At 36.3% G+C, this 230,686-nt stretch carries 235 protein-coding genes, 1 other RNA gene, 1 riboswitch and 3 other annotated features (1 of these 240 cut by a window edge); of the genes, 39 read left to right on the forward strand and 197 right to left on the reverse strand.

The genetic code is table 11. From position 1 onward, the window contains the following. Positions 1-137: 137 nt before the first annotated feature. The 4 genes from ACIQX2_RS09465 to ACIQX2_RS09480 all read right to left on the reverse strand — a co-directional run bounded on the left by ACIQX2_RS09465 (position 138) and on the right by ACIQX2_RS09480 (position 1,682). Complete coding sequence (locus ACIQX2_RS09465; protein ID WP_402849214.1) at positions 138-335, reverse strand: hypothetical protein; 198 nt, start codon at positions 333-335, stop codon at positions 138-140. A gap of 185 nt (positions 336-520) precedes the next feature. Further along, positions 521-652 (reverse strand): hypothetical protein, encoded by a 132-nt coding sequence (locus ACIQX2_RS09470; protein ID WP_402849217.1) that lies wholly within the window; start codon positions 650-652, stop codon positions 521-523. Positions 653-723: 71 nt separating this feature from the next. After that, a complete protein-coding gene (locus tag ACIQX2_RS09475) occupies positions 724-957 on the reverse strand; it encodes a DUF3953 domain-containing protein (RefSeq protein ID WP_402849220.1) in 234 nt (77 codons plus the stop codon). 215 nt (positions 958-1,172) lie between these two features. Next, entirely contained in the window at positions 1,173-1,682 is a 510-nt protein-coding gene (locus ACIQX2_RS09480) for an RrF2 family transcriptional regulator (protein ID WP_402849223.1), read from the reverse strand. A 198-nt stretch (positions 1,683-1,880) separates the two neighbouring features. On the opposite strand from ACIQX2_RS09480, the gene ACIQX2_RS09485 reads away from it, so the two are divergent. Then, positions 1,881-2,528, forward strand: a complete 648-nt coding sequence (locus ACIQX2_RS09485) for an FMN-dependent NADH-azoreductase (RefSeq protein ID WP_402849226.1) — start codon at positions 1,881-1,883, stop codon at positions 2,526-2,528. A gap of 213 nt (positions 2,529-2,741) precedes the next feature. Here the strand turns inward: ACIQX2_RS09485 and ACIQX2_RS09490 are convergent, their stop codons facing one another. The 8 genes from ACIQX2_RS09490 to mce form a co-directional block, all read right to left on the reverse strand. Further along, complete coding sequence (locus tag ACIQX2_RS09490) at positions 2,742-3,239, reverse strand: VOC family protein (RefSeq protein WP_402849228.1); 498 nt, start codon at positions 3,237-3,239, stop codon at positions 2,742-2,744. A gap of 324 nt (positions 3,240-3,563) precedes the next feature. Then, positions 3,564-3,725 carry a hypothetical protein gene (locus tag ACIQX2_RS09495; RefSeq protein WP_402849230.1) on the reverse strand — a complete coding sequence of 54 codons (162 nt, stop codon included), beginning with the start codon at positions 3,723-3,725 and terminating at the stop codon, positions 3,564-3,566. A 9-nt stretch (positions 3,726-3,734) separates the two neighbouring features. Next, positions 3,735-4,934 carry a Y-family DNA polymerase gene (locus ACIQX2_RS09500; protein ID WP_402849233.1) on the reverse strand — a complete coding sequence of 400 codons (1,200 nt, stop codon included), beginning with the start codon at positions 4,932-4,934 and terminating at the stop codon, positions 3,735-3,737. Between the two features lie 46 nt (positions 4,935-4,980). Next, positions 4,981-5,202, reverse strand: coding sequence for a transcriptional regulator (locus tag ACIQX2_RS09505; protein ID WP_402849236.1), 222 nt, complete (start codon positions 5,200-5,202; stop codon positions 4,981-4,983). A gap of 765 nt (positions 5,203-5,967) precedes the next feature. Continuing rightward, positions 5,968-6,453: a chemotaxis protein CheW gene (locus tag ACIQX2_RS09510; RefSeq protein WP_402849239.1), complete on the reverse strand. Its 486-nt coding sequence runs from the start codon at positions 6,451-6,453 to the stop codon at positions 5,968-5,970. Positions 6,454-6,470: 17 nt separating this feature from the next. Further along, positions 6,471-7,583, reverse strand: a complete 1,113-nt coding sequence (locus tag ACIQX2_RS09515; protein WP_402849242.1) for a M20/M25/M40 family metallo-hydrolase — start codon at positions 7,581-7,583, stop codon at positions 6,471-6,473. Positions 7,584-7,597: 14 nt separating this feature from the next. Continuing rightward, positions 7,598-9,145, reverse strand: a complete 1,548-nt coding sequence (locus ACIQX2_RS09520; RefSeq protein WP_402849245.1) for an acyl-CoA carboxylase subunit beta — start codon at positions 9,143-9,145, stop codon at positions 7,598-7,600. A 3-nt stretch (positions 9,146-9,148) separates the two neighbouring features. Beyond that, on the reverse strand, positions 9,149-9,559 hold the full coding sequence (mce, locus tag ACIQX2_RS09525) for a methylmalonyl-CoA epimerase (RefSeq protein WP_402849248.1): 411 nt from the start codon (positions 9,557-9,559) through the stop codon (positions 9,149-9,151). Between the two features lie 123 nt (positions 9,560-9,682). On the opposite strand from mce, the gene prli42 reads away from it, so the two are divergent. Beyond that, complete coding sequence (gene prli42 / locus ACIQX2_RS09530; protein WP_175453977.1) at positions 9,683-9,778, forward strand: stressosome-associated protein Prli42; 96 nt, start codon at positions 9,683-9,685, stop codon at positions 9,776-9,778. A gap of 226 nt (positions 9,779-10,004) precedes the next feature. Here prli42 and ACIQX2_RS09535 read toward each other — a convergent pair whose 3' ends face one another. The 15 genes from ACIQX2_RS09535 to ACIQX2_RS09605 form a co-directional block, all read right to left on the reverse strand. Then, positions 10,005-10,445, reverse strand: coding sequence for a BrxA/BrxB family bacilliredoxin (locus ACIQX2_RS09535; protein WP_402849251.1), 441 nt, complete (start codon positions 10,443-10,445; stop codon positions 10,005-10,007). Between the two features lie 41 nt (positions 10,446-10,486). Next, entirely contained in the window at positions 10,487-11,581 is a 1,095-nt protein-coding gene (gene meaB, locus ACIQX2_RS09540; protein ID WP_402849254.1) for a methylmalonyl Co-A mutase-associated GTPase MeaB, read from the reverse strand. Next, positions 11,581-13,740 (reverse strand): methylmalonyl-CoA mutase, encoded by a 2,160-nt coding sequence (scpA, locus tag ACIQX2_RS09545; protein WP_402849256.1) that lies wholly within the window; start codon positions 13,738-13,740, stop codon positions 11,581-11,583. Before scpA ends, meaB begins: the two co-directional genes overlap by 1 nt. Next, entirely contained in the window at positions 13,727-15,376 is a 1,650-nt protein-coding gene (locus ACIQX2_RS09550; RefSeq protein ID WP_402849259.1) for a methylmalonyl-CoA mutase family protein, read from the reverse strand. The genes scpA and ACIQX2_RS09550 overlap by 14 nt, the downstream gene beginning before the upstream one ends. A gap of 263 nt (positions 15,377-15,639) precedes the next feature. Next, positions 15,640-16,071 carry a cytidine deaminase gene (locus ACIQX2_RS09555; protein ID WP_402849261.1) on the reverse strand — a complete coding sequence of 144 codons (432 nt, stop codon included), beginning with the start codon at positions 16,069-16,071 and terminating at the stop codon, positions 15,640-15,642. A 117-nt stretch (positions 16,072-16,188) separates the two neighbouring features. After that, the gene (locus ACIQX2_RS09560) at positions 16,189-16,629 is read right to left on the reverse strand and encodes a YybH family protein (protein WP_402849264.1); all 441 of its coding nucleotides are present in this window, start codon (positions 16,627-16,629) and stop codon (positions 16,189-16,191) included. Between the two features lie 174 nt (positions 16,630-16,803). After that, a complete protein-coding gene (locus tag ACIQX2_RS09565; RefSeq protein WP_402849267.1) occupies positions 16,804-17,250 on the reverse strand; it encodes a GyrI-like domain-containing protein in 447 nt (148 codons plus the stop codon). 143 nt (positions 17,251-17,393) lie between these two features. After that, entirely contained in the window at positions 17,394-17,969 is a 576-nt protein-coding gene (locus ACIQX2_RS09570; protein ID WP_402849269.1) for a hypothetical protein, read from the reverse strand. A 143-nt stretch (positions 17,970-18,112) separates the two neighbouring features. Next, positions 18,113-18,532, reverse strand: coding sequence for a VOC family protein (locus tag ACIQX2_RS09575; protein ID WP_402849272.1), 420 nt, complete (start codon positions 18,530-18,532; stop codon positions 18,113-18,115). A 571-nt stretch (positions 18,533-19,103) separates the two neighbouring features. Beyond that, positions 19,104-19,625 carry an NUDIX hydrolase gene (locus ACIQX2_RS09580; protein WP_402850478.1) on the reverse strand — a complete coding sequence of 174 codons (522 nt, stop codon included), beginning with the start codon at positions 19,623-19,625 and terminating at the stop codon, positions 19,104-19,106. A 255-nt stretch (positions 19,626-19,880) separates the two neighbouring features. Continuing rightward, on the reverse strand, positions 19,881-20,729 hold the full coding sequence (locus tag ACIQX2_RS09585) for an energy-coupling factor ABC transporter ATP-binding protein (RefSeq protein WP_402849275.1): 849 nt from the start codon (positions 20,727-20,729) through the stop codon (positions 19,881-19,883). Further along, the gene (cbiQ, locus tag ACIQX2_RS09590; RefSeq protein WP_402849277.1) at positions 20,730-21,539 is read right to left on the reverse strand and encodes a cobalt ECF transporter T component CbiQ; all 810 of its coding nucleotides are present in this window, start codon (positions 21,537-21,539) and stop codon (positions 20,730-20,732) included. A 104-nt stretch (positions 21,540-21,643) separates the two neighbouring features. Continuing rightward, positions 21,644-22,699 (reverse strand): energy-coupling factor ABC transporter permease, encoded by a 1,056-nt coding sequence (locus tag ACIQX2_RS09595; RefSeq protein WP_402849279.1) that lies wholly within the window; start codon positions 22,697-22,699, stop codon positions 21,644-21,646. A 616-nt stretch (positions 22,700-23,315) separates the two neighbouring features. Beyond that, on the reverse strand, positions 23,316-24,038 hold the full coding sequence (locus ACIQX2_RS09600) for a metallophosphoesterase family protein (RefSeq protein ID WP_402849282.1): 723 nt from the start codon (positions 24,036-24,038) through the stop codon (positions 23,316-23,318). A 399-nt stretch (positions 24,039-24,437) separates the two neighbouring features. Further along, a complete protein-coding gene (locus ACIQX2_RS09605) occupies positions 24,438-25,007 on the reverse strand; it encodes a hypothetical protein (RefSeq protein WP_402849285.1) in 570 nt (189 codons plus the stop codon). Positions 25,008-25,415: 408 nt separating this feature from the next. Here ACIQX2_RS09605 and ACIQX2_RS09610 point away from each other — a divergent pair, with 408 nt between their 5' ends. Beyond that, positions 25,416-27,203, forward strand: coding sequence for a S9 family peptidase (locus tag ACIQX2_RS09610; RefSeq protein WP_402849288.1), 1,788 nt, complete (start codon positions 25,416-25,418; stop codon positions 27,201-27,203). A 54-nt stretch (positions 27,204-27,257) separates the two neighbouring features. Here ACIQX2_RS09610 and ACIQX2_RS09615 read toward each other — a convergent pair whose 3' ends face one another. Then, complete coding sequence (locus ACIQX2_RS09615) at positions 27,258-27,737, reverse strand: DinB family protein (protein ID WP_402849290.1); 480 nt, start codon at positions 27,735-27,737, stop codon at positions 27,258-27,260. Positions 27,738-27,892: 155 nt separating this feature from the next. Here ACIQX2_RS09615 and ACIQX2_RS09620 point away from each other — a divergent pair, with 155 nt between their 5' ends. Then, a complete protein-coding gene (locus ACIQX2_RS09620) occupies positions 27,893-28,495 on the forward strand; it encodes a hypothetical protein (RefSeq protein ID WP_402849293.1) in 603 nt (200 codons plus the stop codon). 58 nt (positions 28,496-28,553) lie between these two features. On the opposite strand, the gene ACIQX2_RS09625 is transcribed toward ACIQX2_RS09620, so the two are convergent. From ACIQX2_RS09625 to ACIQX2_RS09665, 9 genes are all read right to left on the reverse strand, one after another. Then, complete coding sequence (locus ACIQX2_RS09625) at positions 28,554-29,675, reverse strand: Ger(x)C family spore germination protein (RefSeq protein WP_402849296.1); 1,122 nt, start codon at positions 29,673-29,675, stop codon at positions 28,554-28,556. Beyond that, positions 29,675-30,769, reverse strand: a complete 1,095-nt coding sequence (locus ACIQX2_RS09630; RefSeq protein WP_402849299.1) for a GerAB/ArcD/ProY family transporter — start codon at positions 30,767-30,769, stop codon at positions 29,675-29,677. Before ACIQX2_RS09630 ends, ACIQX2_RS09625 begins: the two co-directional genes overlap by 1 nt. A gap of 7 nt (positions 30,770-30,776) precedes the next feature. Continuing rightward, positions 30,777-32,129 carry a spore germination protein gene (locus ACIQX2_RS09635; protein WP_402849302.1) on the reverse strand — a complete coding sequence of 451 codons (1,353 nt, stop codon included), beginning with the start codon at positions 32,127-32,129 and terminating at the stop codon, positions 30,777-30,779. Between the two features lie 109 nt (positions 32,130-32,238). Beyond that, a complete protein-coding gene (locus ACIQX2_RS09640) occupies positions 32,239-34,248 on the reverse strand; it encodes an ABC1 kinase family protein (RefSeq protein ID WP_402849304.1) in 2,010 nt (669 codons plus the stop codon). 102 nt (positions 34,249-34,350) lie between these two features. Then, positions 34,351-34,596, reverse strand: a complete 246-nt coding sequence (locus tag ACIQX2_RS09645) for a hypothetical protein (RefSeq protein WP_402849307.1) — start codon at positions 34,594-34,596, stop codon at positions 34,351-34,353. A 308-nt stretch (positions 34,597-34,904) separates the two neighbouring features. Next, entirely contained in the window at positions 34,905-35,327 is a 423-nt protein-coding gene (gene mntR / locus ACIQX2_RS09650) for a transcriptional regulator MntR (protein ID WP_402849309.1), read from the reverse strand. A gap of 58 nt (positions 35,328-35,385) precedes the next feature. Then, entirely contained in the window at positions 35,386-36,330 is a 945-nt protein-coding gene (locus ACIQX2_RS09655; protein ID WP_402849312.1) for a metal ABC transporter substrate-binding protein, read from the reverse strand. Positions 36,331-36,353: 23 nt separating this feature from the next. Then, entirely contained in the window at positions 36,354-37,214 is an 861-nt protein-coding gene (locus ACIQX2_RS09660; protein ID WP_402850481.1) for a metal ABC transporter permease, read from the reverse strand. Further along, positions 37,214-37,957, reverse strand: a complete 744-nt coding sequence (locus tag ACIQX2_RS09665; RefSeq protein ID WP_402849315.1) for a metal ABC transporter ATP-binding protein — start codon at positions 37,955-37,957, stop codon at positions 37,214-37,216. Before ACIQX2_RS09665 ends, ACIQX2_RS09660 begins: the two co-directional genes overlap by 1 nt. 522 nt (positions 37,958-38,479) lie before the next feature. Between ACIQX2_RS09665 and ACIQX2_RS09670 the strand changes: the two genes are divergently transcribed. The 5 genes from ACIQX2_RS09670 to ACIQX2_RS09690 all read left to right on the forward strand — a co-directional run bounded on the left by ACIQX2_RS09670 (position 38,480) and on the right by ACIQX2_RS09690 (position 43,077). Further along, positions 38,480-38,743 (forward strand): hypothetical protein, encoded by a 264-nt coding sequence (locus ACIQX2_RS09670; RefSeq protein WP_402849317.1) that lies wholly within the window; start codon positions 38,480-38,482, stop codon positions 38,741-38,743. Positions 38,744-38,875: 132 nt separating this feature from the next. Next, positions 38,876-39,778: a DoxX-like family protein gene (locus ACIQX2_RS09675; RefSeq protein ID WP_402849320.1), complete on the forward strand. Its 903-nt coding sequence runs from the start codon at positions 38,876-38,878 to the stop codon at positions 39,776-39,778. An 11-nt stretch (positions 39,779-39,789) separates the two neighbouring features. Then, the gene (locus ACIQX2_RS09680) at positions 39,790-40,401 is read left to right on the forward strand and encodes a DUF4166 domain-containing protein (protein WP_402849323.1); all 612 of its coding nucleotides are present in this window, start codon (positions 39,790-39,792) and stop codon (positions 40,399-40,401) included. Then, complete coding sequence (locus ACIQX2_RS09685) at positions 40,391-41,953, forward strand: YndJ family protein (protein WP_402849326.1); 1,563 nt, start codon at positions 40,391-40,393, stop codon at positions 41,951-41,953. The genes ACIQX2_RS09680 and ACIQX2_RS09685 overlap by 11 nt, the downstream gene beginning before the upstream one ends. Positions 41,954-42,132: 179 nt before the next feature. After that, positions 42,133-43,077: a bile acid:sodium symporter family protein gene (locus tag ACIQX2_RS09690; RefSeq protein ID WP_402849328.1), complete on the forward strand. Its 945-nt coding sequence runs from the start codon at positions 42,133-42,135 to the stop codon at positions 43,075-43,077. Between the two features lie 335 nt (positions 43,078-43,412). Here the strand turns inward: ACIQX2_RS09690 and metG are convergent, their stop codons facing one another. Next, positions 43,413-45,074 carry a methionine--tRNA ligase gene (gene metG, locus ACIQX2_RS09695; RefSeq protein ID WP_402850484.1) on the reverse strand — a complete coding sequence of 554 codons (1,662 nt, stop codon included), beginning with the start codon at positions 45,072-45,074 and terminating at the stop codon, positions 43,413-43,415. A 31-nt stretch (positions 45,075-45,105) separates the two neighbouring features. Continuing rightward, positions 45,106-45,365 (reverse strand) — a binding site (T-box leader). A 101-nt stretch (positions 45,366-45,466) separates the two neighbouring features. Here metG and ACIQX2_RS09700 point away from each other — a divergent pair. Continuing rightward, complete coding sequence (locus tag ACIQX2_RS09700) at positions 45,467-45,607, forward strand: hypothetical protein (RefSeq protein ID WP_402849330.1); 141 nt, start codon at positions 45,467-45,469, stop codon at positions 45,605-45,607. A gap of 79 nt (positions 45,608-45,686) precedes the next feature. On the opposite strand, the gene ACIQX2_RS09705 is transcribed toward ACIQX2_RS09700, so the two are convergent. The 4 genes from ACIQX2_RS09705 to ACIQX2_RS09720 form a co-directional block, all read right to left on the reverse strand. Further along, positions 45,687-46,448 (reverse strand): class I SAM-dependent methyltransferase, encoded by a 762-nt coding sequence (locus ACIQX2_RS09705; protein ID WP_402849332.1) that lies wholly within the window; start codon positions 46,446-46,448, stop codon positions 45,687-45,689. Further along, positions 46,441-47,301, reverse strand: coding sequence for a M48 family metallopeptidase (locus tag ACIQX2_RS09710; RefSeq protein ID WP_402849335.1), 861 nt, complete (start codon positions 47,299-47,301; stop codon positions 46,441-46,443). Before ACIQX2_RS09710 ends, ACIQX2_RS09705 begins: the two co-directional genes overlap by 8 nt. An 18-nt stretch (positions 47,302-47,319) precedes the next feature. Beyond that, a complete protein-coding gene (locus tag ACIQX2_RS09715) occupies positions 47,320-48,666 on the reverse strand; it encodes an amidohydrolase family protein (protein WP_402849338.1) in 1,347 nt (448 codons plus the stop codon). A 460-nt stretch (positions 48,667-49,126) separates the two neighbouring features. Continuing rightward, entirely contained in the window at positions 49,127-50,194 is a 1,068-nt protein-coding gene (locus tag ACIQX2_RS09720; RefSeq protein ID WP_402849341.1) for a citrate/2-methylcitrate synthase, read from the reverse strand. Positions 50,195-50,297: 103 nt separating this feature from the next. Between ACIQX2_RS09720 and ACIQX2_RS09725 the strand changes: the two genes are divergently transcribed. Beyond that, entirely contained in the window at positions 50,298-51,179 is an 882-nt protein-coding gene (locus ACIQX2_RS09725; RefSeq protein WP_402849344.1) for a LysR family transcriptional regulator, read from the forward strand. Between the two features lie 47 nt (positions 51,180-51,226). Here ACIQX2_RS09725 and ACIQX2_RS09730 read toward each other — a convergent pair whose 3' ends face one another. The 10 genes from ACIQX2_RS09730 to ACIQX2_RS09775 form a co-directional block, all read right to left on the reverse strand. Next, positions 51,227-51,724, reverse strand: a complete 498-nt coding sequence (locus tag ACIQX2_RS09730; protein WP_402849347.1) for an SRPBCC family protein — start codon at positions 51,722-51,724, stop codon at positions 51,227-51,229. A gap of 41 nt (positions 51,725-51,765) precedes the next feature. Beyond that, on the reverse strand, positions 51,766-52,326 hold the full coding sequence (locus ACIQX2_RS09735; RefSeq protein WP_402849350.1) for a GNAT family N-acetyltransferase: 561 nt from the start codon (positions 52,324-52,326) through the stop codon (positions 51,766-51,768). Positions 52,327-52,375: 49 nt separating this feature from the next. Then, complete coding sequence (locus ACIQX2_RS09740) at positions 52,376-53,452, reverse strand: hypothetical protein (protein ID WP_402849352.1); 1,077 nt, start codon at positions 53,450-53,452, stop codon at positions 52,376-52,378. Next, positions 53,449-54,003, reverse strand: coding sequence for an AAA family ATPase (locus tag ACIQX2_RS09745; RefSeq protein ID WP_402849355.1), 555 nt, complete (start codon positions 54,001-54,003; stop codon positions 53,449-53,451). Before ACIQX2_RS09745 ends, ACIQX2_RS09740 begins: the two co-directional genes overlap by 4 nt. Before the next feature lie 214 nt (positions 54,004-54,217). After that, positions 54,218-54,778 carry a histidine phosphatase family protein gene (locus ACIQX2_RS09750; protein ID WP_402849357.1) on the reverse strand — a complete coding sequence of 187 codons (561 nt, stop codon included), beginning with the start codon at positions 54,776-54,778 and terminating at the stop codon, positions 54,218-54,220. A gap of 94 nt (positions 54,779-54,872) precedes the next feature. Further along, complete coding sequence (locus ACIQX2_RS09755) at positions 54,873-55,325, reverse strand: GNAT family N-acetyltransferase (protein WP_402850486.1); 453 nt, start codon at positions 55,323-55,325, stop codon at positions 54,873-54,875. Between the two features lie 499 nt (positions 55,326-55,824). Then, positions 55,825-56,463, reverse strand: a complete 639-nt coding sequence (locus tag ACIQX2_RS09760; RefSeq protein WP_402849360.1) for an HAD family hydrolase — start codon at positions 56,461-56,463, stop codon at positions 55,825-55,827. Between the two features lie 780 nt (positions 56,464-57,243). Then, complete coding sequence (locus ACIQX2_RS09765; RefSeq protein ID WP_402849363.1) at positions 57,244-57,903, reverse strand: HAD family hydrolase; 660 nt, start codon at positions 57,901-57,903, stop codon at positions 57,244-57,246. A gap of 149 nt (positions 57,904-58,052) precedes the next feature. Beyond that, positions 58,053-58,424: a YolD-like family protein gene (locus ACIQX2_RS09770; RefSeq protein ID WP_402849366.1), complete on the reverse strand. Its 372-nt coding sequence runs from the start codon at positions 58,422-58,424 to the stop codon at positions 58,053-58,055. A gap of 297 nt (positions 58,425-58,721) precedes the next feature. Continuing rightward, a complete protein-coding gene (locus ACIQX2_RS09775) occupies positions 58,722-59,714 on the reverse strand; it encodes an LLM class flavin-dependent oxidoreductase (RefSeq protein ID WP_402849367.1) in 993 nt (330 codons plus the stop codon). Between the two features lie 399 nt (positions 59,715-60,113). Between ACIQX2_RS09775 and ACIQX2_RS09780 the strand changes: the two genes are divergently transcribed. Further along, positions 60,114-61,040: an alpha/beta hydrolase family protein gene (locus tag ACIQX2_RS09780; RefSeq protein WP_402849370.1), complete on the forward strand. Its 927-nt coding sequence runs from the start codon at positions 60,114-60,116 to the stop codon at positions 61,038-61,040. Between the two features lie 244 nt (positions 61,041-61,284). Next, entirely contained in the window at positions 61,285-61,710 is a 426-nt protein-coding gene (locus tag ACIQX2_RS09785; protein ID WP_402849373.1) for a GNAT family N-acetyltransferase, read from the forward strand. A 709-nt stretch (positions 61,711-62,419) separates the two neighbouring features. On the opposite strand, the gene ACIQX2_RS09790 is transcribed toward ACIQX2_RS09785, so the two are convergent. The 6 genes from ACIQX2_RS09790 to ACIQX2_RS09815 form a co-directional block, all read right to left on the reverse strand. Next, a complete protein-coding gene (locus tag ACIQX2_RS09790; protein WP_402849376.1) occupies positions 62,420-63,724 on the reverse strand; it encodes a dihydrolipoamide acetyltransferase family protein in 1,305 nt (434 codons plus the stop codon). Between the two features lie 18 nt (positions 63,725-63,742). Further along, positions 63,743-64,726, reverse strand: coding sequence for an alpha-ketoacid dehydrogenase subunit beta (locus ACIQX2_RS09795; RefSeq protein ID WP_402849379.1), 984 nt, complete (start codon positions 64,724-64,726; stop codon positions 63,743-63,745). After that, positions 64,726-65,736, reverse strand: a complete 1,011-nt coding sequence (locus ACIQX2_RS09800) for a thiamine pyrophosphate-dependent dehydrogenase E1 component subunit alpha (RefSeq protein WP_402849382.1) — start codon at positions 65,734-65,736, stop codon at positions 64,726-64,728. Before ACIQX2_RS09800 ends, ACIQX2_RS09795 begins: the two co-directional genes overlap by 1 nt. 72 nt (positions 65,737-65,808) lie before the next feature. Next, a complete protein-coding gene (gene lpdA / locus ACIQX2_RS09805; RefSeq protein WP_402849385.1) occupies positions 65,809-67,239 on the reverse strand; it encodes a dihydrolipoyl dehydrogenase in 1,431 nt (476 codons plus the stop codon). Between the two features lie 94 nt (positions 67,240-67,333). Continuing rightward, entirely contained in the window at positions 67,334-68,428 is a 1,095-nt protein-coding gene (gene bcd, locus ACIQX2_RS09810) for a branched-chain amino acid dehydrogenase (RefSeq protein WP_402849388.1), read from the reverse strand. Positions 68,429-68,501: 73 nt separating this feature from the next. Further along, positions 68,502-70,523 (reverse strand): sigma 54-interacting transcriptional regulator, encoded by a 2,022-nt coding sequence (locus tag ACIQX2_RS09815; RefSeq protein WP_402849390.1) that lies wholly within the window; start codon positions 70,521-70,523, stop codon positions 68,502-68,504. 128 nt (positions 70,524-70,651) lie between these two features. On the opposite strand from ACIQX2_RS09815, the gene ACIQX2_RS09820 reads away from it, so the two are divergent. Then, positions 70,652-70,903 carry a DUF2627 domain-containing protein gene (locus ACIQX2_RS09820; protein ID WP_211894577.1) on the forward strand — a complete coding sequence of 84 codons (252 nt, stop codon included), beginning with the start codon at positions 70,652-70,654 and terminating at the stop codon, positions 70,901-70,903. A 154-nt stretch (positions 70,904-71,057) separates the two neighbouring features. On the opposite strand, the gene ACIQX2_RS09825 is transcribed toward ACIQX2_RS09820, so the two are convergent. The 25 genes from ACIQX2_RS09825 to ACIQX2_RS09945 form a co-directional block, all read right to left on the reverse strand. Further along, positions 71,058-71,783: a glycerophosphodiester phosphodiesterase gene (locus ACIQX2_RS09825; protein WP_402849394.1), complete on the reverse strand. Its 726-nt coding sequence runs from the start codon at positions 71,781-71,783 to the stop codon at positions 71,058-71,060. Beyond that, the gene (locus ACIQX2_RS09830; RefSeq protein ID WP_402849397.1) at positions 71,776-73,350 is read right to left on the reverse strand and encodes a flagellar assembly protein A; all 1,575 of its coding nucleotides are present in this window, start codon (positions 73,348-73,350) and stop codon (positions 71,776-71,778) included. The genes ACIQX2_RS09825 and ACIQX2_RS09830 overlap by 8 nt, the downstream gene beginning before the upstream one ends. A gap of 428 nt (positions 73,351-73,778) precedes the next feature. Then, on the reverse strand, positions 73,779-74,570 hold the full coding sequence (gene spo0A / locus ACIQX2_RS09835; protein WP_402849400.1) for a sporulation transcription factor Spo0A: 792 nt from the start codon (positions 74,568-74,570) through the stop codon (positions 73,779-73,781). A gap of 221 nt (positions 74,571-74,791) precedes the next feature. Next, positions 74,792-75,748 carry a SpoIVB peptidase S55 domain-containing protein gene (locus ACIQX2_RS09840; protein WP_402849403.1) on the reverse strand — a complete coding sequence of 319 codons (957 nt, stop codon included), beginning with the start codon at positions 75,746-75,748 and terminating at the stop codon, positions 74,792-74,794. A 93-nt stretch (positions 75,749-75,841) separates the two neighbouring features. Next, entirely contained in the window at positions 75,842-77,545 is a 1,704-nt protein-coding gene (gene recN, locus ACIQX2_RS09845) for a DNA repair protein RecN (RefSeq protein WP_402849405.1), read from the reverse strand. 16 nt (positions 77,546-77,561) lie between these two features. Continuing rightward, complete coding sequence (gene ahrC, locus ACIQX2_RS09850) at positions 77,562-78,011, reverse strand: transcriptional regulator AhrC/ArgR (RefSeq protein WP_093060697.1); 450 nt, start codon at positions 78,009-78,011, stop codon at positions 77,562-77,564. A gap of 101 nt (positions 78,012-78,112) precedes the next feature. Beyond that, a complete protein-coding gene (locus tag ACIQX2_RS09855; protein WP_402849408.1) occupies positions 78,113-78,931 on the reverse strand; it encodes a TlyA family RNA methyltransferase in 819 nt (272 codons plus the stop codon). Continuing rightward, the gene (dxs, locus tag ACIQX2_RS09860; RefSeq protein ID WP_402850489.1) at positions 78,928-80,823 is read right to left on the reverse strand and encodes a 1-deoxy-D-xylulose-5-phosphate synthase; all 1,896 of its coding nucleotides are present in this window, start codon (positions 80,821-80,823) and stop codon (positions 78,928-78,930) included. The genes ACIQX2_RS09855 and dxs overlap by 4 nt, the downstream gene beginning before the upstream one ends. An 87-nt stretch (positions 80,824-80,910) precedes the next feature. After that, positions 80,911-81,795, reverse strand: a complete 885-nt coding sequence (locus tag ACIQX2_RS09865; RefSeq protein WP_402850492.1) for a polyprenyl synthetase family protein — start codon at positions 81,793-81,795, stop codon at positions 80,911-80,913. Continuing rightward, positions 81,788-82,009: an exodeoxyribonuclease VII small subunit gene (gene xseB, locus ACIQX2_RS09870; RefSeq protein WP_402849411.1), complete on the reverse strand. Its 222-nt coding sequence runs from the start codon at positions 82,007-82,009 to the stop codon at positions 81,788-81,790. Before xseB ends, ACIQX2_RS09865 begins: the two co-directional genes overlap by 8 nt. A gap of 5 nt (positions 82,010-82,014) precedes the next feature. Next, a complete protein-coding gene (xseA, locus tag ACIQX2_RS09875; protein WP_402849413.1) occupies positions 82,015-83,373 on the reverse strand; it encodes an exodeoxyribonuclease VII large subunit in 1,359 nt (452 codons plus the stop codon). A gap of 100 nt (positions 83,374-83,473) precedes the next feature. Next, positions 83,474-84,328, reverse strand: a complete 855-nt coding sequence (gene folD / locus ACIQX2_RS09880; protein WP_402849415.1) for a bifunctional methylenetetrahydrofolate dehydrogenase/methenyltetrahydrofolate cyclohydrolase FolD — start codon at positions 84,326-84,328, stop codon at positions 83,474-83,476. A 27-nt stretch (positions 84,329-84,355) separates the two neighbouring features. Then, positions 84,356-84,733 (reverse strand): transcription antitermination factor NusB, encoded by a 378-nt coding sequence (gene nusB, locus ACIQX2_RS09885; protein WP_402849418.1) that lies wholly within the window; start codon positions 84,731-84,733, stop codon positions 84,356-84,358. A 113-nt stretch (positions 84,734-84,846) separates the two neighbouring features. After that, a complete protein-coding gene (locus ACIQX2_RS09890) occupies positions 84,847-85,239 on the reverse strand; it encodes an Asp23/Gls24 family envelope stress response protein (protein WP_402849421.1) in 393 nt (130 codons plus the stop codon). A 16-nt stretch (positions 85,240-85,255) separates the two neighbouring features. Continuing rightward, on the reverse strand, positions 85,256-86,608 hold the full coding sequence (gene accC, locus ACIQX2_RS09895) for an acetyl-CoA carboxylase biotin carboxylase subunit (protein ID WP_402849424.1): 1,353 nt from the start codon (positions 86,606-86,608) through the stop codon (positions 85,256-85,258). Positions 86,609-86,621: 13 nt separating this feature from the next. After that, entirely contained in the window at positions 86,622-87,119 is a 498-nt protein-coding gene (gene accB, locus ACIQX2_RS09900; RefSeq protein WP_402849427.1) for an acetyl-CoA carboxylase biotin carboxyl carrier protein, read from the reverse strand. An 885-nt stretch (positions 87,120-88,004) separates the two neighbouring features. Further along, positions 88,005-88,535, reverse strand: a complete 531-nt coding sequence (locus ACIQX2_RS09905) for a SpoIIIAH-like family protein (protein WP_402849430.1) — start codon at positions 88,533-88,535, stop codon at positions 88,005-88,007. A 1-nt stretch (position 88,536) separates the two neighbouring features. Then, positions 88,537-88,674 carry a hypothetical protein gene (locus ACIQX2_RS09910; RefSeq protein WP_241600037.1) on the reverse strand — a complete coding sequence of 46 codons (138 nt, stop codon included), beginning with the start codon at positions 88,672-88,674 and terminating at the stop codon, positions 88,537-88,539. 498 nt (positions 88,675-89,172) lie between these two features. Further along, positions 89,173-90,084 (reverse strand): stage III sporulation protein AE, encoded by a 912-nt coding sequence (locus ACIQX2_RS09915; RefSeq protein WP_402849435.1) that lies wholly within the window; start codon positions 90,082-90,084, stop codon positions 89,173-89,175. Positions 90,085-90,485: 401 nt separating this feature from the next. Further along, the gene (locus ACIQX2_RS09920) at positions 90,486-90,695 is read right to left on the reverse strand and encodes a SpoIIIAC/SpoIIIAD family protein (RefSeq protein WP_093060685.1); all 210 of its coding nucleotides are present in this window, start codon (positions 90,693-90,695) and stop codon (positions 90,486-90,488) included. A gap of 696 nt (positions 90,696-91,391) precedes the next feature. After that, positions 91,392-91,952, reverse strand: a complete 561-nt coding sequence (efp, locus tag ACIQX2_RS09925; protein WP_402849439.1) for an elongation factor P — start codon at positions 91,950-91,952, stop codon at positions 91,392-91,394. A 15-nt stretch (positions 91,953-91,967) separates the two neighbouring features. Further along, positions 91,968-93,032 carry a M24 family metallopeptidase gene (locus tag ACIQX2_RS09930; protein ID WP_402850495.1) on the reverse strand — a complete coding sequence of 355 codons (1,065 nt, stop codon included), beginning with the start codon at positions 93,030-93,032 and terminating at the stop codon, positions 91,968-91,970. Positions 93,033-93,102: 70 nt separating this feature from the next. Then, positions 93,103-93,525, reverse strand: a complete 423-nt coding sequence (locus ACIQX2_RS09935) for a hypothetical protein (RefSeq protein WP_402849442.1) — start codon at positions 93,523-93,525, stop codon at positions 93,103-93,105. A gap of 120 nt (positions 93,526-93,645) precedes the next feature. Continuing rightward, complete coding sequence (locus ACIQX2_RS09940; RefSeq protein WP_402849445.1) at positions 93,646-96,207, reverse strand: vitamin B12-dependent ribonucleotide reductase; 2,562 nt, start codon at positions 96,205-96,207, stop codon at positions 93,646-93,648. A gap of 159 nt (positions 96,208-96,366) precedes the next feature. Further along, positions 96,367-97,203, reverse strand: a complete 837-nt coding sequence (locus tag ACIQX2_RS09945; RefSeq protein WP_402849448.1) for a lipoate--protein ligase family protein — start codon at positions 97,201-97,203, stop codon at positions 96,367-96,369. A gap of 114 nt (positions 97,204-97,317) precedes the next feature. Here ACIQX2_RS09945 and ACIQX2_RS09950 point away from each other — a divergent pair, with 114 nt between their 5' ends. The 3 genes from ACIQX2_RS09950 (at position 97,318) to ACIQX2_RS09960 (ending at position 99,416) form a co-directional block, all read left to right on the forward strand. After that, positions 97,318-97,689, forward strand: a complete 372-nt coding sequence (locus ACIQX2_RS09950) for a rhodanese-like domain-containing protein (protein WP_402850497.1) — start codon at positions 97,318-97,320, stop codon at positions 97,687-97,689. A gap of 64 nt (positions 97,690-97,753) precedes the next feature. After that, entirely contained in the window at positions 97,754-99,028 is a 1,275-nt protein-coding gene (locus ACIQX2_RS09955; RefSeq protein ID WP_402849451.1) for an ATP-binding protein, read from the forward strand. Next, positions 99,000-99,416, forward strand: a complete 417-nt coding sequence (locus tag ACIQX2_RS09960; RefSeq protein WP_402849454.1) for a ribosomal maturation YjgA family protein — start codon at positions 99,000-99,002, stop codon at positions 99,414-99,416. The genes ACIQX2_RS09955 and ACIQX2_RS09960 overlap by 29 nt, the downstream gene beginning before the upstream one ends. A gap of 93 nt (positions 99,417-99,509) precedes the next feature. Here the strand turns inward: ACIQX2_RS09960 and gcvPB are convergent, their stop codons facing one another. The 11 genes from gcvPB to comGA all read right to left on the reverse strand — a co-directional run bounded on the left by gcvPB (position 99,510) and on the right by comGA (position 108,171). Continuing rightward, complete coding sequence (gcvPB, locus tag ACIQX2_RS09965) at positions 99,510-100,970, reverse strand: aminomethyl-transferring glycine dehydrogenase subunit GcvPB (RefSeq protein WP_402849457.1); 1,461 nt, start codon at positions 100,968-100,970, stop codon at positions 99,510-99,512. Next, positions 100,963-102,309: an aminomethyl-transferring glycine dehydrogenase subunit GcvPA gene (gcvPA, locus tag ACIQX2_RS09970; RefSeq protein ID WP_402850500.1), complete on the reverse strand. Its 1,347-nt coding sequence runs from the start codon at positions 102,307-102,309 to the stop codon at positions 100,963-100,965. Before gcvPA ends, gcvPB begins: the two co-directional genes overlap by 8 nt. A 24-nt stretch (positions 102,310-102,333) precedes the next feature. Beyond that, positions 102,334-103,437 carry a glycine cleavage system aminomethyltransferase GcvT gene (gcvT, locus tag ACIQX2_RS09975; RefSeq protein WP_483880197.1) on the reverse strand — a complete coding sequence of 368 codons (1,104 nt, stop codon included), beginning with the start codon at positions 103,435-103,437 and terminating at the stop codon, positions 102,334-102,336. 155 nt (positions 103,438-103,592) lie between these two features. Next, a riboswitch (glycine riboswitch) is annotated at positions 103,593-103,687 on the reverse strand. A 115-nt stretch (positions 103,688-103,802) separates the two neighbouring features. Beyond that, positions 103,803-104,315 (reverse strand): shikimate kinase, encoded by a 513-nt coding sequence (locus ACIQX2_RS09980; protein WP_402849460.1) that lies wholly within the window; start codon positions 104,313-104,315, stop codon positions 103,803-103,805. Between the two features lie 114 nt (positions 104,316-104,429). Then, positions 104,430-104,591 (reverse strand): hypothetical protein, encoded by a 162-nt coding sequence (locus ACIQX2_RS09985; RefSeq protein ID WP_402849463.1) that lies wholly within the window; start codon positions 104,589-104,591, stop codon positions 104,430-104,432. A gap of 13 nt (positions 104,592-104,604) precedes the next feature. Further along, complete coding sequence (gene comGF, locus ACIQX2_RS09990) at positions 104,605-105,060, reverse strand: competence type IV pilus minor pilin ComGF (RefSeq protein ID WP_402849466.1); 456 nt, start codon at positions 105,058-105,060, stop codon at positions 104,605-104,607. Next, on the reverse strand, positions 105,039-105,347 hold the full coding sequence (locus tag ACIQX2_RS09995; protein ID WP_402849469.1) for a hypothetical protein: 309 nt from the start codon (positions 105,345-105,347) through the stop codon (positions 105,039-105,041). The genes comGF and ACIQX2_RS09995 overlap by 22 nt, the downstream gene beginning before the upstream one ends. Continuing rightward, positions 105,337-105,792, reverse strand: coding sequence for a competence type IV pilus minor pilin ComGD (gene comGD, locus ACIQX2_RS10000; RefSeq protein ID WP_402849471.1), 456 nt, complete (start codon positions 105,790-105,792; stop codon positions 105,337-105,339). Before comGD ends, ACIQX2_RS09995 begins: the two co-directional genes overlap by 11 nt. Continuing rightward, a complete protein-coding gene (gene comGC / locus ACIQX2_RS10005; RefSeq protein WP_402849474.1) occupies positions 105,785-106,099 on the reverse strand; it encodes a competence type IV pilus major pilin ComGC in 315 nt (104 codons plus the stop codon). The genes comGD and comGC overlap by 8 nt, the downstream gene beginning before the upstream one ends. A gap of 10 nt (positions 106,100-106,109) precedes the next feature. Continuing rightward, positions 106,110-107,114, reverse strand: a complete 1,005-nt coding sequence (gene comGB, locus ACIQX2_RS10010; RefSeq protein WP_402850506.1) for a competence type IV pilus assembly protein ComGB — start codon at positions 107,112-107,114, stop codon at positions 106,110-106,112. Positions 107,115-107,154: 40 nt separating this feature from the next. Further along, positions 107,155-108,171 (reverse strand): competence type IV pilus ATPase ComGA, encoded by a 1,017-nt coding sequence (gene comGA / locus ACIQX2_RS10015; RefSeq protein ID WP_402849477.1) that lies wholly within the window; start codon positions 108,169-108,171, stop codon positions 107,155-107,157. A 394-nt stretch (positions 108,172-108,565) separates the two neighbouring features. Here comGA and ACIQX2_RS10020 point away from each other — a divergent pair, with 394 nt between their 5' ends. After that, positions 108,566-109,246 (forward strand): helix-turn-helix transcriptional regulator, encoded by a 681-nt coding sequence (locus tag ACIQX2_RS10020; RefSeq protein ID WP_402849480.1) that lies wholly within the window; start codon positions 108,566-108,568, stop codon positions 109,244-109,246. Between the two features lie 143 nt (positions 109,247-109,389). Then, positions 109,390-109,632, forward strand: a complete 243-nt coding sequence (locus tag ACIQX2_RS10025; protein ID WP_402849483.1) for a DUF2626 family protein — start codon at positions 109,390-109,392, stop codon at positions 109,630-109,632. A gap of 118 nt (positions 109,633-109,750) precedes the next feature. Here ACIQX2_RS10025 and ACIQX2_RS10030 read toward each other — a convergent pair whose 3' ends face one another. Further along, on the reverse strand, positions 109,751-110,389 hold the full coding sequence (locus ACIQX2_RS10030; protein ID WP_402849485.1) for an MBL fold metallo-hydrolase: 639 nt from the start codon (positions 110,387-110,389) through the stop codon (positions 109,751-109,753). Positions 110,390-110,543: 154 nt separating this feature from the next. Here ACIQX2_RS10030 and ACIQX2_RS10035 point away from each other — a divergent pair, with 154 nt between their 5' ends. Next, a complete protein-coding gene (locus tag ACIQX2_RS10035) occupies positions 110,544-110,723 on the forward strand; it encodes a DUF2759 domain-containing protein (protein ID WP_093060664.1) in 180 nt (59 codons plus the stop codon). Positions 110,724-110,772: 49 nt separating this feature from the next. Here ACIQX2_RS10035 and ACIQX2_RS10040 read toward each other — a convergent pair whose 3' ends face one another. The 5 genes from ACIQX2_RS10040 to rpmG form a co-directional block, all read right to left on the reverse strand. After that, complete coding sequence (locus tag ACIQX2_RS10040) at positions 110,773-111,879, reverse strand: YqgU-like beta propeller domain-containing protein (protein WP_402849488.1); 1,107 nt, start codon at positions 111,877-111,879, stop codon at positions 110,773-110,775. Positions 111,880-111,975: 96 nt separating this feature from the next. Continuing rightward, positions 111,976-113,880 (reverse strand): LTA synthase family protein, encoded by a 1,905-nt coding sequence (locus tag ACIQX2_RS10045; protein ID WP_402849491.1) that lies wholly within the window; start codon positions 113,878-113,880, stop codon positions 111,976-111,978. A gap of 219 nt (positions 113,881-114,099) precedes the next feature. Next, positions 114,100-114,294: a YqgQ family protein gene (locus ACIQX2_RS10050; protein ID WP_402849494.1), complete on the reverse strand. Its 195-nt coding sequence runs from the start codon at positions 114,292-114,294 to the stop codon at positions 114,100-114,102. 1 nt (position 114,295) lies between these two features. Beyond that, a complete protein-coding gene (locus ACIQX2_RS10055) occupies positions 114,296-114,880 on the reverse strand; it encodes a 5-formyltetrahydrofolate cyclo-ligase (protein ID WP_402849497.1) in 585 nt (194 codons plus the stop codon). A 59-nt stretch (positions 114,881-114,939) separates the two neighbouring features. Further along, the gene (gene rpmG, locus ACIQX2_RS10060; protein WP_090563747.1) at positions 114,940-115,089 is read right to left on the reverse strand and encodes a 50S ribosomal protein L33; all 150 of its coding nucleotides are present in this window, start codon (positions 115,087-115,089) and stop codon (positions 114,940-114,942) included. A 174-nt stretch (positions 115,090-115,263) separates the two neighbouring features. Here rpmG and ACIQX2_RS10065 point away from each other — a divergent pair, with 174 nt between their 5' ends. Both ACIQX2_RS10065 and ACIQX2_RS10070 read left to right on the forward strand, forming a co-directional pair. Beyond that, the gene (locus ACIQX2_RS10065) at positions 115,264-115,614 is read left to right on the forward strand and encodes a hypothetical protein (RefSeq protein WP_402849501.1); all 351 of its coding nucleotides are present in this window, start codon (positions 115,264-115,266) and stop codon (positions 115,612-115,614) included. After that, a complete protein-coding gene (locus tag ACIQX2_RS10070; RefSeq protein WP_402849504.1) occupies positions 115,614-116,084 on the forward strand; it encodes a hypothetical protein in 471 nt (156 codons plus the stop codon). Before ACIQX2_RS10065 ends, ACIQX2_RS10070 begins: the two co-directional genes overlap by 1 nt. Positions 116,085-116,640: 556 nt before the next feature. Here ACIQX2_RS10070 and phoU read toward each other — a convergent pair. The 9 genes from phoU to ACIQX2_RS10115 all read right to left on the reverse strand — a co-directional run bounded on the left by phoU (position 116,641) and on the right by ACIQX2_RS10115 (position 126,544). Then, entirely contained in the window at positions 116,641-117,300 is a 660-nt protein-coding gene (phoU, locus tag ACIQX2_RS10075) for a phosphate signaling complex protein PhoU (RefSeq protein ID WP_402849507.1), read from the reverse strand. An 18-nt stretch (positions 117,301-117,318) separates the two neighbouring features. Beyond that, positions 117,319-118,119 carry a phosphate ABC transporter ATP-binding protein PstB gene (gene pstB, locus ACIQX2_RS10080; protein ID WP_402849510.1) on the reverse strand — a complete coding sequence of 267 codons (801 nt, stop codon included), beginning with the start codon at positions 118,117-118,119 and terminating at the stop codon, positions 117,319-117,321. 26 nt (positions 118,120-118,145) lie between these two features. Then, positions 118,146-119,024, reverse strand: coding sequence for a phosphate ABC transporter permease PstA (gene pstA, locus ACIQX2_RS10085; RefSeq protein ID WP_402849513.1), 879 nt, complete (start codon positions 119,022-119,024; stop codon positions 118,146-118,148). Between the two features lies 1 nt (position 119,025). Further along, positions 119,026-119,883, reverse strand: a complete 858-nt coding sequence (pstC, locus tag ACIQX2_RS10090) for a phosphate ABC transporter permease subunit PstC (protein ID WP_402850508.1) — start codon at positions 119,881-119,883, stop codon at positions 119,026-119,028. Positions 119,884-120,059: 176 nt separating this feature from the next. Further along, positions 120,060-121,037, reverse strand: a complete 978-nt coding sequence (locus ACIQX2_RS10095) for a PstS family phosphate ABC transporter substrate-binding protein (RefSeq protein ID WP_402849516.1) — start codon at positions 121,035-121,037, stop codon at positions 120,060-120,062. Between the two features lie 340 nt (positions 121,038-121,377). Beyond that, positions 121,378-123,579: a peptidoglycan D,D-transpeptidase FtsI family protein gene (locus ACIQX2_RS10100; RefSeq protein ID WP_402849519.1), complete on the reverse strand. Its 2,202-nt coding sequence runs from the start codon at positions 123,577-123,579 to the stop codon at positions 121,378-121,380. Between the two features lie 125 nt (positions 123,580-123,704). Further along, positions 123,705-124,313 (reverse strand): superoxide dismutase, encoded by a 609-nt coding sequence (locus tag ACIQX2_RS10105; RefSeq protein ID WP_402849521.1) that lies wholly within the window; start codon positions 124,311-124,313, stop codon positions 123,705-123,707. Between the two features lie 120 nt (positions 124,314-124,433). Further along, positions 124,434-124,913 (reverse strand): DUF456 domain-containing protein, encoded by a 480-nt coding sequence (locus ACIQX2_RS10110; protein WP_402850511.1) that lies wholly within the window; start codon positions 124,911-124,913, stop codon positions 124,434-124,436. Continuing rightward, the gene (locus tag ACIQX2_RS10115; protein WP_402849524.1) at positions 124,913-126,544 is read right to left on the reverse strand and encodes a Na/Pi cotransporter family protein; all 1,632 of its coding nucleotides are present in this window, start codon (positions 126,542-126,544) and stop codon (positions 124,913-124,915) included. The genes ACIQX2_RS10110 and ACIQX2_RS10115 overlap by 1 nt, the downstream gene beginning before the upstream one ends. A 174-nt stretch (positions 126,545-126,718) precedes the next feature. Between ACIQX2_RS10115 and ACIQX2_RS10120 the strand changes: the two genes are divergently transcribed. The 4 genes from ACIQX2_RS10120 (at position 126,719) to ACIQX2_RS10135 (ending at position 129,399) form a co-directional block, all read left to right on the forward strand. Further along, on the forward strand, positions 126,719-127,219 hold the full coding sequence (locus tag ACIQX2_RS10120) for a DUF1189 family protein (RefSeq protein ID WP_402849526.1): 501 nt from the start codon (positions 126,719-126,721) through the stop codon (positions 127,217-127,219). 49 nt (positions 127,220-127,268) lie between these two features. Continuing rightward, positions 127,269-127,589 (forward strand): hypothetical protein, encoded by a 321-nt coding sequence (locus ACIQX2_RS10125; RefSeq protein ID WP_402849529.1) that lies wholly within the window; start codon positions 127,269-127,271, stop codon positions 127,587-127,589. A gap of 94 nt (positions 127,590-127,683) precedes the next feature. After that, a complete protein-coding gene (ispG, locus tag ACIQX2_RS10130) occupies positions 127,684-128,808 on the forward strand; it encodes a flavodoxin-dependent (E)-4-hydroxy-3-methylbut-2-enyl-diphosphate synthase (RefSeq protein WP_402849532.1) in 1,125 nt (374 codons plus the stop codon). Between the two features lie 12 nt (positions 128,809-128,820). After that, positions 128,821-129,399 carry a hypothetical protein gene (locus ACIQX2_RS10135; protein WP_402849535.1) on the forward strand — a complete coding sequence of 193 codons (579 nt, stop codon included), beginning with the start codon at positions 128,821-128,823 and terminating at the stop codon, positions 129,397-129,399. Between the two features lie 171 nt (positions 129,400-129,570). Here ACIQX2_RS10135 and ACIQX2_RS10140 read toward each other — a convergent pair whose 3' ends face one another. The 3 genes from ACIQX2_RS10140 to ACIQX2_RS10150 are packed head-to-tail and all read right to left on the reverse strand — an operon-like array spanning position 129,571 to position 131,590. After that, on the reverse strand, positions 129,571-129,981 hold the full coding sequence (locus ACIQX2_RS10140; protein WP_402849538.1) for a Fur family transcriptional regulator: 411 nt from the start codon (positions 129,979-129,981) through the stop codon (positions 129,571-129,573). Next, complete coding sequence (locus ACIQX2_RS10145) at positions 129,978-130,826, reverse strand: metal ABC transporter permease (RefSeq protein ID WP_402849541.1); 849 nt, start codon at positions 130,824-130,826, stop codon at positions 129,978-129,980. The genes ACIQX2_RS10140 and ACIQX2_RS10145 overlap by 4 nt, the downstream gene beginning before the upstream one ends. Next, entirely contained in the window at positions 130,823-131,590 is a 768-nt protein-coding gene (locus ACIQX2_RS10150) for a metal ABC transporter ATP-binding protein (protein ID WP_402849544.1), read from the reverse strand. The genes ACIQX2_RS10145 and ACIQX2_RS10150 overlap by 4 nt, the downstream gene beginning before the upstream one ends. Positions 131,591-131,777: 187 nt before the next feature. On the opposite strand from ACIQX2_RS10150, the gene ACIQX2_RS10155 reads away from it, so the two are divergent. Beyond that, on the forward strand, positions 131,778-131,954 hold the full coding sequence (locus ACIQX2_RS10155; RefSeq protein ID WP_402849547.1) for a hypothetical protein: 177 nt from the start codon (positions 131,778-131,780) through the stop codon (positions 131,952-131,954). A gap of 283 nt (positions 131,955-132,237) precedes the next feature. Here the strand turns inward: ACIQX2_RS10155 and ACIQX2_RS10160 are convergent, their stop codons facing one another. After that, the gene (locus tag ACIQX2_RS10160) at positions 132,238-133,122 is read right to left on the reverse strand and encodes a deoxyribonuclease IV (RefSeq protein ID WP_402849550.1); all 885 of its coding nucleotides are present in this window, start codon (positions 133,120-133,122) and stop codon (positions 132,238-132,240) included. Positions 133,123-133,134: 12 nt separating this feature from the next. Next, the gene (locus tag ACIQX2_RS10165; protein WP_402849553.1) at positions 133,135-134,433 is read right to left on the reverse strand and encodes a DEAD/DEAH box helicase; all 1,299 of its coding nucleotides are present in this window, start codon (positions 134,431-134,433) and stop codon (positions 133,135-133,137) included. 104 nt (positions 134,434-134,537) lie between these two features. On the opposite strand from ACIQX2_RS10165, the gene vrrA reads away from it, so the two are divergent. Beyond that, on the forward strand, positions 134,538-135,020 hold the full coding sequence (gene vrrA, locus ACIQX2_RS10170; RefSeq protein ID WP_402849556.1) for a VrrA/YqfQ family protein: 483 nt from the start codon (positions 134,538-134,540) through the stop codon (positions 135,018-135,020). A gap of 67 nt (positions 135,021-135,087) precedes the next feature. Then, the gene (locus tag ACIQX2_RS10175) at positions 135,088-136,065 is read left to right on the forward strand and encodes a 4-hydroxy-3-methylbut-2-enyl diphosphate reductase (protein ID WP_402849559.1); all 978 of its coding nucleotides are present in this window, start codon (positions 135,088-135,090) and stop codon (positions 136,063-136,065) included. Positions 136,066-136,491: 426 nt separating this feature from the next. Here the strand turns inward: ACIQX2_RS10175 and ACIQX2_RS10180 are convergent, their stop codons facing one another. From ACIQX2_RS10180 to ccpN, 9 genes are all read right to left on the reverse strand, one after another. Then, complete coding sequence (locus tag ACIQX2_RS10180) at positions 136,492-137,610, reverse strand: Nif3-like dinuclear metal center hexameric protein (RefSeq protein WP_402849562.1); 1,119 nt, start codon at positions 137,608-137,610, stop codon at positions 136,492-136,494. Positions 137,611-137,613: 3 nt separating this feature from the next. Next, the gene (locus ACIQX2_RS10185; protein ID WP_402849565.1) at positions 137,614-138,303 is read right to left on the reverse strand and encodes a tRNA (adenine(22)-N(1))-methyltransferase; all 690 of its coding nucleotides are present in this window, start codon (positions 138,301-138,303) and stop codon (positions 137,614-137,616) included. Between the two features lie 88 nt (positions 138,304-138,391). Then, positions 138,392-138,760 carry a cytochrome c550 gene (gene cccA / locus ACIQX2_RS10190; RefSeq protein WP_402849568.1) on the reverse strand — a complete coding sequence of 123 codons (369 nt, stop codon included), beginning with the start codon at positions 138,758-138,760 and terminating at the stop codon, positions 138,392-138,394. Positions 138,761-138,912: 152 nt separating this feature from the next. Next, complete coding sequence (locus ACIQX2_RS10195; protein ID WP_402849571.1) at positions 138,913-140,052, reverse strand: acyl-CoA dehydrogenase family protein; 1,140 nt, start codon at positions 140,050-140,052, stop codon at positions 138,913-138,915. 183 nt (positions 140,053-140,235) lie between these two features. Beyond that, positions 140,236-140,793: a hypothetical protein gene (locus tag ACIQX2_RS10200; protein ID WP_402849574.1), complete on the reverse strand. Its 558-nt coding sequence runs from the start codon at positions 140,791-140,793 to the stop codon at positions 140,236-140,238. A gap of 87 nt (positions 140,794-140,880) precedes the next feature. After that, positions 140,881-142,005, reverse strand: a complete 1,125-nt coding sequence (gene rpoD, locus ACIQX2_RS10205; RefSeq protein ID WP_093060623.1) for an RNA polymerase sigma factor RpoD — start codon at positions 142,003-142,005, stop codon at positions 140,881-140,883. A 28-nt stretch (positions 142,006-142,033) separates the two neighbouring features. Next, positions 142,034-143,863 (reverse strand): DNA primase, encoded by a 1,830-nt coding sequence (dnaG, locus tag ACIQX2_RS10210; protein WP_402849578.1) that lies wholly within the window; start codon positions 143,861-143,863, stop codon positions 142,034-142,036. A 220-nt stretch (positions 143,864-144,083) separates the two neighbouring features. Continuing rightward, positions 144,084-144,893: a pyruvate, water dikinase regulatory protein gene (locus ACIQX2_RS10215; RefSeq protein ID WP_402849581.1), complete on the reverse strand. Its 810-nt coding sequence runs from the start codon at positions 144,891-144,893 to the stop codon at positions 144,084-144,086. An 11-nt stretch (positions 144,894-144,904) separates the two neighbouring features. Continuing rightward, positions 144,905-145,543, reverse strand: a complete 639-nt coding sequence (ccpN, locus tag ACIQX2_RS10220) for a transcriptional regulator CcpN (protein WP_175453968.1) — start codon at positions 145,541-145,543, stop codon at positions 144,905-144,907. A gap of 321 nt (positions 145,544-145,864) precedes the next feature. Between ccpN and ACIQX2_RS10225 the strand changes: the two genes are divergently transcribed. Continuing rightward, positions 145,865-147,247 carry a glycine--tRNA ligase gene (locus ACIQX2_RS10225; RefSeq protein WP_402849585.1) on the forward strand — a complete coding sequence of 461 codons (1,383 nt, stop codon included), beginning with the start codon at positions 145,865-145,867 and terminating at the stop codon, positions 147,245-147,247. A 741-nt stretch (positions 147,248-147,988) separates the two neighbouring features. On the opposite strand, the gene recO is transcribed toward ACIQX2_RS10225, so the two are convergent. From recO to gpr, 26 genes are all read right to left on the reverse strand, one after another. Continuing rightward, a complete protein-coding gene (recO, locus tag ACIQX2_RS10230; protein ID WP_402849588.1) occupies positions 147,989-148,777 on the reverse strand; it encodes a DNA repair protein RecO in 789 nt (262 codons plus the stop codon). 17 nt (positions 148,778-148,794) lie between these two features. Further along, complete coding sequence (gene era / locus ACIQX2_RS10235) at positions 148,795-149,715, reverse strand: GTPase Era (RefSeq protein WP_402849591.1); 921 nt, start codon at positions 149,713-149,715, stop codon at positions 148,795-148,797. Next, positions 149,699-150,109: a cytidine deaminase gene (locus ACIQX2_RS10240; protein ID WP_402849594.1), complete on the reverse strand. Its 411-nt coding sequence runs from the start codon at positions 150,107-150,109 to the stop codon at positions 149,699-149,701. The genes era and ACIQX2_RS10240 overlap by 17 nt, the downstream gene beginning before the upstream one ends. An 11-nt stretch (positions 150,110-150,120) precedes the next feature. After that, on the reverse strand, positions 150,121-150,486 hold the full coding sequence (locus ACIQX2_RS10245; RefSeq protein ID WP_402849596.1) for a diacylglycerol kinase family protein: 366 nt from the start codon (positions 150,484-150,486) through the stop codon (positions 150,121-150,123). Then, on the reverse strand, positions 150,473-150,958 hold the full coding sequence (gene ybeY, locus ACIQX2_RS10250; RefSeq protein WP_402849599.1) for an rRNA maturation RNase YbeY: 486 nt from the start codon (positions 150,956-150,958) through the stop codon (positions 150,473-150,475). The genes ACIQX2_RS10245 and ybeY overlap by 14 nt, the downstream gene beginning before the upstream one ends. 20 nt (positions 150,959-150,978) lie before the next feature. Further along, positions 150,979-153,084 (reverse strand): HD family phosphohydrolase, encoded by a 2,106-nt coding sequence (locus tag ACIQX2_RS10255; protein WP_402849602.1) that lies wholly within the window; start codon positions 153,082-153,084, stop codon positions 150,979-150,981. Positions 153,085-153,213: 129 nt separating this feature from the next. Further along, positions 153,214-154,167, reverse strand: coding sequence for a PhoH family protein (locus ACIQX2_RS10260; RefSeq protein WP_402849605.1), 954 nt, complete (start codon positions 154,165-154,167; stop codon positions 153,214-153,216). Next, positions 154,164-155,270: a sporulation protein YqfD gene (locus tag ACIQX2_RS10265; RefSeq protein ID WP_402849608.1), complete on the reverse strand. Its 1,107-nt coding sequence runs from the start codon at positions 155,268-155,270 to the stop codon at positions 154,164-154,166. Before ACIQX2_RS10265 ends, ACIQX2_RS10260 begins: the two co-directional genes overlap by 4 nt. Beyond that, a complete protein-coding gene (locus tag ACIQX2_RS10270; protein ID WP_402849611.1) occupies positions 155,267-155,509 on the reverse strand; it encodes a hypothetical protein in 243 nt (80 codons plus the stop codon). Before ACIQX2_RS10270 ends, ACIQX2_RS10265 begins: the two co-directional genes overlap by 4 nt. Before the next feature lie 50 nt (positions 155,510-155,559). After that, positions 155,560-155,997 carry a hypothetical protein gene (locus tag ACIQX2_RS10275; protein WP_402849614.1) on the reverse strand — a complete coding sequence of 146 codons (438 nt, stop codon included), beginning with the start codon at positions 155,995-155,997 and terminating at the stop codon, positions 155,560-155,562. 22 nt (positions 155,998-156,019) lie between these two features. After that, positions 156,020-157,018: a flotillin-like protein FloA gene (gene floA, locus ACIQX2_RS10280; protein ID WP_093060609.1), complete on the reverse strand. Its 999-nt coding sequence runs from the start codon at positions 157,016-157,018 to the stop codon at positions 156,020-156,022. Next, positions 157,015-158,343 carry an NfeD family protein gene (locus ACIQX2_RS10285; protein ID WP_483880198.1) on the reverse strand — a complete coding sequence of 443 codons (1,329 nt, stop codon included), beginning with the start codon at positions 158,341-158,343 and terminating at the stop codon, positions 157,015-157,017. Before ACIQX2_RS10285 ends, floA begins: the two co-directional genes overlap by 4 nt. Positions 158,344-158,604: 261 nt before the next feature. Then, positions 158,605-158,778, reverse strand: coding sequence for a 30S ribosomal protein S21 (gene rpsU / locus ACIQX2_RS10290; protein ID WP_016426884.1), 174 nt, complete (start codon positions 158,776-158,778; stop codon positions 158,605-158,607). Positions 158,779-158,893: 115 nt separating this feature from the next. Then, positions 158,894-159,565, reverse strand: coding sequence for a deoxyribose-phosphate aldolase (gene deoC, locus ACIQX2_RS10295; protein WP_402849618.1), 672 nt, complete (start codon positions 159,563-159,565; stop codon positions 158,894-158,896). A gap of 124 nt (positions 159,566-159,689) precedes the next feature. Next, the gene (locus ACIQX2_RS10300) at positions 159,690-159,848 is read right to left on the reverse strand and encodes a hypothetical protein (RefSeq protein WP_402849620.1); all 159 of its coding nucleotides are present in this window, start codon (positions 159,846-159,848) and stop codon (positions 159,690-159,692) included. 82 nt (positions 159,849-159,930) lie between these two features. Further along, positions 159,931-161,271: a tRNA (N(6)-L-threonylcarbamoyladenosine(37)-C(2))-methylthiotransferase MtaB gene (gene mtaB, locus ACIQX2_RS10305; RefSeq protein WP_402849622.1), complete on the reverse strand. Its 1,341-nt coding sequence runs from the start codon at positions 161,269-161,271 to the stop codon at positions 159,931-159,933. 15 nt (positions 161,272-161,286) lie between these two features. Continuing rightward, positions 161,287-162,027, reverse strand: coding sequence for a 16S rRNA (uracil(1498)-N(3))-methyltransferase (locus ACIQX2_RS10310; RefSeq protein WP_402849625.1), 741 nt, complete (start codon positions 162,025-162,027; stop codon positions 161,287-161,289). 11 nt (positions 162,028-162,038) lie between these two features. Beyond that, positions 162,039-162,983 (reverse strand): 50S ribosomal protein L11 methyltransferase, encoded by a 945-nt coding sequence (gene prmA, locus ACIQX2_RS10315; protein ID WP_402849628.1) that lies wholly within the window; start codon positions 162,981-162,983, stop codon positions 162,039-162,041. 13 nt (positions 162,984-162,996) lie between these two features. Further along, entirely contained in the window at positions 162,997-164,118 is a 1,122-nt protein-coding gene (gene dnaJ / locus ACIQX2_RS10320) for a molecular chaperone DnaJ (RefSeq protein WP_402849630.1), read from the reverse strand. Positions 164,119-164,276: 158 nt separating this feature from the next. Further along, positions 164,277-166,103: a molecular chaperone DnaK gene (dnaK, locus tag ACIQX2_RS10325; protein ID WP_402849633.1), complete on the reverse strand. Its 1,827-nt coding sequence runs from the start codon at positions 166,101-166,103 to the stop codon at positions 164,277-164,279. A 39-nt stretch (positions 166,104-166,142) separates the two neighbouring features. Further along, on the reverse strand, positions 166,143-166,685 hold the full coding sequence (grpE, locus tag ACIQX2_RS10330; RefSeq protein ID WP_402849636.1) for a nucleotide exchange factor GrpE: 543 nt from the start codon (positions 166,683-166,685) through the stop codon (positions 166,143-166,145). 15 nt (positions 166,686-166,700) lie between these two features. Beyond that, entirely contained in the window at positions 166,701-167,738 is a 1,038-nt protein-coding gene (gene hrcA / locus ACIQX2_RS10335; RefSeq protein WP_402849639.1) for a heat-inducible transcriptional repressor HrcA, read from the reverse strand. Positions 167,739-167,833: 95 nt separating this feature from the next. Continuing rightward, the gene (gene hemW, locus ACIQX2_RS10340; RefSeq protein WP_402849642.1) at positions 167,834-168,967 is read right to left on the reverse strand and encodes a radical SAM family heme chaperone HemW; all 1,134 of its coding nucleotides are present in this window, start codon (positions 168,965-168,967) and stop codon (positions 167,834-167,836) included. A gap of 63 nt (positions 168,968-169,030) precedes the next feature. After that, complete coding sequence (gene lepA / locus ACIQX2_RS10345; protein ID WP_402849645.1) at positions 169,031-170,860, reverse strand: translation elongation factor 4; 1,830 nt, start codon at positions 170,858-170,860, stop codon at positions 169,031-169,033. A gap of 237 nt (positions 170,861-171,097) precedes the next feature. After that, entirely contained in the window at positions 171,098-171,916 is an 819-nt protein-coding gene (gene spoIIP / locus ACIQX2_RS10350; RefSeq protein WP_402849648.1) for a stage II sporulation protein P, read from the reverse strand. Positions 171,917-171,970: 54 nt separating this feature from the next. After that, positions 171,971-172,987, reverse strand: coding sequence for a GPR endopeptidase (gene gpr / locus ACIQX2_RS10355; RefSeq protein WP_402849651.1), 1,017 nt, complete (start codon positions 172,985-172,987; stop codon positions 171,971-171,973). Between the two features lie 148 nt (positions 172,988-173,135). On the opposite strand from gpr, the gene rpsT reads away from it, so the two are divergent. After that, entirely contained in the window at positions 173,136-173,384 is a 249-nt protein-coding gene (gene rpsT / locus ACIQX2_RS10360; RefSeq protein ID WP_093060596.1) for a 30S ribosomal protein S20, read from the forward strand. Positions 173,385-173,477: 93 nt separating this feature from the next. Here the strand turns inward: rpsT and holA are convergent, their stop codons facing one another. After that, positions 173,478-174,482, reverse strand: a complete 1,005-nt coding sequence (gene holA, locus ACIQX2_RS10365; protein ID WP_402849656.1) for a DNA polymerase III subunit delta — start codon at positions 174,480-174,482, stop codon at positions 173,478-173,480. A 283-nt stretch (positions 174,483-174,765) separates the two neighbouring features. On the opposite strand from holA, the gene ACIQX2_RS10370 reads away from it, so the two are divergent. Further along, complete coding sequence (locus ACIQX2_RS10370; protein ID WP_093060594.1) at positions 174,766-174,900, forward strand: YqzM family protein; 135 nt, start codon at positions 174,766-174,768, stop codon at positions 174,898-174,900. Positions 174,901-174,958: 58 nt separating this feature from the next. Here the strand turns inward: ACIQX2_RS10370 and ACIQX2_RS10375 are convergent, their stop codons facing one another. From ACIQX2_RS10375 to ACIQX2_RS10430, 12 genes are all read right to left on the reverse strand, one after another. After that, positions 174,959-176,863: a DNA internalization-related competence protein ComEC/Rec2 gene (locus ACIQX2_RS10375; RefSeq protein WP_402849661.1), complete on the reverse strand. Its 1,905-nt coding sequence runs from the start codon at positions 176,861-176,863 to the stop codon at positions 174,959-174,961. Positions 176,864-177,222: 359 nt separating this feature from the next. Continuing rightward, a complete protein-coding gene (locus ACIQX2_RS10380) occupies positions 177,223-177,804 on the reverse strand; it encodes a ComE operon protein 2 (protein WP_402849663.1) in 582 nt (193 codons plus the stop codon). Between the two features lie 70 nt (positions 177,805-177,874). After that, positions 177,875-178,492, reverse strand: a complete 618-nt coding sequence (locus ACIQX2_RS10385) for a helix-hairpin-helix domain-containing protein (RefSeq protein WP_402849666.1) — start codon at positions 178,490-178,492, stop codon at positions 177,875-177,877. 865 nt (positions 178,493-179,357) lie between these two features. Continuing rightward, complete coding sequence (locus ACIQX2_RS10390) at positions 179,358-180,092, reverse strand: class I SAM-dependent DNA methyltransferase (protein ID WP_402849669.1); 735 nt, start codon at positions 180,090-180,092, stop codon at positions 179,358-179,360. Continuing rightward, positions 180,092-180,439, reverse strand: a complete 348-nt coding sequence (gene rsfS / locus ACIQX2_RS10395; RefSeq protein WP_402849672.1) for a ribosome silencing factor — start codon at positions 180,437-180,439, stop codon at positions 180,092-180,094. Before rsfS ends, ACIQX2_RS10390 begins: the two co-directional genes overlap by 1 nt. Then, complete coding sequence (yqeK, locus tag ACIQX2_RS10400) at positions 180,436-181,011, reverse strand: bis(5'-nucleosyl)-tetraphosphatase (symmetrical) YqeK (RefSeq protein ID WP_402849675.1); 576 nt, start codon at positions 181,009-181,011, stop codon at positions 180,436-180,438. Before yqeK ends, rsfS begins: the two co-directional genes overlap by 4 nt. After that, complete coding sequence (locus ACIQX2_RS10405) at positions 181,001-181,573, reverse strand: nicotinate-nucleotide adenylyltransferase (protein WP_402849677.1); 573 nt, start codon at positions 181,571-181,573, stop codon at positions 181,001-181,003. Before ACIQX2_RS10405 ends, yqeK begins: the two co-directional genes overlap by 11 nt. Then, on the reverse strand, positions 181,570-181,875 hold the full coding sequence (yhbY, locus tag ACIQX2_RS10410; RefSeq protein WP_093060587.1) for a ribosome assembly RNA-binding protein YhbY: 306 nt from the start codon (positions 181,873-181,875) through the stop codon (positions 181,570-181,572). The genes ACIQX2_RS10405 and yhbY overlap by 4 nt, the downstream gene beginning before the upstream one ends. Next, positions 181,862-182,692 (reverse strand): shikimate dehydrogenase, encoded by an 831-nt coding sequence (aroE, locus tag ACIQX2_RS10415; protein WP_402849681.1) that lies wholly within the window; start codon positions 182,690-182,692, stop codon positions 181,862-181,864. Before aroE ends, yhbY begins: the two co-directional genes overlap by 14 nt. Positions 182,693-182,703: 11 nt before the next feature. Further along, positions 182,704-183,807 carry a ribosome biogenesis GTPase YqeH gene (gene yqeH / locus ACIQX2_RS10420; RefSeq protein WP_402849684.1) on the reverse strand — a complete coding sequence of 368 codons (1,104 nt, stop codon included), beginning with the start codon at positions 183,805-183,807 and terminating at the stop codon, positions 182,704-182,706. Beyond that, on the reverse strand, positions 183,804-184,325 hold the full coding sequence (locus tag ACIQX2_RS10425) for a YqeG family HAD IIIA-type phosphatase (RefSeq protein WP_093060584.1): 522 nt from the start codon (positions 184,323-184,325) through the stop codon (positions 183,804-183,806). The genes yqeH and ACIQX2_RS10425 overlap by 4 nt, the downstream gene beginning before the upstream one ends. Positions 184,326-184,363: 38 nt before the next feature. After that, positions 184,364-185,146 carry a phosphatidylserine decarboxylase gene (locus ACIQX2_RS10430; protein ID WP_402849688.1) on the reverse strand — a complete coding sequence of 261 codons (783 nt, stop codon included), beginning with the start codon at positions 185,144-185,146 and terminating at the stop codon, positions 184,364-184,366. Positions 185,147-185,237: 91 nt separating this feature from the next. Between ACIQX2_RS10430 and pssA the strand changes: the two genes are divergently transcribed. Both pssA and sigK read left to right on the forward strand, forming a co-directional pair. Continuing rightward, entirely contained in the window at positions 185,238-185,777 is a 540-nt protein-coding gene (gene pssA, locus ACIQX2_RS10435) for a CDP-diacylglycerol--serine O-phosphatidyltransferase (protein WP_402849691.1), read from the forward strand. A 92-nt stretch (positions 185,778-185,869) separates the two neighbouring features. After that, positions 185,870-186,598 carry an RNA polymerase sporulation sigma factor SigK gene (gene sigK, locus ACIQX2_RS10440; protein WP_402850516.1) on the forward strand — a complete coding sequence of 243 codons (729 nt, stop codon included), beginning with the start codon at positions 185,870-185,872 and terminating at the stop codon, positions 186,596-186,598. Positions 186,599-186,793: 195 nt separating this feature from the next. Here the strand turns inward: sigK and mtnN are convergent, their stop codons facing one another. The 17 genes from mtnN to cymR form a co-directional block, all read right to left on the reverse strand. Next, positions 186,794-187,486 carry a 5'-methylthioadenosine/S-adenosylhomocysteine nucleosidase gene (mtnN, locus tag ACIQX2_RS10445; RefSeq protein WP_402849693.1) on the reverse strand — a complete coding sequence of 231 codons (693 nt, stop codon included), beginning with the start codon at positions 187,484-187,486 and terminating at the stop codon, positions 186,794-186,796. 104 nt (positions 187,487-187,590) lie between these two features. Further along, positions 187,591-188,286, reverse strand: a complete 696-nt coding sequence (locus ACIQX2_RS10450) for a YrrS family protein (RefSeq protein ID WP_402849696.1) — start codon at positions 188,284-188,286, stop codon at positions 187,591-187,593. 386 nt (positions 188,287-188,672) lie between these two features. Then, the gene (greA, locus tag ACIQX2_RS10455; protein WP_093060579.1) at positions 188,673-189,146 is read right to left on the reverse strand and encodes a transcription elongation factor GreA; all 474 of its coding nucleotides are present in this window, start codon (positions 189,144-189,146) and stop codon (positions 188,673-188,675) included. 111 nt (positions 189,147-189,257) lie between these two features. Then, positions 189,258-189,896 (reverse strand): uridine kinase, encoded by a 639-nt coding sequence (gene udk, locus ACIQX2_RS10460; RefSeq protein WP_093060578.1) that lies wholly within the window; start codon positions 189,894-189,896, stop codon positions 189,258-189,260. Further along, positions 189,896-191,170: a peptidase U32 family protein gene (locus ACIQX2_RS10465; protein WP_402849701.1), complete on the reverse strand. Its 1,275-nt coding sequence runs from the start codon at positions 191,168-191,170 to the stop codon at positions 189,896-189,898. Before ACIQX2_RS10465 ends, udk begins: the two co-directional genes overlap by 1 nt. A 31-nt stretch (positions 191,171-191,201) precedes the next feature. Further along, entirely contained in the window at positions 191,202-192,131 is a 930-nt protein-coding gene (locus tag ACIQX2_RS10470; protein WP_402849704.1) for a peptidase U32 family protein, read from the reverse strand. Positions 192,132-192,136: 5 nt separating this feature from the next. Further along, entirely contained in the window at positions 192,137-192,772 is a 636-nt protein-coding gene (locus ACIQX2_RS10475; RefSeq protein WP_402849707.1) for an O-methyltransferase, read from the reverse strand. 116 nt (positions 192,773-192,888) lie between these two features. Then, positions 192,889-194,007, reverse strand: a complete 1,119-nt coding sequence (gene mltG / locus ACIQX2_RS10480; RefSeq protein ID WP_402849709.1) for an endolytic transglycosylase MltG — start codon at positions 194,005-194,007, stop codon at positions 192,889-192,891. A gap of 248 nt (positions 194,008-194,255) precedes the next feature. Next, on the reverse strand, positions 194,256-194,552 hold the full coding sequence (locus ACIQX2_RS10485) for a DUF1292 domain-containing protein (protein WP_093060573.1): 297 nt from the start codon (positions 194,550-194,552) through the stop codon (positions 194,256-194,258). Between the two features lie 11 nt (positions 194,553-194,563). Next, positions 194,564-194,983: a Holliday junction resolvase RuvX gene (ruvX, locus tag ACIQX2_RS10490; RefSeq protein ID WP_402849713.1), complete on the reverse strand. Its 420-nt coding sequence runs from the start codon at positions 194,981-194,983 to the stop codon at positions 194,564-194,566. Positions 194,984-194,985: 2 nt separating this feature from the next. Beyond that, complete coding sequence (locus tag ACIQX2_RS10495; RefSeq protein ID WP_093060571.1) at positions 194,986-195,252, reverse strand: IreB family regulatory phosphoprotein; 267 nt, start codon at positions 195,250-195,252, stop codon at positions 194,986-194,988. 78 nt (positions 195,253-195,330) lie between these two features. After that, positions 195,331-197,964 carry an alanine--tRNA ligase gene (gene alaS / locus ACIQX2_RS10500; protein ID WP_402849717.1) on the reverse strand — a complete coding sequence of 878 codons (2,634 nt, stop codon included), beginning with the start codon at positions 197,962-197,964 and terminating at the stop codon, positions 195,331-195,333. 268 nt (positions 197,965-198,232) lie between these two features. Further along, positions 198,233-198,443, reverse strand: a binding site (T-box leader). A 36-nt stretch (positions 198,444-198,479) separates the two neighbouring features. Continuing rightward, complete coding sequence (recD2, locus tag ACIQX2_RS10505; RefSeq protein WP_402849720.1) at positions 198,480-200,897, reverse strand: SF1B family DNA helicase RecD2; 2,418 nt, start codon at positions 200,895-200,897, stop codon at positions 198,480-198,482. Positions 200,898-200,918: 21 nt separating this feature from the next. Then, the gene (locus ACIQX2_RS10510; RefSeq protein ID WP_402849723.1) at positions 200,919-201,575 is read right to left on the reverse strand and encodes a tetratricopeptide repeat protein; all 657 of its coding nucleotides are present in this window, start codon (positions 201,573-201,575) and stop codon (positions 200,919-200,921) included. 15 nt (positions 201,576-201,590) lie between these two features. After that, a complete protein-coding gene (mnmA, locus tag ACIQX2_RS10515; RefSeq protein WP_402849725.1) occupies positions 201,591-202,703 on the reverse strand; it encodes a tRNA 2-thiouridine(34) synthase MnmA in 1,113 nt (370 codons plus the stop codon). An 89-nt stretch (positions 202,704-202,792) separates the two neighbouring features. Beyond that, a complete protein-coding gene (locus ACIQX2_RS10520) occupies positions 202,793-203,923 on the reverse strand; it encodes a cysteine desulfurase family protein (protein ID WP_402849728.1) in 1,131 nt (376 codons plus the stop codon). Positions 203,924-203,933: 10 nt separating this feature from the next. Further along, a complete protein-coding gene (gene cymR / locus ACIQX2_RS10525; protein ID WP_402849730.1) occupies positions 203,934-204,356 on the reverse strand; it encodes a cysteine metabolism transcriptional regulator CymR in 423 nt (140 codons plus the stop codon). Between the two features lie 137 nt (positions 204,357-204,493). On the opposite strand from cymR, the gene ACIQX2_RS10530 reads away from it, so the two are divergent. Then, complete coding sequence (locus ACIQX2_RS10530; RefSeq protein ID WP_402849733.1) at positions 204,494-205,780, forward strand: replication-associated recombination protein A; 1,287 nt, start codon at positions 204,494-204,496, stop codon at positions 205,778-205,780. 384 nt (positions 205,781-206,164) lie between these two features. Here the strand turns inward: ACIQX2_RS10530 and ACIQX2_RS10535 are convergent, their stop codons facing one another. The 3 genes from ACIQX2_RS10535 to ssrS all read right to left on the reverse strand — a co-directional run bounded on the left by ACIQX2_RS10535 (position 206,165) and on the right by ssrS (position 207,461). Further along, on the reverse strand, positions 206,165-206,359 hold the full coding sequence (locus ACIQX2_RS10535; RefSeq protein WP_402849736.1) for a hypothetical protein: 195 nt from the start codon (positions 206,357-206,359) through the stop codon (positions 206,165-206,167). 62 nt (positions 206,360-206,421) lie between these two features. After that, the gene (locus ACIQX2_RS10540) at positions 206,422-207,183 is read right to left on the reverse strand and encodes a tRNA threonylcarbamoyladenosine dehydratase (RefSeq protein WP_402849738.1); all 762 of its coding nucleotides are present in this window, start codon (positions 207,181-207,183) and stop codon (positions 206,422-206,424) included. A gap of 93 nt (positions 207,184-207,276) precedes the next feature. After that, a non-coding RNA gene (gene ssrS, locus ACIQX2_RS10545) (6S RNA) lies at positions 207,277-207,461 on the reverse strand. 191 nt (positions 207,462-207,652) lie between these two features. Between ssrS and ACIQX2_RS10550 the strand changes: the two genes are divergently transcribed. Both ACIQX2_RS10550 and ACIQX2_RS10555 read left to right on the forward strand, forming a co-directional pair. Further along, entirely contained in the window at positions 207,653-208,279 is a 627-nt protein-coding gene (locus ACIQX2_RS10550) for a LysE family transporter (protein WP_402849741.1), read from the forward strand. A 71-nt stretch (positions 208,280-208,350) separates the two neighbouring features. Then, positions 208,351-209,592 carry an MFS transporter gene (locus tag ACIQX2_RS10555; RefSeq protein ID WP_402849744.1) on the forward strand — a complete coding sequence of 414 codons (1,242 nt, stop codon included), beginning with the start codon at positions 208,351-208,353 and terminating at the stop codon, positions 209,590-209,592. Positions 209,593-209,638: 46 nt separating this feature from the next. Here ACIQX2_RS10555 and ACIQX2_RS10560 read toward each other — a convergent pair whose 3' ends face one another. The 3 genes from ACIQX2_RS10560 to hisS all read right to left on the reverse strand — a co-directional run bounded on the left by ACIQX2_RS10560 (position 209,639) and on the right by hisS (position 213,606). After that, positions 209,639-209,905, reverse strand: coding sequence for a YqhV family protein (locus tag ACIQX2_RS10560; protein ID WP_402850518.1), 267 nt, complete (start codon positions 209,903-209,905; stop codon positions 209,639-209,641). Between the two features lie 639 nt (positions 209,906-210,544). Next, positions 210,545-212,317, reverse strand: a complete 1,773-nt coding sequence (gene aspS, locus ACIQX2_RS10565) for an aspartate--tRNA ligase (RefSeq protein ID WP_402849747.1) — start codon at positions 212,315-212,317, stop codon at positions 210,545-210,547. Next, a complete protein-coding gene (gene hisS / locus ACIQX2_RS10570; RefSeq protein WP_402849750.1) occupies positions 212,314-213,606 on the reverse strand; it encodes a histidine--tRNA ligase in 1,293 nt (430 codons plus the stop codon). The genes aspS and hisS overlap by 4 nt, the downstream gene beginning before the upstream one ends. A gap of 185 nt (positions 213,607-213,791) precedes the next feature. Continuing rightward, positions 213,792-214,029: a binding site (T-box leader), on the reverse strand. A 113-nt stretch (positions 214,030-214,142) separates the two neighbouring features. On the opposite strand from hisS, the gene ACIQX2_RS10575 reads away from it, so the two are divergent. Further along, on the forward strand, positions 214,143-215,693 hold the full coding sequence (locus tag ACIQX2_RS10575; protein ID WP_402849753.1) for an N-acetylmuramoyl-L-alanine amidase family protein: 1,551 nt from the start codon (positions 214,143-214,145) through the stop codon (positions 215,691-215,693). Between the two features lie 68 nt (positions 215,694-215,761). Here the strand turns inward: ACIQX2_RS10575 and dtd are convergent, their stop codons facing one another. The 7 genes from dtd to ACIQX2_RS10610 all read right to left on the reverse strand — a co-directional run bounded on the left by dtd (position 215,762) and on the right by ACIQX2_RS10610 (position 224,910). Beyond that, the gene (gene dtd, locus ACIQX2_RS10580; RefSeq protein ID WP_402849755.1) at positions 215,762-216,199 is read right to left on the reverse strand and encodes a D-aminoacyl-tRNA deacylase; all 438 of its coding nucleotides are present in this window, start codon (positions 216,197-216,199) and stop codon (positions 215,762-215,764) included. Between the two features lie 26 nt (positions 216,200-216,225). Continuing rightward, a complete protein-coding gene (locus tag ACIQX2_RS10585; RefSeq protein ID WP_402849758.1) occupies positions 216,226-218,418 on the reverse strand; it encodes a RelA/SpoT family protein in 2,193 nt (730 codons plus the stop codon). Between the two features lie 129 nt (positions 218,419-218,547). Then, positions 218,548-219,060 carry an adenine phosphoribosyltransferase gene (locus ACIQX2_RS10590; protein WP_402849761.1) on the reverse strand — a complete coding sequence of 171 codons (513 nt, stop codon included), beginning with the start codon at positions 219,058-219,060 and terminating at the stop codon, positions 218,548-218,550. After that, on the reverse strand, positions 219,051-221,405 hold the full coding sequence (recJ, locus tag ACIQX2_RS10595) for a single-stranded-DNA-specific exonuclease RecJ (protein WP_402849764.1): 2,355 nt from the start codon (positions 221,403-221,405) through the stop codon (positions 219,051-219,053). Before recJ ends, ACIQX2_RS10590 begins: the two co-directional genes overlap by 10 nt. Before the next feature lie 399 nt (positions 221,406-221,804). Next, positions 221,805-222,155: a LapA family protein gene (locus tag ACIQX2_RS10600; protein ID WP_402849767.1), complete on the reverse strand. Its 351-nt coding sequence runs from the start codon at positions 222,153-222,155 to the stop codon at positions 221,805-221,807. Positions 222,156-222,240: 85 nt separating this feature from the next. After that, positions 222,241-224,517, reverse strand: a complete 2,277-nt coding sequence (gene secDF / locus ACIQX2_RS10605) for a protein translocase subunit SecDF (protein ID WP_402849770.1) — start codon at positions 224,515-224,517, stop codon at positions 222,241-222,243. A 78-nt stretch (positions 224,518-224,595) separates the two neighbouring features. Continuing rightward, complete coding sequence (locus ACIQX2_RS10610; RefSeq protein ID WP_402849773.1) at positions 224,596-224,910, reverse strand: post-transcriptional regulator; 315 nt, start codon at positions 224,908-224,910, stop codon at positions 224,596-224,598. A 92-nt stretch (positions 224,911-225,002) separates the two neighbouring features. Between ACIQX2_RS10610 and ACIQX2_RS10615 the strand changes: the two genes are divergently transcribed. Beyond that, the gene (locus ACIQX2_RS10615; protein ID WP_402849775.1) at positions 225,003-226,529 is read left to right on the forward strand and encodes a putative polysaccharide biosynthesis protein; all 1,527 of its coding nucleotides are present in this window, start codon (positions 225,003-225,005) and stop codon (positions 226,527-226,529) included. 7 nt (positions 226,530-226,536) lie between these two features. On the opposite strand, the gene ACIQX2_RS10620 is transcribed toward ACIQX2_RS10615, so the two are convergent. The 5 genes from ACIQX2_RS10620 to ruvB form a co-directional block, all read right to left on the reverse strand. Next, entirely contained in the window at positions 226,537-227,178 is a 642-nt protein-coding gene (locus tag ACIQX2_RS10620) for a DUF421 domain-containing protein (RefSeq protein WP_402849778.1), read from the reverse strand. Between the two features lie 239 nt (positions 227,179-227,417). Further along, complete coding sequence (gene yajC, locus ACIQX2_RS10625; RefSeq protein ID WP_402849780.1) at positions 227,418-227,684, reverse strand: preprotein translocase subunit YajC; 267 nt, start codon at positions 227,682-227,684, stop codon at positions 227,418-227,420. Positions 227,685-227,728: 44 nt separating this feature from the next. After that, entirely contained in the window at positions 227,729-228,868 is a 1,140-nt protein-coding gene (tgt, locus tag ACIQX2_RS10630; protein WP_402849783.1) for a tRNA guanosine(34) transglycosylase Tgt, read from the reverse strand. After that, entirely contained in the window at positions 228,869-229,909 is a 1,041-nt protein-coding gene (queA, locus tag ACIQX2_RS10635; RefSeq protein ID WP_402849786.1) for a tRNA preQ1(34) S-adenosylmethionine ribosyltransferase-isomerase QueA, read from the reverse strand. Between the two features lie 18 nt (positions 229,910-229,927). Then, positions 229,928-230,686, reverse strand: partial view of a Holliday junction branch migration DNA helicase RuvB gene (gene ruvB, locus ACIQX2_RS10640; protein ID WP_402849789.1) — the 3' portion only. The gene runs 252 nt beyond the window's last position; only the last 759 of its 1,011 coding nucleotides appear in the window; its start codon lies off the right edge, out of view — the gene reads right to left on this strand; it ends in the stop codon at positions 229,928-229,930.

A 230,686-nucleotide genomic window follows, 5' to 3' on the forward strand; every position in this document is an offset into this window, starting at 1 on the left:
TTCATTTCCTCACCCCAATACCAATATCCAATTCTATAATTCTATACCTATCCTCAACAAACCTGCCGCGTTAGTTTAATAAGAAAAAAGGCTTTTCTCCTTCTTGAAGTAAAGCACTCGTTAGTTGAAGAGCGAATTTAATCCCTGTTATCTATATCATTATCTAGAAATTTTTTTTTGTCTTCTTCAGTTCCATTCTTTTTTTCAAGAAATTGCCCAATTATTGAACTATTAATACCATTTCTGACTGCTGCTTCTATAATTCCATAAAGAGCTAATAATCCACCAATAGATACTACGACAAATATTACAATAAGCATATTAAGATTATCCATAAAATCACCCCTATAATTCTAATGTTTAATTGAACTAAATTGCTGCGTTAGTATAGGTAAAAACCTTCATTCTTTTTTATATCCTAACGTAAATATCCAATTCTAGATGTAGGACAATTGGCATAATAGCGCGTTTTGTGAAAAATAATCTTTACCTTTAATCCAATAGGTGAAAAACTAGTATTTTATTTTTCGTTAAGTTGTTTTAACAATTCAATTATTTCTTTATTTTGTTCATTTACTTTTCTTAACTTCACTTCAATAGTCAAGCAACTTATTGCTATCACAATAACACCAACGGTTATAATAAAACCCATCTTTAATTCCCCCTCACTACATCTATATTGCTTCATAAAAACCCAGACTCTTCTTCAACTAAACTGCCGCGTTAGTTTAATAAGAAACCCTGTATGGAAACAACGAATATAAATAAAGAAATTGTAATGAACATATACCCTTCAAATCTTTTTCTGTCTCTTTGAAGTTCGATTAATCCCGTTACCAACATAAATGCCCCTAAGAAGAATATCATAAACGGCATTAACTCAAATTTCCTACTTATTAAACCATAACTAGCGAATGCAATAACAATTACTCCTAATAAAATTCTAATTATTTTCACCAATGCACCCCCAAAAAAATTTTGCTCTTATATTAAAGCCTGTTCATCTTGGTAGAAACCCTTATTCAACTAAACTGCCGCGTTAGTTTAAGTGTAACATTTCACAATGGTTAGCTGAAATCTACCTAATTATTTGAACGTAAAAAAAGACCATCGAAATGATGGTCTTGTAGTTGAAGATGCTATTAATCCTAAATGAGCTTAAAGTAAAGGATCTAATTAGTGTCATTTCTTCTAAAGTATTCTCGTGAACCTACTCTTATTTCTTTTGGAAGAACTTGTTCAAGTTCCTCATTTAACCATGAAATAGTCTTACTATTTAGGAACTCATACATTTGCTGTTCTGCTTCTAGCATTACTAAATTTATTGTGCAAGCGGAATTACCTGACGTACATGATGAGCAATTTTCTTTATCTAAATACATAAGATTATTCTTTAAAATATTCTGGCACTGAAAAATAGGCTTAACTCCTTCTACTGCTTTTATTACATCCCAAAAAGATATCTCTTCAGGGGCTTTAGCCAGTTTATATCCTCCATTTACCCCAGATACAGAAATTACGATACCGGCCTTAGATAATTTACCGAAAACTTTAGATAAGTATGTCTCTGATAGTCCTTGAAATTCTGAAAGATCTTTTATTCCTATGCTTTCGTTTGAAGGAACATCAATTAAATAAACAAGGCTATGCAAAGCATATTCAACCATAACACTATACTTCATTTAGTTCACCTGCTTTTATTATTCAAGATAGTAAGTGTAATTGTATATTAACACAAACTTGGAGATGCATATATTTTTTAATTTGACACAAATTATCATTCGATGTATTATAAAAAGCGTCTTAATCATAGATAACTTCTATCGACGATTAATGCAATCTGTAATTATACTAAACATTCTTTTAGGAGGAATACATCTATGAATAAACTTCTTGTAATAAACGCACATCCAATAGTTGATTCAACTTCTTCAGTAAGTCTAAATGTTCTTGATTATTTTATGAGAGCTTACAAAGAGCTACATTCTAATGACGAAATCGTTGAACAGATTAATTTGTATAGTGAAGTAGTGCCTATGATAGATGAAACTGTGCTAACTGCATGGGGAAAATTAAGAAATGGACACGAACTTACTAACCAAGAACAAGAACTAACAGAGCGTATGAATGAGATATTAAAACAATTCAAAAGTGCAAATAAGTATGTTATTGCATACCCATTGCATAACTTTAATGTTTCATCAAAGTTAAAAGCCTATATGGACAATATTTTGATTGCAAGGGAAACTTTTAAATATACTGACACAGGATCAGTTGGGTTACTTAAAGACGGAAGAAGTATTGTTGTGATACAAGGAAGTGGAGCCATCTATACCAATAATGACTGGTATACCGAAGTTGAATACTCTCATAAATACTTAAAGTCAATGTTCAACTTTATGGGAATTGAAGATTACGAAATTATTCGGGTACAAGGAACTGATTTACTGGGTGCTGATAGAGATAATATTTTACAAAAGGGATATGAAGAAGCTGAAAAAGTTGCTTCTGAATTAGCAAAGAAATAAAAAACTGCAAATTACTGCAATATTTAAAACATCCTACAAAACAGGATGTTTTTTTATCACTTATTTTATTATTCCTTGTTCAGCTAAACTGCCCCTTTAGTTCAATAAGAAAAGCCACCTCTAAGGCAGCCTCTTGTTTGCTAAAGCACCCGTTAGTTGAAGTAGAAGACTCACAAACACTGAACTATGGCATACGAAACTTTCAACTTACTATCAAAATGAAATCATAGCCCCTCGCTCATCGAATACTGAGTCTGGGTTCCAAGCAACCTCCCAAAGGTTGTTTTCGGGATCCGAAAAATAAGCTGTTCTTCCTCCCCAAAAGGCATCACTTGGTTCTCTTAAAATATTCCCACCTACTTTTCTAATAGCATCAATTGTTGTATCCACTTCTTCAGTCTTATCTACGTTGATGGCAAAAGTCACGCCACGAAAGGTATCTACGCTTTCAGTAATTTCAACTCCTGTATCCTTAGCCAATTCCTCAATAGGAAATATTGAAAGAATTACACCCGCCGTTTTAAAGGCAGCGTAATTATCAGAACTTATCTCTGTTTCTTCCCATCCTAAACTTTTATAAAACGAACGTAAAATTGGCAAATTAAATGCACCAATAGTAATCAAGCTAATTCTTTGCAATACCATTAATATTACCTCCATATTATTATTAAGTAATAATTTCAACAAAATGTTTAATAATCCTTCTTTCACTATCCTGCCCCTTTAGTTTAAAAAGAAAAAAGGCTTTACCCCTTCTAGAAGTAAAGCACTCAATTAGTTGATTATGTGGTTTTTGTGTTTATTGCTAGGTTATAAAAAAAGATGAATATTTCGGAAAGCGAATCTTCAACTAAACTGCCCCGTTAGTTTAAGTGAACACTTTATCAATCTTATATTAATTTTAACATAAATATCCAATTAAGGTAAAAGTAATTTTTAAACAGATGTGGAGTGGATATTACCATAACATTAATACTACACACAGAAACCCCTAATCCAATATGAACTAGGGGTTTCTGTGTTTATTCAATTTGTTTAATCCTCATTACTCTTAGATGCCTTTATCAGCTCACCAATTTTTTGAGGAGACATACTTAACACCTTATGAATGGATTCGATCACATTTTTGCGCGGTCTATTTACTGATAACTCATCTACTAACTGATTAAACTTATCACTCATTATTTGCTTTTCCATGAATGCCCCCTACTTTTTATGTCCACCAAGTAATTTAGACCTTTTTACTGCAGTTCCAGCATCCGTATAAGAAACAGCTCGAAGTAGTGCAGCCGATCCATATCGATTACGTATACTATCCACTGCACTTGCAAGCTTACGATTCTTCCACTTTTCTTGTTCGAATAGACTTAGCTGCATAGAGTGTTCATCTTCTAATTTAGTAATGGACACGGATAGTTGCCTAACTGGTTTTTGCGCGTAGTTTTCGTTGAATAACTGCTTACATACTTCATAAATTTTTATCGTGTCATTCGTTGCTTCGTGTATCGTACGAGATCGACTGAATCCCCCACCGAAAGCGTTTTTACTATAACCTAACCCAAGAGAAAGAATGACAGCTAAAACTTCTTCTTTTTTGTTATAATCTCGCATAAGTATTTGACTTTTACCGTAGCTTATTTGTTTCTCTATTATGGGTGCACCAAGATCGGATAAATCAATTCCATTAGCATGAAAAACAAGTTGATTCCCCATCACGCCGAAAACCGATTCCATCGTCTTTAAATCATAGTTAGCTAAATCTCCCACTTTAAAGATACCCATATTGTTCAGGTTTCGCTCCATATTGCGACCGATACCCCACATCTCCGATAAAGGAGAAACTGGCCATAATTTCGTTTGAACATCGTCAAATGTCCATTTAGCAAAACCTGTTTTCTTTGCTTCCAAATCGAGAGCCAGTTTAGCCATCAACATATTCGGTCCCATACCAGCAGTGCTGTGTAATTGCAAAGTATCTAGTATTTCTTGTTGAATTTTGAGAATCGTTTCTTCAGGAGGTCCCCACAATTTCTCGGTACCGGTAAGATCAATAAAACTTTCATCAACCGAATAGACGTGTACCGCCTCTGCAGGCACATATTTATGAAGGATTTCCGTTACAGCCATTGACATATTTAAAAAGTAGCCCATCTTGGGTTCAAATAATTTAACCTCCGGGCTGTTTGGTATTTCAAATAAACGAGTTCCAGTTTTTACTCCAAATTGTTTCTTGATAGCAGAACTTGCAGCTAATACAACACTTCCTTTTTGATCTAAGTTTCCAACAACTGCAATAGGAACCGTTTTAACATCTAAATCGTACAGAACGGCCATACAGCTAGCATAAAAGCTCATCATATCAATACAGGCGATGGAGCGATTCGGAACTTTGCTATAGTCAATCATCAAAAAAATACCAGACTATCTTGTTCGTCAATTAACTGTTCCATCATTAAACGGCGCCTCTTTCTTTAGGAAATACGGGAGAAACTGCGAGCACATTATCGATTAGAAACGTTCTTCTAGCATGTTGCTTAAAACAATAAGCCTGGAATAGATCCCCTTGAAACTTAAGGACTTTTACTTTTCGCTTACTAATTTCACCGGTTTTGGAAACATACATTAACTCAACCATCCACCCATGCTTAAAATACTTTACTAATTCACTACGCACATTTGTTCCCTCCTTTTTATTCATTATATGCGAACGTACGTTTTATATCCATAGTAATTATTGTTAATTCTTGAGATAAATTCTCTCTAAATAAGTAAATCATAGATTAAAACAAGTCCTAAAAATGCAAAAGAAGTGGTCAATATGATTACTAGACAGTAAGTATCCAAAAAAGAACACAAAATTCAGCGTTCTAATTATTAGTACATTTTTTCGATTTCTCTCGCCATACGGAAACGCCAAGTGCGTGCGGTTCCTTCCACATTGTGCGTTCAACTTAAGCAATCAGTGCGGCAGATTCTACCTCCCACACCGCTATCTATGTTTCACCTAAAAACGCAAAGACCATTAAATTTTTTTGCTTATGTGTTACTCCTACAAAAAAATTTAAGCTATTGCTACAGAAAACACCGGTAACTTTCTTAAACGAAAAATATATGGGCCATACATTTTTTAATAGTCTACTTTGTTTACTAATTTGCCTTATGAGTTGAAATCTATATGATTTAGGTTTGATACCTATTTTGATTGAAGTGTCGGGTGGGGATCCAGGGGGAAAGCGAACGGCGAAGACCCCACAGTGAAGCGAGGAGGCTAAGGCAACGCCCGCGGAAAGCGTCCTCCTGCAACGATAATCAGCAGGAACAATGAAAAAGATTTACTTTTTAAGTTTGCAGGCGTATTGGGTCTATAGTACAAATATAATATAGTTTCCACTTAAAAAAAGGTAGCTATATAAGCTACCTTTGCTGACTAATCATGAAACTAATTATTAATGGTCTCTTCTTTCTTTACTTCCTCTACATACGATTGAATATCATTAAAGCCTTCTAAAGAACTAACCAATATAGAAGCATCGACGATTGTAATCATACGATTTTCTAAGTTTGCAACTGCTGTGAAATAACGTGTTTTCGTATAATTCACTAGACCAATTTGCTTTAGATTATTCTGATCTATATCTAAAATCTCTTTCGCTTCCTTCACTAGAAGACCAACAGTCATATCTTTCGTATGCATTGTAACTACTTTAGCAGACTCCTCATTTACACCACTACGATTATACAAAATTTGTTCAAAATCGATAATTGGTACAAGTTCCCCACGAATTTTCATCAAACCTATCAAATAATCCGGTAAGTGCGGGATTGGATTGACATGTTCTAATTTCTCTATAGACACTACATGTTCAATGGATACTGCGTATTCTTCATTTCCACATTGAAATACGACAACTTTTTCATTGCCCAATGAAGTCACCTCCTATTTTATTCTGCCGCCACTAAAACGATCTCTACTATTAAATCGGCTAGTTTTTCTAACTCTTCAATAGGCATTCGTTCATTTGTTGTATGAATTTCTTCATAACCGACAGATAAGATAACTGTAGGAATCCCAAAACCAGCAATTACATTGGCATCACTACCACCGCCACTAGTCTTAATCTCCGCAGTTCTTCCAATACGTTCCACTGCACGTTTGGCAACCTGTACGACAGAGTGGTCTTCTTCAAAATGGAAGCCTGGATACATTAATTGTGTTTCTGTCACTGCTTTACCGCCAAATTTTTCAGCCGTTTCTGCAAATGTTGCCACCATATGTGCAACCTGAGCATCTAGTTTTTCTTTGTTGATAGAGCGTGCTTCTGATAAAATATGCACTTCATCACATACGATGTTTGTAGCTTGTCCACCTTCAAAGCGACCGATATTTGCGGTAGTTTCAGCATCAAGTCTTCCTAACTTCATAGCAGAAATCGCTTTTGCAGCTAAAGTTATGGCAGAAATACCTTTTTCAGGAGCCACTCCAGCATGCGCAGTTTTCCCTGTAATTGTCGTCCATAGCTTAGATTGGAAAGGAGCAGCTGTTACAATACCGCCAACAGCCCCATCACTATCGATTGCATAGCCATATTTTGCAGTAAGTAAGGAAGCATCCAATTCTTTTGCTCCTACTAAACCACTTTCTTCTCCAGCAGTAATGACAACCTGGATGTCACCATGCTCGATGGATTGCTCTTTCAAACGACGAATAGCTTCAAACAAAGCGGCGATTCCGGCTTTATCGTCAGCTCCTAAAATTGTTGTCCCATCTGAATAAATATAACCATCCTCTTTAATAACAGGTTTAATCCCCTTACCAGGTACAACCGTATCCATATGGACAGTAAAGTAAATTGTATCTATGTTTGCATTTGATCCCTTTAATGTTGCGATTAAGTTGCCAGCTCCATGACCAGTTTTAGAAGCAGAATTGTCTTCAATAACTGAGAAACCTAGTTGTTCTAATTTACCTTTTAATATAGGGGCAATTACTTCCTCGTACTTTGTTTCAGAATCAATTTGAACTAGCTCTAAAAATTCATCTACTAATCGACTCATTTAAAAGTCTCCTTTTATAATGGAATATTACCATGTTTTTTGTTTGGTCTAGTTTCTTTCTTATTCCGCATCATTTCTAATGATTGAATTAGCTTAATACGAGTTTCCCTCGGGTCAATTACATCATCGACCATGCCCATTGAAGCTGCTACATAAGGATTTGCAAATTTTTCACGATACTCCTCAATCTTTTCAGCACGTACAGCTTCAGGATCATCACTTTGGGCTATTTCACGAGCAAAAATTATATTTGCAGCTCCGTTTGGTCCCATAACTGCTATTTCCGCATTCGGCCATGCAAAAACAACATCTGCTCCAATTGACTTGGAATTTAAAGCAACATAAGCTCCGCCATATGCTTTACGTAAAATAACTGTTATTTTAGGAACAGTTGCTTCTGAATAAGCAAATAATATTTTAGCACCATGGCGAATAATTCCACCGTGTTCCTGTTTAATGCCTGGGAAGAACCCTGTTACATCTTCAAACGTAATGATAGGAATATTGAAGGAATCACAGAAACGAATAAAACGCGCTGCTTTGTCTGAAGAGTCTATATCTAAACCTCCAGCCATTACTTTTGGTTGGTTACAAACTAAACCTACTACCTCGCCCTTAATACGAGCTAGACCAATAACAATGTTCTTAGCAAATTCTTTTTGGACTTCTAAGAAAGAATTTGTATCAACGACTTGTTCAATAACCTTTCGAACATCATAAGGTCGAATTGCTTCATAAGGAACGATATCAGCTAGGTCAGGACGATAATTATCTTCTTCCTTTACTTCAGCTATCGAAGGCTTTTCTTCAAAGCTTTGCGGTAAATAACTTAGCAGTAAACGAACGCTTTCTAAAACTTCTTCTTCTGTTTTTCCACGAAAATGTGCATTTCCACTTATTGTATTATGTACTTTCGATCCACCTAGATCTTCGGCAGAAATTTTTTCACCCGTAACGGTTTCAATCACTTTTGGACCTGTGATAAACATTTGGCTTGTTTCATCAGTCATAAACACAAAATCAGTTATAGCAGGCGAATACACTGCGCCACCAGCACATGGACCTAAAATGACGGAGATCTGCGGAATAACTCCCGAATAAATAGCGTTACGATAAAAAATTTGTCCATATCCATCGAGTGAAACGACACCTTCTTGAATACGCGCACCACCAGAATCATTTAACCCAATAAACGGCGCTCCATTTTTAGCAGCCAAATCCATAACATTCGCAATTTTAAGGGCATGCATTTCGCCTAGAGCTCCACCAAAAACAGTGAAATCTTGGGAAAATAAATAAATAGGACGACCATTTACTTTTCCGTAACCAGTAACTACTCCATCTCCAGGACCTTCTTGCTTGTCCATTCCGAAGTCAACTGTGCGATGCTTGATAAAGGGGTTTAACTCGACGAATGAATCTTTATCTACGAGCAATTCAATACGTTCGCGTGCAGTCAGCTTGCCTTTTTCATGCTGCTTTTCAATACGTTCATCTCCGCCTCCAAGCTCTATCTTGCGTTTACGATCATATAAGTCATTGATTTTTTCATATATATCCATAAATTACTTCACTCCCCCAGTTTTATCGACTAATTCATAGAGTACACCACGAGATGCCTTCGGATGTATAAATGCTACTTGAGCTCCGTGTGCACCTGCTTTTGCTTTTTCATGTATTAGCTGAACGCCTTTTGCCTTTAGCTCGTCCAATCGCTCTTGTATACTAGATACGCCAAAAGCGATATGATGAATGCCTTCACCCTTCTTTTCTATAAATGAATGAATCGTACTTGTTTCATCGGACGGTTGAAGTAATTCTAGAGTAACATTCCCACTATCGATAAAAGCTACACGAACTTTTTCAGATGGAACATCTTCTATATGTAATAGTTTTAAACCTAATGATTCTGTGTAATATGGAAGCGCTTCTTCTATACTTTTCACAGCAATCCCAATATGATCAACTTTCTCCATTTTTACACCCCTTTTAAAAACAACAATCTTCTTCTATTGTACCTATTTCAAAAAAAATTCGCTACCTCTTGTGCATTTTTATGTTTTTGATAAAATAAAGGTACAAGCTAAAGGAGAGAAATTATGCAAAACCAAAAATTTCGTAAAATTATTGTTTATTTAATGATTTTTGTAATGGTAATGTCTACATTACTATTCGGTCTAAGCTTCGTCCTTTAAGAAATAATAAAAACCAGCGAATGCATATGTATGCTTCCGCTGGTTTTTATTTTCTATATAAAGAATGGTGTCTATCCAATAATATTGCTGATTTCCGTTTCAAGCGGAAGTTTCCGCGGGCGAGGTCGAGTCTCCTCGATCGGCTCTACGCTTCATCCCTGTCAGTAATCATATAACTTCAAGACTGTCCTTAGCCTACAAAAACATATAGAAACAGGTTTTGCTTTTAAACTTCTTCGCAATATTCTTCAAATAATCCTTGTAAATGCGTGATTACGGAAGTTGGTGCGTGTCCTTCTATTTCATGACGACCGATTTCTGCTACCGGCTGTCCATCTTTTAACAATACAAATGATGGAGAGGAAGGTAAGTGATCTTCTCCGAAAAGATTACGTGCTTGCTGAGTTGCTAATTTGTCTTGACCAGCAAAAACAGTTACTAAATGATCTGGACGTTTGTCGTAATGTACGGAGTTTGCAGCCGCTGGGCGAGCAATTCCTCCTGCACATCCACATACAGAGTTTACCATTACTAACGTAGTTCCTTTACGAGCAAATGCAGCATCTACTGCTTCAGGTGTTTCAAGTTGTTCAAATCCTGCTGCTTCTATTTCTCCACGAGCTTGTACTAGTATATCATTCATATATAAATTAAAATCCATATTCATTCTGACACTCTCCTTTTTTTAACTAGTTTTATCTTATCAGATTATTTGTTTGAATTCGAGGAAAACAATTCGTCAACTGCTTGGGAAACTGTTATTTTTTCTTCCCGTACTAATTGCTCTAAAGTTGCCATAGATTTTTTCTTAACATTGGATGAAAAAAACTCATCATATAATCGATCTACAATCATTGCTTTAAACCATTCTAACGATTGTTCTTTTCGTCTTTGCTGCCATACAGATTTTTCCTTCATCTGTTGCTGGAACTGCAGTATATTTTCCCAAACAGCATCTAAGCCTATTTTAAATAGCGAAGATACTGCTAGGGCAGGAATCTTCCAGTATGGAGAGGCTGGTGCTAAAAAATGGAGTATTTGCTTATACTCTGCGACGGTTTTTTTCGCTAGCTTTTCATTGGATCCATCAGCCTTATGGACAATAATTGCATCCGTAAGCTCCATTATTCCTTTTTTCATTCCCTGTAGTTCATCACCAGCACCAGTCAGCGCTAGTAATAAAAAGAAATCGACCATTCCTCGAACAATCGTTTCACTTTGACCTACTCCAACCGTTTCAACTAAAATGACATCGTATCCAGCAGCCTCACATAGAAGCATCGTCTCACGAGACTTTTTGTGTACGCCTCCAAGGGTACCAGCAGTTGGTGAAGGTCTAATAAATGCGTTTGGGTGTTTCGCTAGCTCTTCCATTCTCGTTTTATCTCCAAGAATACTTCCGCCTGTTAAAGAGGAACTAGGATCTATAGCTAGAACCGCAACTCTATATCCCTGATCACATAGCATTTTCCCAAATGCTTCTATAAAGGTACTCTTCCCAACTCCGGGAACTCCAGTTATACCGATACGAATGCTGTTACCAGTGTAGGGAAGCAAGTTTTTCAATAATTGCTGACCAATTTGTTGTTGATCATTTACAGTACTTTCAATAAACGTAATAGCTTTTGCTAAATGCAGCCTGGATCCATTTTGAATTTGCTGGAAATATTCCTCTTCATCGATTTGAAGAGGCTTTCTTTTGGAGAACTTTTTAATAGAGGCCTTCCCCACACCATCATGTTGCGATTTAATACCACTCATCACACGCATTGAAGATTCGTTATTATTATCCGTGTTTGACATTAGCCTTCCACTTCCTCATAACCAAGACGCTTGTAAATCTCTTCTATAACTTTTTGTGCAGCAACAGGAATAACTGTTCCTGGTCCGAAAATTGCAGAAGCACCATTTTCTCGTAAGAAAGCATAATCTTGCGCAGGGATAACACCACCAACAACTATCAATATATCTTCTCTACCAAGCTTAGCTAATTCCTCTCTCAATGAAGGAACTAATGTCATATGTCCAGCAGCTAATGAACTCACTCCGACAACATGAACATCATTTTCTACTGCCTGAAGTGCTGTTTCTGCAGGTGTTTGGAAAAGCGGACTAATATCTACGTCAAATCCTAGATCGGCAAATGCAGTTGCAATAACCTTAGCCCCGCGATCATGCCCGTCTTGACCCATCTTAGCGATTAAAATACGTGGTCGGCGGCCTTCGTTTTCACGGAAGTCCTCTGCCATTTGTTTCACTGCATCAATCTCTTCTGCATCATTAAAGTTAGCACTATATACACCACTCACAGAACGGATCACCGCCTTATGTCTTCCAGCTACCACTTCTATAGCATCTGATATTTCACCAATAGTTGCTCGTTCTCGAGCAGCTTTAACAGCAGCTTCTAACAGATTGGTTCCACCATTTCTTGCCGCATCCGTTAAATCATTTAACGCTTCTTGTACAGCTTTCTCATCACGGTTAGCTTTGACTTTTTCTAAACGTTCCATCTGTTTTTGACGAACGACTGAATTATCAATATTTAAAATATCAATAGCATCTTCTTGCTCTAAACGATATTTGTTCACCCCGATGATTACTTCTTTAGAGGAATCAATTTGTGCTTGTTTTTTAGCAGCAGCTTCTTCAATCTTCATTTTAGGTAATCCTGTTTCAATCGCTTTCGCCATACCACCAAGTGCTTCAATTTCTTCTATCAAGGTCCACGCTTTTTCCATTAATTCATGTGTTAGTGTTTCGACATAGTATGACCCACCCCAAGGATCGATTACTTTCGTCATATTCGTTTCTTCTTGCAGGAATAGTTGAGTATTTCTAGCAATTCTAGCAGAGAAATCTGTCGGCAAGGCAATTGCTTCATCTAATGCATTCGTGTGAAGGGATTGTGTATGACCCATTGCTGCAGCATTTGCCTCTACTAACGTTCTCGTAACATTATTAAATGGATCCTGCTCCGTTAAACTCCACCCAGAAGTTTGTGAATGTGTGCGGAGAGCGAGAGATTTAGGATTTTTCGGATCAAAGCTTTGCATCATTTGAGCCCATATTCTCCGAGCAGCACGCATTTTTGCTATTTCCATAAAATAATTCATTCCGATTGCCCAGAAAAATGAAAGTCTTGGCGCAAAAGCATCAATATCTATCCCTGCTGCTAACCCTGTTCGAACATATTCTAGTCCATCAGCTAACGTATAGGCTAACTCTATATCAGCAGTTGCTCCTGCTTCTTGCATATGATAACCAGAAATCGAGATGGAGTTAAATTTCGGCATTTTTTGAGCTGTATAAGCAAATATATCTGCAATAATTTTCATGGACATTTCTGGCGTATAAATATACGTATTACGAACCATATATTCCTTTAAAATATCATTTTGTATCGTTCCAGCTAACTGCTCTGGTGCTACTCCTTGCTCTTCAGCTGTCACAATATAAAACGCCAATATCGGAAGTACTGCACCGTTCATCGTCATCGAAACAGACATTTGATCTAACGGAATCCCGTCAAATAAAATCTTCATATCCTCCACCGAGTCTATAGCTACTCCTGCTTTTCCTACATCACCTGTAACACGCTCGTGATCTGAGTCATAGCCACGATGTGTAGCAAGATCAAATGCAACGGATAATCCTTTTTGTCCCATCGCTAAATTTCTTCTATAAAAAGCATTACTTTCTTCTGCAGTTGAAAATCCTGCATACTGACGTACCGTCCAAGGCTTCGCAACATACATTGTTGGATATGGGCCCCTTGTGTTCGGTGCAATACCTGGTAGATCGTTTAAATGAGAAAATTCCGTCGTGTCTTCTTCGTTATATACAGGTTTTAATGCAATTCCTTCATTCGTTAGGAAAGAATCTCCTGCTGGTATTTTTGTATGTTCCTCTTTTAATATAACTTCTTTAATGGATACTTTTTCGTAATTAGGCGTTGTCATTTAAATCCTCCTTTTTAGCAAGGGATAGTAGTTGCTGCCCTTTTTCAAGAAGCGATTGTCCAGCATAGATACATCCAGATAATCCTGAATCTAACCAGTCTTCATACTCCTCAAATTTCCCTGCAACATCCATTGGTACCGACAGTTTTTCATTTAATAACGCTGGAACTAAACCAGCCGTTTGTTCATCGTTACCAACGAATACTATATAATCGATATTCTGTTCATTTATCCATTTTTGTAAATCGAATGGTTTTAAGTTTTCCGGTGCTACAATTGGTGAAATCCCTAATGCGATTAAATAGCCTTTAACAAAATCCATTCGAGCTTTATATTCCTTTAAAATCCCGTATGGAATAATAGCAGTATTTAATGGACTATCCTCGAATGATTTTCTTAGTTGTTCAAAAGGTTCCGCTAGTCGCTTATATTCAGTTTGTTTAATAGAGACCCCATTCACGTCATCTGGATTTGCATAATTGTTTGTTCCGATTAAAGATTTTTTACGAATAGAAAATGCATTGATCTGTTCGTTCCATTTTGCTGCTGCTCGTTCTAAAAGTAATGCTTGTCTATCCTCTAGAGTTTCTTCTTTCATTAGTGTTAAAAAGTATTTCCACGTTTTTTCGACTAGCTGATTCGTCAAGGTTTCTATATAGTATGAACCACCTGCTGCATCGACAACACGCTGAGTATGTGTTTCTTCTTTTAGTACGAGTTGCATATTTCGAGCAATTCTTTTGGATGTTGGTGTAGCCCCAGTTAAATAATCATGTGGGTACGTCGTCAAACTATCCGCTCCACCAAGAACGGCTGCTAATGCACTATTACCCGCACGCAAAATGTTAACATTTGCATCTAATACGGAGTATGATCGCAACGAAATTTCTGTATGTATAGGGATTACAGGTATATCAGAATTCCCATATGCTTGTCCGAAAGCTTGCCATAGAATACGAAAGGCACGAATTTTCGCTATTTCCATAAAGAAATTGCTTTCAATCGAAAATTGTACAAATCCTTTTTTAACAAGATTCTCTACGCTAGTTTTTTGTGCAAGCGCATCTGCTTGTACCAATACACTTGCCAACTCACTAATAGCATCCCCTCCAGCCTGATGGATGCAAGAACCATTCAAGAAATACGTTCTAGCATTAGACAGCTCTAAATCCTCTGCCCCTTTTATTAAGCCTTGAAGGTCTGTGAAGTGAGTTAAAAAAGTCGGATCATTCGTAACATCTAATATAGCAGTGTGATCCTTTAATAGCGTAGCTAACTCTTCTATTTGATCAGCACTCCAAGTATGTTCTTTTTCTACCTTATAATGAACAACATCATTGCCTTTTGAAAGTGAATCTTTTATTTCTTTAAGTATTGCTCCACTAGTGGATCCTTCTGCCATTTGAGCGATTAACCATTCAGATGACTTTTTCGACTTCCGAATAATCGTGGTTTGCGATGCAGGAATATTTGCCATATCTTCTATTGAATAAAGCGGTTTCAAAATAATCTCTTCTAAGGTTTTCGTTTTTAGTGACTCCAAAGTTTTCCCTTTTAAGGATTTGAGGGCTACTTGCTCCCATTGATCCAATGTTGCTTTGTTAAAAGTCGTTTGTCTCATTTTATCTAATGTCATATGAACGCGCTTTCGCTTCCCCCTAGTTATAAAATTATTCTAATTATATATTAACTGACTCCTATAGCATTAGAAAGGGAAAATTCCTTTTTACTCGGCATCTCCCATTAATCCCACAGTACATAAATTACAGTACCCGTTAATTTAATAAGAACATAGAAACTAATTAAACAAGCATACAACAACCCCTTATTTAAGTAATCTCCCGCGTTACCTCAATCTTTACGCCTTCTTGAAGTAATTCACCCATTAGCTTACGAAGGTCATTCAGTATCACTTGTATATTTTTCTGGTAGTAATTGCATTACATTACACTTTACTAGCTTACCTTTATAAGAAATGATTACATCAGTATCCTTCCCATAATCACTTATTAACTCTCGACACATACCACATGGTGCAACTACCCAACATTTATCTATATCCTCGTGTGGATGAGGGTGAGCTACTGCGACAATCGTTTCAAATTCATGGTCTCCCTCAGATATAGACTTACCAATAGCCATTGCTTCGCCACATACTGTAATTCTTCCTACATTCGCTTCAACGTGTACTGCTGAGTATATCTTTCCCGTTTTCGTCCTTACCGCTGAACCAATGTGATGTCGTTCGTATCTATAATTATTTTCAATAACTTTTTCTGCTTCCTTAATCAATTCATAATCTATATTTTCTAATGGTCTTACTACTAACATAAGAATCTCCCCTCACTACTTTTCGTCTCTTTTTCTTAAACTAAACTACTGCTTAAGTTCAATAAGAAAAAAGGAATTGCAGTAGCAACCCCTTTATCTCCAATCAAAATAGTTTTTTTACCTCAAGTTAAAAATTCCCTTTCCAGTTTCCATATTTATAGGCAATGATGAATGTTCATGAGCTATGACCCAAGATTCATTCACTTTTTTTAAACCATATGTGAACCGATTTGTCATTTCACGAAGTTTCTCACGAGAATCTTCCTGGTAGGCAACAAATGTTACAGCACAATGAACAAATGCGAGATATGAATTTTCTTCAACTACCAGGTCATTAAAATCAACATTGAGTAAAAGACCATCCTTACTCAATCCATTAAACCACTCTTCCACATTTTCCTTCCATGAAGATATACCCTTGCACTCCCAGTTACCCCAGCAATCATAAATATGCATATCGGGAGCATACATGGATAAGAATTTTTCAACATCTTTTTCGTAAACTGCTGTTTTGTAATTTTCAAGTATATTTTGAACTTTTAAAAAAACCTCCGTCATTATGTGCATCCCCTTTACTAATTTCAGAAAGGCTACCAGGGAGCTCTCTGAAACAATCTGTTCTTAACTACTCTTCTCTTCAACACACAATATTTAATTTAACTGATTTTAACAATTTCTACTCTTTTGTATACGTGTTTTTTATCATCCTTATTAAAACTTTCAAGTGGAATTTTAATGATGGATTGGTAAATAAATCTCTACTTCTTCTTCACCATCTTCCACTGGATGATAGGTCTCAACAATATAAGAATCTAAATCCCTTTTATAACCCTGATCATCTGCCCATTTTAATAATTGGTTATGTAGATGATCGATATTAAGTATATTACCCCTAGTCGTGACATAGGATTGATCAGTTTCGATATAGTCCATCCCATCTGGAACTTGTTTTAGAGTCTCATTTACAATAAATCCAACGTAATAGTGACCTTCCAGATGGTTACCATCCTTTTTAGGTTCGAAAAGGGCTATTTCAGTACCCGAATGATTTTTAACTTCATCTACACGAGTGATAAAATGTCGGGCAAGTGTTGGAACTTCAGCACCAAAATTAGCAAAAGCTCCACCACCTTTTATGCCTACAACTCTAAAGACTTTTTTAACCTTTTTGCAATCCACCAATATCCCCCCAAAGACTTTGATAACCCCTCGTATTACAATTCTCATTTAACAAATGGAATTCCTTCCGATGGCATCTTTTTTTATTGAACCAACCTGCGGCGCTAGTTCAATAAAAAAAGACTTAGCCCCCTTCAAAAAGCTCACTTTTTGAAGAAGTTTGGTAAAACAATTTTCCATATATAATTTTCTTTTTTTAATTCCATTAAGGTTGAAGCTGTAAACTTTCCGTAGCTAACCATTAATTCGACTAATAAGCCATTACTATCTTCTTGTTTTACTCTGATTGAATCATAATATCTGAAATCTAAGGCTATTTCCGAGTTGGATATGCTAAGATTTTCGTAATATTTTTCTTTAAAAGTATCGAAATCAGGTGAGGCACCATCAATATAAGCCAAGGAATAGATTGCTTCTATATTATCGATAACTGCTGAATGAATATAGATAAGTGTAATCTTTTCTGGTGAAAAACCTTTTAAGTAATTTGTATCATATTCCTCAGTAAATTGTTCATATGACATCAATTCTTCTTCCGACAAGTCGCTTAAATAGGAAAACTCTACTTCTGAGTCAGCAATTTTAGGCACTTTCTCATCTACTATACTCATAATATTTTCCTTTTTTGTTTCATCTATTTCTACGGAATTACTAGGCGTACAACCCGTTGTTAATATTAATGAAGTTAAAAATACAAAAAGAGGAAAATTAGATTTCAATCGAACTACCCCTTTCATGCCTACCATCAATGTTAAGGAATGATAGTCCTTAAACTATATATTCTGCATTTCGCTAATTATTCCTTCTGCAACTAAAAAGCCACTTTAGTTCGAAAAAAACAATGAATTACAATAATTCTTGGTTATTTCGACATCAAATATTTTTCTTTGAAAATTGGACTAAGTTCACTCCATACATCGAATTTGTTACCATCTATATCATAAAATACGAAGTTTCTTCCAGTATGTCTTCTGTTTTCAATATCTCCAACTCTTATCTCATTTTCTACAAAATCTTTATGAAGTCTTTCCAAAGCATCTAAACCATTTACTTCAAAAGTTAAAGAAAAACGTTCTACACCATAAATATCAATAAAATTTGACGATTGTCTTTCAATTGACTTCACAAGAAAAATACTTTGGTTTGCAAGGTTCAAAATCGCTTTGTCTTCATCTTTATAAGATAAATCTGCACCTAATTTTTTTACATACCAATCAGATGAGAGTTCTACATTTGTTACTGGAATATAAGTAGTTCCCACCCTCAATAATTTTTCACTCATTTTAAAAACTCCTTCCAAATTCTCATATTATAAACAATTCTCTTTTTACATACCTTTCTCCTTCTAATTAAATGAAACTAATTTGTTAGTAAAAATACATCCTATCTCGTCTATTATTCTAAGAAGTAATATGACTATTTTAGGAGTAATGGAACTGTTACTGTTAATAGCATGAGCTTTAGCCAGACTTTCTAACGTATTTCCAACCGCTCAGAAATTAATAACGAGATTCATCTACACCAACTTAGATAGAGCTATGCAACTTACTCAAATAAATAAAAAAAAGAAAAGACCTAAGTCCAGTATAAATACCGGAATTAGGCATTGAGGGCTCCTTTAAATTTTTTGTTTGACTGTATTTGTTCAGATTATTTATCAGAGGTTCTTAATTAAATGATTTCTTTGAAATTATGAGCTCGTTCATCCAGTGCTTCAGCTGACGAAGAAATTTCCCCGAAATCTTGTATGGCTACAAGAGTTTATTGATGTGTTTCTTCTACGTTTTGAGATACACGTGTAAAATTCTCGGTCACTTGCTCAATTTCTCGTACAATGCCTTCAATACTGAAACCTATAACTTCAATCTATTTTTGAGTTCCTTTAAAACAAAGATTTCACGTTTTATCCAACTGTTCTTTTCACTATCTAAACTATTCATAATTTTTTCATTTTGAGCAATTGCATCATTAAGGGAAACCCATTCTGGTCTAAATTCCTGAGCGGACTCATAATCATCCAATTGTTGTGCGATTCTTTTATCGTTCATTAATTCACAAAGATAGTAGTGTGAAGTCATTTGGAATAGAGCGTTATTGTCAAATTCGTCTAATTTCTTTTCAATAACTGACCCTAGCTTATCTTTAATTATACAGTTAATATACCCAGTTTCTTCTGCCACTTCACGAATTAGACACTCCGAATGGCTTTCGTTGCATTCACCCCCTCCTCCAGGAAATTTATAATCCCCCTTATTCGAACGAACTAAAAGGATATTATTTTTTTGAAATATAATAGCTCTTATTGCCTCTCTGTAATTTACCCTAATATCTACTTGAACTTGCTGTGCTTCTATTACCCTATTAAAAATTGTTATCCCTCCTAGGTGTTTCTATTCTTTCTACTTGTACTTCCATAAAGCAATAACTGAATCCTCTATTTCATAGAGCATTTAGTTAAATTCAATATTCCTGTTAGTTGAATAAGATAATATCACATCAAGTAGTATATAGAAAAAATGAAATTGGAATAAATTAATATATTAAATAAGGATACTATAAGCAGCATATGCTAGCCAACAGTATCCTTAATGATATTTTTAAAACTAAACATGCAGTCAATAATATATCACTCAATTTTCTACAAGTGATACCCTACAATCTTGCTCTATTGTTTGAATACCAAAGGAGTTTGCTGTTGCATACTGGGACTTTTCTGTAAAAAATTTCTTCTCAGAACCACATATAGAGCAATTTTGCAGTGAAAGTGGCATTTCAAGACCGCAGTGATCAAGTAATTCCACATTGGTTAAAATTTTCACCGTCTTGCCATCTGCCACTATTTCTCCTGCTTTGATAACGATGGTCCTACTGCAGGTCTCAACAATCGTGTCCAAATCATGGCTTGTAATAATTTTCGTATGTTCAAAGCTGTTTAGTAAAGAGATTAATCTTCGGCGTGATTTAGGATCCAAAGCAGATGTCGGTTCATCCATAATAAGTATATCCGGTTCCATTGATAATACAGATGCAATAGCTGCTGCTCGTTTTTCTCCCCCTGATAATCTAAATGGTGCTCGGTCTTTCAGATGCGGAATTCCAACCAACTCCAAAGCCTCTGTCACTCGATGGTTCACTTCCTGTTCACTAAGAAGATAGTTTCGTGGCCCAAATGCTACGTCATCATAGACTGTCGTCATAAACAACTGATCATCCGGGTCTTGAAAAACCATACCCATCTGTTGACGAATCATCGGCAATGTCTTTTTGATCACTTCCACTTCATCGACTAAAACTTTCCCTTTCTTAGGAAAAAGAACCCCCATCAATAGCATAAGTAGAGTAGATTTTCCAGCACCATTCGCGCCAATAATTCCAACTGATTCCCCACGACGGATAGTAAATGATATGTTTTTTATGGCCTCATATCCGTCTGGATAATCAAAATTCAAATCCTTTACCTCCAACATATGATGACTCAATTAGTTCACCACCTTTGTAATAAATGAACCTATTAACATTGGCAAATTGTTTTTTCTCGCGATGATAAAAAACAAACCCCACCCCAACAAATACACTATATCTTTCCAGCAAATCTTATCTATTTTTCCTGTATGATACTCTCCGTTAAAGTTTCGCAATGCCATTGATTCATATATCCGTTGCGCTCTATCAAAGGTCCTTAAGATGAGTTGTCCTACGAAAGAACCCCAAACACTACGATGGATTCCCTTCTGTCTCGGCGCACGTAGAGAATATGCCAGCATCATACGAGAGATTTCTTCTATTAATACATAAATATATCGGTACGTTAATAATAGCTGTAAAACAAAAATCTTTGGAACCTTAAGCATTCTTAATGCTGCAGCAAGACTGTCCATCCCTGTGGTGGAAATGAGTAAAAGGCTGGCCCCAACGCATACACAACTTTTAATCAATATTGATAGAAACGTCACCCAGCCCTTCGAAAATATCAATCCAAAGGCTGACACTGTTTGCTGATCAAATACTGGATTAAAGATTCCGATTCCGATGATAAACGGCATCGCAAGTAAGATTCTTTTTAAAATGGGTCCTATGGGTATTTCTGCAACAGCAATTATGACTATCGGATAAAAAAAGAATGGGAGCAGACCAACTATTTCGTATCTTCCAAAAGATAGAACCATAGTCAAAAACACAACTGTTGTTAATAGCTTAGTCAGTGGGTGAACCAGATGAATAGAGGTTTCCTTCCGAGCCAAGTCTTCTAGAACCCTCAGATTATACAACGAATTTTTTATGTTTGACATGTAAAATCAATTCCTATCGAAAGTTTAACAGCTGAATGGGCTGCTTCACTTAATTACATCCCATATTATCAAGAATTCAGATCATTTTTGATGAAAGTTTACTATTATAAGGTTGCTTTTTCTTTTTTCTTTTTAGAGAGACTGATAATGATACCTGTCAATCCAGCTAAAACTAGAGTCAGCGCCCCTCCAACTATTCCTGAAACACTTGTACCAGTATTGACTGCTGGCCATACTTGTTCTATTTTTGCTGTTACTTTTACCTTGTCATCACTTTCACTAGTTTTAAATCCATAATCAGGTAAAAAAGTGATTTTTCTTTGAATATCTGCTAAAACTTTATGAATACTACTAGAAGCTTCTAGCTCAGTTGTACCACCTGTTTTTTCCACCGACCACTCCAAACCATCAGGATCAGCAGAAGCAAACCATGATAGACCTCCTCCTATTACAACAACTGCAATAGAAAGGCCCGTTAAAACCTTTTTCATTGATACCTTTCCTAATGGTAGTCCAGCACTTGTTTTTTCCAAGATTTCTGGTCTTTCTCTCCATACGAAGGCTACTACACCAGCTGTTATCAATCCTTCAACAATCCCTATGACAAGATGAATGGGCTGCATCAAGAGGACAAACGTTACAAAAGGCAACTCCGTCTTACCTGATAAAAAAGTCTCAAGTACAAGACTAAATGCCCCTAACTGAAGACCAATGACAGCTGAAATCAATGTACCCCATAAGATTCTTTTTGGTGAAATACCTTTTCGGGTAAACCATTTATAAATCAACGGATAGGCTATGAAACATGTAAAAAAACCTAAATTAAATACATTACTGCCGTATGCAAGCAATCCGCCATCACCAAAAAATAATGCTTGAATCATAAGAATGGATGCCATCGTCAAGAAACCTGCATATGGACCTAGTAATATGGCTAAGAGCATTCCTCCACCAATATGACCACTAGAACCTGTACCAGGAATAGCAAAATTAATCATCTGTGCAGCAAAAACAAACGCACCGATTACCCCCATAAGAGGAATTTTCTTCTCATCCAAATCATTTTGAGTCTTTTTAATAGAATAAGCGGCAACTACTACTGAGGCTGCCAGCATTGAACCACCTACTACTGGTGAAAGCAAAGCATCAGCCATGTGCATATTGTTCGACCCCTCTCCCCAAATTAAAAAAACCCATAAAAAAGGAAGCATAATACTCATTCTCTTCATGGGTTAATTCAATAGTTATGGTAATTAAAATAAAATACAGAAATTACTGCGAATCTCACCTTCCACTTGTAATACAATTAAGAATACCCTGTATTGTCTTGAATATTTAATATAGTATTAAGACTTTAAAATTTGTAGTACGATTATGCATGCTTAATATATGCTTCTTTAAATACTTCCATGACCTCTATTTTTTAAAAAAATCATTAAATACCTTTTTTAATAATTTTATATTAATAGATTAACTCTGTGTTTTAAGTTAAGTTTTGCTTTAAACAAAAAGACTGTTGAAAAAGTTTTCTCAACAGTCTTTTTGAATTTAAGTTAGTTCTTGCTTGTCCAAACTGCTAAAAGGAAAAAAGAAGGAGAAAAGTAGTATGATGGGAGCCTTACACAATCGGACGAAGTAAGAAGGAACGAATATTTGAATTGAATTCAATCTTAATCTCAAATACGTTATGAATGGCCATCTTAACTAAGCTGCTGGATTAGTTCCAGTAAAACAGTGCCAACACTAGACTTGAAGTAAAGCAACCGCTCCCCTTCCTTACTTTTTCATTTCCATAAATTGATCGTACATAATCTCTTTATAATATTGCTCATAACCTACCATTCCAAGTTCCCTTGCTGCCTTCAGCTCTACTTCTCTATCATAAGGAACACGTACAAAGTTAATCGAATTAGTTCCATACGAACCATCAACAATAACATAAGTAGCATCAATTAAATCTAAACCCACACTCCCTACATTGCAAAGGGTACCGATTTCATAACTTCTTAATAGAGTTATATGAATATCTCCATAAAACACAATATCTGGAGTACGTTTCGAGTGATGAGATTTGGTTTCTTCACTATTCTGAAAAAGAGACAAACACTTTTCTAAGGGATGATACTCAGGTGCAATTCGCTCAAAAACACTCCTCGGTGATGCGTGAAAACAACGAATCAGTTTCCCATTTAACTCAAATTCAATGTGAAAAGGTAGGGAGGCCAAGTAGTTAAAATCCTCATTTGTTAGCTGGCTTTGGGACCACTTAATAATTTCATTATCTGTCTCATCCCGGATAAACACATCCCAATTCCCATGAATGACTTTATCACAATGCTTTCTAACAAGTTCGATACATTCCGAACCACGTGGACCCTTCCCAACCAAATCTCCCAAACAATATATCTGATCTACACCACGTTTTTCAATATCTTTTAGGACCGATACTAATGCAGTCAAATTACCATGAATATCTGAAATAATTGCTATTCTTGTCAAACTAATTTCCCCCTTTAGTAATACTGTCCGTACATATTAAATTTTACATTAATTTTATAAAATGATAATACCTGTCTCATCAAATAATACAATTAGGACCACTTTGTCCATTTGCAATCACCCTCTATATGCAACCGAATTATATCAAGCTACATGATTAGTGACGCTATTAGTCTTCCTCAGAAACATGGTTTACATAGCCTTTACCTCGACGCTCCCTACCAATCTGGAATTTACCAATTCAGTAGTAACCGAGTCTTATTAACTTCTGCTTGAATATAATTAGTTGCAGCTGACATCTTGCAATGATCCTTCCAGATTATTGAACACTAGTTAAACAACACTATTCAACTAACCAATACTTAAGATCAATAAGGATATTCCATTAACTTGTATCCATCATTTTTGAACAAATATTTTATTTAATTGTACTTCTTCTTTTTCCTTATCGAGAAAATAGAGTTCATTCACAGAGCTTCCTGGGGCAAAATCAGAATATACATACCACAACTTTATATCTTTGAGCTCTGGATCATCTATATACTCATACAAATGGAAAACTATAGTTGCGTTTTCGTTTAACAATTTCATTTCTCGGATCGAATATTCAATATCCCTATTTTTAACCAGTCCAAAGGATAAACCAGCTTCTTTCGGTGAGTTTGTGTAGGGAATATCATTTTCTTGCCTTATATCATATACGTTTAATAGACTTTGATAAATGTCGAAATCTTTATACAGACCAGCCGTGTAAAGTGCTTCGGAATAGGCTATTGAAATATTCCCGTCTTCATGAATAACTAAAGCTAACGTATCATCAGATAGTGAGAGTACTTCCCCACCTGTCTTTTTTTTCAGCTCATTTAAAGCACCTAAAGTAGAAGAATGATAATTTTGGATTATATAAACAACTACTCCTAAAACTAAAATAACCAATACTGCCATAATCCCTAAAAATAGTTTCTTCACTAAAACACCCCTAATTAATGAATTATTTATATAACTCCTACTTCGACCTCCTCCCATATATGCCCTCTTATTTCAGTAATCAGCTGTTTTAGTTCAATAAAAAAAGCTTTACTCCTTCTTGAAGTAAATCAGCCGTTTGTAAATAACTATTGGTACCCACCATTGGATACGGGGAGTGATTTATATTCTTCCTTGCTTTTAATGATATTAAAAACATAGTTTCTCAACTCTACCCGTTGTTTTGCCTCGTTCGTTGGTTCGCAGTACTTCCCTGAAATTACATGTGTTAACGATTCACCATTACCTATTGAAATATTTAGATTATAATTAATATTTCGTTAAAATACTCATAACTGACTGATTACTATGATAAAATAAATCATATCTTAATAGAATTGAGGAATGAGAATGGTTAAATTTGATAAGCCTGATGTAGAACAATTTTTTCAAACATTAACAGTGGAAAATTTCACGGTTAGTCCTGATGAAAAACAGCTTGTAATTAGTACAAACCTGAATGGTCACTTTAATCTTTGGGGAATGGATTTGCCTAATCAATTCCCATACCCACTGACGTTTAATAATCAGAGTGTGGACTTTTTAACGTACGCAGAAACTGGTGAACTTATCGTTGCTGGTTTTGATAAAGACGGAGATGAAAACACACAAATTTATGCTCTTTCTCCTCAAGGTGGCAAACTGGTCCCGCTCCGTAGTAATGAAGGCGAACGGCATTTCTTAAGCTATTTGACGAAAGATGGAAAACGTCTTTACTATTCAACAACAGCAGGAAATGCAAGCTTCCTAAATAGCTATCTCTATGATATTGAAACTGCTGAGGAGAAGCTTTTACTCGAAGGCAGTAATGCTCCTACCACAATAGGTGCTGTCTCTCCAGATGAAAAGTCTTTTGTTTCGAGTAAACAGTTTGGAAATACTTACTCATTAGCCTATGTCCATGTTGGGGAGGAGACTATATTATTAACCCCTGAAACGGAGGAACAACACACCGTTACAGATATGCTGTACACTTCCGAATCCGAGATTTATTTCTTAACAAACTATAATTCAGATTTAACCTATTTAGCTAAGTTCGATATAGAAGCAAAGGAATTTAAAAAGGTTGTAGATATAGATAGAGAGGATTTCTCAGGGATAAAATTCTCTAAAGAAAAACAAAGTATCTATTTGTTGGGTTCATATGGAGTAGAAGATCGCCTGTATGAATACCAATTAAAAAATGAAGAACTAAAAAAAGTCAAAGCACCAACTAGTGTCATAGAAAAATTAATCGTAATGCCTACCGGAAATCTTTATATCAAAGGACGGACTTCTACTAGACCAAATAATGTCTTTGTTTCAAGAAACAATGGTGAATCATGGGAAGAGTTAACTCAATTCCGCATTCCAGGAGTTTCAGATGAAATGCTGGTAGAACCAACAATCATCACTTACCCTTCTTTTGATGGTCTAGAAATTGAAGCCCTGCTTTTCAAAGCAAAAGAAGAATATTCCAACGGTCATGTCATTTTATGGCCGCATGGTGGTCCTCAGTCCTTAGAAAGAAAATGGTTTCGCTCGATGTTCCAATTCCTACTCAACAGAGGGTATTCCATTTTCGCTCCAAACTTCCGTGGTTCCTCTAACTATGGTCTAAAATTTATGAAATTAGTAGAAGGTGACTGGGGACATGGACCACGTCTAGATAATTTAGAAGGCTTGGAATGGTTGATTAAAGAAGGATATGTCGACAGAGATAAAATTCTACTCTTGGGTGGCAGTTATGGAGGCTATATGTCCCTTTTACTACACGGACGCCATGCCGAATACTTCAAGGCAGTTGTAGATATATTTGGTCCGAGTAATCTATTCTCCTTTGTAGATTCCGTTCCCGAGTTTTGGAAATCGTACATGATTCAGTGGGTAGGAGATCCAGTAAAAGATAAAGAAAAATTTATAGAAGATTCGCCAATCACTTATTTAGATGGGATGACAAAACCTATGCTTGTCATTCAAGGGGCTAATGATCCACGGGTCGTACAAAAAGAATCCGACCAAATTGTCGCAGCTTTAAAGGAAAAAGGTAGAGATGTGGAATATATGGTATTACCAGATGAAGGACATGGTTTTTCGAAAAAGCAAAATGAAATACTTGTTTATGGGAAAATGTTGGAGTTCTTAGATCGGTATATCTAAAAAAAGTGTCGATAAAGGGAACTTCCCTTTATCGGCACTTTAAATTTTACTCGATTAACCTTGTTGTTCTTCTTTTGTTGGTCCCATTACACCAGGAACAGGAAGTCCTGCCTGGCGTAGTAGAACGGTCATTTGACCACGGTGGTGCGTTTGGTGGTCTAGAAGTCCACGAAGTAATGACCCTCTAGTCGTTTCTCCAGCAAAGCTTTCGATTTTCTCCACTAATTTTTCGTCCGTTAAATTAGCTTCTGCCTCGTGCTTTACTTTCTCCACTACTCTTTTATACGTCTCCACAATATCCGTAGCATTAGCCTGTTCTTTTTTGTCTCCGATTGCAGAATTTACATCCAACCCTACTAATCCTGCAAAAAATGCTGGGCTCGTAGCAAGATGCCATCCTAGCCATCCTAGAGTACTATGCCCTTCCACGATTGCTTGATCTAATTTTTCATCAGATAGTGACTGGAGGACTCGAAGTGTGCCTTCCGCTGCAACAGACCAATCTGTTATAAAATCATTTACCGTTCTATACATTTATACCGACTCCATTCATAAGTAACATCAAATTCATTGTAATTATAGTTCGTGAAATATTCAACTTAAGTTCCCTTAGGCATTTTTTAGACATAATTTACTTTCAAGTATGCATAAAATAATAGATACGTTCCAATTAAGAAAGGAGATTCACATTGGCAGATAATACGCAGCAACCTTTTTATCAACGATGGGGCTTTATTTTGTTCGTTCTATTTTTAGGAATAGTAGTTATTGCAAATGTAGTCAATAAAACAGAAAAAGAGGAAACAGTTAAAGTAGATGTAACCGACTCACCTTTTTATAAAAAAATGGAAAAACAAGAGTTAACAGAAAAGATGGCACAAAGTGATAAGTCTCCGGAAGTAATTGCAGCGGAAATAATTATGAAGAATTTCGGAACAACAAATATAGAAAAGGTAAATGCTGTTCTATCGTCTAGATTTGAAAGTGGTGTAGTCGAAACTATTGCACTGAAAGTAAACTTTGAGTCTCCAGAATCCTTAAAACGTTCTATATTGTTTAGTACAGTTGATTTTATGAAGGCGATGAAATCACTAGACGAAGTTACTCAGGCTACCTTAATCGTACAAGCCCCACTTACAGATCGGTACGGAAATGTAAAGAACGATGATGTTATGGTAGTTCTAATGAGTAGAGAGACATTAAATAAAATAAATTTTAATAACTTTAATGCAAAAAATCTCCTAGCTGTTGCAGATAGCTACTGGGAGCATCCTGCCTTATCAGCTGAATAAATAAAATAGTTTCTTTTAATCAAAATCTACCTCTTCCATTTATAAAAGAGGTAGATTTTCATTCTATTGTTCCAGTACTCTTAAGATCAACAACCACTTTTAGATCAAATGGCAACTCTGGGTATGCTTCATTCCACTTTGACATAGTACCCTTGTCATTCAAATGCATAGTTCTATATCTTAAGCCAAAACCAAGTGGATCAAGATTCTCTTTTTGAATAGTTGTTAAAAACTCAAACACATGTTTCCTTACTTCCTCTTCAGCTAATTTATTATATTTTGTTAAATTATTTAGTGATAAATCTTTATCAGACTCAATAATTTCACCCGTCATTTGGATTTTCATGTTAATAGAAATTGGCTTTTTATTGTTCGTAATTATTTTGTATTTCACCTTAGTCTTAACTATATTTATTACAATATTGTTTCCTTCATACTCAACTTTATAACTATATCCTCCAAGGTTATTCATTAAGGTGTTGTATTCTCTAGTCAACCTGGGGGTCAATTCATAGGGAGCCCTGCCCTCTTGAATGATTATTGATTTATTGACTATTAACTGAGAATTATCTTCAGAAGTACCTATAATAGGCAAAACAGGATCTATACCAAAACTATTAGAGTTTCGCCTAAATTCAAACAAAAAAGTGGAAACGATATAAGGACTTTCCGTACCAGTATTATCGAAAAACCTTGTTAAGGAAGTAGACACAGCTTCTTCTTCTTTTGGTTCAGCTCTTAGAACTGCTTCGGCGGACGTTTTAGCTGCCCCTACCCAGGCAATTAACTGCATATCTCCTCTTCTAACGAAATAATCCATCAGGTCTTTGATATTATTTTCCAGTAATGCTTCGTTCACTACAATGATTTTAGTATGGCCGAATTCTAACACTTTGTCTGTATGAGATTCTAGTAAGCGTATAGTTTCTTCTATATTTTCCCCCTCATGTATTAAATACTGATAGCTCGGTTTTTTTTCCTGCTTAATCGAAGCTAAAGGAATGGCTAATTTAAGCGTAACTTTATAGTGACCCTCCTCTTTTTCTGAGGGATCGATGCCAATACCAATTACAAATAATCTATTATCAATATCTTTAAACCCACAACCTGTTAATAAAAAAATACATTGAATTAAAATAATGCTTAGAACAAACCCTCTTTTTCTACAAAAAATGAACACTATCCTTTTGCCCTCCTTTTTGCTACAAACAAAGAAAGGAATAAAATAAAATAAAATATTGGTAAAGTGTTATAGAAATTACTTGTAAATTTGAACAGTTCGTATTCGTTTATTTTTAAAACCAAATAAATAGAAATTACACCAAATAGTAAGACAAAAAAATAGGAAGTCAAGTTTTTATCTTTCCATTTCATTTTATTAAAATAAAAAACACTTTCTAGTAACTTTAACGATACATGCCAATGAATTAGCAAACTTAAAAATGAAATCCCTAAAAAGATAATGATAAATATGAAAACTACACGCTCAATTACCCCAAATTTCATCCTTACGGAGTCACTGGTAGATACCCACGGAAAATTCATATGATCAATTTGTTCAAAACCATTAAATCCAATAGGTATGAAGTATGTAATAAATATTACAATTGCACCGACAATACTAATAATAGATATCTGCTTGAATCCAATTTTGAGTTTTTCTTTAAAGAAACTATTAAAGATAACAATATTTACAACACCGATAAATTGATAGGAAGCCGCGGTAAAAGCGCTATAGCTAGGAGTAGTATTAATATTCATCATAGCTACCTTAACAAAATCCCATTCCAGATTTTCATCTGTAATTATCTTTATGAATAGAAATAGTAAGATCGGCAATAGTAAAATAAATACAACTTCCAACGTATATAAAACACTTTCTGACTTCATCAACAACCCAAAAGAAACTACTATTACAAAAGCGAGAGCAGTTATTAATAATGAAGTTTCAAGTGAAACAAATGTTGTAAATAAAAACACATAGGTAATTAACGTTATAGTCCCTGCTAAAAACCATGTAACTGCAAAGTATACTATTACGGGAATATAAAACCATTTTGGGCTATACTTTTTTAAAAAATCAGGTAAACTTTGACCGCTAAATTTATTAAAAAATAGAACAACAAAATAGGTTAATATTACACCTACAAAAAGTGCAGCAATCATCGAAAAAATTACCCCTTTTTTACTTTCAAAAACTAAAATTCTCGGGACTGTTGCGATTATATTTGCAATCATTGTTACAAAAATTAAATAATACATATAGCGACTCACTGTTAACCTACACCTCTTTTTTCTTCCTCGTAGAATTCCAATCTAACTTTAGAAACGGTTCACCAAAACTTTCTTTATTTGCTAAAAACATGATGATTCCTAAAAATCCAATCATTAATCCTGCAGTGCCAAAAAGTGTGGTGAATGCTAATAATAAGTATCTGCATATTCTTATAGCGAAACTCATTTCACTTATTGGAATTACAAAACTGGTAATTGCAACAGCTGATACAACGATGATCATTATATTGGAAGTTAAGGCAGCCTCTGTAGCTGCTGTACCTAATATTAACCCTCCCACTGTTGTAGCTGTAGCACTTATTGCTTTCGGTAAACGTATACTCGACTCAATTAAAAACTCCATAAAAAGTAGCATGAAAAGTACTTCTATAAATGATGGATATGGAACTCCAAGCCTACTTCCAGCTACAGAAAGTGCAAGTTCCAAACGAAAGATATCTGGTGTATAGGAAATGACCGCTACATACATTGCGGGTAAAAGAATACAAGTTAATAATCCAAAATAGCGGAGGATTAATGTAAAAATAGAAATCCAATATGAATGATACCTATCCTCCATAGACACCATAAAATCAAAGAAAACAACTGGGGCCACTATTGCTTGTGGACTACCATCCATCAATATAATTACTTTTCCATTTGCCAAATTATAAGTAATACGATCGGGACGTTCAGTTAAAATTAATGTTGGAAATAAAGATAATTTCGTATTATTCAAATGAAGTTGTAATTCTCCTGAAGATTTAATAAGTAAACTATCCAGTTCCTTAATTTTTTTATGTATTGCATCTAACACAGATTGCTTAACAAATTGTTTGTCATATATAACAGATATAGATTGATGCGTTATATCCTTTAATTGAACGGTTTCAATTGTAAGTGAAGGTTCAAGATACCGCTGCCTAATCATATTTAAATTGGTTTCTATGGCTTCACTTAGTGCTAACTGTGGTCCATATATAGTGGGCTCCATCACAGCTGGTTGAGGTGAACTGGCACTAATCATTTTTATATCTAAGAGAAAAAATTGGTCATGGATGGCTATTAATACATGCCCTTTCGTCAACTGTATTAATAGTTCTTCCCCAGATTTCATCTTTACATTGTCCGGAAGCGACTGAATATAAGAAGTAAAATGCTCTGTAGACTTAAGTTCAAAAAACGGTTTAATAATTGTTTCTTGTAATTTAAAACCATCAACTACTGTTTTAAAGTAAAGTACAAAGGCATAATTTTTATCAAGCTGCAAAGGTACTAGCAATATATCCTCAGATTGATTCATTTTTTCAACTATATCTTGCATTAGTTCAGGAGTATTCGGCTTTTCATTAGCACACAATATAGTCACCCCTTTTCCTAAAATTTGAATATACATAGGGTAACCGAATTTACTAGTTTATATCCTTCAGATCAAAAAAACCATTTCAAAATGAAATGGTTTTGCTTTTCTAATTTAGTTTTCTATCACTTTTCATCAATCGTATAGCCTGTATAGATAGTCGTACTAATAAAACTGCACATAAAAATAATCCTACATATGCAGCCGTATTCATATAGACTGCATACTCTGCTTCTATAAATTGTCCAATTGCTAATAATGCAACCGAGATAATACCAAATGTAATGCCGACCATAAGTAAGATGAAACGAGAAAATAATTGTGTGACAAACACTGAATTACTTTTATCCGAAAAGATATCATGGTGTAATGTTATTTTACCACTTTCCACTCGCTGAATGAGATGATCCACCCGTCTTGGTATTTTACGAATAGTCGGTAGCAGTAATGCAAATTCTTCCTCCAAACGTTCAAAGGTCTGTTTTGGTTCCTTAAACGGTTTTTTCCATAATGCTGACATATAATCTGTAGAATAATCTTTTGCTTCATTAAAAATATCAAAGTCACTCTTTATCAGGTGTAATGTGCCGTCGAGCGTGACTATAGCTCTAAGAGCGATTCCTACAGATGGATAGAAGGATAAACCGAATTTATTGACCACTTCAAAAAATGCAGAAATCAGTTCTTCCGTTGGAATATGAGAAATATAGGAGATTCTTAATAATAATTGCGCCATTGCATGTTCTAATTTCTCTCGTTCAATATGATCTACATCCTCTACTAATAGAGAAAGTGCATCATATAGAATATCCGCGTCATTATGTTGAATACCCAATAAGAATAACTTCATACCCTCTTGCTGAGATTGTGCTAAACGACCAACAGCTCCAAAGTCTAAGAAAATAGGAGTTCCGTCGACATCATCTATAAAGATATTGCCCGGATGTGGATCTGCATGGAATATTCCAGAATAAAGTAATTGATCAAAAAACGAATATAAGACAGTCCTTGCAAATTGTTCTCTATCCACTCCAAGTGATCGAAATAATGTATCCCCGTTTGCTACACTCTGTCCATGAACATATTCAAAAACGATTAAATGGTTATTGCTAATTTCCGTATATACGTGAGGTATTTTCACTTTATATGAACTATCTTTCAAGGCAGTAGTTACTTGAATAGCATTTCGCTTTTCAATTTCAAAATCAACTTCTTCTCTTAGATTTTCTGCAAAGCCAAGTGCAAGTTCGCGAAACCCAAGTTTTTCAGCCCATGTAGATTTTTCAGAGAACCATGACGCAAAGTCTACTAATATATTCAAATCGTCACGCATCATATCTTTTATATCAGGTCGTAAAATTTTCACTACTACCTCTTTATTATTTTGTTTAAGAATTGCTTTATGTACTTGACCTATAGATGCCGAGGCAATAGGAGTTAAATCAAATTCAACGAACATATCCTCCATTTTATAGGGCAGGTAGGATTCTAAAATAGAATTTACTTGTTCATTCGTTAACGGCTTTACATGTTGCTGCAGTGATTCTAATTCCTTAATAAAAGCAGGAGGTAATATATCTCCTCTTGTAGAAAGAACTTGACCAAACTTCACAAAAATACCACCGGATTGCTCCAACGTATCTTTTAATGCTTTAGCTAATTCACGTTCACTTTCCTTGAATTTTGAATATTTAATTGTCCGAGAAATACCATTTTTCATGGCAATTTGGACAACCTGTCGCATTCTTCTCTGACCACGCCATTGATTTCGTAAGCGAATCCACAATGATTTATTTCCTGAAACTCTTTGTCCTTTCTCACCAATTGCCATCGGATCAAATAGTTCAAAGAAAAGGTAAAGCAACATGGATATTAATAACATACTCCCGATCCATATAATAGTACTGACATCCATATACGTATAAACAAAACTTTCCGATAAGAAATCTGTTCCACGTAAATAGGCATACCAATATACAAAGGATGTAAAAAATACACTAATCGCGACTGCCATTATACGTTTAACAAAGTTAATCTGTGATCCCATTAAACGACCACTTACAAAAAAGATGAATCCTGAGATAATTAAAATTTGGACTAATATTTTCACATAAATCACATATAACACGCTCCTTTCATCCACCTTATGTCTATTCCCCTTCTTTCATTTTATTAATCTTCTGTTTCTTTCACAATAGATAACTAAAAAATCCAAATACAGTTACTCTTCTTTGATAAACTTCACTACATCATATCGACAGTTATTACAAACCATTAAATGTGGACATATCTGATCTATGGCTGTGTTTGGATAGCCATCCCCCATTTTTACAGTTTCTTCATCATTATAATGACCATACGGATCTAAAAAATCAGATACTTTTCCAGAATCTTCTAATAGATTATTACAGTTGGGGCAATTTAAATTTAATACTTTTAACGAATTACATAAAGGACATACGGCCATTAATATCTCTCCTTTTTACTTTCCTAAATAGTATCCTTTTTTATTTAGATATTATGCAAGAAGGTTTAATGACCATAGTTAAATTGCGTAACCAATTATTCCTTTTCAACTCTATACCAAGTGAACTATTTTAGTGGAATAATTATAAGCTGAAATAATTTATTTATATTAGTTCAGCTTTTATATATGATTAAAGATAGATTTGGGATTATTTTCGATATATATAATATAGGTGAATGAACTTATCTAATAGTTATTCAAGTAAGATGGCAGTTTAATCTCTACAAATATTAAAGCTACAAATTTTATTAAGGAAAATCCGATTTCTTGCGAATTTCATTCAACTCTTCAAGTCGAGCGGAATCTTCTTCGAAATATTTAACAAGATTCTCAATTTTTATAATAGAACTCATACTCATATGATGCTCGATTCCTTCTACATCCTTATAAATATTTTCTTCATTAACCCCAATAGTTCTTAAAAAACTTTCTAACAATTCATGTAGGTCTACTAGTCTCTTTCCCATATTGCTCCCTTTTACAGTCAATATTAAGGGTTTATACTTTTCGTATACTAAATATCCCTCTTTATCAAATCTTCGAACCATTTTTGTTACTGATGAAGGATTAACCGACATAGCTTCGGCAATATCTGACACTCGTGCGTAGCCTTTACTTTCGTTGAGTAAATAAATTTCCTCCAGATAGTCCTCCATGCTCGGTGTAGGCATTTCAAGCCCTCCTTTACAATAATCCCTACAGAATTTCACACAATATATTTTCATAGGCTTATTTTTCTGTTAATCCACTTAAAATAATATTAATATTCCATTCCATCATTTTGATATAGGTATCGCCGTCCTCCCCTGGTTTACCAATGGAGTCAGTGAAAATTTTCCCGAAAATTGGAACACCGGTTTCATTAGAAACCATTTCCATGCTACGTGGGTCTAAACTTGTTTCAACAAATAAGACAGGGCTTGTTTTCGAACGAATAAAATCAACAACGGCTTTTACTTGATCAGGCGACCCTTGGTTTTCTGCGTTAATTTCCCAGATGTATGCCGCTTCAAAACCATATGCTTCAGAGAAATATTTAAATGCCCCTTCGCTTGTAATCAACAGTCGTTTCTCTTGTGGAATATCGCTAAAACGATTAACAGCCTCCTGATGTAGCTTCTCCAGTTTCAAGATATATTCCTTCGCATTTTTTTCATAAACCTCGGCATGTTCTGGGTCAACTTTTATCAACCCTTTTTTCACATTCTCCGCATATTTAATTCCATTACGAACGTCTAACCATGCATGTGGATCTTCTTCTGATTCTTTTCCCTTGGTTGTTAAATATTTCGGCTTTACGCCTTCACTTAAACGGTATACTGGTGCATCTATTCCCGCTTTACCTGCAGTAAGCAACAACTTTTCAAACCAGGAGTTCCCTCCTTCTAAATTCAACCCATTGTAAAAGACGACATCTGCATCCGTTGTCAATTGTACATCTTTTGGAAGTGGATCATATTCGTGTGGATTCGAACCAACTGGTGCCAAGGTATGAACTTCTACACGATCACCACCAACATTCTTGACGATATCGTAAATAATGGAGTAAGTGGCAATAGCTTGAATTTTATCATTATTATCGTTCGCTGCGTTCACGTCTTCTTTTCCACAAGCTGCAATAACAAGAACCAAAGAAAGACTCATAATAACTAGTAAAAATTTATAAATTTTCATCTAAATCCTCCGTTTTTATATTACTAACGAGATAGTAGTTCTCTGTTTCGAACGTTCTTTATAGCACGAAACACCAAGCCTTGTTTGGGTGAAAATACAAATGCAAGAATAAATAGTACCGTAGCAGCAAGTACTATTGCGGCACCCGAAGCTAAATTGTAGGTATAACTAAAATACAAGCCAAATATGGAAGATAACACGCCGATTCCTGCCGAAAGGAAGATCATGACCCAAAGACGATTTGTCAACAAGTATGCTGACGCAGCTGGAGTAATGAGCATCGCTACAACAAGTACTATCCCAACTGTTTGAAGGGATGCAACTGTCACCAACGTTAAAAGTGTCATTAAGAAGTAATGGATAACTCTTGTTGGTAGCCCGTATGCCGCAGCCATAGTTGAATCGAACGAACTGACGAGAAGTTCTTTATAAAAGACATAAACGCATACTAGAACAAAAACACCTATAAGCAAAGTGGACCACATCTCTGATGGTCGAACTGCAAGCACGTTTCCGAATAAAATATGATACAAATCAGTACTACTTTTCAGAAGTGTGATCATTATAATCCCAGTGGCAAATGCAGCAGTGAACATAATTCCAATCGAAACATCGTTTTTAATACGGCTGTTCTGACTTATAAATCCAATACCAAGTGAGGTCAAAACACCGAAAAATACTGCTCCAAAAAAGAAGTTAATACCGAGCATATAGGACAAAGCAACACCTGGTAGCACGGCATGTGAAATAGCATCTCCCATCAAAGCCATTCCTCTCAAAATAATAAAACAACCGATCACCCCGCAAATAATTCCAACCATAATGGAGGTAATCAGTGCTTTTTGTAAAAATCCATAAAACATAAGGGCATCAATGAAATTTATCATGCTTTCACCTCCAGATTTGTCAAAGAGGAAAATTGATTGTTATAAGCCTTATCTAATACTTCAGGTCGAATCACTTTCTCCACCACTCCAAAGTCAATGAGTTCTTTGTTCAAAAGGATTAATTCATTGAAATATGCAGTAGCTTTACTTAAATCATGATGAACGACAACTACGGTTTTTCCAATGTCACGAAGTTGCTTCAAGATAGATATAATCGTTTCTTCACTCGTAACATCGACACCTACAAATGGTTCATCAAGTAAATAGATTTCTGGCTTTTGCGCCAACGCTCTTGCGAGAAATACTCTTTGTTGCTGCCCGCCTGAAAGTTCTCCAATTTGCCGATTACGAAATTCTGTCAGCCCTACCTTTTCCAAACATTCATGTGCAAATGCTTTGTCTATTTTCTTCGGGCGTTTAAATATACCTAAGTTTGGATATGTGCCGAGTAGCACGGTATCAATAACAGTAATGGGAAAATCCCAATCAATGCTGCTTCGTTGTGGAACATAAGCAACTTTTGTCCTCATCTCCTTAATCGTCTTTCCTAGAATCGTAATGTCCCCTTTTTCTTTTTGAATAAGGTTCAATAATGCTTTTAATAATGTCGACTTCCCTGCACCATTTGGCCCAATAATACCAACTAAATTTCCTTCTCCAACTGTGAAACTGACATTTTTCAAAGCCTCACTACCGTAGTAAGACACATATAATTCTTTTACTGCAATGGCTGTCTTCACCAATAATCCCTCCTATGTTAATATTTAAATGCCCAAAATTTGCACAAGGGCAATTTTCTTTCGAGATTTACACCATTAGGCAAAATAATAAACGTACAAACAATTTCTCACGCAATATTCTTTCCCTAGGGAAACTTTTAGATTAAAAAAAAGCTAATTATGTTGGGAAAGTAGATTTTGTCTTTAAAGTATATGAAGCTCACTTCATATTAGTTCCCCCAAAACTTATAATAAAAAAATAAAAACACTTTCTTAAAAAAATCATGATTTCAATTAATACACCTATGAATTATCAGGAAGCCTCTAAACAAGCGCAGATGAACATAAAGCTGGGGAAGATGGTGGTACTATTACTAATTTGAATCGGATGCAAGGGTTAAAAAGTAATAAGTAATTAGATCTAGAAGAATATTCTCCATTTGCTTTCTAAGTCGATAAAATAACTCTTACAGTTTAAGTCTTTAAAATTGAGGTACATATATATTAAGACCAATAAAATACTATTTATAGGAGGAAATTATTTTGAAAAGAAAAATGATTGCATTACCTTTAGCATTATCTACTTTACTTATACTAGGAGCATGTGGAGATGACGAAACAGATGTGGAAGATATCGAAGTAAACGATCCAATGATAGAAGATGATGGAGAAAATGATACGGGTGTAGAAAACGAAGCAAATAATGAAGAAGAGAAAATAGAGGAAGATGATGTACAGGAAGAAGAGGATCCAGAAACGCAGGATGAAGGTTCAATTAACGATTCAACCGATGATGCAAACGACTAAACGAAAGCACTTTTCACTTTTAATAGTGAAGAGTGTTTTTTTTTGCTAAGAATTCTATATTAATTTGGAGATTAACAGATTTATAAGTAAAATCTCTATTCTATTATGGTATTCTCAAAAGAGGGGTGCATAATGAAAAACAAACCAATATATGTAGAAATTAGCATCAAAGAAAATATAGAACGTGTATGGGAGGCTACCCAGAATCCCACCTTGCACGAGCAGTGGGATTTACGTTTTTCTTCTATTACCTATTTACCGAAAAAAGAAAATGAAACTCAACTTTTTGAATATAAAACAAATATAGGATTTGGTTTAGCTATTGCTGGTTGGGGAAAAAGCGTCGGTACTTTTCAAGCAAAGGATGATTCAAGGACATCTTCCCTACATTTCGGTACGGATCATCTTCTTTCTCCTATTAAAGAAGGAAAAGGTTATTGGAAGTATGTGCCCGAACATAATACCACTAAGTTTTTCACTCAATACGACTACGATGTGCCATGTGGTGCTTTTGGTAAACTACTGGATAGAATTACTTTCAGACCAATAATAGGCTGGGCAACGGCACTAAGCTTTGATGTATTAAAAAGATGGCTTGAAAAAGGAGATACTCCATCAGCGCAATTTACTCGATTTTTTACACATTGGATTATTACCTTTCTATTCTTTTTCGTTTGGATTTATCAAGGATTAGTACCCAAATTAATCATGATGCATCCGGAAGAAGTCGCTTTGACTAGCGCGTTACTTCCTCTCAAGCTAAGCGATGCCCATATGATGGTCGCAACTATTGGTGCCATAGAGATTATTTTTGGTCTCATTTGGATTCTTTATCAAAATAAAAGAAGATTACTAAGATTGCAGTTAATCATACTGCCTCTGCTAACCATATCTGCAATAATTGCCGACTCTTCGGTACTTTCAAATCCATTTAACCCGATAACATTTAACTTATCTTTAATCGTATTAACGATTATTGGCTTGTTACCGAGTAAGGATATCCCAACAGCGAGAAGCTGTAAACGCGTAAGGTAAGGAGCTAATACATGTCCATTTATAAAGAAATTCTTGGAGAACAATTTTATAAAATGCACCCAATGCTTCAAAAAAGATATGGAATTGAAGATGATAAAACCTTTAAAGGAACTGGAGTGATGCATAAAATAACTAGTGGGCCCAAACGGTTATATCCTTTTCAAATGTTTGCTGCACGCAGAAAGTTTTTGTTTCCTGAACATGGCAATAATATACCCTTTCATATTATCAATGAACAACAAATTGGTCTAAATGGAGAGAAACAGGTTCATTGGGAAAGAAGGTTTTATTTCCAAAATTGTTACCGAGATTTCAATGCTCTAATGACCTTAGATAAAAATAAGCAGTTAGTGAAGGACTACCTAGGCGAGCCTAGTCTCTTTTACTCTGAGTTGACTTTTGAAGTTACAGATCAAAGTCATCTAAGTATCGAATCTCAAAAACAACGAATTGTGTTAGGAAGATGGGAATTTCCCATTCCAAGATTGTTCCAAGGGAATGTTTTAGTCAACGAATGCTATATGGAAGAACATGAAGCTTTTTTTATTCATGTATTGATAACGAATCCGTTGATCGGTACTTTATTTGAATACAAGGGGGAATTCCAATCTGATGACCTTTAAGTTGCTTGCTGGGATACATATAATTTTATTTGCTATAGTTGCATTTTTTACTGTAAACCCTTGGTACTTCTTAATGCTGTCCGTAGCACAGATTTTGTTTGTACCCCTAACATTACAACTCCTTTTAAAAGTAAAGCTTCAGATGTATTATTTTGTCCTTCCTGCTATTATTTCTGTAATTGTATTGCAAATAACAAATGAAACTAGTTTTGATATTGCACTTGCGTTCATTTACTTACTATTTACACTTGCTGTGGCGTTATATGGATTTGGTCGCTTTGTTCACAGGAGATTTACTCATTTAGAGGAATTCTCAATAGATGCTGGCCTCATGTATTTATTCATGGGAGGGATATGGTTTTTTGCTTTCGAAGTAGGTTTTGATACTGGCTTCTCCCCTATGCTGACTTGGCTTACAGCAATACATTTCCATTACTCTTCTTTTTTATTGCCTATTTTTATAGGTTTTACCGGAAGACTTTATAAACCTAAAAGCTACTCATTTTTTACTATAATCATATTGGTATCACCATTAGTAGTTGCTGCGGGTATCACATTCTCACCTTGGCTTGAATTAATGTCTGTCCTTTTATATATCATTGGTATTTATGGTTTTGTCGTTATTGCATTTAAAATTCCATTTAAAGGACTGCTACAAAAAAGTCTAGTTTTAATTTCGTTTAGTGCATTATGTATTACAATTATTTTCTCTCTACTCTATGCGGTTGGAAATGCTTTTGGTGTATTTCAAGTAAGCATTGAGTTTATGTTGAAGTTTCACGGTTTTTTTAATTGTTTGTTATTCGGATTATGTGGTGTAATTGGTTGGTCAATTTTGACACCTGCCACTTCTTTTAGGAAGTGGAATTTTCCGATTAGCCAGGTTAGAGGGAAATTTGTTATTGGCGAACAAATACTAGAACGTAACAAAGGGACTGAGACCTACAATGGACTTGTAGACGATATGCAGATATATGTTAATAAGAAAAATGTGAAGTCTGCAATTATCGACTTCTATGAAAATACTAGACAATACCAGCTATTCTCTGAAGTACATTGGCATACATGGTTTAAGCCATTTGCCGCTGTCTATGGAGTTATTAGTCAAAAGATCCAACAGTTGAATCTACCCTATTCTTCTAGAAAAATGGAGATGATTGGCGATATTATCACTGTTGAAGATAACCGTTTTAAGACTAGGGCTTGGCTTCGTAAAATAGAATCTAAAGTTATTTTTGTCGCCTTATATTCCTTACATGAAAAAGGCGAGAAAACATATATGAATATTGCATTGCCGCTCCCTTTCTCATCAATGATCGGCATACTTGAACTGCAAGAGCTAAACAATAGAAACCTGTTATTAACAAGTCACAGCAGTTATACTTCGGATACAGGAATTTACTTAACGTTTCGTAAGTTTGTGTTTAAACTGCCACTTCAGGAGCAGTTTTTAATTGAAGAATTACCTAATGGACAGCTTTTTGCTAAACATCGGATGAAAATATTCTCAATTCCTTTTTTAAGTATTGACTATACAATTGTTAAAAAATAAGCTCATTGTATTTTAATCATTAGCGATTCATGTAACGCAAAACAAGTGCTATACCACACTCTGTAATATACAGGGAATTCTCAACTTTAAGAAAAATTTTCTATCATTTGTTCTATATTTTTTCTTGGTTGATAAAATTCTTCACTAGATTTTTAAATAATTTAAAAGAAGGTCTTTTTGTGTTAGAAAAACTAAACGTATTTCTCCAAAAATACATTGCTATCTTGACCCCACTTAGTTTGGTTTTAGGTGTATTGTTAGAGAACATTGGGCAAAATCTATTATTCCTCGTATCATGGCTTTTTGCTTTCATGACATTTGTAGGAAGCTTAAGTATGAAATTTAAAGATGTAAAAATTTTTGTGAAGCATCCAGTACTCATTTTATTCACCATTGTTTTCTTACACCTACTGATGCCTTTATGGGTTTATTTCTTATCCACTATCATTTTCGATGACCATTTATTGACAGTCGGCTTTGTATTATCTGTTGCCGTCCCGACCGGCGTAACAAGTATTATTTGGATAAATATTTGCAAAGGAAATTTGCCGTTAGGTTTATCTATTATATTAATAGACACGCTACTCTCTCCGTTTGTCATGCCTTTAATGCTCCATATAGTTTCAGGAGAAAAAATTCAATTAGATGTTGCATCACTAATCCTTAATTTAATATTAATGATTGTGTTGCCTACTATTTTAGGAATAATTGTGAATGAACTTTCAAAAGGTGAAATACCAAAGAAATTCGGAAAGAAACTTGCTCCTTTTTCAAAGCTGTGTTTATTTGCAGTCATTATGATTAATAGTAGTGTGATATCTCCATACTTAAAGGATTTCAACACACATCTAATTTCTGTCTTACTTTTAGTCCTTTTAATTGCTGTGTCAGGCTATGCTTTTGCTTTAATCATTGGTCGCTATATTTTAAAGGACTATCCGCAAATGATTACTTTTGTATTTACAGGAGGAATGCGAAACATTGCAATAGGTGTAATTGTTGCAACGACCTATTTTCCAAGCAAAGTAGCAATGCCTGTTGTATTCGGAATGTTATTTCAACAGGTTTTAGCTTCCATATTTAGCAAGGTGATTACAAAAAGATCAGTTCCCCAAAATATCTAGCTTAGCTAGTAAATATGAGAAGCTAAAAAGCCGAAGTTCCACTAACAATTAACTAGTATAAAATAAAATTTCAAATGAACATATCGAGCTTTCCCCTGTACAGAAAACTAAAATAATTTACTCAACCATCTGGAAATCGAATTCTAATGGTCTCCAGGTGGTTGAGTTATTTTAGAGTGATTACAATAACTGGGAATTTTTTCTTTATCACCTGTTTATTTCAATATTATATAAACTCAAAAGAACAAGATACTTATATAGCACCAATTTTCTCCACCCTTTGAGAACCATTCTATACATGTTGTAGACATTAAATTACACTTACGTTTTTTTATTTAAGCTTCAGCAATTTCTCTAAGATAATCTAGCTCCTTTTGTATTACACTAGTATCAATTTTTTCAAACAAAGGTCTAATTGTTTGTAACTGAATTGGTACAGGATGAATAGGCTGCCAAGAAAATTCATCTATATTGAGATAGGTTTTTACTTCCTCGCTTGAATAGGGCAGAAATGGTGATAATATTTGTGCTGCATTTCCAATAATGTACACACAAGTAGCAATAGTTTCTTTACACTCTAGTTCCTGTTCTTTTATTTGAATCCACGGTTTTTGAGCATCAAAATATTTATTTCCCTTTCGGATATAGAGAAATATTGTTTCTAATGCTAACTTGAGATGGCCTTCTTCTATTAGCTTTCCTATTTCTTCATATAATTTTTCTGTTTGCCGTATTATTTCTTTAGATAAATTACTTTCTGGTAAATTTCCTCCATAAAATTTCTCGATGAATTTAAATGTGCGATTCACAAGATTTCCGTATGCACCAAGCAACTCTGAGTTGTGACTATATATGAATTCTCGCCAAGAGAAATCAGTATCACGATTTTCTGGAGCATTTATCGTTAAAAAGTAGCGAATGGAATCAGGATGATACCTTTCTAAAATATCTGGTATCCAAACTGCCCAATTTTGACTGGTAGAAAGTTTTCTTTTTTCAAGTGTTAAGTATTCATTGGATATAATATGTGTTGGTAAGGCAGGATTGTTAATCCCTAATAATATTGCTGGCCAAATAAGTGAATGGAAAGGGATATTATCTTTTCCATGGATATAGTATGAGATTGTTTCTTCTGCCCAGTACTGCTGAACTTCTGTCCTATTCTTCTTTGCCCATTCTTTACTTGCCGAATAATATCCTGCGACTGCTTCAATCCATACATAAACTTTCTTTTCCTCATATCCCTTAACTGGAATACTTACTCCATTCGGAAGATCTCTAGAGGCTGCTCGATCTAACAGCCCTTCCTTTAAGTAACGCTCAGATAATTGAATTGCATTGTCTCGCCATAATTCACTGACTTTCGCTTTTTGCACAAAATTCTCTAAATTTTCTTGAAAATTACTCAAAGCAAAATAGAAATGCTCTGTTGTTCGGATTGAAGGTTCATTTCCACAAAGCTTACACGTTCGGTCGATTAAATCTAAGGGATCTAAAATCTTGGAACAATTATCACATTGATCTCCACGAGCCCTACTCCCACAATTCGGACATTTTCCTTCTACATATCTATCTGGTAAAAATTGCTTTTCTACCTCGCAATAGGTCTGTTCTATTTCTTTTTTATAAATAAATCCATTATCTAATAGCCTTAAAAATAGTTCCTTTACAACTTGGTGATGATTCTCACTGTCTGTTCGCGTATAGAGATCATAAGAAAACCCCAAACGCCGAAAAGAATCCTCGAATTCAGAGTGGTATCTATCGGCTACCTCCTTTACTGAAACCCCTTCCTTATTCGCTCGTATAGAAATAGGTGTACCATTACAGTCACTACCCGAAACATATAGTACATCCTCCCCCTTCAATCTAAAATACCTCGCCAGTATATCCCCTGGTAATAATGCAGCTATATGCCCTAAGTGCAACGAGCCGTTTGCGTAAGGCCATGCCCCTCCAATAAAAATACTCATCTGCTTTTCCTCCTTTTTATAAATAAAAAAACCTCGCCCTTACCGGAAATATCCCGATAAGGACGAGGTTAATAATCTCGTGGTACCACCTTAATACTCAAACGACTCACATCGTCTGACTCTAAAAGTACATGGCAAAAAGCCTTTATACTTTGACATGGATAACAAGTGCCAAATCTTGTCGTATCCTACTAGTTACAAACGTTCAGTACGAAGCTCAGAGATCATGTTCAGATGACTAGTTTGCTTCATTTCCACCAGCAGAAGCTCTCTTTATAACATCATCAACTTACTTTTCCTCTTCATCGCTATCAATATATATTAGATAATATGATTATACATAAAATTCTGAACTACACAAGAATTTTTGTGAATTCCATGATAAAATGGTAAAAAGTGAAGGGGGTGCATCTTTTTTGAAAAGCTTCATTGATGATTTTGCTGGTGCTATACATGATATTTTATATTATGTCTCTTATTTTATTGCCGGTCTGCTTATAGTGGGTGTACCACTTTATTTGATAGTGATTTTATTTGGTTGGATTTCTCAATTGTAAACAAGTCTTTTGTAGTACTTAATAAGAACCCAGTTCCAAGGTATAATTTTTGGATCTTCAAGTACTCGTTTGTCCAATCTTATTTTTTTCTACATACATAGATCATTTCATAACCATCCTTACTTAGAGGTGATTTTTTCCAATCCTCATAGGCATGCAAAATGTCTAGTCCGTTTTCGGACAGTAATCGTTCCATTTCCTTAGGATATGTATATCTTAAGCTAATGTTCGTTTTTCTTTCATCTACTACATTACCTTTGTCCAAGTATTTTCTGATTGTTGTATAATGCTGTATCTGTTCTAAAGGGTCATAATTACTAATTGTATACACATCTACTTTTTTACTTTCCACCGTATCCGTATATGTTTTCCAATATTCTTCTGTACTTGGTTGCAGTAACTCATCAGCATTTGGAAATCTCGTCCCAAATATAAAAATTCCATCTTTCTCTAAATGATTATTTATCGACCTTAAAACAAGATTTTGTTGTTCATTTGAATGAAAATGTTGAAAGGAGTTTCCAACCATAAAAATAAATGGGCTTTTTTGGTCTAATTGAAGCACTGTACAATCTTGCTGTAACCACTCAATTTGTTCATTTAGATCATTTACTTTTTTCTTCGCTCGTTCAAGCATACCTGCATGTAAATCTACACCAATCAATTCGAATCCTTTTTGCGCTAAAGGAATTGTCATTCTTCCAGTTCCACATGCCAAGTCTATGATTGGTCCTCCTTGTTGGATAGCCCATTCTGTAAGTAAATTGAGTTCTCCAGTATAGTCATCATTTTCTATATCATAGGAAACTGGATCACTATATTCTTCTAGATTATTATTCATTAATTTCTGCTCCTTCTTGAGCTAACCACTGAGCTATTTTCTCTTCGAATCCAAGTTCCTTCCACGCAATAATAGTGGCTTTTTCTCCATGCATTTCCTTATATTCTTGTACAAAAAGGTCCCCTAAAAAGTAAGCTAATCTACTATAACCAAATCTATTTCCACCATTAATAGAAAACCATTCATGAAATAATTCACCGGAAGTTAAAGTTTCATAGTCCTCCTTAAATACCTGCTTAATCTTTGTAGTATTTGCTAGTGCAAAAGCAAGCCATTCGACACCTTCATCATTATAGGAAAAATAGACAGAGGGATGAATATTATCAGCTATTTGACGGGATAAATGTGTTGCAATTCCTTCTCTATATAGCCATATGAGCGGATGTGTCCATAGAGCCTTGGACCAATCCATTCCTGCATTATCCGATAGAATATTTTGAGCTAGATGTCCAAATTCATGAGCAACTATTACGCGTAGATGATCAGAATTTGGTGATAGCTTTTCTAACGCAAAAGTAATATTTGGAATGATTTGACGATAAGTATATGCATTGGATCCAAACCCGCCGACAATCAAATTTATTTCGACTGGAAATGATATATCATATTTGTTCTTATATGCCTCTGCTATTTCAAGAATAATAGATTGAATATTTTCGTGTACTTCTTTGATTACGCCGAAATAATGAGGATACTTTTCGATTGATTGTAAATGTCTTTCTTCTGTGTTCTTACAATGTCCATTGAAATACTCCTTGAAAATAACAGGAAATTCCGCATAATATTTACGTAAAGATTGTGTTGTTGGCTCAAAGTTAGTAAAGAAATATGGAACAGTATCTATTATTTGCACCCTAGTTTCTCTCCTTTTTTATTTGCTCACCGTTAGTTCGTATTCATCCATAAACGCTTGAATGTTTTTCATTACTGTTTCTGTATCTGGAACTTTCTCTAAAATTTCCTTTTGTGAATAAACAGTTCCTCCTTTGATTACTAAATTAATCTCTTTCGTATGTTGAATATTTTCTAATGGATTTTCATTTAATATGACGATATCTGCTATTGTACCCTCTTTAATTATTCCTAGATCTAGACGTTTTAAAGCTTTAGCTGCATTTATCGTTGCTGCACGAAGGGCATCTATTTCGGTTATTCCTGCTAGTACAAACAATTCTAATTCACGGTGTAGCGCCATTCCAGGTATGGTAAATATCCCCGCGGGTGTATCGGTTCCTGCAACAACCTGCCCACCTAAGTCGTAGTAGGCTTTTGCTATTTCCTTATTCATCGTAGCTTGTTTGCCAAGTTTTTCTAAAGAAGCTGGTTGACTTAAAAAGTATTTCCATTGGTTAACCAATCCTTCGTTTTCTTCAAGTTTTTTTGTTACATCATTTACTGTGTACCAATAGTTATTTAGTAGCTTTGCTTGATCCAATAACACCATTGTTGGACAAACAATCACCTTGTTTTCAATAAGCACTTTACAAACTGCTTCTATTTTTTTCCGATCAGGTTGTTCCCAATCGATAGAGTCCCACACCGTTTCCTCAGCTTGCATCGTCCACTCTGGATACATATCCTGGACAATTCCTGATGCATGTTCATTCCATTTAATACCCATTTTTGCTGCATCTATTGCTGTGACATCCTTTGAATAGACTAAGTCACAGCTCACTTCTTTATTTTGTAAATTGGCTTCCTCAACAACTGCCCTCATGGTTTCTTTTGGCAACCAACCGTATACTTTTATTAAATCTGCACCTGCTTCTACTTGTCTACGGACTTCCTCTTTTGCGGCTTCCGAGCTCTTCGCATTCATACTCCAAGGACTTGTCTCTCCCCACAATCCCGGAGGTCCGTCAATAATACGATCAGCTGAAATAACTCGAGGCGTAGGTGCTTCTATTGAGGCATGGATTAAGTCCTTTAATTCATTGACATTGCCTCCTGTATTTCGAACAGTCGTCACACCAGAAGCAGTGAATAGCGGAGCAAAGCCTTCTTTTATATGTACATGCATGTCAATAAGTCCCGGAATTACCCATTTCCCTTGAAGGTCCAACACTGTTACATTGGAGCTTAACTTATTTTCATTTTCTCGTATATTTTCTACCCTGGTTATAATGCCATTTTCTATCGTAATATTATTCATCGTTATATGACCACTTTCAACATCAATCACATTCGCATTTTTTAATAATAAAATATTGTTTCCCACTCTTTAATTTCTCCCCTTTTTTACCTTTATTATTATACTTATAAAACTAGAAAAAGGTTTCACAATTCAGATAATTTAGTTGATGCTTTTCACCGATGTTGAGTAATTCACCACAACTTACTCGTCTTCTAAATGTTTATTAAAGGCTGTTACAAAAAAACATATACCGCTTACAATTAATACAATACATATGAATAAAGGGAAATATCCTATCGCAGATAAAGCATCTGCAAATCTCCCATATCCCCCTCCTCTAGTTGTATATATAGCTGCTGCAATCTAGGTCATCCCAAATAACATAATTCCTGAAAGTGTTGCGGTTGCTCCCATTAATATATATTTCAATATTTATACCCCTTTCATATACAACTCTTATATGTATATTCGCCTTGATGAAGAGATTTCCTTTTCCACAAAAGAAGATGCCGTTTTTCTGTTAGTAAAACGGCATCTTTAAAAATTATTTAATTTCTCCAACGTATATAGATTGTGGACGGAAAATTGTATTGTCTTCAAGCTGTTCAATCGCGTGAGCTGTCCAACCAACCATTCTTGCAATACTGAATGTCGGTGTGAATAATTCTGGAGGCATATTAATCGAGCGCATAATGGCAGCCGCATAATATTCTACATTCGTATATAACTTCCTACCCGGTTTATACTCCTCCAATAACTGAGTAATTTCTTTTTCTGCGATTGTTGCAATATCTAGCCATGTATCTTTACCTTGAAGCTCCAAACACTTCTCTCGCAATATAATCGAACGGGGATCTTCCGTTTTATAAATTCGATGTCCGAAGCCCATGATCTTTTCGCCTTTTTCTATTTTATTTTTTACAATGGTACGAATCAGTGTAGGATTTTCGAATTCATTCAACATAGAAATTACTCCAGATGGAGCTCCTCCATGTAGGGGTCCTTTCATTGTCCCAATAGCTGAAGTAATGGCTGCTGTCAAATCTGACTCTGTTGAGATCGTTACTCGTGCTGCGAAGGTCGATGCATTCAACCCATGCTCCATCGTAAGTTTCAAGTATGTTTCCAGTGCTTCCACTTGGACATCACTTGGCAATTCTCCAGTTAGCATCCATAAATAATTTGCTGTGTGGGAAAGATCCTTATTCGCATCAATAATAGGAAGTCCTGATTGGTTCCGATAATGTCTAGCTACTATTATTGGAAGTGCTGCTGTTAATAGAACTGCTTGCTCCTTTATAGACTTTGCTTTAAATGACGGATGAGCAAATGCAGAAATAGCCGTTCTCATCGCATCCATTAAGGAAATTTCTGTAGGAAGCGCATCAATAATAGCTATTACGTGTGGAGGTAATTCTCTACGATCATTCAACCCAAAGTCATTTGAGCCTCTTTGCCCAGGCCATATAAAGGCCGCCAATTGTTCAAATGTATTTGTAGCAACTAGCTCATCCACTAGTACCCCTCTGTATCTTAGTTCCCCAATGTCACCCTCGACTGATGCAATTTTGGTATGAACTGCTACAATATCTTTTAACCCCTTTTGAAACATATATAACTCCTCCTTTTCTTTAGTATATGAGGAAAACTTGATAATAAAAATTAAATATATATAATCATATTAATTACTATTATTAATCAAAGAAGGTGTATATATGGAATATCAATGGCTAAAAACATTCTGTACTGCTGCAGAAACACTTAACTTTCGAAAGGCTTCTGAAAAATTATTAATGTCTCAGCCAAGTGTGACCGTTCATATCAGATTATTGGAGGAACATTTGGGATCACCTCTTTTTGACAGACAAAATAATCGAGTAACCCTCTCAGAAGCAGGAAAATATTTTCTACCTGATGCACAAAAACTAGTGAACAATACTGAAAGCACGATTCACAAAATGAATGCATTTAAACAAGGGTATCGTCGAACTTGGACAATTGCTATTTCACCTCTCATGGCCGAAACGATTCTTCCCTATTTTTTACGTTCATTTATGAAACTACAACCCGACTTAGAAATACAAATCCGTGTAGAGGAATCCTACCTTATAGAAGATCTTGTAGATTCAGGAGAAGTACACATTGGCATTTCTGCACTAGATGCACAAAGAAAAGGAGTAGAATCCATTTCCTTTTATGAGGATCCGATTTTATTCGTCATGCCTGTAGATACTTTTGATGAGGAAAGTGGTCCTCCGATTGATGTTAAGGATGTTTTACAGAAAAACTATTTATTTACCCATCATCACCCCATTTTCTGGGATGATCTTCTAGTAAAATTGCATAAGCATATAAACGGAGTCAGAACGATGAAAGTGACACAGGCACATATTGCAAAACGCTTTGTACAGGATGATTTAGGCGTATCCTTTTTACCTCACTCAATAGTTCGGCGTGAGCTATTAGAAGGCAAAGTGATGCAGCCTCATTTTGATTTATTTGAGTTACCTACTGTTTCTACTTTCATTCTCGTAAAAAAGAAAGGAGATTTGGAAAAGTTATTCATTGACCAAATATCGAAGTATTATTTTGGTTGAATTTCAATATTAAAAACACGAGCGAAATAATCGCTCGTGTTTTTATATCAGAATGGGTAATTGATCTTTCCAGTTTCAACTAATTGTTTTAACCCCTCAAACATATAGCCCCATCCTTGTTCCGTTTGAGTTTTATATTCATCCTGCGCTTTTTCGATATCTTTTTCCGTCCATCCTTCTTCATGAGGAACAACTATTAATTGTGTGAAAGTCATGACGCATCCATTCTCAGTAGATTCAAATTCAACAGTAATTTCATCCACTGTATCACTGAATTGTGGCATTTTGAATGTCAAAACCAACTTATTTGGCGAATTAATCTCCAAGTACTCCCCGATAGCTCTGTAATCTTTTCCTTCTCGATGATCGACAATTTCCCACGCGCCACCGACATGAGGTTCGTTCATTGATACCTTATTAGTATGTTCCATCGTGAAGAGCCATTTTCTCATCATCTCTGAATTCAGCCAAGCGTCAAATACTTTATCAGCAGTTACATCAAAACTCTTTGTCATCGTCAGTGCTATAGTTGAAGTATTAGCCATTTTAGTCATCCCTCTCAACAAAATATTCTAATTAAAGTATACTACATATAATTATTTTTATAATAGATCAAGAAATCAGTCCACTGGTCATTTTCTAAGGAAAACTCTTTTCTTTCGCATTCAAATTTAAATCTAGCTTTTTCAGCGAGTCGGATCGAGGGATAATTATCCATATTAATATGTAATTCAATACGATGGAAATTTAAATAGGAAAAGAAAGCTTCAGTAGCTGCTATTACACTTTCTAAACCATAACCCTGTTTCCAATATTGATTGTGAATGGAGTAGCCCATCATTGCCCACTGATAATCCATCCGCAAGATTGTTATTAGTTCTACTTTCCCCACATTTACTCCGTCTTCTTTTCGAAATATTCCAAGGATGTACATTTCATCTTTTTTAGCTGCTTCATTAAAACCTTCAACCCAATCAACAAACCATTCTTCTGTAGAAGCAGACATATCTTCAGGTCGACCGTCATCATAATTATATTGTGAGGGCATTCTATGATCAAACTGATCGTACCAGTTATTATAATCCGTTTTTTTAAAGGGACGTATGATGAATCTTTCGGTTTCTATTGTTAACTTTGAAAATTCCATGGTTCACCTACTCTCGATACATACTGTTCAAATCTTATAATTTATATAATCAGTCATCACTATTCTTCTCCTGCTCTGCACTTTTACTAAATGCTCTACTCCACATCCAGCCTAATGTTAACAAGCACAGTACATAGAGGACATACTGAACCATCGTTACCGGATATCCCAATATTTTATGGCTGATGATATCGAGACCTGCCAAGGCGAATAGACCTAAAATAATTAGTGATATACTCTTTTTATGTTTTATCGAAGTTCGCTTCAATAATCTTATAATTATATAATAAATTGGTAGCATGAGAACAAGCGCAAGTAGGGCTATGCCTCGCGAATTAAATAGGTTAATCAGTATACCAGAACTCGGCGAAATGAATAATATGAGATTTTCCTCAGGAAGTGTATCAAATGTTCCGCTATACGTATTACCATCCTTTTGGAGTGGTAAGTTCACATAGACACTTGCCCTCTTTGGCACTTTTACTTCTATATTTAAGTCTTTGAAATCGCTCCAGTAAGATGCTGGATGGAGTAAATAATCTAACCGATAAATAGGATGGAGGCTGGCTCTCTCATCTATTCCTAAAGTTGCCTTGTATTCAATAGTCAGCGTTTGTGTGCTCTTTGCATTTAATGTTACTTCAAAAGTTTTTGCTCCTAATTTATTCGAGTTGCCTATAACATCGTACCCTCCAAAAGAATATTTTTTTCCTGTTCTTGGATTAATCCATTCAATATGAGGATCGTCGCCTATTAATTCTTCTGGATCAAAAGGAACATTACCAGTTAAAGGTATTTCAGTTCCATCTAAGTCTATACTCCATTCACTTGACTCTCCTGGTTGAGGAAATGCTATAGGTACTAGAAGATCCTCTGCTGTTTTGTTTTCCATCTCATATATAACTCGAACATTCGCAAGCATTATTGGAAACGATATATCCCTTTGCTGTTCGATATCAATATATAGTTTCTCACTCTCAATGCTGATGACGCTTTCTTCCATCGGTAGGACATGTCCTATTGGGCTAACTGGTTCTTCAAAGTAACTCGTACCATTTGCAAAGATGGAGGTGGGATTGATATAAATACTAGCTACTATGAGTAGAAATATTACAAGCTTTCTCATGCTCCACCCTCTCTTTTCTCTTGTAACGCTCCTCTTATTGCTAAATAAAGTTCATCCACAGGTTGAGAGCTATCAAGTTTTAATATAGGACTTTTTGATAATTCCATTTCATAACATTGCGCAGCATATGTTCCTATCATTGCTTTATCTTGTTCCTTTAAATACGTTTTACACCATTCTAAGAATTCATTCGTTTTGTTTCCATCTTCATCAAGCCATGATTCTTTCGGATTATTTCGCTTAATCTCTCTCTTTCTTAAACGTTCCATTCTAATCTCTTCATCAAGAAAGAGGAAAACAAACAAATCACGATTAGTAAATCCATTTGGATACCATGAAAAGATTGAGCCTGATACTACATAATCGGGATTGAATTCCATATCTATTTCATACATTTCTTTTCGCTTTTCAATCGGATAGTTTTCAGTAAATGATTCATCTTTCCATAGATAATTATCTGTATCAATCCACTTAATATTTTCTTTTTCACTTATAAATTTTGCTAAGGTACTCTTGCCCGTTCCAGACCCACCAATAATTTGAACTTTCATTGATTTTACCGCCTTTCTCGCTGAAAAATCGACGTTCCCCTTGCTTCTTAATGAGAGGATTAAATTCTCTTCCTCTTATTTTCAGGCTGTTACAACAAAGACGTAGCCCTTTACTAGCCAATGGTTTATCAGTATATCTTGGAATTATATGTAGGTGACAATTTGGCACATAAACTTGATTATCAGGTAAGCAGGTTCTAAGAATGGCCATCCTTTACAACCTCTCCCATATTCTATTAACTTCTATCAGCTTCTTTTGATCAAAAGTCAATTTATAAATATCGGGCATATCAAGTTCCTTCCAAAAAGTAAAATCATAATTTTTATCAAAGTAATTCATTATTAATACCAATAGGTTACCATGTGTTCCTACTGCAATATTTTTTCCTATGTACTGTTCCAATACATTCAAAGTTGCTTCAACTCCACGTTTTCGGGCGATAATATTAGATTCTCCACCTTCCCACGAAAAGGTCTGGTCCTCCCATACTTTTGTGATAGCAGAATTAAAATCCTCAATAGGCTCTTGAGACAATTTACGTTCCTTAAAATCATCTTCTATAATAATTTCTCTTCCTATAAATTTTGCTATTCCTTCGACTGTCTCTATGGCTCTTTTATATGAGCTCGAAATTACCACATCTATATTTTCTTGTTCAAGCATTTGAGTAATTCTTTCTGCGTCGACAAGGCCCCGTTCTGATAAAGGTCTTCCTAATTCATCTGGTGTATATGTAGAATGAGCATGTCGCACGAAGTATAAATTTGTTTGCATGTTTGTTTACTCCCCAAGGTCATTTTTTTATATTAACTAAAAAAACAAACTTTTTTTATTAATTTGATTTTATCCAGTGAATTCCTCAATTAATTTATACATTCTGAGATAGTCGAATCATATCCCTACAATGTATTCCGTTTTCAAAAATTTCTTCTAAATAATGCTTTGTAAAAAAGTCTATATCCACCCCTATAATTCTAAAACCACACTTTTGATAAAGCGCAAGCTGTCCTATACTTGAATTTCCAGTTCCAATTTCAATTGTTTGGAAGCCTTTTAACCTTGCTTTTTGTATAGCATCTTCCACTAACTGCTTTCCAATCCCTTTACCCTGTTGATTAGCCACTACTGCAATATTAACCAATTCCACCGTTTCCGGTCTTGTTGGACGCAACACATAAACCCCAATAATTTTCCGTTCATTTTCAGCTACAAAACAGTCACCCCGATTAACGTATTCCTCTACAATTAATTTTGAAGGGTCAGCCGTTAAAAGCAACTCTATTGGGGGTTTTTCCCCTTTTACAAGTTTCCTAATATTTATGTTCATCATAATCTCCTATTTATAACTACTTCTTCTTTTATACCTTTCATGGCTATATATCCAGCAATTCCTTCTGGTACGCTCAAATACTCCATCTCCATTTAAGATGAAGTATTCTGTCGTTTATTTTGATATATATTTATAAAAAGATACTGCTAAACGAATGAATAAAACATAAATAAAGGACTGACAAAAACTTAGACATATCACAAATACATATCGTCCAAAATCTTCGGTTTCCGTAACACTATAGAACTGCAGCTGCCAATCCAAGAAAATATTATAGTAACTTACACCTAAAAAAATAGGAATTAATAATACCCAATAAAACTTAGGCATACTACCAATCATATTACCTTTTACGAGCATTAACTCACATCCATTTCCAAGTTTAAGTTACTGCTGCAATAACTTTTTAAGATTGTCGTCTATGTCTCGAAGATCGCGATTGTCACTTCGCCCTCTTATCCCTTAGTATAGAGTTCGCAACCTTGTAAATTTATAAGTTTGTAAGTGATTGTATGAATTCATTTACACTACCAAACATTTGATCTGGTTGTACACTAAATTCCAGAGTCTGATAATTTGGCAACCAATGTACTCCGATTGTATGTACGTTCGCTTGTTTACCAGCAAGAATGTCCGCGTCACTGTCTCCTAGAAAAACAGCCTCGGTATTTTTTACGTTAAGCAGTTCCAATGCCTTATTTACTCCCTCTGGGTGAGGTTTTGGTATATAAACGTCATCACCAGTAATGATTACATCAAATAACTCATTCATATTAAGGCATTCTAAAGAAATAACCAGACTTCTTTCTGCTTTTCCTGTTACAATCCCTAACTTGTAGCCTTCTCTTTTTAAGCGATAGAGTAAATGATTAATCTCTTCATTATCTATAACAAGTTCACGGTGCTTTTCTATATATTTTTCATAATATAATTCAATTGCTTTATCGTGATTTTTATCCACAAGATTTTCTCTGATAATTCCAGTCTCAGATGGACCGAACATAGCCTTAATTTCATCAGAATTTACTTCCATGTTGTCAAATTCCTTAAATACTGCTTGAAAGGCATAAAAGCAAACTGGCAAAGTATCAGCAATGGTTCCATCAAAATCAAAAATGATCGCTTTCATAATTTCACATCCTTTAATATTCTTGTGTTTTCTTACTTCTGTCAGTTCAAAAAATTACTAGCGAAAAGTACTTCTATATATTAATAATCCACTATTAACAGTTCTAAGCCCAACAACTGCAAGAGCATTCAAATAGTATTCATTTTATTTAAACTACGTGTAATTTCAATTGGTGAGAAATATAGTAATCCCCCTATGATTCCAAACAAGAAGCTATATGGTACAAGGTGGTAGAAAATATCTTTATTTTCTAACTCACCGATATTTATATAAAATAATATAAAGAAAATTATTCCTATTAATGTGGCAATTAAATATCGAATACATCTTGATTTAATCGTAGATTTGTTGGATACGATTAGTAATGTAGGATACCCTATCAAAAAATATAAAACTATAATACTTAATGTGCCAATAGTATAGAGCATTTCACTATTTACATTTACAAAATAAAAATAAGTTTGGAATAATATAATTGAGATTACTGAAATTACGAGAGTATATCCAATTTTTTTCAATACTTTACACCATCTCTTTTTCCTTATTAGCTTAACTTCTTTTAGTTTTGTAATAATTAATGTTTTAACTCTTTACTTGATCTATTTTTCCTTGTGGCTTATAAAAGACTAAAGAAGCGCCAATTATTATACAGATTAAACCACCGAAACCAGTAGTAATGATGGCAAATTGTTCCGAAAAGTAAAATTTGCTTATTGTTAGAAAAATAACCAAAATCCATCCTATAAGATTTCAATATACTGGCGTTTCATTTTTCTCATCCTACCACTCATCCATCAAAGCTGGTATTTCCATTAAGTCATCTATTTCATACTCTGCATGAACATCCGTCCATTGTATATCTCTTTTCCTAATACCCATCATCCCAGCATTATTGGCACCTTGCACGTCATTTTCTGGATGATCGCCGATAAAAACGCATTCGCTTGGTAGCACACCAAGTTTGTCTGCAGCTCGTAAAAATATTTGGGAATCAGGCTTTTTCATACCTTCCCATTCAGAAATTAAAATGACCTGAAAATAGCTTTCTATACCTAAAGCTTTTATATTATCCATTTGAAATTGGCCATATCCATTTGTAATCATACCGATTAGTACTTTTCTTTTCTTTAATTCCTCTAGCATGAGCAAGAGATGATCGAAGGCGACACAACTATACCTAAATTCCTTCAAATAGTCCTCGAGCAGTTCTTCCCAAGAAATTTTGGTAATTGCAAATTCCTCCACGAGTTGTCGATAAACTTTATCCTTCCAAACGTATCCTCGGCTATCCAATTGTATAAACCTTGTTTTATACACATCTTTTGTAATAGGACCGATAAGATGACTCAGTCTATCATATTGCTTATCTGCAAATATGCTTAACGACTCGTCTCTGTTGAGCAGTGTTCCATCAAGATCAAACAAAATTGCTTTAATCATTTTATTCTCCCTTTACTTTTTATCTATGTACTCCCATGTTTTATTTCTTCTAGTATATTCTTCCACATCTTCCTATTAAAATCCTTCTTTTCTGCATCCATACAACAACGGCATCATCCCTGTCGAAGGGATGATGCCGTTGGTAGTTGTTATTCTAATAGGGTGACGTCTACGATTTCATCAATCGCTACTTCAAATGAGCGGAAGGGATCCTCCAGTTCGATTGTTCGCTTTCTCAAATCAATCCATTGTATTGTGCCGCGGTTATAGATAAACTCTCCCTCTTTCCACCGTTTTATTTTAATCTCGACATTTCGTTTCATCGCGAGTGCGATTTGATCCTGAATCGCTTCATAGTCAAACTCATTTAAGTCTGGGCGAGGTTCTTTTTTAATTTCTTCGCCATACTCTCGCAGCATTTTCACATGTTCTGGTAACATCATCGCTACCCATTTTTTCGACCCACGATCACGTATATGGGATAAATCAAATTGGTTCCAATCCTCTTCAAATTTAGCCATGCTATCACATTCTTTCTTTTTCATTTATCATATCGAACATCTGTTCTTTTTTCAAGTAGAAATAAATGGCTAATAAAACAATGACCTTCAAAAGCCACCGATTTTTGTTTTATTGATCGATTGTGAAGAGCTATTGAGCGATTATTAGGCTTTAATGATCGATTAATAGGCAGCATCGAGCGATTATTTGATGTCATTGATCGATTATTAAACATCATCGATCGATTCTCATATAGGAGACCATTCTCTCCGAAATAAAAGACACGCCATAATGAGCGTGTCCAATCCAATTTCTATTTACATCAATTCTTTTGCGAGTAAACGATAGACGTTTAATCGTTTTTCTTGCGAATGTGGAATACTACAAATCATTACTTCATCGAAACCATAATTATCTTGCTCTTCCTGTAAAGTCTCCGCCACTTCTTTAGCGGAACCAACTAAATGAATTTTACGATTTTCTTGAATCATCATTCGGTCCATTTCCGTCAGTGAATATTCCTGCGCTGCCTCTGGTGTCATTAATGGGCGAATCTGCCCTTTCATAAGAGATAAACGCGAGATGTCCTGTGGTAATGCTTCAAACTCAGCTTCTTCCTTTGTTTCAGCAACAGTTACTAAGTAAGTAACATTAATCTCCGGCTTCTCCATTAAAGGGGAAGGTGTGAAATTTTTGCGATACGTCTCTAAAATTGCAGGAGTCATACCGCCTTGGAAAAATTGGGCGAAGGAATATCCAAGCCCCATTCTTCCAGCTTGTACAGCACTGTTCCCAGTAGAACCAAGTAACCAAGCTTCTGGCAAGACAATTTTTGAAGGTGTCGCAATCGTTCTGTTATATAGACTATCTTCTGGAACTTCATCATTGATTAGTTGCAGAGCAATGGCTAACTTTTCATACATATTATTGACCAATGGAGGACGACCTTCCGAAAGAGCATACATCGCGTAATTATCTCCACCTGGGGCACGTCCAACACCAAAATCGATACGACCTGGAGAAAGCGCACTTAGTGTTTTAAATACTTCGGCAAGCTTTAGTGGTGAGTAGTGCATCATCATTACTCCACCTGTACCGATACGTAAATTTTTCGTTTTTGCCGCTAAGTGAGCTGCAATTACTTCGGGTGCCGAGCTTGCGAACGCATCTGTTCCATGATGCTCGGCCATCCACATACGGTGATATCCTAGTTCATCTGTTAAAATAGCCAATTCTTCTGCTTTTTTTAATGCTCCTGCAGCAGTATTGCCAGTTGTGATTGGCGCTTGGTCGAGTACACTTAATTTCATCTATTTATCTTCCCTTCTGCAAATCCACCTTAAATACTTCTCTTTACAAATGCTAACGAATAAAAAATAAAAAGTAAACGAAAGGGACTTGGTGATAGAAATAATCCAAGCGACATCTTTTAATGGAGTGAATCAAGAAGTAGCAGACGGAGAAACAATTAATCGTCGTTACAGAAGCAGGAGAGTTTGCTTATAACAAGATAAAAATAAAATAAAAGGGATTTAATGGGTTCTCTTTCGGGGGGCAAAACAGTAAAATAATATATAAATTCGCAGACTTATTCGCAAGAGTGAGTAGGTCATTTTGATTACTTAACCGGATATACAAAATAATAGTATACAATCTTTATAAAGTAATATGTGTAACAGAAATAATTATTATTCAGTGGAGGTAACCTCATGACAGATGAAAAAATTGTATTAGGTGCTGGAACAAAGTACCCACTTAACGGAATGTTGACCATTCCTGATAAAGTTAAAGGCTTGCATCCAGCGATTATTTTAGTTCACGGTTCTGGTCCAAGTAACATGGATGCAAAAATCGGAAATAATCATCCCTTTAAAGACCTGGCTAAAGGTTTGGCGAAAAAAGGAATTGCAGTGCTTCGTTATGACAAGAGAACATTCGTATACGGTAAAGAACTGAAAAAAGAAACTGGGTTATCAGTTAAAGAAGAAACAATTGAAGATGCTATACTAGCAGCTAACTTTTTACGAACGGATCCGCGTATAGATGGAAACAAAATATATATTATAGGTCATAGCATGGGAGGTATGTTGGCTCCAAGAATCGATGCTGAAGGTGGAAACTTCAATGGAATCATCATTATGGCTGGTTCCCCACGCAAATTAGAAGAAATTATGATAGACCAAAATAATGATGTTTTAAATTCATTGAATAAGGTTTTAAAAATGATTGCTCGAAAACAAATAGCATCATTAACAACTAAATTCAACAACATCTATAATCTAAGTGACGAAGAAGCAAAGTCAACCAAAGTTTTGGGGAAATATGTTAGGACTTACTACTTCAAAGAAATGGGTGAACATCCATCCACAAGTTATCTCAAAGCTTTGGATATACCAGTTTTCATTTTGCAAGGCGAGAAGGATTTCCAAGTATCAATAGAAAAAGATTTTAATGGTTATAAAAAATTATTGGAGAACAATCCAAATGCAACATTTAAACTTTATCCGAACTTAAATCATTTGTTTATGCCTTCCGTTTATGGCAAGATACTAAAAGCGAGAAAAGAGTATAAGGTTGAACAACAAATAGATAAACAAGTTATTAAAGATATTTCTGAATGGATTTTTTCTATTTAGGTAATAACACGTGAAATTCTAAGTTACCGACTTTACTACTTTTTGGTTTTGGCAACATCGATTATTCCGTAAAATAAAGTTATGGTAGCTACCCTAAATCAAAATGGGTATCTTTGTTAAAATACCGGAGACTTTGTGAAAGAAGGTACTTAGATTAACGGTACAGCTTAGTTGAAAAAGAGGAGTTACTAAAGCGATGTCGAATATATTTATTGGTGAAGTTTGAGGCATTGGAGGTAACATTTTGAAAAACTATAAGATTGAAAATAATATTCCCACATTGGAAGAATTCAAATATTTGTGTGCGTCTGTGGGATGGAGTAATTATATGAATTTTGAAGTGGCAGAAACATCACTAAAGAAATCTATTCACTGCATTACAGTCAAAGATAATGAACAAATTGTTGGTATGGGTAGAATTGTGGGCGATGGGGCGATTTATTTCTATATCCAAGATATAGTGGTTCATCCAGATTATCAGAAACATGGTATAGGAAATGAAATAATGAATTTATTGGTTAAATACTTAAATATAAATGCACCCGACAAAGCATTTGTTGGTTTGTTTGCCTCACAAGGTAAAGAAACGTTCTATGAAAAATATAATTTTAAAGACTTCTCCCCAAATATGACTGGTATGTTTACTGTGATTTCAAAAAAAGAGATATAATTAATTTAAATTTTGAGAGAATCAATTAATCGATTTTAAAACAATCGTTCTCCAATTAACTTTTTTAAAAAGACATCAAAATAAAGTGAGCTTGGAGATATATTTCCAAGGTCATTTTTTGTGTGTATTTTTAAATCAACTTTTACCTGTGACATAGCCTAAAATTTCTGCTTCTTTTTATTTTTGTGGAGACATAAAATTTTACAGCTTAATCCTAAGGAAATGAGATGATTGGTTGGTTAGTTTGTTGGAAAATATATTTCAAGTATCGGCCATAATACTGCTGCTATGTTCCATCTATTATTATAGACACTTCAAAAAGACAAAGAGAGAAAGAAAACTAACTACACTTGAATTTGTAATGTTTTTGTTAACGGAAGTGGCAATATTTCTTTGTGCTAGTAGTTACTTTCTCCTTCTTTTGGATAGAGGTTAGATTTAACTTTTGCGATCGCTATTTCGCATCATCAACCTTTCTTGCAGTGCAAGGTGGTAACTCCAGCGAGAGGAGACAAATGAGATATCAAAGCAAAGGGTTAGTGACGGTATATCGATCATCGCTTCCCCGCGGTGGCAAACAGGATGTGGTTACAAAGGCGTGGCGATAGCATGGTGGCATTCTTAGCCTTTGTACCCCACCTGATTTTATAGTCCCTATCTTTTAAAATAAAAAAGGTAGAGCAAAATGCCCTACCTTTTTCACGTTTTATTAATAAACGGATGTATTTTCTTTTGTAATGTTCTCCAGTATTTCTTTCACACGTGCCAAGAAACGACCGGCAACTAAGCCATCTAGTACGCGGTGATCTAATGAAAGACATAAGTTTACCATATCACGTGCAGCGATCATTCCACCATCCATAATAACTGGACGTTTTACGATGGATTCTACTTGTAAAATAGCTGCTTGTGGATAGTTGATAATTCCCATAGACTGAACAGAACCAAAGGATCCTGTATTGTTTACAGTGAATGTACCACCTTGCATTTCGTCTGACTTTAATTTACCAGAACGAACTTTTGCAGCAAGCTCGTTTACTTCACGACCGATACCTTTAATCGTCTTTTCGTCCGCATTTTTAATAACTGGAACGTAAAGTGCATCTTCTGTCGCTACTGCGATGGAAATATTAATGTCTTTTTTCTGAACGATTTTGTCTCCAGCCCACATAGAATTCATCATCGGGAATTCTTTTAATGCTTGCGATACGGCTTTCACGAAGAAAGCAAAGTAAGTAACATTAAAGCCTTCTTTTTGTTTGAATTCGTTTTTAATCGAGTCACGGTATTGAACCATATTCGTTACATCTACTTCAATCATTGTCCATGCGTGAGGGGCTTCGTGTTTACTACGTAGCATATTTGCTGCAATTGCTTTACGAACACCGGTCACTGGAATTTCGATATCTCCAACTGCTACTGAAACATTCGTAGCTGCTGGTTTTGGAGCAGATGGTGCACTAGCAGCAGGTGTAGATAGTGCTGAAACAGCTTCCTGTTCCACTTTTGCTACCGGGATTTCTCCACTCTCAATAATCTTCAGTAAATCCTTACGAGTGATTCGTCCTTCGTTACCTGTACCGTCAACTAAAGAAAGATCGATTCCATGTTCTTGAGAGAGCTTTAACACGGCTGGTGAATAGCGAGCTTTGGCTCCTTTTTCACGTTCGACAGGTGCAGCGTGCTTTTGTACTTCCGTAGGTTTAACCGTTTCAGCAGTTGGCTCTTCAGGTGCAGCCTCTTTTACTTGAGCTACTTCCTCCGAAGCTCCACCTTCTGTTTCAATCGTACAAACGATTTCTCCAACAGCAAGTGTGTCTCCTTCGTTTGCTATTAATTCCTTGATAATACCTGTAAAAGAAGAAGGAACTTCAGCAGTAACTTTGTCTGTGTTTACTTCAGCTAAAGCATCGTACTTATTTACATGATCGCCTGGTTTTACTAACCATTTTTCTATTGTACCCTCAGTTACACTTTCCCCTAACTGAGGCATTTTAATTTGTTCGATTGCCATTCGTTTTCCTCCTTCCTATTAGTATTCTGCTAGCTCACGCATCGCTTTTTCGACTTTATCTGGATTGATCATGAAGAATTTTTCCATTGTTGGTGCATATGGCATAGCAGGAACATCAGGTCCAGCAAGACGTTTAATCGGTGCATCTAGGTCAAATAAGCAGTTTTCTGCAATGATTGCAGCAACCTCTCCGATAATACTACCTTCTTTGTTGTCCTCAGTAACTAAAAGAACTTTACCTGTTTTAGATGCAGCTTCTATAATACCTTCTTTATCTAAAGGATAAATAGTGCGTAAATCTAGAATATGTGCAGAAATACCGTCTTTTTCTAGACGTTCTGCAGCTTGTAGCGCAAAATGGACAGCAAGACCGTACGTAATAACCGTAATGTCTTCCCCTTCACGTTTCACATCTGCTTTGCCGATTTCAATTGTGTAGTCTTCATCAGGAACTTCACCTTTAATAAGACGATAAGCACGCTTATGCTCAAAGAACATAACAGGATCTTCATCGCGAATCGCTGCTTTTAGCAGTCCTTTAGCATCATACGGTGTAGAAGGAATAACAATTTTCAAACCTGGTTGGTTAGCAAAAATTGCTTCTACAGATTGCGAGTGATAAAGTGCTCCGTGAATTCCTCCTCCAAATGGTGCGCGGAAAACAATTGGACAACTCCAATCATTGTTCGAACGGTAACGAATACGGGATGCTTCGGAAATAATTTGGTTTACCGCAGGCATGATAAAATCCGCAAACTGCATTTCTGCAATTGGGCGTAGTCCGTACATAGCAGCTCCTATTCCAACTCCAGCTATAGCAGATTCTGCAAGTGGTGTATCTAGCACGCGATACTCACCAAATTCATCATAGAGACCGTTTGTTGCTTTGAATACTCCACCTTTACGACCTACATCCTCCCCAAGGACGAAAACGCGTTCATCACGTGTCATCTCTTCTTTCATTGCAAGTGTGATTGCATCAATATAAGACATGATTGCCATTATGCGTTCCCCCCGTCTTTTTCAGCATACACATGCAGCAATGCATCTTCTGGAGCCGCATAAGGAGCAGTTTCTGCATAGTCAGTAGCTTCGTTTACTTCTTTCATAATTCGATCATTTATCTCTTTTTCTAAACCTATTGGTAATATATCTAAGTCACGCAAATATTTTGCGAATGTAATAAGCGGATCTAATGCTTTTCCTTCCGCAATATCCTCTGCCGTACGGTATTGTCTGTCATCGTCATCAGAGGAATGGGCAGTCAAACGATATGTCACAGCTTCTATTAAGCTTGGGCCTTCACCATTACGCGCACGATCGGCAGCTTCTTTTACTACACGGTAAACCTCGATTGGGTCTTTCCCGTCTACCGTCACTCCAGGCATACCATAACTGGAAGCACGATCGGCAACCGTTTTACTTGCAACCTGACGCTCAAAAGGTACAGAAATAGCATAGTTATTGTTTTCCACCATTGTAATACATGGTAATTGGTGAACACCTGCAAAGTTTAGACCTTCATGGAAATCCCCTTGGTTAGAGGACCCTTCTCCAAGCGTTACAAATGTAATAAAATCTTTCTTCTCAATTTTTGCAGCTAAAGCTACTCCCACAGCATGTGGTAACTGAGTTGTAACAGGCGAAGAGCCAGTTAGAATTCTATTTTTCTTTTGACCAAAATGTCCTGGCATTTGACGACCACCCGAGTTTGGATCTTCTGCTTTTGCAAAAGCAGATAGCATTAAATCTCTAGCAGTCATTCCGAAATGTAAAACAACGCCCATATCACGATAATAAGGAGCAATATAATCTTTTTTGTTATCAAGTGCAAAAGCTGCTCCTACTTGCGCGGCTTCTTGACCTTGACAAGAAATAACGAAAGGAATTTTCCCTGCGCGGTTTAGTAACCACATACGTTCATCGATACGGCGTGCCATTAGCATCGTTTCAAACATTGTTAACACATCTTCATTTGTTAAACCTAATTCAGCATGACGATTTGTTGTCATTAAGATCTCCCCTTCTATTAATAGGCAATCAAATTGCTTCCTACTCGACATTTTTCTAGCTCCTGCGCATTTCTACATGTGTATAGCCTTACCATCTACAGCGAGTGCTGCTTCTCCCATCACTTCACTAAGTGTTGGGTGTGGGTGGATCGTATGTGCAATTTCCCAAGGTGTTGCGTCTAGAACCATTGCTAACCCAGCTTCTGAAATCATATCAGTTACATGTGGTCCAATCATATGAACCCCTAAAATATCGTTTGTCTTTTTGTCTGCAACAATTTTCACAAAACCATCTGTTTCGCCGTAAACTAGTGCTTTACCAATCGCTTTAAATGAGAATTTACCAACCTTCACATCATAATCTTGATCTTTTGCTTGCTGTTCCGTTATCCCAACGCTTGAGGCTTCAGGATTCGAATAGATACAACGGGAAACTAATGTGTAGTCAATTGGGGAAATATCATTACCCGCAATATGTTCGATTGCGGTAATTCCTTCATGACTTGCCACATGAGCTAGCTGAAGTCCGCCAATGACATCTCCAATTGCATATATATGAGATTCTTTCGTTTGGAATGTTTCGGAGACTTGGATAAATCCTTTTTCTACAACGATATCAGTATTTTCAATGCCAATGCCTTCAACATTTGCTTGTCTGCCGACTGATACTAACATTTTTTCGGCTGCAAAGATTTTCGTTTCACCATTTATTTCAGCAGAAATTTTCACTTCATTTTCTTTTGTTTCGAGAGTTTCTGGCAATACTTTTGCACTTGTGACAAATGTTATTCCTTTTTTGGTTAACAGTTTTTGCATTTCTTTCGAGATATCCTGATCTTCTGTCGGTATAATACGATCTGCATACTCGACCACTGTTACCTCTACTCCAAAATCGTTTAGCATCGATGCCCATTCAATGCCAATAACTCCGCCACCTACGATTAAAATAGATTTTGGTAGTTCGGTCATTGCTAGAGCTTCATCTGAACTCATAACAAACTGTCCGTCAAACGTTAATCCAGGTAATGTGCGTGGTCTGGAGCCAGTAGCGATTACTACATTTTTAGGTATAAGCATTTCATTTTCTTCACCATTATTCATCTCTACAGATATAGTTCCTCCTGGAGACGGTGAAAAGATAGAAGGCCCTAACATTCTTCCAGTACCTTCATATACATCAATTTTCCCTTTTTTCATCAAGCCTTGCACACCTTGATGTAATTGGTTAACGATCGATTCTTTGCGTGCCTGTACACGACTAAAATCTAGTGTTACCTCTCCTGTTTCTACACCGAAGTCTGCCGCATGATTTTTAGTCGTGGCATATACTTCTGCACTGCGTAGTAAAGCTTTGCTCGGAATACATCCTTTATGTAAGCAAGTCCCACCTAAATCTCCTTTTTCAATGATTGCTGTTTTTAATCCAAGTTGAGCGGAACGTATAGCAGCCACATATCCACCGGTACCGCCACCTATAATTACTACATCATAATTTTTTGACAACTTACCCATCTCCTTCAATTTTCATCTAAGAAGGCCGCTTTACTATAAAAGAAAGACGGCCACTTTAGTTTAATAGATGAAATTAGTTGTACTCTTAACGTCCGTTTAAGATATGCTTGCCATTTTGTAGGAATTGACTACGAGATTTACTTACTCGTGCAATACGTTCCTCTGCCAAACGGTCAGCAGCAACATATGATGGAATGCCATCTCGTTTCGAAATTTCAAAAATACGTTCAATTTTATCGTAAATAGTCGCAACGCGTTTCATCGCGCGTTCTGCATTGTATCCATATAATTCGTCGGCTACATTAATAACTCCACCTGAGTTAATAACATAATCTGGTGCATAGACAAGACCCATTTCATGGATTAAGTCTCCGTGTGCTGTATCACGTAATTGGTTATTTGCTGAACCAGCAATTACTTTTGCTTTTAGTTGTGGAATTGTGTTGTCATTGATAATTGCACCTAAAGCACATGGAGCAAAAATATCAGCTTCTACCGAGTAAATATCGTTTACATCTACTTGAACTGCTCCAAAAGCATTTATTGCACGGTCAACCGAAGCTTGGTTAATATCTGCGACGATTAGTTTTGCGCCTTCTTTGTGTAAATATTCGCAAAGTGTGTATGCAACATTACCTACACCTTGTACTGCTACTGTTTTACCTTCTAAAGAATCAGATCCAAATGCTTCTTTAGCAGCTGCTTTCATCCCTACGTAAACTCCGTAAGCTGTAACCGGTGATGGATTACCTGAAGAACCAAACGCTTCTGAAATACCAGTTACATAATTCGTTTCTTCATGGATTAAATCCATGTCTGCAACGGTTGTTCCAACATCCTCTGCAGTAATATAACGACCATTTAACCCTTGGATGAAACGACCAAAAGCACGGAACATTTCTTCATTTTTATCCTTTAATGGATCTCCAATTATTACGGTTTTACCACCACCAAGGTTTAGACCAGCTGCGGCATTTTTATAAGTCATACCTTTTGCAAGACGCAATGCATCCTCAATTGCTTCTTCTTCAGTTGCGTAGTTCCACATACGAGTCCCCCCAAGTGCTGGACCTAAAGTTGTATCGTGAATTGCTATTATTGCTTTTAATCCTGAAGTTTTGTCTTGGCAAAAAACTAATTGCTCGTAATCGTAAGTTTCCATATATTTAAAGATTTCCATGTGTAGTTCCTCCTAGTAGTTAAATGGGCCAGACTTATCTATTCAATACCCCTATTGTTTGAAGTGCTCCCATTTATGCTAAATGATATTTTTCTAATTTGTAATATAATGTGCGAAGCGAAATGTTAAGCTGTTTGGCAGTTCGTGATTTGTTTCCCCCAGAAACCTTTAAAGCCTGTGCCAGCACTTTCTTTTCCATTTCATCCATTTGTTCTGCTAGCGTGCCAAGTGAAATTTCTCCGGTGTCTTCACTTGGCAATACGAGCATTGACTTCGGTAGATGATGCTCTTCTACTATTCGATCATTTGGCTGTAAAAAAATCATGGAACGACTGATGACATTCTCCAGTTCTCTCACATTCCCTGGCCAATCATATAGTAGTAAGCTGTTCATCGCTTCTTCTGAAAAGCCTTCAATATTTCGACCAAATTCTTGGTTCAATCGCACAAGTAAATGCTCAGCAATTGCCGGAATATCCTGCTTACGATTGCGTAAGGAAGGTATATGTATCGGCATTCGATTCAATTGATAATAAAAATCTTCTCGAAACGTACCTTCTCGCATTGCTTTTTCCAGGTTCAAGCTACTGGACGCGATAATACGAACATCTACAGGGATAGCTGTCGACCCGTCAACACGAATAATCGAGTTTTCTCTCAGAACACGTAATAGCTTTGCCTGTGTTTTTTTCGAAAGCTCCCCAACTTCGTCCAAGAAAATAGTTCCATGTGTTGCCTGCTCGAAAATCCCAGACTGGATAAATCCGTCCTTTTCCGATCCAAACAGTTCTGCTTCTAACAATTGCTCTTCCATTGAGCTGCAGTTTACACGAAGAAACGGATGACGCGATCGATTACTTTCACAGTGTATAGCAAGGGCAAATAAGTCTTTCCCAGCACCGACCTCTCCCCTTAAGAGAACTGTTACTGGAACGCTTGCTGCTAGCCTCGCTTGCTCAATGGTGAAATTTATTTCGTTTGATGTGCCAACAATATCTTCGAAGCTGTAAGTTGCGCCTAATGTTCTGATAAGCGTGCGTGCATGATCTAATTCTCGCATCAATCCTCGCATCTCGGTCATATCGTGAATCACACCCACACTACCTTTTAGTTGTTGATTTACGATGATAGGCGCGACATTAACGATCACATCTTTTTTTTGTTTTCCTACTCGCAGATTAACACCACGGATCGGTTTACGTGTTTGCAACACTTTTAAGTGGATACTTTCCCCTTCCGAAATATCCGCTGTTGCTGGTTGCCCTATTACTTCTTCTTCACTAAATCCAGTTATTCTCGTGTAGGCTGGGTTTATAAGAATACCCTTCCCTTCTTCATCAACAACGGAAATAGCATCATCGCTTGAATGGATAATAGCCTCTAACATTTTTTGAATTTCTGTTAAATTTGTAATTTCTTCAGCTAGTCGAACTACTTCGGAAATATCCATGAAAACTGCAAATGCACCAACGGATTTTCCTTCTTCATTAATCATCGGATAGCGCGAGGTGACAATTTTGGTACCGCTTTCAAGAATAAGTTCTTTGTTTAGTTCGACACGTCCGGTATCGAACACTCTTGTTAATTCACTTGTAGCGATTACTTCATGCACATGTTTTCCAATGGCATCTTGCCTAGCTATTTGAGTCATTTTTTCTGCACTATTATTGAAAAGATTAACGATACCTTGATCATCAATTCCAATCATACCTTCTTCAATCGAATCAAAGATTAACTCCTGCATCATCGTTTTGTGATCAATAATGTGTATATACTTATTTTTCTCTTCTAAAAGTGAAACAATTAAGTTAGCAATCTCGCCCGGTATTAATACCACAGTGGCAGGTCTATTTGCAAGAAGCTCATGAAATACCTCTTTGTCTCCTGTAACATCAATGATGATCTGAATATCATCATGTAGGAGAGGTTTCCACTCTTTATACGTAGGAATATTTAACTCTTTTGCAAGTTTTAACCCGGGGGCTTTTTCATCAATGTCACAAATAGCTTTTACCTGCAGGTAATCAGCCTGTTGTATCAATTTCAAAAGTGCATATCCTCCATTACCAGCGCCTACTATAATTATATTTTGCAAGAATATGCACACCCCCATTAATCATCTGCAACTTATTGCACTTCTCATTTATCATAACGCAAGTTTCATTCGTTGACAATCATCTTGTTGATAGTAAAATTAAATTAGTCAGAACAGGAGTGAAAAAAATGGCTCGTTTAGCGGCTTTAATCGTGTTATTAATTCCTGGAATTTTAGCAGCATTTGGAATTAAATTAATGAGAGATACGTTTTTCGGATTGCAAATCCTCCCAATTGGTGGTTTGGCCATCCAATTTATAAGCGGTTTAATATTTACGGTTTTAGGCTTAGGCTTCTTTGCAGGATTCTTATTGAATCGCGATCGTAAAAATGGAAAAGTAGCTCCACGATTTCAAAAGAAAAAAGACGTAGACTTATAACAGTCAGCGTCTTTTTTGTTTCCGTCCAGACTCCAGCGCCTAGCCCTTCGAGTCGCTTCAGACTTGCGAATAAAGGTAAAGAGCACCTTTATTGCAATTCTTCCAGCGCTTGCTCCTGCGCAAAGCTCGTCGCAGAAGAACGTTGTCAGGGCTATCATAGGCGCTTGCGCATTTGTTGTTGTAAAACTTTTTCCGGATAATCCGTGATCCATCCAATCACCGATTCATGTGGATTTTGAATATATTTTTCATTGCCCTTTATGTTATAAAAGCGCATTGGAAAACCTGCGTCCCATACTCTTTTCATCAAATCGGTATCGTAAAATTTTTTATTGAAGTGAATAGCATCAATTTCTTTAATGGACAATACATAATCCCAATCGGAATTTTTTTTGCCGATAAAAGCAGTTTGGGCTCCTATTTTCATAGTATGAATTGTTTGCAGCACACTAAACTCAAAGGAGGAAAAGTGAACATCAGAAATAATAGAAGCTTTTTCGACCACTTCTTGAATTTTTTCATTTTTACCAAGAAAAGATTCCTTCAGTTCGACATTAAGCTTAATCCCTAATGGCGCAACAAATTGGATGAATTCATCAAAAGTGACCACTCTTGAATAGAAAAATTTGCGGTAGAACACTCGCCCCAGCTTTAACTGCAAAACTTCCTCCGCAAGCATATCTGTAATTCTTCGTTTATTTCCCGCCAATCGGAAAAAGTCAATGTCATGTGTAACAAATGGTACGCCATCAGCGGAAAGCTGTAGGTCTAGTTCGATCCCGTCTACACCAAGCTTCACTGCCCTTTTAAACGCCTTCATAGAATTTTCCACAGTTTTGAGTGCAGCCCCTCGATGAGCGTACACAGGTAGATTAGACATTTAACTCCCCATTTTCCAATTTAAATTTCCCTTTGGTCGGTTTCGTAAGGTAGGAAGACTTGTTACCAATTTGGATAACCGTTCCTGGGTTTGCTTCTCTCGTAATATTGATAAAATAATCTGTTGTTTGCCTAAGCATTTTCAATATACGCTGAATCTCCTGATCTAGCTCTTTAGCATCACGTTGAATGGCATTATACTTTTGTTTCGTTTGCTCATAAACAGCTACTTGTTGAACATTCATGGAACCTTTGAATTGATTTAACTGGCTTAAGGTAAAATTGAGCTTCGTCGATTCTTCCTGTAATTCCATCATTTCTTGAGCTTTAGTTTTTGCGTTTTCCGTTAAAATTTTACGGTCAATTCCTTGCACGATCAATTCTGTTTTGCGCTCTGAATTATTCCCCGAATAAGCAGATGTAATGGAATTGATAGCTATTGCTTTTCCTCCAATTATTTTGCCTTTGCGTTCATCTATAATCAATTGATCACAGAAAATTGTCGCCCCTAGCGAATAGAATCCAATATGAATATTATCTTTTGCCTCTAGTGTACATTCGTTTGCATGTTTTACATATATATTATGATGTGCCTCAACGTTTGTAATGCCTTTGCCAAAAATTCCACCCTTGATGAACACATCACCCTCGGTTGATTTAATAAGCTCTGCTGCATGCACTCCTTCTTTGGATTCGATCGATATATCACCAGAAGCTACTATCGAGTAACCAGCCATGACAGTACCTCTTACTTGGATAGAACCGTCGAATTTCAAATTACCAGTCTCTAGCCCAACATCCCCTTCGATGATAAGATGCTTTTGCACGGTAAGTATTCCATTTACTTCTCCGATTACCCCTTTGGTTTTTGAGCGAAGGACAATTTTCCCTTCCTCTTCCACTTCATAGGCTGATTTAGTGTCATATTTTAACGAGAAGTCATCGCCTATAGGTGCAGGTACCAATTCACCTAAAACATTCTTTCCTGGTGTCCCTTGCTGAGGAGGAATTTTTTCGCCTAACCAAGAGCCTTCATTAATCTCTACAAGGAAGTTCATGTCGAAATAATCTGCTTTACCATCTTCATTGATCACTGGTGTCTTTTCCGCTTGTTGTAAGTATGTAATTTTAGCATCAGGACCTTTTTCTGGTTGTAATCCTTTTGCAATTATGTATGATTTTCCTGTCTTAATGGAGGATAAATCTAATGGTTGCTGACCAAATATAATTCGATTATCTGAAAGTAGTTTTTGTATATTTTGTTGAAGACTTTCTAAATTTTCTTTAACAAAGTTTTGTGATTCATAAATAGTAAGTAATGCCTGCATTTTATCATTGGTAATTTCTAATTCCATACTATCTAGCCAAGTGCCCAGCTCAATCGGTTCCTTCGAACCACTTTCCACCGCTTTTTTCAAAGTCATAAAATTAGAAATTTTAAGTCTTGGATGATTGCTAGTCAGTATATCCACTTTCTTTAGATTATAACGATCGCTTTTTATAGTCAGAAATACTCGTCCATTTTCTTCAGAAAGTATTATTTCATCATTCTCAATGATTGTCATCATTTTAAACACTTCCTCTCATCACTCATTATACTCACTATTAAAAATAGTGTGAAACAAATTTAAATTTCGAGGAAATTTTCGATATTAATACCTAATCTCTACTATTAATAAATTGGGTTGCATAATCCAAAATAGATATATAGGCTTGTATAGCCGATACTTCAAAGGGTATAAAGTAACTTCAAATAAATAAAATAGACCTACTCTTTTGTAGAATAGGTCTAAACTTTTTTGCACTTTAAGGAACTATAAAATCTTTGGCATGTGGATTACTTTCTACAAGTGAATCTTTGTCCAGTCTCCAGCGCCTAGCCCATCGAGTTGCTTCAGACTAGCGAATAAAGGAAAAGAGCGCCTTTATTGCTATTCTTCTAGCGCTTTTCGAGGCTGACATAGGGGCTTGTGCTTTTTTACCTAGCAACAATTTACTAGCTAGCCATATTCTCCATACGAATCTTGTCTGCAATCATCGCTATAAATTCACTATTCGTAGGTTTTGATTTTAAGTGGTGCACAGTGTATCCGAATAATTTAGAAATAGTTTCGTAGTTTCCACGGTTCCAGGCTACTTCGATTGCATGACGTATTGCTCGTTCTACACGAGATGGTGTCGTTTGAAACTTTTTAGCTATTTCTGGATATAAAACTTTCGTAATGGATCCAAGCAATTCAATATCGCTATAAACCATTTGGATAGCCTCACGTAGGTAGGAGTACCCTTTAATATGCGCAGGTACACCAATTTCTTTAATAACATTCGTAATAGTATTGTCAATGAAGCGCTTAGTTTGCAATGCTTCTTTTTCTGGGTTCGCTTTAACAGGTTCTTCTTGAACAAAGCCTTTTTTGCCAGCAACTTGTTTAATCTGAGTTACTAGGCGTTCAAACTCAAAAGGTTTTAGCATAAAGTAGGATGCTCCTAAGTCTACTGCTTGTTTCATAACATCTTCTTGTCCAAAAGCTGTGAGCATAATTACTTGAATATCCTTTAATTTATTGTCTTTTTGTAGATTATCTAAAACCGCAATTCCGTCTAAATGCGGCATTATAATGTCGAGCAGTAATACATCCGGTTGAATATTCTCCAGAAGTTCTAAGCAAAGCTTACCGTTTGCTGCTGTACCAATTATTTCAATTTCGGGATGCTGATCGAAATATGACCCCATCGTACGAATCAAGTCTTTGTTATCATCCACAATTGCAATTTTTATCTTTTCCATTTTATCATCCACCTTTTGTAATTTTTCACTTAGATACTATTCTCTTTAATCTTCCTATTTCCTTCATTCTTTTTAAAAATAAGGCTTTTAGAATACAGTTTCGTTAGGTTGCGACAAATTTTCGAAAATTACAACATCTTTGTCGAATAATCTTTATACCATATTATACCTAATAAGCAAAAAAAGATAGACCCAAAATCGGTCTATCTCCTATTTATTATTTATGGACTCTTTTTCATCATTTCCGTTATTGCTAATGCTGCACCGTTTTCTGGTTTGTCTACATACATATGAGTTACAACACCGACAAGTTTATTTTTTTGAATAATCGGACTGCCACTCATACCTTGTAAAATACCGCCCGTCTTCTCGATGAGCTTTTTGTCAGTTACGGTAAATTGAAATATATGATCTTCAACTGAAGAAATTTCTATTGTGAAATCCTGTACTTTTTCACCATCGATGGAGGTCCGCATAATTGCTTTACCTGTCATTATTTCTTCTTGATCTACAATTTCTAGCTGCTGCTTCGATATATTTTCTAATGCACTATTGTCTAATTTTCCAAAAACACCGTATACATTATTTTCGTTTACTCCTCCAATTGGTAACGTGTTCGATTTATGGGAGGTTATTTTGTAGCCTGGTTTTCCTGGCATACTTTTCTTTATTTGCTCAATGGAGGACAAATAAATGGAGCCCTCCGAGAATTTTGGCGTAATACCTGATTGCTGGTCTACAATTTGATGTCCTAAGGCACCAAATTCCTTCGTAATCGGATCAAAATAAGTCAACGTGCCAATACCTTCTGTAGCATCTCTCAAAAAAGGAAGTAATTTTATCATCTGATTGGGACTAATATTTTTCGTATACATTTCTTTTTTATGCTCATACTGGATAGTAATTTGTGTACTGTCTTTCATATGACTTTTTACGTCATTTAAATTTGTCACTGGTCGTTTATTAATCAAGTGAATCGAATCACCTGTTCGCAACCATTCATCATTTGAGAGTAAAACATCACTGCTTACAAAAACGGAACCGTATTGTAAATCAATTTGAATGGACTGCCCAAGTGGAACGACTGAAGTCTGCTCTGCCAAAACTGAATTGCTCGCGAAGAATAAGGTAAAGAAGAGTAGTGGCATTAGCGACCATTTACGATAGTTTTTCTTCATATTTCACCTCCCTATATTGATACTATGTCCTACAAAATGTCGGCTATGAGAGGTAAATAATTGATAATAAAAAAGACCTTAAAAATAAGGTCTTCACAAATTTCTTATAATTTTTTTTCGATTTTTCGCTATTTTCAAAAGCTCTTTCGAATGCTGTAATGTCGTGCTTGTAATTTCTTCACCAGACATCATCCGACTAAGTTCTTCTGCTCGTTTATCATTTTGTACCTCTTCTAAAACGGTAAATGTTCGATTTCCACTGACCTCTTTTTTAATCATTAAGTGCTGATCGGCCATTGCGGCAACCTGAGGTAAATGCGATATACAAAGTACTTGTGAATTAGAAGCAATGCCAGCAATTTTTTCTGCTATGGATTGGGCAACTCGTCCACTTACTCCAGTATCAACCTCATCAAATATAATAGATGTTATGCCTTGATGCTTGGAGAAAATACTTTTAAGTGCAAGCATCATACGGGAGAGCTCTCCACCGGAAGCAATTTTCGTTAATGGCTTCATCGGTTCCCCAACATTCGTTGAAATATAAAAAGATAAATCATCTAATCCATTTTCATTGTAAACCGGGGTAACTGCATCATGAAACATAACCGAAAAAGTTGCCTTTTCCATATATAATTCCTGTAGTTGCTCCATGATTGCAACACTTAAAAATTTAGCGGCTTTTTTACGCTTATCGGTCAAATCCGTAGCCTCTAGTTCTAAATCAATCTCAATTTGACGGATTTTTTCTGACATTTTTTGAATTTGTTCATCTCGGTTTACTAGTTGGTCTAAGCTGTATTGAATCTCATCCTTGTAGTTTAAAATTTCCTCAATGGATGAACCATATTTTCGTTTTAACGTCTGAATAGTAGCTAAACGATCTTCGACTATTTGTAGCTGGTTATTATCGAATTCCATCTCATCTAAATCATTTTTGAGCTGATAAGCAGCATCTTGTAATATGTAAAATGCGGATGATACATTTTCACTAAGTTCTTTCATATCCTTATCCACTTCAGCTATATCTTGAAGATCGGCCATTGCAGCACCTATATAATCTAAACCTTTGGATTCAGATAATATCGCATCATAAGCCGTACTCATTTTATCGAAAACCTTATGGAAATTTTGTAATTTCTTTTTCTGTTCCTGTAGTTGCTCCTCTTCCCCAATAACTAAGTTGGATTCCGCAATTTCATCTACTTGAAACGTGTAAAGATCAATCTTATGGGCAATCTGCTGTTCGTTCTCCGATAATTTATCCAATTCTCTTTTCCACTTTTTATACTGCTTATAAAGATCTTGATAAGAATCTTTCACTTCTTTTAAATTATTTCCTGCGAATTGATCCAACAAATGGATATGTGCTTTGTCATCCATCAGTTCTTGGCTTTCATGCTGCCCATGAATATCTATTAAAGAAGCACCAATTTCTCTTAAAATACCAATAGTAACAAGCTTCCCATTTACTCTACAAACACTTTTACCAGACTGGTTAATATCTCTTCTTAAAATAACAGATTCGTCTTCCATATCGATACCGACGTCTTCTAGCTTTTTTACAACGCCGTGTTGTGGACTCGGAATATTGAACAGACCCTCTAACTCAGCCTTTTTTGCTCCATGTCGAATGAATTCATGTGACCCTCTACCACCACATAACAAATGCACAGCATCAATAATAATAGACTTCCCTGCTCCCGTTTCTCCTGTTAGGACAGTTAGTCCTTCTTCAAAGCTTACGGTCAATTCATCAATAATGGCAAAGTTTTTTATCGTTAGTTCCTTTAACAATCGGTTTCACCTCACTTTAAAGCATTTCAAGTAAACGATTTTTAATAACTAGACTATCTTTTTCCTCTCTGCAAAGGATTAAACAAGTGTCGTCTCCACAAATAGTACCTAATATTTCCGTCCAATCTAAATAATCGATTAATGAACCGATTGCATGGGCATTACCTGGTAACGTTTTCATGACTAAGAAATGGCTGGCACCATCAATACTAACGAATGCGTCGGATAGTGCTCTTCGTAATTTTTGAATCGGATTAAAGCGTTGATCAGCAGGTAAACTATATTTATAATTACCGTTTGGCAACGGTACTTTCACTAGATGTAGTTCCTTAATATCTCTCGAAACCGTAGCTTGTGTGACATTATATCCTGCATTTTTTAGAAAATCGACTAAATCGTCTTGTGTTTCAATTTCATGCTTAGCAATAATATCTCTTATGCGAATATGTCTCTGTCCCTTATTCATCTCGGGTCCACCTCTTTGTATATTTATACTGTTTACTTTATACAATAGCATTGGATTGGAAAAGTAACAAGAAAAAAGCGACTCTTAAGAAGAGCCGCAAGTTATTTTAGTAATTCATGTGCTTCGTTCACTAGTTTTGTAAAATCGATCTGATGCGGTGGAAACTCTTCCCCCACAATATTCGTAAGATGAAATAAAAACTCGATATTTCCCTCTCCTCCTGTTATAGGAGAGAAAGAAGCATTTTTTAACTGAAAATGCTGATTTTCTGCAAATTGAGCAATTTCCTTCAGCACATCTACATGTACTGCTTTATCCCTTACAACGCCTTTTTTCCCTACGCGATCTTTGCCTGCCTCAAACTGAGGTTTCACAAGTGCAATGACATCACCATTTGGCACTAAAATTGTTTTTAAAGTCGGAAAAATTAGCTTTAACGAAATAAAAGATACGTCAATCGATACAAAAGAAGGTAAGCCCTCTAAAAAGTCTGCAGGGGTTGAATATCTAAAATTCGTTTTTTCCATAACAGTTACACGAGCATCCTGCCTAATTTTCCAAGCCAACTGATTGCTTCCTACATCTAAAGCATAGGCATGCTTGACCCCATTTTGTAAACCACAGTCCGTAAACCCGCCTGTAGAAGAACCTATATCAAGCATAATTCTGTCTTCAATCTGCAGGTCGAATTGTTCTAATGCTTTTTCTAGCTTTAGTCCGCCTCGGCTAACATACTTTAAAACCTGACCTTTTACCGTTAAAACAGAGGTAACTTCCACCTTTTCTCCAGGTTTATCTATACGCTCTTCGTTTTTGTAAATAAGCCCTGCCATAATAGCACGCTTAGCCTTTTCTCTCGTGTCGAATAATCCTTGTTCGACTAATAATACGTCAACACGTTCTTTCGGTATTTTTGTCATGATGGAATATACCTGGATGATTCTTTTATTTTTCTATTTACTACTTCAACAATTTCATCTGAAGTAATATGAATTTCTTCTAGTAATTGATTTACCTCGCCATGTTCAATAAAGACATCTGGAATACCTATACGATGAACATTTACTGATAGGTTATTCTCATTGTAGAACTCTATTACCGCACTACCGAAACCACCTTGAAGTGCACTTTCTTCGACAGTAATGATTGGAATATTACGTGCCTGTAAATCTTTAAGCATTTCTGCATCCAATGGTTTGATAAAACGTGCATTGATCACTTCAGCGGAAATATTCTGTTGCGTAAGCATTTCTGCAGCTTGCATAGCCATTGGAATTGTGGTTCCAAATGTCAAAATGGCTGCCTGTGTGCCTTCTTTTAATACTTCCCACGAACCGATTGGAATAGTTTTCAATTCCTCATCCATTGGTACGCCTAGACCATTTCCTCTTGGATAACGAAGTGCTATTGGACCATCCGAATATTCGAATGCTGTGTTTACCATATGCTGTCCTTCATTTTCATCTTTTGGCATCATAATAACCATATTCGGCATATGACGTAAGAAAGAAATATCAAATACTCCTTGATGCGTTTCGCCATCTGCTCCAACTAAACCAGCTCGATCAATTGCAATAACAACATTTAAGTTTTGCCGACAAATATCATGAAGCACTTGATCATAAGCACGCTGAAGAAATGTTGAATAAATAACTAGCATTGGTTTCATACCATCTGCAGCCATACCAGCAGCCATTGTCGTTGCGTGCTGTTCTGCTATACCAACATCGAACATACGATTCGGAAATTCTGAAGCAAATCCTTCTAATTTTGAGCCAACCGGCATTGCAGGAGTAATTGCAACAATGCGTTTGTCTGTTCTAGCTAACTTTCTAGCAGTCTCTGCAACAAGTGCACTCCATGAAGGTCCTTTGGATGCTGACTTGACAAAATCACCTGTTTCCGTTTTATACGGACCTGTTCCATGCCATGTGCCAATTTTGTCTAGCTCCGCAGGTTTGTAGCCTTTTCCTTTTTTCGTAATAACGTGTAATAATACTGGTCCCTTCATCTTCTTCGCATATTGAAGGTTTTCCTCTAATGCTTCAAAATCATGACCATCAATTGGACCGAGATAAGTAAAGCCTAGTTCTTCAAAAAACGCACCTGAAACGAGTAAATACTTTAGACTATCTTTTACTCGCTCGGCTGTTCCTGCTAGCTTTCCGCCCACTGCTGGAATTTTTTTCAGCAAAGATTCTAGTTCATCTTTTGCCTTATTATAAGTTCCATGCGTACGCAATCTGCCAAGTACATTGTGGAGTGCTCCAACATTCGGAGCGATAGACATTTCGTTGTCATTTAAAATAACGGTCATATCCGTTTTTTCATGCCCAATATGATTTAAAGCCTCTAATGCCATACCACCTGTAAGCGCACCGTCTCCAATTATTGGCACCACATAGTTTTTCTTGTTTTGCAGATCACGAGCCTTTGCCATACCCATTGCAGCTGACAGTGAGGTAGAGCTATGGCCAGCTTCCCATACATCATGTTCACTCTCAATACGCTTTGGAAATCCACATAATCCTTTAAATTGACGAAGCGTATTAAATTGACTCGCACGTCCCGTTAAAATTTTATGAACATATGCTTGATGCCCAACGTCCCATAGAAACTTGTCGTCTGGGCTATTGAATGATTTATGCAAAGCAATTGTAAGTTCCACTACACCTAAGTTAGGTCCAATATGCCCACCTGTTACAGCTAAATTTTCTATTAAAAACGATCGAATATCTTCACTAAGTTCCTTTAATTGTTCATTATCTAAACTTTTTAAAAAGGATGGGCTAGAAATTGAAGTTAAATCCATTGCCATCACACACCTTCTATTAGATTTCCTTCTTTACAACTAGTTAATATCATAGCAATAATAGTATAAAAAACAAATAATTCGGTCCTATTTTGACCTTTTTGTAATATAATCGGCGAACTCTACGAGTAAGCCTTTATGCATCTGAACAGTTTCTAATGCTTGAAACGCTTGGTTGTATTGGTTTTGAAGTTCAGTTTTTGCACCTTCCATCGTTAAAATGGATGGATATGTATTTTTTTCACTTATTAAGTCTTTACCAGCTGTTTTCCCCAATTGCTCCGATGTGCCTTCTACGTCTAGAATGTCATCTTGAATTTGGAAAGCAAGACCAATATGAAAAGCATATTTTTCTAATGCAGTCTTTTTTTCTTCCGAGGCATTTGCAATAATTGCTCCAGCTAAAATACTGTATGACAAAAGTGCACCTGTTTTGTTTACATGGACCTGTTCTAGTTTCGCAAGGGTTAATGATTGACCTTCTCCGAGCATATCTAAAACTTGACCGCCAACCATTCCTTCTGCACCAGCAGAAAAACTCAACTGATCGATCAATGCTATTTTTAGTTCTGGGGAAATATTCGAAAGTCTAGCAATTATACCAAAAGCAAGCGTAATGAGCGCATCTCCTGCCAATATCGCAAGGGCTTCGCCAAATACTTTATGATTAGTCGGCTTTCCACGTCGTAAATCATCGTTATCCATTGCAGGTAAATCATCATGGATAAGCGAATAAGTGTGAATCATTTCAATTGTACTTGCAACAATAATTGCATCCTCATTTTTTACATTTAGCTCCTCTAAAACTGCAAGCGTATAAAGCGGTCTAATTCTTTTTCCACCAGCTTGAAGTGAATACAGCATTGCTTCTTTTAATTGCTGAGGTGCGATTATATCTTTTATAAGATCATGTAATGTTTTTTCAATACGTGGCTGATTGGTTTGTATAAATGAATTCAATAGATTAGTCATTAAGCTCACCAGCATCCTCTTTGTTTTCATCCATAAAAGTCACTAATTGTTTTTCAGCACTTTGAAGCTTGTCACTGCAAACTTTGGAAAGCTCCATACCTTTTTGATAGAGCTCGATAGCACTTTCTAAAGGTACATCCCCTTGTTCCAGCTGACGAACAATATTTTCTAATTGCAGCATTGCTTCATCGAATAGAATTTCCTTCTTAGTCATTAATATTAGTCCCCACTTTCTTTCACATCAACTCGCCTTACGATAGCTTCTAATTGACCATCTTGTAATGTAACAAATATCGAATCATCTTTTTTTACATTTTCAACAGATTTAACTAGTTTACCCTCTTTGTATACAATACTGTACCCTCGATCCATTATCTTTAATGGATTCAAAGCTTCTAATGTCCGTATAGAACTAACAAATTGCTGACGATGTTTTTCAAATGTCGCTAGTGACGCTTGGTTCAATTGATTAGTTACTAACTGAACAGTTTTATGATGCTGATCAATTACTCTTTGTGGAGATAATTGTATAAATCTATTTTGAACCTGTGAAAAATCACGTTGCTTATTCTTAAAAAGAAGGTTGGTTTCTCTTTGTAGCTGCTGCTCTGTACGAACAAACCTTTCAATAAAAGGACGGTATAATTTCTCAGGGGTTGCCATTACAGGCGATTCCATTGCTCGCTTAAATCTGTTTTTTTCATCTGTTAGCCGTTTCGTTATAAAATGAAAGCTTGCTGATTGGAACGATAAGATATTTTTCATCAGATTTTCTTTGCTAGGTACTGCCATTTCCGCAGCAGCAGTTGGAGTTGGCGCTCTTAAATCCGAAACAAAGTCAGCAATTGTTGTATCTGTTTCATGACCAACTGCACTGATGATCGGAACGCGACTGTTTGCAATAGCTCTTGCTACCACTTCCTCGTTGAAAGCCCATAAATCCTCGATGGACCCACCACCTCTTCCAACGATTAAGACGTCCATATTAACTACCTGGTTGGCTTTTTCAATGGATTTCACTATAGAAGGTGCAGCTTGAGGTCCTTGAACAATGCTAGGAAAAACGACTACTTCGGAAATAGGATAGCGACGTTCGAGTGTTGTCAATATATCTCGTATTGCAGCTCCGGTTTTAGAGGTAACAACACCAATCTTTTTAGGGAAAGTTGGTATTGGTTTTTTACGACTTGGATGAAAGAGTCCTTCTTGTTGTAATTTCTTTTTTAATTGTTCAAATGCTAGAAAAAGCTCCCCAATACCATCTGGCTGTATAGTGGCCGCGTATAACTGATATTGTCCAGCTACTTCAAAGACGTTTATATCACCTCGTACGAGTACATTCATGCCACTTTCCGGAACAAATTTTAAAGATTTGGCATTCATCGAAAACATTACAGAAGTGATCCGCGCAGCATCATCTTTCAGCGTAAAATAAATATGTCCGCTAGAATGAACCTTCACATTGGAGAGCTCTCCTTTAACGTACACATCTCGCAAATGCGTGTCCGCATCGAATTTTCGCTTTATGTATTTGGTTAAGGCCTTAACAGTTAAGTACTTTTTCGGTTCAGTAGTCAAAAAAACAACCCCATAAATTTAATAAGAAATGATGCAGGTGCCTATGTTAGCCCCGAAAACGTGCTCCTGCAAAGAGCTTTTCGCAGGAGCTGGACAATTATTAGTTCGTTAATGTATTTTCAGCAGCTAAACAAGTATTTTCCATAAGCATGGCAATTGTCATTGGACCTACCCCGCCAGGAACAGGAGTAATTTTAGAAGCAACTTCCTGTGCCGATTCAAAATCCACATCACCGCAAAGCTTGTTATTCTCATCGCGGTTGATACCCACATCAATAACAACTGCCCCTTCTTTTATATAACTAGCATCAATCATTTTAGCTCGTCCAGTTGCTACTACTAAAATATCTGCTTGCTTAGTAAAAGAACGTATATCCTTTGTTTTAGAATGACAGTAAGTTACAGTCGCATCCTTTTGCAACAATAGTTGACCCATTGGTTTACCTACAATATTGCTACGACCAATAATAACCGCATGTTTTCCTGCAATTTCTACATCGCTATATTCGAGCATTTTCATCACGCCAAAAGGTGTACAAGGTAGGAAAGATTGTTGACCAATCATCATTTTTCCAACACTTTCTGGATGGAAACCATCTACATCCTTCTGTGGTGAAATTGCCGAAATTACTCTGTCTTCATCAATTTGAGAAGGCAATGGCAGTTGAACTAAAATGCCATGAATTTTAGCATCTTCGTTAAGTGCCTCTATATTTTTAAGAAGCTCGTCCTCCGAAATAGTTTCGTCTAACTCGATTAACACAGAATACATTCCTAAACGCTCACACGTTTTTGCTTTGTTGTTTACATAAGTTTGGGAAGCAGGATTGTTCCCTACCAAAACAACCGCTAATCCTGGAACGACACCTTTAGATTTTAGGTTTTCAACTCGTTCTTTTACTTTTTCTGTAACTAATCCCGCAATTTGTTTTCCATCAATTTTATTATTAGACACTATAAACGCTCCTTAAGTCATTGTAGATTATTGCTCTGTATATTTTGATAAAACGCCATTTACGAATCGGCTTGACTTTTCGTCACCAAATACTTTGCAAATCTCTAGTGCTTCATTAATTACAACTTTTGCTGGTGTTTCTTCTGTGAAAAGTAATTCAAATACAGCTATTCTCAACACTGTACGTTCAATTTTCGGAAGTCTGGACAGCGACCAATTTTCTAATTTATCTGTTAAAGAAGCATCTATTTCGTCCTTGTGACTCACGACCCCACTCACTACTTGGGTTAAAAAAGAATCTTGTTCTTCCGTAACATGTCCAATAGCTTCTTCTATGGAAATTTCATGATTATCTAATTGAAATAATGCCTGTAATGCTAATTCTCTCGCTTGTCTTCGTTTCATTATTTAGTTCTCCTTTAAATGTAACTATCTAGACAATCATAGCATATTTTGTTGTTGTATGTGTATTAGAAAGAGAAAAAAGAGAAAGAGCTACCTAGATAGCTCTTTCTCTTTTATTCTGCTGTATCGAATTGTACACCTGTAATATGTACATTAACTTCTTTAGGCGTTAAACTCGTCATATTTTCAATTGCTTGACGAATTTGAGACTGTACTTCTCTAGCAACTATAGGGACGGAGGATCCGTATTTCACTAGGCAATAGACGTCGATAAACAATCCTTCATTATTAATCTCTGTTTTAATACCCTTGCCGTGAACTTTTTTCCCTAAGCGTTCTACCACTCCAGCTGCAAAGTTTCCTCTAGTACCAGCAATACCCTCTACTTCGTTTGTGGCAATACCAGCAATTACGGTAATAACTTCAGGAGCAATTTCTATTGTTCCTAAATATTCTTTTCCTTCAGGAGTCATTTGAACAAACTTCTGTTCAGTAGTTTCTGTCATAATCCTTCACTCCTTGTTATGAATTCATTACATCATATTTCTCTAAGAATTTCGTATCAAAATCACCAGATACAAAAACTTCATGATTCATGAGCTTCGAGTGGAATCCAATCGTTGTTTCGACTCCTTCGATAGCAAATTCACTTAGTGCACGTTTCATCTTAGCGATTGCTTCTTCACGCGTTTCAGCATGGACGATAAGTTTCGCAACCATTGAATCATAGAATGGCGGAATCGTGTAACCTGGGTATACAGCTGAATCTACGCGAACGCCTAACCCACCTGGTGGTAAATAAAACTCAACTAGGCCAGGAGAAGGCATAAAGTTTTTCGTAGGGTTCTCCGCATTGATACGACACTCAATTGCCCATCCATTAAGTTTAATATCTTTTTGTTCGAATGGCAATTTTTCACCAGTAGCTACTAGTAGCATTTGTTTGATCAAATCTACACCTGTAATCATTTCTGTGACAGGATGCTCCACTTGAATACGTGTATTCATCTCCATAAAGTAGAATTTTTGTTCTATATGATCAAAGATAAATTCTACTGTACCTGCACTTTCATAACCAACAGCAAGCGCTGCTTTCACAGCGGCTGCTCCCATTTCAGCGCGGAGCTCTTCAGACAATGCAGGTGAAGGTGCCTCTTCCACTAGTTTTTGCATACGACGTTGAACAGTACAATCGCGTTCCCCAAAGTGAACCGCATTTCCGTGACCATCAGCTAAGACTTGAATTTCCACATGACGGAACACTTCAATATATTTCTCTAAGTAAACGCCAGGGTTGCCAAATGCTGCTGCCGCTTCTTTTTGCGTTATTTTAATCCCTTTTAGAAGATCTTCCTCATCTTTAGCAACACGGATTCCTTTACCACCGCCACCAGCAGTAGCTTTGATAATAACTGGAAAACCTATTTCTTTAGCAACTTTCAAAGCAGCTTCATCGGTTTCAACAATCCCTTTAGAGCCCGGAACGATTGGAACTCCTGCTTTTTCCATTGTTTCTTTTGCTACATCCTTAATCCCCATACTTTTGATAGCAGAGGAAGATGGTCCGATAAATTTAATATCGCATTCTTCACATAGCTCGGCAAACTCAGCATTTTCTGCAAGGAATCCATAACCAGGATGAATTCCTTCACAACCTGTTAGTTTAGCTACAGTTATGATATTGGAGAAATTCAAATAGGAATCCTTTGAAAGCCTTGGACCTATACAGTATGCTTCATCAGCAATTTGCACATGAAGTGCTTCTCGGTCTGCTTCAGAATATACAGCAACAGTTTCGATATCTAATTCTTTACAAGCACGTATTATGCGGACTGCTATTTCCCCGCGATTTGCAATCAATACTTTTTTCATCATCCTTGCTCCTTTCTTAGTTTCCTTTAACGAGGAACAGAGGTTGACCATACTCAACTAGTTGTCCATCTTTCACAAGTATTTCTACGATTTCTCCATCCACTTCTGATTCAATCTCATTGAACAACTTCATCGCTTCTACGATACAAACGATTGAATCTGCCGACACTTTTGAACCAACTTCAACGTATGCAGCTGCTTCAGGAGACGAGGATTGATAGAATGTACCAACCATTGGAGAAACAATTTTGTGTAATGAGCTATCTACAGAAGTAGGAGCAGCTTTTTCTACAACAGGTTCTTTTGGTGTCTCTTGAACGATAGGCGCCTGCACTTCGGCTGGTTTTGGTTGCTCTGCAACAGATGAACTTTCAAACGTTTCACTTGATGAATTGAAAGAACCTTTTTCATTTTTTTTCAATTTAATCTTTGTGCCTTCTGATTCGTATAAAAATTCATCTAAAGACGACTGGTCGACTAGTTTAATAATTTCTCTTATTTCTTGAATCTTCATGTAGTTTAATCCCCTTTTATTTACAAAATTTATTACTCCATCTTCTATTTTAGACGTTTTCACGCTAATTTGAAATAGTTAGCCTTAATTATTCTGAAATAATAAAAAAATGGCCGACCAAAAACGTCTGATTATATTGGTTGAAAACCTATACTTCAAAAATAATAATCCCTGAAAATTTAAGGAACCATAAAGTTTTCAAGGCTTTCTAACAGGTTTTCTCTACAGGTGTTTTCCGTTACGGCGGATGCTTTCCAGGGGCATGGCTCAAGCCAGTAGTCTCACGCTCGAGTTGTGCCTTCAAGAGTCGCCGACTTCACTTCAAACAACCAGAATATAAAGGTTCCAAAGAAAAAAACCTAGCGCTAAGAAAAATTTTTGTAAGCACGGAAGAACCATTTATTTCTTAAAATGAGAAATTTTAATGCATAAAATGATATAGTTTTTCAAGAAAATTGAGGAGGTATTTTAAAATGGAATTCGCAAATTTTACTTTAAATTCTTTAAAAAAGCTCGCCGGTTTTTTAATATTTTCGCTAATATCTTCATTTTTATTTAAAAAGAAAAAAGCATTAATTTCTGTTATTCAATTTTTTCGTAATTTCTCAGACAGAATTTATATTCGAGAATTTTCCTAATTATGCTTATGGGGTGTTGGTATTGCTATTACTTATATATTTTGTCTTTTTTAGAGATTTATATACATATATAAGATCCATGAAATCTGAATGAGATGCATTAAATAGAATTGTAGTATTTTTCATCTTTAAAAGTATTTTGGACTTACTGTTCTCTGGACATTATTAATTACTTTATAAAAAAAAGCGCCTCTTCAGGCACTTTTTTTACCGCTATATATTAAGTATTTTGGAATTTTCCTATAGATTACTGACCACTAAAATTTACTTCTACATTAAAAGCTTGTGGCCACTCCCGCTTAACCGCATATATAATTTCAGATGCTTTTTTAGATGATTGTTCGTTGGAAACAACATCTATCAAAACATCACTTTCTTCGATGCGCACTAATGCATCATCATAACCAAGAGACTTAATAATCAGCTCCAACATCGCTTCTGTGGAATCAATTTTAACTAATTGTTCAATTTGGTTATAAGCTTTGTCTTTTTCTTCTGCAGTAAATTCATTGGAACCTACTTTTTGCGTTAATTGTGCACGAAGTTGACTACGTTTGTCTGTTACTTCCATTCTCATTTCTTCAAATGCGTTACTTTTAGAAGCAAATGATTCTTCATTTGTTGAGGACGTTTCTACTAATCCTACATCATCAATTGTGTCATCGGAAAATAGAGCAATACCATCGAATGGCGATGGTCGATCCGATACATAAAAAACAGTCACTACTGCTACTAAACTAAATAATGTTAAAAACCATACAGATCTCTTTTTGTTCATATTATTTATCCTCCAATTCCATTTCTTCTATCACAATTCGATGTGGCGATATTTGCAATACAGATGACAATGTCTTGATTAAACTATTTTGTATTCTTTTATCGTTCGCCCCTTCCGCAACTACTAGAATTCCAATCAATTCCTTCTTGTCCTTTTTACTGTCACTTGTCCACTGGAAAAATGAAACATCACTCTCAGCAGCCTGTTCGGAACTATCCTCGTAGTGGAAGTATACTGCTACTTTCCCAACCCCATTGATCTTCTGTAGTATCGAAGTTAGGTTCTCTGTAGTTTCGTTGACTGGAACATCGGTTTCAACAACGCTTCCTTCATCACGAACGAGTAATCCTGAAAAAAGGAGACTAATGAAAAGAACAGCTATACAAATGACAACAAAACGAAAAGTGGGTTTTTGTTTAGATGAGATGGAGAATCACCCTTCTTTTCATGATGGATACAATACTTTATGCAAGACAACCTGTTTATATGAAGAGAAAGGACATAATCCAGAAGATAATCGCTATTTTCACAAGAAATCCCGTTGTTTCCTTATCGGTATGCTCCAGTAAAATAGACAATAACTCGCCCGCTAGAACGATTAAAAATATACCAAAGAGAAGATTCGTAACGATGGTTACTATCCTTTCCCACTTATTAATAGTTTTGCAAACAGCATCGTTAAAATAATCGTAAAGAAAAAAGTAAACGCGATTAAAACAGAAATGATAGAAAGAACAAACAATGTTTTTCCGATATCGTCTATTAATCCACTAATATTGCCATCTACAAAAGGCTCTAAAATAGCGCCAAGCAATCGGTATAAGAAAGCAATGAGAATTGTTTGGATTGTTGGAATAGCTACCAACATAACCACCGTTAGAATTACTGCATTTCCTGTAATTACAGATGCAGAGGAAGAAAAGTTTTTCATCGTGCTAATGCTTTCCGTCAGCAAAGATCCGACAAACGGGATATTATTTTGTATTAGCCGTTTTACTGTTTCATTGACAGTCCCGCTTACGGACCATGTGATCATTCCGTTTACTGACATGAAAATACTATATAACAGTAGAATAATAGAAGTAGAGCCTATTAAAGTTAACCGGATGAGATCAGACATTTTTGAAAATGATGTTGGTGGGTGTATTCTGCTGATTAAGTCAAATAGGAATGCAGCCATAATAGCCGGTATTAAAATTTTCCCTGCTAATATTGTAGTGAAGGATGCAAAAAGCATGACAGCTGGATTCCATGCGGTTATCAGAAATGCCCCTCCTGAAGCAGCAATACCTAAAGTAAGAATTGGATATATACCTAAGAAGAGATTGACTAGTTCACTCGTCATCGCCTGGATCATCTCTAATGCTCGAATTGCTGGTTCTAAGCAATAAATACAGATGATTAACATAAACAATAATTTAAAGAGTCTTTTACTCGAAGGTATAAACCACTCAAGGCAAATAAAAGCAAATCCAAATAAAAGCATGTACGAAAAAGTTTGTGCTACCTCTTTGAGGGGCTGCACTAAAGATTGTAATATTTCTTCCATTGCAGTTCATTCCTTCAAGAGAGTAGTCCCATAAGTGATAAAAACTTTTCATAGAATTGCTTCAAATGATTCAGCCAGACAAGCAACAAAATGGCTTTAGTCGTAAAGGTGAATAACGATGCTAGGCTTGTATATTCATAGTCCAAAAGAAGTTCTTCTATTATTTGTGAAAGAAATAATAGTAAGACAGAAAATATGAGTAGTTTAAAGACCGGTAGTAGATTCGTTGGTATGTATGAGGTGTACTGGGAGACCGTAGGAATGATAAATACGGTGAATATATAAGTTAAAAAGAGAAAGATATAAATTGTATAGACAATTGAATGGATGCGAGGATAAGTTTCTTTTATTAATTGCAGCAAACAAAACGCTAAAATGATAGTCAGGTAAATGATCATTTGCTAACTCGTCATCATAAGCCATTCTAAGAATGTAGATATTTCATAAAAAAAGAGCTTCAACAGTCGCAATAATTCAATTGTCATATATATATAACCTACAAAAAACAAAAAAAATGCGTATTCCTTTTTACCAGTGGATTCAAAAAACAAGTGAAGAATAGCTATTAATATACCTATACCCGCAACTCGAAGTACATCGTGAAGTTCCACAATGCCTCCCCCTTCCATACAAACAACATATGATGGCGTGAGGAATAATATGAAAAAACTAAGCAAGCTTTAAATAAGAAAAACCGATCAAAAAACTGAACAGCTGGTCTTTTAAGTATAAAAACCTAGATATGCCGTTTATTTTTCATTTCGGTCAGGCGCTTTCCGTGGGCACGGTTGGAGACTGTAGTGTCTCCCTCGTGCTGTCTTCTGGAGTCGCCGACCTGCGCTACAATCAACAATAACGCATATATAAGCAGTCTTTCTCTAACCTAATAGGATAAATTAAATTCTGCTTTTTTCATCTTTCGATGGACAGCATTTATCAAAAAAGATGGTAAGTAATTTGTGAATAACACTAACATTAGTCCTATCTTTTTATCTTAGCGACAAGCTATGTCAAATCTTTTCGTGTAGTATTACACATTAATTGATCTTCGTTACAGATGGTGACTCCGTCGGAAGCCATCAGGATGTTGGTTATGCAATCGTTGCCCTAGGACGCAACGCACATAGATTGACTTCACTTTGAGTGGTGGCGTTCTTAGCTTTGTTCTCCACCTGTTTCTGCATCGCTGCGCTTCTGTAACGGAAATAATAGGATATTCGTTCTAACAAGTCCCTTAAATCCGGTAATCACAGAACATTTTTATATAGAAAAAAGAGGCTCACAAATGTGAGCCTCTTTTACTAATATTATTGAGCTCTTGATACGTATGAACCTTCATCTGTATTGATGATTAGTTTATCGCCAACATTGATGAACAAAGGAACTGTTACTATTAAACCAGTTTCAAGACTAGCAGTTTTTGAACCTCCGCCCGAAGTATCCCCTTTAATACCTGGTTCTGTTTCAGTAACTTCTAGAACAACTGACTTTGGTAACTCTACACCTAAAGTCTCTCCTTGGAATTGAATTACATGTACTTCCATATTTTCGCGTAAAAACTTTAGTTCATACTCGATTTGGTTATCATTTAGTTCAATTTGTTCGTAAGAATCTGTATCCATGAACACATGCTGATCTCCACTAGCGTATAAATATTGCATTTTACGGTTGTCAATCTGTGCTTTTTCTACTTTTTCTCCCGCACGGAAAGTTTTTTCGTTCACTGAACCGTTACGTAAATTTCTCAATTTAGAGCGTACGAATGCTGCGCCTTTACCAGGTTTAACATGTTGAAAATCTAATACTCGGTACAATACACCATCCACTAAAATCGTTAAGCCAGTTTTAAAATCATTTACTGAAATCATTATTTTCCCTCCAAATTAAGATAAAATTAGTAATTCTTTTGTCGAATGTGTTAACTTTTCTAAACCATTCTCTGTAACTAGTGCATCATCTTCGATCCGTACTCCACCAATATTCGGCAAGTATATTCCAGGCTCTATCGTAATAACCATACCAGGCTCTAAAACGATATCTGAACGGAAAGATAGTCCAGGACCTTCATGTACTTCTAAACCAATTCCATGACCCAATGAATGACCAAATGCTTCTCCGTAACCTTTTGAAGCGATATAGTCCCTTGCAATAGCGTCTGCTTCTTTCCCGGTCATGCCAGGCTTAACTTTTTCTAAAGCTAATAGTTGTGAGTCGAGAACTACTTGATAAATTTCCTTTAGTTGATCACTTGGTTCTCCAACTGCCAATGTACGAGTAGTATCAGAAATATATCCGTTATATAATGCACCGAAATCTAATGTAACAAAATCTCCCTCTTCAATTACTTTGTTTGTAGCAACACCATGTGGAAGTGCTGAACGAGTTCCTGAAGCTACAATTGTATCAAACGACGAGGAAGTCGCTCCTTTTTTGCGCATAAAAAATTCAAGTTCATTGGATACTTCAAGCTCGGTCATACCTGGTTTTATGTAATTAACGATATGCTCAAATGCTTCATCCGCAATACGACAAGCTGCCTTTATTATACTAATCTCTTCGTCGGTCTTAATCAAGCGTATTTTTTCAACAAGACCTGAAAGTGGCACTAAATCTGCTTGTATAGCTTGTTTGTATAGTTCAAAATCGCTGTAAGTCACATCGCTTTTTTCAAATCCTAATGTGTTAATTCCCATATCTGTAATTTGAGTAGCTATTTCTTCCATCATTGTTTTCGTATGCTGAACAATACGGAAGTCTTTAATCTCACTTGCTGCTTGCTCTGTATAACGGAAATCCGTGATAAATACAGCATCCGTTTTAGAAATAATTGCTACACCAGCTGTTCCAGTAAATCCCGTCATGTATCGACGGTTATGACCATTCGTTATTAACAGAGCATCTACCCCGTTTTCTTCAAGTGCTGCACGTAATTTACTTAGTTTCAATATTAACCCTCATCTCATTTTCAAAATAACATCTTTGACTATTTTATCATAGTAAACGAGGTCGGTAAATTTTTCATTTTCCTAAAGGGTTCTCTTTTGAGTGAAAAATAGCTGATTCCATGACAAAACGAACGGCGATAATGACAATACAAATAAAAGGTATAGATAATTTCTTGATCGTTTTCTCAAATGAATTTGCATCTAAAATAACCCATTCAAGTGTGAAGGCGATTAAGAGCCCTAAAGCAATACTCGTGATGGATACTGGAATTTTCGCGAACAAAAGACATACATAATAAAGGAGAAAGCAAATCCCCCAAATGATTAAAAACAAAATAATCCATTTAACATAGACGTTGCTCCCTTTTAATACCGCAAAGTTTTTCGTATATCCTATAGGATTCCATTTAATGAAATGGAAAAAATCTAGAAATTTAAATAGAATGGTCGTTCCTAGTGCTGCAACGAGACTCGTACTAATCGATAATCCTTTCATGTTAATCTCCTTTTGTTTTCCCATAGTTTAAGCGAAAGCACGGGTTATTAAACCTGGAAGAACAAAATTAAAGCACAAGTGATAAAGACTTATCAGCTTGTGCTTTGAGAATTTATGAGATTATAGCCCACATTTTAGTTGGGCATTACAGTTGGTACATGTGTTACATCCACCCATTTCTTCTACAGTACCTTTACGACAAACCGGACATGTATTTCCAACCTCTGAACCAATTGTTACATTAGTTGAACGTAAATCTTGAATAGTATCTATCAATACGACATGTCTTTTTTCTATTTTTTCTTCTTTTGGATGATCTTCTAATGTATTTTCCTCAGCTTTTAACGTTAATACTTGTGAGTCACGACTTCCATCGACATACACAGTACCACCCTTAGCTCCACCACGATATAAACGCTCGTATACACCTTCTACTTGTTCTACCGTATATCCACGCGGTGCGTTGACCGTTTTGGAAATAGAACTATCAATCCAACGTTGAATGATACATTGCACATCCGCATGAGCTTCTGGAGCAAGTTCCATAGCAGTAACAAACCAGTTTGGAAGATTTTCTTCTTCAGCCGTTTCATTGCGTTCCAAATATTCTTGTACAATATCTGCTTTTACCTCGATGAATTTACCTAAACGCCCACTTCTATAATAAGTGAATGAATAATACGGTTCAAGTCCAGTAGAAACGCCAACCATTGTTCCAGTAGATCCTGTAGGTGCAACAGTTAACAAATGAGAATTTCGAATACCATTTTCTAAAATGGATTGCCGAATTTCTTCCGGCATTGATTCCATAAATCCAGTTTCCGTAAATGCTTTTCGTAAGCGGTTTGTTTCCTCTTCTGTTTCACCAGACAAGAATGGGAAGCTTCCACGCTCTACAGCAAGCTCTGCAGAGGTTTCATATGCAGCGATAGCAATTGTTTTAAAGATTTCATCTACTAGAACATTGCCTTCATCCGATCCATACTCTTTTTCACAATAGATGAGCAAATCAGCAAGACCCATAACGCCTAACCCTACACGTCTTTCCCCAAGTGCTTGTACTTTATTTTCTTCTAAGAAATATGGAGTCGCATCGATGACGTTATCTTGCATGCGTACACCAACACGAACCGTTTCTTTTAACGCTTCAAAATTAACTGTTTTTGATTCTTTGTTTGCAAATTGCGCTAAATTCACAGCAGCCAAGTTACATACTGAATAAGGTGCAAGTGGTTGTTCGCCACAAGGATTAGTTGCGACAACTTTTTGTCCGTATGCTGTAGCATTCGTTTTTTCATTTGCATTATCGATGAAGAAAACACCTGGTTCTGCTGAATAAGTAGCACAAATATTAATTAAATTCCAAAGCTCTTTCGCTTTTACAGTGCGGTAAGTACGAACTTCGTAGCCCATTCTTTCCCACTCACGTACATCGCCAATTTTATGCCAATTTTCATTGTAGAAATCCATCTCTTCTGGTGAATAAGCTTCCGTTGCAGGGAAACGCAATTCAAAGTCGCCGTCTTCCTCTACCGCCTTCATAAAATCATCTGTAAGCGTAACGGAGATGTTCGCACCAGTCAAAAACTCTGAATTATGAACTGAATAAGTTCCACCGTCACGTAATTTTGTTTCTGCATCACGAATTATTTCATTGCTAAATCCACCTAGACCAGGAATCGTTTTATAATTAATAATACCTTGATACATGGCTTCTTCTTGGATTGTAAGTGGTTTAAATTTAAGCTTGTCCTTCGCAAGTTGTTTAATTGTTTCATCATTTGTATTTTCAATTAAGAAACGCAAAATACGTGGGTTTTGCATTTTCGAAATAATAAATTCCGCAATATCAGGATGCCAGTCGGCCAGCATAATCATTTGTGCTCCACGTCTTGATCCACCTTGTTCGACAAGATGAGTCAGTTTTGCAATGTCATCTAGCCAGGAAACTGAACCAGATGATTTTCCGTTCACTCCACGAGCCAGCGTATTTCTTGGTCTAAGAGTCGAACCGTTTGTCCCAACTCCACCACCACGGCTCATGATTTCCATTACTTGCTTACGGTGGTCACTGATCCCTTCACGAGAATCTGCAACAAATGGCATTACGTAACAGTTGAAATATGTTACATCCGTGCCAGTTCCAGCACCGTATAATACTCGTCCTGCTGGGATGAATTTCAAAGAAACTAATTGTTGATAGAATTTCTCGAACCATTCTTCACGCTTTTCTTCTGTTTGTTCAACAGATGCAAGCCCAGTTGCATTTCTTTTGGCAATCTGCTCATAAAAAACTTCCAATGGTTTTTCGATAACGTTCAATGGTCGAGTGATAATGCCAGTCTCAATTTTTGCAGCGTCGTCAATCGCACTTCGATAATCTTCCTCGATTTGCACCTCGGCCGTTTTCGCATGTTCGTTGATTGAAACGATATAGCCTAAACCTCGTGCTGGGAATTTAGGATCTTCTTTCACCGTTAAAACGACAAAGTCTCCTGCTTTTAACGTTTTCTTTTCTGTATCTTTAAAGGAATAGCGATCAATCATCACAAGTCTCGACACACCTTTATGCGTAAGTGTCATATCTTGTGTGATCGGGTGAACTTGTGGGAATAATTGGATATCCCTATTTAGTGCTTCAACATTTAAAGTAAGTTTGGTTTCATTTTTAGTAGTTACCATTTACTCTTCCTCCTTTCTACAAATTGTGATTGACACAATATGTAGTGGTTTTATTAATAATACGACACAACATCTTGAAGGTAAAGCAAATAGATGAGGATTTTATAATTTAAGAACTAATGTCCTATTTTTCATTTTTACTATAAGACCTAATAACTTTTATTTTTTAAAATTCCATTCATCATTGGCATATCGTGTCGATTCTAGTTCTTTAATGTAATCTAGTTGTTGTTTCGTGAGTTTATATTCTACTAATTCAATCTCCAATGCATCTTCAAAACCTTTTTTAAACGCAGTTTTACATTCTTCTATCGAAATTGGTTTTGATATTATTTTGTTAATCGCAACAGCTTTTTGAGATAGGCTTCTTTTCACTCTTTTTCTTACCTCTTCAGAAGAAAATTTAAAAGTCTGGATTAATTTATCTTCGTCTAAGTCGAGTAAAATTGCACCATGTTGGAGAATAACGCCTTTTTGTCTTGTTTGAGCACTACCGGCAACTTTTTTTCCTTCTACTACTAGCTCATACCAGCTCGGTGTATCGAAACAAACTGCTGATTTCGGTTTTTTTAAATTTTCTTTTTGTTCGTCCGAATTCGGCACAGAAAAATAAGCATCTAAACCAAGGTTTTGAAAACCTAACAGTAATCCCTCACTAATCACTCGGTAAGCTTCTGTTACTGTAGCTGGCATGCTCGGATAGCTTTCTGTAACGATCACACTGTATGTAAGTTCATGTTCGTGAAGTACCCCTCTTCCTCCTGTAGGACGTCGAACAAAGCCAAGACCTAAACTTTTCACAGCTTCCATATCAATCTCTTTTTCCACGGATTGAAAATAACCAATAGATAATGTAGCTGGATTCCATTCGTAAAATCTAATCACAGGTGGAATAAGACCTTCACTATGCCAGTCTAGCAGTGCCTCATCCATCGCCATATTAAAGGATGGGGTACAGGGTCCAGAATTTATGAAGTACCATTTTGCTTTTTCCATCGAATCTCTCCCTTCACAACGAGTTTCATTTTATCAAATAGATTGAATTGTATCTAGCAATTCTTTTATAATGAATATGGAAACATAGAAAGGGGAAAGACCGTGTTAGAATTATTGTATTTTGTTATCGCTCTACTCGTTGTACTTTTAGTCTATGCTGGAATATCGGCATACCGTTTAAAGAAAACCGTTACTAATCTCACACAAGAACAATTTATCGAAGGCTATCGTAAAGCACAGCTGATCGATGTTCGTGAACCGAAAGAATTTGAAGGCGGACATATTTTGGGAGCAAGAAATATCCCTTCTTCTCAACTGCGCCAACGCTTCAAAGAAATTCGTCCAGACAAACCTGTCTATTTGTATTGCCAAAGTGGCGCAAGAAGTTCCCGTGCTGCGATGTTTTTAAAGAAAAAAGGATATACACAACTGCATCAGCTTAAAGGTGGCTTCAAAACTTGGACTGGTAAAGTTAAATCTAAGTAATACATAAGGTTCTTCTAATTAGAGGAACCTTTTTTCTTTCAGTCATACATTTTGGAGGGTTAAGATGCAAAAACAAATATTATTTTCCCATCAAGAAGATTTTAGAAAGTCTCACCCGCATTATGAAGATTTCGCTATTCTTTCTAGGCGAATCATTTCTTTATTGAACGATCATACAAACCAGAGTTGGCAATCGATCGATATTGGTGAGTCCACACTTCAACTTGACGCCAATCTGTTGGAAATGATGGAAAAGGACTTACTTGATTATGAAGTATTATGTTCCATTTTCGAAACGAAGTCTCAGGGCAAGGTTGCTAGCAAGTCTCAATTGTCATTCGAAAACAAATTAGAGGTTGTGGAAACCTTTGAAAATAACCTTATTTTTTTCCCACAATATAATGTCGCGTTAACACTAGCATTCAACTATTCGGCTGGTAATACGTGGCCTGAATATCATTTCTTTTCAACTTCTGTAGAAAACGCATTAAATTTCTTGCAAGAAATTAACGAAAAGCTTCGCCAACTGTTAATGCAGTCAGTTACTTATCTTGTAGATACAGAAAGTGGCGTCCAGCGTCGAAATTACGGAGAGCAAGCAGTTGTTAGCAGAGAGGATGTCCTATTAGCAGAAAGTATTAAACAGGATATATTCCGCTCCATTGATGAGTTTTTTAAAAAGGATGGACATTTTTTCAGAGATTATGGACTTCCGTATAAGCGTGGAATCCTGCTATATGGCGCTCCAGGCAACGGGAAGACTACATTAGTAAAATCCATAACGGGCTCTACTAAAGCACCGGTTGTCTATTGGCAGATTACAGAGTTTACTGGTAGTCATTCCATTCAAGAGGTTTTTGGTATAGTTACGAGGCTAGCACCTGCTATATTAGTTATTGAAGATATAGACTCTATGCCAGAATATACTCGCTCGGTGTTTTTAAACACCCTGGATGGTGCTCAATCGAGAGAGGGACTATTTATTATTGGAACTACAAACTACCCTCAAAAAATCGATCCTGCGCTCATAAATCGAGCTGGTCGATTTGATCGCGCTTATGAAATTCCTTCTCCAACCGTAACTGTACGACAGGACTATTTACTTAAACTAGATATCAAAGGAATTTTCTCCGATGATCAAGTAAAAGAAATGGCCAAGCTTTCTAAAGGACTTTCCATGTCTCAATTAAATGAATTATATATGTCCGTTGCACTAAACTGGCACTATGATGGGAAGTTAGATTATGAGAAACGAATCGAGGAATTAACGAAGCAAAATAACCGAACAAACAAAAACAAGTGGGAAGATGATGAAAATTCAATCGGATTTAATTATTAAACGTAAAAGAATCAACTATTTTATGGCAGTTTTCATTTCTATAGCACTTGGTTTAGCTAGTAGATATTATGGTGGACTGCCTGATATTATAGTGATTCATGCAGGTGATACGCTTTGGGCTATTATGGGGTATTTTCTATTTCGATTACTGTTTGTTCATAAAGGTCTGCATAAGGCGTTTTTTCTAAGTCTAGTTTTTTGCTTTTTCATCGAATTTAGTCAATTCTATCAAGCCGACTGGATAAATAGTATTCGCAGTACATTACTTGGTGCTCTAATACTCGGTAAAGGCTTTCTTATCGTAGACTTATTCCGATATTCAATAGGTATTGTTCTAGCTTATTTGACCGACAGACTAACGATTAACGGCTTGTCAATGGATCATTGACAAGCCGTTTTAATTACTCGTTAGATAAATACCGTTCAACTAATATGAAGCAACTACAAAAAGTGCGATCCTTAAGAGAATCGCACTTTCATTTTATGCTTTTGTATATCTCAATACCGGCTTACGCGCAGCTTTTGTTTCATCTAAACGATTAATAACTGTTGTATGTGGAGCATTTTGAACAATTTCTGGGTTTTCTTGTACTTCTTTCGCAATTTGAATCATTGCATCGCAGAAAGCATCCAAAGTTTCTTTTGACTCAGTTTCTGTTGGTTCGATCATCATTCCCTCTTCCACATTCAATGGGAAGTATATCGTAGGTGGATGATAACCGAAGTCAAGCAGACGTTTAGCCATATCTAGCGTACGAACTCCAAGTTTCTTTTGTCGACGACCACTTAATACAAATTCATGCTTACAATGACGATTATACGGAAGATCGAAATGCTCCTCTAAACGTCTCATCATATAGTTTGCATTTAACACTGCGTACTCCGTTACTGCTTTAAGTCCGTCTGGTCCCATTGAACGGATATAAGTGTAAGCACGAACATTAATACCAAAGTTTCCGTAGAAAGGTTTTACGCGACCGATTGTTTGCGGACGATTGTAATCAAATGTATATTTGTCATCTTCTTTTACAAGAACTGGACTTGGTAGGAATGGAATGAGGTCCGCTTTTACCCCTACTGGACCTGATCCTGGACCACCACCACCATGAGGACCCGTGAAAGTTTTATGCAAGTTCAAGTGAACACAGTCAAAGCCCATATCGCCAGGACGTGCTTTAGACATAACAGCATTTAAATTCGCGCCATCATAATACAATTTACCACCCACACCGTGGATAATTTCAGCTAATTCTATAATTGATTCCTCGAACAAACCGAGTGTATTTGGATTTGTTAGCATCAATGCAGCAGTATCTGGACCAACAACTCTACGTAAATCTTCTAGGTCAACTAGGCCGTCCTCATTAGATTTGACTGTAATCGTTTCAAAGCCTGCAACCGTAGCGGATGCTGGATTTGTTCCATGAGCAGAGTCAGGAACGATTACTTTTGTACGTTGTGTATCGCCATTTGCTTCATGGAATGCACGAATCATCATTAGAGCAGTCCATTCACCATGTGCACCTGCTGCCGGTTGGAGAGTTACTTCATCCATTCCTGTGATTTCGATCAAATGCTCTTGAAGATCGTACATTAACTCCATTGCACCTTGAACAGAAGCTTCTTCCTGTAAAGGATGAATATTCGCAAAACCTGGGAAACGCGCAACTGATTCATTAATTTTGGGATTATACTTCATTGTACAAGATCCAAGTGGATAGAATCCTGTATCTACCCCATGATTACGGTTAGATAAAGCGGTATAATGACGCATAATATCTAGTTCAGATACTTCTGGTAGTTCAGCTTCTTCAGCTCTTAGAATAGCTTGAGGTAATAGAGTTGATAAATCTACTTCTGGCACATCTAATTCAGGTAGATTATATCCTACGCGACCTTCTTTTGTTATTTCAAAAATAAGTGGTTGATTATCTTTATGCATGAAGAGCCCCCATTTCTTGCACGAGTGCATCTATTTCTTCTTTTGTACGCTGTTCTGTTACAGCGATTAAAACATGATTTTGTAGATCAGCGTTAACGCGACCTAGATCAAAACCACCGATAATTCCTTTTTCAAGAAGTCCTTTATTTCCTTTTGCAACTGAACCATTTACTTTTACAACGATCTCATTAAAATGAGCTCCTTGATACACTACTTCAAAGCCTGCTTTTTCAAAAGCTTGTTTTGCATAATGTGTTTTCATGATATTTTGAGTTGCTATTTCTTTCACACCTTTTTTACCAAGTGCAGTCATTGCAACAGAAGCTGCAAGTGCGTTCAATGCCTGATTTGAACAAATGTTAGAAGTGGCTTTATCACGGCGAATGTGCTGTTCACGAGCCTGTAAGGTTAATACATAGCCACGACGCCCCTCTTCATCCGTAGTTTCACCAACTAAACGACCTGGAACTTTACGCATAAGCTTAGAATTTACCGCAAAGTATCCACAGTGAGGACCACCGAACGCTTCGGAAATTCCGAATACTTGTGCATCCCCTACTGTAATATCTGCTCCAAATTTACCTGGAGGTGTTAAAACACCAAGAGCAAGTGGATTTGCAGAAACGATGAATAATGCATTTTGTGCATGTGTCAATTGCTCCACTTTAGCTAAATCCTCTATTTGTCCAAAGAAATTAGGATATTGAACCATAACCGCCGCAGTATCTTCGTCAACAGATTCTTCTAATTTCGCTAAATCTGTAACTCCGTCCTTCGTTGGTACAGTAACTACCTCGATATTTTGGCCTTTTGCATATACCTTCACAACATCAATGTATTCTGGATGAATAGCTTCCGAAACGAGTAGCTTTTTACGACGCGTATGTCCAGCGGCTAGATTTCCTGCTTCTGCTAATGATGTACCACCGTCATACATAGACGAGTTTGCTAGGTCCATTCCTGTAAGTTCGCAAATCATTGTTTGGAATTCAAAAATAGCTTGAAGTTCTCCTTGGGAAATTTCCGGTTGATACGGAGTATAAGCAGTATAGAACTCAGATCTCGAAATAACATGATCAACAATAATAGGTTTGAAATGATCATATACACCAGCACCTAAAAATGATGCAAATTGTTTACTATCTGCATTTTTTGCGGCAAGCTGACTTAGCTCTTTTAATAAAGCCGATTCCGCTTTCGCAGGTTTAATATTGTACTCACCTTTAAAACGAACTTTCTCGGGAATATCTGCAAACAACTCATCAATAGAAGAAATACCAACCACATCTAGCATTTCTTTCTGATCCTGCTCAGTCATTGGTAAATAACGATGCTTCATCAAAGGACAACCTCTTTCTTTGTCTTATTTTTCTCTTTTATAAAACGGAGTTGCTACTGTAATTGCTTTTAATCGTTTATTTCTTATTTCAATTTCAACCTCTTGACCAAGTTCTGCAAATGTTGCGTCAATTAAAGCTAGACCAATATTTTTCTTAAGTGTAGGAGATTGCGTTCCGGATGTAATATGCCCAATTTGCTTATCTTCTACAAATACCGGGTAACCCGTACGAGGAATTCCTTTATCAATCATTTCAATCCCAATACTTTTTCTTGGTACACCATTTTCTTTTTGTTCTATTAAAACAGATTTACCATTAAAATCTTGTTCTTTCTTTAGTTTTACGACAAAGCCAATATTAGCTTCTAGTGGTGAGATATCTTTTGTAAGTTCTTGCCCATAAAGTGGTAGACAAGCTTCAAAACGTAAAGTATCACGAGCACCTAGACCACATGGTAAAAGACCTTCCTCTTCACCTGCTTCTAAAATGCTGCTCCATAATGCTGTTACATCATTTGCAGATGCGTATACCTCAAACCCATCTTCTCCCGTATAACCAGTACGAGAAACAATTACATTTTTACCCGCAACTTCGACATTATTTGCGAAACGGAAGAATCCTATTTCATCTAAATTTTTGGAAGTCAGCTTTTGTAAAATAGATTGTGCTAATGGTCCTTGTAATGCAAGTAAGCCATAATCTTCTGATTTATTTACTAGTGTTACATCTCCATATACTTGTTCCTGCATCCAGTTAAAATCTTTTTCGATATTCCCGGCGTTTACAACAAGAAGATAATGATTGTCTTCTATTTTGTAGATCAATAAATCATCGACAATTCCGCCATCCTTGTAACACATAGCAGTATATTGCGCTTGACCACTAACTAATTTCGAAACATCATTCGTCATAAGCTTTTGAAGATATTCCTCACTATCTGTACCAGCAAGAATTATTTCTCCCATATGAGAAACATCAAATAATCCTGCTTTCGTTCTAACCGCTTCATGTTCGGCTTTGATACTTGAAAATTGGACGGGAAGCTCCCAACCACCAAAATCAATGGTTTTTCCTCCGTAATTTGCATATACATCAAATAAAGGTGTTCGTTTCAACTGATCTGCCAAAATACTCTCCTCCTTCACTATTTCCATACAAAAAGGACAGAATAACCCCTTTGATAAAATAGGGGTACTCTGTCCTGGGACCTGAAAGTTTACCAAAAATGGCTTTCCTCTTTGGTGGCTCTACGTAGTATAAACGAAAGCGCTCTCCAGAGTTGCGTCCTATACGAGTTCTTTTGCCTGAGAGATTCATAATTTTCATTACTTGCTCCTTCGGCGACGCAACTAGTGCGTTCTCTCCCCGTATATTCATCCGCGATATCTCTATAACTCACTCTTTGTCTATATCCTAACATTCAAGTAATTTATAAGCAATACTTTTTAATAAAATTAGTTAAATGCGAACAATCCTACGTAAAAAGTTTTTATCATTCGCCTTTTAGGCGGTTTACTTGAAATCCAGCATACTCAGTAATTTGTCTAAGCGGTCTACGTTCTGTCCGAACCGTAATATGCGCAGCTTTTTTATAGAACCTTTTTCTTGTTCTATATAATTGTTCTAATTCTTCCTTTGAGCTGTTCTGTACAATAGGTCTATTTTTGTCGTTTTTGATCCTCATCCATATATCTTCAAAAGTTGCATCCAAATAAAGCACAAGTCCCGTTCTGCGCATTATTTCAATATTTTTTTCGTTCACAGCAACTCCACCACCAGTGGAAATGATGCATGATTCGTTTCGAAAATTTTCTAGAAAATCGGTCTCCACTTGCCGAAAGTAAGCTTCTCCTTCTTGCTCGAAAATCTCAGGAATCGTTCTTTTTTGCAATCTGACAATTTCTTTGTCCATATCATAGTAGGGCATTTTCAAATAAAAGCTCAGTCTTCGTCCAATTGCACTTTTACCACTGCCCATAAACCCAACTAAATATACTTTATACATGATTCACCAACTCACTAAATTCCAATTTTCTCGGCGCCAAAATTCCATCAAGTTATTCTTTATTATAGTGAGTGGCTCTTTTTATTACAACTTTAAAAAAAACTTACGTGCAAACTATCGCGTATTTTGACGATTAAATAACTCTATTTTTTCGATTGCTGCGCCGCTATAGAAAATCTCTAACGAATCGTACGTTTGGTATTTGGATTCATACGCAGCAGTAATAGATAGTAGGAAGACAGTAACAACGAGCAATAGGATCACTGCAGCCGGCAAGAACACCCCTCTTTCATTCTGTATGGTAGGTGACATAAAAAACATGTTCTTTCTCTATATCATTTACAAAATTCACTTTCAGACGCAGTGCGTTTCCTTCCAGTTCAACAAATAGTGAGTTAACATTTAATAACATCTGCTCGTGACCCTCCCAATTCTTTTGTTTACGTATTAAGTCTTTATAAAGCTCCACTTTATAATTTATGTGATTTTTCTTAATCATAATTCCTGAATTAGTATCATTAACTCTGATAGAATCTAAATCGGTTATATATGAGTCTACATACTGAATGAACAATGCCCACTCTATTTCGGTAGTATCTGTAACTGCTGACTCGGTCTTCGTCAACCACCACATAATACCTGCCAACACTTGTGCAAAAAGCATAAATACGGCTAAATGAAGAATACCCTCTAGTAATGTGTAACCTGATTGATCACTGATTTTCATTTTATGATTGGCACACATTTACGCTGCTCCTCCCGCATCCCTTCATAGTCTATGCAAACTTTTTCACTACTAATCTCGTAGACATAGTTAACTTTTTCAACTTGCATAACCCCAGTCGCATTATTTTCTACGATATACATCTTAGCAATTTCATACATAACTAGGGATGAATGATAATCTCTTTTTTTATCCTCTAGTTGTACAGTCATATTATTTAAAAACGGGAGGAAAGTCGTAGCAATGATAAATGTGATACTCAGTGATAAAATGGTTTCTGGCCAAGAAAAGCCATGACTATTTCTCATAATTTATAACACCTCTGCCTATATAAAGAGTTATAAGCTTTTCTCCTCTCTCTGTTATAAATAATAAGTTTCCAAAGTTTTCAACAGTGCCTTTTGGATGGAATTTCAATTGCTTTAGCCTACTTTCATCTGATAAATACATATTATTTGGCATATCCTTTTCGAACAAAATAACATCTCCTACTTTTCCTTTATAGCTTCTACGCCTGTTCGTAAATTCTAAATAAGTAGATTTATATTCTCCAATAGAGACTGCCTGAAGTCTTTGAATGTCCAACTGCAATTGCTGAAAGAATCTTTCTTCCTCTAAATCCTTCATTCTTTTAGAGGTAATAAATAGAACTGAAGAGGATACTACCAATACAATCGACAAAACTAGCAGCATCTCAATCATCGTAAATCCTTTCTCATTCCAATTAAATTTATTCATCGTTTGCTTATCCACTAGTCACTTTTCCTGTAACAGAATCAATAGTTAGAGTTGCTCCATTAGGACACGATGTGTCGTTATCAGGCAAATAGCCATCTTTTTCAAGTTCTTCTAACGTAGGTATTGTTTTATGCTCAATTTTATATGCCGCAACCTGTCCCTCTACCATTTTCACAAATGCCTTACAGCTTTTATCATCAATATTGGCAGAATGCTTTGTCACGTTTGGAATAGATATAAGAATCAGCACAGATATGATCAGTAGCACAATCATCATTTCAATTAATGTAAAACCTCGGTTATTGTTCAGTATTTTTTTCATAATATCTCCTTTACACAATATTAATCATGTTATAAATAGGCAATAATATTGCCAAGTAAGCACCAATGATAAAAACAGCTAAAATCAAAAATAAGGCTGGTTGAACTATACTTATATAAAGAGATAGCTTCTTTTCAATTTCTTGACTGAGAAACTCACTATAAAGAGAAAGCTCTCTTCCTAAATAACCACTATTTTCTCCATGCAAAACAAAATGAAATAGTTCCGTCGTAAAAGTGTTTAACAGGAACACTGCCTGAGAAAATGATTCACCATGTACAACCTTTTCTGTCATCTGTTCGCCGACAAATTGGAGCACCTCATGTTCCTCTTGAGATATTAGCGCCTTCAATGATTGCTGAAATGACATCCCACTTTCCAGGAGTCCACCCATCTCTCTTGCAAAAACTCTTGTTAATAGTAGCCGATACCAGCCTCTTACTATAGGCAAACTCAAATAAATAGCTAGTTGCCTATCTATCGGAAGTCTTTTCAGCAATATATACGACAACATAAATAGGCATCCAAAAATAATCGTAGTCAAGAAAAATAGATTGGGCATTTGCAAGAGGAAGCTTGTCCATATTAAAGATTGCTCGGACACCTCATTTCCTCTAGAACCAATTAAAGCCTCCATATTTGGTAGAAAATACGTTCTAAACATCGTAAACAGCAAGAATAAAATCATAAACAAAAATATCGGATACATTAATAGGTTATTCAACCGTTTTTTCGCACGTTCAAAAAATGCAGTATTCACACTTAATACAGCGATTGTTTGTTGTAACTGACCATGAACAGAAGCGAGGTTCAACGGCAGCAGTAATCTACTCGGAAAACCTAATAACTTGAATACATCCACTACGTTTAAGCCATTACGTTGTATGTCAATTATTCTTTTACTCACAGTTTCTGAGTCCTTTACATGAAAGGGTAATAACATAGTGACAGACTCGTGAAATGTATAGCCTTCCTTTAAAAGATCGCTTAGTCTATTCAAAAAAGATGCATGCATATTTGGTGGAATAGTTTGATGCCTCCTTTCCAAATAGATCTTAGCCTTTTTCAATAACACCTTCTCTTACCCCTCTCTCAATTTGATAGGATAAAGAAAAGGGATACGGAATTAGAAAAGTTTTGCCAGACAGCATCGAGTGAAATGCTTCTTCTAACAATTCATCTGAAAGAATTTCAAATACAGCAGATAATTCAGGTTCCATCCCTTCACATGCAACTACTAGCCTTTGCGTAACTATGCCAGTGATCGTTTGCTTTAACTCTTCTGCTGTCACACCTAGATCTAATAGTCGATAAAGCGACCCTACCCCGTCTTTTGCATGAATCGTGGATACAACTAAATGTCCAGTGAGTGCGGCTTGGATAGCTGCTTTAGCTGTAGCCTCGTCTCTAATTTCCCCTATCATGATTACATCTGGCGAATGACGCAATATAGCCTTTAAACCAGTAGAATAGGTAACGCCTGAACGCTCATTTACTTGTATTTGAAGTAAGTGAGATTGACTATTCTCGACTGGATCCTCTAACGAAATGACATGTCGATTTAAATTTTCTGCACAATATTTGGTAAGTGAATACATAGTGGTGGATTTTCCAGAGCCAGTAGGACCAACAAATAAAATCAAGCCTTGTCGATTTTGCGCTAGTTCTACTATTTTTTCTGTAGCATCTCTAAAAAGTGAAAGGGAATGAATAATTTTAGCGTTGTCATGCTGTTGGAGGCGAATAACCAAACTTTCCTTACCGAAAATCGAAGGAAGAGTAGAAACGCGAAATGAGAACTTATGAGAGTTGAAAATTTGTTGAAAGGAACCGCTTTGTGGCTTTCTTTTTTCGCTGATATCAAGAGAGGATAAAAACTTGAAGAATGAAATGATACGCTCACCTATATTCAAGGGGAGCTTGCCTGCTTCAAACATCTGAGAATTCTTTTTAAAGAAATAAATATACTCTTCTTCATTTGGAATCATGTGTAAATCAGATGCACCAAATTTATGGGCTTTTTTAAGTATGCGTAAACATTTTTGTTCGATGATATTTTCTACTTGTTGCATAAGTTTCCTTTCCCCAGATACAGGTTGCGACCGCATACAACTTGTACATTCTATTATACTTGCTTGTTCTTTAAAAAGAAAGAAGTTATTTAAATTTTCTGTCATATCAATAAAAATTATAACATCGTAAATGGTTTCCGCGCCGGCCAAGCACTTACCGTCCGCTTGACTTCAGCCGCTTTCCGTTCTCCTGAGCAAGCTCGTCGTAAAAATAAATTTGCTACGCTCATTTCAGGGCCTTCAGCTCTGTAACTTTTAATAAAATACGAAATAAAATATAAATTCATGTTTTAAAAGTACTAAGTATTTATGAAAGTGACTCATCTATAAATTGTTTTATTATTCTCTCGTTCTTGATTATAATTGGAACTAATAGAAGAAAGAAGGTAATTGCATGCCAAACACTTTAAAGCTTACCAATGCTTTAGCTGATGAAACTCGGTATTCTATTTATCTATATATCGTTGAACAAATTCAACCCGTAAATGTGCAACAAATTGCGGAACAATTCAGCATCCATCCTAATGTTGCAAGACTACATCTTACAAAATTAGATGAATCAAAGCTGATCACCTCCGAATTGCTTAATAACAAAAAAGGTGGTCGCCCAGCTCGTATATATAAACTTCCAGATAAACCAATTTACTTAAGTTTTCCTAAACAAGAAAATCATTTATTACTAGAGTGGTTATTGGAATTAGTTGAAACGATGGGTACAGAGGCGCTTGATAAAGCCAAAAACATCTGCTACGCTTCCGGTCGCAATTCTATACAAAATTCATCAATAGCGTCTCAAAGCTTTGATCAAAAAATAGAGTTACTAGCTGCTGCTGCCCTTTCGATAGGTTATATACCTAAAATCGAAACTATAGAAGATAAACAAATTATTACATTCTCTATTTTTAACTGCCCATTTAAAGGTCAACTTTCCACCCATCCACATATTGTTTGTATTATTCATGAAGCATATTTAACTGGTCAGTTTGATGCATTGTTCCCAAATAGTGAAATTGTTCAACTCGAAAGCAAACTAAATCACTGTAGCAATTGCGTATATCATGTAGAAGTTCTATAATGAATGCATAGATAATACATATTTGTGACAATGCAGTGTATAATGAGTAAAGAAAACTAATAATCAGTTTACATCTAAGAACACTTTCATTTATAATAAATATGAGAATTATTTGTATATAGTTGTAAAAGGAGGGACTACAAATGGGCAATATGTATAAAGTAATGGCTTTCTGGACAGGGATTTTTGCAGTTATGTTTTATTTAGGTGATATGACAGAAGCTTCTTTACTATTTTTAGCAAATACGGGGTTATTCCTTCTTCTAGGGTTCTTAAACCTATCAGAACGTATGTATATGTACATCTTCGGAGCTTACTTAATGTTCTTCTTCGCAGGTTTTACATATTATACAACTTTCATGCACATACCAGGTGCAGGACATTAATAATCTATACTAAAAAAGCAGCTCCTTTACGGGCTGCTTTTTTGTATTGTTATTATTTCGAGCACATCCATATCGCATATTATCAACCAAAAAGCTAAAGCTATACTTAGTAAATTTTCTAAAATCCATTCAAGAACGGATTGGTCTCCATTTCTTCTTCTATCGTTGTGGAAGCACCATGGCCTGGATAGATTAGGGTTGTTTCAGGCAACGTTAAAAGTTTCGAATGAATGGCCTTCATAAGCTCAGCCTGGTTCCCGCCAGGAAGATCTGTTCGTCCGATACTATTTTGAAATAGTGTGTCTCCAACAATCGCAAAGTCTTCCTGTTTAAAATAATACGTTATACTACCAGGCGAATGACCTGGTGTATGTAATAGTTCCATTTGAAATTCCCCAATTTTTAATTCTGGCTCACTATTTAATAAGAAATCTGCTTCGCTGCAAATAATGGATGGGATTTCCGCATACTTGGCAGAACCATTTTTAGCTGGATCCACCAACCACTTTTTCTCTGCGGTATGGATATAGACCGGAATATTAAAGCTCTCTCTCACCTGTTCAACTGCTCCGATATGGTCAAAATGAGCATGGGTCAATAGTATTGCTAGCGGATTTAGCTTTAACCGATGAAGCTCGCTTATTATTTTGTCAGCTTCTCCTCCTGGATCAAAAATTAAGCATTGCTTCTCCGAATTAGAAACAACATAACAATTAGTTTGGATATAGCCTAATGGATAAGTCCGAATGTTTAACATGATAATCACCTCTTTCTTATCTTAAACGATATATCCTCATTTGTTCAATATTTCACCACTTTTTTACTCGACAAAACGTATTATTAGAATTACAATAGAAGAGGAATATGCAAATGCGACATTCATTTTCTGGTGTCGAAAGGAGTGTCTATTCATGAACTTATTAATCGTAATCTTTGCCCTAGTTACACTTTTAGCTGTAGTTGGCACATATCAAGCTTTTAAAGAAAAGAATGTATTGGGAGTATTGTTTAACTTTGGTACGTTCGCTGTTTTTGGTTTCTTTACTGTCATGACAGTCGTGAACCAAGGCTTCCCACCAAGTTTACACTAAAATGTAACAAAAAAGCTGTTATACATTTAATATGTATAGCAGCTTTTTTCTATTTATTAAAATATATCCATTTCTCTACTTTCAAAGGATTAGTGTTAATCCAATTTTCTTTTCCGTATCCTCCTAAACAAATTTCTCCATTCGGCGAACAAGAAATAGGCTGTTCTTGAACTTCTCCCAAAATTAGCTGACCTTCTAAAGAAATTTTTGACAGAATGCTCTCTTGACTAGTATCATCCTGATTTCTCGACTCTGTAGCATTCAGTAACATAAATTCATTCGTCGAAACAATCGACATGGTTGGAACAACCCATTCGGAGTAATTGGAAACGGCAGGTGCTGTCCACTCCAATTTTTTAGATCCACTCAGCGTCTCCAAACGGTACTCAAATTGTTTTTTCTCTTCGTTAATTTGAACGTATACAATCGCTTCTCCGATATTTGACACGTCTAATACTTTGTCTTCTCCTGTAGCCGTTAATGTCTCATCTGAGATAGAGTATAACAACAGTTCACTCCCATCTAAACCAGAGTCAGACCATCTAAAAACCATTAAATTTTCTTCGTCATACCACTTCACAAATGGATTTTCTATATCAATAGATACTAACGATTGTGTAGCACCATCATATACAAATGTACTATAAGTCCAATCTTCGTAAAAGGTAGAGAAAACAACTAAGTTTGGGTTTGTTGGATGCCAATCCATATATATTTCTGCGGATTCAAAAGATAGGCTTTGTGTAACAAAACCATTTTTATGTAGAAATTGAATTTCTGCGGATGAAGAGTCCTTAGAAGTATGTAATAAAATCATTTCTTTCAAAGGATGAATAGTCCCTTGAATAATAGGAGTAGTCGTAGTATAAATCGTTTTCCAGGTGTTTGTTGGAACAGTATAGGTTTTAACCAACCACTGCCCTTTTTCCACAAATATAAAAGCTATTTCTTCGTTTGACATCCACCCAATCACACTATGAAAAGCATTGTTATCTAACAGCATTGAAGGTACATCTTGGTTAGTTTTTTCAACTACTTCGTTTTCGAAAGTTATTTTGTCTTCGGCTTCCTGTTCTTTTTCAGGAATACTTGCTTCCATTTCCGAACATGCATGAAGGAAAATGGTACAAAATAATAAAAGAACAATTTTTTTCAACATACTCCCCCCCTCTTCCTTCTTACTTAGTTAGACGAATGAAAATTCATTTTGTTTCATAAAAAAGCACAGACAATAAAAATGTCTGTGCCTTTGTTAATTATCCTCTTTTAAAGCCTCATCTATTTTCAAGTTACCAGTCTTCAAATCATAAAAACGCAATAAATCACCGCTAATAATTTGATCTGAATATCCTAGTTCCTGAGTGGCTCTTTCTATATAGGGCTGACAGCTTTCCATCTCAATCTGTACACCTGTTGCATTATCATAACAAGCATTATTTGCAAAAACAACTTTGTCCGTTACAAATCCACCGTCACGGAAGACAACAAATTCTTCATGCTCTTCTGAGAACAAATCTGCTCCAAGCTGCATATCTTTCGATGTATCAATACCTAAAGCATGTAAAATAGTTGGTCGTAAATCTATTTGACCAGAAGTTTCTGTCACTTCTTTCCCTTTGCCACTATTTGGAATATGGACGAATAGGGGAACACGTTGAAGCTTTGTAGATTCATATGGAGTGATTTCTTTTTCTAAATATTGCTCCATCGCTTTGTTATGATTTTCAGAGATACCATAGTGATCTCCGTACATAACGATAATCGAATTATCATACAAACCTTTTTCCTTTAAATCCTCAAAAAATAGTTTCAATGCTTCGTCCATATATCGAACAGATTGGAAGTATCTATTGAGTGTATTAGAATTGGAATTATACTCAGGAATCAACTTGTCTTCTTCATCCAAAGTAAAAGGATGATGATTTGTTAACGTGATCAAACGTGAATAAAATGGCTGAGGCATATCTGCCATCAAATCAACTGATTGCTCTAGGAAAGGTATATCCTTCATCCCCCAGTTAACTGCATCCTCTTCATTCACTACAAAACTTTGTTCATCATAATACTTTTGTATATCTAAAGCTCTATACATAATGTCTCGATTCCAGAAACTTTTGTTATTAGGATGCAATACGTTTGTAAAATATCCTTCTGCACCTAAGCTTTCTGCCATCGAATGGAATGTGTTACCACTATGTGTAAAGAATACTGCACCTCCACCCAATGGATGTAGAGAATTTTCTAAAATAAACTCAGAGTCAGACGTTTTCCCTAACCCTGTTTGATGATAAAAATTAGAGAAATAATAAGTATCTTTATCTTGTGTTAATGAATTTAAAAATGGCGTAACTTCATGACCATTCATATCATTATTAATAACGAAAGACTGTAACGATTCCATTGAAACAACGATTAAATTTCGATCTTTGGCAACTCCAAACATATCTTCGTTTGCATCTACTTGGTTTGATCTTACATAGTTATTTACTTCTACTAGCTCACTTCCATCAGCAAGTGCTCTTTGGGCATGTGATTTAGATTGGATATATATATCATATAAATGATAGTTGTATGGTCCGATATTTTTTACAAGCATTTCACGATCAAAGCTTCGAGTTAATAATTGAGGTCGCTCTATTTCAGATAACCCTAAGTTTAAAAATAGAATCGCAGCAGCCATTACAAAATAAGCTTTTTTTACTGCTGGCTTAATAGCTGTAACTTTGTCTCCAATTTTCAACCACTTTAATGCAATTATGATAATAGCAACATCTGTGAAAAAGAAAATATCTGTTAAAAAGATGCTTTCTGCCGCAGATGAACCTAAATCACCAAAATTACTCGTTTGGAATAACACCGGAATAGTGATGAAATCAGTGAAGAAACGATAAAATACTGCGTTCGCATAGATAATAGCTGAAAGTACTATACTAGCGATTACAATATATCTATTTCTGCCTTTAGGACTCTTAAAGAATAAAGAAAGCCCATATATAAACAATAAAAAACTCAGCGGATTTATAAAAAGTATCAGTTGTTGCATCATATTTTCAATATCCATGTCAAAGCTGGTGTGGTAAACAATATATGTTTTTATCCATGTAGCCACAATAGCAAGAATTAGAATAGAATGTGTTGGCCAATTTTTCTTCCTCATGCCTACATCCTCCCTTTTTTACTTCGTTAAAATAGTTAAAACAACAGAATTTATCTTAATCCTTTCTTTACAATAAATCAATAAAAAAGAAGTAGGATTATGATATAATTGTACAAGTCTTTTATACCATACCCTATATAAGACGGATTCAATCAGTAAAAAGTTTCACTTTTTTTATAATAACATAAAACGTCAGAGCAAAATCAACTCTGACGTGACTTACATCTTACTATTATTTAGGTCTTTTCTCAACAACAACATGGCGACCTGAAAGTCTTTTGCCTCAATCATTTGCATTTTATACAGCTCTCTAATTTCATCTTCCATCATTTCTAAATCGGCTATTCGATCCTTCGTATATACATATATTCCAAATCGTTTTAAAAGTTGCATTACATCGTATACTGAATTCATACTACTCATCCTTCTCACGAATCTGTTTACAGAAGAAAATTTCGTTCTGTGTAATTATTTTATCGACAGGTAAATCAAATACATCTGTTTCGACATCTTCCACCACCTGAATTTTAAAAGCCAATGACACTGTATCTCCATTATAGTTCGCAAGGAAACGGTCATAATAGCCTCCTCCATATCCTATACGATATCCTTTTTCGCTATAAACAATTCCTGGAACTACTATTAGATCAATCTCCTGAGGGGTGAATGCTTTTGTAAGTTGAGGATTCGGCTCGAGTAAGTGCATATAAACCCGCTCTAACTGGTCGAAATTTAGTATTTGATAAAAAGTCATTGATTTATCTGACGGTTTGCATTTAGGTACTACAACATTTTTCCCTATATTCCATAACTGTTTTATAATACCCCATGTATTGACTTCTGGGAAGCTTGAAATGGTCAGTGCGATCGTAGAAGCATCAGAAGCTGCAACATATCTCAAAAACTGCTCTTCAATTTGTTTGGAATAATTAGTATATGTTATTTCATCTATAGCTGTTAACTTCTCTCTCATCGCGTTCCTTGTGAGTATCTTTGGCATTGTCTTCCCTCCATACAATAGAAAAAAACCAAAACCATGCAAGGTTTTGGTTTAAGTTATTATTTAGTTTCTCTATGAAGAGTCATTTTCTTATCACGTGAGCAATATTTTTTAAGTTCAAGACGTTCTGGATTGTTACGCTTGTTTTTCTTAGAAATATAGTTGCGCTCTCCGCAATCTGTACAAGCTAATGTAATATTAACGCGCATGGTTGTCCCTCCCACTCTTTGTCAGGATTAAATATAAAACTTGAGCATGATTTATACGACTAACCAATTATAGCATATATCCAAATAAAATCTACTATTAATACAGGAAATTATTCAAAGTTTTTTTGGATATGGTAGTATGAGAATAGAAATATAACAATAGAGGTGAATATTATGGACTTTACCATCATCGTAATGATTATCGGCATTTTATTAATAGCAATTTCTTTTTTCTTCAAGGATTCCTCCAAAAAAGTCGAAGCGGAACTAGAAGATCTTTCATTAACCGTTTATCAAGAAATGAGCGCACTCAAGCGTAGACTTAAAGTAGTGGAGGAAGAATTACTCATCGAACCTTCCAAAGTCACTTTACCAGTAAAAAAACAAGCAAAACCCATCATTCATGATATTATAAAGAACCAAGTGTTGGAGCTTCATAAGCAAGGTTATTCGTTAAACGAAATCAGTGCCCGTTCCTCTTTAAACATTGATGACATTAAATATGTAATTGGTGGTGGAAAGTGATGAACAAAACCCTTCGAAATATAGGCATTGGATTATTTCTCGCTGGTGCTGCCTTTCAAATAGAAGAAATCCTTACCGATGTGGATATTACTTCTACAAATGCAATTTCACAGGAATCCTATGATCAGGCACAGCAAGAACTTACAGATGTTAAAAAACAACTGGCACAGCTGCAGCTCGATTTAAATTCGGCACAGCAAGCCCAAACAAATGAACCTAAAGAAACCGCTAAAACGGAAACGTCTGCCGAGCCAACAACATCAGAAACGGCGATGACTTTATCTATTCAAGTAGGAATGACATCTTCAGAGATCAGTGCAAAATTACAGGATAAAGGTATTATTCAAAATAGTGTCGATTTGGATAATTATTTGTCCGACCAAGGTTTAGCAGGGCGCATTCAGGTAGGAAACTACGAGCTTAATTCATCCATGACTTTGAAACAAATCGCCGAAACAATCACCCGCTAAAAATGGGTAGTATTTCTCGGTAATATCATTCTAATAAAAGTATCTTTTTCGAAGGCTTTGGATAGGCGTTTTACATTTTTCTAAGGCTAGTCGAGACTAGCCTCATCTCCCGACATCTTAATATGCCTGCCTGTTCTTCACCCTCCTACAACGCTTAGAAACAGGTTAGTACGTTTTGGGATACTTAGAGAAAGAAACATCCTACTTATAAAAGAAGCTCACGAAGATGCAATTTCGTTCGCTATTTTACTTCTTTACATAGAGAACACCTACTATTTTTCTATATTCCACTTAAGAAAAGCTACTCCTTTCATCATTAATTAAGCACTCAATCTCTTGTTCAGAAGACACTTTAATTATTATGTATACACTATTATCATTTAAGCGATCTGCCGTGCCCGCGGGAAGCGTCCACCTGAAACGAAAATCAGTAATATATTATTTATTAAAAAAATATATTACTCCCATTGTTGTAAGGCTATTTTATATACTTTCAATTACTAAAAAAAACGGTAGATACCTAAGTTAGGTACCTACCGTTTTTATACAATCACATTTAGTTATTTAATTCGTAGTGCTTTCCTTTTAATAAATATAAAAGTCGTTCTGCAATATTAGTTGCGTGGTCTGCTGATCGCTCCAAATAACGACTCACAAACGATAATTGAGTAACTTGACTTAGCTGGGCAGGATTATTTATACCAGCAGTCAGAAGTGTACGAATAATATGCCCATACATTTCATCTACTTCATCATCTAATTTTGCAATACTTTTAGCTTCTTCCATATTCTCGTTCGTAAACGCATCTAGAACCTGTTTAAGCATTTTAATTGTCTTAACACGCATTTCTTCAAGCATAACTATCGGCTCAATATGCTCATCTTTTCCGATACGAATAGTTTCCTTGGCGATATTACATGCATAATCACCAATACGTTCCATATCTGCAGCAATTTTAACGAGAACCATTAATCTTCTTAAATCAGTTGCGACTGGTTGTTGCTTTGCTATTAGCAAAATGACACGGTCATTTATTTCTTCTTCCATATGGTTAATATGTTCATCATTTTCAAGCACGGAAAGTGCACCTTCAATGTCTTTCTCAAAAAGGAAACTCATTGAATTGTCTAAAGTGTCAATAGCTGTATTACTTAAATCTAGTAACAAAGACTGTACTTGGTTTAAATCTGCATCGAACTTCTCTCTGCCTACCATATCAAATAACCCCTTTCATCATCCGAAACGACCTGATATATAATCCTCTGTACGCTTATCTTCAGGTGTTGAAAAAATAACATCTGTCGAATCAAACTCCACTACTTCACCGTTTAAGAAAAATGCCGTCTTATCCGATATACGTGCTGCTTGTTGCATATTATGTGTAACGATAATGATTGAATAGTCTTCCTTCAGCTCTTGTATTAATTCTTCTACTTTTAGTGTAGAGATAGGATCTAGTGCTGAGGTCGGTTCATCCATTAATATAACATCTGGTTCGATAGCAAGACATCTAGCTATACAAATACGTTGCTGTTGTCCACCAGACAAACTATACGCATTCGTATTTAGTCGATCCTTTACTTCATCCCAAATAGCAGCGCCACGTAAACTTTTCTCCACGATCTGGTCTAAAATCTTTTTGCTTTTTATCCCATGGATTCTCGGACCATATGCAATATTATCATAAATAGACTTGGGAAATGGATTCGGCTTTTGGAAAACCATTCCTACTTTCGTACGAAGTTCTTCTACGCCGTAATTCGCATCAAAGATGTTACGTTCACGATAGAGGATTTCTCCAGACGTTTTAACAGTTGGTACTAATTCTACCATACGATTTAAGGTTTTGATATATGTGGATTTCCCACAACCAGATGGTCCTATTATTGCAGTAACTTCATTTTCTTTAATTTGTAAATCGATATTTTTTAGTGCATGATGATTTCCATACCATAAGTTTAACTTTTGTGTATCGTATACAATGCTAGATGCTTCTAGTTGACCTGCTGCCCCTTTTTCAAACGTTTGTACCATGTTAGTTCCTCCTAATGTGAATTAGTTTAATAGCGTTTTGAGAATTTATTTCGGATAAATATAGCGATTGAGTTCATAATGAGCAAGAAAATCATAAGCACAAGAATCCCTGCAGATGCAACGTATTGGAAAGCCTCTTGCGGTCTTTTCGCCCAATCATAAATTTGCATCGGGAGTGCTGTGAATTGGCTAAGTAAATTATCTGGCAGAAAATGAACAATTACTGGAATACCAATTACCACTAAAGGAGCCGTCTCTCCTACTGCACGAGAAAGTGCTAAAATTGCACCGGTTAATATACCTGGAATAGCAGAGGGCAATACAATATTAATAATGGTTTGCCATTTTGTCGCACCCATACCATATGAAGCTTCACGCACATCTTGTGGAACAGCTCTTATAGCTTCTTGAGCCCCAACAATAATAACTGGTAGTATTAGTAAGCTCATTGTAAAACCTGCAGCTAAAACACTATTTCCTAGCGCCAAAGCTCGAACAAAAATCGTTAAACCCAATAAACCAAACACTACAGATGGAACACCAGCTAGGTTAGAAATATTCATTCTAATAAAATCATTTAATTTATTTTTTGTAGCATATTCTTCAAGATAAATAGCTGTCCCAACACCAAGAATAATAGATACTGGTGCAACTACACACATCAACCAAATAGAACCGATCAATGCTGCTTTGATACCTGCTTTTTCAGGCACACGTGAACCGAAGTTTTGGAAGAATTCAGGTGTTATATAACCTACTCCCTGAGTGATGATACGGTAGAAAAGCACTGCTAAAACTAATAAAGCAAATAAAGTTGCAGCAAAAAATAAAGTTTTGAAAATACCGTTCACAATTAATCGTTTGTTCATTTTCTTTACAACTGCTTCATGATTTACATATCTCATATTAATACTCCTCCCGATACTTTTTGGAAATAACGTGAGCAAGATAGTTCATTAACAGTGTAAAGAGGAATAGAGTAAATCCAACTGAATAAATGGAGTAATAAATTGTTGTTCCATAACCTGCATCACCTGAAGATACTTGAACAATATACGCAGTCATTGTTTGAATGGACTCTGTAACATTCCAGTCGAATTTAGGCGTAGATCCACCTGCAAGTGAAACAATCATTGTTTCACCAATTGCGCGTGATACTGCTAGCACAACGGAAGCAGTGATTCCTGAAAGTGCTGCTGGTAATACAACCTTCAATGCTACTTCTAATTTCGTTGAGCCCATAGCTAAAGCACCCTCACGTATCGAATTAGGTACGGAGGACATTGCATCTTCTGATAACGATGCAATCATTGGTAAAATCATTACGCCGACAACAATACCTGGACTTAGGGCATTAAAGATTTTTAAATCCGGTATAAACTGTTGAAGTAAAGGTGTAACAAAAGTTAATGCAAAGAAACCATATACAATGGTAGGTACCCCTGCTAACACTTCTAAAATAGGTTTGATAATTCTTCTTGTTTTATCTGTAGCATATTCACTTAAGAATATAGCTGAAGCAATACCAAATGGTACTGCTACAATAACAGCTATACCAGTTACCTTTAATGTACCAGCTATTAATGGTAGAATACCAAATACTTGTTCTGTGTTTGCAAAAGGAAACCATTCTGTCCCAAACAAAAAGTCTGTAACTTTTACTTCTTTAAAGAATATAACTGTTTCAACAATCAATGTTCCAACAATTCCAAATGTCGTTAGCACAGAAACAGAAGCGATTAATAAAAGGATAATCGGAATCATCTTTTCTACTAATTTCTTTTGCTTTTTACCACTCGATTTTTGGATAAGCTCTTGTACCGAAAACTTTTCAGCACTCTGCTTTTGACCCACGGTGAATCCCCCTTTTACCAAAACGCAAGAAATGAGTAGCAGGAGCTACCCATTCCTTACCTTTTAACGTTTACCTATTTTGCAGCTTATTTTAAACCTTCTAGAGTAGATAGACCCTTATCATACTCTGCATCCGGAAGTCGTACATATCCAACTGCTTCCGCCATATCTCCAGCATTTTCAAGAGAATATTGAATGAAATCATATAATGCAGCATTTTCTGCAAGAGCCTTGTTGCTCACGTATGTGAATAGTGGGCGTGAAAGTGGAGAATATTCCCCTGATTCAATTGTTTCGTTATTAGGCTCTACACCATTAATTTTAACAGCTTTAAGAGTATCTTGGTTCGCTAAGTAGTAAGCGTAACCGAAGAATCCAATAGCATTTTTGTCCGCTTGTACACCTTGTACTAATACATTATCGTCCTCAGAAAGTGTTGCAGCTTTTACTAAATCTGCTTCATCAAGAACTACCTCATCAAAGTAGTCATATGTTCCTGAATCTGTACCAGGAGAGTAGAAAATAATTTCTTCTGCTGGCCAATCTGGATTGATATCAGACCATTTTTTAGTCGTTCCATCTTCGATCCACATTTTCTTTAAATCTTCAATTGTTACATCTTCAACCCAATCATTATCTTTACTTACTACTACTGTTAACCCGTCGTTAGCAAGTTTAAATTCTGTAAAATCAATTCCAGCTGCATCTAATTTTTCTTTTTCTTCGTCTTTAATTGGACGAGATGCATTCGAGAAATCTGTTGAACCAGCGATGAATTTTTCAAATCCGCCACCTGTACCAGATACACCAACAGTTACTTGGACTTTTTCTTGAACTCCCGCATATTCTTCTACAAGAGCTTCCATGATTGGAGCTACTGTACTTGAACCATCACCAGAAACTTGTCCTTCAAGAACTGCTTCGTCTTGAGTATCACCTGTTGCAGCTTCTTCTGTTTTTGTATCAGTTTCAACTTCGTCTTTAGTTGTGTCATCTCCACATGCTGCTAGTGCAAGTGCAGAACCAACCATTGTTGTCATCATAAAATACTTCCAGCTTTTCATCAGGTAAATCCCCCTATATGTTTTGTTTTCTTTTTCTTACATGCTTTACTTTAAAGGTTGTATGTTTAGTCGGTATGAATGTCATGTAAAGCTTTTGTAAAGAGAATTACTGATATTATTCCAAATTTCTACACGATTATTCACCAAAATAACAAACCAGGTAAATAGACACCCGATTCTAAGATTAGCGTTTATTTCCTCTCCGAGTGGATATTAGTAGTTATATTAAATAAAAAAGTTACATGATTCCAGTGTTCACGGGTTACTACTATATATTTTTTTTTATAATAAAAAAGGAAGTGATTTACTCACTTCCTTTTTCTCACTAGCACAGTGATCGTTATTCTGTTTCTTCTTCATCAATTTTAGCATTTGTAAATGCTGGTTTAATCAGTGAACTTGAAGTTGAATCGTCTGTCGCTTTTGCATTATTTTTTTGCTTGATTTCAAAATATTTATCGACAAGTCTCCGTGCGATTGGTGTGGAATAATTTGTCTTATAAACAGATTCCACCGAAGCGTGCGGAATAACAAGTGCATAGGCTATTTCCGGATTGTCATATGGAGCAAAACCAACATGCGTTAAGTTTACAGTCCCAAATGTTCGCCATAAGTCAGCATCAAAGTAGCTAGCTTGGGCAGTCCCTGTTTTACCTCCACCGGTAAAGGGAGCGTCTGCAAAGGCGCCTCTTGCAGTTCCTCTAGAGCCAAAATACACTTGCTTCATGCCTTGCCGAACCCGCTCAATTTCCTCTCGCGTGTTATCTACTGTATTTAATATAGTAGGAGTCATTTCTTTTACTACTTTGCCTAACCGGATACCATCCTTAGAAGGCTCTCTAATCTCCTTGACTACGTGAGGTTGAATTCTATTACCACCGTTTGCTAGAGTAGAAACAAATTGAGCAAGCTGCAATGTAGTGTACGTATCAAACTGTCCAATACTTAAATCTAGCAGCTTACCATCCTCGTATCCTCCCGTGCTTCCGGTTACCTCTCCGGGCAGGTCAATACCAGTTAAAGCACCGAGTCCAAGTTGAGCATAACCACTTCTCATTTTAAGAAAGGCATCTGTCCCAAAGTTAATCGACTGATTCGGTCGATAAGTACTACCAGCTACTCCAAATGCAGTTTTGAACATATATACGTTGGAGGAGCGTTCTAGCGCCTGGAGATCATTCAATCGAATACTACCAGATCGATTGAATACAGAGCTTTTAGGTTCCGAACCCTTAATCCTGATTGGTTCATCTATTAAATAGGATCCGATTTGATATACTCCCTCACGGTAACCTGTAAGAATAGTTCCTGGCTTCACAGTTGAACCAACCTCATATGCATTAGTAAACGCACCAAATGCATAGTCATTAATTTCTTTAATACCTGTTTTCTCATTTTTATCAATTCGCTTACCTACTAATGAAAGTACTTCACCAGTATACGGGTCTAACATGATAAAATAAGCATTTTTTAAATATTGGGCACCATAGTTTTTGCTTAAATTTAGCAATTCTTCCGCAAGAATTGCTTCATGTGCTAATTGAATTTCACTATCCATTGTTAACACTAGATCTTTTCCAGGTTCTCCTTCGAACACCGTTTGAATATCAATAACTCTTCCTTTTCCATCGGTGATATTTTTGACAACACTTTTTTGACCTTGAAGAACTTCCTCATACTGTTGTTCAATATAACTTGTCCCTACACGATCATTACGTGAATAGTCTCGTGATAGAAAATAATCTAGACGGTCTTTTGGAATACCTACTTTTGGTAATGTCGTGGATCCTAGTATTGCTAGGGAAGAGGTTTTTACTCTTCTCCAATCGGTTGTCGTGTTTACACCCTCTAGATCACTTAGTCTTTCAGAGACCCGGGCAAACTCTTCCACTGTGACCTCTTCTTTTACATCATCACCTTTAATAATCTGAGGAGATAATGCATATCCAGAGGCCATTTCACGATAAATTGCAATTATTTCTAATTCTTCTGGACTAAAGGAATTCAGTTGCTCCTCCGTAATTCTACTTCTAGTCAAACGATCAATTTCTCTATTGAGATCTTTCTTATCTATAGTTTCGTCCGCTGCTATTTTTTTCCGTTCTTCATCTGTCACTAACTCTAGTGCTTCTTCAGGATACTTTCGCAGCCAGTAGTCCTGCAAATCGCTCTTCGTAATTCCTTTTGCATTTTTTTCTATTAACTTACTTAAAATCTCTGCAATTTCATACATTTGTTCCGATTTTGTTGTTTGCATTTTTGTAAACGTTATCGCTCTTTGTGGAAGATTGTCGACCATTATTCGCCCTTCACTATCGAAAATTCTACCACGAGGCACACTAGTATTCACAGGGACTTCCTCGGTCCGGGCTAATTCTCGCGTGAAATCTTCCCCCTTAACAATTTGAAGAAAGCCTAAGCGAAGTATAAGCATTGTAAATAATACAAATATCGAGAAAAACAGTATGTTCATACGAAAAGTAATGTTTGCACGTTGTTTTGCCTTCATATTTTGAGCACGTTTTTTTGGATTTTTTCGCATGAGTTCACCTTCTTTGTTAAAAAATTTGCTATGTACAGTGTAACATAAAAAGCACACACTTTTAGACGAAAAAGTGTGTGCTTGGTTTCATTAGTTTTGCAAGTTATACTGCTAAATCAAAATAATTATTTTGCAGCAGCGAAACGTTTTGAAACTTCATCCCAGTTTACTACATTCCAGAAAGATCCGATGTAGTCTGGACGACGGTTTTGGTAGTTTAAGTAGTAAGCATGCTCCCATACATCTAAACCTAATAAAGGAGTTTTACCTTCCATAATTGGTGAATCTTGATTTGCTGTAGAAGAAACTTCTAATTCACCGTTAGCTACTGATAACCAAGCCCAGCCAGATCCAAAGCGAGTAGTAGCTGCTTTAGCGAACTCTTCTTTGAATGCATCAAAGCTACCAAATTTTGCATCGATTGCTGTTGCTAAATCACCTGTTGGATTTCCTCCACCGTTTGGCGATAGAATTTGCCAAAATAGTGAGTGGTTAGCATGTCCGCCACCATTGTTGCGAACAGCAGTACGAATTGCTTCAGGAACAGCATCTAAATTAGCGATTAACTCTTCCACTGATTTTTCTTGTAGGTCTGAATGATCTGCAAGTGCATTATTTACGTTTGTCACGTATGTGTTGTGGTGTTTAGTGTGATGAATATTCATCGTTTCTTTGTCGATATGTGGTTCAAGTGCATCGTATGCGTAAGGTAATTCTGGTAATTCATATGCCATTTTTATTTCCTCCTAAAGAATATTTTAGAAAATTCTTTTCCATGTATTAGCGTATCAAAATATGAGGAATCGTTCAATTAAAATAACCTAAAATAATTTTAATCATACTTTTGACTGAACTTATACAAAGAATATAAACACAACGAGCATAATGATTAAGACGATAATTTTGACTACAGATGAAGTTAAGAATCCGATTAAAGATCCTACCCCTGATTTAATAGCTTGTTTTACACCATCTCGTGTAACGATTAATTCCGCAATTACGGCACCTATAAACGGACCAATTAAAATACCTGCGACTGGAATCACAAATGGACCAAACAACAGTCCAATAGTACTTCCCCAGACCCCTGCTTTGGTTCCACCAAACTTTTTGACCCCAAAAGCATTTGCCGCCATATCTGCACTAAACAATAGAAGCACGAACAGCACTTGAATTACCCAAAACAGCCATGTTAGCTCAGTAAAGGAGAAAAATAAACCATACACCACATATCCCAATAGCATAAACACTACGGAAGGGATTATTGGATAAAAAGTTCCAATAAAGGCGACGATGAAACATAATACGATTAATATCCAACCAATAATTTCTATCATATTCGTTTACCTAACACTCCCTCCGCAATATTAGAAGCGTGATCACCTATACGCTCTAAATTGCTTAAAATATCCACGAACATAATTCCTACTTGTGCGGAGCATTGACCCTCGTTAACACGTACAATATGATTTTTTCTAAATCTGCGTTCCATTTTATCAATCACATCTTCCTGTTCAGCTACACTTTGCGCTAATTCGACATCGCTCGTATCAAATGCTTCTAAGGCATTTGCAACCGTAGTTATCGTAAGCTCGAACATTTCCGAAACATCTTTTATAGCATCTTCTGTAAGAATTAAATGATTTTCTTCTCTATATTCGATTAATTCAATAATATTTTCAAAATGATCGCCTATTCTTTCAACATCACGTACTGTATCCATTAGAATATTATGTCTAGTTGAATCCTGTACAGTCAAAGGCTGAGAAGAAATCTGAATGAGGTAATCAGTAATTTTTTGATCTAAATGATTTAAAGCGTCTTCTAGTTGATAGCCTAATTCTGCCTCTTTTTTGTTATTCGTTATTAAGTATGAATAAGTCGTTTGAAGTCCTTGCACACTTAATGCACCCATGCGTAAAATTTCCTCTTTCGCCTGTCCGATTGCAATGGTTGGTGATTGATCAATAAAATGAACATCTAAATGCTTTGGTTTATATTCAATCGAAACATCTTCCCCTGGTATAAGTTTAGTAACTAGGAAAGCCCAAGCACCAATAAGCGGAAACTGTATAATAGTATTTGTTATATTAAATGTACCATGAGCAAAGGCAATTTGCATTTTATGTTCCAAATCTAGCACACTGGAAATCCATTCAATATAAAGCGTAAAAGGTGTTAAAAAGATTAAAAATATGACCATACCTACTACATTAAATAGGACATGTGTCGCTGCAGCACGTTTAGCTGCAACTGATGCACCTAAAGATGCAAGTACTGCGGTAATCGTAGTACCAATATTATCTCCAAATAAAATAGGAAGAGTGCTTTGTAAGGAAAGTAGATTTTCTGCATAAAGGCCTTGAAGAATTGCAACAGTAGCACTTGAACTTTGCACGATCATCGTGAAAATTGTTCCTGCCATCACCCCAAGGATAGGTGTATTACTCATAGTTAATGCTAAATCAGAAAAAGTGGCCATTTCACTCAGCGGCTTCATCCCATCACTCATAAACTCGAGACCGAGAAATAATCCACCTAAACCAAAAACAATTTCTCCTATATGTTGAATTTTATTATCCTTAAAGAAAAACAGAAGAAATGCTCCCACCGCCATAATCGGTAAAGCATTGCCACCAATATCGAAGCCGATGATAAAAGCTGTAATAGTTGTTCCAATATTAGCACCCATAATGACACCAATTGCTTGTCTAAGATTCATAATCCCTGCACTTACCAATCCAACTGTTATAACCGTAGTAGCTGAGCTAGACTGTATAAGAACCGTAACCACAATACCAACTAAAACACCCATTAAAGGGTTAGATGTAAACTTATCTAAAATATTTCGAAGTCTATCCCCCGCAGCTTTTTGAAGTCCATCTCCCATATATTTAATGGCGAAAAGGAAAATACCCAGTCCCCCCAAAAATTGAAAGAGCATTTCCTGCCAATTTAATTCCACTTCATTCTCAACTCCCAGTTTAGACAATTTTCGCATACAAACTTATTATTCATTAATTATGAATGCTATGTAAATAGTATATATCATCATTTACAATTTCTTAACAATGCGAAAATTACATTTTGTCTTCCTCCATCCTTTGATGTTAGAATAGTGAGGAAAGGGTGACATTACTTGAGTTTATTTCAACTATTTAAATCTAGCTTTACTAGTCCTAAAAAAATCGCTGCATTTCGACTTATTCCGATTGGTAAAGTGATGCAATATATATTTAGTTATATATTTATCATGTCCATTATTTCCTTTGTTTTTTTTATCAATGGAATTTCTGACCAACAACAAACAATGGAGGGGTTATTAGAGTACTTTGCGCAAATTCAATGGCTTTTATATCCATTTTCCTTTTTGTTCTTATTTGTATTGAATACTTTATTTATCTTTGTTCGCATTAGTATATTAGCATACATAGGCAGCATCATCCTACGCATTAGAAATAGAAAAGGAGAATTTCGGCATATTTGGAGGACGGCTCTCTTTGCCAGTACAATTCCATTGTTGTTATCTATCATTTTTGCGATTTTGCAGTTTTCGAATAACTATATTCAACTCCTAATCTATATATTGAGTTTAGTAATAATTACTTTTGCAACGAAATACTATCCAGTTAAAAGATAATACATAGTTCCCCCTCATCTTGCATAAAGTACGGTAAGGGGGTTTTTATATGAAAATATTCGTCGCAACTATTCTATTACTCATTTCGTTTTATATCGTAAAAGTAGATTTAATCGAAGGAACGATCCCACTTGCATACTCTATTCAACCAGTTGAATGTGACAAGAAATTAGATTATATTACAGTAGAAATTATGGCTGGAGATTCACTACAATCCTTATTCTCTCTCTATCCTTCCGTCGAATCTATCTCATTCACAGAGAGATTAGCAGACTTTTATAATCTTAATCCTCATTTTATTAATCAGTCTTTTAAAATAGGAGAAAAGGTTTTATTGCCTACCTATACAGCTTCAAAAGAATGTAAATAATGTAAAGTAGAGCGTTCTTTCTTGTCATTTCATTCGAAAGACTGATAAAATGATGAATAGTGATGGCATTTAGCCTCAAGAAGGAGAGATTTTCATGAGCGGAATAATTCATCGTTCCAAAACTCGTCCAGTTCGGGTTGGAAACTTAACAATAGGTGGAAGCAATGAGCTATTTATACAAAGTATGACAACAACAAAAACACATGACGTAGAAGCTACAGTTGCTGAAATCCTACGATTAGAGGAAGCCGGCTGTCAAATCGTACGTGTCGCGTGTCCAGATGAACGCGCAGCGTATTCTATCGGAGAAATCAAAAAACGTATTAACATCCCATTAGTAGTGGATATTCACTTTGACTATAAGCTAGCACTTATTGCAATTGAGCAAGGTGCTGATAAGATACGTATAAATCCAGGTAATATTGGACGTAAAGAAAAAGTCGAAGCTGTTGTCAATGCAGCTAAAGCAAAAGGTATTCCAATTCGTATTGGGGTAAATGCTGGTTCGTTAGAAAGAAAAATTTTAGAAAAATACGGCTACCCAACTGCTGATGGAATGGTAGAAAGTGCGTTACATCATATTAAAATTCTAGAAGATTTAGACTTTCATGACATCATCGTCTCTATGAAAGCTTCAGATGTAACTCTAGCTGTAGAAGCTTATCGTAAAGCGGCAGAAGCATTCGACTACCCTCTTCACCTCGGAATAACTGAGTCTGGAACACTATTCTCTGGTTCGATCAAAAGTGCTGCTGGATTAGGAACACTGTTAAGTATGGGTATCGGTAACACAATGCGCGTGTCCTTAAGTGCTGACCCAGTAGAAGAAATAAAAGTTGCTCGCGAATTATTAAAGGTTTTCGGACTATCTTCTAACTCCGCTACTTTAATTTCTTGTCCTACTTGTGGACGTATTGAAATTGACTTAATAAAAATTGCTAACGAAGTGGAAGAATACATCTCAAACATTAAAGCACCTCTTAAAGTAGCAGTACTTGGCTGTGCAGTTAATGGTCCTGGAGAAGCTCGTGAAGCTGATATTGGAATCGCAGGTGCACGTGGAGAAGGTCTGTTATTCATGAAAGGCAAAACAGTTCGAAAAGTTCCTGAAGAAACAATGGTAGATGAACTAAAAGTGGAAATAGATAAACTTGCCGCAGAATATTTTGCAAATAAAGAACTAGAAGAAAAGCAAAACCAAGAAAAACAACAAGCGTAAGGAATGATGCAATTGACGAATATACGATTTGGTATCGATATAGACGGGACAGTAACATCCCCTACATCTTTGCTTCCACATATAAACGAAGCATTTAAATGTAATTTACAGCTAGAGGATATTAAAGAATACGATTTAACAAAGGCTTTTCCAGTAAGTGAAAAGGATTTCTACGAATGGTTTAAGAAAGCAGAACCGGTCATATATGCAACTTCCCCTATTCAACCCGATGCACATGCTGTATTATCTGCATGGAAAGAAAAATACGAGCTGTATTTCATTTCAGCTCGGGGGGATAATGTAATGGATGTTACGTTAGATTGGTTCAAGCAACAAGAACTGTTATATGATCACATTGAATTAATAGGAACCCATAACAAAATTGAAACTGCTCGAAGACATGGTGTTCATGCTTTTTTTGAAGACAAACATGACAATGCAGTAGAAATTAGTGAGGAACTTGATATTCCAGTGATATTATTTAATACTCCGTATAATCAAATGCCAGCTCCTAATCGCGTTATCCGAGTAAATAACTGGATCGAAGCGAATAACTGGATTGAAAAGGAATTTTCCATGTCTATTAAATAAAGTTAAGGCTAGTACAAAACTTTATTCAAAAATAATAAGCCCCGAAAATTTTACGATTAGTAAAGTTTTTGGGGCTTTCTATTAGGTTTCAACTATACTCGTTTTCGGTACGACGGACGCTTTCCGGGGGCACGGTTAGAGCCTGTAGTCTCTCTCAGCCTCTTTCTAAGACTAATGACAGGAAGGACAATTCCCGTAGATTTCAAATTTATGATTCTCTATCTCGTAGCCAGGTATAGCATTTTGCAGTGCTTCCATTGGACAATATGGAATTTCTTTAATATTGCCACAGGACATGCAGATAAAATGATGGTGATGATGATCCGCTTCACATTGCATTCTAAAATGCTTTTCCCCGGTTAGCTCGGTTTCTTCCAAAATACCCAAATCCACAAATGTGCTTAAATTTCGATAAATTGTATCATAGCTCATCCCTGGATGTTCTTTTTTCATCACATTTAATATATCTTTCGCTGTTATATATTTTTCCGTTTCTGAAAAAATACTGAGTATTTGTTCGCGCTTATCTGTTTTTTTGAACCCTTCATTTTTAAGAATATCCCAGGCTTTTTCTATATTCAATGAGAAACAGCTCCCTTGCTTCCTATCTTTTTAGACAAAATAGTTAGAAGTAAAATGATAATCGATGTAACAACAATTGTTCCACCTGGTGCTAAATCTAAATAGAATGCACTTACTAAACCAACAATTACCGATAACTCTCCAAATAATAAAGATAGAATAATTGCTTGTTTAAAGCTTTTGGAAATGCGCATAGCAGCAGCAACTGGCAATGTCATGAGAGAAGAAACGAGTAAGATTCCAACAATTCGCATCGATCCCGCGATGACTAATGCAGTCACAATCATAAATAATACATGAATCCATTTGGCTGGAAGTCCAGATGCCTTCGCATATTCCTCATCAAATGAAAGAACAAATAACTCCTTAAAAAACAAACTTAGAAAGATGATTACAATCAAAGCAATACCGATAATAATCCATAAATCTTGACGACTTACGGCAGAAACAGAACCAAATAAATAACTAAATAAGTCAGAGCTAAACCCTTCTGCCAACGAGATAAAGATTGCTCCAAAACCAAGACCTGCAGACATGATGATTGGTATTGCAAGCTCCTCATAATGTTTATATAATCTTCTCAATCTCTCTATAAACAATGAGCCTGTTACAGATGCAACAATTCCTAAATATAGCGGGTTTAGTAACGCTAATGCTCCAACAGACTGGCTTAAATACAAGCTACCTGCTATACCGGCTAATGTGACATGACTGAGAGCGTCTGCTATTAATGAAAGCCTACGGACAACGATAAAAACACCTAATAGTGGAGCGATTAAACCAATGATTAAGCCAGAGGCAAAGGCATTTTGTAAAAATTCATAGTGAAAAATAGACTCGATCATGATTTTACCTCACTTTGATGTTCGACTTTACGAACAGCATGTCCATACCAAGCTTCTAACTGTTCCTCACTCATTTGATCCATATCATTTTTAAAGCCGTGAAAATGTATTCGCTGATTTAAACATGCCACGTGGCTAATACTCTTGGATACAGCATCTACATCATGTGTGACTAAGACGATTGTAATATTATGTTCCCGATTTAAGTGGCTTAACATATTATAAAACGATTTTACATTTTTACTATCTACACCTACGGTTGGTTCATCTAGGATTAATACATTTGGATTACTGATTAACGCTCTTGCGATAAAGACCCGCTGTTGCTGTCCCCCAGAAAGGTCACCTATATTTTTCATAGAGAAGTCTTCCATCCCAACAGACTTTAAAGCTGATTTTACTTGCTTATCAACATTTGCAGGAAATCGATGAAATAATCCTGTTTTCTTAACTAAGCCGCTTCTTACTACCTCTTTTACAGTAGCAGGAAAACCTGTATTGAACGAATTGGATTTTTGTGAAACGTATCCAATACGCTCTTTGTCTTTAAACTGGTTAACCGGCTTTCCAAAAAGAAGTACTTCGCCTTTTGTCGGTTTTAATAATCCAAGGATTATTTTCAACAAGGTTGATTTTCCCGAGCCATTAGGTCCAATAATCGCTAGAAAGTCCCCTTCTGCAATAGTTAAATTGATATCGGTTAATGCTTTAGTTTGTTCGTATTGATATGAAATATTATGTAAGTTGATCAATGGGGTTCCCATTATTATTCCTCGATTCTAATTAAGAATGATTACGATTTACAAAGATATAGTATAATCCTAAATCCAACATGTGTAAATAAAAATTGCTTGAAAGGATGTTTTTCTGGATATTCATAAATTTATTCAACAGCTACAAACATGTACGCTAAAAGAGTTTAAAACGATTGTAAAAGGGTTCGATATTCAGTTGTCAGACAAAGAATTGAAAGGGGTTCATCCTCTATTAAAAGAAATTTCACTTTCCTGGATGGTCTTTGGAGTACCCTTAGCCATCCAACAAAAATTGATCCAAATTCTCGGGGAACAGCGTGCAATGGACCTTTATAAAGAAATAAAAGAAAAGGCACCAACTTCTTTTAGATAAAAGAAGAGGTATCCTATTTTGTAAGGAAGTATGAAGAAAGTAGATTTTCTCTTATAATATTGGAATTAAATAGAAATAGTATGTGTTTACTAAAAATAGAAGTGAAATAGCTAACGTCATAAGATTACCGAAAAAAGGGAGACTGGTTGAGACATCTGCCTCAACCAGCCTCCCTATAAAATTACCCTGTATTGTATTGCAGAACGTCTGTCCAAAGTTCTTCGAAAACGAAAGTAACAGAATTTAACCTTAAAGGACCGGGCATGTCTTTTACCCGGTTTTCTTAACGTAATGCGTCGATAGCTTCCGGGTTAAATTGTTTAGTTCGAAGCATTTCTATCTCATATTTGTATGGGGCTTCCTTCGATTTAGCATCTACACCTACAAACGGCGTTTCTAAAATTTTCGGTAGCTCCATCAATTGTGGATGATGCACAATATATTGTAATGCCTCAAATCCAATTTCACCAAAGCCGATATTTTCATGTCGGTCTTTTGCTGCTCCACAAACATTTTTACTATCATTAATGTGAAGTACTTTTAAACGATCAATACCAATTATCTTATCAAACTCATTTAAGACCCCATCAAAATCTTCGACGATATTATAACCAGCATCGTGAATATGACAAGTGTCCATGCAAATAGATAAACGATGATTGTTTACAACACCATCAATAATTTTGGCAAGTTCATCGAAAGTGCGCCCACATTCTGACCCTTTTCCAGCCATTGTTTCTAAAGCAATTTGAACGGGGAATTCAGTTGATAGCACTTCATTTAAACCTTCAACAATTCTTGCAATACCAGCATCTGCTCCAGCTCCCACATGGGCTCCTGGATGCAGAACAATTTGAGTGGCACCAATATGCGCAGTTCTTTCAATTTCTTTTTGTAAAAACTCAACACCAAGAGCAAAAGTCTCGGGTTTTGTCGTATTTCCTAGATTGATAATATAAGGAGCATGTACGACGATATTGGACATCCCATTTTCTTTCATATGTGCAATACCAGCTTCAATATTCAATTCTTCAATTGGTTTTCTTCTAGTATTTTGTGGTGCTCCTGTATAAATCATAAAAGTATTTGCACCATATGATGCAGCTTCTTTACTCGAACTCAGTAGCATTTCTTTACCACTCATAGAAACATGTGATCCTAATAACATAATAGCAACTCCTTATTTCTTACGGTTTTTAATGCGTCTCTCTCTTTTCTTAACTTTATCCATTTCCCATTTCATATTACGCTTGTAGCCTGGTTTTACCTTTTTAGGCTTACGTACTTGGGCTTTAGCTATTGCATCTATTTCATTTTCATTTTTCGTGCGGTTTTTTCGTGCGTGGCGTTCCTTAAGCTCTGACCATTCTCCATTAATCACATCTTTATGTTCAAGAGGAATCCCCATTTTCTCAAGGCGCACTAAAGCATCTTCGTCAGATGGTTCGTAAAGAGTAATGGCAATACCAGTCATTCCTGCACGAGCGGTTCTTCCGACACGATGAACAAAAAACTCTAAGTCATCTGGTATCTCATAGTTAATAACATGGCTGACACCTGGAATATCAATCCCACGTGCAGCAAGGTCTGTTGCTACAATATATTGAAATTCAAGATCGTGTATTTGCTTCATCACACGTTTACGATCACGTGGAGATATATCTCCATGGACTACGCCTACTTTAATACCGTTCCCTTGTAAATAGTTCGCAACTTCATCTGCATGTTGTTTCGTATTTGCAAATATAATAGCTAAGTAAGGATTTATACCTTCTATTACATCAAGTAAACGTTTCTTTCTAGATTTGCTTCGAACTGGAGTTACGATAAATTCAATACCCTCTGCAACTCGGCGTTTTTCCCCTATTTTTATATGAACAGGTGAATCCATATATTTTTTTAAGAACGGCTGTAATTTTTCTGGAATAGTAGCAGAAAATACGTACATTTCTAATTTCTCAGGCATACGAGATGCAAATTGATCAATTTCATTGATAAAACCTAGATCGAAAGCTAGGTCAGCTTCATCGACGACTAAAACATTTGCAGTATGAACAAGTAATGCTTGCTCTACTGCCAGGTCACGAAGTCTACCTGGTGTTCCAACAACAATCTGTGGTTGTGTTTTTAGTTTTTCAATTGCACGAGCTTTGTCCGTTCCACCAATAAATAATTTTGTTTGAATTTCTGTGCCTTCTACTAGCTTGTTCAACTCATTATAAATTTGTGTTGCAAGCTCTCTTGTTGGTGATGTAATAACTGCTTGTACTTCTTTTTTACTAGCATCTATTTTTTCAACAATTGGGATCAAAAAACTATGTGTTTTTCCTGTTCCAGTATGTGCTTGACCAATCGCACTTTTCCCCTTTAAAACAAGTGGAATCATTTCTCTTTGAATTGGCGTTGGTTCTTGAAAGCCTAATTTTTCGATTGCATCTAGCAAAAAAGGCTGAAAACTATAATCTGTATATTTTGACATTCTACGTCACTCCCTCACATTTCTTTATTGTACCACGATTGTACATAAAACGTATAATTTGCATAGAATAGAATAGTCTTTACTGTTCGAAAGGAGTTGAAAAAATGCGCTATCAATCTTTTTATCCATTTGCTCAAAATCGAGGAAATGATTTTTTTGGCATGTCAAATCCTAGTCCTCAAAATGTTCCGAATAATTCCTTCCAATTCTTTGGAGGGAATCAGGGTCCTCCGCCTCCTTCACCTACAGGACCAGCGACAAATTTTTTTAGTCAGTTTCAATCTGCTCCCACAGGAGGCTTTCAACAGAGCCAACCAGTGTCCAAAACAATGGGTTACTTGCAAACAGCAGACAAATTTTTAAATACGGCTCAGCAACTTACACCAATGGTTAGACAATTCGCTCCAATGATACAAAATGTTCCAGCTTTGTTGAAATTATATCGTGGTTTTCAGTCTGTTCCAGCTGCTACACCTACGGCTGCCGCTAATGTAAGTACTGCATCCACAGCCGCAAGAGCAGCTAATACCGCAGCATCTGCAACAAACGGAGCTTCCATCCCACGAATATTCCAGCCACCAATTTAATATTTTGTATTCATCTATTTGCTCCGTTATAATATGAGTATGCTCGTATTGAAGGGAGTTACAAAAAATGATTGTACAAAAAATTTCGCCTAGAGGATACTGTTATGGTGTAGTGGATGCAATGGTTATTGCTCGAAATGCTGCATTAGACACTTCTCTTCCAAGGCCTATATATATTTTAGGAATGATTGTTCACAATAAACATGTAACTGATGCATTTGAGATGGATGGAATAATTACTTTAGACGGAGAAAATCGCTTAGATATCTTATCGAAGGTAGATACAGGTACGGTTATATTTACTGCACACGGTGTTTCCCCTGAAGTGAAAGAACTAGCTCGTCGAAAGGGATTAGTTTCTATAGATGCAACATGTCCAGATGTCACCGTTACACATGACCTAATCCGAGAAAAAACAGCAGAAGGCTATGACATTATTTACATCGGCAAAAAAGGACATCCAGAGCCTGAAGGTGCGATAGGTGTAGCTCCTGACAAGGTCCATTTAGTTCAAACCTTAGAAGATGTTGAAAATTTAACAATTTCAGCAGATAAATTACTCGTTACCAATCAAACGACGATGTCTCAATGGGATGTTGTGGATCTGATGAAAAAATTAGAAGAAAAATTTCCACATGTTGAAGTTCACAAAGAAATCTGTTTAGCTACGCAGGTTCGACAAGAAGCTGTTGCTGAACAGGCTGGAGAAGCTGAACTTTTAATAGTAGTTGGTGATCCAATGAGTAATAATTCTAATAGACTGACTCAAGTTTCAGAGGAAATAGCTGGAACTCCTTCTTATCGAATTGGCGACATCTCTGATTTAAAATTGGAATGGCTGGACAATATTTCGCATGTAGCTGTAACTGCAGGAGCATCTACACCTACTCCTATTGTCAAAGAGGTTATTCAATTTTTAGAAAAGTATGATCCGAATGATCCTGAAACGTATGATACAACGAAAAAAACAGCAGCAGAAAAGATTCTACCTAAAATTAAAATACCAAAACCAGTAAATCGTATTGAACCTTATACCGTTAACTAACAAAAGCTGCTCATTATAGAGCAGCTTTTTTCACAAGTTGTAATTATAATACAGGATAATACTTCAGATTTCGGTTTCAGGCCGACGCTATCCGTGGGCATGGCTTCAATATCCTCGTCACTACGTCCTGCGGGGCTTTCAGCTCAAAGAAGAGAAGCGGGCGAAATTGTATATTCAAACGCTTCTTCTAGTTTTCTAAACTGGTCATTACATATTCCTAAAAGATTTAAGTGCGAAGGAAAACTAATCGCTATAAGATTACCAAGATAACTAGGCTGGTCGTGACGTACTTCACGACCAGCCTAGTTAAAAATTTAGATGGTAGTATTTGCCGCTAGTTTTTCCTAAGCCCGCTGAAATAGCTAGAGACAGGTTTTTGAACTTAAAGTACGGATCGCTTATGGCTGGCTATACTAACATGCCTTGTTAAATTAATTGAAATGGTTCGGTTGAGATTTTTGAAGGGATGAATTCAACTGCGAGCTTGTTTTCCACACAAACCTTTGTCATATACTCCGCAACACCCGTTTTCATAATTTGTTCCACATGATGTCCTGGATCAATAACCGATAACCCAATAGCCTCTGCGTCCTGTGCAACATGGAAATAGAGATCACCTGTTATAAACACATCTGCACCTGCTCTTTTAGCTATCTGAATATATTTATTGCCATCTCCACCAAGCACAGCTACCTTTCGAACTTTCTTCGTTAAATCACCTACAACTCGAACAAATGGAACGTTTAACTGTTGCTTCACTAAATGTGCATAATCACCTAATATTTGTTTTTCAGGCAATATACCAATTCTGCCTAGTCCTTTAATATTTACTTCTGCTTCCAGCAACACTAAATCATAAGCAGGCTCTTCATAAGGATGAGTTGTCAATAAAGCTTTTAATATTTTATTTTTCATCGAAACAGGAAAAACTACTTCCACTTTATCCTCTTCTACAACAGACAATTCGTTCGCTTGTCCAATATAAGGGGTTGCCTCCTCTAAAGGCTTAAACCTTCCCTCTCCCCTAGTAGTAAAGCTACAGCTATCATAATCACCGATTTTACCTGCTCCAGCGGTGCTTAATGCTGCTCTTACTGCTGCTGTTGACTCTTTGGGAGTAAATACTGCTAACTTCATCAGCTGTTCCGAGAAAGTTTGCTCTAGAATCTCTATATTTTCTAAATGTAGAGCAGAAGCGAGCAAATCATTTACTCCCCCTTTTGCGATATCTAAATTCGTATGTGCAGCATATACGGCAATATCATGCTTGATCAATTTCTCGATTAGTATTCCTTGTGGCAAATCTGTTCGCATATTTTTTAATCCTCTAAAAATAGGTGGATGATGTGCAATGATAAGCTCGCAGCCATTTGTAATTGCTTCTTCTACTGTATCCAGATTTACATCTAACGTTACTAAAATTTTAGTTACTTTTTTATTTAGTGTGCCAACTTGTAAACCTACTGGATCTCCATCGACCGCTAACGATTTAGGTGCCCATTGTTCGAAAAGGGAAATAATATGTTGTGCATTTGTTTCCTTCATCGTTTATAAAATCTCCTTTACTAAGGCAATTTTGTTTTCAAGCCCCTCTTTCTTTTGTTGAACCTCTGTGCCTTCTAATTTGTTCAATTCGTTTACAATTCGTTGCCATTCATTCAGTTCCGTATTCCATTTTTTTTGGAACACTGGAGATTTTTCTTCACCTAAAATGGGACCAACTAATAACTCTTTTTCCGATAAACTCATCATGCCTTTTTTTAACACAAGAATTTCATAAATTTTATCGTGTTCCTCTAGAATTACTTCGTTTTCTATCTTCCAGTGTTCTTGAATTGCCCATTCTCGTATAGCTTTTGCATGTATATTTGGTTGTAAAATGAGAGTTTCTACTTTAGTGAGTTTTTCTTTACCAGTCTCTAATATAGAAGCAATGAGTGGACCACCCATTCCAGCTATCGTAACCGTTTGAACATTATCCGCATCGGAAATTACCGCCAAACCGTTCCCGAAACGGACATCGATATTTTTCTCGAGACCCTCACTTTTCACCTGTTTCTGGGCAGATTCGAATGGACCTTTTACAACCTCACCAGCAATTGCTTTTGTAATGACTCCTTCATGCACTAAAAAACATGGCAAATAAGCATGATCACTACCGATATCCGCTAAAATAGTATTTTCATCTACAAAGGAAGCGACTGTTCTCAGTCTTTCCGATAATTTTTTTGCATTCATTGTTTCAACACCTCTTCAATAGCTATTATAGCAAAAAAGAAAAAAGACCTCGATTCTTTTACAGAATCTAAGGTCTTTTGTTTAAATACTATTCTAAAGATTTAACCCATGCCGCCATAGCATCAATGTTTTCAGCAGGTACTAAACCAGCTGGCATTGCACCTCTACCTTTTGCTAAAACGTCTTTAATTTCATCTTCAGATAATGCAGTTCCTACTAATGCAGGAGCAGCTCCAGTTCCTTCATAACTGTTACCATGACAACCGATACATTTTCCTTGTGCAAAAGCTTCTGGATCAAATTCTCCAGCTGATGCTTCTTCACCGCCACCTTCAGCATGCTCTTCAGTTGCAGCGATTTCTTCTTTGTTACCTACACCGTCTAAAGACAAGAAGAAAATTAGACCAATACCAAAAGCCATAATTAAGATAAATGGAATTATTGGATTTCTTTGCATAGTTAACCCTCCCTTTTAATACAATCTTTTCTAATATAGAATTAGTCAACATTAATATTGTACTGCATTCTAGAGAAAACTAAAAGTCCTAGGGGAGAAGTTTTCTTACTTTGTGACAATTTAGACATAATTATTCGAGTAATTTCTACAAATTAACAACCTATATGTCGAGCAATTACCATTCTTTGTATTTCAGAAGTACCTTCACCAATTTCAAGTAATTTAGCATCACGCATATATCGTTCTACCTCATACTCTTTCATATAACCGTATCCACCATGTATTTGAATAGCCTGATCTGCTACTTCCATTGCAATTTCGGATGCATATAGTTTACACATTGATGCTTCTTTACCAAATGCACGACCTTGATCTTTTAACCATGCTGCTTTGTGTACCATTGTGCGTGCAAGCTCAATTTTCATAGCCATATCTGCCAATTTAAATTGCGTTATCTGAAAATCAGAAAGGGCTTTACCAAACTGCTTGCGTTCCTTAGAATAACGAAGTGCTCTTTCAAAAGCTGCTTGTGCAATTCCTACTGCCATGGCACCTATGCCAATTCGACCACCATCAAGAGTAACAAGGAATTGTTTAAATCCATTCCCTCTCTCACCTAACAAGTTTTCTTTAGGCACTCGAACATTTTCTAATACTAGTTCCGTTGTATTAGATGCATTCAGTCCCATTTTCTCGTAATTATCGATAACAGAGAAGCCTTCTGAATCCGTTGGCACAATTATTGCAGAAATTTCTTTTTTTCCATCTTTGATATCAGTAATAGCTGTTAATGCTAGGTGTTTTGCATAACTTGCGTTCGTTATAAAGGCTTTGTTTCCATTAATCACAAAATCATCGCCGTCTTCTTTTGCAGTTGTTTGTGTACCACCTGCATCAGATCCTGCGTTAGGCTCAGTTAAGCCAAAAGCTCCGAATGATTCTCCTGTACAAACTGGAACCAAGTATTTTTGTTTTTGTTCTTCTGTACCATATAGATTTAGTGGAGCACCACCTAACGATATATGTGCAGAATAGGTAATACCTGTTGAAGCACATGCCCTACTCAACTCTTCCGTTACGATTGCAAAACTAACTGTATCTGCTCCTGCTCCGCCATACTCCTCTGAAAACGGTAAGCCCATCATCCCCATGTCGGCTAACTGTTTAAAGATTTCTTTTGGAAATGCTTTCGTTTTGTCGCGCTCAATTGCTCCTGGCGCTACAACCTCATCCGAAAACTCACGAATTGTCTTTCGGATCATTTTATGTTCCTGTGTCAAATCAAAATTCATTTCTTCCATCCCCTTTGTAAATAAAAACGCTTACATTTCTATTATACTAAAAATACTAGAAATTCAAAGAAGATTTATAATTAGAGACGCATCCACTATAGGACTGCTCATTAGAAAAAGCCGACAATTAAGCACTAAAGTGAATTATTGTCGACTTTTAAAATTATGTAAAATCGTAAAAAATTAATAGAAAACAAAATAACCAATTATCATTAACAATCCTAAAACACCAGAAATGCTAAAATAAACGAGTTTCATTAGTAATCCAGAAAAAAGCCATAATAAACAATTCCCTAAGATCAGCCCGATTAACACTAGGGGATAATCGACAAAATAGACATCCCAAACTTTAAAAGACAATCCTAATAACAACAGCGCAGAAAATACAAACAGTAGTGGTGCCATGATAGATTTATTTTTTACTAGTTTCACAGCCATAAATAAAAAAGAGAATATAACAATGGCAACAGCAAAAATGGGTATAATAACGGCAGTTGTCACTACAAACAACGATGCTAATAATACAACAGTTATCAAACCAACAATAGTATACAAGATTAAATCATATTTTCTTTTTTTGGCTAAAAGTGCATGAGAAGCTTTCTCTGTATGCTCATCAGCCTGACTTTCTCCCTGTGCATATAAAGCTAGCAGAAAATCACAATAATGCTCCGGTAATAAATTATTTTTTTTCCAGAATGCAATTTCGTTCATTATAATTTGCTTACGCTGCAACGACATATCTAGTCCTCTTTTCATCTGGTAAACCCAGTATTATAAGAATCATAGAATATAGAAAAAGACATCCATAGCGGATGTCTTCCATTCTTATTCTAAAAAGTCTTTCAGACGTTTACTTCTAGAAGGGTGTCGCAGTTTGCGCAAAGCTTTTGCCTCAATTTGACGAATACGCTCACGCGTTACTCCAAAAACTTTACCTACCTCTTCAAGCGTTCTTGTACGACCATCATCTAGACCGAAGCGTAAACGTAATACATTTTCTTCTCTGTCTGTAAGCGTATCTAAAACATCTTCTAATTGCTCTTTTAGAAGTTCATAAGCAGCGTGATCAGAAGGAGATTGTGCATCTGCATCTTCGATGAAATCACCTAAATGGGAATCATCCTCTTCCCCAATAGGAGTTTCTAAAGAAACTGGTTCTTGCGCAATTTTTAAGATTTCGCGAACTTTTTCTGCAGGCAAGTCCATTTCTTCTCCAATTTCTTCTGGAGAAGGCTCACGACCTAAATCTTGCAATAATTGACGTTGAACACGTATTAGTTTATTTATGGTTTCTACCATATGCACTGGAATACGAATCGTTCTAGCTTGGTCAGCAATTGCACGAGTGATTGCCTGACGAATCCACCAAGTTGCATAAGTACTAAATTTGAACCCTTTACGATGATCAAATTTCTCTACCGCTTTGATGAGCCCCATGTTACCTTCTTGAATAAGGTCTAGAAATAACATGCCACGGCCAACATAACGTTTCGCAATACTTACAACTAAACGAAGGTTTGCTTCTGCTAGACGTTTTCTAGCTTCTTCATCCCCTTGCTCAATACGCTCAGCAAGAGCAACCTCTTCTGAAGCCTTAAGTAAGTCTACTCGACCAATTTCTTTTAAGTACATTCGAACAGGATCATTAATCTTAACGCCAGGTGGAACACTTAAATCGTTTAAATCAAAAGTCTCTTCTTTCCCTTTCATTAAACGATCTAAATCCTCTTCGTCTCCATCTTTACGGCTTAGTTCAATATTTCTACCTTCAAGATTATCGATAAATTCTTCGATTTGATCTGATTCTAATTCAAAAATAGCGAGCTTTTCTGCTATATCATGATACGTTAGTTCACCATTTTTTTTACCTAATTCGATTAATTGTTTTTTTGCTTCTTCTAATGATAATTCAATATCTGTTTCTTTTGTGCGTTCAGACTTGTCCGCCATAAGAATTCCTCCTTCTACTACCGGATAGTTACTCTAAAGTTTCCAACGACTTTTTTAACTGAATCGCTTCTTTAGCCAGCTCCAATGCCTTGGAAATATCACTCATTTTCTCTGCTTCTTTTGCTTCATGTAACTTACGATTAATACGTAGTTCAATCCGGTATTTTCGTATATGGCGCAAACAGTCCATGACTTCCTCTGTCTCATGCTCTGGATCACGTTCTGCGAGCGCTGCTTCCATTACTATTTTTCTTAACTCTGCATCATTTAAAACTTCTAAAAAACGCTGATAATCTCCATCTGGATACTCTTCGTAAAATCCAGTTAAACGAACAAATACCACTTCATAAGCATCTCTGATAAAACATTGATCTTCCAAGTTTCTTCTTGCTATATCAATTACACTAGGATTATGAAGCATATGGGACAGTAAAATTCGCTCCGCTCTTTCGTCTGCAGATATTGCTTTCTTTATCTTCGGAATTTCCGATTTATTAGGAAGGGGTATAGAAGATTCCTGTTTAGATTGCTTTGCTTTTTTTCCGTGAATTTTACGTAAATGCTGGTAAATAGCTTCTTCAGATACATTTGTTTCTTGTGAGAGCTGACGAATATATAAATCACGTTCCACGGAAGAACTTCTATCACTCAGTATTTCCAATATCTCTTGGATATACTGTAAAGTATCATTTTCATTATTAAAATTTTTGTCTCTTTTCGAAACAATCATCATAAATGATAAATAGGAATGCGGCTTCTCAATAATCTTAGTTCTAAATGCTTCTTCCCCGTAGTTATTAATGTAGTCATCTGGATCCATTGCATCTGGTATAATGGCAATTTCCGTTTGTATTTGCTTGGCCTGTAAAGCGGTAGAAGCTTTTTTCGCTGCTTCCATTCCGGCGCGGTCACCATCAAAACAAAGCGTAACTTGAGAAGTTAGTCTATTTAGTTTCGTTATATGAGAAGACGTCAAGGCGGTACCCATTGTTGCAATTCCATTCTCAATACCAGCCTTAGATGCTGCAATTACGTCAAGAAAACCTTCAAAAACCACTACATTCCGTTGTTTTCGAATAGCTAATCTTGCTTTATCTAAGTTATAGAGCACCTGGCTTTTTTGAAATATAGGAGACTCTGGGCTATTAAGATACTTCGCTTCGTTTTCATTCTTTTCGAGTATTCTACCGGAAAAAGCAATAACATGTCCTGTTTCATCAAAAACCGGAAACATTATTCTCCCACGAAACCGATCAAAATACTTTAATTCATTCTCTTTTCGGATAATAAGCCCAGTTTTCTCAATTTCTTGTAAATTCATACCTTTACGTTCAAGTAAGGTAGTTAAAGCATCCCATTTTGGTAAGGACCATCCGATTTTGTACTTTTCGATAATCTCTTTCGAAAACCCTCTTTCCTCCAGATAATGTAAGGCATTTTCTCCTTCCTCGGTATGAAGCAGTAAATGATGAAAGTAATCACTTGCAAATTCATGTGCTTTTTTCATCAGAGAAACCTCTTTAGAGACAGGTTCTTTCGTCACTCTATCGTCCGAGGAACTTTCTTCAATAGTCAATCCAATTCGACTACCAAGTCTACTTACAGCATCTTGGAAGGAAAGATTTTCAATATCCATTAAAAATGTAATTACATTTCCACCCGCTCCACATCCAAAGCAATGAAAAATTTGCTTTTCATGTGTAACTGAAAAAGATGGCGTCTGTTCACCATGAAAAGGACATAAACCAAAGTAGTTTCGGCCTCTTTTAGTAAGTTGAACATATTCGCTTATGACGTCGACAATATCATTGTTATTCCTAACTTGTTCGATTAACTCTTCTTCTATACGACCTGACACTTTTTCACCATCTTTACTTGCTCTACTTTAATAATTCGTGAAAGGAAAGAAAAATCCTGCAAGAATCGACAAAAAATCATATAAATAATCTAATAAATATTATTTTCCACAAATAACTATTATAAAACATTTTAAACTATTAATCTATACTTTATTTATTCGATAAACAATAGAAAAAACCTTTTCACAATCGTGAATCGGCTTAAAAAATTTTTCTACATTATTTTTGTTGAATATGATTAATTACTACATTAGCAGTCTCTTCAACAGCTCTGTTTGTTACATCAATTACGATACAACCGATTTTCTTAGCAATTTTCTCGAAGTGGAGAATTTCTTCATTGATTCTTTCTATTTTAGCATAACTTGCATCATCATTTAAACCAATTGCTTTCAGTCTTTCTTTTCTAATAGAATTTAGTTTATCTGGAGTAATGACTAACCCCACACATTTTGCCGGGTCTACTTGAAATAGTTGCTCAGGTGGTTCTACTTCCGGAACAAGCGGAACGTTCGCTACTTTGAATCTTTTATTTGCCAAATACTGTGACAATGGTGTTTTAGAAGTTCTAGATACTCCAATAAGAACTATATCAGCTTGGAGTAAACCTCTAGGATCTCGCCCATCGTCATATTTTACCGCAAATTCAATTGCTTCTATTTTTTTAAAGTAGTCTTCATCTAACTTCCTTACTAAACCAGGTTCTTCGAAAGGTTTTTCATCTAACTCTTTTTCAAATAGATTAATAACCGGTCCTATTAAATCAACAGACTCTAAATTGTATAAATTACAATACTCTATTAATGCTTGACGCATTTGAGTTTGCACAAGTGTATACAGGATTATTGCCCCTTGCTCTTTAGCAAGCTCGGTAATTTCTTTAATATGGTCTAACGAATCAATATGAGTAAATCTCTTAATTTTAGTACGCTGTAGACCAGGTCTAAACTGACTTATTGCCGCTTTTGCTACTAGTTCGCCCGTTTCTCCTATTGAATCCGAGACTATAAACAGGTTTAGCATTTTCATCGTTTCACTCCCTATAGATCATGGTCATCGGCTAATGATAAAAAGGCCCGAGTAATATTCGTTTTTGTAATTCTACCAATCACTTCTAACCCATCTTTTCCTTCTTTTACAACTGGTAAAGAATCAATTTGACGATTCATCAACTTTTTGGCCACTTCAAAAAGTGTATCCTCTTTCAAACAATACGTGATATTAGGCATTCTTGTCATAATCATATGTACTGGAATTTTGTTCAAATCTTGGTTACCAATACTTGTTCGTAAAAAGTCTTTTCTTGAAAGAACTCCTGAAAGCATTGAATTTTTATCTAATACAAATAATGACCCTACATCCTCTAAAAACATATGGCATATAGCATCATACACCGTCATACTTTCATCAACAACTGCAGGTATTGATTGAAAATCCTTCACCATCATTTGCGCTATATTATCTGAAATTGCTTGGCTTGTTTTTTTGCCAGAATAAAAGTAACCAACACGTGGACGAGCATCTAAAAAACCTGCCATCGTTAATATAGCTAGATCTGGACGTAAAGTCGATCTAGTTAAATTAAGTCGTTCTGCAATTTGTTCGCCAGTGATAGGACCATTCCCTTTTACAATGTCCAAAATTTCATTTTGCCGTTTGTTGAGTTCGATTGGACTCACCGCCTCAAAGTGTTATACTTAATACTAAATTATTATATACTAATTTATAGATGATTGCGAAGTAAAGTGGCTCATGATACAATAGCAACATATGATGAAGCGTTGAAGAGCATTATAAGTACTACACCGTAAGCGAGTGGGGATAGTGAAAGCCCACACTGTAGGAAAACGGCAGCTCAGAGCTTTTGCTTTTAAAGAGGATTGTTTTTTAACAATCAATCGGGGTGGAACCGCGGGTTAATAACTCGTCCCCGGGCATTTATTGCCCGGAGACGAGTTATTTTGTTTTCCGGGTTAATTATATTAAATGGAGGGATTTAAATGACAATTACAATGGAAAACGTAGTTAGTTTAGCAAAACAAAGAGGTTTTGTATTTCCTGGCTCTGAAATTTATGGAGGTCTAGCGAATACATGGGATTACGGTCCTCTTGGTGTGGAATTGAAAAACAACATCAAAAAAGCTTGGTGGAAAAAGTTTGTTCAAGAATCACCATATAACGTAGGTTTAGATGCAGCTATTTTGATGAATCCAAAAACTTGGGTAGCGTCTGGTCATATTGGCAATTTTAATGATCCTATGATTGATTGTAAAAAGTGTAAGTCACGTCACCGCGTCGATAAAATTATTGAAGATGCACTAGATAAAAAAGGTATTGAAATGGTTATTGACGGTCTTTCATTCGAGAAAATGGAAGAGATCATGAAAGAACATAATGTTGTTTGTCCATCATGTGGTGCTTTCGATTATACTGAAATTCGTCAATTCAATTTAATGTTCAAAACCTTCCAAGGTGTTACAGAAGCTTCTACAAACGAAATCTTCCTACGCCCTGAAACTGCCCAAGGTATTTTTGTAAACTACAAAAATGTTCAACGTTCTATGCGCAAAAAAATGCCTTTCGGAATTGCACAGGTAGGTAAAAGTTTCCGTAACGAAATAACACCTGGTAACTTCACATTTCGTACTAGAGAGTTCGAACAAATGGAACTTGAATTTTTCTGTAAACCTGGCGAAGATATGGAATGGTTTGAATTCTGGCGTAATTATTGTAAAGAATGGCTTTTAAACTTAGGTGTGTCGGAGGATTCTATTCGTTTACGTGATCATTCAGAAGACGAACTTTCTCATTACTCCAATGCAACAACGGATATAGAATATAAATTCCCATTCGGTTGGGGAGAGCTTTGGGGTATTGCAGATAGAACCGATTTTGATTTAAAACAGCATATGGAGCATTCCGGGGAAGATTTCAATTATATTGACCCAGTTACAAACGAACGTTATGTACCGTACTGTATTGAACCATCTTTAGGAGCTGACCGTGTAACATTAGCATTCCTTTGTGAAGCATTTGATGAAGAGGAATTAGAAGGTGGAGATGTCCGTACAGTTTTACGCTTCCACCCTGCATTAGCACCAGTTAAAGCAGCAATTTTACCACTTTCTAAGAAACTGTCTGAAGGTGCAACAGCTTTATTCTCAGATTTAAGCAAGCACTTCATGGTCGATTACGATGAATCTCAATCTATCGGTAAACGCTACCGTCGACAAGATGAGATCGGTACACCATTCTGTATCACATATGACTTCGATTCAGAAACAGATGGCCAAGTTACAGTACGTCATCGTGATTCCATGGAACAAACAAGAATGCCAATTGCTGATGTAAAGGCGTTTTTAGAAGAGCAATTACAATTTTAATAATTAAATGATTTCGCAATCTAACAAGTCACTTTTTGAGTGAGAAAATATTCAATTATAAACGCCAGGATGATGTTCATTACGTTGAACAACATCCTGGCGTCTTACGTTGCCTTTAAGAAGAAGAATCAATCCATTGAGATGCTATCTACACAGATGTGCGCTGCCTCACGCAACACATGAGCCATAAAGGATAGTCTATTGCGCCAGTTCATCCTTTATGAAGTCACATTCTTCGCGCTCACACGGCTTGTTAGTCCCACATCCTATTTACCACTAGAAAATTAGAATTCACTCTCTAAAAAGACGCAATGCTTTTATAACACTTACTCTGCTAAATCTTAAATTTAAGAACTACTCATTTATTGATTGGAGTGTAACGCGGCGACTCCAGCGGGAACAGCACGAGCTGAAAGCCCAGCAGGAACAAAGTGACGAGGAGATTGAAGCCGTGCCCGCGGAAAGCGTCCGCGTGAAACGGAAATCACAGTGTTATTTTCTCTACAATTATTTAGATAACTTCATAATCATTTTTTTATAACACTAACTTTGCACAACGTTAATTACTCATTTATTGATTGGAGTGTAACGCGGCGACTCCAGTGGGAACAGCGTTAGGGGAAGCGAGGAGGCTGAGGCAACGCCCGCGGAAAGCGTCCGCGTGAAACGGAAATCATAGTATTACTAACTATTCTTTGATACATTTCTATATAAAAAATAAAAAAATCCAAGCCCAAAGAGTTATTCTTCTTCGGGACTTGGATTTTCTGTTTTAGGAGGGAAAAACTCTGGGGTTTTCTCCATTTGATCTAAAAAACTTTGTGACTTTAATCGTATTCCGACTTGTTCACTATAAATAGTTCGAACAATTTTTTTGATAAAGCCCTTCGTTTCTTTTTTGAGTGTCAGCTTACCTACTTGGTCAATAGGAACTGTATAAAAGGTTCGAATAAGCTTCACTTGAGATGGAGAAAGTCTTATAATATATGGGTCAATTGAAAAACATCGATGACACAAAAAACCTATTTGAGAAAAAGAAAAGGCAAATTCTCCATCAGTTGCCCCACAATTGGTACATTGATGGAGCGTCGGATAAATACCTGCTGTAGGCAGAAGCTTCCATTCCACAAACAAACTTATAGCCTCTGGATCATATTCTTCTGAAATCGCATGTAACGCTTGCTGCAAAATTTCAAATAAATGTGGCTTCGGCGATTCATCATCGATTAACTTATCTACCAATTCCATAATAAAACTTGCATATGCAGTAGCAAATATATCTTCTCTAATAGACCTCATCGAGTCAATAATTTCACCTTGCTGCAAAGTACCCATGCCTCTTCCTTGCTGAATCAAAAAATAGCCGTACGTAAAAGGCTGTGAGATAGAGGCTAAACGGCTCGTTGGTTTTTTTGCCCCTCGAGCCATCGCTGCTCTTTTCCCTAATTCACGTGAAAAAATGGTAACGATTTTGTTAGATTCGCCATAAGAAGAAGCCCGTAAGACAATACCCTCTACTTTTTGTAGCAATTGTCTCCCCTTCTTTCTTAGTACTCGTCGTCTCTAAAACCATAATCCTTCAAGTGTGCAGATTTATTGCGCCAATCCTTTTGGACCTTTACCCAAAGCTCTAAATACACATTTGTTCCTAAAAGCATTTCGATATCTTTGCGTGCTCTCGTTCCAACTTCTTTCAATAAGGCACCCTTTTTACCAATGACAATTCCTTTTTGGGAATCTCTTTCGACTACAATCGTTGCAGAAACACGAATCATATCTTTTTCTGTATCTTCTTCTTTTTTAATTTTATCAATGACTACAGCGATCGAATGTGGGATTTCTTCTCTCGTTAAATGCAATACCTTTTCACGGATCAGCTCCGAAATTATAAATCTTTCTGGGTGATCTGTAACTTGGTCGGCAGGATAATATTGGGGTCCCTGTGGTAAATACGATTGGATTGTTTCCAATAGCTTCTCAACGTTGTTGCCCTGCAGAGCAGAAATTGGAAGAATTTCCGCGAAGTCATATTTTTTGGTATATGATTCAATAATATCAACTAATTTCTCTGGGTGAACCTGGTCAATTTTATTAATCACAAGAAATACAGGTGTTTCGTTGTTCTCGAGCATTTCCATAATATACTCATCAATTTTTCCACGTGGTTCTACTGCGTTTACCATGAACATTATTACATCTACTTCTCGAAGTGTATTTTTAGCAACCTTAAGCATGAAGTCACCAAGTTTATGCTTTGGAGTATGAATCCCGGGTGTATCAATGAAAATCATCTGACTATTGTCTAAAGTTAATACACCTTGTACTTTGTTTCGAGTTGTTTGTGGCTTATCACTCATAATCGCAATTTTTTGACCGATTACTCGATTTAAAAACGTAGACTTTCCTACATTAGGTCTACCTATAATTGATATAAAACCGGATTTATAATCCTCATTGTTTTGCAGCATAATCCATATCCTCCGTTTTAAAAGCTCCAGGCAATAATTCAGCAACCGTTGTTTCCGATACATTCCCATTTAAATTTGTTAAATAAACTGGCATATCTTTATCACAAAATTCCACTATAACTTGTCGACAAGCTCCACATGGAGAAATTGGACCTTCTGTATCCCCGGACACTGCAATTGCGACGAATTCTTTTTTTCCTTCTGACACTGCCTTAAAAATAGCTGTTCGCTCTGCACAATTGGTTAAACCAAACGATGCATTTTCAATATTGCAACCATGGAATACTTCTCCATCTTTTGTTAGTAGTGCTGCTCCAACTTGGAACTTTGAATATGGGACATACGCCTTTTCTCTAGCTTTGATGGATTCTTTTAATAACATTTCTTTGTTCATGTGATTCACCTCTATAATAGGATACCCGACCATTTCGGGATAAATATGATTAAACCAACAATTACAGTGCAAATAGCATATACCAAACAAGCTCCAGCAGCTAAATCTTTTGCTTGTTTTGCTAACGGATGTAATTCCGGAGTTACCAAGTCGACGACGCGTTCTATGGACGCATTTATTAATTCTACCATGAACATACCGAAAATCGATAGAACAATGATTATCCACTCTAATTGAGATAACCCTGTTAACCATGCCGTTAGAATAACAACTACCGCTGCAAGTATATGAAAACGAAAATTTTGTTCACTTTTGACTACATGATATATTCCGTTAGCTGCGTATATAAACGACCGAAAAAATTTAAGAATGTTCATGGCCTTCTCGTTTTAGCCCATAAGCTTGCAGAATCGATTCTTGTAGACCAAACATCTCTTTTTCTTGCTCTTCCGTTCCATGGTCATACCCTAACAAATGTAAAAAACCATGAACTGCTAAGAAGCATAACTCTCGTTCAAATGAATGTTGATAGGATTCAGCTTGTTCCGTTGCACGTTGTACAGAAATGATAATATCTCCTAGCAACGTCGGTATATCTGCGTTCATAATTTCAATTTCCCCTTCTCCCATTTCCTCCATAGCAAAGGAGATGACATCAGTTGGAACATCTTTGTTGCGATAAGTTTTGTTAATTTCTTGGATAGCATCATTCGTCACAAATGTTACGCTAACCTCGCTGCCTTCTCTAACAGAAAGTTGTTCACCAGCTGAGTGCAATACTTTACTTACAAGAGCTATAGCCTCTTCTGTTAGAGTACCTGTTTCATCCATTAGATCTAGTTCTAGCATATTATTGACTCCTCACATAGTTATTTGGGATATTCAATCCGCGAGTGGAATGTTCCGTTCATGGTTGTACAAAAACTTTCTTCCATTTTTTTTATTTCCTTTAGAGATAGATCACATTCATCGAATTGTCCATCTAATAACTTTTCTTTAATGATTGATTGTATTAGTTTTTTTATTTTATCAGCATTCGGCTCTTTCATCGAACGAACAGCTGCCTCAACACTATCTGCTACAGAAATAATCGCGATTTCTTTAGATTGTGGTTTCGGTCCAGGATAGCGGTAGTCATCTTCTTTCACTATATCATTTGTCTCTTTCTCTTTAACATAAAAGAATTTTAACAAACTTGTGCCATGATGTTGTGCCGCTACATCTACGATTTCCTTCGGTAATTTATGTTTCCGTAAAATCTTTGCCCCATCCACTGCATGTGCAATAATAATATCTCTGCTCGCTTCTGGAGACAAGCTATCATGTGGATTATACCCATTTACTTGGTTTTCGATGAAAAATCCAGGACGGTTTGTTTTTCCAACATCATGATAATAACAGCCAACTCGTGCTAATAACCCGTTTGCCCCAATTACTTCACAAGCAGCTTCTGCTAAATTGGCCACCATTAAACTATGATGATAAGTGCCAGGAGTCTCAGTTAATATTCTTTTCAACAAAGGATGGTTGGGATTCGATAATTCTATGAGTCTCATGGTAGATAAAATACCAAAGAAAGATTCGAAAAAAGGTAATATCCCAATAGTCATCGCCCCTGACAATACCCCTGAGAAAGCGGCTGCTCCAATATAAAATAATATATCCATAATTTCATAAGAAGCCTTTGTCATTAATAAATAAAATATGATAAACACAATATTAATAGAAGATACGATTAGACTAGAGCGTAATATTTGAGAATTTGTTTGCATTCGTCGCATCGCAAAAATCCCTGCAACTCCTCCAAATAATATGTATAACGAAGCTTCCATCTGAAATACGATTGTATAGCCTTCTTGAAAAATAATCCCGGCATATGCAGCCGATACAAATTTAGATATATAAGCTGCACGTTCATTGACCAAGATATAAACAAGCATCGCAACCATCGCTGTAGGAAATAAAAACGCTATAATTACATCAAAATTATATGCTACGGACTGAATTACCTTCATCATTAATACCGATAAAATGATACTAAATGCAACAACAATTAAATTCTTGGAGTTGTTTATAGTATCTGCTCTTCTACTAATTGTTTGTCCAAATAATACCCACATCGTAAGTCCCACAAATACTGCTAATCCAAGATATGGCTTATAAGATGCATTATTCGTAAGCATCCCTAGCAACTCAAGCTGTCGATAGACTTCTCTATCAATAATTTCACCCTTTTGAACGAGTATTTGTCCTTGAAGTATACGAGTCGGCTCTACACTTGCTATTGCCTGTTCTAACCGTTCTTCCGTTAAACTCTCATTTACTACCTCTGTTGCGATTATAGAAGTTTTTGCGATATTAGTGAGTACATTTTTATACTCCTGTGAATAAACAAAACTGTTATTAACTTGCTGACCAATTTTTTCTTTGAAAACTGATATATTTTCCAATCTTATAGCTTCATTCAGGCTTGTCGCCACTAATTTCGATAATTTTGTTTTAGTCTCTTCTAAAATGACGTTATTCTGGTTAATTAAAATGGCTAACATATCGTCGCTTAGTGGTACATAACTAGCGTTCTCTGCCAACTCTTCCATTTCTTTTTTCAATTTCTCTACTAAAGTAGCGGTAGTATCTTCTTCTGGATTTGCATTTTCTTTTACGTGCAAGACACTATCAAAAATAGATTTTACTATTGCAGCCTGGTTAGCAGCAGTTTCGTCTTGAAATTGATAGACGGCTTGAACTTCCTGCTCCGCTCTTTTACGTTCTTGCTCCGTTTTTACCGTGTCTTCCATTGTTTTAACTGCTCTTATCGTATCAGGTGAAAGCTGGAACAATTCAAAATCATATTTACTTTCCTTCACATTTCCGATAAGTAAAAAGAACAAGCATATGGCTGTAATAAAAGTGACGATGAAAGGGAGATACTTATTATTTTTCCATTCTCTCCACTTTATAAGGAATTTTTTCATTTATTCTCATCCCTCCACCAACTAGTTATTCCATTATACCTTATTTTTTTCACAATTCACTAATGTTTCCCAAATAACAAAGAAGCAACCGTCTAAACATAGACCGTTGCTTCTATTTAGGTTCCTATATTATTGTTCTTCATATGCTTGAATAATTTTTGCAACAAGCGGGTGACGTACTACATCACCTTGCTCTAAATATTGAAAATGTATTCCCGCAACATTTCTTAATATTTTTTCTGTAACGATTAAACCGGATTCTGCCCCTTTTGGTAAATCAATCTGAGTTTTGTCTCCTGTGATTACCATTTTAGAACCAAATCCAAGTCGTGTTAAAAACATTTTCATTTGTGCTTTTGTTGTATTTTGAGCTTCATCTAAAATAACAAAAGCATCATCCAGTGTACGACCGCGCATATAGGCTAGAGGTGCAATTTCGATTGTCCCTCTCTCCATAAGTCGATCTGTCTGTTCTGTTCCTAATACATCATGCAACGCATCGTATAATGGTCTTAAATAAGGATCTACCTTTTCTTTTAAGTCCCCGGGTAGGAAACCTAGACTTTCGCCTGCTTCTACTGCAGGACGTGTTAAAATGATTTTTTTCACATGTGCATTTTTAAGTGCCTGAGTTGCCATCACTACTGCTAAATATGTTTTCCCAGTACCCGCAGGTCCAATACCAAAAGTAAGATCTGAATGTCGAATGCCTTGAATATACTCTCGTTGTCCAATTGTTTTTGCTCGAATCGCTTTACCCTTTGTATTTCGCGCAATCTCTTCATCGTATAAACTAGAGAAATATTCAATGGTTCCATTCAAGCTCATTTCAATTGCAGAAGTTACGTCGCGCAAATTAATATTGATGCCTTTACGAATAACTGCCAATAGTTGAATCATCAACCGTCTGGCTTCTTCCACATTTTTTTCTTCACCTATAATTTGGATTTGTTCTCCTCGAGTAATAAGTTGAACTTTTAGCTCTGCTTCAATTAATTTAATATTTTTATCCGAGATGCCAAGCAGCATAACAGCTTCGGCTGGATCTTGCAAATTAATGTCTAGTTGTTTATGTTCGCTCATGCTTCGTCTCCTTGGGGTATAACATGTGGTATTGCAATATTTTCATTTATTAGTAAAAGAATCTTCCCTTTTACTTTATCATCTTGTATTGATACCTGTAAAACTTTATCTTCTAATAATTGTGTTCCAGCGGGTAATTCTTTCAAAATTTTTTGAAAAAGTAGCGGACGTATGAGACGTTCAATAGATTCCTCTGTTAACGAATAGGTAACTTGATGATTCTTTTGAACATAACCAGCCTGAACATATTTATTAATCACAGTAGGTAATTGTATTTCTTTCCAAAACATCAGTTTGTTATCCACTTTTTTTTGTATCACCAATTCTTTTGAGTTCGGATTAGTGACGGCAACTTGCGTTGGAAGTTCAAATGATAGTTCTATCCAATAACTGGCATATACCTTTCCTTCTGCGCTAGTAATAATCCTTTTGTTTCCTTGTTTTACAAAGCCTTTTACTAAGGTATCTCCTTTTTTTACAGCAATATTCTTTTCAACTGCTCTCTCACCTTTTGTCAGAGAAAAATCTGTTATTACTCCACTTCTCTTGGCTACTAGATTCACTGCAGGTGAATCCACAAGTTCTTTTTCTGTTTGAGGAGGCGCGAGCATAGGAGAAACTGTAAAAGTAGATCCCGATTTTGAAAAATGTACCCAAGAATACTCTTTATGTTCTAATAATATATTTTGGCGTATCTCTTGCTCCGCTGGAAGCCTAGAAACAAACATTCTCTCTTTTATACCCATTTCTTTTAATTGTTCAGTTAGCAGGATGTTGCTTTCTGGTGAATCCGAATCAATTTGGATTGTCCATATAAATTGTGCAAATAAAACGGGGATGATAACAAAACAGAATACCCCTAAAACTGATCCTGAGTAAATAGAAATAGTACTTTCTTTTAGTTCATCTTCTAACTTAATAGGCAGTTTCAGTTTTTTTCTCACTTTGCGAAAAGCCTTCAAATCCTTCGCTTTAATGGAAAAAACAATATGATCATCCTTTGTATGAAGCTGAAATACTTCGATATTATGCTGCTTTAAACTTTGATAAAGTGGAAATTGATCTGTGGATATTGGAGCTTGTATTTTGATAAGACGCCTCATACCGTTTTTTCCTTCCTCGTTAAATTAAATAATTGAAGATTTTGCACATGTAGATGAAGCCTATCACTAGACATGGATTTTATGTGCAATCTTTCCGCCTGAATTTCTAAAACAAATTGGTCATACGTACAAACAATACTATTTTCTTTTAAACGCACTAACGAGAATTCATAATCCAATATGATATCATCAAAGCTTTCTACCATAATACTCGCATGGAGTGGAAATAATTGCTTCACAAAAAACACCCCTTTACATGAATTTATGCATGTAAAGGGGTGTTCATGAGTTATCTTTTAGATTTTGGTGGTGCGAGTATTTCTGAGAAAATAATCGCTCTGATTAATTCGTCCTCATTACTAGGTAGCAAATTGTTAACTACTGGAGAAGATTTTAACCTTTCAGTAGCTTTTTCCTGATGAGCACTCAATCGACCTGGACCTCTAGACACTCCTTGATCACGTTTAACTTCTCGCTCCATTTTTTTTACTTTTACAGGCACTTCAATTTCCTTCACGACAGGAGGCTTAACTTTCATCTCCTGCTGTCTTTCACTCGTAAACTGCTTGGCAAAATCACCTAATTCTTTAAAGGGATTTTCCGAAACTGTTTTACGCGTTGGAGTGCTGTTTACAGGTTTTTCAACCCGTTTATTGTCAGGTTCTTTCTTATTTTTAAAGAAAAGACTAAAAAGTGCTGCGATTATTATAGGAATGAAAGCTTCCAAGGAGATCGGCTCCTTTCCGCTTTTATTTTAGCTCGTCAGTAGAAGGTTTATCTCCGCCGACTTTACTAATAGAATCTCTCATACCAGTATCTGCTTTGATATTATTGTAATTCATGTAATCCATAACACCAATGTTACCTTCACGTAATGCTTCAGCCATAGCTAATGGAACTGCAGCTTCGGCCTCTACAACTTTCGAGCGCATCTCTACTACTTTCGCTTTCATCTCTTGTTCAGATGCTACAGCCATAGCACGACGTTCTTCCGCTTTTGCCTGCGCAATTTTCTTATCAGCCTCTGCTTGCTCTGTTTGTAATTCTGCACCGATGTTTTTACCTATATCAACATCCGCAATATCAATCGATAGAATTTCAAAAGCAGTTCCAGAATCTAGTCCTTTTGCTAATACTGTTTGAGAGATTAGATCTGGATTTTCTAATACTCTTTCATGACTCACACTAGAACCAATAGTAGAAATAATCCCTTCGCCAACACGGGCAACGATTGTTTCTTCACCAGCACCACCGACTAAACGGTCAATATTAGCACGAACTGTAATACGTGCTTTTGCTTTAACTTCAATACCGTTCATCGCAACACCAGCAATAAATGGTGTTTCAATAACTTTTGGATTAACAGACATTTGAACCGCCTCGAGTACATCTCGACCTGCAAGATCGATTGCAGCTGCTCTTTCAAAAGTTAGCTCAATATTCGCACGATGTGCAGCGATTAAAGCATTTACAACTCGGTCAACATTACCTCCTGCTAAGTAATGACTTTCCAGTTGATTGATCGCAACATCAAGTCCTGCTTTATGTGCTTTGATCAATGGATTAACGATACGTGAAGGAATAACTCGACGTAACCTCATCCCTACTAATGTGAAAATACTAATTTTTACTCCTGCAGCTAATGCTGAAATCCATAGCGTGATCGGGAAAAATGTGAAAAATACCGATAGTACTATAAATGCCAATACAATAACAACGATTAAAGTAATTGTTGATCCTGTAATCATTCTGTTGCCTCCCCTTCTACTGCTTCTCGTACAACTATACGAGAGCCTTCTACTTTAATAATTTTAACCTGTTTGTCTTTCCCGATAAAACTTCCATCTGAAACTGCATCAATTCTTTCATTATCAATACGTATAGTTCCAGAAGGTCTAAGTGGTGTCATAGTCACCGCTAGCTTTCCAACTAATTCTACTCGATTTTTATTGGAAACATACCCTTTTTCGGTTGTTGTCGCATCCGACAAAATAACTTTGTTCAATACTTTTAGTCCCTTACCAAAGAACTTCATAATAATCACCATTCCCACTATAGCTACTGATAAAGCAATAATAACAGCGATAATCATTTGCTCAATATCGCCACCAGCTAATACTATACTCACAATAATAGCTGCCGCCCCTAATATACCACTAATTCCTCCGGGCAGGAAGAACTCTGCAATAATAAGTAATATACCAATTATAAAAATGATAACCGTTTCATAACCAGCAAGTCCTGCAACTAAATGACCAAAAAAGAATAGAACTAACGAGATAAGACCCATTGTTCCAGCGACTCCAAACCCTGGTGAGTATAGCTCAACAATCAATCCTAAACTTGCGATCGATAACAGGATTGGTACGACGATTGGGTTCGTTATAAACCGAGCAAGTGATTCCATAAAGGTCTCTTCTGTTTCAACTACTTTCGCTCCCGCTAAGTCTGTTACTTCTAGTAACTTATCAAAAGAAGTTACTGTTCCTTCCGAGTAGCCAACTTCTAGAGCTTCAGCTGAAGAAAGTGTCAATAACTTTCCAACGGGTGCTCTATATTCAGGTAAATCTACAGATTCATCTGCCATCGCTTGCGCATAGATAGGCTTTTTCCCGGTTAGCTCGGCTGCATTTATCATTTTTGCTTTCCACGCACTATTTGCTTTCTCGCCTGCAGTGTTACCACTGCCCTCAATGACTGCGGCCGCACCAATTGTTCCACTTGGTGACATATAAATCTCGTCTGTATGAAGCGCTAAATAAGCACCAGCTGATAAAGCTTCTGAGTTTATATAAGCAATTTTACGAATTGAAGTGGAGTCCAATAAATTAGCAATATTTTCTGCAGAATCTACAAAGCCACCAGGTGTATTGATATCAAAAATGATTGCATCTGCGCCAGCCTCTTCTGCTTCATGGATGGAACGTTTTATAAAAGCATACAAGCCTTTTTCCACTTCTTTGTATACAGGTACTTTATAAACTACGGAAGATTGTGCTGTAAAAACTGGAATCATCATTCCAAATGATAAGAGCAATAAACAAAGCGAAATGACATAACGAGACAATTTCACCACTTAACCTCCTTTCCACCATATGTATACTCCTATTTACGAGGGAGCTATGAAAAAGTTTCAATAAAATAAAAATAAACCGAGAAAATAAATTTTCTCGGTTTACATAATTGTAAATGTTAATCATAAAGTACGTGTTTTGAACGCAGGGATAATTGGGATAAAGTACCACTTACGTTAACGTGCAGCTTCTGATTTCTTTTTACGTTTCCGCTCAGGTTTTAGAAACCATAGCATCGAAGCATTGTAAATTTAAATTTATTAGAATTTACGTTTACGGGCAGCTTCAGATTTCTTTTTACGCTTTACGCTTGGTTTTTCATAAAACTCGCGCTTTCTTACCTCTTGAATTGTACCACTTTTAGATACAGTACGTTTGAAGCGGCGAAGAGCATCTTCAAGCGATTCGTTTTTACGAACGACAGTTTTTGACATCTCTTTTTCCCTCCCTCCGAACACACGTCAAGCACATAACCTAGTGCTATGTACTAAAAAATTATACCGTATTGTAAAGACTTGGTCAATACTTTAAGATAAATTTTAACTTTAATTAGTAACTAGAGTTACTTTCCAAGCCTTTTACAATTTCTACTCCAGAACTAGCACCAATTCTTGTAGCGCCAGCTTCTACCATTGCTTCAACATCAGCAAGGTTTCGAACTCCTCCAGATGCTTTCACTCCTAGGTTTGGTCCAACAGCTTCACGCATTAATTTTACTGCTTCCACTGTCGCTCCACCTGTTGAGAAACCAGTAGAAGTTTTTACAAAGTCTGCACCAGCAGCTTTTGATAACTCACTTGCCTTAATAATTTCTTCATCTGTTAATAGACAAGTTTCTAAAATAACTTTAACAATTGCTTTATCTTTTGCTGCAGTTACTACTGCTTCGATATCTTTTTGTACTAAGTTATAATCTTGGTCTTTCAATGCACCAACGTTTAATACCATATCAATTTCATCTGCACCGTTTTCAATCGCATTTGTAGTTTCAAATGCTTTAACAGCTGTTGTACTTGCGCCTAAAGGGAATCCAATTACAGTACAAACCTTCACTGGACTTTCTTTTAGTAGAGATGCACTTAGGTTTACCCATGTAGGATTTACACACACCGATGCAAAGGTATACGTTTTTGCTTCCTCACATAGTTTTTCGATTTGGTTTTTAGTAGCGTCTTGTTTTAGTAATGTATGATCTATTAATGCTGCAATATTTTCAGTCATTTGTTATTCCCCTTTCAAGATGTACGTACCTCTTAATAATACCCATAATGAGTGGTAATGCGCAAGTGCCTTGCTTTTATTAGTTATCAAAAATTAAGTTTCATTTACTTTTCCGCAAAAAGATTTATTCCGAACTATTTATTTTCTCAAAAATTTGTTGTAGAAACTTTGTTTGATACTTTAGCTGCCCTACAATAGTAACCATAAACCAGATGATAAAAACGACAGGAACGAAATAAAATAAGAAAAGTAAACCTGGTAATAATGTCGTTAAAGCTTCCAATATAAAACCACCTATTTATTCTATCTATTCATGTCTATCTTATACAAAAAACCGGTGACATTTTAATCACCGGTTTTAATCTTTATACTAATTCTTCAATTTCGTCTAATACCCGCACGAATTTTCCTTCATTGTATGGATAGCCAGCTTTTGTAATTTTCACGCGGACTAACTTTCCGATTAATTCTTCAGAACCTGGGATGACAACCTTTAAGTAATTGTCCGTGTAGCCTTCCACCATATTAGCTGCTGAATCTAGTTTATAGGCTTCCTCCGGGATAATCTCAAGTACTTCTCCCTCAAATCTCGAAGAATACTCAACTGCTAGCTGATCATTTAATGTGATCAAACGATGTACCCGTTCATTCTTTACATCTTCGTCTACTTGGTCTTCCATTCTTGCTGCAGGTGTTCCCGTACGTTTTGAGTATGGGAATACATGTAGCTCGGAGAATTTTTGGTCACGTATAAAGTTGAACGTTTCCATAAATTCTTCCTCTGTTTCCCCTGGGAAGCCAACAATAACATCCGATGTAATAGCCAGATCAGGCAAAGCTATTCTTAAACGGTCTAATCGATTCGCAAAAAACTCCATTGTGTATTTTCTACGCATTCTTTTCAAAACAGTATCTGAACCAGATTGAATCGGAATATGGAGATGTCTCACGACAATTTTAGAGTCCCTTAGAACATCGATTACTTCGTCTGATAATTGGCTTGCTTCAATTGAGCTAATACGAAGTCGTTTTAATCCCTTAACGTTGTTTTCAATATCTCTTAATAATTGTGCTAGATTATAATCCTTTAGATCTTCTCCGTACCCACCTGTGTGGATACCTGTAAGAACTATTTCCATATAACCAGCATCTACTAATTGCTGAGCCTGCCTAACAACCTCTTCTGGATCTCTCGAGCGCATTAGACCACGAGCCCAAGGGATGATACAGAAAGTACAGAAATTATTACAGCCTTCTTGGATTTTCAAGGATGCACGAGTTCTATCAGTAAATGAAGGCACGTCTAATTCTTCATACACTCGATTTTTCATAATATTGCCCACAGCATTAATTGGTTTACGTTCTTTTTTATATTGTTGAATATAATCCAACATTTTAGTACGTTCTTGCGTACCAACTACGATATCTACTCCTGGTATTGCCATAATTTCTGCAGGTGAGGTTTGTGCGTAACAACCAGTTACACAAATAACAGCATCTGGATTTTGACGAATAGCACGACGAATTACTTGACGACTCTTTTTGTCTCCTGTATTCGTTACTGTGCATGTATTTATAACATATACATCTGATTGTTTTTCAAATTCTGTACGACTATATCCATTTTCTTTGAATAATTGCCATATAGCTTCTGTTTCATAGTGATTTACTTTACAACCTAACGTATGGAATGCAACGGATGACAAGTTCTCACACCTCTTTCATTCATATTCATAAGAAATTGCTGACAGCGCATATAACGGTGCAGTTTCAGTTCGAAGAATTCTAGGTCCTAGCGCAATTGTCTGAAAATCATTTTCTAATAATAGCTTTATCTCGGCTCGATCTAGTCCACCTTCAGGACCAAATACGATCAGTATCGATTGTTTATCATACACTTTTTTTAATTGTTCAGCAAACTTTTGTCTTTCCTGAATCTTCGCATCCTCTTCATCCGCAACATATTTTACGTCGAATGATTTAGATACGTCTATAAGCTCTTTTAAAGAGATAGGATTATGTATTTCTGGAATATGAGAACGATGAGATTGCTCAGCGGCTTCTTTAGCAATTTTTTGTAGCCTAGCAACTTTTTTGTCGTTTTTAGACTTATCCCATTTGACGATGGATCTTTTTGCTGCAAAAGGAAATAATTCGTACATTCCAAGTTCTGTTGCCTTTTGAGTGATCAATTCGAGCTTGTCACCTTTTGGAAGTCCGCAAACAAGTGATACATTAATAGGCATTTCATTGGTTTTGGTATGAGTTGCTTTTTTTGATAAAAGTACAGCCTTTGAATTACCTTCTATAATTTCCATCGTGTATGTTTGGTTATTTGCCACAACAAAAACTTGATCACCTGGTGACATGCGCATCACTTGAATCATATGATGCGCATCGTCTCCGGTAATTGTCATTGTATTATTTTCACTTATAGGTTCATTTGTAAAATAACGTTGCATGACAATCTCCTTTATTTAACAGGTTTTTTAGAAATGATTGTTACCCAATCTTCCATCATCATAACTTCTTCGATTTCAAATCCTGCTTGTAGCAAAGATTCTCTTACATCTTCTTTTTTCGTTGCAATGATTCCAGAAGTGATGAAAAATCCACCCTCTTTTACAATCGAGAATGCATCGTCTGTAAAAGTCATGATTATTTCTGCTAATATATTCGCTATAACAATGTCAGCCTGTTCATTCACATTATCTAGAAGATTGCCATGTGTTACTTGCACAATATCGTTTACTTTGTTTAATGCAATATTTTCTATAGCAGATTTCACTGCTACTTCATCTAAATCTAGGGCATGAATTTTAGAAGCACCTAGTTTCGCAGCACCAATAGAGAGTACTCCAGAACCAGTACCTACATCGATAACACTCGAAGCGGGTTGCACTGTTTTTTCAAGTGCTTGTAAACACATGACGGTTGTTGGATGGGTTCCAGTCCCAAATGCCATTCCTGGATCAAGCTCGATAATCAATTCATCTGTATTTACTCGTTCATAGTCTTCCCAAGTTGGCACAATAGTAAAGCGATTGGAGATTTTAACCGGGTGGTAATACTTTTTCCAAGCAGTCGCCCAATCCTCTTCGTCAACCTGTTGGACTGTTACAACGTTATGTCCTAGGTCTATATTGAATTTTGTTAAATTGTTGATAGCAAGTTTGATCTCTTCCACTGTTTCTAATAAAAAACTGGTTTCTGCTAAATAAGCTTTTACGCGTACGCCATCTACTGGAAAATCATCTGGGTTTAAACTATAAATTTCACCAAACACATCTTCTCGTTCTCTTTCTAATTCATCGGAGTCTTCGATAACTACACCACTTGCACCAGCTTCATGCAAAATATTACTTACCGCTTCAACCGCTTCATTTGTAGTATGGATGGATAGTTCAGACCATTTCACTTGCACCAACTCCTTATTCGCCTTTTAATGTCTTTTTGATCTTATCAAATAATGAACTACCTTGCTCTTCAGGAATATCCCCACTGATTTCGGCAAATTCACGTAGTAATTGTTTTTGTTTTTCTGTTAACTTTTTCGGAGTAATTACTTTAACAATGACATGTTGATCTCCAATTCCATACCCATGTACGTTTTTAATCCCTTTTCCTTTTAAGCGGAAATTCGCTTGAGATTGAGTTCCTGCTGGAATTTTAAGTTTTACTTTACCTTGTACTGTTGGGACTTCAATTTCGTCTCCAAGTGCTGCTTGAGCGTATGTTAGTGGTAACTCATAATAGATATCATCGCCATCTCGCTCAAAACGTGGATCTGCTTTGACACGGAACACAATATATAAATCTCCAGCTGGACCACCGTTTACACCCGGTTCTCCTTGACCACTAACCCGTAGTTGTTGACCATCATCAACACCCGCTGGAATTGTAACCTTAATTTTTTTGCGTTTATTAACTGTTCCTTTACCATGACAAGTTGCACATTTATCTTTAATAATTTTACCTGTACCTTGACAGTGATTACATGCACGTTTTGTTTGTACACGACCGAATGGTGTATCCTGCGTCACATTTACTTGACCATGTCCATTACAGTGCGAACATTTTTCTGGCTGTGTACCTGGTTTTGCACCTGAACCCGAACAAGTTTCACAGTTTTCTTCTTTAGATATTTCTATTTCTTTTTCCTTACCAAACACAGCTTCTTCAAACTCAATAGTCATCGAATATTGAAGATCATTTCCTTTTCGTGGAGCGTTCGGATCACGTCGTCTAGAACCACCACCACCAAAGAATGAGCTAAAGATGTCTTCAAAGCCAAATCCATCTGCACTACCGCCGAAACCGTCAAATCCTTGGTTAGGACCCGCATGACCAAATTGGTCATATGATGAACGTTTTTGCTCATCACTTAATATTTCATAAGCCTCGGAAATTTCTTTAAATTTATCCTCTGCTCCTGCTTCTTTGTTAATGTCAGGGTGATATTGTTTTGAAAGCTTACGATATGCTTTTTTTATCTCGTCTTGAGTTGCGCTCTTAGATACACCAAGAACCTCATAATAATCACGTTTATTCATCTTTCACTCTCCTGCTCTGTTAACTTGCACATAGGAATAATTGTACCATGTAAAAAATCCTAATAGCAAAACTTTGAAAATTAAAACATCCAATTCAGTAAGAAAAGCCAAAGCCGGAACCGGTCTTTGACTTTTTGCTTACCGAGACTTCAACAATCTTACTTGTCTTTATCGTCGTTTACTTCTTCAAATTCTGCATCTACTACACCATCATCCGATGGACCAGCTTGGTCTGCATTAGCTGCAGCATCCGCTTGTGCTTGTTCATACAACTTCATTGTAAGCTGTTGTACAATTTCATTTAACTTATCTTTTTTCGTTTTGATGTCTTCTAAGTTTCCAGCTTCTAAAGCAGCTTTTAACTCTTCTTTTGCATCTTCAGCAGATTTTTTCTCTTCTTCAGACACTTTATCTTCTAAATCTTTTAATGTTTTTTCAGTCATAAATACTAATTGATCCGCTTCGTTTTTCACTTCAGCTTCTTCTTTGCGCACTTTATCCGCTTCTGCATTAGCTTCTGCTTCTTTTACCATACGCTCGATTTCTTCGTCGGAAAGTGAAGAGTTCGATTGGATCGTAATATTTTGTTCTTTTTGTGTACCTAAATCTTTCGCTTTAACATTTACGATACCATTTTTATCGATATCAAATGTAACTTCAATTTGTGGAACACCACGTGGTGCTGGTGGAATATCCGCTAATTGGAAACGTCCTAGTGTTTTGTTGTCCGCAGACATTGGGCGTTCACCTTGAAGTACATGAATGTCTACTGCAGGTTGGTTATCTGCTGCAGTGGAGAACGTTTGTGATTTTGAAGTAGGGATTGTTGTATTACGTTCTATTAGTTTAGTAAATACGCCACCCATTGTTTCGATACCTAGAGAAAGTGGTGTTACGTCAAGAAGAACAACATCTTTAACATCACCAGTTAAAACTCCACCTTGAACAGCAGCACCCATAGCTACTACTTCATCAGGGTTTACACCTTTATGTGGTTCTTTTCCAGTTTCTTTTTTAATAGCATCTTGTACAGCAGGAATACGTGTAGATCCACCTACAAGAATTACTTTATCAATTTGAGATGATGATAGCCCAGCATCTTTTAATGCTTGACGAGTTGGTACCATTGTACGTTCAACTAATGAAGCAGTTAAATCGTCAAATTTTGCACGAGTCATTGTTACTTCTAAGTGAAGTGGTCCAGCTTCGCCTGCAGTGATGAACGGAAGCGAAATTTGAGTTGATGTTACACCCGACAAATCTTTTTTCGCTTTTTCAGCTGCATCTTTTAGGCGTTGAACAGCCATTTTATCTTTAGATAAGTCAATACCATTTTCTTTTTTGAATTCTTGTACTAGATAATCCATTAATACTTGGTCAAAGTCATCCCCACCAAGACGGTTATCACCAGCAGTTGCAAGTACTTCAAATACGCCATCTCCAAGTTCTAGGATAGACACGTCAAATGTACCGCCACCTAGATCATAAACTAGAATTTTTTCATCGTGATCCATTTTATCTAAACCGTATGCAAGTGCTGCTGCAGTTGGTTCGTTGATAATACGTTCTACTTCTAGACCAGCAATACGTCCAGCATCTTTCGTAGCTTGACGTTCTGCATCATTAAAGTAAGCAGGAACTGTGATTACTGCTTTCGTTACTTTTTCACCTAAGTATTCTTCTGCAAAACCTTTTAAGTATTGAAGAATCATTGCTGAAACTTCTTGTGGAGTGTAATCTTTTCCTTCAGCTGATACTTTTTCGTTTGTACCCATTAAACGCTTAACAGAAGCAATTGTATTTGGGTTTGTAATAGATTGACGTTTCGCAACTTCCCCAACTTGTTTTTCACCATTTTTAAACGCTACAACAGATGGAGTTGTACGGTTACCTTCTGGATTCGGAATTACTTTTGGTTCTCCACCTTCTAATACAGATACACATGAGTTTGTTGTTCCTAAGTCAATACCAATAATTTTAGACATTTAGTTTTCCTCCTAATATATAACTAGTTATTCTATTATTCATTCATTTACTTTGACCATTGAAGGTCTTAATACACGGTCTTTTAACTTGTACCCTTTTTGCAACTCTTGAAGCACAATTCCAGATTCTTTTGAATCATCTTGCTCTTGCATTACTGCTTGGTGGAAGTTTGGATCGAATGCAACACCTTCAGCTTCGATTTGTTCCAATCCTTCTTTTTTAACTGCCTCTAGTAAAGTGCGGTAAACCATATCCACCCCTTTAACTAAAGAAGCTGCTTCCTCTGAAGTTGTTTCAACCGCAAGTGCACGTTCAAAATTATCAAGCACAGGAAGAATGTCCGTTAATACAGATTGAGCACGGTATTTAAAATCCGAAGCCTTATCAAGTTGAACGCGACGCTTATAATTTTCAAAGTCCGCTCTAAGTCGGATTAGCTTATCTTGCTCTTCGTCCAGTTGCTGTTTAGTTAGAGTTAGTTCATCCACTTCTTCTACAGCTTCCTCTGTCTGTTCAGGCTCTTCTTGGGTATTATCTTTTACTTCTTGCTCTTCTAAGTTTTCATCTTTAATCTCTTCCATTGTTTGCAACTCTCCTTATCCATAATGCCCATGTAATATTCTTGATAATTCCTTAGACAAATCACTACTCATAACATCCAATAATGACACGACTCTTCGGTAATCCATCCGGGTTGGACCAATAATAGCGATTGAACCCATCTGCTCTTCACTGATGCCATAAGATGCCGTAATAACACTACATCCTTCCATGGCAAGATCATTGTTTTCTGAGCCGATTCGAATTTGGATGCCTTTTTTATCCATATGGAATATACCAGGAATTTGGTTTACATGATCCATCCAATTCATAATACTTCGTGCTTTTTCTACATCATTAAATTCCGGTTGGTTTAATATTTGCAGCTTACCACCATAATACACTTTGTCTTCATGCTCTATGGTCAATGCTTTGTTAAGAGATCCAAAGAGATTATTTAGACGACCGTTATTTTGCTGCAATACGGTCATAGTAACCGTTTCTAGCAATGCAGGTAGTTCATGCAAAAATACACCTACTAGACGTTCGTTGATCAAATTGACCATACGTTCGATATCAGATGCCTGAAAGTTTTCAGGTATAGAAAATACACGATTCTCTACATGACCACTGTCTGTAACGATTATCGCTACGGCAGAATCATTGGAGAGAGGGACGATTGAAAACCGTTTTACACGATGTTTTCTCACATCCAAGCCTAACATAATAGAGGTATAATTTGTTAGCTCCGATATTATTTCAGCGGATTTACGAATTATTTGCTCCGTTTCCAGCTTTCTTTCCTCAAAAATGGAACGAATTTGTTTAATCTCATTCTGCGAAATTCGTTGTGGAGTTAACATATTGTCGACATAATAACGGTAGCCCTTTTGCGAAGGCACGCGACCAGACGAAGTATGCGTTTTTTCTAAAAAGCCCATTTCTTCTAAATCTGCCATTTCATTTCGAATAGTAGCAGGGCTAAATGGTACTTCCTCCTTCTTCGAAAGCTGACGAGATCCAACTGGTAGAGCGGTATCGATAAAATCATCTACCGTTACTTGCAATATTAATAATTGCCTGTTTGTTAGCATGATTATCACCTCTGTTAGCACTCGTTCGAAGAGAGTGCTAATACTCATATAAAACTTATCAAATCTACAGAAAACTGTCAACGATTTCGCTTCATTTATTTCAGGAAATGTTGAAACACTTCATTTCCCATAAACCTTCCACGTGTAGTCAGCCTCACAAAATTATTTTCTATGACTATTAATTCCTTTTGAAGCAACTTATCTAGTTCTTTTCCGTACACATCACGAAGCGTAAGACTATATCTTCCCTCAAACTTCTCAAGAGATACGCCTTCATTCTTTCTTAACCCTAAAAACATTTCTTCTTCCATTTTCTCCATTTCTGTAACTTCTTTTTGCATCATTAGAGGCTTGTCCCCTAAATCGATGGTTTGCATATATTTTTTAAGTGGTCCGTGATTCGAATATCTTACACCGCCCGCATATCCATGTGCGCCCGCACCTAATCCTATATACTCGTCATTGTTCCAATACAGTAAATTATGCTTCGATTCTTTTCCTTCATACGCAAAGTTACTGATCTCGTATTGAGTATATCCGTGACTTTTCATTTCCTCTAAAAGGTAGCTGTACATCTCTGCCTCTAAATCTTCACCAGGAAGAGATAGTTTCCCTTTGGATAGAAGATTATAAAAAATTGTCTTCGGTTCTACTAATAAAGAATAGGCCGATATATGAGGGATTTTTAAGCGGAATGCTTCTTGCAAGGATGCTTTCCATTGTTCCATTGTTTGGTTAGGAAGACCATACATCAAATCAATGCTAATCGAAGGGAAATTAGTTTGTTTGGCATATCCGATCACTTCATAAACATGATCATTAGAATGCGTTCTACCTAATACTTTTAAAAGCTCCTGATCAAAGGTTTGCACACCCATACTTAAACGGTTTACACCAAATTCGCGCATCTTTTGCATTTTCTCGAGTGTCAGCTCGTCTGGATTAGCTTCGGATGTAAATTCTGTAACATGTTCCATTGGTATATGTTGATGAATTAATGATAACAATCGGTCCAATTGTTCTACAGTTAAGGAGGTAGGTGTACCTCCACCAATAAATATTGTTGTAATCTCTGCTTTTTCTAAATCACTTTGCCACAAAGCCATTTCTTTTCCAAGCGACTCAATATATTCATCCACTGGTTGGTTTTGAAAGAAAAATTTATTGAAATCACAGTAATTACAAATTTGATGACAGAAAGGAATATGTATATATACGCCTCGTACCATTTCTATCCCTACTTTCGTTTATAAATGAAAAAGGAGGATGCTAGTGCCTCCCCCTTCGTTTTATTATTTATTTGGCTCGTCCATTTTTAGAACAGCCATGAATGCTTCCTGTGGAACTTCCACAGAACCTACTTGTTTCATACGTTTTTTACCTTCTTTTTGCTTATCAAGAAGTTTACGCTTACGAGAAATATCTCCACCGTAACATTTAGCCAAAACGTTTTTACCGATTGACTTGATCGTGGATCTAGCAACAATTTTTTGCCCGATTGCTGCTTGCACGGGAACTTCAAATTGCTGTCTCGGTATTAACGCTTTTAGTTTTTCTACTATTAGCTTACCACGTTCGTAAGAGAAGTCGCGGTGAACGATAAAGCTAAGTGCATCGACTTTTTCACTGTTAAGCAGAATGTCCATTTTTACTAATTTAGATTCTTTATATCCGATTAAGTCATAATCGAAAGAAGCGTAACCTTTTGTACTTGATTTTAATGCATCAAAAAAGTCATACACGATTTCTGATAATGGAATTTCATAAATAATATTTACGCGAGCTTTTGATAAAAAGTCCATTGTAATAAAGTTCCCACGTTTACGCTGACAAAGCTCCATAACGGAACCAACGTAATCCTCAGGAACCATAATAGATGCTTTCACATATGGCTCTTCAATTGTTTCTACTTTTTGTGCATCCGGCATCATAGATGGATTATCCACTTTTAGGGTTTCTCCGTTTGTAAGTTTCACATCATAGATAACACTAGGTGCTGTCGTAATTAAATCAATTTTAAATTCTCGTTCAATACGCTCTTGAATTATCTCCATATGTAGTAGGCCTAAGAAACCACAGCGATATCCAAAACCTAAAGCTTGAGAAGTCTCAGGTTCAAATTCAAGTGCTGAGTCATTCAATTGTAATTTCTCTAAAGCATCACGTAAATCTACATATTTTGTATTATCGATTGGATACAATCCACAAAATACCATTGGATTCATTTTTCTATATCCAGCTAAAGGTTCTGTTGCAGGGTTTTCAGCTAATGTAATTGTATCACCGACACTTGAATCGCCTACATTTTTCATAGACGCTGTCAAGAAACCAACATCCCCAACAGTTAGTTCAGAGCGTTGTGTTGTTTTAGGAGTAAATACTCCCGTTTCTACTACTTCAAATTCTTTACCAGAAGACATCATTTTGATCGTATCGCCTGGTTTGACTGAACCTTCCATAATACGAATATAAACGATTACTCCTCGATAAGGGTCGAATAAGGAGTCAAATATTAATGCCTTTAATGGCGCATTTGGATCTCCTGTTGGAGCGGGTACTTTTTCTACAATCTGTTCAAGAATTTCTTCGATACCAATTCCTGCTTTTGCAGAAGCTAAAACCGCCTCGGATGCATCCAAACCGATGACTTCCTCTACTTCGCCTCTTACTCGTTCTGGATCAGCTGCTGGAAGATCAATTTTATTGATAACTGGAAGTATTTCTAGGTCATTATCTAAAGCCAAATACACATTTGCAAGTGTTTGAGCTTCAATACCTTGCGCTGCATCTACAACTAAAATAGCTCCTTCACACGCTGCTAAGCTTCGAGACACCTCATAGGTGAAATCGACATGCCCAGGAGTATCAATAAGATGGAAAATATACTCTTCACCGTCTTTTGCATTGTAAGTCAATTGGATAGCATTCAATTTAATTGTAATACCGCGTTCACGTTCAAGATCCATTGAGTCAAGAAGTTGATTTTTCATTTCACGTGAAGTTATTGTTTGTGTTTTTTCTAATATACGATCTGCAAGTGTCGATTTCCCATGGTCAATATGGGCAATAATCGAAAAATTACGTATTTTCTTCTGTCGTGCCAGTCTCTCATCATTATTCATACTTGTTCACTCCTAATTTAACTACTTGCATTATAACAGATAAAGGATTGTTTAAAAAATATTACTGTAACATTTTATGTACACTCTAAATCATTATATTTGATAAAAATAAAAATAAATAATTTTTTGCCAGAATTTAATCTTATCAAAGACCCGTACATAACACAATCTACGAGTATATTTTCATACTAAAAGAGATGAGGCATCTATCATTTGCTTCATCTCTTTTTGCTTTACTTATAGTGGTAGTTCTTGTTCATTTAACATATTGGATAACGCTTTTGCTAAAACAGCAATGGAGCGATTTAATTCTTGTTCATTATTCTCAATGCCACCTAGTTCTACATTAAGTAAGTTTTCGGAAAGGTCTTGATTGTAGACACCGTCTACTCCTTTACCTTCTCTTGGCAATATCCCTCTTGAAATCCCAGGTACTAATTTATTTAATTCGTTAGAAAGATTTTGTGCAAGCTGTTCATTCCATTTATAGTTGGGGTGCTCTCGGCCAATAACAAATATAAATTTAGCGTAACTTTCTTCACCACTTTTAAGCGTTGTCACATTTGCTTTAGCGGAATCTCTGTGAATATCTAAAATAATATCGTATTCTTTTTGACCAATTGCTTTTTGAACAAAAGGTCGTATTGAATGATACTGCTTCGCATCCCCAGTACTCTCAGGTCCCAAAATATCGGCTTCTAATTGATGTAATGCAAACTGAGCAGTTATCTGCTCTTGAAAGGACGTAATATTGTTTTCTGGATGGTACGTAGCAATTTTTTCACCTTTAGCCGCTAAAATAGGTTTATAAGCTTCTTGTGAATGGGTAAAATAGACAAATGCTTTTTTGGGTTCCAATATTTCAGAGACTGCTGTTTTTGTTTCTAACTGGGCGGCATAAACTACAGCCGAGCTTTCTTCTTTTGGAACTACTTCCTTTGTTTCTGTTTGTTGCTTTTGTTGCGGGAAAAGAGGCGTTTGGACGGTTGCAATAATAATTGGAGCTAAAAATAAAAGTAATAAAATGCTAACTACATTCTTTAAGGACTTAGCCATAATTTCCACTCTCCTCACACAATCGTATGAAGAGAGCAGCAATTTTAGAACGCTTTATCTAGTTGTAATCCAACTTTCTATCCCGTTGGAAAGAATATATGCATAGTGCTCAACCCAAGCATCCGTTTCTTTTGGAGTAACAAATAAGGATGGATTTTTACCAACAAAAACTTCCTCAAATAATTTTCTTTTTTCATCTGTTGGCCATGTAACCCATTCTCCAAAAACTGGTTGCAGTACAGATTTATCAATGTTCGATTTTTTACTAGAAACCATCGGCGTGACTGCTAATGCCGAGGAGGGGCTACCTTTTTCTTCAATCTTAGAAGCAATATAATGAATGACCTGCTCCATTGCATCCGCGTATAATACTGGTCCGTCTACAACCATTGGAATCCCGATTGCTGTTACGGGAACTCCATATACCTCTTCTGAGATTTCTTTTCGCTGGTTTCCTACTCCTGAGCCGGGATGTATCCCTGTATTAGTCAATTGAATTGTTTTGCATAGCCGTTCACTATTTCTAGCTGCCAAAGCATCTAAAACGATGATTAAATCCGGTTTATACGCATTGCTAATTGCTTGGACAAAATCACTTGTTTCAAAACCGGTTTGTCCTGTTACTCCTGGCGCATACATAACTACCTTTACTCGCTCTGCATTTTCGGTCAATGAAGAACCTTGTAAATATTCGATAGTCTTTGGACCAATGGCATCAGGTGTTATCGTTGCATTACCTAACCCAATGATTAAAATTTTGGATTCCTTCGATAGATTTAAATCATGATGCATCTCTCTTAGCTTTTCGATAAACGTTTTTTCTAAAGCTTTGAAACTATCCTCATCATCTGGACTCACCGTCAAATCTGTTAATGTAATATACTTACCTTTTTTCTTCCCTATTTTCTTTTCTCCCTCTTCATTCACTTCAATTGATGTAATCAGTACGGCGCCAGCACGTTTTTCCTCAAATGTAATCCCCTCGGAATTTTCAAGCTTGTTTTTTTCCTTGGCTGTACGATGCTTTACCATTTCATCCGATTCGTCTAACAAATCAGTTCTTCCCCACATATAATCACCTCAAAATTAGTGTGGTCGATGTGTCAAGTAAATATTCTTTGCATTTATATATTGCAATTTGTTTTTGTGTTTGTTAAAATAATGCTTGTTGTATTAGAAAGAAATGTATCATCTCAGACCTTATTAGGAGGTGAAAGGTATGCCAAACATTAAATCTGCTATTAAACGTGTTAAGACGAATGAGAGATTAAACACTCAAAACGCACAAGCAAAATCAGCAATGCGTACTGCTGTGAGAAAAGCTGATGCTGCTGCTCTTAATAACGACGAAAACGCAAAAGATCTTATTAAAACTGCTATTCAACAACTTGAAAAAGCAGCTTCAAAAGGATTAATTCATAAAAACGCAGCTTCTCGTAAGAAGTCTCAATTAATGAAAAAAGCGTAATAAATAAAAGACTGACCGATTTAATCGGTCAGTCTTTATTTTTTGTTTCAAAAATCTAATGGACAAGCATTTTGAATCAGATACAAAGCCTCGTTATTTTAACAAAAACATCTCTAAAATTCGATCTCGATTTATATTGAGTGTTTTTAACTGTAAGTCTACAGTCGCTAAGTCATTTAGGGTTTGCAACAGTTTTTGCTCATTATGAAGCATTGGGTGATCTATTAATAACTTTACTCGATAGGGATGAACCTTAAGCTGATTGGCAATTTGCTGTGCGTGGTAGCCTTTTTTCTTTAAATGGCTAACCTGCACCATCAATCTCACCTGTGTAGCTATTAATGCATTTAATTTCAATGGGTCTTCTTTTCGTTTCAATAAATCATGATAAATTTCAATTGCTTCACTTTTATTCCCCGAAAGATAAGCATTTCCTAATGTAAAAACGTCCTGTTCGAGTGTACGGACAAGCAATTTCTTAATCGTTTCTATTTCAATTTCTTGCTCTTCTCCAATAAAAGTTGCTATTTTAGCTAACTCTGTTTGCAGATGGACAAGATCAGTACCACCCAGTTCGATTAAGCAATCTATAGATTCATCAGACATCGTTTTCCCATGGGTAGAAAGCTCATGTAAAACCCATCCTTTTAGATCGTGAACTTGTAAACTTGCTGATTCAATTACATTAGCTGCATGTTTCATAGCCTTCGTAATCTTCTTGCGTTCATCCAGTTTCTCATACGGTGCTATAAAAACGGTAACCGCTGATGGTGAAGGAGATTTAAGCCACTCTTCTAGACTCACCGTATCATGAGCTATTTTTTCTTTTCCTTTTTCAGTTGCTTTTAAAAAGAAAGCATTTTTTGCTATTACTAGTTTCCTATCTGAAAAAAAAGGTATAGTATCTGCCTCATACATTACCTCGTCTACTTTACTGTCCTCCAGATCAAACATGATAACTTCTAATTCCCCTTGGTCACTTAATTGTCTTTTGATTCTTTTTAATGTTTCTTCTATAAAATATGCTTCACTGCCATATAATAAATATACAGATGAAATGTTATTTTTCGAAATTTGCATCCACTTTTCTGAAATCATGATAAGTGCTCCTTGCTAATTATAGTTATTTCATTATAACGTAAATACGTGGATAAAGTGAAACTTCCATCTGTGGGGTTTTCTTTATCCCACAGATGGTTAGTTGAACCAATCGGGGATTTACAGGCTGTTTATACCACCTATTTTTCCTAGGATAGGGTATTACAGCCTGTTAAATCGGGAGAAATTGTGACAAGATAGATCTAACTATAAAAAGAAAGGTTTGTATATAGATTTTTTATAGGCAATCCTTTATAATTAGGTGGAAATAGGAGGGGTAACAATGAATGAGTTTGAACAAAATGTCCAGTCGAAACGTAACGACGCGATCGACTCTGGTGTAGGTTTTGTAGTCTCCTTTGGTTTTTTTGCAATCATGTTTGTCATTGCAACTGTTATTGAGTTCGTATCTCGATAAAAAGAAACTTGAAAAGGGTTTTGCCTCGTGAAGGTAAAACCCTTTTCTCATTTTATAGCTATGGAATGGAAACAGATATATCTCCATTTTTGTTAATTTCCACCTCTACTGTCCCATCTGTCCCGGTCTGTAAATACGGTATACTCAAATTTTCTAAACGTTCGACCACATCTTTATGAGGATGACCATAACGATTTTCAAATCCTGCTTGGATGATTGCTACTCTCGGCTGAACTAATCTCAAAAACTGTTCGTTACTAGAAGTTTTACTACCATGATGACCTATCTTCAATAAATTCAAGTTTTGTATTGCCTGTGAATAATAATTTATTAAATCTAACTCGCCTTGTTCCTCTAAGTCTCCAATAAACAAACCATGAAAATCATTATTCCTCATTGATAGTACAAGTGAATCATTATTCCCTTCATATATTTCATCCATAGGATATAAATATTGAAATTGGAAGTAATCCGATAAGATAGTATCCCCAGCCTTCTTTTCAAAAACGGGAATATGTTGCTTTTCAATTTCCACCGACAAATCATCCATTACTTCCTTCTCAGCAGAACCAGGAGTAATATGAATTTCTTTTACTCTAACGCCTCTTATTACCTCTTCTGCACCTTCCATATGATCAGCATCTGCATGCGTAATAACAAGCGTATCAACCGTGTTAATGCCCTTTCCCTTTAAAAGAGGTAAAACAACTTGCCTGCCAATTTCATAAGGTTCATTAGTTTGTTTCCAACTTTCTTGATCGAACCTTAGTAAGCCACCTGTATCGATCATTATAACTTGTTTTCTAAAAGGCATTTCGATGAGTATACAATCACCCTGTCCAACATTTACAAACGTAATTTTTGTAGAGGAATCCGTATATGGAGCTAGCTGGATGCACCCAATTACAAATAAGAAAAGAACAGCACTTGAAAATAAGTTTTTTCTTCTTTCCACTGAAACAAACAAGATTAATACGCTTATATATGCAAGTAAGACAATCCAGATTTCTGGCTTCTTCGGATTCCACATTTGATATGGTAATGCCCCTAATTTCAAAATGAGTACATCAAGTAGATTTCGAACTGGTTCATACAATATTAACAAACTTCCTGACAGCGAAGGTAACAGAAACGTTAGCAGCAACAGTAATAGATTGATAGGTAGGATAATGAACGAAAATAACGGGACAAATATTAAATTTGCGAGAAACGAAGAGAAAGAAATCTCATAAAAATGATAGAGAAGAATAGGAAAGACGATAAGCTGACAAACGGCGGTAATGATAAAAGATTGGAGTAAATAGGATGTACTCGATTTCAGTAAAATAGAAGAATAAATGAGGGAGAATGCGGCTAAATAAGAGAGTTGGAAACCGATTTGGAATATAATCCAAGGAGTTATAAAAATAAATCCAATAATACTAAGAGAAAAAGCATCTTCCATCGCAATTTTCCTTTGAAAAAACATGGAGATTAATACAATCTCTGTTACAGAAACGGACCTCCATACAGAAGGTGCCCCTCCAGCAAGGCAGGCATATAACGGTAGCGCAAAAAGCAACAGCCAGTTTGCAGTCTCTCTCCTTACACCTAAACGAATCATCGTTTCGAAGATTAACCAAACGATTAAAGCTACGTGAAGCCCAGAAATAGCAAATAAATGCGTTATTCCAAGCGTCTGATAAGCGTTTTGCATCTCGGAGTGCATTTGCTCCCTACTCCCTATTAAAAGCGCCTCTGCTTCCGCTTGCAGTGACAATGGAAAGTGATTTTGGATATGTTGCATCATTTTAAAGCGCTGTCCTGCCATAAAGTTGGTAAGACCTTTCTTATATCCTACAAACTCAAATTGAGTAATCTGAAGTTGTCCGACAGCGCCATTACTCTTCAAATAATTATCCATATCAAATGCATACATATGTGAACTGGGTCTATTAGGTATTTCTTCCGTAAGAATATTCATAGTCAATCCCGCAAGCGAATGTTCATTGAATGTTCTCTTCTGTTGCTCACTTTCTAATTTTAGCTGGACATACCATTTATCCTTATTTTCCGATATCGCAAAACCACGTAGAGTACTTCCATTTATGCGGTATGTGTCTGTCCATGTAATTTTAGTGAAAATTGGCTCTAGTGAAGCAGAAGGTATTCTCTGCTCCGTATAAAAATAACAAACAATACCTAAGCATAAAGTAATCGCTATAAACGATATTGGAAGTTGTTTATATAAGAGTAGAAAAAATATTCCGGACAAGAAGAAAAGGAAAAGACTAGATTCATATGCAGCTATAACCCCTACTATAGCACTTAAAGCGATATATATTAGATTTCCATGGAAGTTGTTAATCCAAATAGTTCTGCCACCTTCATTTCGTATGTTGCCAATTCTTCGCTACTTGCTCCTTTTTCTCTTAGCTTTGAAATCAGTTCTGAATAAAGTGCAACTTTTTCATCACTTAAGAAATCTATCTTTCTTTCATCGAAGGGCACATGGATAACTTTGACCCCTGCTTTAGTTAATAATTCAATTGCATAGGCGTTATTCTTATAATCTTGAGCATAGTAGAGACGACTGATCCCGGATTGAATAATCGATTTTGTACATGGGAGACACGGAAAATGAGTTACATACAAATCTGCACCGCTCACTGTAATCCCGTATTTTGCACATTGTAAAAGAGCATTCATCTCTGCGTGTATCGTTCTCACACAATGATTATCTACGACATAGCATCCATGATCAATACAATGGTCACCACCTGAGATAGATCCATTATATCCTCCAGCCATAATTCGACGGTCACGAACAATCGTTGCACCAACTGCAAGACGTGTACATGTGCTTCTTAGTGCAAGTAAATGGCTTTGAGCCATGAAAAATTGATCCCAAGTTATTCTCTCCATATAACTACCCCCAAAATAAACATTTCTTTAAGTGTAGTAGTTTGTGCACGAAACTTCAATAATCCATTTGTTACTTAACAGAAATTAATGGTTCTAGCTTTTCAAACGTTTTTTGTCCAATACCACTGACTTTCATCAAATCCTGCTTTTCTTTAAAAGTGCCAGACTGCTCGCGATGTGTGATAATTGCCTCAGCTTTAGCTGCTCCAATACCTGGTAATGTAGTTAAAGCTGTTGCATCAGCATTGTTAATATTTACTAAAGATGACTGTGTCCCATTTGACTGTAAAGTTGCTTCTTCTACTTCTTCGCCTTCCTCGGGCACATAAATAACCATTTCATCTTTCACACGCTCAGCATGATTAATATGCTTAGAATTACTAGACACCAAATAACCACCAGCCATTTCAATCGCATTTAATACACGATCTCCTTCGGAAAGTCCATAAACTCCGGGCTTCGTGACAGCTCCTTTAACTTCAACTAACACAACGGGGTCCTCTTCATATTCAGTTGTTTCTTCTACTGTAAAATTTTCGTTTAATGGGATAGGTTGAATGGAATCAGCTTTGAGGGGTGCCGATTTTAAAAAGGATTGAATACTAACAAATAGTATTATTCCTATCACTACTATTGGGAATAGTAGCTTTTTCTTATATTTCTGGATGAACAATTGAATCAGAATCATCAGCCTCTTTCATAAGAGGTAAATTATATGGAGTTATGAAGACTATACTAAATTTATCTCTAGTTGGAAAGAGTTATTTAAAAAATAATAAAGATCAATAGATTTTAGCGGTAACCTATCGATCCAACTAAATTATGAAATACCGGGCAAAAGACGCCAAGTCCGTGAAGGTCTAAACCTGTTTCTATCGTTTTCGAAGGGCTTTGGACAGACGTATTGCTATATGATTACCGCCTGATTTTTTAAAGAGACTGGTCGTGACTGACGTCACGACCAGCCTCTTATTTCTCGGTAATCTTACGGCTTTTGACTGTCCGTCGCCCTCCTACAACTCTTAGAAACAAAATATTGCGTTTTTGGATAACTAGTGATAAGATACCTCTCTAATAATAGAGGAAGCTCACGAAGATAAAATTTCGTTCTCTCTTTCACTTCTTTATTTAGGGTACACTTACTATTTCTCTTTAATACCACTAGATACGAGAAAATCTACTTTCTTCATCTATCAAAGGAGATTAGCATTTCTAATAGAAAAATAATTACAAATAATTTTTCACTTTCTAAAATTTGTCCAAACTTATCATCTAAACGAGAAGCCATGCTTAATCTTAGTGTTGAGTAATACTCAGTTAATTGATTGGAGTGAAATGTGGCGACTCCAGCGGGATAAGCGAGAAAGTCGAGACCCCGGAGGGAAGAAGCGTAGCGCCTGACTGAAGAGGCTCGGCCTCGCCCGCGGAAAGCGTCCACATGTAACGGAGATCAGTAGTATTATTCATGCTTTAAAGTTCTATAAGCCAATGTTCATTCTGTATTTTTATACTTTCTTTAAATAAAAAAAAGAGTCAATCGAGGACTCTTTTTCTTATTTAACTGCATGGATAAACCATCTATCCACTTCTTCTATAGGCGTTCCAAAAATATCATCGTGGACGTTCACCGTAGAAAACCCAACCTTTTCAAGAAGACTTAAAAAAGTTTCTATTGGATACGTACGTTGATAGTGAGATTCTTCAAATCTTTCATAAAGACCAGATTCATCCCGAACAAAGAAAGTTATATCATGATAAATAGAATGCTCTTCTTCCCCTTCCTCCGTATGCCAAAGATAAGCTACTTGCTCATCTTCATACGTAAAAGGTCCATTCGGGTAAATTACATTCATTTTATAAAGTGAATGGACATCAAAAAACAATTGTCCTTTTGGATTTAAGGCTGCAAATAAACGTTTAAATGTCTGCTCAACTTCTTCTAAAGTTTCTAAATAATTTAGAGAATCTATAGCAATTACTGCTATGTCTATCTCATCTACACCTTCAAGATCTGCCATTGATTGACATATAAACGTGATATCCGTTCCATTTTCAAAGCTTCGGTTTTGAGCTACTGTAAGCATAGAATCTGATAAATCTACACCAATTACCTCATATCCTGCTTTAGCAAATTGGGTACTCAAAACTCCTGTCCCACAGCCAATATCGACTAATTTTTGGGGTTTATCTAATGGGGCGTTCTGTTGTACCCATTCCGCATATTTGTTATACGGAATATCGGACATTAATGAATCATAAATATAAGCAAATTGTTCATAAGAAGACATTAAGCATCTTGCCCGACTTGAATCATTGGAGCATCTCCCCAAAGTCTTTCTAAATTATAATAAGCACGTTCATCCTTATGGAATACATGCGCAACAACGTCACCCATATCAACTAAAATCCACCTAGCTTCATCAAAACCTTCTAATCGTTTTACATTGAACCCTGCCTTAAAGGCTTGGTCTTCTAGTTCTTTTGCAATTGCTTGAACCTGGCGATCCGAGTTCGCATGGCATATTAAAAAGTAGTCTGCAAGTAAAGATACTCCTTGCATATTTAATACTACAATATCCTCTGCTCTTTTATCGTCCGCTGCTTTATAAGCGATTTCTACTAATGAAGATGTCATTCGTTCACTGTTCCTCTCTGTTGTATCAAATCATTGTAACAATGAAATGAATCCGGGAATACCGGTTGTTTTTTTTCTATTAAAAATGAAACACTATGTTTTATACAACTGGTCATTGCATCTTCTAAATCAACCTTTGCTTTTTCGCGTAAAAGATCGACTCCTGAAAATTTCCGACCTGGCTCTATCATATCTGAGACATAAATTATTTTTTCTAACTTGGACATTCCAGCTCGACCCGTTGTATGAAATTCGATAGCATGTAATATATCCTGATCCGTAATTAGAAACTCAGTTTTCGCTACATAACTACCAACAGGAGCATGCCATAATTCTTGATTAAAATTCAATAATAATGGATTCATTTTTTCAGAAACGATAATAGATCTTAACCATTCCTTGTCGGCATACTTCACACTATCATGTAAAATCGCTGCAATTTCAGCCTTTTCAACATCTTCTCCATACTTCTTGGCCAACTCAATAGCTGTCGATGCCACACCTTTTGTATGGACAAAGCGCTTTTCTGGCATTCGACTTTTCATCTGCTCTAGTAAATGTTCATGTTTCATACAAACGCTCCTTTCGAATGAAATCTCGAACAGCATCAGTAATAAGAAACTGAGTAGTTTCGCCATTCGCTATTCGATTTCGAATGGTAGTAGAAGACAAATCGATCTGTGGTATAGATAATGTTATTATAGGATATGCAGTTTCAAGTGATTTATTTGGTCTTGGAACTCCTACTAAATGCACATTTTGCATAAGTTCATCAATTCGGTACCATTGGGGTAAATCCTCTACCTGATCGCCACCGATAATAAAATAGAATTCAGTGTCCGGTTCACGATGTCTTAAAAGCTCCATCGTATCAAAGGTATAGGATGTCCCACCTTGATCGATTTCAATCGTTTCTAGTTTCAACAAGGAAACGTCCTTAATAGACAATTCCACCATCGTAAGGCGTTGGCAAGCTGTAACTCTATTTTGAATTTCTTTATGTGGAGGGTTAGCATTTGGCATTAAACGTACTTCGTCTAATTTCAAAACGTGTAGTACTTCATTTGCAATGATCAAATGTCCAATATGCGGCGGGTTAAAGGTACCGCCTAAAATCCCTACTTTTTTTCTCATGCGCGACTCGCTTTTGGAAGCTCAATTCGTTTATTATTTTTGGATGGTTTGTACAATACTACTGTTAAACCAATCAATTGCACTAGCTCTGACTTTGTTCCTTTTGCAAGTGCCTCAGCTACTTCGTGCTTGTCGTCCTCGCAGTTTTGTAAAATACTAATTTTGATTAGTTCACGAACTTCCAGTGCTTCTCCGATTTGTTTAATCATAGCATCGTTAACGCCACCTTTACCAACTTGAAAAATCGGTGAAAGATTGTGTGCTTGACTACGTAAAAATCTTTTTTGTTTACCTGTTAACATAATTTCCTCCTATTTGCTCTATCAATTGTTGGATTATCTCCTCTGTATCGGGTTTAACTCCATTCCAATATGAAAAGGCCAATGCTCCCTGATGTACAAGCATTCCTATACCATTAACCGTTCGAACATTGTATTTCTTTGCTTCCTCTAAAAAAGGGGTAACTAAAGGATTATATACGATATCCGCAACAATTGCATTCACTTTTAAACGACTCAACTGAATTGGCAACGATGCGTCGTTATTTTTCATGCCGAGTGATGTCGTTTGTACAATAATGTCAAACTTGTTCAACTTATTTTCTGCTTCTTCCAGAGTCCATGCCTGTCCTGTCTTTAGTTCATCCACTAATACAATAGCCTTTTCTAACGTTCTATTTGCTATTGTTAGTTGTGTATAACCTTTTCTTTTGAACGCATGAGCTATACCGCGCGCAGCTCCTCCAGCTCCAATCAGCAATACGTTGTACTCAGGTAAAATGGGACCAAGAGATTCAATAAAACCTAATCCATCCGTATTATACCCAATATATTTATTGTTACTTGATTTCACTACTGTATTTACTGCCCCAATTCCTTTTGCAGAATCATCCACATCATCAAGAAATGGAATAATCTCCTCTTTAAAAGGAACTGTCACATTCCATCCACTACATCCTAAGAGCTTTAAAGATTCCACAGCTCGCTCTAACTGATTTTGCTCCACATGAATCGGAATATAACTTGCATCTATATCCAGCTGTTTTAACCATGTTTCGTGCATAGTAGGTGATAAGGAATGGGAAATTGGATTTCCTATCACAGCAAACCATTTTTTCAAACCTATCCCTCCTATATTAATGATGGACGAATAGAAATTTCTACACCTGCCGGGGCATGTGCGGCTACAATTACACCACCACGTTGTACAGTAATCCACCCTAATCCAGAAAATACGATATCTGTTTTATCATCTTTAATCTTAAATTCATGACGAACTAAAGGTGGTAATAGATCTGCAAACTCTTCACTCGGTGGAGATAATAATTTCCCTTTATGTTCTTTATATAAATTATCCGCATTCTCTAATTTTGTGCGGTGTATTGGAATATCATTAGCTATATGACATGTAAAAGCCGCACGTTCACCTTTGATAAAGTCAAAACGAGATAAACCACCCAAGTATAATGTTTGTTCACTATTTAGTTGGAATACTTTCGGTTTAATCTCTTTTTTAGGTGTTATATATTTCAATTCTGATGGATCTAAGTAATGGGCCATTTGATGGTGATTAATAATACCAGGTGTATCAAATAATGACTTAGTATCATCTAATGGGATTTCAATCATATCTAAAGTAGTACCAGGGAAATGCGAAGTGGTAATAATCGCATCCTCTCCAGTAGCTTGTTTAATAATTCGGTTGATAAATGTAGACTTCCCAACATTTGTACAGCCAACAACATAAACGTTTTCACCTTTTCGATAATGCTCGATGGCTTCCATTGCTTCTGACATGCCTGTTCCTTTATGGGCACTAACAAACAATACGTCTATTGGAGACAAGCCTAGTTTTTTAGCTTCCTGCTTCATCCAATTTATGACTTTATTTTTTTTCACTGATTTTGGTAATAAATCTGCCTTATTGGCTATCAACAATATAGGGTTATTGCCAACAAAACGATGCAAACCAGGTAACCAACTACCATTAAAATCAAAGATATCAACTATTTTAACGATTAGCCCTTTTTGCGTTCCTAAGCTGTTTAAAATTCTAAGAAAATCATCATCTGTCAATGAAACTGGTTGTAATTCATTGTAATTCTTCAATCGGAAACAACGCTGACAAATTATATCTTCTTTTTCCAAAGAAGAAACTGGTGCATAACCAGGTTCTCCTACTTTTTCTGTTTGAATTACTGTACCGCAACCGATACATTTTGGTGCTTCTGTCACGCTTCTTCCTCCCATGTAACCTGTCCTTTTTTGTCCAAGTAACTAAAAATTCTTCGTTCTACCATACGGTTAAATTTGGTCACAAATCCATCTGATTTCGCAACTGGAATAACTAAAATCGTATGAAGTTTTAATCTGTTTCCTCCAAACACATCGGTTAGTAACTGGTCACCAATGACAACTACTTCTTCTCGTTTCACCGACATTATACTTAATGCCTGAAGAAATGCTTTTCCAAGCGGTTTACGGGCTTTAAATATGAATGGAATTCCAAGTGGATCTGCAAATGATTTAACTCGCAGCTCATTGTTATTAGAAACAATCGTTACTTGAATCCCAGCAGCTTTAATACTCGCAAACCACTCGATTAATTTAGGGGTTGCATCTGGTCGATCCCATTCAACTAATGTGTTATCTAAATCTGTAATAATTGCCTTTATCCCTTTGTCTTTTAACATCTCAGGTGTTATATGATAGACACTTCTTACAAATTCACTAGGTATAAAATTTGAATACAAAGACGAACACTCCAATTCGAGGCTATTTCTATTTATGATTATAGCATATTTGCTACATTCTCACCCATTCGGACAAATTTCCCAGGTTGTACATTACTTGAAAACTGCACACTACCCTCTTCAAATAACATGACAACGGTAGATCCAAAGGAGAAATATCCAACCTCTTCTCCTTTACTCCATGTAGTAGATGTATTCGTAAGTTCGATTGAGTTTACAAACATTGCCCCTACTTTTATATGTATACACCTTTTTTCATTTGGCATTTCTAGTTCCGTTAGCATTCGGTAGTTACCACTTATCGTTTGCTTGCCAAACTGAAGGCCCCATTTATTCACCGGATACGATTTCGCACCGAGAATATATTGATTCAAAACTTTACCATCTATAGGAGAATGTATTCGGTGATATTCGGCTGGACTTAAATATAAAACAATATATTTTCCCTTTTGATAAAATGAAGCTATTTTATCAGAGCCTAGCATATCCTGTAATGAGTAGGTTTTTTGTTTTACATAGAAAAGCCCTTCTGCTGTAATATCTCCAAAAGTTTCTATCGTTGCATCGACAGGGCTAATTATGCTAGCCGCTTTCTCATCAATAGGGCGACTAGCTGCAGTGACCTTACGAATAAAAAAATCATGTAAAGTAGAGAAATCGTCACTTTTTTGTATCATGTCGTGAGTTGATATATTAAAATACTTAATATAAGAGGGAATAATACGTTTGCTAACCTTGGATTGGGTAAAACTTCGGATTATTGATGAGGACCATTTTCCATTGGTTAATTCAATCATGGTTTGATATAATCGTTCTCTCATTTTTTAGCTCCCTAGAAAAATTTAAACTTACAATTTTTACTTAATCGAAGTATAATGAACAAATACGTTATTTGTAAAGGAGTGATTTACAATGTTTTTACAAAACGCAATGTATCAAACAGTAAAAAAATTGAAATCACATGCAGCAAATATGATCACCATTGGCAATCTTGCATGTGGTGGTGCAGCCATCATGGCAACAATGAATGAAAATTACACGTTCAGTGTTTTATTTATATTTATAGCTGGCCTATTAGATAGATTTGATGGAATTGTAGCTCGAAAATTTCATCTCGAATCCGAATTAGGTAAACAACTAGATTCCATGAGCGATATTATTTCATTTGGGGTAGCTCCAGCATTACTGATGTATTCGTTAGTATTACAAGAGTTCATTGTTACCGGAATGATCATAACTGTCATCTATATAGCATGTGGTGCTTTCAGGTTAGCACGATTTAATATTTCTGAACCGAATGGGTTTTTTACTGGTCTACCCATTACTGTAGCTGGTGTAATTTTAACGTTATCCTATTTTGCGATAGAATATGTACCATCTGTCTCTTACATGTTTTTATTCATCATTCTCGCACTATTAATGATCAGCACATTTACATTAAGGAAAGTTTAATGAGTGAAGCGACTGCGAATTTGCGGTCGCTTTTTCATATTTTGGCAGCTTTCGACATACACTGGTTTAACAACTAGATGGAGGTGAACCTCATTACCGGTCTAATGGCTGCCTTTATAAGCATCTTTGTAGAATTTCCGCTCGTTCTTGGTTATTTGAAAGGCCAGGCATTTCATCAGCCCTTCACACCGGAAGAAGAAAAAGTCATGATAGATCGATTTTTAGGTGGCGATTTATCAGCTCGTGATGAACTTATCGAACGAAATATGCGATTGGTTGCCCATGTAGTCAAAAAGTTTCATCCAAAGCATGAACTGTTGGATGATTACATCTCTATAGGCACAATTGGACTGATGAAGGCTGTCAATAGCTATACTCCCACCAAGAAAACGAAACTAGCGACTTACGCTGCCAGATGTATAGAAAATGAAATTTTAATGTATTTACGATCATTAAAGAAAGTTCAAAAAGACGTTTCCCTACATGAACCAATCGGGATGGATAAAGATGGTCACTCATTAGAAATTACAGACCTGCTTCCAGGTATTGATAAAAGTACGGACGAACAATTGGTAGATGAAGAAGAAACGAATAGCTTATATCGACATTTATCCCAGCTAGAAAAAAGAGAGCTCGAAATTATCATCCGAAGATATGGATTACTTGGTCATGAGCCGATGACGCAAAAAGATATATCGAAGCAACTAAAAATATCGAGAAGCTACGTATCTCGGATTGAAAAACGTGCATTAGTAAAACTGTATCAATCTTATATACATGAAAAAAACTCTTTCGATGTATCAAACACCAAAAGAGCTTAGCTAGGTTTAATCTTCACTTGTCTCTGCAATCATGATAAATGATAATACCGCTGTTACTAAAACTGACATAGCCATTAGGAATAACATTCATTCTCCTCCTCTTACATTGAAACCACCTGATAATTTTATCATAGCATATAGTAAGAGAATTATTAATATACGTTAAACAGCTCAGTATGGCAAATTAATGACAACTTATAGTTTTTCTATAACACGCAATACAACTTGCGTTGAATGCTTTGCGGCAACAGGTAAAAACTCATCAAAGCTGATAGAGGATTCTTTACCAGCGATGTCAGAAAGTGAACGAATTACGACAAAAGGAACTTCAAATTGATGGCAAACTTGCGCAACTGCGGCAGCTTCCATTTCACAAGCCTTCATTTGTGGGAAATGGCTACGAACCTGTTCTACTTTTGCAGGCTCATGCATAAAAATATCCCCTGTTGCAATTAAACCGGTTGCGGCTTGGTGTTGTCCTATTTCCGATACTGCTTCCTCTGCTAATTTCATCAAACGTTCGTCAGATCTAAATGCTGCAGGAAGCTGAGGTACTTGACCAATTTCATAACCAAAAGCAGTTACATCGACATCATGATGTCTCACTTCATCGGAGATTACAATCGCCCCTACCTCTAGATTTGGGTCATAACCCCCTGCTGAACCAGTGTTAATAACATAATCAGGTTGAAATTCGCTTAATAATATAGAAGTTGTCATGGCCGCGTTCACTTTTCCAATTCCACTTTTCAGTAAAATAACCTCATGATTTTTGTAAGATCCACTTGTAAATTCACTGTTTGCTATGTTCTTTGTTTCTGGATTTTCGATTTCTTTTCTCAGAAGCTCTACTTCTTCTTCCATTGCACCTATAACCGCTATTCTCATACTATTTACCCCTCTCTAAATGCACTTCTTTAAAAATAAGGAAAAAAGCTTCTTAAGTCAAGAAGCTTTTCTTTTTGATATTATAAATGAAATAGTGCAGAAACTCATTTTAATGCTTTAAGCTTCTCTTTTTTAGTAGGTTTCCACCCTTCCCCATCAATCCATTCAAGAGATATACGATAAATTTCGCTTCTATCCTTTGAAGTGACAGTTCCTATGGATTTTTGAGGGCTTCCCCCATTACCGAGAAATACTACATACATATCGGACGGATCTAAATTAGCAGCATACGCTAATGCATCCACTTTTTCATCCCAGTCCACAGTTTTTTTCGTATAGCTTGAAACGTGATCACCTGTCTGCGCGGTTCCGATTGGCTGCCATCCAGAATCTATTACAACCGATTCGACATTTGGATCGTCAGAAGCTTCAGTTGTTACAGTGCCTGATTCAGTGTCATTCTCACCAATATCAGTAGTTTCATTCACTTCTGTTTCAGAAGTTGGCTCTTCATTTGAGGAAGTAGAATCTGTGGAATCAGTACTATTGCCAACTACCGCTTCAGATTCCTTATCTTTATCTTCTTCAGAGGTGTTTTCACTATTTTCTTCTGTTTGTTCATTGTTTGTGGAAGATGTATTAGCACTTTCTTTCTCGTTGTCATCTGTAACTATATTAACTGTTACTATGATGATAAGGAGAATTACTATTCCAATAAGTATATTTAAAATAGTATTCTTTTTTCTCTTATGATTTCGTTGATCTAATCGTGAGTCAAATTTCGTATTTTTTTCAGGCATGTAATTTCCTCCTTTAATATAAGAGAATATACTACAAATAGACGAGAATCATAGGGATTTGTTTCAAAAACCTCAAAAATAGTTCATTAGATCGCACTTCCTAATTCAAAAGACTGATTTATAATTATTTTACTGTGAATACTTTTTTCATCTAAACTACAAACTATGCCCAATCTAAATGGGGAGTATTACTCATTAAGTTGTTTGTATTGAAAGAAGGCAACTCCAGCGGGAACAGCACGAGCTGAAGACCCCACAGTCACGTAGTGACGAGGAGATTGAACCGTGCCCGATGCAAGAGTCCACCAGGAACGGCATCATAGTATCCTTTATTTCCAATATTATGATTCAAAAAAGAGGTAAACGGATTCGTTTACCTCTTTGTTTTATGAAATCGTTTTTATTTCTACGTCCATTTCTCCACCAGGAGTAAGGATTTTCACGCGATCTCCTGTAGTCTTGCCGATTAACCCTTTAGCAATTGGAGAATCATTTGAAATTAGGCCTTCTAATGGATCAGCTTCTGCAGAGCCTACGATTGTATAAGTTTCTTCATCGCCATCTGGAATCTCCACAAACGTTACTGTTTTACCAAGCGAAACGATGTCGTTATTTCCTTCTCCTTCGATGATAACAGCATTGCGAATCATTGACTCTAGTGTTGAAATTCTACCTTCTACAAACGCTTGATCCTCTTTAGCAGAATCGTATTCAGAGTTCTCGGAAAGATCCCCAAAACTTCTAGCAATTTTAATACGTTCTACTACCTCTTTACGTTTAACCGTTATTAGATGATTTAACTCATCCTGTAATTTTTGTTTACCAGCAACGGTCATTGGATATTGTTTCTCTATTGACACTCCCATACACTCCTTTAAATACACACTTAAAACTTTATCATGTATTATTCATATGCATCTAATCACAATGTTATGAATTTCATGAAATTATTGTCAATCTCAATCATCATATTATACATTAACATCCGTTTCAAGAATAGTTTTTATTTTTGTTACCATTAAATCGATTGCCACTTCATTTTGGCCGCCCTCTGGAATAATTACGTCTGCATACTTTTTAGTCGGTTCGATGAATTGATTGTGCATCGGACGAACTACGTGAAGATACTGATCCACAACAGAATCAACTGTACGTCCTCTATCGTTAATATCACGTAATATACGACGAATAATACGTAAATCTGCATCTGTATCAACAAATAATTTGATATTCATCATATTGCGAAGTCGCTCATCTTCCAAAACTAAAATACCTTCTAAAATAATAACATCCTTTGGCTCAATTTTGATCGTTTCAGAAGAGCGGGTATGCTGTGCATAATCATATACCGGCTTTTCGATTGACTTATTGTCTAACAAATTGTGAATATGTTCAAGTAATAGGTCATTATCAAAAGCTAATGGATGATCATAATTAGTATTGAGTCTTTCTTCAAATTTCAAATGACTCTGATCTTTGTAATAGAAATCTTGTTGGATAACTACTACGGAATGGTCCTTAAATACTTCACTGATTGCGTTTGTTACACTCGTTTTACCTGATCCCGATCCACCTGCGATCCCAATGATAAGAGGAGTTTTCTTAGCCATTACTTCATCCCTTTTCTCATCATATTATTTGGATATAATTTAGTCGGACATTTAAATTGAACAATTTGTAAAGGATGTCTTGCTGCTTCCAAGACCTGTCCTTTTTCATCCGTAAGCTCATTTATAACCATCTCGATGTTCTCTATTTCTGGTCCAAAGAATTCTACTTTGTCTCCAGGCTTAAAATAGTTTCGTTGCTGCAGCGTCACTATTTGTGTCTCTTCGTTATACTCTAACACAAGTCCGACAAAATCGAACCCTAATTTTTTATCATGTACCCCATACATCTGTTGTTCAAAAGTAGGCTCATGCTCAAAAAATGCTGTATCAGTTTCACGATTTGCGCATTTCTCTAGCTCTTCTACCCAGCTTTTCTGCATTTTAAAGTTTTCAGGATCTGCACAGTATGCATCAATTACTTTACGATAAACACTCACCACAGTAGCGATATAGTGAATTGACTTCATACGACCTTCTACTTTTAATGAATCGATTCCTAGCTCGATTAAACGTGGTATCGATTCCAATAATTTTAAATCCTTTGGGCTCATAGCAAAAGGAACATCACCATCTGTAAATAAGGGTTGTTCTAGGCCATCGTTTTGTTCATATAAATCATAATCCCACCTACAGGATTGGCAGCAACCGCCTCTATTGGAATCACGTGCAGTCATATGATTAGAAAGTGTGCATCTTCCACTGTAGGCAATACACATTGCGCCGTGGACAAACGTTTCAATTTCGATGTCCACTTTCTCTTTCATTAATTGAATTTCGTCTCCACTAGTTTCACGGGCTAGTACAACTCGATGAAGTCCTTCCTCTTTCCAATATTGAACCGCTTTCCAATTAGATAAAGATTGTTGCGTGCTTAAGTGAAGCTCTAATTTTGGGGCAACAGATCGGCATGTCTCAATTATTAATGGATCGGCAACAATAATTCCAGTTACACCAGTAGATTCGACTGCTTGTAAATAATCTTCTAATCCATCCATATTTTCATTGTGCGCAAATATATTAGTTGTCACATACACTTTAGCGCCATACTTGTTAGCAAATTCTACTCCATCACGCATTTCATCGATGGAGAAGTTTCCCGCATTTGAACGGAGTCCAAATTCTTGTCCTCCTATAAATACAGCGTCAGCACCGTAATGCACTGCGATTTTTAACTTTTCTAAACTTCCAGCAGGTGCTAATAATTCAGGTTTTTTCGTTATAACACGTTTCCCATCGATTATCTCACTTATTTTATCTAATTTCGTATTAAGCAAATAAAACCTACCCTTTCTTATAAAACTTCCATTAATACACCGTTTCTTTAAAGAAAAACCCAGTATCTAATGGTCTCAATGGTGGTTGAATTTCTTCAATCTTGTTCAATAATTCTTTTTTGCAAGCTTTGTAAGCAGCTCTCGATTCATAATAAGCATCAATAGCTTGACGATAGTAACCAGTAATAGCCGTTACATATGAAGGGTCCTGTAGTATCCCATCGATTTTCAAGCTATCAATTCCTGCGTCTAAAAGCTCATCTAGTTCATCGATCATACACATATCGTTTGGACTGAAAATATGCGTTCCATTGCTATCCTCATAAATTGGATATTTGTTGGAGCGCTCTTTATCGTGTAAAAACATATTTTTATTTTTAGAACGATTTTCCACCTCCATTGCTTTTTCTTGGAACAAGAAATAATTACCTAGTAGAGAGCGCTTTGATTGAAAAATACAAGTCATTCCGTGAACTTGAACTTCTATTTGAACTTCAGCATTTTCTTTTACTTCCACAACTTCATCTAAGCTTAGTTCTCTAGCAAGAACAGCTCTGGTCGAACCACGTTTTCCCCAATAATTTGCAGTAAAATAATTGGTAGCTGTTTGTTCCGTATTCCAATGTAACGGAATAGTTACTTCCGCTTCACGTCTAGCTATTATGACAGCTGGATCGCCAAAAACAATTCCATCTACACCAATTTCCTGAAGTTTTTTTAAATAAGGTACCAATGAGTCTACTTTGTCATTATGAAAAAGAGCATTCATCGCAACGTATAGTTTTTTGTTATGATTCAAGGTAATGTTTCTAGCAACTGTTATATGTTCCAAGGTAAATTCAGCTGGGAGTCTCAAACCAAAAAATTGTTCTCCTACTAAAAAAGCATCCGCTCCAACTGCTATAAGTTCTTCTAAATGACTAATACTTGCTGGGGTTACTAATAATTCTGTTTTGTTCATGTCGTTCACCTCTTAATACTTACTAACATTCCATCTCCGACAGGTAGGAATGCTGTGTCATAATCTGGATGATTCATCAGCCACTCCATAAATTGATGCTGGTTTCGGACCATTGTTCTTTTTCTTCTAGGTACTTCACTCATCGGTAATTCAGACAATCCATTTAGCAATAAATTATCACAATAAATAACGCCACCATCATTTAAAAATGGGGCATATTTTTCGAAGAAGTTTTTGTATTGACCTTTAGCTGCATCAATAAAAATAGCATCGAATTTGTTATCTCCAAGCTCATTATCCGAAACTTCTAAAGCATCGCCAACAATTACTCGAATTCGATGTTGCAAATCCTCACGCTCTATATAATTTTGGGCTAGCTCTGCTTTTATTTCATCTCTTTCGATCGTCACAATGGTCGAATGCGGAAGTTTAGTTGCCATACGCATAGAAGAGTATCCAATTGCAGTTCCTAGCTCTAAAATAGCCTGGGGTTTTTGCAAAGAAAGAAGCTGCAATAACGATTCCATACCCATCAGCTGCATAATTGGCACATGATTCTCTTTTGCATATTGTTCCATTTCCAAAAAAATAGCGGATCTAGGCTTAATTAGATCCTTCAAAAAATCATCACTAATATTCATCTAAACTAACCCCTTTAGGTCAATAAAATAATAATCCCTATTATGTAAAAAAACAACTCTTATAATAACATAGCAGGAGACCGAATGCGACAACCATTCCGTCTCCTGCACAATAATTACTTTAAATATTTGTCAATATTTCGAAGATGTTCATCATAGGTCACTGCAAAATGATTCGTACCTTCTTTATCTGCCAAGAAGTAAAAGTATTTTGTATCACTTGGATCCAGTGCAGCTTCAATAGATGATTTACCAGCGTTAGCAATTGGTCCAGGTGGTAATCCTGTATTTTGATACGTATTATATGGACTATCAAACTCTAAGTCTTCAAACAACACACGGTCTTTATGTGTTCCTTTTGCATATAAAACAGTTGGGTCCGTTTGAAGAGGCATTCCTTCTTCTATGCGGTTATAAAAAACACTTGCAATAGTTGCACGATCTGTTTGCGCTGTTGCCTCTTCCTCTAACAAGGAGGCAAATGTTAATAGCCAATGCACTGATTTTTCTTCTGCTTGTAATAAGTCTACGTAAGAAGTTACGACTTTATCTGTATTTGAAAGCATAGTATCCACTATTGTCTCAATAGAAGGATTATCCTCAAAAAATGGATAAGTCGCTGGGAACAGATAGCCTTCTAACGCATAGCGTACATTTTCTCCTTTAATCTCCGGACCTAAAATGTTTGGGTATTTAACCATCATTCTATCCACAAATTCCGGGTTAGTTACGAGCGTAAAGAAATCATCAGCAGAATGACTTGTTTTCTTTTCCACAACTTGTCCAATTTGCTCGAGGGTTAATCCTTCAGGAATTGTTAAAGAGAAAATAGGTTCTCTGTATACTCTACCAGTCTTTAAGCTTGTAATAATTTCATCTAGCGTCATTGCTTTCGTTAAGGTATACTCTCCAGCCTGAAATTGAGATTCATTGTTGAACTTTGCATAATATTTGAAGATTTTAGCATTTTTTATAATTCCACTTTCTTCTAGCTTACTTGAAATATTATCAAGTCCTGATCCAATTGGAATCTCCACTGTAATCTTCTCTTCCGAATTAGGATCTAATGGAAGCAGTGCTGACTCTACATAATTGTAGACAACTAAACCACCTATACCACCGATAACGATGACAAGAAAGGTAATGATTAAGACAATTTTTCGAACAAGTTTCACTTCTTTTTTCTTTTTTTTCATTTTATTAAACATAATCTCTTTTTTTGTCTCATTTTCCACGGGTTCTCCCCCTTATGTCCCGCCTTAACGGGCAGAAATATCCCTTCTTCAAGATCTCGAGGAAACGAATGAAAGAAAATTTGGGATAAACTGCCCGTAAAGGTCCGATTAATTCGACTAACATTCATTGCGGGCAGAAAAACCAGCACTGAATGAAATTTCATATTATCTCCATCTCATTATACAAGAAAACATATAAAAAGAAAAAGGTGAATGAGGCTTCCCTCATCCACCTTAAATAGATAGTCTTATTCTTCGTCTTCTTCCTCTTGCTCGTCTAAAAATGTACTTAACATTTCTTCGATCATATCCCATTCAGCGTCAGATTCAACTGGAAGTAATTCTCCGTCTTCTCCATCTTCATTTGGAACAAAAGATGATGCATGAATTTCGATTTCTTCGTTTTCATCTTCTTCTGCGCCTATTGGATAATAAAGTACATACGATTTTCCAAATTCATCTGATTCAAATGTGAAAAGCACGTTGCAAAGCTGTTCGTTTCCATTTTCATCTACAATTGTAATATTTTCTTGTCCGTGGTCCATTTGCAGTCACCTCATCTATTTTTTCTATCAAGAAAGCCTTGTAAAATCATTACAGCGGCCATCTTGTCGATCACTTGCTTACGTTTTTTACGACTAACATCCGCATCTATTAACATACGTTCTGCAGCCATCGTTGTCAATCGTTCATCCCATAATGTGACAGGGAAATGATATTTATCGGTTAATAGCTTGGCATATTGTTCGGATGCCTCTGCACGTGGACCAATAGAATTATTCATGTTTTTTGGAAATCCTACAACAAATTCTGTGACAACATGCTCTTTCACAAGTTCATCAATTCGTTCTAGACCAAACTCTAAATTTTCTTCATTTATCTTTATCGTTTCAATACCTTGCGCAGTCCAACCAAATGCATCACTGATTGCTACTCCTACGGTACGAGAACCAACATCTAACCCCATAATTCGCATCATTAAGCCTCATTATTTTTTTTAATATAAAACTTCACTAGTTCCTCTAATATTTCATCTCGTTCAAGTTTTCGAATCATATTGCGTGCATCTTGATGGCGAGGAATATAAGCTGGATCACCTGACAATAAGTAGCCGACAATTTGATTGATAGAATTATACCCCTTCTCTTCTAGTGCAGAGTGAACTTGTGTCATCACATGCTTTACTTCCTGTTCCATCGATTCTTCAGGGAAATTAAATTTCATCGTTTTATCAAATGAGCTCATGATCAGCACCTCGCTTTCCATTTTTAATGAAAAAACTAATGTATCTATTGTCTTAGTATATCCTATTTTTGAAATAATTTAAACAGATTTAATATATTCCACTACAGAACTAAGAGCTGTTTCCAATTTGCTTGCATCTTTTGCACCAGCCATTGCGAAGTCTGGACGACCTCCACCTTTGCCTCCACACTGTTCTGCTACTAGTTTAACGATATTACCAGCGTGATAGTTCCCGCCAACAATATCCTTTGTAACTCCTGCTGAAATCATTACTTTGTCCCCATCAACTGCGCCTAGTACAATGACAGCTTTTTCAAGCTTTTGTTTTAAATCATCCATCATTTGGCGTAATTGGTTGTTATCCTTCGCATCCACTTTTACCGCTAACACCGTTACATCATTTACTTTTTGTGCAGATGACAAAACAGAAGACGCTTGACTATTTGCAATTTTTGCAGAAAGTGACTCATTGTCTCTCTGCACATTTTTTAGCTCCTGAAGTGTTTGAGTAACCTTATTCACTAAATCTTTTGGCTGTGCCTTCAGTAAATTTGCAGCTTCGTTTAATATTTGTTCTTCTTCCTTTATAATCTCAAATGCACCCTTACCAGTTACTGCTTCAATACGTCTAGTACCTGCTCCGATTCCACTTTCTGAAAGGATTTTAAAGATTCCAATTTGAGAAGTGTTTTGAACATGAATGCCGCCGCATAGCTCTAAAGAGAAATCTCCCATTTGTACAACTCTTACAATATCCCCATACTTTTCACCGAATAATGCCATTGCACCCATTTGTTTTGCTTCGTCAATATTATGGTAGCCAGTAACTACCGGGATATTATCCCACACTTTCTCATTAACTATACGTTCAATTTGTTCTAGCTCATCTTTTGTTACTTGTCCAAAATGAGAGAAGTCAAAACGTAAACGATCGGGACCAACATAAGATCCAGCTTGATTTACATGAGTACCTAATACATCCTTTAGTGCCTGATGTAAAATATGCGTTGCTGAGTGATTTTTAATCGTATGCCCACGTAATGAGTTGTCGACAGTTGCCACTACCTCAGCATCCGTAATCATTTCTCCTGACTCGATAACAACCGTATGAAGGTTTTGTCCATTGGGAGCCTTTTGAACATCTTTTACAAATCCTCTAAATGTATCATTTTCGATTACGCCGTGATCAGCAATTTGACCTCCACTTTCAGCGTAAAAAGGTGTTTGAGTTAATACTACTTTCACTTCGTCGCCTTCATGAGCTGTTTTAACTAATACTTGATCACGTACTATGGACGTAACTTTAGTAGAAACAGCAGTCGTTTCATAGCCGACAAATTCACTTTCATCATGTAAATTACTAAATACCTCAGATTGAACCTGCATAGAATCTACGTTTTGACGAGCCGCACGAGCACGAGAACGCTGAGCTTCCATTTCTGATTGGAATCCTTCATGGTCCACGGTCATATTTGCTTCCTCTGCATATTCCTCTGTTAATTCGATCGGGAAGCCGTAAGTATCATATAGAGTGAATGTTGTAGTTCCTGGGATGTAAGTCTCGCCTTTTGCTTGCTGCTCTTTGATAACTTTTTCTAAAATAGTTAAACCATCATGAAGTGTTTCATGGAATCTTTCTTCTTCATTTTTCATAACACGCATTATAAAATCTTGTTTTTCTGTTACCTCTGGATAGAAATCTTTCATGATTTCTCCGACTACAGGAACAAGCTCATATAAAAATGGTTTTTCAATTCCTAACTGTTTGGCAAAGCGTACTGCTCTACGAAGTAATCTTCTAAGAACATAACCTCTTCCTTCGTTTGATGGTAAAGCACCATCTCCAATCGCAAATGCAACGGTACGAACATGGTCTGCAATTACTTTAAAAGCTGTATCGTCCACTTCATTTGCACGATATGCCTTACCAGAAATCTGTTCTGTTTGACGAATAATTGGCAAAAATAAATCTGTATCAAAGTTTGTTGGAACATCTTGCATAACACTTGTCATACGCTCTAGTCCCATACCTGTATCAATATTTTGCTTTGGCAAAGGTGTGTACGTATTGTCTGGATTATGATTGAATTCGGAAAACACTAAATTCCAAATTTCTAAATAACGTTCATTTTCCCCACCTGGATAAAGTTCAGAGTCACTTAAGTCATTGCCATAGCTTTCTCCACGATCATAGAAAATTTCCGAGTTAGGACCACTTGGACCTTCCCCAATATCCCAGAAGTTACCTTCTAAACGAATAAGTCTTTCTTCAGGAATCCCAATTTCATCCTTCCAAATATTATATGCTTCTATATCCTCAGGATGAATGGTAATTGATAATTTCTCTGGTTCTAATGCCATCCACTTTGTATCCGTTAGAAACTCCCATGCATAATGGATAGCTTCTTTCTTAAAATAATCACCAATTGAAAAGTTACCTAGCATTTCAAAGAAAGTATGATGTCTCGCAGTCTTCCCAACGTTTTCAATATCGTTTGTACGAATAGATTTTTGTGCATTCGTAATACGTGGATTTTCAGGAACAACACGTCCGTCAAAATATTTTTTTAATGTTGCTACTCCACTATTGATCCAAAGTAAAGACGGATCGTTAATCGGTACTAATGGAGCTGAAGGTTCCTGTGCATGCCCTTTTTCCATAAAAAAGTCTAAATACATTTGTCTAATTTGAGCACCTGTTAATTGTTTCATGTTTAGTTCCTCCTAATAAGTTTCGTTTGTTAAATAAATAAACTTCTTCAGTGATTTCCGCTCTAGGTGGACGCCTTTCGCAGGCACGGCTAGAGCCTGTTGTCTCTCGCTCGCGCTGTTCCCGCTGTAGTCGCCTCCTGCTCGATCCACTTTTTTAAATACGAATAAAAAATGATGGATTAAGTAACCATTCGTATTTTATTAAAAAACACTGATGATGAATTTGACTAAAACTGGAAAACAAATAAAAAAAAGCCCTCATCCCTAAAAAAGGGACGAAAGCTGTTGTTTCGCGGTACCACCCTAGTTACACAGTAGTAATCTACTATGTCTCTCAAGAAGCCTTAACGCGGCCGAACGACAGGTTTTAACTGCACTCAGGAGTAGCTTTCCTATTTGTTAGGTCAGTGAATTCTTTCAGCCAAGGAATTCATCTCTAGTCAGCTAACAATTAGTACTTTCTCCGTCAACATTTTACTATATGCAATTGATTATAAAAAACAAATTGGTAAGTGTCAATTGTCTGACTCCATAAATTGATACGGTGTGATACCATTCATCCCAATTAGTGGGTCTATTATATGAAAATTTTCAGCTGTTAAGCATGTCAAATCAGTTTGAGCCCCAGCTGATTCATGAACTATTTCTTTATCTCCAAGTTGCTCCGATTCTTCTACATTCGATAAACGATCCTTTAAGGTAGTTAATCGATGAAGATCATCGGTTCTTTGCACTCCGAATTTAAATACTTCTGGGTCTCCACATAATATGAGAAAGTTTTTGGCACGAGTAATTCCTGTATAAAGTAAATTTCGTCTTAACATCTTCATATAACTTCTTGTTATAGGCATAATAACAGTTTGAAACTCACTACCCTGAGATTTATGAACGGAACAACAGTAAGCTAGTGTAAGCTGATTTAAATCATTTTTTTCGTAGGTTACTTCGTTGCCATCAAAAGAAACGATTAACATTTCTTTTTTCTCAACTGTTTCAGCAGCTCTAAAAATACTAATGACTTCCCCCATATCTCCATTAAATACATGACTCTCGGGTTGATTGACTAGCTGCAGCACTTTATCTCCAATACGGTAGATAGTTTCACCGAAAACCATTTCTTTTCGCTTTCCGTCCGTATTTGGGTTGACCATTTCTTGAATCATTTTGTTAAGGGCATCTATACCTGCGGGACCTCGATACATTGGTGCAAGTACTTGCATATCTCGAATAGAATGTCCTTTAGATAATGCACTTTTTAACACTTGTTCCACTACTTTTGGAATTTGCTCGGTAGAAGCTTTTATAAAGGAACGGTCCTTTGTTTTGTCTAATAGAGTTGCCGGGACCATCCCTCGCTTCATTTCATGAGCAAGTTCAATAATGGAAGACCCTTCTGCTTGGCGATAAATATCCTTTAGCTCGACTGTAGGAATTCGTTTGGAGGCAAGCAAATCTTTTAATACTTGTCCTGGTCCTACTGGTGGAAGTTGATCTTGATCTCCTACAAAAATAACTTGGGCATCCTTTGGAATTGCCTTTAAAAGTTGATGTCCTAACCATGTATCTAACATAGAGGTTTCATCAATGATAATTAGTTTACCTTCTATTTCTTTGCCTTCAACATCCGCATCCTCTTGACCCGTAAAGCCTAATAGTCTATGAATAGTCATTGCAGGCAAATCTGTAGATTCACTAAGGCGTTTAGCTGCTCTACCAGTCGGAGCAGCTAAAACTACTGGGAAGGGTTTGTTGTCCTTTATCCATTCCTTTGGATCCAACGAAAGTCCATGTAATTCTGCGTAGAGCTCAACGATTCCTCGCACAACGGTTGTTTTTCCGGTACCAGGACCTCCAGTTAATAAAGTCATACTTGAGTTTAACGCTGTTTCTATCGCATTAATCTGTGTCGGAGCATACTGCACCCCTAGACGTTCTTCAATACCTCCAAGATGCTTTTTCATCTCGGCTAAAGGAAATTGATGGTGGGAATCATTTTCCGCTAGTAGCGTTTCTATTTTAGAACCAATTCCTACTTCTGAAAAGTATAAAGAAGGAATATAAAAACGATTCACTTCTCCGACTATCCGACTTTCTTCCGCTAGTTCAATGCAGCATTTACTAATGGCCTCATATGGGATCTCTTCTCGCTGAGCATTTTCTAATAACTGTTTAACAGATTCTAACAATTGCTCTGCATATAAAAATACATGCCCTTCTCCTAACGAAGCAGTTTGAAGCAGATGAAATATTGCAGCTTTAATCCGATCTGGATGATTCCCTTGAATACCTAATTTATAGCCAAGCTCATCCGCTCGAACAAAACCAACCCCCTCTACCTCTTCAATAAGGCGGTATGGATTTTTAGTAAGTACCGTGAGTGTTTCTTCTCTATAGGCTTGATAGATCTTCATGGCGATTTGAGGACCGAATCCCCATTCATTTAATTGAATCATTACTTTTTCTAAGCCTAGATTTTGCACTAGAACTGCACGTAAAGTTTGTTTTTTTTCTTCTGAAAGACGTGGAACTATATCTAGGGCTTCCGAATCATCTAGAATTTTATTTATAGCATTTGGCCCAAGTTTTTTTACAATTTGCTCTGCTGTTTTACGCCCTATCCCCGTGAACATATCACTCGACAAATAATGAATGATTCCTTGTTCCGTATCGGGCACTTCTTTTTGGAACGTTTCCACTTGGAACTGAATGCCATATTTCGGATGGTTTTTAATATAACCGATGAATTTATATGCTTCTTCTAAAACTAGAGGAGGAAAATAGCCTGATACTATTACTTCCTTGTCTGTATACGTAGTGTTTGTGGATTTGATTTTCACTTTTAAGATAGAAAATAAATTTTGAGGGTTATGAAAAATCGAAACGATAGGACGACCTGCAATAAATTGTTTTTCATTATTTATTTCGTTGGTCATACTACCGCCTCCAAAGTTTCATTAATTTCGTAGAGAAATCATGTCATACACGTAGCGTGCTTGATCATAATTGGGTTGAAGCGTGAAAGCTTCTTTTAAATGGGATAATGCAGCTTCTGTGTCCGATGTAGAAACAGCATATAAAACGCCCAAATTGTAGTGAGCATCTGCATTTTCTGCGTCCATCTCTACTATTTCTTTAAAAACAGGTTCTGCTTGTTCGAACATTTCTAGGCTAGCAAGAGCGATACCATAAGATAATTTCACCTGAATATCGTCTGGCGCCAGCTCATACGCTCTTTGTAAATAGGGTAGTGAGAGCTTTGTTAGCCCTTCTTTTTCAAGACTCTTTCCAAGCATATAATAAGCGTCTGGCCCTTCAATACCACTTGCGATTGCTTTTTCATATAACTTAGCCGCTTCCTCAAATCTCTCCGCATTATAGTATAAGTTTGCAAGACTATAATAGGCCGTTGCTGCATCCTCATCTAATGTAATTGCTTTTTGGAAAAACTTCTCTGCTCGTTCATCTTCATTCATCGAGGATAAAAGATTCCCAAAATTAATATAACCGATTGCCTCATCTGGATTTTCTTCAATTGCTTTTGTAAAAAGCTCGACTGCTTTTTCGTAATCCTCTTCTTGTATAGCTTGAATTCCTAATTCATTGTAGTTCATGAATATTACCTCCAGTTATCCAACATAATCCAGTTTATGGCCATCTTTAAAAACTTCATCAATGGTTGCTCCACCTAAACATTCATCACCTTGGTAAAACACTACGGCTTGTCCTGGTGTAATAGCACGCACTGGTTCATCAAATATAACTCGAACTCGGTTAGCATCTATCAATTCTACGAAAACACCTACATCTTCTTGGCGATAACGGAATTTAGCTGTTGCTTTGAAAGTTTGTGGTTTTTCTAATGTTGTTGTAAAAGATAAATCAGTAGCCGTTAAGCTAGTTGAAAACAATGCATCATTGTTAATATTTTGCCCAACGAGCAATACATTTCTGTCCAAGTCTTTCCCGATTACGAACCAAGGATCACCTGAACCACCAATGCCTAGACCATGACGTTGACCAATTGTATAATACATCAACCCATCATGCTGTCCCATCACGTTTCCATCCATTGTTTCCATGGCACCTTGTTGCGCAGGTAGGTATTGGCTCAAAAATTCCTTGAAATTTCTTTCGCCAATGAAACAAATTCCAGTGGAATCCTTTTTCGTCGCTGTAGCAAGACCTTGCTCTAATGCAATTTCACGCACTTTTTTCTTTTCTAAATGTCCAATTGGGAACATTACTTTTTCCAATTGTTCTTGATTCAATTGATTTAAGAAATACGTTTGATCTTTATTATTGTCCTTACCACGGAGCATACGAGTTTGACCGTCGCGAACTTCTACTTGTGCATAATGACCAGTTGCCAAGTAATCTGCACCTAACGCTAATGCATGCTCTAAAAACGCTTTAAATTTAATTTCTTTATTACACATTACATCTGGGTTAGGAGTTCGACCTGCTTTATACTCTTCTAAAAAGTAAGTGAAAACCTTATCCCAATACTGCTTTTCAAAGTTTACTGCATAATAAGGAATACCTATTTGGTTGCAAACTTTTATCACGTCTTCATAATCTTCTGTGGCAGTACACATACCAAATTCATCTGTGTCATCCCAGTTTTTCATGAAAATGCCTATTACATCATAACCTTGTTCTTTTAGTAAATAAGCGGCAACAGAAGAGTCTACCCCTCCGGACATTCCTACTACTACTCTTGTATCTTCTTTCTTTTTCATCCTATTCACTCATTTCACATCAATCTTTAACTTCATAGTAGGACATACAAACTCAAGCTAAATGAAGTTAAAAGTTTAGCGAGTTTGATCTATAAAACTATTTTGCTTATTTTATGTGCTGCTTCTATCACTTGCTCTAGTGTGTTGTTTAATCCGAAACTAAAACGGACCGAATTTCGCAGCTCTGGTGTATTCTCTCCAAACATCGCTACTAGTACATGAGACGGATCAATAGAACCGGCAGTACAAGCAGAGCCGCTAGATGCGTCAATTCCAGCTAAATCTAATTGCACTAGAAAAGTCTCCACGTCTGTATTCGGAATACTAATATTCAATACATGCGGAAGCACAGTTTCATATGAGCCATTCACTTTAAAAGGGACTCCAAGTCTCTTTAACTCAGACAAGAAAGTTTGTTTTAATTGATTATAAGCTAGAGAACCTTCGGTAAGAGCTGCTTGTTTTAATTGGACTGCCTTTGCAAATGCAACAATAGCTGGTACATTTTCCGTTCCTGCCCGTTTTTTTCGTTCCTGCTGGCCACCGTAAAAAATGGGCTTAAGCATAACACCTTTTCGCTGATATAAAAAACCTATCCCTTTAGGTCCATTGATTTTATGACTGGAAACACTTAGTAAATCAATTTGTGCTTTGTGAACATCTATTGTCAAACTTCCAAATGCTTGTACAGCATCTGTATGGAAATAGGCTATGTGATCCTTCAATAGCTCTCCAATTTCCTCGATTGGTTGAACAACGCCTACCTCATTATTTGCAAACATAATGGAAACTAAAATAGTATCTTTTCTAAGCGAACTTTTCAAGTCATCTATACTGATTAATCCATTTTCATTTACGGGTAGGTACGTTACTTCAAACCCATCTTTTTCAAGCTGCTCACAAGCGTGAAGCACGGCATGATGTTCGATTTGTGTTGTAATAATATGCTTACCTTCGTTCTGTCTAGCGTATGCTGTGCCAAAAATAGCGTAATTATCTGCTTCTGTACCACCGCTAGTAATGGTAATTTCCGTTTCATGGGCTCCAATACTTTTAGCTAAAATCGTTCTAGCATCATCCACTTTTTTTCTTGCTTTTCTACCTGTTTGATGGATGCTAGATGGATTTCCGTACTCGTCCTTCATTTCAGCTGTATAGACTTGAATTACTTCTTCGGCCATCGGTGTTGTAGCTGCATGATCCAAATATATTCTAGTCATTTTAAACTCCTTATATATAAAACATATATCCAGCGTTCCCCGGATCGTTTTCAGTATATTTTGCAAGGTCTTCAATCGTAGTTGTATCCAGTACATTTTTTACCGCGTCTCGTATACGCATCCATAATTCTCGCTGTGGCGGTGCTTCCTCTTCAATTCCCTCAACGATTTGAATTGGACCTTCCAAAACTCGAATAACATCTCCTGCCGTAATTTCACTAGGTATTTTTGATAGCATATAACCACCATATGCTCCCCTTACACTCTTCACTAGTCCTGCATTTCTAAGAGGTGATACAATCTGCTCTAAATACGCTTCAGACAAATTATATTCTCCAGCAATTTGTCTTAGGGCAATAGGACCCTCTCCATATTGCTTTCCTAGAGCCACCATTATCGTTAAACCGTATCTTCCCTTTGTTGAAAATTTCAATATAATTCACCTCATAAGATTAAAAAAATTCTTTCCCTAGTATAGCATAATTACACGGTATATCGACTTCAAAATGACTTTTGAGACAATCTTCTATATAATAAAAGAACAAACGTACGAAAAAAGGAGAGATCATGTTGCAAAACGAACCTTTAGCATATCGAATGAGACCTCAAACTATAGACGAACTCGCTGGTCAACAGCATGTTATAGGAGAAAATACCGCTTTATATAAAATGATAAAAAATGGACATGTACCGTCTATGCTTCTATACGGCGACCCCGGAGTTGGCAAAACTTCCCTAGCTTTTGCCATAGCCGGTACGACAAAACTTCCCTTCGTCGCATTAAATGCAACTAAAGCTGGAAAAAAAGATGTAGAAGATGTAGTAGCTGATGCACGTATTAGCGGAAAAGTAATTCTATTCCTAGACGAAATTCATCGTTTCAATAAGCTGCAACAGGATACATTGCTTCCCCATGTAGAAAATGGATCGATTATTTTAATCGGTGCAACAACAGAAAACCCCTTTCACGATGTAAACCCAGCGATTAGGTCACGTTGCGGAGAGATCAAACAACTAAAAAGACTGACAACTGATGACATAGATTTACTTTTAAAAAGAGCGTTAGAAGATAAGATAAAGGGTCTTGGTCAAATGAATATTCAAATTACCGAGGCTCAAAGAAAACTAATCGCCGACGCAGCAAACGGTGATGCTAGAAAGGCTTTGACATTATTAGAATCTACTATTTTTGCAAGTTTTGAAGAAAATGGAGTAACGATTGTTGAGGATTCCACCTTAAAAAGCCTTGTAGATCGGGTTGGTGTGTTCGGGGATAAAAAAGGCTCTCACTTTTACAATTTGCTCTCAGCACTTCAAAAATCTGTCCGTGGTAGTGATACGGATGCTGCTCTCTATTATTTAGCACACTTATTGGAAAATGGAGATTTAGTAGCCGTATCCAGACGATTACTGGTGATGAGCTATGAAGATATTGGACTTGCTAATCCATCTGTTGGACCACAAGTGTTAGCAGCTATTCAATCTGCAGAGCGATTAGGATTACCAGAAGCAAGAATTCCTTTAGCCAATGCAGTTGTACTAATGTGTTTATCAGAAAAATCCAATTCAGCTTATCAAGCATTGGACGCTGCCATCAATAGTATCCATCAAGGAAAAACCGGAGATATTCCAAGTCATTTAAAAGATACACATTATGCTGGAGCTGCTGATTTAGGGCATGGTGGTTATATTTATCCGCATGATTTTAAAATCGGTACGTTTGGAGGCTGGGTCAACCAAACCTATCTTCCAGATAATCTTGTCGGCAGTACATTTTACAAACCAATTGAAGCTGGAGAAGAAAAAAGATTGGCCGCTATATATAATCGATTAGAGAAATTTAAAATAGAAAAATAAATAAGAAAGACCGGGGCAAAAGACGCCCGGTCTTTTAAAGTCAAAAACGTAGAGATTCCGTTGATTTTCACTTCGGTCGGAAGCTTTCCGTGGGCACGGCTCGAGCCTATAGTCTCTCCCTCGTGCTTTCCCACTGGAGTCATCGACCTGCTGCTGTAAGAGAAATTATAGGATTATTCATCCTAAATAATCCTATAACCCAGTATTCACGGAACATTTTTTATACTTTCTTATCTTTCAAAAAATCCAGTCACCTTAAAAAGGGACTGGATTTTTTATGGTTTAAACACCCATTTTACGTCTTGTAATACTTACTTTTTTGGTTTGCTCCTGCGCAAAGCTCATCGAAGAACTAATATTTACTTGACTAAAAAGAAGAGATAATTATACACCCATTTTACGTCTAGTATTACTTACCTTCTTAGTTTGTTGGCTTTTCATTTTCTGATTTCCAGTAGAACCGTTAAGGGAATTTTTATTACCTGTAGATTGATTCTTTTTTTCTTCAAGCTTTTGCTTAACTGCTTCTTGAAGCGTCATTTTCTTTTTTGGTGTTTCTTGGTTATTTGTTTCAGTCATTGTATTTCCCCTCCTTGTATACATACAATTAGTATAAATCATCAGGAAAAAACTTCAAGCAATTACTTTACACGATTTATGTGAATATTTTTTGATATGTCATTTATTACCCAGCTTGCACATATCAAACCGACTGTAGACGGAACAAATGCGTTAGACGAAGGTGGCATTTTTGCTTTTCTAATAGCTGCTTCTGGTTTGCCAACTGTTCCAACTACATCTTCTCGTACAATAATTGGACTTTCATCGGAAAATACAACCGTTATACCCTTTGTTATATGATCTTCTTTACGAAGCTTCGCACGTATAACTCTTGCAATTGGATCTGTATGAGTTTTAGAAATATCGGCAATCTTAAAACGAGTTGGATCTGTTTTATTGGCAGCACCCATACTTGAAATAATTTTAATATTACGTTTTAAGCATTCTTTCATCAAGTGAATCTTATAAATGATCGTATCAGATGCATCAATTACATAATCAATATTCATCGCAAAAAATTGTTCATACGTTTCTTCTGTATAAAACATATGCATATCGATAACTTCACATTCAGGATTAATGTCGGCAATTCGTTCCTTCATTACTTCTGATTTTGAACGCCCAATTGTTGATATGTAAGCTACTAGCTGGCGGTTTATATTCGTTATGTCGACATTATCCTTATCTACTAATATAATTCTGCCCACACCACTTCTAGCACAAGCTTCTGCTGCAAAGGAACCAACTCCACCCACACCTAATATAGCCACTGTTGTATTTTTTAGTAATTCTATACCCTCTTTACCTACTGCAAGTTCATTTCTTGAAAATTGATGTAACATAAAAAACACTCCATTTAAATCAGATTAGTAGGATAATAAAATCCCATGAAAAACCCTCCAGCAAAATTGCTAGAGGGATATTTAAAAAATGATACGAATCCCAATCGTGCCGACAAATAGAGCGTATCGTTTTGAACCCGCAAGTTGCAGGTGGGTGTCCTCTTTATTAATTCTGGCGTCCCTATTAAGGGCATGTCATTCATAATAAAAGTTAGACTCCCAACGATATAATTGTTCGGTCAAAACTGATTGGCAAATTGCGAACACATCAGGATTCGTGTTATTTGTATAATAGCACATCAATATCGAAACATCAATCATTTTGTCGTCCATTTTACTAACTATTCTGAATAATAGGTAAATAGAATTATTTTGGTTTAATTAACCTTAAATAATATTTAGCTCCTTCAGTTGTAAGGATAGTCCATCGTGAATAAGATTCATCATACACGAAAAATGGAGGAAATGAATGAATTCTTTAAGTACATATTTCTTGTTAGGAATCTCCTTGGCAGCACCAATTGGACCTGTTAAAGCGACACTCCTAAATACCGGAATAAAAAATGGTTTTTTCCATGCATGGTTTTTTGGGATGGGGGCAATTGTTACAGATATTATTTATATGCTCTTGGTTTATTTTGGAGTTGGTCAATTTATTGATTCTCCGTATATGCGAATATTTTTATGGTGTTTCGGCTTTTTTGTGCTTATGTACACAGGAATCGAAAACTTAATGACGCTAAACAATATTTCTATGGATCCAAAATTTCGAAAGGTTGTTCGTTTACGGCACTCTCTACTGGCTGGTTTGCTAATGGCTTTTTTGAATCCATTAACAATTCTATTTTGGCTTGGAATTTACGGCTCTATTTTAGTAAGTGGCGGAGGTCAAATATCTGGTATTGAAACCATTATTATAAGCCTAGCCATATTACTTGGAATTGGATTTGTAGATTTTATAATGGCTTTCTTATCAAGTAGTTCACGAAATTTGTTATCGACTCCGGTTTTAAAAGCCATTTCATTTATTTCTTCTTTATGTATGATTGGTTTCGGGATCTATTTTGGCATGCAAGCGTTCTATGCACTGTTTTAAAAACTAGTTGAACGTATATTGTAATCCCCATAGGAAAACATACCTTAAAGATCATTAGTTGAGGTGTGCAAATGATAAAAAATAGTAATCAAACTGACAATGTAAGTATATGGTGTGTTATAAGTATGGCCTCTATACCACTCGTCATGACACTTGGCAATTCCATGCTGATTCCAATCTTACCTGTTTTAGAAAAAAAGGTAGGTATTAGTTCCTTCCAGTCCAGTATGATTATTACTAGCTATTCCATTGCAGCTATTTTTCTAATACCTGTTGCAGGATATCTATCTGATCGTTTCGGGAGAAAGGTCGTCATTTTACCTAGCCTAATTTTAGCACTAATTGGCGGTATTATTGCGGGTTTTGCTTCATGGAAAATGGACGACCCCTTTATTTGGATTATCATCGGAAGAATCCTTCAAGGAATGGGTGCTGCTGGTGCAATGCCAATAGTATTGCCACTGGTCGGAGATTTATATAAGGATGACGATGAAAAAACCAGTTCCTGTCTGGGGATTATAGAAACCTCTAACACCTTTGGAAAGGTGTTAAGTCCTATTCTAGGATCGGTTTTGGCAGCAGTATTATGGTTTTTACCTTTCTTTTCAATATCAATTTTTAGTTTAATTTCCATCCTATTGATATTTTTCTTTGTAAAAGTACCAAAAGAGAAAGATGAACCAATTAAATTCAAAGACTTTTTAAGTAACACTAAAAAAACATTTAAAAAAGAATGTAAATGGCTATTAACTGTATTTATAAACGGTGCTTTTGTTATGCTTCTATTATTCGGCGTGTTATTTTTCTTGTCCGAAATGCTTGAAAAAACACATAATATAAAAGGGATAAAAAAAGGATTCGTGATAGCCATTCCACTTCTTATGCTTTGTATCGCTTCTTTTATAACTGGTCGAAATATTAAAGGAAATGTATCTACTATGAAAAAAATGACTATGATTTGTTTAATAATCATGTCTATTAGTGTGGTATTTATAGGTTTTACAAAAGAAAAATTGATCCTCTTATTAATCGTGACAAGTTTGATGGGTATGGCCATTGGTGCCTTGCTACCGGTATTAGACGCACTAATTACTGAAAATATAAAAAAAGAAGAACGGGGCACAATCTCTTCTTTTTATAGTTCTGCAAGATTCATCGGTGTTGCGGCTGGTCCACCAATCATGTCGCTAGTGATGAAAAATTACCTTAATATTAGTTATATTGTTGCTGGCATAATTGGAATTCTCCTCTTTTTTCTTGCGATGAAACTTATAAAAGTAGAAGAAATCGAAGGACAACATCATAATGCTTAAAATTAATGGACTGGAAAGCTCTATGCTAACCAGTCCATTTTATATTTCAATTTGATTTTAAGCTATAAAGAATGAGCAGTATACCAGCAAATAAGCAGACCATTCTTGTTAACGATATTTTTTCAGATAAACCCGTTAAGCCTATGCCAGTTGTGACTATTAAGACTACTGGACCTACTAATGCTAGTAGGGAGTTAATATAAAATGCTTTTTCTAAGTCATTAAATTTGATCATGAGCATTGCTGCGGATAACTCAATACTTCCCGAAAGTAATCTAAGTATGATAATAAACAATAGCGCCTTCTCAATAATCAGTTCCTTCTACCCCTCTTTAATAAAAGAATATGTACTATAGAAATTATATGTAAGTATCACAACTTTTATTAAGTTCTAAAAAAAACCGAGCAACTAGTTATGCACGGCTCGAGCCTGTAGTCTCTCCCTCGTGCTACCCCACTGGAGTCGCCGACCTGCGCTACAATCTACAAAAACCTCTTAATAATATAATTAAAGTGTATACAATATCACATAAAATAAGCGGTCTTACTCTATCTTCATCATAAAAATTAAGGTTTGCTTTCTACATCTATCATTGGACAACAATCCAAATTCAAAAAAGATTACAAGTAATTATTGATCACTAAAATTTGACCAATCTTTTTATGTAGCCATAAGCTATGCAAAATCTTTCGTGTAGTAGTAGTCATTAATTGATTGGAGTGAAAGGTGGCGACTTCAGCGGGATGAGTGAGACAGATGAGAAATCACAGCGGCGCGGTAGCGACGGTGATAGCTCATCGCTCACCCCGTGAAACGCGTCCACCAGTAACGGAAATCAGTAGTATTTTTTATTCTAAAAAGTATATTGATCCCAGTGCTTAGGGGTATTTTTTGAACTAAATTTAAAAAAAAGGATTCATCGCAATGATAACACGATGAATCCTTCTAAAATTATTTTGTTGTCTTTAATTTCAAGCTCAAGCTTAGCTCATCTAACTGAGCCTCGGCCACTGGGCTAGGTGCAGATGTTAATAAATCACTTGCACTTGCTGTTTTCGGGAATGCAATTGTATCACGTAGATTAGTTCTTCCTGAAAGAAGCATCACTAATCTATCTAATCCAAATGCAACTCCCCCGTGTGGAGGTGTCCCATATTCAAAGGCTTCCATTAGGAAACCAAATTGAGCCTTCGCTTCCTCATCTGAAAAACCAAGAACTGCAAACATTTTTTCTTGAACGTCTCTAGAATAGATACGTAAAGACCCTCCACCCAATTCATAGCCATTCAATACTAAATCATACGCTTGAGCACGTACTTTGCTAGGATCACTATCCATTAAAGGAAGGTCCTCGTCAAACGGTCTTGTGAATGGATGGTGTGCCGCATAATAGCGTCCTTCTTTTTCATCGTATTCGAATAAAGGCCAGTTAACTACCCATAAGAATTCAAAACGTGATTCATCAATTAACCCAAGATCTTTTCCAAGTTTTAAACGCAATGCACCTAATGCATCTGCTACAACTGATTTTCTATCAGCAACAAATAATAATAAGTCTCCCGCTGTTGCCTCCAATGTTTGAATTAGACTTGAAGCTGCTTCCCCTTCGAAGAACTTAGCAATTGGACCTTTCAAACCTTCTTCGTCCACTTTCAACCAAGCAAGCCCTTTTGCACCATAAACTGCTGCGAATTCTCCAAGTGCGTCAATATCTTTACGAGAATAGTTCGCAGCTGCACCTTTCACATTAATAGCTTTTACTTGACCACCGGCCTCCACAGCGGAAGCGAAAACTTTGAATGAGCTGTCTTTCACTAATTCCGAAAGATCAACTAGTTCTAACCCAAAACGAACATCCGGTTTATCTGATCCAAAGCGATTCATCGCCTCGTCATAATTCATGCGGTTGAAAGGAATCGTTACGTCTACGCCTTTAACATCCTTCATAATCTTTTTCATCATACGCTCGTTCATTTCCAAAATTTCATCCATCGAAAGGAAACTCATTTCCATATCGATTTGAGTGAATTCTGGTTGACGGTCTGCACGTAAATCTTCATCACGGAAACAGCGCGCAATTTGATAGTATTTTTCAAAACCTCCAACCATAAGCAGTTGCTTGAACAACTGTGGTGATTGAGGAAGTGCATAGAATTCTCCATCATGAACTCGACTTGGTACTAAATAGTCGCGTGCTCCTTCAGGGGTAGATTTCGTTAAAATAGGTGTTTCCACTTCTAAGAATCCTTCATCATCTAAAAAGCGTCTAACCGTTTTCGTAATATCTGAACGCATTTTGAAAGTATCATACATTTCTGGTCTTCTTAAATCTAAGTAACGATATTTTAAACGAATATCTTCCCCAGCATCTGTTTGGTTTTCTATCGTAAACGGTGGATTTTTAGCTTCGTTAATAATGCGAGCCTCCGTAGCATGTACTTCAATTGCCCCAGAAGAAATATTTTTGTTCACTTGGTTTGCAGCTCGAGCAACTACAGTACCTTTTACTTCTACAATAAATTCATTACGTAATTTATCTGCAATTTGAATAGCTGAATCGGAAATCTCCGGATTAAAAACTACTTGTACTAGCCCTGTGCGATCACGTACATCAACAAATATTAAACCACCTAAGTCTCTTCTTTTTTGTACCCATCCGATAAGTTCGACTGACTCGCCGATTTGTTGTTCATTTAATTGTCCACTTGTATGTGTTCTACTCATTGTTCCTCTGCCTCCAACTTTGTTGAACTAGTCTTTATTTGATCTATTAATGAACTGAATGGTACTAATTCTTGATTTCCAGTTGATAAATCCTTTAACATCGCACTATCTTTTTCTAATTCATCATCACCGATTACTAATACATATTTTGCTTTTAGACGATCAGCTGATTTCATTTGAGTTTTCATTTTACGATCTAAATAATCCATCTCTGCAGTAATTTTATGCTGTCTTAACTGATACGTGAGCTCTACTGCTTTTTTCTTTGCAGCTTCTCCTAAACCAATTACGTAGACATCTAATGTAGATACCTCGGACCATTCATTATTTTCTGCTGCAATAGCTAACAATAATCTTTCAATACTCATAGCAAAGCCGATTCCAGGTGCATCAGGTCCACCTAGTTCTTCCACTAATCCGTTATATCTTCCACCACCAGCAAGCGTTGTAATTGCGCCAAAGCCTTCAGCTGCACTCATAATTTCAAATGCAGTATGGTTATAATAATCTAAGCCACGCACTAAATTAGGATCTATCTCAAACGGAATATTTAAAATTGTTAAGTATTCTTTTACTTTTTCGAAATAAGCAGCCGATTCTTCATTTAAAAAATCTGCTAAAGAAGGTGCCGTTTTCATCAACTGGTGATCACGATCTACCTTACAATCCAAAATACGTAATGGATTTTTTTGTAATCTATTTTGACAGTCTGAGCAAAACTCTTCAATATGTGGTTCGAAGTGAGCAACTAATGCTGCTTTGTGTGCCACTCGACTTTCTGTGTCCCCAAGGGAATTAATCACTAGTTTTAGCTTCTTCAATCCTGCGTTTTGATAGACTGACATTGCTAAAGAAATAACTTCCGCATCAATAGCTGGATCTGCACTTCCAATTGCTTCAATCCCAAACTGTACAAATTGGCGATATCTGCCTGCTTGTTGACGTTCGTAGCGGAACATTGGTCCCATATAATAAAGCTTCACAGGCTGATCTGGATAACCGAACATTTTATGTTCAACAAACGCTCTTACAGTTGACGCCGTGCCTTCCGGACGCAATGTAAGGGAACGATTTCCTCTGTCTTGGAATGTGTACATTTCTTTTTGAACAATATCCGTCGTATCTCCAACACTTCTAGTAAATAAATCAGTATGCTCAAAAACAGGGGTTCTAATTTCTTTGTACTGATACATACGACATTGTTCTCTAATTAGTTCTTCAACTGCTTGCCATTTACCAGTTTCTGCTGGCAAAATGTCTTGTGTTCCTCTAGGTACTTTAATATCCATGGCAATTGCCCCTTTCTTGAATGCATAATAGAAAAGCTTAAGCGCCCTGCTTAGACCCAAGAAGCTGCTCTCAGGTCCGAATCGAAAGCATCTTTCCAGCTTTCAAACGAGGAACTAAAAGCGACCTCGAGGACTGGGTGCTGAAGCTAAACATATAAAAAAGCCCTCATCCCCTGCTAAAAATAGCAAGGGACGAGAGCTTATATAAGCTTCCGCGGTTCCACCCTAGTTGGTCATAAATAATGACCCTCTCGATTCTGGATAACGGCCAGTTCCGTTTCTGCCTACTAAAGAAAAATCTCTTTCGACAAAAATCCTCTCGAATGTTGTTCACTGAATGCGTATGCAGGAAAGATTTCAGCCACGTCTTTCCCTCTCTTATCATTCGTTTTAAACAGCTACTTTTTCGGTCATCGGTTTGTTTTAGTTTTTGATTATACTTTATCTTAATGACGTAAGACAAATAAGTCAACCCTTTTGAAGAAAAGGTAGAATTTTTTCGCTAGACTATTTACAATGAGAATAGAGGTGATTCAATGAACGCTAAAATAATACATAAAATGACCATAATTTTTTTATCTGCATTTTTACTTATGCCATACTTACAAGCAGACGCCCAGGAAAATGAAGTTAGCGTAAATGTAACTTCATTAAAAGTAAGATCAGGTCCCGGTATAACATATGATACGATCGGTGCTGTTACAAAAAATGACAAATTAAACGTAATCGGCAAAGAAAATGATTGGCTTCAAATTAATTTTGGAAGTACCACTGGGTGGGTTGCTAGTTGGTACACAACAAAGGAATCTCTTGAGTTTACGAACAAACAAATTATTTCAAAGGTAAATCGTTTAAATGTACGTACAGAACCTACAACCTCTTCCGCAGTTATTGGTCAATTACAAGAGGGCGATTCTGCGAATGCGTACAGATCTCAAGCGGATTGGATTGAAATAGACTTTCAAGGTAGAAAAGGTTGGATAAATCAATCCTATATTACTATAACAGAGCAAACAAAAAACAAAGATACGTCCTTGCCTTCAAGTGAAAATATATTTGAGGTTTCAGTCAATGCACTAAATGTTCGGTCTAAAGCCGATTTAACTTCCAAGAAAATAGGAAAGGCCTATAAGGGTGATAAATTTCCTGTTATTGACTCGGTTCATAATTGGGTGAAAGTTGAACTAGAAAACGGAGACGAAGGATGGTTGTACAGTTTTTATGGAACATTATCGAGTCCTGAAACAACTAAATCCGTAGAAAAAAACGGCACTATTACTATTCTCTATAATGGAACAAACCTCCGTTCCGAAAGCACAACCAATAGTGAAGTAATCACTAGGGCTGATGCCGGCACTACATTTCCGGTTGCTGAAAAAGTAAATGATTGGTATAAAGTAAAAATAAATGATCAAACTGCTTATGTTGCAAGTTGGCTAGTTTCTGCATCATCCACTACATCTAACATTATTGAAACATTTAAAGATAATAACAATAAAGAAACAGAGAAAAAAAAGGATATCACTCGTAAAAAAGGCACTTTAAAAGGGCTAACTATTGTCATCGATGCAGGACATGGCGGGAATGACCGTGGGACAACAGGTGCACTCGGAACAGATGAAAAAGATATTACGTTACTCACTTCAGAATTGCTTTCATCCAAATTACAAGCAGCTGGTGCTAATGTGATTCTAACAAGGCAATCGGACGAATATGTAGAGCTCCGTAAACGTGTATCTATTGGACACCAAGTCGATGCGGATGCATTCATTAGCCTTCATTATGACGCGATCGATAATAGTTCGGTTAGAGGTTTTACAACATACTATATGCATAGCTACCAAAAAGAGCTCGCTAAGTATGTCCATAATGGGCTTAGTAAAATGATTTCCTTAAAAAATCGAGGGACACAACCAGGAGATTATTTAGTGTTACGAGAAAATAGACAGAAAGCTATTTTAATCGAGTTAGGGTATTTAAGTAATCCTTCTGAAGAACGGAATGTGACTACCCAAAACTACCGTGAACAAGCAACACATGGTATTTATAATGGAATTATTAATTACTTTGATGCTCAATTAGATTAACCCTAATTTATGAAAAAAAGTTGTACAAATTACTCCGTATAAGAGTAATTTATACAACTTTTTTCTAGTTATGCTTCTAACATGATAGTAACTGGACCATCATTCGTAAAAGTCACGTCCATCATTGCACCAAATACACCCGTTTCTACTTGCAAGCCTTTCGCCTGTAGTTTTTCATTGAAAAGCTCCCATAAAGGTTTAGCAATTTCTGGTCTAGCTGCCTCTATAAAGCTCGGTCTTCTGCCTTTTCTCGTATCAGCGTATAAAGTAAATTGAGAAACCGACAATATACCGCCATTCACGTGATCGATTGAATGGTTCATTTTGCCTTGGTCATCCTCAAATAGACGAAGACCAACCACTTTCTCTACAAGATAATCTATTTCTTTTTCAGAATCTGTTGACGTAATACCTACTAGCAATAAATAGCCTTTGTCAATTTTACCAGTGACTTGTCCATCCACTGTAACACTTGCATTTTTACAAAGTTGCAGTAACACTTTCATGAAAAGTTAAACTCCTTTTCTTGCAATTAATTGATAATTCGTTGTACAGAATATATATCAGGTAATTGTTTAATACGATCTGCTATTCTGTTTAAGTGAGCAGTATTTGAAATAAGAATAGTTAAATGAATTATCGCAATATCATTTTCTGATTTACCAGTTACCGCAGCAATATTCGTTTTAGATTCATTTACTACTTGTAAAACTTCATTTAACAAGCCAGAACGATCATATGCAGATACTTCAATATCCACTTGATACTCTTTTTTGGTTGTTGTATCTGATCTTACCCATTCAACTTCAATAATCCGAGAATTAGTGTTATCGTTGTGAACATTTGGACAGTCTGCGCGATGAACTGAAACTCCACGCCCTTTTGTTATAAATCCGACTATTTCATCCCCTGGGACGGGGCTACAGCAGCGCGATAAGCGAATTAGCATATTCTCAATTCCCTTAACAATCACACCTGACTCTGTTGTCTTATTAACCGTGGGAGCCTGCATTTCAGTTGTTATCTTCTCTAATGCTTCTTCCTGATCTCGTATCTTCCGCATTTTTTCCGCTAAGCGATTCACTACTTGTTGTGCAGTAATACCATTAAAACCTACAGCTGCATATAAGTCTTCTTCACCCGTAAATGCGTATTTATCACATACTCTTTTTATATTTTCATTTGTTAGTACTTCTTTAATATCAAAATTTTGGAATTTAATTTCTTTTTCTATTTGTTCTTTTCCTTTAATAACGTTCTCATCACGAACCTGCTTCTTAAAGAACTGTTTTATCTTATTTTTTGCTTGAGAAGATTGGGCTATTTTAATCCAGTCTCTACTCGGACCAAATGATTGTTTGGAAGTTAACACTTCTATGATGTCCCCTGTTTTTAGCTTTGTATCTAGTGGAACCATTTTACCGTTAACTTTTGCACCGATTGTTTTATTTCCAACTTCTGAATGTACTCGGTAAGCAAAATCTATTGGAACAGAGCTTGCAGGTAGTTCTACAACGTCACCTTTTGGTGTGAAAACATAAACCATATCTGAGAATAGATCAAACTTTAAGGATTCCATAAATTCTTCTGCGTTCGAAGATTCATGCTGATATTCTAAAATTTCTCTAAACCAAGTTAGTTGCGAATCAATTGTTTTTTTATCGGCTTCTACTTTTTTACCTTCTTTATAAGCCCAGTGAGCAGCGACACCGAATTCCGCAATATTATGCATTTCCTCCGTGCGGATTTGAACTTCTAAAGGCTCTCCATTTGGACCAATAACAGTTGTATGCAAAGATTGGTATAAATTCTGTTTAGGCATCGCGATGTAATCCTTGAAACGCCCAGGCATAGGCTTCCAAAGCGTATGAATAACACCTAGAACGGCATAACAATCTTTAATGCTATCTACGATGATTCGCATTGCTAGTAAATCATAGATTTCATTAAATTGTTTGTTTTGGACGATCATTTTACGATAAATACTATAAATATGCTTTGGACGACCAGATATATCAGCTTCAACTTCCATTTCACTTAGCTGTTTTCGAATATCTTCCATCACATTATTTAGATAGGATTCACGTTCTGTACGTTTCTTCTTCATAAAATTAACTATTCGATAATATTGCTGAGGATTTAAATACCGTAATGCAGTATCCTCTAGCTCCCACTTGACTGCTGAAATACCAAGACGATGAGCAAGTGGTGCAAATATTTCTAAGGTTTCATTGGAGATTCTACGCTGCTTTTCTTCTGGTAGATGCTTCAAAGTACGCATATTATGTAAACGATCGGCAAGCTTTATAAGGATTATACGGATATCTTGCGCCATTGCTATAAACATTTTCCTATGATTTTCGGCCTGCTGTTCTTCTTTAGACATGTACTTAATCTTACCTAATTTTGTAACGCCCTCTACTAACAGGGCCACTTCTTCGTTAAATTGTTCTACTATATCTTCACGAGTGTATTCTGTATCTTCTACCACATCATGTAAAAAACCAGCAGCAACGGTTTCTGGATCCATTTGTAAATCAGCAAGAATACCGGCTACTTGAATTGGATGTAGAATATAAGGTTCACCCGAGTTTCGGAATTGTTCTCTATGTGCATGCTCCGCTAGCGCGTAAGCTTTCTTAACAAAGTTCACATGCTCCTCATTCATATAAGTAAAGAGTGTTTCAAACACATCTTCTGCCGTCTTCACTTGATCTTTAGCCATGCCAACTCACCTGATTTCGTTTTTTATTTCTAAAATAGTATATAAACTATATTGTATAAAAAAAAAGAGGGACTTGTAAAGTCCACCCTAAATAAGCTTGCTAACTGCAAACATTCAGCCCTATAGTGATTAATATTGCATCAACGTACAAATATCGTAGTTTTCTAATTTGTTACGTCCTTCTAAATACGTAAGTTCTATTAAGAATGCGCAACCCACAACTACTCCACCCAATTCTTCTACTAATCGTATTGTAGCATCTATTGTACCACCTGTCGCTAATAAATCATCAACGATTAACACACGTTGTCCTGGTTTAACTGCGTCTTTATGCATTGTTAATACATCTTTACCATACTCTAAACCATACTCAGCGCGAATTACCTCGCGAGGAAGTTTCCCCTCTTTACGAACCGGTGCAAAACCAACACCAAGCGCATAAGCAACTGGACATCCTGTGATAAATCCACGAGCTTCAGGTCCTACAATTACTTCAGCGTTAACTTTTTTTGCATATTCTACAATTTGGTCAGTTGCGTATTTATATGCATCTCCATTATCCATAATGGATGTAATATCCTTAAAACTAATGCCAGGTTTTGGCCAATCCTCAACTGTTGTTACATATTGCTTTAAATCCATATTTGCTCCTCCTCAGGAACGGTTTGTACTGCTTTTCGCTCTTCAAACCATTGTTTCAGCTCCACATATGGCGCGTATAATAATTTTTGTTCAAGTTCCATCTGTTTTTCTCGATGTTTGTATGAAGGCGCCTCAGATAAATCCTTTTTTGCAAGGTTATCATTGAGCATCAACATCCCATTGTCTATTCTAACAAAATTTAGTTCAAAAAACACCTTCGACATGAAATTAAATGTATTCTGACTCCAACCAGTATGTTTAGATAATTCGTGAATATGCTGTTTCAATGCAAATGTTTTTCTTTTAGCAAGGAAAGAAAAATACCATTTGAATTGATCTCTCGTAGGCAAGCCCTCAAAATAAGAGGATTCATTCGTATAGAAATGTGCATATATCCGTTTCCAAGAACGATATTGCAAAAGCTTAATAAGCGATTGCTCATTCTCTGGTAAGTCTAACAAAACAATATATTGTGCATGGATAGACTGCTCCAGCAATTCGCTCGCCAAATATAGTTTGCTGTCTATAGTAGAACTAAAATATCTAATTGTATCTTCATTAAAAGCGATATATACAGTATCCTCCATTGGAATAAGAGCTTTCCAGCGATTCACTTGGCGTATTCCTCTAATATCAAATAGTTGCCATTCATCGGTTTTTATATCCTGTATCATCAGCTGTGGTTTTTTGCGTCCATTCCATTCATTGAGCTGTAAATCACCAATAAACGATAATTTAGTCGTTGGAGCAATTTCATCCGCTAACTGCCCTTTGCCAAATCCAATCGCATCTAAAAGTACTACTCCCTGTTTCAATTCCATTTTCAAATGATTTTGAGCGGAGCCAATTTTACGGATGGATGAAACTTCTACATGTTCAATGCAATAAACTGGTTTTGCAAAGTCCATGCCGAATGGGGCTAGTCTTTTTAATGATTCAATGGATTCTGTAGATATTTCATCCATATCAAGTGGCACATCAATTGCTACAATCGGTATAAGTTGTTCCTCCGTCAAGCTTGTTTTAGCTTGTACATTTAACCTCGCACGAAACTCATTCACATTTTCTAAAGGTAACGTCATACCAGCAGCCATAGGATGTCCACCGAAATGGGGGATAATGTCTTGGTTTTTAGCAAGTTCATTATACATATGGAATCCTTCAATACTACGAGCAGATCCCTTTGCAATATTTTTTTCTTCATCGAATCCTAGTACGATTGCCGGTCTATAGAACTTTTCCACTAGCTTCGAAGCAACAATACCTAAAACCCCGGGATTCCAGCCGACTTTCCCTACTACAATAACACTTGGTCCTTCCTGAGGTGGAAATTGCTCTAATTGCTCCATTGCCTCATCCGTAATTTGCTTGACGATGGCTTGTCGTTCTTTATTTTTTTCATTGAGCATACTAGCTAAAGCAAGTGCGTGGTTTGGATTTTCTGTTAAAAACAAATCTACACCAGGAGCTGCTTCTCCTAACCGACCTACCGCATTAATACGAGGACCGAACATAAATCCAACGGTTTCTTCATCGATTGAACGAAGCTCAACCCCACTAACATTTGCCAGTGCTTCAATAGCTATTGAGTCTGATTGCTGCATTTGTTTTAAGCCTTGCTGGACTAAATAGCGATTTTCTCCTGTTAATGAAACAAGATCTGCTATTGTACCAATCGCAACTAGATAAAAGTAATCCTTTGGAATTTCGCCTAACAAAGCATGCGCCACTTTAAAAGCAACTCCTACCCCTGCTAAATGTGGAAAAGGATAGGTTGTATCTTTTAATCCAGGGTGAATTATAATATCAGCCATCGGCAAACTCTCACCAGGTTCATGATGGTCGGTCACAATGACGTCCAAACCTAATCCTTTAGCAAATTCAATTTGTTTTAAACCAGAAATACCATTATCAACTGTAATGATTAGATTTACGCCTTCGTCGAAGGCTTCTTGAAACAGACGTTCACTTGGACCGTAGCCGTCTACAAACCTATTTGGAATCTTATAAATGACATCAGCACCAAGTGATTCTAGTGTTTTGACTAAGATAGTTGTGCTTGTAATACCATCTGCATCATAATCGCCATACACCATTATTCGTTCTTCCGTATCCACTGCTTGATGCACACGAGCTACCAGTGCTTCCATACCTGGAAGTAAAAACGGACTATGTAGTTGTTCTTCTGTTACATGTAAAAAGGATTTTGCATCCTCTACACGCACAAATCCTCTAGATGCCAATACTTTCGCACAAACACTCGGGATGGAAAGTTCTTTTTCTAACATTTCTACTACTTCTATATTAGGCCTTGAAACTTGCCATTTTTTTTGAGATTGAATCATTTTATTCACTTCCTTGTAATCTATTATACCTTATCTGAAGTAGACACGTTGTGAAAAAGCAGTTTACTTTAGCATTACAAGATTTTCCAACTAGTAATAGTTGGTGAAAAGTTATTCCATAAAAGCATATTACAAAGTGACATGGGTACGGCTCGAGCTGAAATTCCGCAGGAACATATTAAGGATCAAAGGCTAAGAGCGCCACATCGTGGGGCAACACCTTCGTGACCAACATCCTGTTGGCCTGAGGAGATTGAAGCCGTGCCAGCGAAAAGCGTCCACCTGAAATGGAAATCATAGCATTATTCATTCTTACAAGTCCCATGACCCATTGTTCATGGGTTATTTTTATATACTTTCTTAAAAAAACCTTCTGACATAAGTCAAAAGGTTTTCCACTCAAATAGTTGAATTTTCATCTTTAACTGTTACTGGCTCTTCAAAGAATTCTACTGGTTTTTCTTTGTAAGCTACTACCTCATTTTGTAAAACACCAATGGTAGCATCTTTCTTTTCCATTTCTTTCTCCAAATGCCTCACTTTTCGAGATAATACAAACGAGCGATAAATTGCAACTGAACCACTAAGAAGCGCGCCTAATAGTGCAGAGCCCAAGATAACAAGAATAAGGGGCCATTGAGCAGTTCCAAAAACATAGTTGACTGGAACAGTATCTACGTTATAAATAGCAAATAAAGCGATAATAATAGCGAATAGCAAACCGAATAATAGTGACCATTGAAACTTCATATTGATCCTCCTTATCTTTTTATTATAGAAAAAAATGGAACAGAGTATATAAAAGTTATACCCTGCTCCATCTTACACTTAAACATTAAACGACCGGCTCATCAGAACCCCATTTTTTCTCTTCTTTTTTAACTTCGATACCGCCGGTTTTACGCAATTCTTTCACTTTTAAATCGAACCAAATTTGTGCTGCGATGAAAATCGAAGAATACGTTCCAGCTAATAGCCCAATTAGTAAAGCGATTGAGAAATTGCGGATTCCCTCTGCACCAAATATCAATAATGCTACTACTACTAAAATTACAGTAAGAACGGTATTAACCGAACGTCCAAGCGTTTGTCTTAGTGACTTATTGACAATCGTTGCCAGCTCTTCTTCAGAGGCAATCTTATCACTTCGCTGCAAGTTTTCTCGAATACGGTCAAAGGTTACAATCGTATCGTTTATTGAATAACCGACTATCGTTAATACAGCCGCTATAAACGTAATATCTACTTCTAGGCGAAGAATACTAAATATAGATACCATTAAGAATGCATCATGGAGTAGGGAAACGATTGATGCTACTCCCATTCTCCATTCGAAACGGAGAGCAACATAAATGATTATTCCAATAGCTGCAAACGCTAATGCTTTTAATGCATTTTTCACAAGTTCTTGTCCAACAGTAGGAGAGACCGTGCTCACTGCTGGTTCAGCCCCAAACTGTTCAGTCATTTCTATTTTTAATGTTTTAATCTCTTCCTGTGTAAAGTCATCTTTATATCGAACTACTGCACTGTCCCCATTTTCACCAGAAATTACAATATCATCTGAAGGCATGCCAATGCTTTCAATTTTCTCTGTAACAATTTCTTGGGTTAACGGTTGAGTAGATTCAATTTGAACACGTGTACCAGAAGAAAAGTCAATTCCAAGATTTAATTTGAATACACTTAAAACGATAATTCCTGCAATCGTCAACGTAATGGAAGCAATGTAGAAAATTTTACGACTATGAACAAAATCAAAGCGGTCAAATTTTGTTGTTAAGTCTAGTGTATCTACTTCTTCTTCTGGAGGGTGTATTTTTTTCTTAGGTATACCAAACCAACCAGGCTTATTATCGAAGTAACCACTATGAACTAGTAAACCTAGTAAAATACGTGAAGCCCATACAGCTGTAATGAAAATAACTAAAATACTAATGATTAACAGTGTAGCAAATCCTTTTACGGAACTTGTACCGAAGAAGAATAATACCACCGCTGCTAATAATGTTGTAATATTTGCATCGAAAATTGCAGTAAAGGATTCTTTTGCACCTGCATCAAATGCTTTCTTCACTGATTTACCAACACGTAATTCTTCTCTTACTCGCTCATAGGTTAGAATATTAGCGTCTACTGCCATACCTACCCCAAGAACAATTGCCGCAATTCCTGGCAGTGTTAATACACCATTAATCCAATCGAAAATAACTAAGATTAAGAAAATATAAACAACTAATGAAATAACTGCAATAATACCAGGCAGTCGATAATACCCAATCATGAAAATGAAAATTGCAGCGATACCTATAATACTAGCTAAAATAGTACTGTTTAATGCTTCTTCCCCAAATTGTGCACCTACTGAAGTAGAGTAGATTTCTTCTAATTCAACTGGAAGAGCACCAGCATTTAAAATTCCCGATAGATGTTTTGTTTCATCCACTGTAAATGCACCGGAAATTTCTACGCTATCTGAGCTGATACGCTGAGAAACTCGTGGAGCTGAAGTGAATTTTTGTTTCCCTTCAGGCTTCAAGACTTCCTCTTTATATGAATCCACGCCTTCTTCAAAGTCTAACCAAATAACTAGAACATTGTCTGGGGCTGGTTTTGCTGCAATTTCAGAAGTAATTTCAGCAAATTTGTTAGCATCTTTTAACTCTAAAGTTACTATTGGTTGTCCTTGTTGGTCAAACGCTGCTTTCGCTCCGCTTTCTTTTAAGTCCATGCCATCTAGCATTATATTATCATCGGAATCTCGGAATGTTAAGTTCGCTTGCGTCGATAATAACTCTCTGGCAGAGTTTTGATCGTCGACACCAGCAAGCTGTACACGAATTCGGTTGCCATCCTCAATTTGAATACTAGGCTCACTTACTCCTAATACGTCAATACGACTCGTAAGTGCTGAAGCTGTATCTGCTACAACATCTTCCGTTATTTCTTGTCCATCTTTTAATTCGTTTACTTGGTACAGTACCTCAAAACCACCTTGAAGATCTAATCCAAGCTTAATATTGTTTAATACACCTGTAACCGTGGGACTGATTGTACCTGCAAAAATAACGAGTAGCAATAAAAACGCCACTATGCGTCCTCTAGTTTTCATCTGTAGATTTCCTCCTCAAAAAAAAAGCAACAAGTTTATTATGAAACACGTTGCGCTCACTGTCAAATAGGTACGCACTTACTTTTCATCGAAACTAGGGTTTAATAACATTTGCAATTCATCTTGATTAATCTCAGAAAACCAATTAGATGTTCTCTGATTTTCAATTTGTTCAAACGTCATATATTCTGCGGGAGAAATAGTGAGTATATCATTAATGATTTGATATAAGGGCAAAGAAAGAATATCTTTTTTCTTCCACTTTTTAGTCACACAAAATTTCCAAATATCTTTCTCTGTAACCGTATCATATTGATAAACGACAAACTCATTTTTCTTACTTTCTAGAGCTGGTAGTACGTGCGTAAAAATATCTTCATAATTATTTTCCATAATGTCGCACCTCTTTTAAAGAATAATGTACTAAGCAATATGCATATTGTTATTGTATACGAAGTTCCTGTATTTGAGAAGGAAGTGTTTAATTGTCTACATTTTTAAAAGGGTCTATATTGCTAATGATTTCCATTTTTTTGTCTAAGTTTTTAGGATTTGTTTATCGTATGCAGTTTGTTCGGTTAACTGGTGAAGAAACAGTTGGCATTTATATGACTGCCTATCCAGCTTTTATATTTTTTCTTTCCTTGGTACAACTTGGTATTCCAATTGCAATGGCTAAAATCATAGCAGAATTACGCGCAAGGAATGCCATCACAGACTATTTCTCTGTTATGCGAACATCTGTCATCGTTACAGTTATATCCATCTTACTATTTACGCCACTATTTATCTTTGTAACGCCTTATATTTCGGGTAATCTATTAAAAAATGATGCTATTACAATGACATTATATGTATCAATCGCAATCGTCCCAATCGCAGCTGCCGGAGGAATATTGAAAGGATTTTTCCAAGGAATAGCCCGCTTAGAAGAAACAGCAGTTGCCCAACTAATGGAACAAATAGTACGCATTATTTTAATCAGTTTTTTATTACCTTTCTTTTTAACCGCCGCTACTCCACAAGAAGCTGCTGCTTATGCGATGGTTTTAGCACTAATTGCAGAACTAATTGCATTGCTCTATTTAAAATGGAAGTATGACAAATGGAAAATTAAACAAACGTATAGCAAAACGTCTAAACCTTACCCATTATCTCCACTTTTTGCGATTGCATTACCGTCTTCCGGAAGTCGTCTATTCGGCTCATTTACATGGTTTTTGGAACCAATTATTTTCATTAAAGCTTTAGCTATTACTGGTATTACTGCGGTTGCCGCCACAACACTTTACGGGGTTATTTCAGGAGTTTTAGTTCCTTTATTATTATTCCCTTCCTTTATCCCATACGCGCTTTCTATAGTCCTAATACCCGCAGTTAGTGATGCATTTGCACGGAAAAATTTTAAGCTTTTAAAAGAAAGAATCCATCTTTCCTTAAAATTCTCAACATTGACCGGCTGTTATGCAGCTACACTGTTTTACCTTCACGGCGGTGAGCTAGTAGAGGCGCTATTCCATGTTGATAATGCAACGGTATATATGAAAATCCTTTCACCTATTTTTTTCTTTTATTATATTCAAAGTCCTTTGTTCTCAATTTTGCAGGCTCTAAATAATTCAAAAGCTGCTTTTCTCAATTCCTTATATGGTGGAGTAGGAAAACTATTATTACTATTTTTCCTTGCTTCTCAAGTTACTATCCAAGAAAAAGGTGCAATCGTTGCGATTGGATTTGGAGTATTGATTACTTCATTCTTACATATCGCTTCTTTGAAAGAAAAAAAAGAAGCACAAATTGGCTTCTCCTTTTTTGTCATACCGTATGCAGTATTTTTGTTAACCATTATTTCAAGACCATTAATTATTTCCATTGGAAGTTACTCATTACTAACCGATTGTCTATTAACTATGCTGTATTTAACAATCGCTTTAGTACTTTTTAGACAGATTAAACGTAAAGAGTTAAGCGTCATTTTCAAGATTGCTAAAACCTCTAAAAACAGATTTTGATAAATTGTTACTTAGATGAAGTTTTAAGCTGAATATAGAGCTCTTCGTTTTCATAACTACAGTAAAATATTTTTTTATAACTCATGATCTGCTTTTGCTCTAATTCTTGTATTAACCATTTTTCGCTTTTACCTATATGTTCTAAATGTCTTTGCTGTATTTCTCCATCAATGATGAGAGGAAATATATATTGTTCTTCATCTTTTTTAAAAACAGATAAATTCCCAGATGGCTCCAAAAAAGCATAGGAAACTGACTGGATTGAACCAATCTGCTGCTCTCTTAATTGTTGAAGCAGGTCATCTAGGTTATATCGTTGTTTTCTCATCTCTTTTTCGACGATGATTCCATCTCTCATAAGTATAGAAGGCTCACCTTCCATCATATCACGAAACTTTTTGCTTTTTAATGAAAAATAGGATACGCTAATTTGAATAAGAGATAGTAAAATCATTGGAACAATTGCATGAAAAAACTTACTATGTGGATCATCTAAAGAGAATGCTGCAACCTCAGCTATTAGCAGGAAAACAACTAAGTCAAAAATACTTAGCTCGCCGACTTCTCTTTTCCCCATAAGACGAAGAATTAACAGTATAAACCAATACAAAACAAATGTCCGAATTATAATTATGAGTATGTCGTGCACATAATCACCTCATAATTACTTTGCCCAAAGAAAAAGAACTTACTCATAAAAATGAATAAGTTCTTTTTCTTATGTATTTAATATTAATATTAAATCTAGCATACTTAGCAGTTATGTAGTTGTCCCACCAATAATCAGTATGGTGCTTTAGGATTTTAAGTAAAAGCTTACTTTTACTTAAAATCCTTCCAGTACACAAGCTGTTGTCGTGACTATCCGACACATTTCGCTTTTCTTTATTACTTAGTTTCTGTTACTACTCTTCCCACTGCTACGCGCTCGAATTGTAAACGAGTACCATCTGCAACAGTAACGAAAATCGTTTGATCATCTACTGCATCTACCGTGGCGTGTAACCCACCAACTGTGATGATTTGGTCACCACGTTTAAGATTGCTTTGCATTTGTGCTGTTGTTTTTTGACGCTTCTGTGCTGGTCGAATGATGAAGAACCACATTACTGCGAACATAGCAATAATTGGCAACAAACCTACTAATGTATCCATGTATTTATTTCCCCCCTTTTATCTCTTTAACTAGTATACAAGAATCAGAAGTTTTTTGCATTTGGTTTGTTATACCCATATTCTTCAAAAAATTCTTCTTTAAAATCTAGCAGACGATCTTCACGTATTGCTTGTCTCACATTTTCCATTAATTTCATTAGGAAATGCAAGTTATGATAAGACGCTAGACGTAAACCAAATGTTTCATCCGCTTTAAATAAATGGCGAATATAAGCACGTGAATAATTTTTACATGTGTAACAATCGCATTTTTCATCGATAGGTCCGAAATCGCGAGCAAATTTAGCACTTTTAATAACTAGACGGCCTTGATGAGTAAAGAATGTACCATTACGTGCAATACGTGTTGGTAACACACAGTCAAACATATCAACACCGCGAATAGAACCATCGATTAATGAGTCAGGTGAACCAACTCCCATTAAATATCGAGGCTTGTTTTCAGGCATCATTGGTGTAGTAAAATCAAGTACACGATTCATCACATCTTTCGGTTCACCAACAGATAATCCTCCAATGGCATATCCCGGGAAATCTAGAGAAACTAAATCCTTTGCAGATTGACGGCGTAATTCCTCGTATTCTCCGCCTTGGATGATTCCAAATAGTCCTTGCTTATCCGTATTCTTGTGAGCAGTTAAACAACGCTCTGCCCAACGTGATGTACGTTCTACAGAGGCTTTCATATATTCAAAAGAGGCTGGATAAGGTGGACATTCATCAAATGCCATCATAATATCAGAACCTAAATCATTTTGAATTTCCATTGACTTTTCAGGACTTAGGAATAATTTATCCCCATTTAAATGATTACGAAAATGAACACCTTCCTCTTCAATTTTACGCATATCACTCAAACTAAATACTTGGAATCCCCCGGAATCTGTAAGAATTGCACGATCCCAGTTCATAAATTTATGAAGCCCGCCTGCTTCTCGAATAATTTCGTTTCCTGGACGAAGCCATAGATGATAAGTATTACTAAGAATAATACCGGCCTTCATCTCTTTGATTTCTTCTGGTGCCATTGTTTTTACTGTTGCTTGTGTTCCTACTGGCATAAATGTAGGTGTTTCAAATGATCCGTGAGGTGTATGTACTACACCTAATCGAGCACCTGTTTGCTTGTCTTTTTTTATAAGTTCATACGTAATTGCTGTCATTTAATAATTCCTTCCTTTTATAAACATGGCATCTCCAAAACTGAAAAACCGATACTTTAAGTCCACTGCTTCTTTATAGGCACGAAGTATAAATTCCCTAGAAGTAAGTGCACTAACAAGCATTACTAAAGTAGATTTAGGCAAGTGGAAATTCGTAATCATCCCATCTATACACTTGAATTCGTAACCTGGATAAATAAAGATCGAAGTCCAACCACTATCTGCTTGAAGGTGTCCATCAAATTTAGTTGCCACTGTTTCCAATGTTCTCGTGGATGTTGTTCCTACTGCAACAATCTTACCACCTGATGCTTTCACTTCGTTAATAACATCTGCTGTTTCCTGTGAAATTCGATAATATTCCGAATGCATCTCATGATCATCTATGGAATCTACACTAACAGGGCGAAAAGTTCCAAGTCCGACGTGTAATGTTACAAACGCTAACTTAACACCTTTTGAGCGAATGTCATCTAATAATGCATCGGTAAAATGTAATCCAGCTGTTGGCGCTGCTGCAGAACCCTGCTCTTTTGCATAAACCGTTTGATAGCGATCCTTGTTTTCCAGTTTTTCATGAATATAAGGGGGAAGTGGCATTTCACCTAATTGGTCTAATACTTCAAAAAACACACCCGTGTATTCAAAACGGAAAATTCGTCCGCCATGGTCTTTAATATCTGTACAAATAGCTTTCAACAATCCTTCACCAAATGTTATTTCAGTTCCTATTTTGACTCTTTTTGCAGGTTTCACAAGTGTTTCCCAATGATCTCCTTCAATTTGTGTCAATAAAAGAACTTCTACATTTGCTCCAGTTTCTTCTTTCATACCCATTAGACGAGCAGGCATTACCTTTGTATCGTTCAACACGAGGCAATCTCCTTCATTTAATTCGTCTAGTATTTCCTTAAAATGAGTATGCGTATACGACTGTTTTTCAAAATCAGCTATCAATAACTTGCTACTCGTTCTGTCCAAAAGTGGTGTTTGGGCAATTAGTTCTTCAGGTAATTCAAAATCAAAATCTTCTACTCTCATTTTTTAGGACATCCTTTATTATTCTTTTCTTTCCACCGGCAACGGAATTCCGAAATGTTCATACGCAAGTGGTGTAACAATTCTTCCTCTAGGAGAACGCTGGATAAAGCCAATCTGCAATAGATATGGTTCGTATACATCTTCAATCGTAGTAGATTCTTCTCCAATACTAGCTGCAATGGTGTCCAATCCTACCGGACCACCTCTAAATCTTTCAATCATCGACATAATTAGCTTGTGGTCAATATGATCTAATCCACGAGGATCTACTTGTAATAACTCCAATGCTTCTCTGGCAATATCAAGAGAAATATATCCATTCCCACGTACCTGTGCGTAGTCTCGCACTCTTTTTAGCAAACGGTTAGCAATTCGTGGAGTACCTCGAGATCTTCTAGCGATTTCTCCTGCCGATTCATGATCTATGGAGGCGTTAAATAGCTCTGCACTCCGAATCACTATGGACGTTAATGAATCTTCATCATAATAATCTAGACGTAACAGTACACCAAAGCGATCTCGCAGTGGTGCAGATAATGCTCCCGCTCTAGTAGTCGCACCGATTAACGTAAATGGTGGTAGGTCGAGACGAACACTTCTAGCAGCAGGTCCTTTTCCTACTACGATATCCAAGCAAAAGTCTTCCATAGCAGGGTAAAGCACTTCCTCTATAGATCGATTCAACCGATGAATTTCGTCTATAAATAATACATCTCCAGGCTCTAAAGAACTAACAATTGCAGCCAAATCACCAGGACGCTCGATTGCTGGACCGCT

Origin of the sequence: Psychrobacillus sp. NPDC096623, assembly GCF_044762655.1 — a bacterium.
Lineage (GTDB): Bacteria > Bacillota > Bacilli > Bacillales_A > Planococcaceae > Psychrobacillus.

Bases quoted from the DNA above. Each gene is read 5' to 3' on its own strand.
- pstB (WP_402849510.1), bottom strand. From the start codon at position 118,119: ATGGTACAAACGTTTGAAAAAGGGGCAGCAGGTCAACTAGAAGCATCT.
- grpE (WP_402849636.1), bottom strand. From the start codon at position 166,685: ATGGAAGAGATTAAAGATGAAAACTTAGAAGAGCAAGAAGTAAAAGAT.
- ACIQX2_RS09720 (WP_402849341.1), bottom strand. From the start codon at position 50,194: ATGTTTCAAAAGGGGTTAAAAGATATTGTAGCAGTTCATACCAAAATT.
- ACIQX2_RS10165 (WP_402849553.1), bottom strand. From the start codon at position 134,433: ATGTCAAAATATACAGATTATAGTTTTCAGCCTTTTTTGCTAGATGCA.
- cbiQ (WP_402849277.1), bottom strand. From the start codon at position 21,539: ATGTCAAACATAAAAAATTCGTTGTATAATCTGAGGGTTCTAGAAGAC.
- ACIQX2_RS09495 (WP_402849230.1), bottom strand. From the start codon at position 3,725: ATGGAAAAGCAAATAATGAGTGATAAGTTTAATCAGTTAGTAGATGAG.
- ACIQX2_RS10055 (WP_402849497.1), bottom strand. From the start codon at position 114,880: ATGCCAAAGATACTCACAAGGAACGCGATGAGAGAGAAGTTAACAGCT.
- ACIQX2_RS09825 (WP_402849394.1), bottom strand. From the start codon at position 71,783: ATGTCTAATCTACCTGTGTACGCTCATCGAGGGGCTGCACTCAAAACT.
- ACIQX2_RS09795 (WP_402849379.1), bottom strand. From the start codon at position 64,726: ATGGCAATCATGTCTTATATTGATGCAATCACACTTGCAATGAAAGAA.
- ACIQX2_RS10475 (WP_402849707.1), bottom strand. From the start codon at position 192,772: ATGAATATTAGTGATGATTTTTTGAAGGATCTAATTAAGCCTAGATCC.
- gcvPB (WP_402849457.1), bottom strand. From the start codon at position 100,970: ATGCATAAAGATAATCAACCACTTATTTTTGAAATAACAAAAGAAGGT.
- gcvPA (WP_402850500.1), bottom strand. From the start codon at position 102,309: ATGAAGCATCGTTATTTACCAATGACTGAGCAGGATCAGAAAGAAATG.
- ACIQX2_RS09960 (WP_402849454.1), top strand. From the start codon at position 99,000: ATGAAAATTCAATCGGATTTAATTATTAAACGTAAAAGAATCAACTAT.
- recJ (WP_402849764.1), bottom strand. From the start codon at position 221,405: ATGATTCAATCTCAAAAAAAATGGCAAGTTTCAAGGCCTAATATAGAA.
- ACIQX2_RS10405 (WP_402849677.1), bottom strand. From the start codon at position 181,573: ATGAGAAAAAAAGTAGGGATTTTAGGCGGTACCTTTAACCCGCCGCAT.
- ACIQX2_RS09520 (WP_402849245.1), bottom strand. From the start codon at position 9,145: ATGGATATATATGAAAAAATCAATGACTTATATGATCGTAAACGCAAG.
- ACIQX2_RS09705 (WP_402849332.1), bottom strand. From the start codon at position 46,448: ATGAATAATAATCTAGAAGAATATAGTGATCCAGTTTCCTATGATATA.
- ACIQX2_RS10125 (WP_402849529.1), top strand. From the start codon at position 127,269: ATGAAAATATTCGTCGCAACTATTCTATTACTCATTTCGTTTTATATC.
- ACIQX2_RS10370 (WP_093060594.1), top strand. From the start codon at position 174,766: ATGAATGAGTTTGAACAAAATGTCCAGTCGAAACGTAACGACGCGATC.
- ACIQX2_RS09735 (WP_402849350.1), bottom strand. From the start codon at position 52,326: ATGGAATTTTCAAAGTTAACAATAGAAACCGAAAGATTCATCATACGT.
- ACIQX2_RS09995 (WP_402849469.1), bottom strand. From the start codon at position 105,347: ATGAGAAATAGTCATGGCTTTTCTTGGCCAGAAACCATTTTATCACTG.
- alaS (WP_402849717.1), bottom strand. From the start codon at position 197,964: ATGAAACAATTAACAGGTGCTCAAATTAGACAAATGTATTTAGACTTT.
- pstA (WP_402849513.1), bottom strand. From the start codon at position 119,024: ATGAGATATGTAAATCATGAAGCAGTTGTAAAGAAAATGAACAAACGA.
- ACIQX2_RS09770 (WP_402849366.1), bottom strand. From the start codon at position 58,424: ATGGCTAAATTTGAAGAGGATTGGAACCAATTTGATTTATCCCATATA.
- ACIQX2_RS10100 (WP_402849519.1), bottom strand. From the start codon at position 123,579: ATGCGAAAAAATCCAAAAAAACGTGCTCAAAATATGAAGGCAAAACAA.
- comGF (WP_402849466.1), bottom strand. From the start codon at position 105,060: ATGTGTGCCAATCATAAAATGAAAATCAGTGATCAATCAGGTTACACA.
- ACIQX2_RS10495 (WP_093060571.1), bottom strand. From the start codon at position 195,252: ATGAGCTCATTTGATAAAACGATGAAATTTAATTTCCCTGAAGAATCG.
- ahrC (WP_093060697.1), bottom strand. From the start codon at position 78,011: ATGAATAAGGGACAGAGACATATTCGCATAAGAGATATTATTGCTAAG.
- ACIQX2_RS10260 (WP_402849605.1), bottom strand. From the start codon at position 154,167: ATGAGCGAACATAAACAACTAGACATTAATTTGCAAGATCCAGCCGAA.
- ACIQX2_RS10575 (WP_402849753.1), top strand. From the start codon at position 214,143: ATGAACGCTAAAATAATACATAAAATGACCATAATTTTTTTATCTGCA.
- ACIQX2_RS10195 (WP_402849571.1), bottom strand. From the start codon at position 140,052: ATGAATTTTGATTTGACACAGGAACATAAAATGATCCGAAAGACAATT.
- ACIQX2_RS09935 (WP_402849442.1), bottom strand. From the start codon at position 93,525: ATGAAAGGATTATCGATTAGTACGAGTCTCGTTGCAGCACTAGGAACG.
- ACIQX2_RS10255 (WP_402849602.1), bottom strand. From the start codon at position 153,084: ATGAAAAAATTCCTTATAAAGTGGAGAGAATGGAAAAATAATAAGTAT.
- rpsT (WP_093060596.1), top strand. From the start codon at position 173,136: ATGCCAAACATTAAATCTGCTATTAAACGTGTTAAGACGAATGAGAGA.
- ACIQX2_RS10030 (WP_402849485.1), bottom strand. From the start codon at position 110,389: ATGTTAAACATTCGGACTTATCCATTAGGCTATATCCAAACTAATTGT.
- queA (WP_402849786.1), bottom strand. From the start codon at position 229,909: ATGAGAGTAGAAGATTTTGATTTTGAATTACCTGAAGAACTAATTGCC.
- ACIQX2_RS09730 (WP_402849347.1), bottom strand. From the start codon at position 51,724: ATGGCTAATACTTCAACTATAGCACTGACGATGACAAAGAGTTTTGAT.
- hrcA (WP_402849639.1), bottom strand. From the start codon at position 167,738: ATGCTAACAAACAGGCAATTATTAATATTGCAAGTAACGGTAGATGAT.
- ACIQX2_RS10035 (WP_093060664.1), top strand. From the start codon at position 110,544: ATGAACTTATTAATCGTAATCTTTGCCCTAGTTACACTTTTAGCTGTA.
- ACIQX2_RS10025 (WP_402849483.1), top strand. From the start codon at position 109,390: ATGGGCAATATGTATAAAGTAATGGCTTTCTGGACAGGGATTTTTGCA.
- accC (WP_402849424.1), bottom strand. From the start codon at position 86,608: ATGATGAAAAAAGTATTGATTGCAAATCGCGGGGAAATAGCAGTCCGC.
- ACIQX2_RS10145 (WP_402849541.1), bottom strand. From the start codon at position 130,826: ATGATCGAGTCTATTTTTCACTATGAATTTTTACAAAATGCCTTTGCC.
- ACIQX2_RS10310 (WP_402849625.1), bottom strand. From the start codon at position 162,027: ATGCAACGTTATTTTACAAATGAACCTATAAGTGAAAATAATACAATG.
- pssA (WP_402849691.1), top strand. From the start codon at position 185,238: ATGTTTTTACAAAACGCAATGTATCAAACAGTAAAAAAATTGAAATCA.
- ACIQX2_RS09500 (WP_402849233.1), bottom strand. From the start codon at position 4,934: ATGATTGACTATAGCAAAGTTCCGAATCGCTCCATCGCCTGTATTGAT.
- rpsU (WP_016426884.1), bottom strand. From the start codon at position 158,778: ATGTCAAAAACTGTCGTTCGTAAAAACGAATCGCTTGAAGATGCTCTT.
- lepA (WP_402849645.1), bottom strand. From the start codon at position 170,860: ATGAATAATGATGAGAGACTGGCACGACAGAAGAAAATACGTAATTTT.
- spoIIP (WP_402849648.1), bottom strand. From the start codon at position 171,916: ATGGCTAAGTCCTTAAAGAATGTAGTTAGCATTTTATTACTTTTATTT.
- ACIQX2_RS10065 (WP_402849501.1), top strand. From the start codon at position 115,264: ATGGACTTTACCATCATCGTAATGATTATCGGCATTTTATTAATAGCA.
- ACIQX2_RS09830 (WP_402849397.1), bottom strand. From the start codon at position 73,350: ATGATGACAATCATTGAGAATGATGAAATAATACTTTCTGAAGAAAAT.
- ACIQX2_RS09480 (WP_402849223.1), bottom strand. From the start codon at position 1,682: ATGAAGTATAGTGTTATGGTTGAATATGCTTTGCATAGCCTTGTTTAT.
- rsfS (WP_402849672.1), bottom strand. From the start codon at position 180,439: ATGACATCTTCATTAGTAGAAATCGCTTATAAAGCAGCGGACGATAAA.
- ACIQX2_RS09840 (WP_402849403.1), bottom strand. From the start codon at position 75,748: ATGAAGAAAAACTATCGTAAATGGTCGCTAATGCCACTACTCTTCTTT.
- ACIQX2_RS10585 (WP_402849758.1), bottom strand. From the start codon at position 218,418: ATGGCTAAAGATCAAGTGAAGACGGCAGAAGATGTGTTTGAAACACTC.
- ACIQX2_RS09800 (WP_402849382.1), bottom strand. From the start codon at position 65,736: ATGACAACAAATCGTCATGCTGAATTAGGTTTAACAAATGAAGATGTG.
- yajC (WP_402849780.1), bottom strand. From the start codon at position 227,684: ATGGATACATTAGTAGGTTTGTTGCCAATTATTGCTATGTTCGCAGTA.
- efp (WP_402849439.1), bottom strand. From the start codon at position 91,952: ATGATTTCAGTAAATGATTTTAAAACTGGCTTAACGATTTTAGTGGAT.
- ybeY (WP_402849599.1), bottom strand. From the start codon at position 150,958: ATGCTAGAACTAGATCTAATGGATGAAACAGGTACTCTAACAGAAGAG.
- deoC (WP_402849618.1), bottom strand. From the start codon at position 159,565: ATGACTGAAAATATTGCAGCATTAATAGATCATACATTACTAAAACAA.
- bcd (WP_402849388.1), bottom strand. From the start codon at position 68,428: ATGGAAATCTTTAAATATATGGAAACTTACGATTACGAGCAATTAGTT.
- era (WP_402849591.1), bottom strand. From the start codon at position 149,715: ATGCTGCAAAACAATGAGGATTATAAATCCGGTTTTATATCAATTATA.
- ACIQX2_RS10160 (WP_402849550.1), bottom strand. From the start codon at position 133,122: ATGTTATTAGGATCACATGTTTCTATGAGTGGTAAAGAAATGCTACTG.
- ACIQX2_RS10095 (WP_402849516.1), bottom strand. From the start codon at position 121,037: ATGAAAAGCTGGAAGTATTTTATGATGACAACAATGGTTGGTTCTGCA.
- ACIQX2_RS10555 (WP_402849744.1), top strand. From the start codon at position 208,351: ATGATAAAAAATAGTAATCAAACTGACAATGTAAGTATATGGTGTGTT.
- yhbY (WP_093060587.1), bottom strand. From the start codon at position 181,875: ATGTTAACAGGTAAACAAAAAAGATTTTTACGTAGTCAAGCACACAAT.
- ACIQX2_RS09535 (WP_402849251.1), bottom strand. From the start codon at position 10,445: ATGAATATGGATTTTAATTTATATATGAATGATATACTAGTACAAGCT.
- ACIQX2_RS09675 (WP_402849320.1), top strand. From the start codon at position 38,876: ATGAAAAACAAACCAATATATGTAGAAATTAGCATCAAAGAAAATATA.
- hisS (WP_402849750.1), bottom strand. From the start codon at position 213,606: ATGGATATTAAAGTACCTAGAGGAACACAAGACATTTTGCCAGCAGAA.
- mtnN (WP_402849693.1), bottom strand. From the start codon at position 187,486: ATGAGAATAGCGGTTATAGGTGCAATGGAAGAAGAAGTAGAGCTTCTG.
- ACIQX2_RS09555 (WP_402849261.1), bottom strand. From the start codon at position 16,071: ATGTTAGTAGTAAGACCATTAGAAAATATAGATTATGAATTGATTAAG.
- ACIQX2_RS09610 (WP_402849288.1), top strand. From the start codon at position 25,416: ATGGTTAAATTTGATAAGCCTGATGTAGAACAATTTTTTCAAACATTA.
- ACIQX2_RS09685 (WP_402849326.1), top strand. From the start codon at position 40,391: ATGACCTTTAAGTTGCTTGCTGGGATACATATAATTTTATTTGCTATA.
- ACIQX2_RS09595 (WP_402849279.1), bottom strand. From the start codon at position 22,699: ATGCACATGGCTGATGCTTTGCTTTCACCAGTAGTAGGTGGTTCAATG.
- ACIQX2_RS10050 (WP_402849494.1), bottom strand. From the start codon at position 114,294: ATGAATTCAGTATACGATGTAATGCAACTTTTAAAACGATTTGGAATA.
- ACIQX2_RS09865 (WP_402850492.1), bottom strand. From the start codon at position 81,795: ATGACTAATCTATTGAATTCATTTATACAAACCAATCAGCCACGTATT.
- ACIQX2_RS09945 (WP_402849448.1), bottom strand. From the start codon at position 97,203: ATGGAAAAAGCAAAATGGTACTTCATAAATTCTGGACCCTGTACCCCA.
- mntR (WP_402849309.1), bottom strand. From the start codon at position 35,327: ATGCCTACACCGAGCATGGAGGACTATCTGGAGGAAATTTATTTACTC.
- ACIQX2_RS09515 (WP_402849242.1), bottom strand. From the start codon at position 7,583: ATGAGTCGATTAGTAGATGAATTTTTAGAGCTAGTTCAAATTGATTCT.
- ACIQX2_RS10070 (WP_402849504.1), top strand. From the start codon at position 115,614: ATGAACAAAACCCTTCGAAATATAGGCATTGGATTATTTCTCGCTGGT.
- prli42 (WP_175453977.1), top strand. From the start codon at position 9,683: ATGCAAAACCAAAAATTTCGTAAAATTATTGTTTATTTAATGATTTTT.
- ACIQX2_RS09780 (WP_402849370.1), top strand. From the start codon at position 60,114: ATGACAGATGAAAAAATTGTATTAGGTGCTGGAACAAAGTACCCACTT.
- ACIQX2_RS09760 (WP_402849360.1), bottom strand. From the start codon at position 56,463: ATGAAAGCGATCATTTTTGATTTTGATGGAACCATTGCTGATACTTTG.
- recD2 (WP_402849720.1), bottom strand. From the start codon at position 200,897: ATGACCAACGAAATAAATAATGAAAAACAATTTATTGCAGGTCGTCCT.
- ACIQX2_RS09485 (WP_402849226.1), top strand. From the start codon at position 1,881: ATGAATAAACTTCTTGTAATAAACGCACATCCAATAGTTGATTCAACT.
- accB (WP_402849427.1), bottom strand. From the start codon at position 87,119: ATGAAGATTCAAGAAATAAGAGAAATTATTAAACTAGTCGACCAGTCG.
- spo0A (WP_402849400.1), bottom strand. From the start codon at position 74,570: ATGGAAAAGATAAAAATTGCAATTGTGGATGATAACAAAGACTTGATT.
- ACIQX2_RS09940 (WP_402849445.1), bottom strand. From the start codon at position 96,207: ATGGTAACTACTAAAAATGAAACCAAACTTACTTTAAATGTTGAAGCA.
- yqeK (WP_402849675.1), bottom strand. From the start codon at position 181,011: ATGAAACATGAACATTTACTAGAGCAGATGAAAAGTCGAATGCCAGAA.
- ACIQX2_RS10540 (WP_402849738.1), bottom strand. From the start codon at position 207,183: ATGTTACATCAATTTTCAAGAAATGAACTTGCAGTAGGTAAAGAGGGT.
- ACIQX2_RS09890 (WP_402849421.1), bottom strand. From the start codon at position 85,239: ATGACAGAAACTACTGAACAGAAGTTTGTTCAAATGACTCCTGAAGGA.
- dnaK (WP_402849633.1), bottom strand. From the start codon at position 166,103: ATGTCTAAAATTATTGGTATTGACTTAGGAACAACAAACTCATGTGTA.
- rpoD (WP_093060623.1), bottom strand. From the start codon at position 142,005: ATGGCGGACAAGTCTGAACGCACAAAAGAAACAGATATTGAATTATCA.
- ACIQX2_RS09790 (WP_402849376.1), bottom strand. From the start codon at position 63,724: ATGGCAATCGAACAAATTAAAATGCCTCAGTTAGGGGAAAGTGTAACT.
- aspS (WP_402849747.1), bottom strand. From the start codon at position 212,317: ATGAGTAGAACACATACAAGTGGACAATTAAATGAACAACAAATCGGC.
- ruvX (WP_402849713.1), bottom strand. From the start codon at position 194,983: ATGCGAATTATGGGGTTAGATGTTGGTTCTCGTACCGTAGGAGTAGCA.
- tgt (WP_402849783.1), bottom strand. From the start codon at position 228,868: ATGACAGCAATTACGTATGAACTTATAAAAAAAGACAAGCAAACAGGT.
- mnmA (WP_402849725.1), bottom strand. From the start codon at position 202,703: ATGAAAAAGAAAGAAGATACAAGAGTAGTAGTAGGAATGTCCGGAGGG.
- ACIQX2_RS09775 (WP_402849367.1), bottom strand. From the start codon at position 59,714: ATGAAATTAAGTGTACTCGACCAAGCGCCAATCACAACTGGCAATACT.
- ACIQX2_RS10385 (WP_402849666.1), bottom strand. From the start codon at position 178,492: ATGATTCTGATTCAATTGTTCATCCAGAAATATAAGAAAAAGCTACTA.
- ACIQX2_RS09905 (WP_402849430.1), bottom strand. From the start codon at position 88,535: ATGAACAAAAAGAGATCTGTATGGTTTTTAACATTATTTAGTTTAGTA.
- ACIQX2_RS09855 (WP_402849408.1), bottom strand. From the start codon at position 78,931: ATGACAAAAATACCGAAAGAACGTGTTGACGTATTATTAGTCGAACAA.
- comGC (WP_402849474.1), bottom strand. From the start codon at position 106,099: ATGAAAAAAATACTGAACAATAACCGAGGTTTTACATTAATTGAAATG.
- ACIQX2_RS10180 (WP_402849562.1), bottom strand. From the start codon at position 137,610: ATGAAGGAAACAAATGCACAACATATTATTTCCCTTTTCGAACAATGG.
- rpmG (WP_090563747.1), bottom strand. From the start codon at position 115,089: ATGCGCGTTAATATTACATTAGCTTGTACAGATTGCGGAGAGCGCAAC.
- ACIQX2_RS10450 (WP_402849696.1), bottom strand. From the start codon at position 188,286: ATGCCTGAAAAAAATACGAAATTTGACTCACGATTAGATCAACGAAAT.
- ACIQX2_RS09550 (WP_402849259.1), bottom strand. From the start codon at position 15,376: ATGACATTAGATAAAATGAGACAAACGACTTTTAACAAAGCAACATTG.
- ACIQX2_RS10520 (WP_402849728.1), bottom strand. From the start codon at position 203,923: ATGACTAGAATATATTTGGATCATGCAGCTACAACACCGATGGCCGAA.
- ACIQX2_RS10470 (WP_402849704.1), bottom strand. From the start codon at position 192,131: ATGAACAAAACAGAATTATTAGTAACCCCAGCAAGTATTAGTCATTTA.
- nusB (WP_402849418.1), bottom strand. From the start codon at position 84,733: ATGAAACGAAGACAAGCGAGAGAATTAGCATTACAGGCATTATTTCAA.
- ACIQX2_RS09980 (WP_402849460.1), bottom strand. From the start codon at position 104,315: ATGTATAAAGTATATTTAGTTGGGTTTATGGGCAGTGGTAAAAGTGCA.
- ACIQX2_RS10185 (WP_402849565.1), bottom strand. From the start codon at position 138,303: ATGAATGCAAAAAAATTATCGGAAAGACTGAGAACAGTCGCTTCCTTT.
- ACIQX2_RS09465 (WP_402849214.1), bottom strand. From the start codon at position 335: ATGGATAATCTTAATATGCTTATTGTAATATTTGTCGTAGTATCTATT.
- ACIQX2_RS09740 (WP_402849352.1), bottom strand. From the start codon at position 53,452: ATGAGAAAGCTTGTAATATTTCTACTCATAGTAGCTAGTATTTATATC.
- ACIQX2_RS09560 (WP_402849264.1), bottom strand. From the start codon at position 16,629: ATGACGGAGGTTTTTTTAAAAGTTCAAAATATACTTGAAAATTACAAA.
- dnaJ (WP_402849630.1), bottom strand. From the start codon at position 164,118: ATGAATAAACGTGATTATTATGAGGTTCTTGGTGTATCTAAGAGCGCA.
- ACIQX2_RS10245 (WP_402849596.1), bottom strand. From the start codon at position 150,486: ATGAACATTCTTAAATTTTTTCGGTCGTTTATATACGCAGCTAACGGA.
- ACIQX2_RS10215 (WP_402849581.1), bottom strand. From the start codon at position 144,893: ATGAAAATGCTAAACCTGTTTATAGTCTCGGATTCAATAGGAGAAACG.
- ACIQX2_RS09655 (WP_402849312.1), bottom strand. From the start codon at position 36,330: ATGAAAATTTATAAATTTTTACTAGTTATTATGAGTCTTTCTTTGGTT.
- ACIQX2_RS10550 (WP_402849741.1), top strand. From the start codon at position 207,653: ATGAATTCTTTAAGTACATATTTCTTGTTAGGAATCTCCTTGGCAGCA.
- ACIQX2_RS09765 (WP_402849363.1), bottom strand. From the start codon at position 57,903: ATGATTAAAGCAATTTTGTTTGATCTTGATGGAACACTGCTCAACAGA.
- ACIQX2_RS10430 (WP_402849688.1), bottom strand. From the start codon at position 185,146: ATGAGAGAACGATTATATCAAACCATGATTGAATTAACCAATGGAAAA.
- comGA (WP_402849477.1), bottom strand. From the start codon at position 108,171: ATGCAACAAGTAGAAAATATCATCGAACAAAAATGTTTACGCATACTT.
- ACIQX2_RS10240 (WP_402849594.1), bottom strand. From the start codon at position 150,109: ATGAACAAAGAAATGTTATTAAAAGAATCCATCAAAGCTAGAGAAAAG.
- ACIQX2_RS10535 (WP_402849736.1), bottom strand. From the start codon at position 206,359: ATGACTGAAACAAATAACCAAGAAACACCAAAAAAGAAAATGACGCTT.
- ACIQX2_RS10225 (WP_402849585.1), top strand. From the start codon at position 145,865: ATGACAATTACAATGGAAAACGTAGTTAGTTTAGCAAAACAAAGAGGT.
- comGB (WP_402850506.1), bottom strand. From the start codon at position 107,114: ATGCATGCATCTTTTTTGAATAGACTAAGCGATCTTTTAAAGGAAGGC.
- ACIQX2_RS10175 (WP_402849559.1), top strand. From the start codon at position 135,088: ATGATTGTACAAAAAATTTCGCCTAGAGGATACTGTTATGGTGTAGTG.
- gpr (WP_402849651.1), bottom strand. From the start codon at position 172,987: ATGTGGGGAAGAACTGATTTGTTAGACGAATCGGATGAAATGGTAAAG.
- ACIQX2_RS10020 (WP_402849480.1), top strand. From the start codon at position 108,566: ATGCCAAACACTTTAAAGCTTACCAATGCTTTAGCTGATGAAACTCGG.
- ACIQX2_RS10150 (WP_402849544.1), bottom strand. From the start codon at position 131,590: ATGGGAACCCCATTGATCAACTTACATAATATTTCATATCAATACGAA.
- dxs (WP_402850489.1), bottom strand. From the start codon at position 80,823: ATGGATTTAACTTCAATTTCTAGCCCATCCTTTTTAAAAAGTTTAGAT.
- ACIQX2_RS10510 (WP_402849723.1), bottom strand. From the start codon at position 201,575: ATGAACTACAATGAATTAGGAATTCAAGCTATACAAGAAGAGGATTAC.
- ACIQX2_RS10390 (WP_402849669.1), bottom strand. From the start codon at position 180,092: ATGTCTTCTTATGAACAATTTGCTTATATTTATGATTCATTAATGTCC.
- meaB (WP_402849254.1), bottom strand. From the start codon at position 11,581: ATGTCAAACACGGATAATAATAACGAATCTTCAATGCGTGTGATGAGT.
- vrrA (WP_402849556.1), top strand. From the start codon at position 134,538: ATGCGCTATCAATCTTTTTATCCATTTGCTCAAAATCGAGGAAATGAT.
- ACIQX2_RS09745 (WP_402849355.1), bottom strand. From the start codon at position 54,003: ATGAAAGTTCAAATTATTGGTGGGTCTGGAACGGGCAAGAGTACCTTA.
- dtd (WP_402849755.1), bottom strand. From the start codon at position 216,199: ATGAAAGTGTTACTGCAACTTTGTAAAAATGCAAGTGTTACAGTGGAT.
- ACIQX2_RS10600 (WP_402849767.1), bottom strand. From the start codon at position 222,155: ATGAAGTTTCAATGGTCACTATTATTCGGTTTGCTATTCGCTATTATT.
- hemW (WP_402849642.1), bottom strand. From the start codon at position 168,967: ATGGTACGAGGCGTATATATACATATTCCTTTCTGTCATCAAATTTGT.
- phoU (WP_402849507.1), bottom strand. From the start codon at position 117,300: ATGGTAGGCAGAGAGAAGTTCGATGCAGATTTAAACCAAGTACAGTCT.
- ACIQX2_RS09820 (WP_211894577.1), top strand. From the start codon at position 70,652: ATGGCTCGTTTAGCGGCTTTAATCGTGTTATTAATTCCTGGAATTTTA.
- ACIQX2_RS10375 (WP_402849661.1), bottom strand. From the start codon at position 176,863: ATGAATATTCTTACGGAAGAAATACCTAATAGACCCAGTTCACATATG.
- cccA (WP_402849568.1), bottom strand. From the start codon at position 138,760: ATGCAAAGAAATCCAATAATTCCATTTATCTTAATTATGGCTTTTGGT.
- ACIQX2_RS09955 (WP_402849451.1), top strand. From the start codon at position 97,754: ATGCAAAAACAAATATTATTTTCCCATCAAGAAGATTTTAGAAAGTCT.
- secDF (WP_402849770.1), bottom strand. From the start codon at position 224,517: ATGAAAACTAGAGGACGCATAGTGGCGTTTTTATTGCTACTCGTTATT.
- xseB (WP_402849411.1), bottom strand. From the start codon at position 82,009: ATGACTAAGAAGGAAATTCTATTCGATGAAGCAATGCTGCAATTAGAA.
- ACIQX2_RS10485 (WP_093060573.1), bottom strand. From the start codon at position 194,552: ATGGACCACGGACAAGAAAATATTACAATTGTAGATGAAAATGGAAAC.
- ACIQX2_RS09680 (WP_402849323.1), top strand. From the start codon at position 39,790: ATGTCCATTTATAAAGAAATTCTTGGAGAACAATTTTATAAAATGCAC.
- floA (WP_093060609.1), bottom strand. From the start codon at position 157,018: ATGATTACAGGATCAACAATTACTTTAATCGTTGTTATTGTATTGGCA.
- ACIQX2_RS10265 (WP_402849608.1), bottom strand. From the start codon at position 155,270: ATGAGGCGTCTTATCAAAATACAAGCTCCAATATCCACAGATCAATTT.
- ACIQX2_RS10105 (WP_402849521.1), bottom strand. From the start codon at position 124,313: ATGGCATATGAATTACCAGAATTACCTTACGCATACGATGCACTTGAA.
- holA (WP_402849656.1), bottom strand. From the start codon at position 174,482: ATGATTTCAGAAAAGTGGATGCAAATTTCGAAAAATAACATTTCATCT.
- ACIQX2_RS09645 (WP_402849307.1), bottom strand. From the start codon at position 34,596: ATGGCCGTATGTCCTTTATGTAATTCGTTAAAAGTATTAAATTTAAAT.
- ACIQX2_RS09470 (WP_402849217.1), bottom strand. From the start codon at position 652: ATGGGTTTTATTATAACCGTTGGTGTTATTGTGATAGCAATAAGTTGC.
- ACIQX2_RS10380 (WP_402849663.1), bottom strand. From the start codon at position 177,804: ATGGAGAGAATAACTTGGGATCAATTTTTCATGGCTCAAAGCCATTTA.
- ACIQX2_RS09615 (WP_402849290.1), bottom strand. From the start codon at position 27,737: ATGTATAGAACGGTAAATGATTTTATAACAGATTGGTCTGTTGCAGCG.
- udk (WP_093060578.1), bottom strand. From the start codon at position 189,896: ATGGCTAAGAAAACTCCTCTTATCATTGGGATCGCAGGTGGATCGGGA.
- ispG (WP_402849532.1), top strand. From the start codon at position 127,684: ATGAGCGGAATAATTCATCGTTCCAAAACTCGTCCAGTTCGGGTTGGA.
- ACIQX2_RS09575 (WP_402849272.1), bottom strand. From the start codon at position 18,532: ATGAGTGAAAAATTATTGAGGGTGGGAACTACTTATATTCCAGTAACA.
- ACIQX2_RS09750 (WP_402849357.1), bottom strand. From the start codon at position 54,778: ATGCAAACAAATTTATACTTCGTGCGACATGCTCATTCTACATATACA.
- ACIQX2_RS09915 (WP_402849435.1), bottom strand. From the start codon at position 90,084: ATGGAAGAAATATTACAATCTTTAGTGCAGCCCCTCAAAGAGGTAGCA.
- mce (WP_402849248.1), bottom strand. From the start codon at position 9,559: ATGGAGAAAGTTGATCATATTGGGATTGCTGTGAAAAGTATAGAAGAA.
- pstC (WP_402850508.1), bottom strand. From the start codon at position 119,883: ATGATTCCGATTATCCTTTTATTAATCGCTTCTGTTTCTGTGCTAACG.
- ACIQX2_RS10200 (WP_402849574.1), bottom strand. From the start codon at position 140,793: ATGTCGTTGCAGCGTAAGCAAATTATAATGAACGAAATTGCATTCTGG.
- ACIQX2_RS09725 (WP_402849344.1), top strand. From the start codon at position 50,298: ATGGAATATCAATGGCTAAAAACATTCTGTACTGCTGCAGAAACACTT.
- scpA (WP_402849256.1), bottom strand. From the start codon at position 13,740: ATGACAACGCCTAATTACGAAAAAGTATCCATTAAAGAAGTTATATTA.
- ACIQX2_RS10610 (WP_402849773.1), bottom strand. From the start codon at position 224,910: ATGGAAAATAATTATGAAGATATTTTTACGCACGTACTACCAGCTCTA.
- ACIQX2_RS10045 (WP_402849491.1), bottom strand. From the start codon at position 113,880: ATGAGGAAGAAAAATTGGCCAACACATTCTATTCTAATTCTTGCTATT.
- ACIQX2_RS10590 (WP_402849761.1), bottom strand. From the start codon at position 219,060: ATGGATTTAAAGCAATATGTAACAACAGTTGAGGATTGGCCAAAACCT.